200 protein-coding genes, 5 tRNA genes, 1 other RNA gene, 15 pseudogenes and 1 riboswitch (2 of these 222 only partly in view) are annotated in these 225981 nt (G+C 60.7%); of the genes and pseudogenes, 128 read left to right on the plus strand and 93 right to left on the minus strand.

From position 1 onward, the window contains the following. The 4 genes from ileS to ispH all read left to right on the plus strand — a co-directional run. A protein-coding gene (ileS, locus tag AYR47_RS11125; RefSeq protein WP_033896990.1) for an isoleucine--tRNA ligase crosses the window boundary here: on the plus strand, positions 1-2548 show its 3' portion. Its footprint begins 284 nt before the window's first position; only the last 2548 of its 2832 coding nucleotides appear in the window; its start codon lies off the left edge, out of view; it ends in the stop codon at positions 2546-2548. Next, complete coding sequence (gene lspA, locus AYR47_RS11130) at positions 2541-3050, plus strand: signal peptidase II (RefSeq protein ID WP_016976310.1); 510 nt, start codon at positions 2541-2543, stop codon at positions 3048-3050. Before ileS ends, lspA begins: the two co-directional genes overlap by 8 nt. Positions 3051-3057: 7 nt before the next feature. After that, positions 3058-3495: an FKBP-type peptidyl-prolyl cis-trans isomerase gene (gene fkpB / locus AYR47_RS11135; protein WP_173390393.1), complete on the plus strand. Its 438-nt coding sequence runs from the start codon at positions 3058-3060 to the stop codon at positions 3493-3495. Positions 3496-3687: 192 nt separating this feature from the next. Continuing rightward, a complete protein-coding gene (ispH, locus tag AYR47_RS11140) occupies positions 3688-4635 on the plus strand; it encodes a 4-hydroxy-3-methylbut-2-enyl diphosphate reductase (RefSeq protein WP_025856583.1) in 948 nt (315 codons plus the stop codon). On the opposite strand, the gene AYR47_RS11145 is transcribed toward ispH, so the two are convergent. Further along, positions 4598-5170 (minus strand): GspH/FimT family pseudopilin, encoded by a 573-nt coding sequence (locus tag AYR47_RS11145; RefSeq protein ID WP_061435270.1) that lies wholly within the window; start codon positions 5168-5170, stop codon positions 4598-4600. The two genes, ispH and AYR47_RS11145, sit on opposite strands and share 38 nt — an antisense overlap. A gap of 192 nt (positions 5171-5362) precedes the next feature. On the opposite strand from AYR47_RS11145, the gene pilV reads away from it, so the two are divergent. The 5 genes and pseudogenes from pilV to thiO all read left to right on the plus strand — a co-directional run bounded on the left by pilV (position 5363) and on the right by thiO (position 8676). Further along, positions 5363-5848 carry a type IV pilus modification protein PilV gene (gene pilV, locus AYR47_RS11150; protein WP_061435272.1) on the plus strand — a complete coding sequence of 162 codons (486 nt, stop codon included), beginning with the start codon at positions 5363-5365 and terminating at the stop codon, positions 5846-5848. Beyond that, a complete protein-coding gene (locus AYR47_RS11155) occupies positions 5845-6552 on the plus strand; it encodes a PilW family protein (RefSeq protein ID WP_061435274.1) in 708 nt (235 codons plus the stop codon). Before pilV ends, AYR47_RS11155 begins: the two co-directional genes overlap by 4 nt. Positions 6553-6559: 7 nt before the next feature. After that, positions 6560-7090 (plus strand): pilus assembly PilX family protein, encoded by a 531-nt coding sequence (locus tag AYR47_RS11160; protein WP_061435276.1) that lies wholly within the window; start codon positions 6560-6562, stop codon positions 7088-7090. An 11-nt stretch (positions 7091-7101) separates the two neighbouring features. Beyond that, positions 7102-7503 carry a type IV pilin protein gene (locus AYR47_RS11165; protein WP_061435278.1) on the plus strand — a complete coding sequence of 134 codons (402 nt, stop codon included), beginning with the start codon at positions 7102-7104 and terminating at the stop codon, positions 7501-7503. A gap of 62 nt (positions 7504-7565) precedes the next feature. Beyond that, positions 7566-8676: pseudogene (thiO, locus tag AYR47_RS11170) on the plus strand (glycine oxidase ThiO). On the opposite strand, the gene AYR47_RS11175 reads toward thiO, so the two are convergent. Then, positions 8663-8896, minus strand: coding sequence for a PP0621 family protein (locus tag AYR47_RS11175; protein WP_033896999.1), 234 nt, complete (start codon positions 8894-8896; stop codon positions 8663-8665). The pseudogene thiO and the gene AYR47_RS11175 sit on opposite strands and share 14 nt — an antisense overlap. Before the next feature lie 125 nt (positions 8897-9021). After that, positions 9022-10047 (minus strand): outer membrane protein assembly factor BamD, encoded by a 1026-nt coding sequence (locus AYR47_RS11180; protein WP_061435280.1) that lies wholly within the window; start codon positions 10045-10047, stop codon positions 9022-9024. A gap of 149 nt (positions 10048-10196) precedes the next feature. Between AYR47_RS11180 and rluD the strand changes: the two genes are divergently transcribed. The 9 genes from rluD (at position 10197) to AYR47_RS11225 (ending at position 17122) form a co-directional block, all read left to right on the plus strand. Beyond that, positions 10197-11159 (plus strand): 23S rRNA pseudouridine(1911/1915/1917) synthase RluD, encoded by a 963-nt coding sequence (gene rluD / locus AYR47_RS11185; protein ID WP_016976299.1) that lies wholly within the window; start codon positions 10197-10199, stop codon positions 11157-11159. Then, entirely contained in the window at positions 11156-11881 is a 726-nt protein-coding gene (gene pgeF / locus AYR47_RS11190; protein ID WP_033897002.1) for a peptidoglycan editing factor PgeF, read from the plus strand. The genes rluD and pgeF overlap by 4 nt, the downstream gene beginning before the upstream one ends. Positions 11882-12012: 131 nt before the next feature. Then, positions 12013-14577: an ATP-dependent chaperone ClpB gene (gene clpB, locus AYR47_RS11195; RefSeq protein WP_033897004.1), complete on the plus strand. Its 2565-nt coding sequence runs from the start codon at positions 12013-12015 to the stop codon at positions 14575-14577. Positions 14578-14878: 301 nt separating this feature from the next. Next, a tRNA-Asn gene (locus tag AYR47_RS11200) sits at positions 14879-14954 on the plus strand. Positions 14955-14964: 10 nt separating this feature from the next. Continuing rightward, positions 14965-15041: transfer RNA gene (locus AYR47_RS11205), tRNA-Pro, on the plus strand. Between the two features lie 5 nt (positions 15042-15046). Beyond that, positions 15047-15122: transfer RNA gene (locus AYR47_RS11210), tRNA-Lys, on the plus strand. Positions 15123-15216: 94 nt separating this feature from the next. Further along, positions 15217-15293, plus strand: a tRNA-Pro gene (locus AYR47_RS11215). Positions 15294-15459: 166 nt separating this feature from the next. After that, positions 15460-16203 (plus strand): cysteine hydrolase family protein, encoded by a 744-nt coding sequence (locus AYR47_RS11220; protein ID WP_082462006.1) that lies wholly within the window; start codon positions 15460-15462, stop codon positions 16201-16203. Positions 16204-16234: 31 nt separating this feature from the next. Next, positions 16235-17122: a LysR family transcriptional regulator gene (locus tag AYR47_RS11225; RefSeq protein WP_033903337.1), complete on the plus strand. Its 888-nt coding sequence runs from the start codon at positions 16235-16237 to the stop codon at positions 17120-17122. 49 nt (positions 17123-17171) lie between these two features. On the opposite strand, the gene AYR47_RS11230 is transcribed toward AYR47_RS11225, so the two are convergent. Genes AYR47_RS11230 through AYR47_RS11240 form a run of 3 tightly spaced genes read right to left on the minus strand, consistent with a single transcriptional unit; the run spans position 17172 to position 19388 of the window. Further along, positions 17172-18470, minus strand: a complete 1299-nt coding sequence (locus tag AYR47_RS11230; protein ID WP_061435282.1) for an NAD(P)/FAD-dependent oxidoreductase — start codon at positions 18468-18470, stop codon at positions 17172-17174. Positions 18471-18530: 60 nt separating this feature from the next. Beyond that, the gene (locus tag AYR47_RS11235; protein WP_016976295.1) at positions 18531-18704 is read right to left on the minus strand and encodes a DUF3094 family protein; all 174 of its coding nucleotides are present in this window, start codon (positions 18702-18704) and stop codon (positions 18531-18533) included. A gap of 54 nt (positions 18705-18758) precedes the next feature. Beyond that, positions 18759-19388, minus strand: coding sequence for a DUF1780 domain-containing protein (locus tag AYR47_RS11240; protein ID WP_033903339.1), 630 nt, complete (start codon positions 19386-19388; stop codon positions 18759-18761). Between the two features lie 253 nt (positions 19389-19641). On the opposite strand from AYR47_RS11240, the gene AYR47_RS11245 reads away from it, so the two are divergent. The 3 genes from AYR47_RS11245 to AYR47_RS11255 all read left to right on the plus strand — a co-directional run bounded on the left by AYR47_RS11245 (position 19642) and on the right by AYR47_RS11255 (position 22720). Continuing rightward, on the plus strand, positions 19642-21696 hold the full coding sequence (locus AYR47_RS11245; RefSeq protein ID WP_082781488.1) for an autotransporter outer membrane beta-barrel domain-containing protein: 2055 nt from the start codon (positions 19642-19644) through the stop codon (positions 21694-21696). Between the two features lie 52 nt (positions 21697-21748). Then, positions 21749-22438 (plus strand): energy-coupling factor ABC transporter permease, encoded by a 690-nt coding sequence (locus tag AYR47_RS11250; protein WP_061435285.1) that lies wholly within the window; start codon positions 21749-21751, stop codon positions 22436-22438. 66 nt (positions 22439-22504) lie between these two features. Next, positions 22505-22720, plus strand: coding sequence for a hypothetical protein (locus AYR47_RS11255; RefSeq protein ID WP_003171680.1), 216 nt, complete (start codon positions 22505-22507; stop codon positions 22718-22720). On the opposite strand, the gene yacG is transcribed toward AYR47_RS11255, so the two are convergent. Genes yacG through AYR47_RS11275 form a run of 4 tightly spaced genes read right to left on the minus strand, consistent with a single transcriptional unit; the run spans position 22717 to position 25605 of the window. Continuing rightward, positions 22717-22917 (minus strand): DNA gyrase inhibitor YacG, encoded by a 201-nt coding sequence (gene yacG / locus AYR47_RS11260; RefSeq protein WP_003188437.1) that lies wholly within the window; start codon positions 22915-22917, stop codon positions 22717-22719. The two genes, AYR47_RS11255 and yacG, sit on opposite strands and share 4 nt — an antisense overlap. Next, a complete protein-coding gene (gene coaE, locus AYR47_RS11265) occupies positions 22914-23537 on the minus strand; it encodes a dephospho-CoA kinase (RefSeq protein ID WP_033903342.1) in 624 nt (207 codons plus the stop codon). Before coaE ends, yacG begins: the two co-directional genes overlap by 4 nt. Continuing rightward, the gene (locus AYR47_RS11270) at positions 23534-24400 is read right to left on the minus strand and encodes a prepilin peptidase (RefSeq protein WP_061435287.1); all 867 of its coding nucleotides are present in this window, start codon (positions 24398-24400) and stop codon (positions 23534-23536) included. Before AYR47_RS11270 ends, coaE begins: the two co-directional genes overlap by 4 nt. Further along, positions 24397-25605 carry a type II secretion system F family protein gene (locus tag AYR47_RS11275; RefSeq protein ID WP_061435288.1) on the minus strand — a complete coding sequence of 403 codons (1209 nt, stop codon included), beginning with the start codon at positions 25603-25605 and terminating at the stop codon, positions 24397-24399. The genes AYR47_RS11270 and AYR47_RS11275 overlap by 4 nt, the downstream gene beginning before the upstream one ends. A 194-nt stretch (positions 25606-25799) precedes the next feature. On the opposite strand from AYR47_RS11275, the gene AYR47_RS11280 reads away from it, so the two are divergent. From AYR47_RS11280 to AYR47_RS11295, 4 genes are all read left to right on the plus strand, one after another. Beyond that, on the plus strand, positions 25800-26222 hold the full coding sequence (locus AYR47_RS11280; protein WP_082462009.1) for a pilin: 423 nt from the start codon (positions 25800-25802) through the stop codon (positions 26220-26222). 35 nt (positions 26223-26257) lie between these two features. Then, a complete protein-coding gene (locus AYR47_RS11285; protein ID WP_061435290.1) occupies positions 26258-27658 on the plus strand; it encodes an O-antigen ligase family protein in 1401 nt (466 codons plus the stop codon). 48 nt (positions 27659-27706) lie between these two features. Continuing rightward, positions 27707-27779, plus strand: a tRNA-Thr gene (locus tag AYR47_RS11290). 145 nt (positions 27780-27924) lie between these two features. Then, entirely contained in the window at positions 27925-28230 is a 306-nt protein-coding gene (locus AYR47_RS11295) for a DUF6388 family protein (RefSeq protein WP_033903347.1), read from the plus strand. A gap of 88 nt (positions 28231-28318) precedes the next feature. Here AYR47_RS11295 and nadC read toward each other — a convergent pair. Then, a pseudogene (gene nadC, locus AYR47_RS11300) lies at positions 28319-29168 on the minus strand (carboxylating nicotinate-nucleotide diphosphorylase). Positions 29169-29359: 191 nt separating this feature from the next. Between nadC and AYR47_RS11305 the strand changes: the two are divergent. From AYR47_RS11305 to AYR47_RS11325, 5 genes are all read left to right on the plus strand, one after another. Further along, on the plus strand, positions 29360-31483 hold the full coding sequence (locus AYR47_RS11305; protein ID WP_061435292.1) for a DUF1631 domain-containing protein: 2124 nt from the start codon (positions 29360-29362) through the stop codon (positions 31481-31483). 61 nt (positions 31484-31544) lie between these two features. Further along, positions 31545-32108 carry a 1,6-anhydro-N-acetylmuramyl-L-alanine amidase AmpD gene (ampD, locus tag AYR47_RS11310; RefSeq protein ID WP_033903350.1) on the plus strand — a complete coding sequence of 188 codons (564 nt, stop codon included), beginning with the start codon at positions 31545-31547 and terminating at the stop codon, positions 32106-32108. After that, complete coding sequence (ampE, locus tag AYR47_RS11315) at positions 32105-32941, plus strand: regulatory signaling modulator protein AmpE (RefSeq protein ID WP_033903351.1); 837 nt, start codon at positions 32105-32107, stop codon at positions 32939-32941. The genes ampD and ampE overlap by 4 nt, the downstream gene beginning before the upstream one ends. Before the next feature lie 1439 nt (positions 32942-34380). Continuing rightward, a complete protein-coding gene (locus AYR47_RS33380; RefSeq protein WP_420492062.1) occupies positions 34381-35085 on the plus strand; it encodes a methyl-accepting chemotaxis protein in 705 nt (234 codons plus the stop codon). A 126-nt stretch (positions 35086-35211) separates the two neighbouring features. Further along, positions 35212-35643 carry a hypothetical protein gene (locus tag AYR47_RS11325; RefSeq protein WP_033903353.1) on the plus strand — a complete coding sequence of 144 codons (432 nt, stop codon included), beginning with the start codon at positions 35212-35214 and terminating at the stop codon, positions 35641-35643. Here the strand turns inward: AYR47_RS11325 and AYR47_RS11330 are convergent. Then, positions 35590-36366, minus strand: a complete 777-nt coding sequence (locus tag AYR47_RS11330) for a TatD family hydrolase (protein ID WP_061435295.1) — start codon at positions 36364-36366, stop codon at positions 35590-35592. The genes AYR47_RS11325 and AYR47_RS11330 overlap by 54 nt on opposite strands. A 2-nt stretch (positions 36367-36368) precedes the next feature. Continuing rightward, complete coding sequence (gene cra / locus AYR47_RS11335) at positions 36369-37364, minus strand: catabolite repressor/activator (RefSeq protein WP_033903355.1); 996 nt, start codon at positions 37362-37364, stop codon at positions 36369-36371. 293 nt (positions 37365-37657) lie between these two features. Here cra and ptsP point away from each other — a divergent pair, with 293 nt between their 5' ends. The 4 genes and pseudogenes from ptsP (at position 37658) to AYR47_RS11355 (ending at position 44745) form a co-directional block, all read left to right on the plus strand. Beyond that, entirely contained in the window at positions 37658-40516 is a 2859-nt protein-coding gene (gene ptsP / locus AYR47_RS11340; RefSeq protein WP_033903356.1) for a phosphoenolpyruvate--protein phosphotransferase, read from the plus strand. Further along, entirely contained in the window at positions 40517-41437 is a 921-nt protein-coding gene (gene pfkB, locus AYR47_RS11345) for a 1-phosphofructokinase (RefSeq protein WP_061435297.1), read from the plus strand. An 11-nt stretch (positions 41438-41448) separates the two neighbouring features. Continuing rightward, positions 41449-43159, plus strand: a pseudogene (locus AYR47_RS11350) (PTS fructose-like transporter subunit IIB). A gap of 44 nt (positions 43160-43203) precedes the next feature. After that, the gene (locus tag AYR47_RS11355; RefSeq protein WP_033903359.1) at positions 43204-44745 is read left to right on the plus strand and encodes an alkaline phosphatase D family protein; all 1542 of its coding nucleotides are present in this window, start codon (positions 43204-43206) and stop codon (positions 44743-44745) included. A gap of 46 nt (positions 44746-44791) precedes the next feature. On the opposite strand, the gene AYR47_RS11360 is transcribed toward AYR47_RS11355, so the two are convergent. Beyond that, on the minus strand, positions 44792-47317 hold the full coding sequence (locus tag AYR47_RS11360; RefSeq protein ID WP_061435298.1) for a PepSY domain-containing protein: 2526 nt from the start codon (positions 47315-47317) through the stop codon (positions 44792-44794). 136 nt (positions 47318-47453) lie between these two features. Then, a pseudogene (locus tag AYR47_RS11365) lies at positions 47454-49758 on the minus strand (TonB-dependent receptor). Between the two features lie 204 nt (positions 49759-49962). Between AYR47_RS11365 and AYR47_RS11370 the strand changes: the two are divergent. Both AYR47_RS11370 and AYR47_RS11375 read left to right on the plus strand, forming a co-directional pair. Continuing rightward, a complete protein-coding gene (locus AYR47_RS11370) occupies positions 49963-50643 on the plus strand; it encodes a Fe2+-dependent dioxygenase (RefSeq protein ID WP_016976258.1) in 681 nt (226 codons plus the stop codon). A gap of 1 nt (position 50644) precedes the next feature. After that, complete coding sequence (locus AYR47_RS11375; RefSeq protein WP_061435300.1) at positions 50645-51394, plus strand: tetratricopeptide repeat protein; 750 nt, start codon at positions 50645-50647, stop codon at positions 51392-51394. Between the two features lie 49 nt (positions 51395-51443). Here AYR47_RS11375 and AYR47_RS11380 read toward each other — a convergent pair whose 3' ends face one another. The 5 genes from AYR47_RS11380 to AYR47_RS11400 all read right to left on the minus strand — a co-directional run bounded on the left by AYR47_RS11380 (position 51444) and on the right by AYR47_RS11400 (position 56526). Then, positions 51444-52607 (minus strand): type III PLP-dependent enzyme, encoded by a 1164-nt coding sequence (locus tag AYR47_RS11380; RefSeq protein WP_010213203.1) that lies wholly within the window; start codon positions 52605-52607, stop codon positions 51444-51446. Positions 52608-53084: 477 nt separating this feature from the next. After that, entirely contained in the window at positions 53085-54242 is a 1158-nt protein-coding gene (locus AYR47_RS11385) for an osmoprotectant ABC transporter ATP-binding protein OsmV (protein ID WP_003171711.1), read from the minus strand. Beyond that, positions 54239-54892, minus strand: a complete 654-nt coding sequence (locus tag AYR47_RS11390) for an ABC transporter permease (protein ID WP_010213201.1) — start codon at positions 54890-54892, stop codon at positions 54239-54241. Before AYR47_RS11390 ends, AYR47_RS11385 begins: the two co-directional genes overlap by 4 nt. Positions 54893-54906: 14 nt before the next feature. Further along, positions 54907-55800 (minus strand): glycine betaine ABC transporter substrate-binding protein, encoded by an 894-nt coding sequence (locus tag AYR47_RS11395; protein WP_033903364.1) that lies wholly within the window; start codon positions 55798-55800, stop codon positions 54907-54909. Between the two features lie 9 nt (positions 55801-55809). Then, complete coding sequence (locus AYR47_RS11400; RefSeq protein WP_033903365.1) at positions 55810-56526, minus strand: ABC transporter permease; 717 nt, start codon at positions 56524-56526, stop codon at positions 55810-55812. A 331-nt stretch (positions 56527-56857) separates the two neighbouring features. Here AYR47_RS11400 and AYR47_RS11405 point away from each other — a divergent pair, with 331 nt between their 5' ends. From AYR47_RS11405 to AYR47_RS11415, 3 genes are all read left to right on the plus strand, one after another. Continuing rightward, positions 56858-58441: a peptide chain release factor 3 gene (locus AYR47_RS11405; RefSeq protein ID WP_061435302.1), complete on the plus strand. Its 1584-nt coding sequence runs from the start codon at positions 56858-56860 to the stop codon at positions 58439-58441. Positions 58442-58564: 123 nt separating this feature from the next. Then, positions 58565-58810, plus strand: coding sequence for a hypothetical protein (locus AYR47_RS11410; RefSeq protein ID WP_033903367.1), 246 nt, complete (start codon positions 58565-58567; stop codon positions 58808-58810). 96 nt (positions 58811-58906) lie between these two features. Then, positions 58907-59161, plus strand: a complete 255-nt coding sequence (locus tag AYR47_RS11415) for a hypothetical protein (protein WP_033903368.1) — start codon at positions 58907-58909, stop codon at positions 59159-59161. 114 nt (positions 59162-59275) lie between these two features. Here the strand turns inward: AYR47_RS11415 and AYR47_RS11420 are convergent, their stop codons facing one another. The 10 genes and pseudogenes from AYR47_RS11420 to AYR47_RS11465 form a co-directional block, all read right to left on the minus strand. Further along, complete coding sequence (locus tag AYR47_RS11420) at positions 59276-60247, minus strand: peptide ABC transporter ATP-binding protein (RefSeq protein ID WP_016976250.1); 972 nt, start codon at positions 60245-60247, stop codon at positions 59276-59278. Further along, on the minus strand, positions 60247-61215 hold the full coding sequence (locus AYR47_RS11425; protein ID WP_061435304.1) for an ABC transporter ATP-binding protein: 969 nt from the start codon (positions 61213-61215) through the stop codon (positions 60247-60249). The genes AYR47_RS11420 and AYR47_RS11425 overlap by 1 nt, the downstream gene beginning before the upstream one ends. A 10-nt stretch (positions 61216-61225) precedes the next feature. Beyond that, positions 61226-62137 (minus strand): ABC transporter permease subunit, encoded by a 912-nt coding sequence (locus AYR47_RS11430; RefSeq protein WP_033903370.1) that lies wholly within the window; start codon positions 62135-62137, stop codon positions 61226-61228. Positions 62138-62147: 10 nt separating this feature from the next. Further along, the gene (locus AYR47_RS11435) at positions 62148-63158 is read right to left on the minus strand and encodes an ABC transporter permease subunit (RefSeq protein ID WP_016976247.1); all 1011 of its coding nucleotides are present in this window, start codon (positions 63156-63158) and stop codon (positions 62148-62150) included. A 76-nt stretch (positions 63159-63234) separates the two neighbouring features. Continuing rightward, positions 63235-64833: an ABC transporter substrate-binding protein gene (locus AYR47_RS11440; RefSeq protein ID WP_061435305.1), complete on the minus strand. Its 1599-nt coding sequence runs from the start codon at positions 64831-64833 to the stop codon at positions 63235-63237. Between the two features lie 80 nt (positions 64834-64913). Next, positions 64914-66329, minus strand: coding sequence for an OprD family outer membrane porin (locus AYR47_RS11445; protein ID WP_061435307.1), 1416 nt, complete (start codon positions 66327-66329; stop codon positions 64914-64916). Between the two features lie 170 nt (positions 66330-66499). Continuing rightward, positions 66500-68077: an ABC transporter substrate-binding protein gene (locus tag AYR47_RS11450; protein ID WP_420492063.1), complete on the minus strand. Its 1578-nt coding sequence runs from the start codon at positions 68075-68077 to the stop codon at positions 66500-66502. 331 nt (positions 68078-68408) lie between these two features. Next, complete coding sequence (locus AYR47_RS11455; protein ID WP_033903374.1) at positions 68409-70037, minus strand: ABC transporter substrate-binding protein; 1629 nt, start codon at positions 70035-70037, stop codon at positions 68409-68411. A 258-nt stretch (positions 70038-70295) separates the two neighbouring features. After that, positions 70296-71898: pseudogene (locus AYR47_RS11460) on the minus strand (ABC transporter substrate-binding protein). Positions 71899-71988: 90 nt separating this feature from the next. After that, on the minus strand, positions 71989-72702 hold the full coding sequence (locus AYR47_RS11465) for an SIMPL domain-containing protein (RefSeq protein WP_033903376.1): 714 nt from the start codon (positions 72700-72702) through the stop codon (positions 71989-71991). A gap of 205 nt (positions 72703-72907) precedes the next feature. Here AYR47_RS11465 and AYR47_RS11470 point away from each other — a divergent pair, with 205 nt between their 5' ends. The 3 genes from AYR47_RS11470 to AYR47_RS11480 all read left to right on the plus strand — a co-directional run bounded on the left by AYR47_RS11470 (position 72908) and on the right by AYR47_RS11480 (position 76556). Then, positions 72908-74170: an ATP-binding protein gene (locus AYR47_RS11470; protein ID WP_016976240.1), complete on the plus strand. Its 1263-nt coding sequence runs from the start codon at positions 72908-72910 to the stop codon at positions 74168-74170. Continuing rightward, positions 74163-74723: a response regulator transcription factor gene (locus AYR47_RS11475; protein WP_003171731.1), complete on the plus strand. Its 561-nt coding sequence runs from the start codon at positions 74163-74165 to the stop codon at positions 74721-74723. The genes AYR47_RS11470 and AYR47_RS11475 overlap by 8 nt, the downstream gene beginning before the upstream one ends. A 111-nt stretch (positions 74724-74834) precedes the next feature. Beyond that, a complete protein-coding gene (locus tag AYR47_RS11480; protein WP_061435311.1) occupies positions 74835-76556 on the plus strand; it encodes an ABC transporter ATP-binding protein/permease in 1722 nt (573 codons plus the stop codon). Between the two features lie 66 nt (positions 76557-76622). Here AYR47_RS11480 and AYR47_RS11485 read toward each other — a convergent pair whose 3' ends face one another. Beyond that, positions 76623-77060, minus strand: coding sequence for a YhcB family protein (locus AYR47_RS11485; protein WP_003171734.1), 438 nt, complete (start codon positions 77058-77060; stop codon positions 76623-76625). Between the two features lie 147 nt (positions 77061-77207). Here AYR47_RS11485 and AYR47_RS11490 point away from each other — a divergent pair, with 147 nt between their 5' ends. The 3 genes from AYR47_RS11490 to zapE all read left to right on the plus strand — a co-directional run bounded on the left by AYR47_RS11490 (position 77208) and on the right by zapE (position 80391). Further along, positions 77208-77837 (plus strand): alpha/beta hydrolase, encoded by a 630-nt coding sequence (locus AYR47_RS11490; RefSeq protein WP_061435313.1) that lies wholly within the window; start codon positions 77208-77210, stop codon positions 77835-77837. Positions 77838-77861: 24 nt separating this feature from the next. Further along, on the plus strand, positions 77862-79217 hold the full coding sequence (locus AYR47_RS11495; RefSeq protein ID WP_061435315.1) for a tryptophan--tRNA ligase: 1356 nt from the start codon (positions 77862-77864) through the stop codon (positions 79215-79217). A 79-nt stretch (positions 79218-79296) separates the two neighbouring features. Next, positions 79297-80391 (plus strand): cell division protein ZapE, encoded by a 1095-nt coding sequence (gene zapE, locus AYR47_RS11500; RefSeq protein WP_034102154.1) that lies wholly within the window; start codon positions 79297-79299, stop codon positions 80389-80391. A gap of 79 nt (positions 80392-80470) precedes the next feature. Here zapE and AYR47_RS11505 read toward each other — a convergent pair whose 3' ends face one another. Next, positions 80471-81391: a GlxA family transcriptional regulator gene (locus AYR47_RS11505; RefSeq protein WP_174890977.1), complete on the minus strand. Its 921-nt coding sequence runs from the start codon at positions 81389-81391 to the stop codon at positions 80471-80473. A 220-nt stretch (positions 81392-81611) separates the two neighbouring features. On the opposite strand from AYR47_RS11505, the gene AYR47_RS11510 reads away from it, so the two are divergent. Further along, positions 81612-82748: an acyl-CoA dehydrogenase family protein gene (locus tag AYR47_RS11510; RefSeq protein WP_061435317.1), complete on the plus strand. Its 1137-nt coding sequence runs from the start codon at positions 81612-81614 to the stop codon at positions 82746-82748. Between the two features lie 58 nt (positions 82749-82806). Here the strand turns inward: AYR47_RS11510 and AYR47_RS11515 are convergent, their stop codons facing one another. After that, the gene (locus AYR47_RS11515) at positions 82807-83847 is read right to left on the minus strand and encodes an NADP(H)-dependent aldo-keto reductase (protein WP_061435319.1); all 1041 of its coding nucleotides are present in this window, start codon (positions 83845-83847) and stop codon (positions 82807-82809) included. 248 nt (positions 83848-84095) lie between these two features. Here AYR47_RS11515 and rplM point away from each other — a divergent pair, with 248 nt between their 5' ends. The 8 genes from rplM to AYR47_RS11555 all read left to right on the plus strand — a co-directional run bounded on the left by rplM (position 84096) and on the right by AYR47_RS11555 (position 89893). Continuing rightward, a complete protein-coding gene (rplM, locus tag AYR47_RS11520) occupies positions 84096-84524 on the plus strand; it encodes a 50S ribosomal protein L13 (RefSeq protein ID WP_003188508.1) in 429 nt (142 codons plus the stop codon). A gap of 14 nt (positions 84525-84538) precedes the next feature. Then, positions 84539-84931 (plus strand): 30S ribosomal protein S9, encoded by a 393-nt coding sequence (rpsI, locus tag AYR47_RS11525; RefSeq protein WP_002555064.1) that lies wholly within the window; start codon positions 84539-84541, stop codon positions 84929-84931. A gap of 266 nt (positions 84932-85197) precedes the next feature. Continuing rightward, on the plus strand, positions 85198-85791 hold the full coding sequence (gene petA, locus AYR47_RS11530; RefSeq protein WP_016976232.1) for a ubiquinol-cytochrome c reductase iron-sulfur subunit: 594 nt from the start codon (positions 85198-85200) through the stop codon (positions 85789-85791). Next, entirely contained in the window at positions 85791-87002 is a 1212-nt protein-coding gene (locus tag AYR47_RS11535; RefSeq protein WP_003188526.1) for a cytochrome b, read from the plus strand. The genes petA and AYR47_RS11535 overlap by 1 nt, the downstream gene beginning before the upstream one ends. Next, on the plus strand, positions 87002-87781 hold the full coding sequence (locus AYR47_RS11540; protein WP_010213166.1) for a cytochrome c1: 780 nt from the start codon (positions 87002-87004) through the stop codon (positions 87779-87781). The genes AYR47_RS11535 and AYR47_RS11540 overlap by 1 nt, the downstream gene beginning before the upstream one ends. Before the next feature lie 149 nt (positions 87782-87930). After that, positions 87931-88548, plus strand: coding sequence for a glutathione S-transferase N-terminal domain-containing protein (locus tag AYR47_RS11545; RefSeq protein WP_033899297.1), 618 nt, complete (start codon positions 87931-87933; stop codon positions 88546-88548). A gap of 17 nt (positions 88549-88565) precedes the next feature. Next, complete coding sequence (locus tag AYR47_RS11550) at positions 88566-88985, plus strand: ClpXP protease specificity-enhancing factor (RefSeq protein ID WP_033899300.1); 420 nt, start codon at positions 88566-88568, stop codon at positions 88983-88985. Positions 88986-89143: 158 nt separating this feature from the next. After that, entirely contained in the window at positions 89144-89893 is a 750-nt protein-coding gene (locus AYR47_RS11555) for a FadR/GntR family transcriptional regulator (protein ID WP_033899302.1), read from the plus strand. A 10-nt stretch (positions 89894-89903) separates the two neighbouring features. On the opposite strand, the gene AYR47_RS11560 is transcribed toward AYR47_RS11555, so the two are convergent. Both AYR47_RS11560 and AYR47_RS11565 read right to left on the minus strand, forming a co-directional pair. Beyond that, the gene (locus tag AYR47_RS11560) at positions 89904-90107 is read right to left on the minus strand and encodes a hypothetical protein (protein WP_033899303.1); all 204 of its coding nucleotides are present in this window, start codon (positions 90105-90107) and stop codon (positions 89904-89906) included. Positions 90108-90309: 202 nt separating this feature from the next. Then, positions 90310-91467: a hypothetical protein gene (locus AYR47_RS11565; RefSeq protein WP_061435321.1), complete on the minus strand. Its 1158-nt coding sequence runs from the start codon at positions 91465-91467 to the stop codon at positions 90310-90312. 234 nt (positions 91468-91701) lie between these two features. Here AYR47_RS11565 and kdgD point away from each other — a divergent pair, with 234 nt between their 5' ends. The 5 genes from kdgD to AYR47_RS11590 all read left to right on the plus strand — a co-directional run bounded on the left by kdgD (position 91702) and on the right by AYR47_RS11590 (position 98264). Next, positions 91702-92613 carry a 5-dehydro-4-deoxyglucarate dehydratase gene (gene kdgD, locus AYR47_RS11570; protein WP_016976228.1) on the plus strand — a complete coding sequence of 304 codons (912 nt, stop codon included), beginning with the start codon at positions 91702-91704 and terminating at the stop codon, positions 92611-92613. A 54-nt stretch (positions 92614-92667) separates the two neighbouring features. After that, on the plus strand, positions 92668-94113 hold the full coding sequence (locus AYR47_RS11575; protein WP_033899308.1) for an aldehyde dehydrogenase family protein: 1446 nt from the start codon (positions 92668-92670) through the stop codon (positions 94111-94113). 97 nt (positions 94114-94210) lie between these two features. Further along, a complete protein-coding gene (locus tag AYR47_RS11580) occupies positions 94211-95575 on the plus strand; it encodes an MFS transporter (protein WP_061435323.1) in 1365 nt (454 codons plus the stop codon). An 11-nt stretch (positions 95576-95586) separates the two neighbouring features. Continuing rightward, positions 95587-97140 carry a galactarate dehydratase gene (gene garD / locus AYR47_RS11585; RefSeq protein WP_061435325.1) on the plus strand — a complete coding sequence of 518 codons (1554 nt, stop codon included), beginning with the start codon at positions 95587-95589 and terminating at the stop codon, positions 97138-97140. Positions 97141-97322: 182 nt separating this feature from the next. Further along, positions 97323-98264 carry an AEC family transporter gene (locus tag AYR47_RS11590; RefSeq protein ID WP_033899317.1) on the plus strand — a complete coding sequence of 314 codons (942 nt, stop codon included), beginning with the start codon at positions 97323-97325 and terminating at the stop codon, positions 98262-98264. Here AYR47_RS11590 and AYR47_RS11595 read toward each other — a convergent pair. From AYR47_RS11595 to gatC, 6 genes are read right to left on the minus strand one after another with little or no spacing between them, the layout of a single operon-like run. Next, on the minus strand, positions 98261-98641 hold the full coding sequence (locus AYR47_RS11595; RefSeq protein ID WP_017530104.1) for a carboxymuconolactone decarboxylase family protein: 381 nt from the start codon (positions 98639-98641) through the stop codon (positions 98261-98263). The genes AYR47_RS11590 and AYR47_RS11595 overlap by 4 nt on opposite strands. Beyond that, positions 98638-99684, minus strand: coding sequence for a calcium/sodium antiporter (locus AYR47_RS11600; protein ID WP_033899324.1), 1047 nt, complete (start codon positions 99682-99684; stop codon positions 98638-98640). The genes AYR47_RS11595 and AYR47_RS11600 overlap by 4 nt, the downstream gene beginning before the upstream one ends. Positions 99685-99740: 56 nt before the next feature. Next, positions 99741-100112: a septal ring lytic transglycosylase RlpA family protein gene (locus tag AYR47_RS11605; protein WP_016976221.1), complete on the minus strand. Its 372-nt coding sequence runs from the start codon at positions 100110-100112 to the stop codon at positions 99741-99743. 49 nt (positions 100113-100161) lie between these two features. Next, on the minus strand, positions 100162-101607 hold the full coding sequence (gatB, locus tag AYR47_RS11610) for an Asp-tRNA(Asn)/Glu-tRNA(Gln) amidotransferase subunit GatB (RefSeq protein ID WP_033899327.1): 1446 nt from the start codon (positions 101605-101607) through the stop codon (positions 100162-100164). A gap of 10 nt (positions 101608-101617) precedes the next feature. Continuing rightward, complete coding sequence (gene gatA / locus AYR47_RS11615) at positions 101618-103069, minus strand: Asp-tRNA(Asn)/Glu-tRNA(Gln) amidotransferase subunit GatA (protein ID WP_061435326.1); 1452 nt, start codon at positions 103067-103069, stop codon at positions 101618-101620. A gap of 16 nt (positions 103070-103085) precedes the next feature. Beyond that, positions 103086-103373 carry an Asp-tRNA(Asn)/Glu-tRNA(Gln) amidotransferase subunit GatC gene (gatC, locus tag AYR47_RS11620; RefSeq protein ID WP_016976218.1) on the minus strand — a complete coding sequence of 96 codons (288 nt, stop codon included), beginning with the start codon at positions 103371-103373 and terminating at the stop codon, positions 103086-103088. A 210-nt stretch (positions 103374-103583) separates the two neighbouring features. On the opposite strand from gatC, the gene mreB reads away from it, so the two are divergent. From mreB to tldD, 8 genes and pseudogenes are all read left to right on the plus strand, one after another. Beyond that, positions 103584-104621: a rod shape-determining protein MreB gene (mreB, locus tag AYR47_RS11625; protein WP_002555108.1), complete on the plus strand. Its 1038-nt coding sequence runs from the start codon at positions 103584-103586 to the stop codon at positions 104619-104621. 170 nt (positions 104622-104791) lie between these two features. Continuing rightward, positions 104792-105862, plus strand: coding sequence for a rod shape-determining protein MreC (gene mreC, locus AYR47_RS11630; RefSeq protein ID WP_061435328.1), 1071 nt, complete (start codon positions 104792-104794; stop codon positions 105860-105862). Further along, positions 105862-106350, plus strand: coding sequence for a rod shape-determining protein MreD (gene mreD, locus AYR47_RS11635; protein WP_016976217.1), 489 nt, complete (start codon positions 105862-105864; stop codon positions 106348-106350). Before mreC ends, mreD begins: the two co-directional genes overlap by 1 nt. A gap of 51 nt (positions 106351-106401) precedes the next feature. Beyond that, a pseudogene (locus AYR47_RS11640) lies at positions 106402-106999 on the plus strand (Maf family protein). Between the two features lie 70 nt (positions 107000-107069). After that, on the plus strand, positions 107070-108527 hold the full coding sequence (rng, locus tag AYR47_RS11645; protein ID WP_010213134.1) for a ribonuclease G: 1458 nt from the start codon (positions 107070-107072) through the stop codon (positions 108525-108527). Positions 108528-108603: 76 nt separating this feature from the next. Beyond that, positions 108604-112419, plus strand: coding sequence for a YhdP family protein (locus tag AYR47_RS11650; protein ID WP_061435331.1), 3816 nt, complete (start codon positions 108604-108606; stop codon positions 112417-112419). Between the two features lie 48 nt (positions 112420-112467). Further along, positions 112468-113316 (plus strand): carbon-nitrogen hydrolase family protein, encoded by an 849-nt coding sequence (locus tag AYR47_RS11655; protein WP_061435333.1) that lies wholly within the window; start codon positions 112468-112470, stop codon positions 113314-113316. Positions 113317-113332: 16 nt separating this feature from the next. After that, positions 113333-114776, plus strand: a pseudogene (gene tldD, locus AYR47_RS11660) (metalloprotease TldD). Between the two features lie 47 nt (positions 114777-114823). Here the strand turns inward: tldD and yjgA are convergent. Beyond that, positions 114824-115345 carry a ribosome biogenesis factor YjgA gene (gene yjgA, locus AYR47_RS11665; RefSeq protein WP_033899348.1) on the minus strand — a complete coding sequence of 174 codons (522 nt, stop codon included), beginning with the start codon at positions 115343-115345 and terminating at the stop codon, positions 114824-114826. A gap of 108 nt (positions 115346-115453) precedes the next feature. Between yjgA and pmbA the strand changes: the two genes are divergently transcribed. The 6 genes from pmbA to AYR47_RS11695 all read left to right on the plus strand — a co-directional run bounded on the left by pmbA (position 115454) and on the right by AYR47_RS11695 (position 120711). Next, positions 115454-116800 carry a metalloprotease PmbA gene (gene pmbA / locus AYR47_RS11670; RefSeq protein WP_033899352.1) on the plus strand — a complete coding sequence of 449 codons (1347 nt, stop codon included), beginning with the start codon at positions 115454-115456 and terminating at the stop codon, positions 116798-116800. Positions 116801-116950: 150 nt separating this feature from the next. Next, a complete protein-coding gene (locus AYR47_RS11675) occupies positions 116951-117346 on the plus strand; it encodes a hypothetical protein (RefSeq protein ID WP_033899355.1) in 396 nt (131 codons plus the stop codon). Continuing rightward, positions 117339-118715, plus strand: a complete 1377-nt coding sequence (locus tag AYR47_RS11680; RefSeq protein WP_061435335.1) for a class II fumarate hydratase — start codon at positions 117339-117341, stop codon at positions 118713-118715. The genes AYR47_RS11675 and AYR47_RS11680 overlap by 8 nt, the downstream gene beginning before the upstream one ends. 27 nt (positions 118716-118742) lie before the next feature. Further along, complete coding sequence (locus tag AYR47_RS11685; protein WP_016976210.1) at positions 118743-119171, plus strand: hypothetical protein; 429 nt, start codon at positions 118743-118745, stop codon at positions 119169-119171. A gap of 1 nt (position 119172) precedes the next feature. Then, positions 119173-119784 carry a superoxide dismutase gene (locus AYR47_RS11690; RefSeq protein ID WP_033899365.1) on the plus strand — a complete coding sequence of 204 codons (612 nt, stop codon included), beginning with the start codon at positions 119173-119175 and terminating at the stop codon, positions 119782-119784. Between the two features lie 33 nt (positions 119785-119817). After that, positions 119818-120711 (plus strand): ZIP family metal transporter, encoded by an 894-nt coding sequence (locus AYR47_RS11695; RefSeq protein WP_016976208.1) that lies wholly within the window; start codon positions 119818-119820, stop codon positions 120709-120711. A 37-nt stretch (positions 120712-120748) separates the two neighbouring features. On the opposite strand, the gene AYR47_RS11700 is transcribed toward AYR47_RS11695, so the two are convergent. The 10 genes from AYR47_RS11700 to AYR47_RS11745 all read right to left on the minus strand — a co-directional run bounded on the left by AYR47_RS11700 (position 120749) and on the right by AYR47_RS11745 (position 127758). Then, positions 120749-121021, minus strand: a complete 273-nt coding sequence (locus AYR47_RS11700; RefSeq protein WP_016974292.1) for an HPr family phosphocarrier protein — start codon at positions 121019-121021, stop codon at positions 120749-120751. A gap of 16 nt (positions 121022-121037) precedes the next feature. Beyond that, on the minus strand, positions 121038-121895 hold the full coding sequence (rapZ, locus tag AYR47_RS11705; protein WP_028618857.1) for an RNase adapter RapZ: 858 nt from the start codon (positions 121893-121895) through the stop codon (positions 121038-121040). Between the two features lie 2 nt (positions 121896-121897). Continuing rightward, positions 121898-122362, minus strand: a complete 465-nt coding sequence (gene ptsN, locus AYR47_RS11710) for a PTS IIA-like nitrogen regulatory protein PtsN (protein ID WP_061435337.1) — start codon at positions 122360-122362, stop codon at positions 121898-121900. Positions 122363-122372: 10 nt separating this feature from the next. Then, complete coding sequence (hpf, locus tag AYR47_RS11715; protein WP_003171804.1) at positions 122373-122678, minus strand: ribosome hibernation-promoting factor, HPF/YfiA family; 306 nt, start codon at positions 122676-122678, stop codon at positions 122373-122375. A 75-nt stretch (positions 122679-122753) separates the two neighbouring features. Continuing rightward, a complete protein-coding gene (locus AYR47_RS11720) occupies positions 122754-124247 on the minus strand; it encodes an RNA polymerase factor sigma-54 (RefSeq protein ID WP_016974289.1) in 1494 nt (497 codons plus the stop codon). A 185-nt stretch (positions 124248-124432) separates the two neighbouring features. After that, positions 124433-125158: an LPS export ABC transporter ATP-binding protein gene (lptB, locus tag AYR47_RS11725; protein WP_003171806.1), complete on the minus strand. Its 726-nt coding sequence runs from the start codon at positions 125156-125158 to the stop codon at positions 124433-124435. Then, entirely contained in the window at positions 125158-125691 is a 534-nt protein-coding gene (gene lptA / locus AYR47_RS11730; protein WP_033899372.1) for a lipopolysaccharide transport periplasmic protein LptA, read from the minus strand. The genes lptB and lptA overlap by 1 nt, the downstream gene beginning before the upstream one ends. Further along, positions 125678-126250, minus strand: coding sequence for an LPS export ABC transporter periplasmic protein LptC (gene lptC, locus AYR47_RS11735; protein WP_033899375.1), 573 nt, complete (start codon positions 126248-126250; stop codon positions 125678-125680). Before lptC ends, lptA begins: the two co-directional genes overlap by 14 nt. 8 nt (positions 126251-126258) lie before the next feature. Beyond that, entirely contained in the window at positions 126259-126783 is a 525-nt protein-coding gene (locus AYR47_RS11740; protein ID WP_010213109.1) for a KdsC family phosphatase, read from the minus strand. Beyond that, positions 126784-127758, minus strand: a complete 975-nt coding sequence (locus AYR47_RS11745; protein ID WP_033899378.1) for a KpsF/GutQ family sugar-phosphate isomerase — start codon at positions 127756-127758, stop codon at positions 126784-126786. It abuts the gene before it with no gap. Between the two features lie 297 nt (positions 127759-128055). On the opposite strand from AYR47_RS11745, the gene AYR47_RS11750 reads away from it, so the two are divergent. The 10 genes from AYR47_RS11750 to hisC all read left to right on the plus strand — a co-directional run bounded on the left by AYR47_RS11750 (position 128056) and on the right by hisC (position 136120). Beyond that, complete coding sequence (locus tag AYR47_RS11750) at positions 128056-128865, plus strand: ATP-binding cassette domain-containing protein (RefSeq protein ID WP_003171811.1); 810 nt, start codon at positions 128056-128058, stop codon at positions 128863-128865. Then, positions 128865-129662, plus strand: a complete 798-nt coding sequence (gene mlaE / locus AYR47_RS11755) for a lipid asymmetry maintenance ABC transporter permease subunit MlaE (RefSeq protein WP_010213107.1) — start codon at positions 128865-128867, stop codon at positions 129660-129662. The genes AYR47_RS11750 and mlaE overlap by 1 nt, the downstream gene beginning before the upstream one ends. After that, on the plus strand, positions 129662-130129 hold the full coding sequence (mlaD, locus tag AYR47_RS11760; protein WP_003171814.1) for an outer membrane lipid asymmetry maintenance protein MlaD: 468 nt from the start codon (positions 129662-129664) through the stop codon (positions 130127-130129). Before mlaE ends, mlaD begins: the two co-directional genes overlap by 1 nt. A gap of 11 nt (positions 130130-130140) precedes the next feature. Further along, a complete protein-coding gene (locus AYR47_RS11765; RefSeq protein ID WP_033899382.1) occupies positions 130141-130791 on the plus strand; it encodes an MlaC/ttg2D family ABC transporter substrate-binding protein in 651 nt (216 codons plus the stop codon). Further along, entirely contained in the window at positions 130788-131093 is a 306-nt protein-coding gene (locus tag AYR47_RS11770; RefSeq protein ID WP_033899385.1) for an STAS domain-containing protein, read from the plus strand. Before AYR47_RS11765 ends, AYR47_RS11770 begins: the two co-directional genes overlap by 4 nt. Positions 131094-131207: 114 nt before the next feature. Then, positions 131208-131447 (plus strand): BolA family protein, encoded by a 240-nt coding sequence (locus AYR47_RS11775; protein ID WP_003188597.1) that lies wholly within the window; start codon positions 131208-131210, stop codon positions 131445-131447. 23 nt (positions 131448-131470) lie between these two features. Then, complete coding sequence (gene murA / locus AYR47_RS11780) at positions 131471-132736, plus strand: UDP-N-acetylglucosamine 1-carboxyvinyltransferase (RefSeq protein ID WP_010213103.1); 1266 nt, start codon at positions 131471-131473, stop codon at positions 132734-132736. A gap of 241 nt (positions 132737-132977) precedes the next feature. Continuing rightward, positions 132978-133613: an ATP phosphoribosyltransferase gene (gene hisG / locus AYR47_RS11785; RefSeq protein WP_003188599.1), complete on the plus strand. Its 636-nt coding sequence runs from the start codon at positions 132978-132980 to the stop codon at positions 133611-133613. 128 nt (positions 133614-133741) lie between these two features. Then, complete coding sequence (gene hisD / locus AYR47_RS11790; RefSeq protein WP_033899389.1) at positions 133742-135064, plus strand: histidinol dehydrogenase; 1323 nt, start codon at positions 133742-133744, stop codon at positions 135062-135064. Positions 135065-135067: 3 nt separating this feature from the next. Next, entirely contained in the window at positions 135068-136120 is a 1053-nt protein-coding gene (gene hisC / locus AYR47_RS11795; protein WP_061435338.1) for a histidinol-phosphate transaminase, read from the plus strand. Positions 136121-136179: 59 nt separating this feature from the next. Here hisC and AYR47_RS11800 read toward each other — a convergent pair whose 3' ends face one another. Both AYR47_RS11800 and upp read right to left on the minus strand, forming a co-directional pair. Beyond that, positions 136180-137454 (minus strand): uracil-xanthine permease family protein, encoded by a 1275-nt coding sequence (locus AYR47_RS11800; RefSeq protein ID WP_016976596.1) that lies wholly within the window; start codon positions 137452-137454, stop codon positions 136180-136182. Positions 137455-137456: 2 nt separating this feature from the next. Continuing rightward, complete coding sequence (gene upp / locus AYR47_RS11805; protein ID WP_010213094.1) at positions 137457-138095, minus strand: uracil phosphoribosyltransferase; 639 nt, start codon at positions 138093-138095, stop codon at positions 137457-137459. 164 nt (positions 138096-138259) lie between these two features. Between upp and AYR47_RS11810 the strand changes: the two genes are divergently transcribed. From AYR47_RS11810 to AYR47_RS11820, 3 genes are all read left to right on the plus strand, one after another. Beyond that, positions 138260-138817: a hypoxanthine-guanine phosphoribosyltransferase gene (locus tag AYR47_RS11810; protein ID WP_038849867.1), complete on the plus strand. Its 558-nt coding sequence runs from the start codon at positions 138260-138262 to the stop codon at positions 138815-138817. Between the two features lie 60 nt (positions 138818-138877). Next, the gene (locus AYR47_RS11815; RefSeq protein WP_033899591.1) at positions 138878-139363 is read left to right on the plus strand and encodes a hypothetical protein; all 486 of its coding nucleotides are present in this window, start codon (positions 138878-138880) and stop codon (positions 139361-139363) included. 74 nt (positions 139364-139437) lie between these two features. Then, the gene (locus AYR47_RS11820; RefSeq protein ID WP_061435339.1) at positions 139438-139725 is read left to right on the plus strand and encodes a PA4642 family protein; all 288 of its coding nucleotides are present in this window, start codon (positions 139438-139440) and stop codon (positions 139723-139725) included. A gap of 63 nt (positions 139726-139788) precedes the next feature. Here AYR47_RS11820 and mqo read toward each other — a convergent pair whose 3' ends face one another. Together mqo and AYR47_RS11830 are read right to left on the minus strand one after the other, a co-directional pair. After that, positions 139789-141297 carry a malate dehydrogenase (quinone) gene (gene mqo / locus AYR47_RS11825; RefSeq protein ID WP_033899397.1) on the minus strand — a complete coding sequence of 503 codons (1509 nt, stop codon included), beginning with the start codon at positions 141295-141297 and terminating at the stop codon, positions 139789-139791. A 718-nt stretch (positions 141298-142015) separates the two neighbouring features. Beyond that, on the minus strand, positions 142016-142249 hold the full coding sequence (locus AYR47_RS11830; RefSeq protein WP_033899399.1) for a hypothetical protein: 234 nt from the start codon (positions 142247-142249) through the stop codon (positions 142016-142018). A gap of 194 nt (positions 142250-142443) precedes the next feature. Between AYR47_RS11830 and AYR47_RS11835 the strand changes: the two genes are divergently transcribed. Then, positions 142444-143031, plus strand: a complete 588-nt coding sequence (locus AYR47_RS11835) for a YajG family lipoprotein (protein WP_028618872.1) — start codon at positions 142444-142446, stop codon at positions 143029-143031. 57 nt (positions 143032-143088) lie between these two features. Here AYR47_RS11835 and AYR47_RS11840 read toward each other — a convergent pair whose 3' ends face one another. Next, a complete protein-coding gene (locus AYR47_RS11840; RefSeq protein ID WP_033899405.1) occupies positions 143089-143298 on the minus strand; it encodes a hypothetical protein in 210 nt (69 codons plus the stop codon). Between the two features lie 182 nt (positions 143299-143480). On the opposite strand from AYR47_RS11840, the gene AYR47_RS11845 reads away from it, so the two are divergent. Next, entirely contained in the window at positions 143481-143738 is a 258-nt protein-coding gene (locus tag AYR47_RS11845) for a hypothetical protein (RefSeq protein WP_061435340.1), read from the plus strand. A 3-nt stretch (positions 143739-143741) separates the two neighbouring features. On the opposite strand, the gene AYR47_RS11850 is transcribed toward AYR47_RS11845, so the two are convergent. Then, on the minus strand, positions 143742-144905 hold the full coding sequence (locus AYR47_RS11850; RefSeq protein WP_208603928.1) for a 1-acyl-sn-glycerol-3-phosphate acyltransferase: 1164 nt from the start codon (positions 144903-144905) through the stop codon (positions 143742-143744). Positions 144906-145037: 132 nt separating this feature from the next. Between AYR47_RS11850 and AYR47_RS11855 the strand changes: the two genes are divergently transcribed. Genes AYR47_RS11855 through AYR47_RS11865 form a run of 3 tightly spaced genes read left to right on the plus strand, consistent with a single transcriptional unit; the run spans position 145038 to position 146149 of the window. Beyond that, positions 145038-145220, plus strand: coding sequence for a CPXCG motif-containing cysteine-rich protein (locus AYR47_RS11855; protein WP_010213079.1), 183 nt, complete (start codon positions 145038-145040; stop codon positions 145218-145220). Between the two features lie 11 nt (positions 145221-145231). After that, positions 145232-145492: a putative signal transducing protein gene (locus tag AYR47_RS11860; RefSeq protein ID WP_033899411.1), complete on the plus strand. Its 261-nt coding sequence runs from the start codon at positions 145232-145234 to the stop codon at positions 145490-145492. A gap of 36 nt (positions 145493-145528) precedes the next feature. Next, positions 145529-146149 (plus strand): SOS response-associated peptidase, encoded by a 621-nt coding sequence (locus tag AYR47_RS11865; RefSeq protein ID WP_033899414.1) that lies wholly within the window; start codon positions 145529-145531, stop codon positions 146147-146149. Between the two features lie 162 nt (positions 146150-146311). On the opposite strand, the pseudogene AYR47_RS33385 reads toward AYR47_RS11865, so the two are convergent. Together AYR47_RS33385 and AYR47_RS33390 are read right to left on the minus strand one after the other, a co-directional pair. Then, positions 146312-146989, minus strand: a pseudogene (locus AYR47_RS33385) (methyl-accepting chemotaxis protein); the annotation flags it as partial. 63 nt (positions 146990-147052) lie between these two features. Next, positions 147053-148348, minus strand: a pseudogene (locus AYR47_RS33390) (methyl-accepting chemotaxis protein); the annotation flags it as partial. Between the two features lie 178 nt (positions 148349-148526). Here AYR47_RS33390 and AYR47_RS11875 point away from each other — a divergent pair. Continuing rightward, positions 148527-149346, plus strand: a pseudogene (locus AYR47_RS11875) (M48 family metallopeptidase). 43 nt (positions 149347-149389) lie between these two features. Here the strand turns inward: AYR47_RS11875 and AYR47_RS11880 are convergent. From AYR47_RS11880 to AYR47_RS11890, 3 genes are all read right to left on the minus strand, one after another. Continuing rightward, entirely contained in the window at positions 149390-149974 is a 585-nt protein-coding gene (locus AYR47_RS11880; protein WP_016978300.1) for a TMEM165/GDT1 family protein, read from the minus strand. 88 nt (positions 149975-150062) lie between these two features. After that, positions 150063-150184, minus strand: a riboswitch (yybP-ykoY riboswitch). Between the two features lie 50 nt (positions 150185-150234). Further along, positions 150235-151233: a class I SAM-dependent methyltransferase gene (locus AYR47_RS11885; protein ID WP_033899421.1), complete on the minus strand. Its 999-nt coding sequence runs from the start codon at positions 151231-151233 to the stop codon at positions 150235-150237. 30 nt (positions 151234-151263) lie between these two features. After that, positions 151264-152229: a 2-hydroxyacid dehydrogenase gene (locus AYR47_RS11890; RefSeq protein WP_061435344.1), complete on the minus strand. Its 966-nt coding sequence runs from the start codon at positions 152227-152229 to the stop codon at positions 151264-151266. 85 nt (positions 152230-152314) lie between these two features. Between AYR47_RS11890 and AYR47_RS11895 the strand changes: the two genes are divergently transcribed. The 8 genes from AYR47_RS11895 to AYR47_RS11935 all read left to right on the plus strand — a co-directional run bounded on the left by AYR47_RS11895 (position 152315) and on the right by AYR47_RS11935 (position 164336). Continuing rightward, positions 152315-152947, plus strand: coding sequence for a LysE family translocator (locus tag AYR47_RS11895; RefSeq protein ID WP_033899434.1), 633 nt, complete (start codon positions 152315-152317; stop codon positions 152945-152947). A gap of 131 nt (positions 152948-153078) precedes the next feature. Further along, a complete protein-coding gene (locus AYR47_RS11900) occupies positions 153079-154761 on the plus strand; it encodes a fatty acid--CoA ligase (RefSeq protein ID WP_061435346.1) in 1683 nt (560 codons plus the stop codon). A gap of 331 nt (positions 154762-155092) precedes the next feature. Then, positions 155093-156991 (plus strand): DUF1302 domain-containing protein, encoded by a 1899-nt coding sequence (locus tag AYR47_RS11905; RefSeq protein WP_033899437.1) that lies wholly within the window; start codon positions 155093-155095, stop codon positions 156989-156991. 43 nt (positions 156992-157034) lie between these two features. Then, on the plus strand, positions 157035-158399 hold the full coding sequence (locus tag AYR47_RS11910; RefSeq protein WP_033899439.1) for a DUF1329 domain-containing protein: 1365 nt from the start codon (positions 157035-157037) through the stop codon (positions 158397-158399). A 186-nt stretch (positions 158400-158585) separates the two neighbouring features. Further along, positions 158586-161315: a LuxR C-terminal-related transcriptional regulator gene (locus tag AYR47_RS11915; RefSeq protein WP_033899441.1), complete on the plus strand. Its 2730-nt coding sequence runs from the start codon at positions 158586-158588 to the stop codon at positions 161313-161315. 85 nt (positions 161316-161400) lie between these two features. Beyond that, the gene (locus tag AYR47_RS11920) at positions 161401-162045 is read left to right on the plus strand and encodes an MBL fold metallo-hydrolase (RefSeq protein WP_061435348.1); all 645 of its coding nucleotides are present in this window, start codon (positions 161401-161403) and stop codon (positions 162043-162045) included. 192 nt (positions 162046-162237) lie between these two features. Then, complete coding sequence (locus AYR47_RS11925) at positions 162238-163011, plus strand: OmpA family lipoprotein (protein WP_012722283.1); 774 nt, start codon at positions 162238-162240, stop codon at positions 163009-163011. Positions 163012-163113: 102 nt separating this feature from the next. After that, positions 163114-164336 (plus strand): IS3 family transposase gene (locus AYR47_RS11935; RefSeq protein WP_167351249.1). Its coding sequence is split into 2 segments (ribosomal slippage): positions 163114-163465 and positions 163465-164336, totalling 1224 coding nucleotides; the frame shifts between segments, so codons are not numbered across the junction. A gap of 49 nt (positions 164337-164385) precedes the next feature. Here AYR47_RS11935 and AYR47_RS11940 read toward each other — a convergent pair. The 4 genes and pseudogenes from AYR47_RS11940 to AYR47_RS11955 all read right to left on the minus strand — a co-directional run bounded on the left by AYR47_RS11940 (position 164386) and on the right by AYR47_RS11955 (position 167833). After that, positions 164386-164967, minus strand: a complete 582-nt coding sequence (locus AYR47_RS11940) for a BON domain-containing protein (RefSeq protein ID WP_016974948.1) — start codon at positions 164965-164967, stop codon at positions 164386-164388. After that, entirely contained in the window at positions 164964-165557 is a 594-nt protein-coding gene (locus AYR47_RS11945; RefSeq protein WP_007904374.1) for a phosphoheptose isomerase, read from the minus strand. Before AYR47_RS11945 ends, AYR47_RS11940 begins: the two co-directional genes overlap by 4 nt. Before the next feature lie 92 nt (positions 165558-165649). Then, entirely contained in the window at positions 165650-166021 is a 372-nt protein-coding gene (locus tag AYR47_RS11950; protein WP_061435353.1) for a YraN family protein, read from the minus strand. Beyond that, positions 166021-167833, minus strand: a pseudogene (locus AYR47_RS11955) (penicillin-binding protein activator). Before AYR47_RS11955 ends, AYR47_RS11950 begins: the two are co-directional and overlap by 1 nt. Before the next feature lie 176 nt (positions 167834-168009). Here AYR47_RS11955 and rsmI point away from each other — a divergent pair. The 18 genes and pseudogenes from rsmI to lpxC all read left to right on the plus strand — a co-directional run bounded on the left by rsmI (position 168010) and on the right by lpxC (position 187531). Then, complete coding sequence (gene rsmI / locus AYR47_RS11960; protein ID WP_167351251.1) at positions 168010-168915, plus strand: 16S rRNA (cytidine(1402)-2'-O)-methyltransferase; 906 nt, start codon at positions 168010-168012, stop codon at positions 168913-168915. Between the two features lie 96 nt (positions 168916-169011). Beyond that, positions 169012-169365, plus strand: an RNA gene (rnpB, locus tag AYR47_RS11965) — RNase P RNA component class A. Between the two features lie 354 nt (positions 169366-169719). Continuing rightward, a complete protein-coding gene (gene mraZ / locus AYR47_RS11970; RefSeq protein ID WP_003171868.1) occupies positions 169720-170175 on the plus strand; it encodes a division/cell wall cluster transcriptional repressor MraZ in 456 nt (151 codons plus the stop codon). After that, positions 170172-171119, plus strand: a complete 948-nt coding sequence (rsmH, locus tag AYR47_RS11975) for a 16S rRNA (cytosine(1402)-N(4))-methyltransferase RsmH (RefSeq protein ID WP_016974952.1) — start codon at positions 170172-170174, stop codon at positions 171117-171119. Before mraZ ends, rsmH begins: the two co-directional genes overlap by 4 nt. Then, positions 171116-171409, plus strand: a complete 294-nt coding sequence (gene ftsL / locus AYR47_RS11980; protein ID WP_016974953.1) for a cell division protein FtsL — start codon at positions 171116-171118, stop codon at positions 171407-171409. The genes rsmH and ftsL overlap by 4 nt, the downstream gene beginning before the upstream one ends. Next, positions 171409-173151 (plus strand): peptidoglycan D,D-transpeptidase FtsI family protein, encoded by a 1743-nt coding sequence (locus AYR47_RS11985; protein ID WP_017738701.1) that lies wholly within the window; start codon positions 171409-171411, stop codon positions 173149-173151. Before ftsL ends, AYR47_RS11985 begins: the two co-directional genes overlap by 1 nt. Beyond that, positions 173151-174614 (plus strand): UDP-N-acetylmuramoyl-L-alanyl-D-glutamate--2,6-diaminopimelate ligase, encoded by a 1464-nt coding sequence (locus AYR47_RS11990; RefSeq protein WP_033899455.1) that lies wholly within the window; start codon positions 173151-173153, stop codon positions 174612-174614. The genes AYR47_RS11985 and AYR47_RS11990 overlap by 1 nt, the downstream gene beginning before the upstream one ends. Continuing rightward, a pseudogene (locus AYR47_RS11995) lies at positions 174607-175978 on the plus strand (UDP-N-acetylmuramoyl-tripeptide--D-alanyl-D-alanine ligase). The gene AYR47_RS11990 and the pseudogene AYR47_RS11995 overlap by 8 nt, the downstream one beginning before the upstream one ends. Next, the gene (gene mraY, locus AYR47_RS12000) at positions 175978-177060 is read left to right on the plus strand and encodes a phospho-N-acetylmuramoyl-pentapeptide-transferase (protein WP_033899470.1); all 1083 of its coding nucleotides are present in this window, start codon (positions 175978-175980) and stop codon (positions 177058-177060) included. Before AYR47_RS11995 ends, mraY begins: the two are co-directional and overlap by 1 nt. 6 nt (positions 177061-177066) lie before the next feature. Then, complete coding sequence (gene murD / locus AYR47_RS12005) at positions 177067-178413, plus strand: UDP-N-acetylmuramoyl-L-alanine--D-glutamate ligase (protein WP_033899473.1); 1347 nt, start codon at positions 177067-177069, stop codon at positions 178411-178413. Beyond that, positions 178410-179633 carry a putative lipid II flippase FtsW gene (gene ftsW, locus AYR47_RS12010; RefSeq protein WP_033899476.1) on the plus strand — a complete coding sequence of 408 codons (1224 nt, stop codon included), beginning with the start codon at positions 178410-178412 and terminating at the stop codon, positions 179631-179633. The genes murD and ftsW overlap by 4 nt, the downstream gene beginning before the upstream one ends. Then, positions 179623-180693 carry an undecaprenyldiphospho-muramoylpentapeptide beta-N-acetylglucosaminyltransferase gene (gene murG / locus AYR47_RS12015; protein ID WP_038849908.1) on the plus strand — a complete coding sequence of 357 codons (1071 nt, stop codon included), beginning with the start codon at positions 179623-179625 and terminating at the stop codon, positions 180691-180693. The genes ftsW and murG overlap by 11 nt, the downstream gene beginning before the upstream one ends. Next, positions 180686-182131, plus strand: coding sequence for a UDP-N-acetylmuramate--L-alanine ligase (murC, locus tag AYR47_RS12020; protein ID WP_038849909.1), 1446 nt, complete (start codon positions 180686-180688; stop codon positions 182129-182131). Before murG ends, murC begins: the two co-directional genes overlap by 8 nt. After that, on the plus strand, positions 182128-183084 hold the full coding sequence (locus AYR47_RS12025) for a D-alanine--D-alanine ligase (protein WP_061435354.1): 957 nt from the start codon (positions 182128-182130) through the stop codon (positions 183082-183084). The genes murC and AYR47_RS12025 overlap by 4 nt, the downstream gene beginning before the upstream one ends. 4 nt (positions 183085-183088) lie before the next feature. After that, positions 183089-183958 carry a cell division protein FtsQ/DivIB gene (locus AYR47_RS12030; RefSeq protein WP_033899483.1) on the plus strand — a complete coding sequence of 290 codons (870 nt, stop codon included), beginning with the start codon at positions 183089-183091 and terminating at the stop codon, positions 183956-183958. A gap of 15 nt (positions 183959-183973) precedes the next feature. After that, positions 183974-185236, plus strand: a complete 1263-nt coding sequence (gene ftsA / locus AYR47_RS12035) for a cell division protein FtsA (protein WP_010213031.1) — start codon at positions 183974-183976, stop codon at positions 185234-185236. A gap of 65 nt (positions 185237-185301) precedes the next feature. Further along, positions 185302-186507 carry a cell division protein FtsZ gene (ftsZ, locus tag AYR47_RS12040; protein WP_061435356.1) on the plus strand — a complete coding sequence of 402 codons (1206 nt, stop codon included), beginning with the start codon at positions 185302-185304 and terminating at the stop codon, positions 186505-186507. Between the two features lie 112 nt (positions 186508-186619). Further along, a complete protein-coding gene (gene lpxC, locus AYR47_RS12045; protein WP_003171886.1) occupies positions 186620-187531 on the plus strand; it encodes a UDP-3-O-acyl-N-acetylglucosamine deacetylase in 912 nt (303 codons plus the stop codon). A gap of 52 nt (positions 187532-187583) precedes the next feature. Here lpxC and AYR47_RS12050 read toward each other — a convergent pair whose 3' ends face one another. The 6 genes and pseudogenes from AYR47_RS12050 to AYR47_RS12075 all read right to left on the minus strand — a co-directional run bounded on the left by AYR47_RS12050 (position 187584) and on the right by AYR47_RS12075 (position 197083). Beyond that, a complete protein-coding gene (locus AYR47_RS12050; RefSeq protein ID WP_061435358.1) occupies positions 187584-189080 on the minus strand; it encodes a sensor domain-containing diguanylate cyclase in 1497 nt (498 codons plus the stop codon). An 86-nt stretch (positions 189081-189166) separates the two neighbouring features. After that, positions 189167-190490 (minus strand): annotated as a pseudogene (locus AYR47_RS12055) (OprD family porin). A 264-nt stretch (positions 190491-190754) separates the two neighbouring features. Beyond that, positions 190755-192119 (minus strand): heavy metal sensor histidine kinase, encoded by a 1365-nt coding sequence (locus AYR47_RS12060; protein ID WP_033899492.1) that lies wholly within the window; start codon positions 192117-192119, stop codon positions 190755-190757. After that, a complete protein-coding gene (locus tag AYR47_RS12065; protein ID WP_033899495.1) occupies positions 192109-192786 on the minus strand; it encodes a heavy metal response regulator transcription factor in 678 nt (225 codons plus the stop codon). The genes AYR47_RS12060 and AYR47_RS12065 overlap by 11 nt, the downstream gene beginning before the upstream one ends. A 31-nt stretch (positions 192787-192817) precedes the next feature. Beyond that, positions 192818-195917, minus strand: a pseudogene (locus tag AYR47_RS12070) (multidrug efflux RND transporter permease subunit). Then, on the minus strand, positions 195914-197083 hold the full coding sequence (locus tag AYR47_RS12075) for an efflux RND transporter periplasmic adaptor subunit (protein WP_061435359.1): 1170 nt from the start codon (positions 197081-197083) through the stop codon (positions 195914-195916). Before AYR47_RS12075 ends, AYR47_RS12070 begins: the two are co-directional and overlap by 4 nt. A 214-nt stretch (positions 197084-197297) precedes the next feature. Here AYR47_RS12075 and AYR47_RS12080 point away from each other — a divergent pair, with 214 nt between their 5' ends. The 4 genes and pseudogenes from AYR47_RS12080 (at position 197298) to AYR47_RS12090 (ending at position 200157) form a co-directional block, all read left to right on the plus strand. Next, positions 197298-197531, plus strand: a complete 234-nt coding sequence (locus AYR47_RS12080) for a hypothetical protein (RefSeq protein ID WP_033899501.1) — start codon at positions 197298-197300, stop codon at positions 197529-197531. A 164-nt stretch (positions 197532-197695) separates the two neighbouring features. Beyond that, positions 197696-198466 carry a transporter substrate-binding domain-containing protein gene (locus AYR47_RS12085; protein WP_061435360.1) on the plus strand — a complete coding sequence of 257 codons (771 nt, stop codon included), beginning with the start codon at positions 197696-197698 and terminating at the stop codon, positions 198464-198466. Between the two features lie 194 nt (positions 198467-198660). Continuing rightward, positions 198661-198855: pseudogene (locus tag AYR47_RS33395) on the plus strand (PAS domain-containing protein); the annotation flags it as partial. A gap of 153 nt (positions 198856-199008) precedes the next feature. Next, positions 199009-200157 carry a methyl-accepting chemotaxis protein gene (locus tag AYR47_RS12090; RefSeq protein ID WP_420492064.1) on the plus strand — a complete coding sequence of 383 codons (1149 nt, stop codon included), beginning with the start codon at positions 199009-199011 and terminating at the stop codon, positions 200155-200157. Here the strand turns inward: AYR47_RS12090 and AYR47_RS12095 are convergent. From AYR47_RS12095 to AYR47_RS12115, 5 genes are all read right to left on the minus strand, one after another. After that, positions 200135-200878, minus strand: a complete 744-nt coding sequence (locus AYR47_RS12095) for a YkgJ family cysteine cluster protein (protein ID WP_061435363.1) — start codon at positions 200876-200878, stop codon at positions 200135-200137. The two genes, AYR47_RS12090 and AYR47_RS12095, sit on opposite strands and share 23 nt — an antisense overlap. A 107-nt stretch (positions 200879-200985) precedes the next feature. Beyond that, complete coding sequence (locus AYR47_RS12100; protein ID WP_061435364.1) at positions 200986-201468, minus strand: GNAT family N-acetyltransferase; 483 nt, start codon at positions 201466-201468, stop codon at positions 200986-200988. Then, the gene (locus tag AYR47_RS12105) at positions 201465-202367 is read right to left on the minus strand and encodes a chemotaxis protein CheV (protein ID WP_016974976.1); all 903 of its coding nucleotides are present in this window, start codon (positions 202365-202367) and stop codon (positions 201465-201467) included. The genes AYR47_RS12100 and AYR47_RS12105 overlap by 4 nt, the downstream gene beginning before the upstream one ends. A gap of 86 nt (positions 202368-202453) precedes the next feature. Further along, the gene (locus tag AYR47_RS12110; RefSeq protein ID WP_033899525.1) at positions 202454-203428 is read right to left on the minus strand and encodes a 2-hydroxyacid dehydrogenase; all 975 of its coding nucleotides are present in this window, start codon (positions 203426-203428) and stop codon (positions 202454-202456) included. A gap of 62 nt (positions 203429-203490) precedes the next feature. After that, complete coding sequence (locus AYR47_RS12115) at positions 203491-204459, minus strand: LysR family transcriptional regulator (RefSeq protein ID WP_016974978.1); 969 nt, start codon at positions 204457-204459, stop codon at positions 203491-203493. A 182-nt stretch (positions 204460-204641) separates the two neighbouring features. On the opposite strand from AYR47_RS12115, the gene AYR47_RS12120 reads away from it, so the two are divergent. Genes AYR47_RS12120 through AYR47_RS12135 form a run of 4 tightly spaced genes read left to right on the plus strand, consistent with a single transcriptional unit; the run spans position 204642 to position 209405 of the window. Then, positions 204642-206153, plus strand: a complete 1512-nt coding sequence (locus AYR47_RS12120) for an efflux transporter outer membrane subunit (RefSeq protein WP_061435365.1) — start codon at positions 204642-204644, stop codon at positions 206151-206153. Positions 206154-206163: 10 nt separating this feature from the next. Next, complete coding sequence (locus AYR47_RS12125; protein WP_061435366.1) at positions 206164-208341, plus strand: FUSC family protein; 2178 nt, start codon at positions 206164-206166, stop codon at positions 208339-208341. Further along, entirely contained in the window at positions 208331-208531 is a 201-nt protein-coding gene (locus tag AYR47_RS12130) for a DUF1656 domain-containing protein (RefSeq protein WP_061435367.1), read from the plus strand. Before AYR47_RS12125 ends, AYR47_RS12130 begins: the two co-directional genes overlap by 11 nt. Before the next feature lie 10 nt (positions 208532-208541). Then, positions 208542-209405 carry an efflux RND transporter periplasmic adaptor subunit gene (locus AYR47_RS12135; protein WP_061435368.1) on the plus strand — a complete coding sequence of 288 codons (864 nt, stop codon included), beginning with the start codon at positions 208542-208544 and terminating at the stop codon, positions 209403-209405. Positions 209406-209411: 6 nt separating this feature from the next. On the opposite strand, the gene AYR47_RS12140 is transcribed toward AYR47_RS12135, so the two are convergent. The 5 genes from AYR47_RS12140 to AYR47_RS12160 form a co-directional block, all read right to left on the minus strand. Continuing rightward, positions 209412-209870: a hypothetical protein gene (locus AYR47_RS12140; protein WP_235165492.1), complete on the minus strand. Its 459-nt coding sequence runs from the start codon at positions 209868-209870 to the stop codon at positions 209412-209414. Then, the gene (locus AYR47_RS12145; RefSeq protein WP_061435370.1) at positions 209860-210786 is read right to left on the minus strand and encodes a hypothetical protein; all 927 of its coding nucleotides are present in this window, start codon (positions 210784-210786) and stop codon (positions 209860-209862) included. Before AYR47_RS12145 ends, AYR47_RS12140 begins: the two co-directional genes overlap by 11 nt. A gap of 105 nt (positions 210787-210891) precedes the next feature. After that, positions 210892-211293, minus strand: coding sequence for a hypothetical protein (locus AYR47_RS12150; protein WP_061435372.1), 402 nt, complete (start codon positions 211291-211293; stop codon positions 210892-210894). Further along, positions 211293-212105, minus strand: coding sequence for an SDR family oxidoreductase (locus AYR47_RS12155; RefSeq protein ID WP_061435374.1), 813 nt, complete (start codon positions 212103-212105; stop codon positions 211293-211295). The genes AYR47_RS12150 and AYR47_RS12155 overlap by 1 nt, the downstream gene beginning before the upstream one ends. 14 nt (positions 212106-212119) lie before the next feature. Beyond that, positions 212120-212584 carry a hypothetical protein gene (locus tag AYR47_RS12160; RefSeq protein ID WP_033899547.1) on the minus strand — a complete coding sequence of 155 codons (465 nt, stop codon included), beginning with the start codon at positions 212582-212584 and terminating at the stop codon, positions 212120-212122. Positions 212585-212764: 180 nt separating this feature from the next. Here AYR47_RS12160 and AYR47_RS32555 point away from each other — a divergent pair, with 180 nt between their 5' ends. Continuing rightward, positions 212765-213178, plus strand: coding sequence for a hypothetical protein (locus AYR47_RS32555; protein WP_156487793.1), 414 nt, complete (start codon positions 212765-212767; stop codon positions 213176-213178). A gap of 129 nt (positions 213179-213307) precedes the next feature. Beyond that, positions 213308-213766 carry a hypothetical protein gene (locus AYR47_RS12170; RefSeq protein ID WP_156487794.1) on the plus strand — a complete coding sequence of 153 codons (459 nt, stop codon included), beginning with the start codon at positions 213308-213310 and terminating at the stop codon, positions 213764-213766. Positions 213767-213859: 93 nt separating this feature from the next. Here AYR47_RS12170 and AYR47_RS12175 read toward each other — a convergent pair whose 3' ends face one another. From AYR47_RS12175 to AYR47_RS12220, 10 genes are all read right to left on the minus strand, one after another. Then, complete coding sequence (locus tag AYR47_RS12175; RefSeq protein WP_033899557.1) at positions 213860-215311, minus strand: mannose-1-phosphate guanylyltransferase/mannose-6-phosphate isomerase; 1452 nt, start codon at positions 215309-215311, stop codon at positions 213860-213862. Positions 215312-215416: 105 nt separating this feature from the next. Then, on the minus strand, positions 215417-216073 hold the full coding sequence (locus AYR47_RS12180; protein WP_033899560.1) for an alginate O-acetyltransferase AlgF: 657 nt from the start codon (positions 216071-216073) through the stop codon (positions 215417-215419). 16 nt (positions 216074-216089) lie between these two features. Further along, positions 216090-217259, minus strand: a complete 1170-nt coding sequence (locus tag AYR47_RS12185; RefSeq protein WP_033899562.1) for an alginate O-acetyltransferase — start codon at positions 217257-217259, stop codon at positions 216090-216092. Positions 217260-217270: 11 nt separating this feature from the next. Continuing rightward, a complete protein-coding gene (locus AYR47_RS12190) occupies positions 217271-218812 on the minus strand; it encodes an MBOAT family O-acyltransferase (protein ID WP_061435375.1) in 1542 nt (513 codons plus the stop codon). Between the two features lie 88 nt (positions 218813-218900). Beyond that, positions 218901-220010: a mannuronate-specific alginate lyase gene (locus AYR47_RS12195; protein ID WP_095014772.1), complete on the minus strand. Its 1110-nt coding sequence runs from the start codon at positions 220008-220010 to the stop codon at positions 218901-218903. 8 nt (positions 220011-220018) lie between these two features. Beyond that, on the minus strand, positions 220019-221467 hold the full coding sequence (locus tag AYR47_RS12200) for an alginate O-acetyltransferase (RefSeq protein ID WP_061449421.1): 1449 nt from the start codon (positions 221465-221467) through the stop codon (positions 220019-220021). A gap of 11 nt (positions 221468-221478) precedes the next feature. Continuing rightward, positions 221479-223068 carry a mannuronan 5-epimerase AlgG gene (gene algG, locus AYR47_RS12205; protein ID WP_033899567.1) on the minus strand — a complete coding sequence of 530 codons (1590 nt, stop codon included), beginning with the start codon at positions 223066-223068 and terminating at the stop codon, positions 221479-221481. Continuing rightward, a complete protein-coding gene (locus tag AYR47_RS12210; protein WP_033899569.1) occupies positions 223068-224555 on the minus strand; it encodes an alginate export family protein in 1488 nt (495 codons plus the stop codon). Before AYR47_RS12210 ends, algG begins: the two co-directional genes overlap by 1 nt. Further along, entirely contained in the window at positions 224552-225946 is a 1395-nt protein-coding gene (algK, locus tag AYR47_RS12215) for an alginate biosynthesis TPR repeat lipoprotein AlgK (RefSeq protein ID WP_033899571.1), read from the minus strand. Before algK ends, AYR47_RS12210 begins: the two co-directional genes overlap by 4 nt. A 2-nt stretch (positions 225947-225948) precedes the next feature. Continuing rightward, positions 225949-225981 carry the final stretch of an alginate biosynthesis protein Alg44 gene (locus AYR47_RS12220; protein WP_033899573.1) on the minus strand. Its footprint extends 1134 nt past the window's final position, so only the last 33 of its 1167 coding nucleotides appear in the window; the start codon falls outside the window, past its right edge; its stop codon occupies positions 225949-225951.

Below are 225981 nucleotides of genomic sequence, written 5' to 3' on the forward strand. Positions count from 1 at the left end.
GGACTGCCACGGCCTGCCGATCGAACACAAAGTCGAAGTGACCTACGGCAAGAACCTGGGCGCGGATAAAACCCGCGAACTGTGCCGTGCCTACGCCACCGAACAAATCGAAGGGCAGAAGTCCGAATTCATCCGCCTGGGTGTGCTGGGCGAGTGGGACAACCCCTACAAGACCATGAACTTCAAGAACGAGGCCGGGGAAATCCGTGCCTTGGCCGAGATCGTCAAGGGCGGTTTCGTGTTCAAGGGCCTCAAGCCTGTGAACTGGTGCTTCGACTGCGGTTCGGCCCTGGCTGAAGCGGAAGTCGAGTACGAAGACAAGAAGTCCTCGACCATCGACGTGGCCTTCCCGATCGCCGACGACGCCAAGCTGGCCGAGGCCTTTGGCCTCTCTTCCCTGGCCAAGCCGGCCGCCATCGTGATTTGGACCACCACCCCGTGGACCATCCCGGCCAACCAGGCGCTGAACGTGCACCCGGAGTTCACCTATGCCCTGGTGGACGTCGGTGATCGCCTGCTGGTGCTGGCCGAGGAAATGGTCGAGGCCTGCCTGGCCCGCTACGAGCTGCAAGGTTCGGTCATCGCGACCACCACCGGCAGCGCGCTGGAGCTGATCAACTTCCGCCACCCGTTCTATGACCGCCTGTCGCCGGTGTACCTGGCTGACTACGTTGAGCTGGGTTCGGGCACCGGTATCGTTCACTGCTCGCCTGCCTATGGCGTAGACGACTTTGTGATCTGTAAGAAGTACGGCCTGGTCAACGACGACATCATCAACCCGGTGCAAAGCAACGGCGTGTATGTACCGTCGCTGGAGTTCTTCGGCGGTCAGTTCATCTTCAAGGCCGATCAGCCGATCATCGAAAAGCTGCGTGAGGTCGGTGCGCTGATGCAAACCGCCACCATCCAGCACAGCTACATGCACTGCTGGCGCCACAAGACCCCGCTGATCTACCGCGCCACCGCGCAGTGGTTCATCGGTATGGACAAAGAGCCCACCAGCGGCGACACCCTGCGTGTGCGCTCGCTCAAAGCCATCGAGGACACTAAGTTCGTCCCGGCCTGGGGCCAGGCGCGCCTGCACTCGATGATCGCCAACCGTCCGGACTGGTGCATCTCCCGTCAGCGTAACTGGGGCGTGCCGATCCCGTTCTTCCTGAACAAGGAAAGCGGCGAGCTGCACCCACGTACCGTCGAACTGATGGAACAAGTGGCCCAGCGCGTTGAACAGGAAGGCATCGAGGCCTGGTTCAAGCTGGACGCCGCCGAACTGTTGGGCGACGAAGCGCCGCAGTACGACAAGATCAGCGACACCCTCGACGTGTGGTTCGATTCGGGTACTACCCACTGGCACGTGCTGCGCGGCTCGCACCCGATGGGTCACGAGACCGGCCCGCGTGCCGACCTGTACCTGGAAGGCTCCGACCAACACCGTGGCTGGTTCCACTCGTCGTTGCTGACCGGTTGCGCCATCGACAACCACGCGCCGTACCGCGAACTGCTGACCCACGGCTTCACCGTCGACGAGACGGGCCGCAAGATGTCCAAGTCGCTGAAGAACGTGATCGAGCCGAAAAAGATCAACGACACCCTGGGCGCCGACATCATGCGCCTGTGGGTTGCGTCGACCGACTATTCGGGCGAAATCGCCGTATCGGACCAGATCCTGGCCCGCAGCGCCGATGCCTACCGCCGCATCCGTAATACCGCACGCTTCCTGCTGTCGAACCTGACCGGTTTCAACCCGGCCACCGACATCCTGCCGGCCGAGGACATGCTTGCCCTCGACCGTTGGGCCGTGGACCGTACCTTGTTGCTGCAACGCGAGTTGCAGGAAAACTACGGCGAATACCGCTTCTGGAACGTGTACTCGAAGATTCACAACTTCTGCGTGCAGGAGCTGGGTGGTTTTTACCTCGACATCATCAAGGACCGCCAGTACACCACCGGCGCCAACAGCAAGGCTCGCCGCTCGGCGCAGACCGCGCTGTATCACATCTCCGAAGCGCTGGTGCGCTGGATCGCACCGATCCTGGCCTTCACCGCCGACGAACTGTGGGAATACCTGCCGGGCGAGCGTAACGAGTCCGTGATGCTCAACACCTGGTACGAAGGCCTGACCGAATTGCCGGCCGACTTCGAACTGGGTCGCGAGTACTGGGAAGGCGTGATGGCCGTGAAGGTTGCGGTGAACAAGGAGCTGGAAGTGCAACGTGCGGCCAAGGCCGTCGGTGGCAACCTGCAAGCCGAAGTCACCCTGTTCGCCGAAGACGGCTTGACCGCCGACCTGGCCAAGCTGAGCAACGAGCTGCGCTTCGTGCTGATCACCTCCACCGCGAGCCTGGCGCCATTCGCCCAGGCCCCGGCGGACGCGGTCGCCACCGAAGTGCCGGGCCTCAAGCTCAAAGTGGTCAAGTCGGCCTTCCCTAAGTGCGCCCGTTGCTGGCACTGCCGTGAAGACGTCGGCGTGAACCCTGAGCATCCGGAAATCTGTGGTCGCTGCGTCGACAACATCTCGGGTGCTGGTGAGGTTCGCCACTATGCCTGATGCCAGCCGTTTCGGACGTCTGGGCTGGCTCGTACTGAGTCTGCTGGTCCTGGTCATCGACCAGGTCAGCAAGGCTCATTTCGAAGGCTCCCTGCAGATGTTCCAGCAGATCGTGGTGATCCCGGATTACTTCAGCTGGACCCTGGCCTACAACACCGGCGCCGCTTTCAGCTTTTTGGCTGATGGCGGTGGCTGGCAGCGCTGGCTATTTGCCCTGATCGCCGTGGTGGTCAGTGCGGTGCTGGTGGTGTGGCTCAAGCGTCTTGGTCGCGATGACACCTGGCTGGCGGTCGCCTTGGCCCTGGTGTTGGGCGGCGCGCTGGGCAACCTGTACGACCGCATCGCCCTTGGCCATGTGATCGACTTTATCCTGGTGCATTGGCAGAACCGCTGGTACTTCCCGGCGTTCAACTTTGCCGACAGCGCCATCACCGTTGGTGCAATCATGCTGGCGTTGGACATGTTCAAAAGTAAGAAAACCGGAGAGACCGTTAATGACTGATCAGGTATTGGCTGAGCAACGCATCGGCCAGAACACGGAAGTCACCTTGCATTTCGCACTGCGCCTGGAGAATGGCGATACGGTCGACAGCACGTTCGACAAAGCCCCGGCCACCTTCAAGGTTGGCGATGGCAACCTGCTGCCGGGTTTCGAAGCGGCCCTGTTCGGCTTCAAGGCCGGCGACAAGCGCACCCTGCAGATCCTGCCGGAAAACGCCTTTGGCCAGCCCAACCCGCAAAACGTGCAGATCATCCCGCGTTCGCAGTTCCAGGACATGGACCTGTCGGAAGGCCTGTTGGTGATCTTCAATGATGCGGCGAATACCGAACTGCCTGGCGTGGTGAAAACCTTCGATGACGCGCAAGTGACCATCGACTTCAACCACCCGTTGGCCGGTAAAACCTTGACCTTTGATGTTGAAATCATCGACGTTAAAGCGATCTAACAGAAGATTCCGGCCTATTGTGGGACGGGGCTTGTTGTGGCGAGGGAGCTTGCTCCCGCTGGAGTGCGTAGCGCTCCCAAACTGATCATAGAGATATGTCTGGACTGTTTTGGGGCTGCTGCGCAGCCCAGCGGGAGCAAGCTCCCTCGCCACAAGAGGCTCGCTCCTACAGGGCAAGACACGAGGCACAGCATGCAAATCAAACTCGCCAACCCCCGTGGCTTCTGCGCCGGCGTGGACCGGGCGATCGAAATCGTCAACCGCGCCCTGGAAGTCTTCGGGCCGCCGATTTACGTGCGTCATGAAGTCGTCCACAACAAATTCGTGGTCGAAGACCTGCGCGCGCGTGGCGCCATCTTTGTCGAAGAGCTGGACCAGGTGCCGGACGACGTCATTGTCATCTTCAGCGCCCACGGTGTTTCCCAGGCTGTGCGTACCGAAGCGGCAGGCCGAGGCCTCAAAGTTTTTGATGCCACCTGCCCGCTGGTGACCAAGGTGCATATCGAAGTCGCGCGCTACAGCCGCGACGGTCGAGAGTGCATCCTGATCGGTCATGCCGGCCACCCGGAAGTCGAAGGCACCATGGGCCAGTACGACGCCAGCAATGGCGGGGCGATTTACCTGGTGGAGGACGAAAAAGACGTCGCCAACCTGCAGGTACACAACCCCGAGCGCCTGGCATTCGTGACCCAGACCACCCTGTCGATGGACGACACCAGCCGCGTGATCGACGCGCTGCGCAGCCGCTTCCCGGCCATTGGCGGGCCACGTAAGGATGACATCTGCTACGCCACTCAAAACCGACAGGACGCGGTCAAGCAATTGGCCGATGAATGCGATGTGGTTTTGGTCGTTGGCAGCCCCAACAGCTCCAACTCCAACCGCTTGCGTGAGTTGGCGGAACGTATGGCAACTCCGGCGTACCTGATCGACGGCGCCGAAGACATGCAGCGTAGCTGGTTCGATGGCGTCGAGCGTATCGGTATCACGGCGGGCGCTTCGGCCCCGGAAGTGCTGGTGCGCGGCGTTATCCAGCAACTGCATGCCTGGGGTGCCACCGGTGCCGACGAACTGGCTGGGCGCGAAGAGAACATCACCTTCTCTATGCCCAAGGAACTGCGGGTTCGCTCGCTGCTCTGAGTGCCTGTGTGCCGGAGTCACTCCGGCACAACGCCTGCTCGGCACGCTCGCTGCGCAGGCTGATGCGCCCGCTGGGCGCCAGTACGACCTGATACAGGCTCTGCGCTTGATCCATCTCGCATACATGCACAGTGCCCGCGCGAAAACCTCCCCCTGAAAACACCGGTTCGCCCAATCCGCTGAAGCGCACCTGGCTCTTGACCGGCCCATTGCCGACTATTGGCCCACGACCGTTATCCTGATGCTCCCGCAGCACGGGGTTGTCGTCATCCAGGTGGCCGCGTCCGCTCACATCCACAGTGACCCGCCAGCCCTGGCTCCAGTCTTCTTCCCGTGCATGAATGACCACCGGCTGGTTACGGGCGATGGCTTCAGAGCGCGCGTAGCGCAGGCCTGCGGTCAAGGACTGTGCGGCGCTGTGTCTCTGCTGTGATTCCATCAATCCCTTGAAATTCGGGGTTGCCAGGCTGGCCAGGATGCCGCTCACGATCAGTCCGAGCAGCAGTTCGATCAGGGTGAAACCTTGTTGGCGCATGTATCGTCCCTCCTTGGATTCAGGTGCAGTCCTAGGTATAGCGCCCCGTGCGTTACGCTGAATGATGGCCTTCATGTCCAAAGTATTTCCCTTTGTTCCGGGAGCAGCGCGAGCGAAAAACCGGCGCTAGTCTTGGGCCGCACAGCAGATTTTTCCTGCTTTTTTCGGACCTCGACACGGATGACGACGGTAATGCTTGCCTGCCCCAACAGCGGTTTTCCCCAGGATTTTTCTCGACGCCAAATCGGCATGACGCTGATCGAGGTGCTGGTTGCCGTGCTGGTTCTCGCCATCGGCCTGCTGGGCGCGGCAGTGATCCAGCTCAATGCGCTCAAGTACACAGACAGTTCCCGAATGACCAGCCAGGCCAGTTTCATTGCCTACGACATGCTTGACCGAATCCGCGCCAATTCCGCTGTCGACTACTCCTGGGGCCGGGCCGAACGTGCGCCGGCCAGCAGTGCGTCTGCCAGCGTGCGCGATCTGGACCTGCATGATTTCGAGGCCAATATCCTCGGCTTTGCCGGGGCGAGCGCCAAAGGCTCGGTGTCGGTCAGTGCGGGTGAGGTGACGGTCAGCATCAGTTGGGACGATAGCCGGGGCACGAACAGGCCGGGAGCTCGGGAAACATTCACCCTGACCAGTCGCGTCAGCGATGAATCGAGGGGGGCGCAATGAGGCGTCGTGTTGGGGGATTCAGCCTGGTGGAATTGCTGCTGGCGTTGGCCACGGGCTTGGTATTGGTGTTGGGGGGGACTCAGGTGCTGATCGGTTCCAGAGCCACCCACGCCAGCCAGCAGGCTGCGATGTTGCTGCAGGATGACGCACGCTTCGTGCTGGGCAAGATGACCCAGGATATTCGCCAGGCAGGGATGTTTGGCTGTTTGGCCACGGCGTTTATCGACAATGCCCCGCCGGCCTTCGATCAGCCTGTCAGTTGGAAGATCGAGGCGGGGGCCAAGTCGCTGACGCTAGTCACGGCAGATGTTGGTAACGAGAATGGCAAGGCTGACTGGACCGTATTGTCCGACTGCACGGGCACCGCCCAGGCCTACGCAGGTAGTTCTCCTGCGCCTGCCCCCGGACAACTTCGCTTTGCGCTGCGCCAGATCACCTACACCTTCGAAGCCGGTCAATTGAAAGTCAGCACGCCTGCGGCCCCCGCCAAGGCCGTGCTGGTGGATAACGTGCAGGCTTTCGATATCAGCTATGGCGTGGCTGCCAAACCCTCGTCGACGGAGGTGGCGCGTTACGACGCGAGCCCGGCGGACCTGGGCTTGATACGCAGCGTGCGCATCCTGATGACGCTGCAAGATCCCGCCGGACGCGTGAAAGATCAAACCTACAGCGTCGTGGCGGCGCTGCGAAACCGTCTGGGGTAGCGCCGCCATGAAGCTTAAAGAACCTATTCGCCTGCGGCAGGCCGGCATGGTGCTGCTGATCAGCCTGGTGTTGTTGCTGCTTTTGTCGCTGATCGGTCTGTCATCCATGCAAGGCGCGGTCACCCAGCAAAAGGTCACCGCTAGCCTCTGGCACCGCAATCAGTCACTGCAAAGCGCCGAGAGCGGCTTGCGACGCGGAGAGTCGAGCGTGCAGCGGTCATTTGCGACACTGCTGCCGTGCCGGTCGATTGTCACCTGTGCACCGCCGGCCGCCGCCTATTCGGTAGTTGGGGCTGGGCTGGACCCTGTCTCGGGTATCACTTGGACTGCACTGGACGGCGGTCTATACGGCATTCAATCCCTGGGACCTGCGGTGGGGCTGGCGCATGTACCACCACAAACCGTGGCCGACGTATATCGAGTGACGGCCGTCGGATTAAGCGGCCAATTGCGCACGGTGCTGGAGAGCGTCTATGCGCGGGTAGAAGAGGAGGGCGGCTCGCGTTTTCAGCGGGTGGCCTGGCGGCAACTTCAATAAGGAGCGTTGAAATGGGCATGGACAGCCAGGGCTTTACCCTGATCGAGTTACTGATCGCCGTCGTGATCATTGCGGTGCTGGCCGGGATTGCTTACCCCGGCTACACCAGCCATATGAAAAAGGTCTATCGCGCGGAAATCGTCGCGTTGTTGACCGACCAGGCTCAGCACCTGGAGCGGTTTTATACGAGGAGCGGCACTTTTATTGATGCAAGCGGCGTCAGCGAGGGCAATGATCGCTATAGAATCACCGCTGCATTGAACCCTCAGGATTTCCAGTTGGTGGCTACGCCTGGCGTCGGCTCGGTGATGACCGGCGACCTTTGCGGCGACTTCAGCCTGACCAGCGCCGGTGCGCGGACCAATCCGGGCGCCGCCCCGGACATGTCGCGCAAGCTGTGCTGGGGGCAATGATGAGGGTGCTGGACGACTGGGCGCCAGGTGCGCGTGTTCCTATTTATCGGCTGGATCAAATGATGGCAGAGCAACAGCAGGTAGTGATTGTCGGTGGCGGGGTCATCGGCTTGTTGACGGCATTCAACCTGGCGACCCAAGGGCAAGCCGTGGTGCTGCTGGAGCGCGCGGGGTTGGGACAGGAGTCCTCCTGGGCGGGCGGCGGTATTGTCTCGCCGCTGTATCCGTGGCGCTACAGCCCGGCTGTCACTGCACTCGCGCATTGGTCCCAGGACTTTTATCCACAGCTGGCGCAGCGCCTGTTCGCCCAGACGGGGGTTGATCCAGAGGTGCATACCACCGGCCTTTACTGGCTGGACCTGGACGACGAAGCCGAAGCCCTGGCCTGGGCTGCGCGAGAAGGACGCCCCTTGAGCAAAGTGGATGTCTCGGCTGCCCATGATGCCGTCCCAGTGCTGGGCGGCGGGTACTCCAGCGCGATCTACATGGCTGACGTCGCCAATGTGCGCAATCCGCGCCTGGTCAAATCCCTCAAGGCGGCGCTGCTGGCGTTGCCCGGCGTGACCGTTCACGAGCAATCTGAAGTGACAGGGTTTGTTCTGGATGCGGGCAATGTCGTGGGGGTGAACACCGCCAATGGGCCGATCTTCGGCGATCAGGTCGTATTGGCGGCTGGCGCCTGGAGCGGTGAATTGCTGGGTACGTTGGGCCTGTCGCTGCCGGTCGAGCCGGTCAAGGGCCAGATGATCCTGTACAAATGCGCTTCGGATTTCCTGTCGAGCATGGTCCTGGCCAAGGGGCGTTATGCGATCCCGCGGCGTGACGGGCACATCTTGATCGGCAGTACCCTGGAGCATGAAGGTTTCGACAAGACCCCCACCGAAACAGCGCTGCAAAGCCTCAAGGCATCCGCGGTGGAGTTGATTCCCGCCCTGGCGGGCGCCGAGGTGGTTGGGCACTGGGCCGGATTGCGCCCCGGTTCGCCGGAAGGCATTCCTTACATCGGCCCAGTGCCGGGCTTCAGCGGCTTGTGGCTCAACTGCGGGCATTACCGCAATGGGCCTGGTGCTGGCGCCGGCGTCCTGCCAGTTGTTTACCGACCTGCTGCTGGCGCGTACGCCGATCATCGACCCCGCGCCTTATGCGCCCGAAGGTCGGATCAACGCTGGATAGACTTCGGTCCTTGTTCCAGATGCGCCTGGGTGCAATACCACTCCTGGCGCGAGCTCAAGGCGCGATCCTGTGGCAGGTGCACGCCGCAGTGGGCGCAGCGCACCATCAAGGCTGCGTCAGGCTCGCTGGCGCGATGCTGCTTGGCGGCCGGGCTTTTGAATTTGCGCCAGAACCATACTGCGGCGGCAATGACGGCAATCCAGAACAATAGACGGAGCATGATGGGCAGTTTCTCGACAAGGAATGCGCCAGTTTAGCCAAGGACGTGCCAGGCGCACAGCGCAATAAATATCACCCACAAAAAAGGAGCCTCGAAAGGCTCCTTCTTGATGACGCTGGGTGCTATCAGTCAAACACACCGAAGGTCATGTAGCTGAACCACGAACGATCCTGGTTGTTGCCCAGGGCCTCAGGCTCTTCTTCTTTGATCACGTCGCCGTTCTCGTCATGCGGCTTGAGCTCCGAAGGAATGGCGTCCTTGGCGTCCTGGTACTGCTTGATCACGTCCTGGTTGGCACGAGTTTCGCCAGGCGGCAGCGGTGGACGGGACTCGATCAGGCCCAGGGTGTACTTGCTCAGCCACGAACGGTTGTCGGCTTCAGCAACCTGAGGCACGAACTGGCCGTCTTTCAGGCTTGGGTGATCCGGGTAGTTGAGCTTCAGGGTTTCCAGGCTGGTGCTGGCCAGCTCGTCCAGGTGCAGACGCTGGTAAGCCTCGGTCATCACGGCCAGGCCGTCACCCACCGAAGGGGTTTCCTGGAAGTTCTCTACGACATAACGACCACGGTTGGCGGCGGCTACGTAGGCCTGACGGGTCAGGTAGTAGTGGGCCACGTGGATCTCGTAGGAAGCCAGCAGGTTGCGCAGGTAGATCATGCGCTGCTTGGCGTCCGGCGCGTAGCGGCTGTTGGGGTAGCGGCTGGTCAGCTGGGCGAACTCGTTGTAGGAGTCGCGGGCAGCGCCCGGGTCACGCTTGGTCATGTCCAGCGGCAGGAAGCGCGCCAGCAGGCCGACGTCCTGGTCGAACGAGGTCAGGCCCTTCATGTAGTAGGCGTAGTCGACGTTCGGGTGCTGCGGATGCAGGCGGATGAAACGCTCGGCGGCGGACTTGGCAGCTTCCGGCTCGGCGTTCTTGTAGTTGGCGTAGATCAGCTCGAGCTGGGCCTGGTCGGCGTAGCGCCCGAACGGATAGCGCGACTCCAGTGCCTTCAGCTTCGCTGTGGCGCTGGTGAAGCTATTATTGTCCAAGTCTTTCTGAGCCAGTTGGTACAACTCGACTTCGCTCAGGTTTTCGTCGACGACTTCCTTTGTTGACGAGCAAGCAGCAGTCATGGCGAGGATGGCGATCAGCAGCAGGTGTTTCACTTGCATGGCGGCTTGCGTCCCTATGACGGCCGCTGTCTTGGGCGGGGCCGTCCTGTTATGATGAGCGCCCCGTTGAAAGCCTCGGGGCAAAAGACGCCGTATTTAACCACAAGCGCGCAGCCGAAACCAAAGGCTGTGCCACGCCTAGTCTGAGCATGTCCGATAAAATTGAACTTCGCGCAGAGGTGCCGTCCGAATTGGGCGGCCAACGCCTCGATCAAGTCGCCGCACAATTATTCGCTGAGCACTCGCGCTCGCGCCTTTCCGCCTGGATCAAAGACGGCCGCCTGACTGTGGATGGAGCGGTTATCCGCCCGCGAGACATAGTCCATGGCGGTGCGATTCTTGAGCTGACTGCCGAGCAGGAAGCCCAGGGAGAATGGGTCGCCCAGGACATCGAGCTGGATATCGTCTATGAAGACGACGACATCCTGGTCATCAACAAACCCGCAGGCCTGGTGGTTCACCCGGCAGCCGGGCACGCTGATGGCACCTTGCTCAATGCCCTGCTGCACCACGTGCCGGACATCATCAATGTCCCGCGCTGCGGCATCGTGCACCGTCTGGACAAGGACACCACCGGCTTGATGGTGGTGGCCAAGACCATTCAGGCGCAGACGCAGTTGGTCACACAATTGCAAAGCCGCAGCGTCAGCCGGATCTACGAGTGCATCGTGATCGGCGTGGTGGTGGCGGGTGGCAAGATCAACGCTCCCATCGGTCGCCACGGCCAGCAGCGCCAACGTATGGCGGTGATGGAAGGCGGCAAGCAGGCCGTCAGCCACTACCGTGTGCTGGAGCGTTTCCGTTCCCACACCCACGTGCGGGTCAAGCTGGAAACCGGTCGTACGCACCAGATTCGCGTGCACATGGCGCACATCAACTTCCCGTTGGTCGGCGATCCGGCCTACGGTGGTCGTTTCCGTATTCCGCCTGCGGCCAGCCAGACCATGGTTGAATCGTTGAAAACCTTCCCACGCCAGGCACTGCATGCGCGCTTCCTGGAACTGGACCATCCGACGAGTGGTAAGCGGATGAGCTGGGAATCGCCTCTGCCGGACGATCTGGTCTGGTTGTTGTCGCTGCTCAAGCAGGATCGCGAGGCGTTTATCGGATGAGTGACTGGCTGATTCCTGACTGGCCTGCGCCGGCTCAGGTGAAAGCCTGCGTCACCACCCGTGCGGGCGGCGTCAGCCTGGCGCCGTTCGACAGCCTCAATCTGGGCGATCACGTCGAGGACAGCCTGGAGGCTGTCCTTGAGAATCGCCGTCGTTTAAGTGATGCCTTTGATATCCAGCCGGCCTGGCTGCGTCAGGTTCATGGTGTGACTGTGGTCGAAGCTGACCCAGGCCGCACCGCTGAAGCTGATGGCAGTTGGACCAGCACCCCTGGCATCGCTTGCACCTCAATGACTGCCGACTGCCTGCCCGCACTGTTCTGCAACCGTGCTGGCACTCGCGTCGCCGCAGCCCATGCTGGTTGGCGAGGCCTGGCGGCGGGCGTGTTGGAAGCGGCATTCGAAAGCCTGGATGTCGAACCCGACGAAGTGCTGGTCTGGCTCGGCCCGGCGATTGGTCCGCAAGCCTTTGAAGTCGGCCCGGAAGTGCGTGAAGCCTTCATGCAGCAACAGCCGATCAGCGCTGAAGCCTTTGTGCCCAGCCGCAATCCCGGCAAGTTCATGGCCGACATCTATCAGCTGGCCCGTTTGCGTCTGGCTGCACGGGGTGTCACTGCTGTTTATGGTGGCGGATTCTGCACCGTGACCGACCCGCACTTCTTTTCTTATCGCCGTAGCCCACGCACCGGTCGGTTTGCCTCCCTTATCTGGCTGGAACGCTAGACTCCTCTGATCTGCGTCAACTGTCCGAAGCTTGAAACTCCCAGAATCCACCCCATCTATAAGGGTATCTGGCAGGTTTCTTCATTCAGGAATGTTTTATAGCTCCGGCCTGCTCAAAAGGAAGGTGACTAATGCGTATAGATCGTTTAACCAGCAAATTGCAGTTGGCGTTATCTGACTCTCAATCCCTGGCGGTGGGCCTCGACCACCCAGCCATTGAGCCTGCACACTTGATGCAGGCGCTCCTGGAGCAGCAAGGTGGTTCTATCAAGCCCTTGCTGATGCAGGTGGGCTTCGACGTCAACAGCCTACGCAAGGAGTTGAGCAAAGAGCTCGACCAACTGCCGAAAATCCAAAATCCGACTGGCGACGTGAATATGTCCCAGGACCTGGCGCGCCTGCTTAACCAGGCAGACCGTCTGGCCCAGCAGAAGGGTGACCAGTTCATTTCCAGCGAACTGGTGCTGCTCGCCGCCATGGACGAGAACAGCAAGCTCGGCAAATTGTTGCTGGGCCAGGGCGTGAGCAAGAAAGCCCTGGAAAACGCCATCAACAACCTGCGCGGCGGCGACGCGGTGAACGACCCCAACCATGAGGAGTCGCGCCAAGCCCTGGATAAATACACCGTCGACCTGACCAAGCGTGCCGAAGAAGGCAAGCTTGACCCGGTGATCGGCCGTGACGATGAAATCCGTCGCACCATCCAGGTCCTGCAACGTCGCACCAAGAACAACCCGGTGCTGATCGGTGAGCCTGGCGTGGGTAAAACCGCGATTGCCGAGGGCCTGGCCCAGCGCATCATCAATGGTGAAGTGCCGGACGGCCTCAAAGGCAAGCGCTTGCTGTCCCTGGACATGGGGTCGCTGATTGCCGGTGCCAAGTTCCGTGGCGAGTTCGAAGAGCGCCTGAAATCCCTGCTCAATGAACTGTCGAAGCAGGAAGGACAGATCATTCTGTTTATCGACGAACTGCACACCATGGTCGGCGCCGGTAAAGGCGAAGGCTCGATGGATGCGGGCAACATGCTCAAGCCAGCCTTGGCGCGGGGCGAGTTGCATTGTGTCGGTGCCACGACGCTCAACGAATATCGCCAGTACATTGAAAAGGACGCGGCCCTTGAGCGTCGCTTCCAGAAAGTACTGGTGGAAGAACCGAGCGAAGAAGACACCATCGCGATCCTGCGTGGCCTGAAAGAGCGTTATGAGGTCCACCATAAGGTGGCGATCACCGACGGCGCGATCATTGCGGCGGCCAAATTGAGCCATCGCTATATCACTGACCGTCAGTTGCCCGACAAGGCCATCGATTTGATCGACGAAGCGGCCAGCCGCATCCGCATGGAGATCGACTCCAAGCCGGAAGTGCTCGACCGCCTGGATCGTCGCCTGATTCAACTGAAGGTTGAGTCCCAGGCCCTGAAGAAAGAAGAAGACGACGCGGCGAAGAAACGCCTGGAAAAACTTCAGGAAGAAATCGTCCGTCTGGAACGCGAGTATTCGGACCTGGAAGAAATCTGGACTTCGGAAAAAGCCGAAGTGCAAGGTTCTGCGCAGATTCAGCAAAAGATCGAGCAGTCCCGCCAGGAGCTGGAAGCCGCGCGCCGTAAAGGTGACCTGAACCGCATGGCCGAGTTGCAGTACGGGGTGATCCCGGACCTGGAGCGCAGCCTGCAGATGGTCGACCAGCACGGCAAGCCTGAGAACCAGTTGCTGCGCAGCAAGGTGACCGAGGAAGAAATCGCCGAAGTCGTCTCGAAGTGGACCGGCATTCCCGTGTCGAAAATGCTCGAAGGCGAGCGTGACAAGCTGCTGAAGATGGAAAGCCTGTTGCACCAGCGCGTGATCGGCCAGGAGGAGGCCGTGGTGGCGGTATCCAACGCGGTACGGCGTTCGCGGGCCGGCTTGTCCGACCCGAACCGTCCGAGCGGCTCGTTCATGTTCCTCGGCCCGACCGGCGTGGGTAAGACCGAGCTGTGCAAGGCCTTGGCCGAGTTCCTCTTTGATACTGAAGAGGCCATGGTGCGGATCGATATGTCCGAATTCATGGAGAAACACTCGGTGGCTCGCTTGATCGGCGCACCACCAGGCTATGTGGGCTACGAAGAGGGCGGTTACCTGACCGAAGCCGTGCGGCGTAAGCCTTACTCGGTGATCCTGCTGGATGAGGTCGAGAAGGCGCATCCGGATGTGTTCAACATTCTGCTGCAAGTGCTGGAAGATGGCCGTCTGACGGACAGCCACGGGCGTACCGTGGACTTCCGCAACACGGTGATCGTGATGACGTCCAACCTGGGCTCGGCACAGATCCAGGAGTTGGTGGGTGATCGTGAAGGCCAGCGCGCTGCCGTGATGGATGCGCTGACCAGCCACTTCCGTCCGGAGTTCATCAACCGGGTCGACGAAGTGGTGATTTTCGAGCCTCTGGCACGGGATCAGATCGCGGGCATCACTGAGATCCAGTTGGGCCGCCTGCGTAGTCGCCTGGCAGAGCGCGAGCTGGACCTGGTATTGAGCAGCGAGGCGTTGGACAAGCTGATCGCGGTCGGTTACGACCCGGTGTATGGCGCACGGCCTTTGAAGCGTGCGATTCAGCGCTGGATCGAGAACCCGCTGGCCCAGCTGATCCTGTCCGGCAGCTTCATGCCTGGCACCAGCGTCGAGGCGACGGTGGAAAACGACGAAATCGTCTTCCACTGATCCCAGTCTGTTGGGTAATAAGAGAAGGCCCCGCATTGCGGGGCCTTTTTTTTTCGATAGGGCGTTGAACTGTAAGGCAAAGGCTTGTAAAGTGCGCCCCGCAGCAACGTCAGCCCACGGGTTTCTTCTCCCCAAGAAGAAATCAGAAACAAGCGCAAATCATTGTCTTAAAAGCAATTTAAAGGGTTGACAGGGGTTTTTAAGATTGTAGAATAGCGCGCCTCAGAGACATGAACGTAGCGATACGAACAAGTCGAAGAGAAGGTAGTCAGCAACAACGTAGTACTTTGAAATATGTAGTTCCGTGATAGCTCAGTCGGTAGAGCAAATGACTGTTAATCATTGGGTCCCAGGTTCGAGTCCTGGTCACGGAGCCAATTTCAATATCGGGGTATAGCGCAGTCCGGTAGCGCGCCTGCTTTGGGAGCAGGATGTCGGGAGTTCGAATCCCCCTACCCCGACCATATTTGGGTCGTTAGCTCAGTTGGTAGAGCAGTTGGCTTTTAACCAATTGGTCGTAGGTTCGAATCCCACACGACCCACCATTTTTGAGACCAGTTAACGCTGGAATCGAATCTTAAGATCAGAGGCCAAAAGCCCTGATCGAAGAAGGCGACTGAAAGGTCGCCTTTTTTTTACCGGGGTATAGCGCAGTCCGGTAGCGCGCCTGCTTTGGGAGCAGGATGTCAGGAGTTCGAATCCCCTTACCCCGACCATATTAAAAATCCTCGTATCGAAAGATACGGGGATTTTTTTTGCTCGTTTTCTACTTCATTTGTGCGAATTCCAAACAGATATTGTGCTGATTGGTGCGTTGGTGCTGCGGCGGTCGCCTCCTAGACTGGGCTCCGTCAGTTACTTACCCCAACAGGAATTCGCATCATGACCCGTACCGTATCGTTGCTCTGCCCTCAATCGACTCGTTCATTGCCTGCATGGGCCAAATCCACGCTCGTTGGTTTGGGCATGATGTTGGGTTTCGGCCAATTTGCCGCCGCCGCCGATGCCGCGGCGAACCCGCATCCCACTATCCGTGCCATGTCGGGAGCGGAATCCATCGGCCGGCTGGACCCGAAAACCACCGCCTTGCTGGTGATCGACTTCCAGAATGAATACTTCACCGGCCGCATGCCGATCCCGGACGGTATGAAGGCCCTGGAAAATACCCAACACCTGATCACGTTTGCCGACAAGGAACACATCCAGGTTATCCATGTGCAACACATCGCCCCAGACGGCGCGGCTGTATTCGCAACCAATGGCAAGACGGTCGATTTCCACCCCTTGATGAAGCCGCGCCCGCAAGACAAATTGGTGCAGAAAACCACCGTCAGCGTCTTTGCCAGTACCGATCTGGATGCCCAATTGAAGCAAGCCGGCATCAAGACCCTGATCATCACGGGCCTGATGACGCACGCCTGTGTCGCCGGTGCCGCCCGGGACGCTGCGCCGTTGGGGTATGACGTTGTGGTAGCATCCGATGCCACCGCGACCCGGGCGATCACCCGTGTCGATGGCCGTTCGGTGACCAAGGATGAGTTGCACAACGCGGCGCTGGCTGAGATCGAAGACACCTTCGGTTCTGTGCTGACCACCTCGCAAATCATCGCTCTGCCGGTTAACTGATTCCCCTGACCAGTCTGGGATCGCCCGTTCCATGAACCAGTTATCCGCCATGCGCGCCTTTCGGGGCATCGTTGAAGCCAAGGGGTTCTCTGCTGCCGCAGAACGCCTGGACACCACACACTCGACGATTTCCCGGCAGTTGCAGCAACTGGAAACTGAATTGGGCGCCCAGCTGATCAATCGCAATACGCGGCGCTTCAGCTTGACCTCGGCAGGGGAGCAATACTACGCAGCGTGCGTTGATATCCTTGATCGCGTCGAGGCCGCCTCCCAGGCTGTCGCCCAAGGGCATCAGCGTGCGGAAGGTCTGCTGAGGGTCAGTGTTCCGCTGGTGGTGGGGACGTTGGACCTGCCGCAATGGTTGCCGGGTTTTCAGCGACGCTACCCGGATATCGAGCTTGAGTTGCATTGCGATGATCAGTTTGTCGATCTGGTCGCTGACGGCTTTGACGTCGCCCTGCGTATCGCCAGCGCCTTGGCGGACACGACGTTGATGGCCCGAGCGTTGACGATTTCCAAACAGGTGCTGGTAGCCTCGCCGGCTTACATTGGTCGCCATGGTTTGCCACGTTCGGCCCAGGAGCTCGATAAGCACCGCCTGCTGACATTCATTGGCGCCTCGTCGGACTGGGTGTTGAGCCCGGTACGCGGTGAGGCCGTCACGGTGACGCCCTCCGGGCGGTTCAGGAGCAATACCATCAGTGCGCTGCATGCGGCGACATTGGCGGGGGCGGGCATTGCGTGTTTTACCCAGGCTACGGTGCGCAGTGATTTGGCGCAGGACCGCCTGGTGCCGATCCTGCCTAATTACTCGCTAGGCGAGCGGCACTATTACGCCCTTTATCCACAGTCCCGGCACTTGGCACCGAAGGTGCGGGCGTTCGTCGACCATATGGCTGAGTTTTACAGGGCCCAATAAAAATCCCCCTCTCTTTCGAGAGGGGGATTTTTTTCAGCGGCATAGTCGATCAGTGCAGCTTGAGCCGTGGCTCGGTGCCACGCCCGATCTTGCTGCCCAGCATCAGCATCGCCGTGCGGAAGAAGCCATACAGCGCCATCTGGTGCATGCGGTACAGCGACACATAGAACATCCGCGCCAACCAGCCTTCGAGCATCACACTGCCGGTGAGGTTGCCCATCAAGTTACCCACTGCCGAGAAGCGCGACAGCGAGATCAGCGAGCCGTAGTCGGTGTACTTGTAGCTCGGCAGGTCCTTGCCTTCGATGCGCAGCTTCAGCGACTTGGCCAGCAACGAGGCCTGCTGGTGTGCTGCCTGGGCGCGTGGCGGTACGTTGCGGTCGGTGCCCGGTTGCGGGCAAGCGGCGCAGTCGCCAAAGGCGAAGACGTTTTCGTCGCGGGTGGTTTGCAGTGTCGGCAGTACTTGCAGTTGATTGATGCGGTTGGTTTCCAGGCCATCGATGTCCTTGAGGAAGCCTGGCGCACGAATCCCGGCGGCCCAGACCTTGAGGCTGGCGGGGATTATCTGGCCGCTGCTGGTGATCAACGCATCGGCGGTCACTTCGCTCACCGCCGAATTGGTCAGCACAGTCACCCCAAGTTTCTCCAGGGTTTTATGCACAGGCCCGCCGATACGCTCCGGCAGGGCAGGCAGCACCCGTGGGCCGGCTTCGATCAGGGTGATGTGCATGTTTTCCGGCTTGATGCGGTCCAGGCCGTAGGCGGCCAGTTCATGGGCGGCGTTATGCAGTTCGGCGGCCAGCTCGACCCCGGTTGCACCCGCGCCGACGATGGCGACGCTGATCTTTTCCACCACGTCCGTCTGCCCGGCATGGGCGCGCAGGTAGTGGTTGAGCAATTGCTGGTGGAAGCGCTCGGCTTGCTTGCGGGTGTCGAGGAACAGGCAGTGTTGTGCCGCGCCTTCGGTGCCGAAGTCATTGGTGGTGCTGCCCACGGCAATCACCAGGCTGTCATAGCCCAGCACGCGCGCGGGCACCAGCTCACGGCCTTCTTCGTCGAGGGTGGCGGCCAGCTGGATTTTCTTCTGCTCACGGTCAAGCCCGCTCATGCGCCCCAGCTGGAACTCGAAGTGGTTCCATTTGGCCTGGGCAACATAGTTGAGTTCGTCTTCCGAAGAATTCAGCGAGCCGGCCGCCACTTCGTGCAGCAAGGGTTTCCAGATGTGGGTCAGGTTGGCGTCCACCAGCGTGATGCTGGCGGTGCCGCGCTTGCCCAGAGTCTTACCCAGGCGGGTAGCCAACTCCAGGCCGCCGGCGCCGCCGCCGACGATAATAATACGATGGGTCATGGGGATATCTCGCAAGGCTAAAAGAAATCGGAGCAGTTACCCCCGCGAGCGCCAGGCAGCTCATAGCGTCAGGTAACTCAAAAGTCGGCTCAGCAGGCCCAGGCCGATCACTACAACAAGCACCACACCCAGGAGCAGCCATGGCCGGAAAGGCTTGCGCTCGACTCGGTTTTGGGAGAGTTGCAGGTACTCTTCGACATGCTGTTGGTCATCGGGGTTCAGGCGGCTGGTCATAAAGGCCTCGTCAGGTAGACGTTGCAAAAGGGCGCCACGTTACAGTCCGGGGGATCAGAGGCTGATGCCCACGTCGAATACTATGCTGCGGCCCAGGTTGTTGCGCAAGAAATCCGGTGCGTCCGGGTGCGCGAACAACACCCGTGCAAACGTCGGTCCCACCAATGACAGTGAGCGCCAGCCCTGGCGCAGGTATTCCGTCGGTGGCGGAAAATGGCTGTTCAGGTCGAGCACTTCGCGCTTGAGGCTGGTGAAGGCGACGATATCCAGCTCGCCCAGATCCATCCCGCGCTCTTTATAGTTATGGGCTTTCTTGCGCAGTGTAGGCGCCAGGCGCAATAGAAACTCATGGGCGGGGATGCGTCGCGGCTTGGTCTCGCGTCGTACCAGTTGGCTCAGGGAGAAGGCGCTGCGCCGGCGCAGTAACTCGTCGCGCCATTCGTCGTTCAGGCGGCGGCCCTCATCCAGTACGAAAAACACCTCGAAGCTGGCGTCACGAAAAAGTACGTCCGGGGGCTCTTGCCCTGCGGCGTGAAACTCTTCGGCTCGATAAGGCACGTTCAAGCCTTGCAGCAGGCGCTGGCAGACCCAACGCTCACGCTCCCATTTGCGGGCATTGGACAGGAACGCGTTGGCTTGTTCGGCCGCTACGGTGAGCAGGCGCAAGTAATCTGAGTCATCCATAGCTAGCAGCTTAGCGCTCAAATGTGATGAAAAAAAACAAAAGTCGGGCGCATTTCCACCTTGGAGGATGCGCTCTTGAATATGCGGCTGGGAAATTTCCTACAAGTACGGGGAAGTTTCCTACTTTTTTGTTCCTCCTCGAACCCTAAATTCACTCCCTCACCGAGCCTCTGATCTAACGTCAGCCGCGCTCGACCTGGATGCCTCCGGCGTCCTTATCGCCGGTTTGGCGGTTAGTCTGAGGTTTTGAATCATGCACACCCTTCACCCGAAACGCCCGGCGATACTTGCCCTTTCGCCGCTGGCACTGGCCATGTTCATGCTGCAGCCTACCCCCGCGCGGGCGTTTACACCCACGGTCAACAATGGCGCAGTGGTCGATGGCGAGATGGTGACGGGGGGGCAGCAGAGCATTGGCACCAACGGCACGGCCAACAACACTTTGATTGAGGTGACGGGCACTCAGGCTGTTTTCCAGCATGGTGTCTCCAATGATGCAACGGTCAATGGCCGCCAACTGGTGCAAAGCGGCACGTCCAATCGCGCAGTGGTCAATGTCGGCGGTTCTCAAGTTGTCAGTGCCGGGGGGATCGCCAACGGAACGGTCTTGAATGGCGGCACACAGACAGTGCAAACCCCAAACAGCCGCGCCAACGGCACCGTGATTAATTCGGGCGGTGTGCAAACCCTCACGCTTGGTGCGTCCGCAGCGGACACCGTCATTAACGACGGTGGCGTGCAGACGGTGATCAATCAGGGGGCGGCGCTTAACACGTTTGTGTTGACCGGCGGCGTCCAAAATCTGGAACGCGGCATCCTGGGCGGTGCCGTGGCGACCGATACCCATATCAGCGGTGGTGTGCAGAACGTTTACGACAGTGCTACCGCCAATAACAGTACGGTCAGCAACGGCGGCCAGGTCAACCTCTTCGGCGGTGCACAGGCCAATGGACTGGTGGCGGACGCGGGCGGTAGCGTTAGTGTCATGGAAAACGGCGTAAAAACCGTGGACTCGCTGACCCTCAATGGGGGGCGTCTGGTTTTCGCGCCAAGTACCGACGGCACCTTCAAGACCTTCACCGTCAATGCGTTGTCCGGCAGCGGCAGTATCCTGATGAATACCGACATCGCCAGCGCGCAAAACGATGTGTTGGTGGTGGAGGGCGCCGGACTGGCGAGCGGCAACCATACGTTGATCGTGGCGGATTCGGGCCATGAGCCGGGTACAGCGGACGGCCGTTTGCTGTTGGTAGACACCCATGGCGGCAGCGCCAAGTTCGATCTGTACGGCGGGCATGTCGATGCCGGCGCCTTTCGATACGGCCTGCAGCAAGAAGGTGACGATTGGGTATTGGCCAGTGCTGGCAAAGGGCCCTCTGGGCCGTCGCCGCAGAACCTCTCTTCGGGGGCCAACGCCGCCATCGCTGCACACACCGCCAGCGCCAGCCTATGGAGTGCGCAGATGAACGCGCTGGTCAAACGCCTGGGCGAATTGCGGATGGGCGAGGATAACGGGGGCGTATGGACTCGGGCCATCAGCAGGCGTTTCGATGTGAGCGAGCAGTCCAGCCGTGCCTATTCCCAGAATATCTCCGGGCTTGAAATCGGCGCCGACAAGGCAGTGGCGCTGAGCAACGGCAGGGTGTATCTCGGCGCCATGGTGGGTACTGCCCGGTCGGACCAGGATTTCGGTGAGGGCGCTTCGGGCAACACCGACAGCAAGATGTTCGGTGTGTATGCCACTTACCTGCACGACAACGGCATCTACGTCGACAGTGTGCTGAAGTACAGCCGGTTCGACAACGATATCAAGATGCCGACCAACCTCGGCGATCGGGTGAAGGGGTCGTATAAAACCAATGGAGTGGGCGCGGATATCGAAGTGGGCAAGCACATCCCTTTGGGAAGTGGCTGGTTCGTCGAGCCTCAACTTGAACTCACCGCGACTCGCACCCAAGGCGCCGACTACACCGCGAGCAATGGCTTGAGGGTCAAGTCCGACGATCTCGACTCGTTGCAGAGCCGTGTGGGTTCACTGTTCGGCCGTAGCCTGGCATTGAGCAACGGCATGAAGGCGCAGCCGTACGTGAAGGCGTCCTATGTCACTGAGCACGCCGGTGGCAGCAAGGTCAGCGTCAATGGCAATAAGCTCGATGCCAAGTTGCCGGGCGATCGTGTAGAGCTGGGCTTTGGTGGTGTGTTGCAAGTCAGCGAGAAGAGCAAGATCTCCCTGGATGCCGAGTACGCCAAAGGCAATTCCATCGAGCAGCCGTGGGGTGTGAACCTGGGGTATCGCTACCTGTGGTAAAGCGCGGTGTAGACTGATCACCCGATAGCAACCTTTTGGGTGAGATAAAGCCATGATCAGCGCCGCGATGCTAGCGCCGCAAACCCTCGGTATCGGCTGGGTGTTGTATGCGCCGGTGCTGGTGTGGGCGGTCCTGCGTTCGCCCTGGGTGGAGCTGTTCGCCGACCGGCGCCGCCAGCACCTGCTCTTCGGCACGGTGTTCGCATTGTTCATGTTGTGGCTGGTCCGGCGGGACTTCGATACCGGTGTGTCCTACCACTTCATTGGCATGACTGCCGTGACCCTGCTGCTGGATTGGCCCTTGGCAATTGTCGGCGGCTTCGCGGCCCAGTTCGGGTTGATGTTGTTGGGGCGCCAGGACCTGGGCGCCCTTGGCATCAATGGCCTGTTGCTGGTCGTGCTGCCGGTGCTGGTCACTGAAGCCTGTGCGCAGTTGGTCGAGCGAGCGCAACCGCGTAATCCCTTCGTATACATCTTTTGTTCCGGATTTTTTGCCGCCGCATTATCGGCCTTGCTCTGCCTGCTGTTCGGGCTGGGGCTGCTGTGGTTCGACGGCCGTTTCGCCATGCCGGAATGGCTGGAGGATTTCGTTGGCTACCTGTGGCTGATCATCTTTCCCGAGGCCTTTATCAACGGCATGGTCGTCAGCGCCCTGGTGGTGTTTTGCCCGGAATGGCTGGAGACTTTCAACCGCACGCGTTACCTCTCGGCGCCCTGGAAGGATGACGATTCGCAGCGTTGATCCAGATCAAATCTCACGCGCCCTGGCAGGCCCATGCTCTGCAAAATTTTTCCAGGAGCACGGATCATGAGTGTGTACGAGTGGGCACGGCAGGAATTGCGCAGAAGCCAGGACGCGGCACAGGAAATCGGTTTTGACCCAGGCCTGACCCTGCGCGCCATGCTCAGTGCAGTGGTGCAGCAGAGCAAGGGGGTGCGCAGTTTCGAAGACCTGGCCGACGAGCTGCAATACCTTGCAGAAAACCTCGACGACCAGCAGGAATACGCCTTTATGCGCCCTTAGTGGCGCGGTGGAAGGTCTTCGGAAAACAGTTCGTCTTCGGCATCCGGGGCCACGGGGATCTTGTGTTCTTCAGCGGCCCAGGCGCCCAGGTCGATGAGTTTGCAGCGGTCCGAGCAGAACGGCCGGTTGAGGTTGGTCGCTTTCCATTCCACGGGTGCGCCGCAGGTTGGGCAGTCGACGGTCAAGGGTTGGCTCATGATCGGCCTCCACGCAAAGTAAGGTAAAAGTGGTGCAGTCGCTCGACCTCGCTGTGCAGCCAGGCGAGGTCCTGGTCATTGACCAGGACGTCATCGGCATGTTTCAGGCGGTCTTCGCGGCTGGATTGTGCCTTGAGGATCGCCTGTACCTGTTGCTCGTTGATGCCGTCGCGCTGCAGGGTACGCTGAATCTGCAGCGATTGCGGCACGTCGATCACCAGGATGCGCTGGGTCATGCTGTACTGGCCGGATTCGATCAGCAGTGGCGACACCAGGATCGCGTAAGGTGACGTTGCCCGCGCCAGGTGGCTGCGGATTTCTTCACCAATCAACGGGTGCAGCAGGGCTTCGAGCCAACGGCGCTCTTCGGGGACTTCAAAGATCAGCTTGCGCAATGCGCCGCGGTCCAATTGGCCGTCAGGCTGCAACACGCCGGCGCCAAAGTGCTCAGCGATACGCGCCAGTGCCGGACGGCCAGGCTCCACCACCCAGCGGGCGGCGTGGTCGGCGTCTACCAGGTCGATACCCAGGTCGATAAAGTGCTGGGCCGCCGCGCTTTTGCCGCTGCCGATGCCGCCGGTAAGGCCGAGAATCCAGGGTGTTGCAACAGAAGTGGTCATCTGAAACCGACAGACTGCAAATAGAAGTCGGTTATTTGACCACCCCAGAGCAATGCAATCCAGCCGGCAATGGCCAGATACGGACCAAATGGCATCGGCGCCGACGCTTGGGCCTTGTGCAGGCGCATCAGGATCAAGCCGACAAATACACCGACCAACGACGACATCAACAGCGTCATCGGCAGAATCTGCCAACCGCCCCAGGCACCGAGCAGCGCGAGTAACTTGAAGTCGCCGTGGCCCATGCCGTCCTTGCCAGTGACCAGCTTGAACAGCCAGAACACGCTCCACAGGCTCATATACCCGATCACTGCGCCCCACAGTGCGTCGGCCAATGTCGTCAGCAGACCGAACCCGTTGACGATCAGCCCCAGCCACAGCAACGGCATCACCAGCACATCCGGCAACAATTGATGATCGGCATCAATCAGGCTCATCGCCAGCAAGCCCCAGCTCAGTACAAGCACTGCGCCCGCCTGCCAGCCAAAGCCGAAATGCCAGGCCACCCAGGCCGAGATCAGTCCACACGCCAGTTCAGTAAGCGGATAGCGAGGGCTGATTGCTCCTTTGCAATGGGCGCAACGACCTCGCAGAAACAAGTAACTGAGCAGTGGGATATTTTCCCATGGGCGTATCGGATGGTTGCAATGCGGGCAGCAGGAATTGGGGCGCATCAGGTTATAGGTCGGCCCGGCTGGGTCGGCGGGTAGACCGAGCACTTCATGGGCTTGGGCGCGCCATTCCCGTTCGAGCATTTTTGGCAGGCGCCACACCAGCACGTTGAGAAAACTGCCGACGATCAGCCCCAGTATCCCTGCCATCACCACAAAGGCCCCCGGGTGTTCAACCAGTAACAGGCTCAAAACGCGCTCCCCAGCTGGAAGACCGGCAAGTACATGGCGATGACCAGCGCGCCGACGATGCTGCCCAGGACCACCATGATCAGCGGCTCCATCAGGCTGGTGAGGTTATCGACCAGGTTGTCCACATCGGCCTCGTAATGATTGGCGACCTTTTCCAGCATACGGTCCAGTGTGCCCGACTCTTCGCCGATGGCAGTCATCTGGATCGCCATGGGAGGGAACAGGCCGCTGGCGAGCATGGATTGATTCAATGGCAGGCCGGTGGATACATCGTGTCGCATATGTTCGATTGCCTGTTTGAACGGCCCTGAACCGACCGCGCCGGCTACTGAATCCAATGCCTGAACCAATGGGACACCCGCCGCAAAGGTCGTGGACAGTGTGCGGGCGTAGCGGGCCACGGCCGATTTTGTCAGCAGTTTGCCTGCCAGCGGCGCTTTCAACAAACCGGCATCCAGCCAGAGTCGAAAAGCAGGGGCGGCGTTATAGGCGTGGCGCAACCCCATGCCTCCCGCGAGAATGCCCAGCGCTACGATCCACCAGGCTTTCTGCACAAACTCGGACAAGGCGATCACCTGCAAGGTGAAACCGGGTAGCGTGCCGTCGACGCCGGCAAACAGGTTCTGGAACTGCGGCACGACGTGGATCAGCAGAACACCGGTGACCAGGCTGGCCACCACCAGCACCGCGATCGGATAGGTCATGGCTTTTTTGATCCTGGCCCTTAATTGCTCGCTCTTTTCCCGATGGATCGCCACACGCTCCAGCAGGGTTTCCAGCGCTCCGGCCTGCTCGCCGGCCGCCACCAGATTGCAATACAGCTCATCGAAGCAGCGCGGTTGTTTGCGCAAGGCTTCGGCCAGGCTGGAACCTGCGGCGATCGCTTGTTTCAGCCCCTGCACCAACTCGCGAACAGCGCGGTTGTCGAAGCCATCGCCGATGACGGCGAAAGCTTGCAGCAGGGGAATCCCGGCCTTTAGCAGCGTCGCCAGTTGGCGAGTGAACAGGGTGATATCCGTCGATTTGATCGACGGTGTGAATCCTCGTAGAACGGGGGATTTCTTGCGGACATGCCCTGGGCTGATGCCCTGTTGGCGCAACTGGGCCCTGACCCAGGCAAGATTGTGCCCCGTGGTTTGCCCGCACACCCTGCGTCCTTTGCGATTGATGCCTTCCCAGGCGTACAGCGTTAAAGCGTCGTCCATGTCACCGTTCCGCACAGAGGTCGTCGAAGATTTATAGCTTAGTCAGGTGACGGATTCGGGCAGGCTGGGGAAGCAGGATAAAATGTCAGAATATGCGACTTGCGCGCGATTGAGCGTCTGCGGATGAGTACACTGGCGCCGCTGCACAACAACGGGGCGCAGGACGCGCCTTGTCATGAGTTTTATCCTGGAGAGTGAATGTGAGACGTCAAAAAGGTTTTACCCTGATCGAGCTGTTGATCGTCGTGGCAATCATCGGCATTTTGGCCACCATTGGCCTGCCCATGTACACCACCCACCAGGCCAAGGCCAAATTCACCGCCGGCCTGGCTGAAATCAGCGCGTTGAAGCCTGGGTATGAAGACACCCTCAACCAGGGCACGGTCCCGACGCTGGCATTGATCGGCGGCACCAGCCCGACAGCCAACTGCAAGATTGATGTAGCAGGCGATGTCGCCACGGGCGCGGGCTCCATCCAATGCGAAATACTCGACGCGCCCGCGCCGGTGCTGGGCAAGACCATCAGCCTAACGCGCAATGCCACCACCGGTTGGAAATGCACCACCACCGCTGACGCAAAATATGTCGCCAAAGGTTGCGGCGCCGACGGTGCATAACTGCTAAACCCTCCGCAGGGAAGTTGAGGTGGCCGATGGCGTTATCCGTAGAGCAGCGTGGCAGTATTTTCCTGGTGGCCGTGGTGTGCCTGCTGGTGGTTGGGGTTTGTGCTCCCTTCAGTGGGCATGATCTGCAACGGGTGATGCAGATCGCCATCGGGGCTTGCGCGGTGCTGTACGGGCTGTCGGTCGCCCACGTTGAACGGCTGGTTGACCGGCCCACGGCCTTGAGCCTGGCGCTGATCATTGTGCTGGGCCTGGCGTCTTCAATGCGGGCTCACCAGCCGCTCTGGGCGCTTGTCGAAATGGCATCGTTCGTCAGCTGTGGCGCGATTGCGGTGGCATTCGCCCTGCTGCGACGCCAGGGCGGTGAATCGTTGGACCGCGTCTTGATTCTGTTCGTGGTGCTGCTGTGCCTGATCAAATCGATTCAATACACCTACGCCGGTGCTCTGGCGTTCATCAGCGCTGAGCGCACGCTAGACCCTGACGTATTGCTGGCCGGCTTTTCCAACAAGCGTTTCTACGGCCAGTTCCAGACGTTTACTTTGCCGCTGCTGGCGCTCCCCTTATTGATCCCCACGCTGTCTCGCTCACTCAAGGCCGTGGTGTTTGCGCTGCTGTGCGTGTGGTGGCTGATTGCAGTGGCTGGCGGCACGCGTGGCACCTGGCTTGGCATGGGCGCGGCGGGCGTGGTGTTGGCGGTGCTGGGGCCATGGGGCCGGCGCTGGTTGGGGTGGCAGTTGGCCGCAATGCTGGGCGGACTGTTGTTGTATTGGCTGGTGTTCAAGGTGTTGGCGGATTACCTGGGGATCGAGATCGCCAATGCCGCCAGCGATCGCCTCACGACGTCGTTGTCGGGGCGAGGGCCGATCTGGTGGCAGGCCTGGCATATGCTCGTCGAGCGGCCTTGGTTGGGCTTCGGGCCAATGCATTTCGCCGATATCACCAACAGTATTGCCGCTCACCCCCATCAGACCATCCTGCAATGGACGAGCGAGTGGGGCGTGCCATCCGCGTTGTGCGTCGCGGTGTTGGCATGGCGAGGAGGCTGGGCCACGGTCGGTGTCGTGCGTGAGCGTGCGCTGAGCGCCGAGTGTGCAGATTTGCTGCGGCTGTGCCTGTTTGCGGCGTTGGTCGGTGCGCTGGTGCAGTCCATGGTCGACGGCGTGATCGTGATGCCCAACTCCCAGGTCTGGCTGGCGCTGGTGGTGGGCTGGCTGATGGCGTTGCACGTCTGGCGAACCCCACAAACCAACGAGTTGCCATTGGCCTGGAGCGCCTGGAAAGCAATGGGTGTACTGGCCGTTGGTCTGTTGGTTGTGATCGCCTTGCGGGACGTTCCTCATATCGAACACGCTCAACAGCAGTACCTGGGCGCCCATGGCAATCACCTGCAACCACGCTTCTGGGCCCAAGGCGTGATTGCCCGCTGACGGCGGCAAGTTGCCGGACTCCCGATGCGGTGCTAGCTTTAGCCCACCGCCCGTGTAGCTCAGCCGGTAGAGCAGCGCACTCGTAACGCGAAGGTCGCAGGTTCGATTCCTGTCTCGGGCAAAAAGGCAACATCGGCAGCACTGTTTTCAGATGATCCCAGAATGGTTCTGAAGGCCAGACGAGCTGGCATTTGCGCCCGCTCTTTTGTATCTGCGCAACCTTGATGACCCAGATGCATCCCCATTCCTCGATCTAAGAGAACGACATGACCACGACTGAAATGACCCAGGAAGTTCGGCATCAAGCAGCCCTCGAAAAATACCTCGAGGAGTCGCCGCAACTTAAAGAAGAGATCAAGGACCTGAGCGCCGATGATCAGCGCGACCAGATTCAGTGGGCATTCGAGGACGAGGCCGAGAGCCAGGGTTATCAGCCCTGGGAGCTGACCCTCAAGTACACCTCGACACCGGAAGAGTTCGAAGCGGCACGGCTGGCCTTGCATAAAGAGGCGGCTGAAGTGTTGGGTGTCGAGTGGGAAGAGTATTGCGAGATGAACGACTTGGTGGTTTAGAAGCAGCTGCCAGTTTCAAACTGCAAGCTGCAAGTTGTCTTGCAGCTTGCAGCCCTCTTGCAGCTTGAAGCTTACTCCTTGCAGCTCCTCAGATACTCAGCCGCATCGACAAATCCACCGCCTTCACATCCTTGGTCATCGCACCAATCGAGATGTAATCCACCCCGGTCTCCGCAATGGGCAGCAGGGTGCTTTCATTGATCCCGCCGCTGGCCTCCAGCTTCGCCTTGCCGCCGTTCAGGCGAACGGCTTCACGCATATCGTCCAGGCTCAGCTCATCGAGCATGATGATATCCGCGCCCGCCGCCAGCGCTTCGCGCAGTTCATCCAGGCTTTCCACTTCGATTTCCACCGGCTTGCCGGGGGCGATCTTGTGGGCGGCCGTGATCGCCTGGGCAATGCCGCCGCAGGCCGCGATGTGGTTTTCCTTGATCAGGAACGCGTCATACAAACCGATACGGTGGTTGTGGCAGCCGCCGCAGGTTACGGCGTACTTCTGCGCCAGGCGCAGCCCCGGCAAGGTTTTGCGGGTGTCCAGCAGCTTGACCTGGGTACTGGCCACAAAATCCGCCAGGAATTGCGCACGGGTGGCGACACCGGAGAGCAACTGCAGGAAATTCAGCGCGCAGCGTTCGCCGCTCAAGAGTGAACGTGCCGGGCCTTCAAGGTGGAACAGCACCTGGTTGGGGCTGACGCGTTCACCGTCGGTCACCTGCCAATGCACCGCGACCCGAGGGTCCAGTTGGCGGAACACCGCATCCACCCAGGCCGTACCGGCGATAACAGCCGTGTCACGGGTAATGATGGTGGCCGTGGCCAGCCGTTCGGGCCGGGATCAACTGCGCAGTGATGTCGCCGCTGCCGATATCTTCCAGCAGTGCGCGGCGCACGTTGGCTTCGATTTCGGCGGTGAGGTCGGCAAGACGGAGATTCGGCATAACAGGCTCCACAGACAAAGTGCCCCGATTATAGGGGCAGTGCGCGTTCGAACCCAGGCTCACCACTCATTTACCGAGCAAAGGCAGAGTTTGCTGGCGCAACCCCCCTCATTTGCAAGATAATCTCGCGCCTTGCAATTGGCGTCATAGCTTTGACGTTCAGACCCATACCGCCGTTTCAGGAGGCCAGGATGCACAATGACGGAAAGGTGGTGCCCTTCAACAAGGCGCCCGCCACGCCATCGCCGCTCGCCCGACTGCCGGTGGTTTTGCTGCAGGTCCGCGACAAGGCGGCGCAACAGTTGCAGCAAGGGCTGCAGGATCTGTTCGATAACGCTGACGACACCTTGTTCGAAATGGCCGACAAGGCGCGTAACAACCTCGATCACCATATTTTCTTCGAAGCCATGCGCGACCTGCGCCTCAAGCGCAAGAATTTCGAGCGCGTGTTCATGGAGCGCCTGTTTGAAGCCTTCGCCAGTCTGGGTCAGGCAGGGCGCGGGGAATTGCAATTGGTGCCGGTGGTGTCCTACGACGCGGCACCGGGCTCATCCAGGGATGATCGCGAAAAAGCCGTGGCGCTTGAGGCCATGCTGGGTCGTGTGCGGCACCGTGATGGCCTGGCCCTGGGCCAACTCACCGCGCGCTTGAGCGCGTTGCTCGGCAACCGCCTGGATGATCGCGAAAACCCCCTGGGGCCTGCACTGTTGTGTGAGTTCTTCCTGCGGGCGGGGCGCAGCCTGGGCGTAGAGATCCGCGTCAAGCTGATCATGCTCAAGCTGTTTGAAAAATACGTACTCAGTGACGCCGACCAGCTATACGGCGAAGCTAATCGGTTGCTGGTCGCGACCGGTGTGTTGCCTGAACTCAAAAGCGTACCGTCGCGGCGGCTTGAAGCGCGTGAGTCCCGTGAGCTTCCACGCGAGGAAACCCTGCCGCCCGTTGACGGAAATGGCCAGCAAGCCTTTGCCGCGCTCCAGCAGTTGCTCACGGTGGTACGCGGTAGCGTGGCGCCGACGCTTGAAGCCAGCGCCGAACCCTTGCCCATCGCCACCCGCGACCTGCTGCGCCTGCTGTCCCATTTGCAGCAATACGTGCCAGAGCCTGAGGTCGAGGATGATTTCGACCTGCGCAACCAGCTTGAGCAGTTGCTCACGCGCGTCAGCGTCAAGAGTGGCAAGTCGAGGGTGGTGGAGGAGGCGGACGAAGATGTGATCAACCTGATCGCGCTGCTGTTCGAATTCATCCTCAACGACCGCGCCGTGCCTGATGCCTTCAAGGCCCTGATCGGTCGCCTGCAGATCCCGATGCTGAAAGTGGCGGTGCTGGACAAGAGCCTCTTCAGTCGCGCCAGTCACCCGGCGCGGCGTCTGCTCAATGAAGTCGCAACCGCCGCAATGGGCGGCAGCCAGCGCGATCATCTGTACCTGCGCATCGAGCAGGTGGTGCAGCGCTTGCTCAACGAATTTGTCGAAGACCCGGCGATATTTTCCCAGCTGCTCGCCGAGTTCAGCGCGTTTACCGCGGATGAGCGGCGGCGCAGCGATTTGCTTGAACAACACACCCGTGATGCCGAAGCCGGGCGCGTGCGCACCGAGGCGGCCCGCCAGCGCGTGGCCGATGTGCTGAACAAACGGCTGTTGGGCAAGACCCTGCCGCGTCCGGTCGTGCAGTTCCTGCAGCAGGCCTGGAGCCAGGTGCTGTTGCTGGCCAGTCTCAAGCATGGCGAGCAGTCGGTGCAGTGGCAGGCGGGGCTGCGCACCATGGACGAACTGATCTGGAGCGTTGGCCTGCAACAAGACACCGAAGCCGGGCGCCATCTGCTGGAGCAACTGCCGGGCTTGCTCAAGGCCCTGCGCGACGGCTTGACCAGCGCCGCGTTCGACCCCTTCAGCACCCGCGAATTTTTTGTGCGCTTGCAAGCCCTGCATGTCCAGGCACCTGAAGGCGTCGACGAGTTGATCGAAGTACGTGAGGCGTTTGTGCTGACATCGGCGTCACCCGACCCGGTCAGCGACTTGCCGGACAACGACCCCGACTTGCTTAAAGCCCGAGAACTCAAGGTGGGGGGATGGGTGGCGTTCGAGGAAAACGAAGCCACTACGTTGCGCTGCCGACTGACGGCGATCATGACGCCGGCCGAGACCTATGTCTTCACCAGTCGCACGGGGCTCAAGGTGATGGAGAAAAGTGCCGGCCAACTGGCATTGGCGTTCAAGCGTGGCGTCCTGCATGCCCTGGACGATGGCCCCCTGTTCGAGCGCGCACTGGCCGCTGTGGTGAGCAAGCTGCGTCAACTCAATCACGGCAAGTGATCGCAACCTGAGGGTCGAACGCGGCATACTGGTCACACGTTGTCTCGTTAAAGGAACCTGTATGCAGTTGGACCCCACCAGCGGTTGGTGCCAGGGCATCCGTCATTGCCCTTCACCCAACTTCAACGAGCGCCCCGCCGGCGAAATCTCACTGTTGGTGGTGCATAACATCAGCCTGCCACCGGCGCAGTTCGCCACCGGTAAAGTGCAGGAGTTTTTCCAGAATCGCTTGGATGTCACGGAACATCCCTACTTTGAAGGGATTGCCGACTTACGGGTGTCTGCGCATTTTCTGATTGAGCGTGACGGTGCGGTGACGCAGTTTGTGTCCTGTCTCGACCGGGCCTGGCATGCCGGGATCTCGCAATTCGAGGGGCGGGAAACCTGCAATGACTTTTCCCTGGGGGTGGAGCTCGAAGGCACGGACGACCAGCCGTTCACTGACGCTCAATATGCGTCATTGATCGACCTGACCCGCCAGTTGCTGGCGGCTTACCCCGGCATCACGCCCCAGCGCATTTGTGGTCACAGCGATATCGCTCCGGGTCGCAAGACCGATCCCGGCCCGGCTTTTGATTGGACGCGCTTTCGCAGCGCCCTGCAGGATGGAGGACACGCACGATGAGTTTCCTGGTGTTGGTGCTGGCGGTCTGGATCGAGAAATTTTCGGCCCTGCGCCAGCGGTTGCAGCGTGATGGGGGTTGGCTGCGGGAACTGGCCAAGCTGGAATCGAACCCGCGCATGGGCAAGCAGCCCTGGTTGATCCTGGCATTGCTGGTGTTGTTGCCGGTCGCGTTGCTGGCGTTGTTGCTGTTGGTGTTGGAGCCGGTGGCTTACGGGCTGTTGGCACTGCCGGTGCACTTGCTGGTGGTGATCTACAGCCTGGGCCGTGGTGATCTGCTCGCCGGGCTGGGCCCCTTTCGCGATGCCTGGCGACGGGGCGACCTGCAAGCCGCCGAACACGTGGCTGAGCGTGACTTGAACCTGAGCGCCGACAGTGGCGAACAATTGCTCGAGCGCGTCCAGGGCCATCTGTTGTGGCAGGCCTACCAAAGCTTTTTTGCCGTGATTTTCTGGTACTTCCTGTTGGGCCCTGTGGCTGCGTTGGCTTACCGCCTGCTCGCACTGGCCAGTGAACACAGCAGGAACCCTCTGGTGGCTGAGCGAGCCGGGCAACTGCGCCACGCATTTGACTGGCTGCCGGTGCGCCTGCTGGCGGCCAGTTTTGCCCTGGTGGGTAACTTCGTCGCGGTCGGCCGTGTGATGCTCCACGAACTGCTGAGCTGGGACATCAGCGCTGCCCAACTGGTGGAAAAAGTTGGCCTGGTCGCCGCTGAAATCCCGCCTCCAGCGGTCGGCCCCGATGGCATCAACAGCCTGGACCGACTGTGGGAGCTTCTGCTGCGCGCGGCGGTGTTGTGGTATGCCGGGTTTGCGATCTGGACGGTACTGCCCTGACGGCTGATCTCATTAACCTTAAGTTACAAAACTCCCTTTCAAATTGAGCTATACAGATGCTGGCTAACTGCCGCCCTGCGCCTCAATAAAAATAAAAGAAAGGGAGTTCACCTGTGAAGAGCTTGCTCTATCCCGCCGTCGCGCTGATGAATCGCCTGAGCTTCGGCATGAAGTTCAGCCTGATCAGCGTGTTGTTCCTGCTGCCGATGCTGGCGACCAACTATTACCTGGTGCGTGATTCGTGGCGTGAATTCCAGGGCACACGCGTCGAGCTGCAAAGCCTCGACCTGCTCGGCAGCAGCCTGGCCCTGCGCCGCGACCTGGAAACCCTCAACAACCAGGTGCAGATCAACGCCACGTTGGGCCAGTCCGGTAAGGCGGGCGACCTTGAGGGCAAGATCAGCGCTTTGGAACACAGCGTGCTGAACCGCCTGCAAAGCCTCAACGCCATGACGACCGAACCCGAGCAAATCGCCGCTTTTGACGCCAAGCGCGACGAGTTGATCGCTGCCTTCAAGGCCCAACAGCAGGAAACCTCGCTGCTGAGCAAAAGTGCCCTGATCGGCAAGTTGCTCAACAAGGCGCAGATGCTCAGCCAGATCATCGCCAGCCAGTCCGGCTTGAGTCGCGACTCCCAAAGCGACCTGCGCCAACTCAGTGAACTGATCACCAGCGTGACCCCGCAAGTCACCCAGACCCTGGGCGAAGGCCGGGCAATGGGCGCGTATTCCCTGGGCCAGGGCTTTCTCAACTCGTCGTCCAGCACACGCTTTGACGAGCTGTTGCAGCAATTGGAAAAACTCCAGGCCGAGTATGGCTTGAAGTTGCAGGATGCCTTGGGCTCCAGCAAAGCCGCGCACGCGGCCCTCGACAGCCTGGCCAAGGCCAGCAATGCCAGCCTCAAGCATGCCGCCGAGTTGTTTGAAGAACAGGTAGTGATGGCCGAAACCCTCGACGCGCCCTGGCAGGGCTTTTACGACAATGTCAGCCGCTTGATGGCCCAGACCTACCAGTTGGATGACGCCACGCTGACCTTTCTCGGGCAACAGTTGGAACAGCGCCTGGCACAAAACCGCACGCACATGGTGGTGCTGGTCTCGGCCCTGAGCGCGGTGTTCCTGTTGATTTTCTACCTGTACGCAGGCTTCTACGCGTCCACGCGCACCACGCTGCGGCGTCTGGGCGCGATGATGGATAAGGTGGCGGCCGGTGACATGACCGTCACCTTTGTTGCCCATAGCCGCGATGAGTTGGGTGACCTGGGCCAGGTATTCAACGGCACCGTGGCGAAGATCCATGACTTGATCGAGCGCGTCGGACACACCGTCAGCCAGGTCGAGTTACAGGCCGGGCAGGTGGAGACGGTCTCGGCCCAGAGCAATCAGGCCGTTTCCGGGCAACGCACGCAGATCGAGCAGGTGGCGACGGCCATGAACCAGATGTCGTCCACCGCCCAGGAAGTTGCGCGCAGTGCGGCGGCGGCGGTGAGCAGTGCCCACAGCGTCAACGACGAAACCGTCAGCGGCCGTGGCCTGGTGCAGTCGCAGCAGGGCAGCATTGCGCGACTCGCCACGGAGATCGATCAGTCGGTGCGGGTGATCAACCAACTGGCCACCGACAGCCAGTCCATCAGCAGCGTGTTGGAAGTGATCAAGAGCATTGCCGAACAAACCAACCTGCTGGCACTCAATGCGGCCATCGAGGCCGCGCGGGCCGGCGAGCAAGGGCGTGGGTTTGCGGTGGTGGCGGACGAGGTGCGTACCCTGGCACGACGCACCCAGCACTCCACCGAGGAAATCGAGCAGATGATCAGCCGCTTGCACAGCGGCGTGGCGGCGGCCGTGAAGGCCATGGGCAGCAGCCATGAAATGGCCAGTGGCACCGTGGGCCAGTCGGAAAAGGTCCAGCAAGCCCTGGAAAACATCCTCGCTGCCGTAGGGATGATCGTCGATCAGAACCAGCAAATTGCCGCCGCCGTGGAGCAGCAAACCGCCGTCGCCCACGATATCGACCAGAACATCGTTGAGATCAATCGGGCTGGCGAACATGCCGCCCAAGGCGCACATCAGACCGAAGCGGCGAGCCGACAGCTGTCGATGCAGGTGATCGAGTTGAAGCAATTGATCGGCGCGTTCCGCGTGTAAGATCAGAATGTAGGATTTGTCGTTTGCTGGCGTGGTGCTCGTCCTGATTTCGCTGCGTCTCTTTTCTGGGGTTTTGAATGGGGGAAAATTGTTTCACTCGATTTCAAGTCCTGGGGAGGCACAGCGATGAACGCTGTAATCGGCATCAAGGGGCACTGCGCCCATTGCGACATCACCTTTAATCTCAAGCCTTGGCAACTGAACGCCATTGCCATCGAAGAACCGTTCGATTGCCCGTACTGCCAGTGGATCTTGCAGTTGAACTGCCCTCGGCAATTGCGCCAATTCAGGTCGCTAGACCATTGGGCACTGGTGCGCCCGAGCATGGTGGTATTGACCTGCACGGCACTCATCGTGGCACTGGTGACGGAGTGGGTGGGGCTGATCAGTGTGATCGGCCAATTCAACATTTCGCTGATCGTGCTGCTGGTGCATTTCCTGGTGCTGCGATATGCCCGCTATCGTCAGCGGATAACGCTGGAGCTGCAAGTGGTCTCGCCTTCTCTACCAATTGAACAGCTCGCACCCATTGCGTGTGCTCGCCTCGGCCAGCAATAGAGGGCTGGTATTCATGCGCTCGGCGAGCGCGGTGCAGATGTCCGGCAGGTGTTCGGGGCTGTTGCGTTGGCCGGGGTGCATCGCGGGCGCCATATCCGGTGAGTCGGTTTCCAGTACCACCGCGTCCAGCGGCAGGTGGGCCAGCACCTTGTGCATGCGCAGGGCTTGAGGCCAGGTCGCCGCGCCGCCCAAGCCCAGTTTGAAGCCGAGCTTGATGTATTCGTGGGCTTCTTCACGGCTGCCGGCGAACGCATGGATGATGCCGCCACGGGGCAGGCGAATGCGCTTGAGGGTTGCAATTACGGCGGCGTGGCTGCGACGCACGTGCAGAAGCGCCGGCAGTTGGAAGTCCACCGCCAGTTTCAGTTGTGCTTCGAACAGGCTTTGTTGGCGTTCGCGGTCCAGCTGTTCGAGAAAGTAATCCAAGCCGATTTCGCCCACGGCGCACAGTTGCCGGTGGCCGTGCAGGCGGGTCAGCCAGTCGCCCAGTTCCGTCAGGTCGGCGGGGCGATGGTCATCGAGGTACACCGGGTGCAGGCCAAAGGCAGCGAACAAGCCTTCGTCCGCTTGCACCAGGTCCCACAACCGCTGCCAATTTTGCTGATACACCCCCAATACCACCATGCGTCGTACGCCCAGTGCCCGGCTGTGAGCGAGGACTTCCCGGCGATCGCTGTCGAAGTCCGGAAAGTCCAAATGGGTGTGGGTGTCGATCAACTCCACGCTCAGGTCTCGCGAATGCGCTGCTTGAACGTCCGGCCGATGGCATGCACGCCGGGCTGGTACTGTTCTTCTTCAATCGCGGCCAGGGCCAGGCGCAGTGCGGTCTCGGCGATCAGTTGATGTTGCTGGGCCATGGCGTTGACCGGCAGCGGCAGGAAGTCCAGCAACTGGGTATCACCAAAGGTGCCCAGGCGCAGCGGTCGTGATTTGAGCGGGAAGTCATGCAAGGCGTCGAACACGCCTTGCAGCAGTACGTAGGACGTGGTCACCAGCGCGTCAGGCAAATGCCCCAGTTGCTGCAGAAGTTGCTCCATCAACTGTCGGCCACAATCGCGACTGAAGGCTTCACCGTGTTCGACGATCACTTCACCGGTGAACCCTTCGAGGGCCTCGCGGAAACCGGCGGCACGTTCCTGGCTGATGCTCAGCTCGGGCCGCGCACCGATCAGCACGATCTGCTTGGGCAATGGCTGCAACAGACTGCTGGTCAATTGCTGGCACGCCTGGCGGTCGTCGCTGACCACCGAGCAGAATTGATCCGCGCCCATCACCCGGTCGATGGCAATCACTGGCAGCCCCTTGGCCTGCAGCTCGCGGTAACTGTCATCGCTGGCCGGCAGGCAGCTGGCGACAAACAGCGCATCACAGCGCCGGGCGCGGAACAGTTGCAGCAGTTGGCGTTCGCTGTCGGCGTCATCGTCGGAGCTGGCGATCAGCAGTTGATAGCCACGTGCCCGAGCCCCTTGCTCCAGGAGCTTGGCGATGCGTGCATAACTGGGGTTTTCCAGGTCGGGCAGGATAAAGCCCAAGGTGCGCGTGTGCCGACTGCGCAGCCCGGCGGCCTGGGGGTTGGGGGTAAAGCCATGGGCTTCGACCACGGCGCGCACCCGCTCGACGGTGGCGCTGCTGATGCGTTGCTGTTCAGCCTTGCCATTGATGACGTAGCTGGCGGTGGTCACGGACACACCGGCGAGACGGGCGATATCACTGAGTTTCAAACCGGGATTTCCTTGTTTTCTGGAGCTTGCCCCGACATTTTCTCCAATCGTAACCGATTCCTGTACACGACCAATGTCCTGGCTCAAGCGCCGAGTGGTTCTTCAAGGATGCGCAATTAACGCGTAGTCTTCCACAAACTATAGATTAAACGTTTCAGCCAGCGTATTTTTACGACGTTCGCGACTGAGTGGCTACTGCCAATTGACTGCTCAGTCAGTAAAACCTGAACACCCTTTACACTGTTTGTTTAAAACAATACCTAGTGCGCCACTGCACTAACTAGGAGAACGGCATGCTTGAGCTCACTGTAGAGCAGATTTCCATGGGCCAGGTGGCCGTGGACAAATCTGCTGCCTTGCACCTGCTCGCTGAAAAACTGGTGGCCGACGGCCTGGTCGCCGAGGGTTACCTCAGCGGTTTGCAAGCCCGTGAAGCCCAAGGCTCGACCTTCCTCGGCCAAGGTATCGCCATCCCCCACGGCACCCCCGAAACCCGCGACCAGGTGTTCTCCACCGGTGTGCGCCTGCTGCAGTTCCCCGAAGGGGTGGACTGGGGCGACGGCCAGATTGTTTACCTGGCCATCGGCATTGCCGCCAAATCCGACGAACACCTGCGCCTGTTGCAACTGCTCACCCGCGCCCTCGGCGAAACCGACCTGGGCCAGGCCCTGCGCCGTGCCGGCAGCGCCGAAGCGCTGTTGAAACTGCTGCAAGGTGCGCCGCAGGAACTGGCGCTGGATGCGCAGATGATCAGCCTGGGCGTGTCCGCCGACGACTTCGAAGAGTTGGTTTGGCGCGGTGCGCGGCTGTTGCGTCAGGCCGATTGTGTGAGCAATGGTTTCGCCGCGGTGTTGCAGCAGGTGGATGCGCTGCCCCTGGGTGATGGCCTGTGGTGGTTGCACAGCGAGCAGACCGTCAAGCGCCCAGGGTTGGCGTTTGTCACCCCGGACAAACCCATGCGCTACCTCGGCCAGCCGCTCAACGGCCTGTTCTGCCTGGCCAGCCTGGGCGAAGCTCACCAGACGCTGCTCGAACGCTTGTGCGCCTTGCTCATCGAAGGGCGCGGCCAGGAACTCGGCCGCGCCACCAGCAGCCGCGCCGTGCTTGAGGTGCTGGGCGGTGAGTTGCCGCCCGACTGGCCCACTGCGCGCATCACCCTGGCCAACGCTCATGGCCTGCATGCGCGCCCAGCGAAGATCCTGGCGCAGTTGGCGAAAAGTTTTGAAGGCGACCTGCGTGTGCGCATCGTCGATGGCCCCGTGGGTGCCGTGTCGGTAAAAAGCCTGAGCAAACTGCTGAGCCTCGGCGCGCGTCGCGGCCAGGTGCTGGAGTTTGTCGCCGAGCCGACCATTGCCGGCGACGCGCTGCCCGCGTTGTTGGCGGCGGTGGAAGAGGGCTTGGGTGAAGAGGTCGAGCCGCTGCCGACCCAAAGCGCCCCGCCTGAAGTCGTCGATATCGAGCCGGTGCTCAGCGCACCCTTGGCCGGCAGCCAGATCCAGGCCATCGCCGCCGCGCCGGGCATTGCCATCGGCCCGGCGCATATCCAGGTGCAGCAGGTCTTCGATTACCCCTTGCGCGGCGAATCTTCCGCCATCGAGCGCCAGCGCCTGCACGGCGCCTTGGCCGATGTGCGCCGGGATATCCAGGGCCTGATCGAACGCAGCCAATCCAAGGCGATCCGCGAGATTTTCATCACCCACCAGGAAATGCTCGACGACCCGGAACTCACCGACGAAGTCGACACCCGCCTCAAGCAAGGCGAAAGCGCTGAAGCGGCGTGGATGAGTGTGATCGAGGCGGCGGCCAGGCAGCAGGAGTCGTTGCAGGACGCCTTGCTCGCCGAGCGCGCCGCCGACCTGCGTGACGTCGGCCGTCGTGTGCTGGCGCAGCTTTGTGGCGTCGAAACCGCCCAGGAGCCGAGCGAACCTTACATTCTGGTGATGGACGAAGTCGGTCCGTCCGATGTGGCGCGTCTGGACCCGGCGCGCGTCGCCGGCATCCTCACCGCCCGTGGCGGCGCGACGGCCCACAGCGCCATTGTCGCCCGCGCCCTCGGGATTCCCGCGCTGGTCGGTGCCGGTCCGGCAGTGTTGCTGCTGGTTTCCGGCACGCCATTGTTGCTGGATGGCCAGCGCGGCCGCCTGCATGTAGACGCCGACGCCGCGACCCTGCAGCGCGCAACGGTCGAGCGCGACACCCGCGAGCAACGCTTGCAAGCCGCCTCGGCGCAGCGCCATGAACCGGCCCTGACCCGCGACGGGCATGCGGTGGAAGTGTTCGCCAACATCGGCGAAAGTGCCGGGGTTGCCAGCGCGGTGGAGCAGGGCGCCGAAGGCATTGGCTTGCTGCGCACCGAACTGATTTTCATGGCCCACCCGCAAGCGCCGGACGAGGCCACCCAGGAAGCCGAATACCGCCGTGTCCTCGATGGCCTCGCCGGTCGTCCGCTGGTGGTGCGCACCCTCGATGTGGGCGGCGACAAACCGCTGCCTTACTGGCCGATCGCCCAAGAGGAAAACCCCTTCCTCGGCGTGCGCGGCATTCGTCTGACCTTGCAGCGCCCACAGATCATGGAAGCGCAACTGCGGGCGCTGCTGCGCTCGGCGGACAACCGCCCGCTGCGCATCATGTTCCCCATGGTCGGCAGTGTTGACGAATGGCGCGCGGCCCGCGACATGACCGAGCGCCTGCGCCTGGAAATCCCGGTGGCAGACCTGCAACTGGGCATCATGATCGAAGTGCCGTCGGCCGCATTGCTGGCGCCGGTCCTGGCCAAGGAAGTGGACTTTTTCAGCGTCGGCACTAACGACCTGACCCAGTACACCCTGGCCATCGACCGTGGCCACCCGACCCTGTCCGCCCAGGCCGATGGCCTGCACCCGGCGGTGTTGCAACTGATCGACATCACCGTGCGCGCCGCCCATGCCCATGGCAAGTGGGTTGGCGTGTGCGGCGAGTTGGCGGCTGATCCGTTGGCGGTGCCGGTGCTGATCGGCCTGGGGGTGGATGAGCTGAGCGTGTCGGCCCGCAGCATCCCTGAAGTGAAGGCGCGCGTGCGCGAATTCAGTCTGAGCGAGGCCCAGGGCCTGGCGCAACAAGCACTGGCGGTGGGCTCGCCCGCCGAAGTGCGAGCCCTCGTGGAGGCCGTATAGATGGCAAGGATTCTGACCCTGACGCTGAACCCGGCGTTGGACCTGACGGTACGCCTGGCGCGCCTGGAACCGGGTGAAGTGAACCGCAGCGAAACCCTGCTGACCCATGCCGCCGGCAAGGGTGTGAATGTGGCGCAGGTGCTGGCCGACCTGGGCCATCAGGTGAGCGTGGGCGGGTTTCTCGGTGAAGAAAACCCCCAGGCGTTCGACGCGCTGATCGCCCGCCGTCGATTTGGCAATGCGTTTATACGTGTGCCGGGCGAGACACGCAGCAACATCAAGATTGCCGAGCAGGATGGCCGGGTCACCGATATCAATGCGCCTGGGCCGCTGGTGAGTGAAGCGGCGCAAGCAGAGCTGCTCAAACTCATCGCCATCGTCGGCCCTGAATTTGATGCGGTGGTAGTGGCCGGCAGCTTGCCGCGTGGTATCAGCCCTGAGTGGTTCCAAAGCATGCTGGAGAAGATCAAGGGCCTGGGTTTGAAAGTCGCCTTGGACACCAGCGGTGAGGCGCTGCGCGCCGGTCTTAAGGCCGGTCCGTGGCTGGTCAAACCCAATACCGAAGAACTGGCCGACGTCCTGGGGAATGCCCCGGATGCCATCAGCCAATTGCATCAACAAGGTGTGGAACACGTGGTGGTTTCCGACGGCGCTGCGGGTGTGAGCTGGTACAGCCCAGGCGCGTCGCTGCACGCCACGCCGCCCAAGGTCGCGGTCGCCAGCACCGTCGGCGCCGGCGACTCGCTGTTGGCTGGGATGCTCCACGGTCTGCTCAGTGGCGATACGCCGGAGCAAACCCTGCGCCGCGCCACGGCAATTGCCGCGATGGCGGTGACGCAGATCGGTTTCGGCATCAGCGACCACGCGCAGCTGGAACAACTCGAAAGCGGCGTCCACGTGCGTGCGTTCACAGAACAATAAGAGGGTTTGTGATGAAGTTAGCCATTGTTACCGCCTGCCCGAACGGCATGGTCACCAGTGTGCTGTGCGCCCGCTTGTTGGACGCTGCCGCGCAACGCCAGGGCTGGAGCACCAGCGTTGAAGTGGTGGATGTGCAGCGCCCGGAACGCCAGTTGTCCCAGGCCACGATCGACGATGCTGAATGGGTGTTGTTGGTCACCAGTACGTCGGTGGATATGCAACGGTTTGTCGGCAAACGTGTGTTCCAGAGCACGCCGGCCCAGGCGCTGGCGGATGTCGACGCGGTATTGCGTCGTGGTGCTGAAGAGGCGCAGGTGTATGTGGCTACGCAGCAGGCGGCCAAGAATGCACCGCGCATCGTTGCCATCACCGCTTGCCCGACGGGCGTGGCCCACACCTTCATGGCTGCCGAAGCCTTGCAACAGACCGCCAAGCGGCTGGGCTACGACTTGCAGGTCGAGACCCAGGGCTCGGTCGGCGCGCGCACGCCCTTGAGCCCGCAGGCCATCGCCGACGCCGATGTAGTGTTGTTGGCGGCGGATATCGAAGTCGCCACCGAGCGCTTCGCCGGCAAGAAGATCTACCGTTGCGGCACCGGCATTGCCCTCAAGCAATCCGAGGCCACCCTCAACAAGGCCCTGGCCGAAGGTGCGGTGGAAAACGCGGCAAGCGGTGTGGTGGCCAAGCAAGAAAAGACTGGCGTGTATAAACACCTGTTGACCGGTGTGTCGTTCATGTTGCCAATGGTGGTGGCGGGTGGGTTGTTGATTGCCTTGTCCTATATGTTCGGCATCACGGCGTTTGAAGAGCAAGGCACCCTGGCTGCCGCGTTGAAAACGGTGGGTAACCAGGCTTTCATGTTGATGGTGCCGCTGCTGGCAGGCTACATCGCGTACTCCATTGCCGACCGTCCCGCCCTGGCCCCCGGCATGATCGGCGGGTTGCTGGCGACGACATTGGGCGCTGGCTTCATCGGCGGGATATTCGCCGGTTTCCTGGCCGGTTATTGCGTCAAGCTGATCACCCGCGCGGTCAAGCTGCCGCAAAGCCTGGATGCGCTGAAACCGATCCTGATCATTCCCTTGCTGGCGAGCCTGTTCACCGGCCTGGCGATGATCTACCTGGTCGGGCCGCCGGTGGCGCGCATGCTGGTGAGTCTGACGGGATTCCTCAACAATATGGGCACTACCAACGCCGTGCTGCTGGGTGTGCTGTTGGGCGGCATGATGTGCGTCGACCTCGGTGGGCCGATCAACAAGGCAGCTTATGCGTTTTCCGTCGGCATGCTCGCCGAGCACAGTGGTGCGCCGATAGCCGCAGTGATGGCGGCGGGCATGGTGCCGCCCATCGGCATGGGCATCGCCACCTTCCTGGCACGCCGCAAATTTGCCCAGACGGAGCGCGAGGGCCGGCAAGGCGGCGATCATTCTCGGCATGGTGTTTATCTCCGAAGGCGCGATTCCCTTTGCAGCCAAAGACCCGCTGCGCGTGATCCCGGCCAGTATCGCCGGTGGCGCGTTGGCGGGTGCGCTGTCGATGTATTTTGGTTGCAAGCTAGCGGCGCCCCACGGCGGCCTCGCGGTGCTGGTCATTCCGAATGCGATGAACCACGCGCTGCTGTACCTGCTGGCGATTGTCGCCGGTAGCCTGCTGACCGGCCTGGTGTATGCGCTGATCAAACGTCCGGAAGCGGTCGAGCTGACTGTCGCACCGGTGTCATAACCCCATGCTTAAGTGGCCCTTTTGATAACCAAGAGGGCACCTGCATGAGCCACTTCGATCTCGGCCGCCGCCGCGTGATGCAAGCCGTCGGCGCCGGCCTGTTGTTGCCGGGCCTGGCCCCGGCGGTGATCGCCTCTGTGAAGGACCGGCCGCAACTCACCGACGGCGTGCAGTCCGGCGACCTGCTCGGTGATCGCGCCATGATCTGGAGCCGCAGCGACCGCCCGGCCCGCATGGTGGTGGAGTGGGACACCCGCAGCGTCTTCAGCAACCCGCGTCGATTTGTTTCGCCCCTGGCCGACAACCGCACCGACTTTACCGCCCGTGTCGAACTCACTGGGCTGCCCGCCAACCAAGCGATTTTCTACCGCGTGCACTTCGAAGACGCCCAGACCGGCGTTGCCAGCGAACCCTGGTTTGGCCACTTGCGCAGCGTGCCGCAGCAGCGCCGCGATATTCGTTTTGTGTGGAGTGGCGACACCGTCGGCCAGGGCTTCGGCATCAACCCGGACATCGGCGGCATGCGCATCTATGAAGCGATGCGCCTGCGCCTGCCGGACTTTTTTATCCACAGCGGCGACACCATCTATGCAGACGGCCCAGTGCCGGCCCAGCTCACGGTCGAAGACGGGCGCATCTGGCGCAACCTCACCACCGACGCCAAGAGCAAGGTGGCTGAAACCCTGGATGAATATCGCGGCAACTACCGCTACAACCTGATGGACGAAAACGTCCGTCGCTTCAACGCCGAAGTGCCGCAGATCTGGCAGTGGGACGACCATGAAGTGGTGAACAACTGGTCGCCAAGCAAGCAGTTGGATGAGCGTTACCAGGTCAAGGACATCAACACCTTGGTCGGCCGTGCGCGCCAGGCCTGGCTGGAATATTCACCGATGCGCCGGCAGAGCGCCGATGGCGGCGGGCGCATTTATCGCAAGCTCGGCTATGGGCCGTTGCTGGATGTGTTCGTGCTGGACATGCGCAGCTATCGCGGGCCGAACGATGACAACCTGGGCGCTGAAAAACCCTTCCTCGGCCGCGAGCAGTTGGATTGGCTCAAGCGTGAACTCAAGGGCTCGCAGGCGCAGTGGAAAGTCGTCGCCGCTGACATGCCAATTGGCCTGGGTGTGCCTGATGGCGAAGTGAGCCCCGGCGTGCCGCGCTGGGAAGCGATTGCCAACAACGACCCAGGCGCACCGCAAGGGCGTGAGCTGGAAATTGCCGAGCTGCTGGGCTTTTTAAGGGCGCAGAAGGTGCGTAACCATGTGTGGCTGACGGCGGATGTGCATTACTGCGCGGCACACCACTATCACCCGGATCGCGCGGCGTTCCAGGATTTCGAGCCGTTCTGGGAGTTTGTCGCCGGGCCGTTGAATGCGGGGAGTTTCGGGCCTAATCCGTTGGACAAGACCTTTGGGCCAGAGGTGGTGTTCGAGAAGGCGCCGCCGGCGCAGAACACCTCGCCATTTGCCGGTTTTCAGTTTTTTGGCGAGGTGAACATTGATGGGCAGACGGCGGAGTTGACCGTGATTTTGCGGGATCTGGATGGCGTTTCGGTCTTTGAACAAAAACTCCAGCCCACCTGACTTGGAACTCAATCAACCTGTGGGAGCGGGCTCCCACAGTTGCCAATCAGTAGACGTCGCGGCGATAGCGACCTTGTTCGATCAACCGCTCCACGGCTTCACTGCCAAGGATGTCCACCAACGCCTGATCCACCCCAGTCGCCATCCCCTGCAGGCTCCCGCACACATAAATCGCCGCGCCGTCGCTCAGCCACTTACGCAGTACTTCGGCTGACTCCCGCAGGCGATCCTGCACGTAGATTTTTTCCTCCTGGTCGCGGGAAAACGCCAGGTCCAGCAGCGCCAGATCGCCACTGGCCAGCCAGCCTTGCAGTTCGTCCTGACAGAGGAAGTCATGCTTGATATTGCGCTCACCGAACAGCAGCCAGTTACGCTGCTGGCCGTCGGCAATGCGCGCCTTGAGCAAACTGCGCAGGCCGGCCAGGCCGGTGCCGTTGCCCAGCAGGATCAGCGGCACGGGTGCTTGCGGCAGGTGGAAGCCACTGTTGCGGCGCAGGCGCAGGCTGATGCTGGAGCCGAGGGCGGCATGTTCGGTGAGCCAGCCTGATCCCAGGCCCAGGCTGCCGTCGGGGTGGCGTTCCTGGCGCACGATCAATTCGAGTACGCCATCGCTGGCAATCGAGGCGATGGAGTATTCGCGCATGCCCAGCGGCACCAGCGCGTCCACCAGCGCCTGGGCATGCAGGCCGACCAGGTGGGCGCGATGCGTCGGCAGTTGGCGAGTGGCCAGGGCCTGGTCGAGGGTGTGCGCCATGCCGTCGATCAACACGCCGTCACTGCCGGCCAGGCCCAGGCCTTCGAGGAAGTGTTCGATGGCCCAAGGGCAGTTGCGCGGCAGCACTTCCACCAGGTCGCCGGCTTGCCAGCGTTGTGGTGACGAGGAGGTGAGGCCCAGCAAGTAGACATCGGCGCCTGCGCTGTCGCGGTTGAGCAGCGTGCGTTGGCTCAGTGTCCAGTTTTCGTACTGCGCGGTCGGCCAAGCGGCCGCCGGGACGTGGCCGGTGAGCTGGCCGAGTTGTTGTTGCCAGTGCAGCAGGGCGGCGGTGTCACCGCTGTCGACTTCTACCGGAGCAAATAAAGCGTTGCCGCCCTGATGGGTCAGCCAGAAATGCAGGCGCCGCGCGAAGCCGCAGAAGTGTTCGTATTGACGGTCGCCCAGAGCCAGGACCGAGTAGTTCAAGCCCTTTAGGGGCAGGTCTTGGCCGAGCACGCTGCGATCGAATCCGCGAGCACTGTCAGGGGCTTCGCCGTCGCCGAAGGTGCTGACCACGAACAGCGCATTTTCCGACTGGCGCAGGTCATCCTGGCTGACGCTGCCCAGGGATTGCACCTTCACCGGCAAGCCGGCCGCCTGTAATTGGCCAGCCGTTTGCCAGGCCAATTGCTCGGCAAAACCGCTCTGGCTGGCAAAGCCGATCAGCCAGGCCGGGGCATCGCTGGTGTTGGCCGTGAGGCCTTTACGCGCGTCACGCACCTGGCGCTTCTTGCGACGACGGTCCAGGTACAACAGCCAACCGGTGATGAAGAACAGCGGCATCAGCACCGAACTGACTGTGAGAATGATGCGCCCCACCAGGCCGAAGTAGCTGCCGGTGTGCAGCGCGTAGACGCTGGTCAGCAGTTGCGAGCCGAGGGTCTTGCTGGCGTAGCGGTCGTGGGATTTCACCTCGCCGGTCGCCGGGTCCAGGTTGATCTGGTTCAGCGCGCGGTCATGGGGCGAATTGTCCAGCAGGTAGTACACGGTGGCCGGTTGTCCGGCGACGGCTGGCATGCGGATGTTGTAGGCACTCAAGCCGGGGCCGGCGTTGCTGTAGATGCTGCTCCAGATCGCATCGTAATTGGCCACGGGCGCCGGACCTTCAGGGGCTGGGCCGCGTTTGCGCACCCGTTCATTCTGTGGGGCGTCGGACAGCAGCTGGGTCAGGCCCTGGCTGTACCAGTCGTAGGACCAATACAGCCCGGTCAGTGCCGACAGCAGATACGCCAACAGGCACCAGGTGCCGAACACCGAGTGCAGGTCCCAGTTGAAGGCACGGCCTTTTTTACGCCAATCCAAGGTCAGCCAGGCACGCCAGCTTGCCACTTGGCGCGGCCAGCGCAGGTACAACCCGGACAGGCAGAAGAACACCAGGATCAGCGTGCACGCGCCGGTGATGTTGCGACCGGTATCGCCCATCACCAGGAAACGGTGGAATTGCAGCAGGAAGCCGAAAACCTCCTGGCCGACCACGTCGCCCATGTAGTCGCCGGTGTAGGGATCGAAATAGCGCAACTGGCCACGGCGTTCGCCGGTCGGCGGGGTGAAGAACACGCGGGCGGCGTTGCCGCTTTCGCTCTCCACGAACAGCATGGCCACGGTCTGGCCTTCGGTGGCTTCCAGCTTGCGCACCAGCTCGGCGGGCGGCAATACACCGGCTTCGCGTTTTTCCACGGTCAGTACGCTCGGGTTGAGCGCCCGTAGGATTTCATCCTGAAACGAGACCGCAGCCCCGGTGATCCCCATCAAGGCCAGCACCAGCCCGGCGGTAATGCCGAAGAACCAGTGCAACTGGAACAGGGTTTTCTTCAACACGTCTGACCGCCTCGTCTATCCGGATATGTAGGGCACGGCGCGCATTATGCCGTGGCTTGTCGAGAAACATTCTGTTTTACACGCAAAAGCCCCACGCATCCGATGCGTGGGGCTTTTTGCTGCGTGGTGCGGCTGTTTAGAAGTGGAAGCTGGTGGACAACAGGGCCGTACGACCGGCCGCCTGGTTGGCGAAGTGCGAGGCGTAGGCCTTGTCGTAATAGGTCTTGTCGGTCAGGTTCTGCACGTTCAATTGCAGGTCGACGTTCTTGGTCAGCTTGTAGCTGGCCATGGCGTCGTAGCGGGTGTAGGACGGCACGTACACGGTGTTGGCCGCATCGCCATAAACCTGGTCGACGTAGAACGCGCCGCCACCGATGGTCAGCTTCGGGGTCACGTCATAGGTGGTCCACAGGCTGAACGAGTTCTCCGGGGTGTTGGGCATCTGATTGCCTTTGTTGGAGCCGGCAGTGACGACACCCTGGCGGTTGCCGTTCTTGCCCGGGTCAACCAGCTCGGCTTTGAGGTAGCTGTAGCCGGCGAACACTTGCCATTGGTCCGTGATCTTGCCGCTGGCGGACAACTCCAGGCCGTCTACGCGGGATTCGCCTGCGGTTTGGTAGGTGTTGGAGTCCACCAGGATGCGCGTGTTTTTTTTCTCGGTACGGAACACCGCAGCCGACAGCGACAAGCGGTTGTGGAACAGGTCCCACTTGGTGCCCAGCTCGTAGTTGACGGTTTCTTCTGGCTTGAGGTCGCTGGTGTTGATACCGGTCGGAATCGCGTTGTTGTCCACGCCTTCACCCACCAGGCCGCCGGCCGGCGAGGCCGAGGTAGCGTAGGAGGTGTAGATACTGCCGTTGTCCAGTGGCTTCCAGACCAGGCCGGCCCTGCCAGTTGAAGAACTGACTGTCGTCCTTGACCTTGCTGCGCGCCTGCACGGTGGACGTCGGCACGGCGTTGGTATTGGCTTCGGTGTCGAAGGTGTCGTAGCGCAGGCCGACGTTCAGCAGCCATTTCGGGTCGAGTTCGATGGTGTCGAACACATACGCGGCGCGGCTGGTGGCCTTGGTGTTGGTGCCCATGTAGTTGCGGGCGATGGAGCCGTTCCAGGCGTCATCCGGGTTCGGGTTGCCCAGCGAAGTGCACTGGCCGCCCTGGCTGCCGGCGGCCACGGTGCAGGTCGGGTTGCTGTTCGGGGTGACGGTGTAGCCGCTGACACGGGTTTCTTCGCCGGTGAATTCCAGGCCGGTGGAGTAGCTGTGCTTGAAGCCCAGGGCCTGGAAGCTGCCGAACAGGTCGGTCTGGTTGGTGGTGGTCGTGGTGGTGGACACGCGGGTGTTGGCTCGACGCCACACCGTGCCGAAGCGATTGACGTTGCGCTGGCTGTCATCCGGCTGGGTCAGCACGTAATCCTGGCCGGTGCTGCCGTGGCGCAGGGTGTTTTTCAGGGTCATGTTGTCGTTCAGGTCGTGCTCGACGGAGATCGTGCTGATGTCGGCGCGCGTCTTGCGGAAGTCACGGCTCTTGAGACCGTAGAAGTTGTTGCTGTCGCCGCCGTCAGTGGGTTTGTCATGCACGTGGGCGGTGGCGGTCGACGAGCTGTAGCCGTAGGGAATGCCCGAGTCCGGCAGGTCGTTGCTTTCCATGTGGTAGTAGCTGAGGTTGACGCGGGTCGGGGTGCCCAGGCCAAACGTCAGCGACGGGGCGACACCCCAGCGGTCGTAATTGATCGCGTCGCGACCGGCCACGTTCTGTTCGTGGCTCATCAGGTTCAGGCGGAACGCGGCGCTGTCGTCGAGGAACTGACGGTTCACGTCGAGCACATAGCGGCGGGTCTGGTCGGAACCGTAGGTGAAGCCGCCGTTGGTGAAGTCCCGCGCTTGTGGGGTCTTGCTCACCAGGTTGAGGCTGCCGCCAGCCGATCCACGGCCGCCGAACGACGAGTTCGGGCCCTTGCTGACTTCGATCGATTCGATGTCGAAGATCTCACGGCTCTGGCCGCCCGTGTCGCGCACGCCGTCCAGGTAGGTGTCGCCCTGGGCGTCAAAACCACGGATGAACGGGCGGTCGCCCTGGGGATTGCCGCCTTCACCGGCGCCGAACGTGATGCCCGGTACAGTACGCAAGGCGTCCTGCAGCGAGGTGGCGGCGGTGTCCTTGAGCACTTGTTGCGGCACCACGGTGACGGAACGCGGTGTATCCACCAGCGGCGCGGTGTATTTCTGCGACGAGGCTTTTTCGACCTGGTAGGAGGTGTTGTCCTGTTCTTCGCCGGTAATGCTGGTGGCGCCCAGGGAGATGCTGTTGCGCTGGCCTTTTTGTTCAGTGTCTTCGGCCGCTTGCGCCAGATGGGCGACAGAGCTAGCGCTGAGTGCAACGCCGATGGCCGAAGCCAGCATGCGTGGTGAACTGGCAGGTATTTTTGTAGTGATGCGCGACATGACGTGTCCTTTCCCCAAGGATGTGAGGCCGCGGAATATAGTGTTAACAAGTATTTCTATCAATTGCGATATATTGCTAATTGCACTGAATTTACATTCTTTACACTTTTTGCTTACGGTTTTTACGAACTCATCCGTCGCGACGTTTTACAGGGCGGATAAGAATCAATACCATTGGCGCCTCTCTGAATTCAGGTATTGCCCATGCTGCTGCACATCCCCGGCCTGTTCTCTCGTGAGGAAGTGCAGCGCATCCGCCAAGCCCTGGAAACTGCCGATTGGGCCGACGGTAAAATCACCGCCGGGCACCAGTCCGCCAAGGCCAAGCACAACCTGCAATTGCCTGAAGGTCACCCGCTCGCCAAGGAAATTGGCGCGGCGATGCTGGAACGTTTGTGGCAGAACCCGTTGTTTATGTCGGCGGCGTTACCGCACAAGGTCTTCCCGCCTTTGCTCAATTGCTACACCGCCGGCGGGAGTTTCGACTTTCACATCGACAACGCCGTACGCCAGCCCAAAGGCAGCCACGAGCGCGTGCGCACCGATTTGTCATCCACCTTGTTTTTCAGCGACCCCGATGAATACGACGGCGGCGAGCTGGAGATCCAGGACACCTTTGGCCTGCAGCGTGTGAAGTTGCCGGCCGGCGACATGGTGCTGTACCCCGGTTCCAGCCTGCACAAAGTCAACGCCGTGACCCGCGGCGCGCGCTACGCCTCGTTCTTCTGGACCCAAAGCCTGGTGCGCGAAGACAGCCAGCGTACCCTGCTGTTCGAAATGGACGGTGCGATCCAGCAACTGAGCGCCGATGTGCCAGACCACCCGGCACTGATCCAGCTCACCGGCACCTACCACAACCTGTTGCGCCGCTGGGTCGAGGTCTGACATGGGCTTCTTGTTGCGCCGTGAAGAAGTGCTCAACGTCGAGCAACTGCAAAGCATGCTCGATGATTCCCCCGTGCGCGCCGCCCAGGCGATCCTGGTGGCCGCAAAGGAGGGTGTGGTCGATGCCCAGGCGCTGCTCGGGCAGATCCTCTTGGATGGCCGTGGCATTACGCGGGATGAAGCGCTGGCGTTGCGCTGGTTCCAGATCGCGGCCCAGGGTGGGCACTTGATGGCGCGCAATATGGCCGGGCGTTGTTTGGAGCATGGCTGGGGTGGTGCGGCGGATGAAACGGCAGCGGCGCGAGAGTACCGTTTGGCCGCCGAAGCCGGTTTGGATTGGGCGCAATACAACTACGCCAACCTGTTGGCGACCGGGCGCGGTGTGGCCGAAGACCAGCAACGAGCGCTGAGCCTATACCGCCAGGCAGCGGAACAAGGCCATGCCAAGTCGATGAATCTGTTGGGGCGTTATCTGGAAGACGGTCGCTTCTGTGGGCAGGATCTGGAGGCGGCGGTGGACTGGTATCGGCGCTCGGCCGAAGGCGGCGATTTTCGCGGGCAGTTCAGCTATGCGGCGGTGTTGGCCGACAGGGGTCAAATCGACGCGGCGCTGGAGTGGTTGCGCAAAGCGTTGGCGGGGGGGAATTTGAAGTTTTTGCGCACGGCGCACCAGGCGCTCTCAGCGGCGAGCAACCCGCAAATCAGAGCAATGGCAGAGGCCTACCGTGAGCGCGCAGGCAGCCTTTCTTAAGGCGTAAAAAAACCCATGAATTGTCATGGGTTTTTTAGCTGCAGCCGTTTTATACGTAGAAGGATTTCAGTGGCGGAAAGCCATTGAACTCAACTGCGCTGTAGCTGGTGGTGTAGGCACCGGTCGACAACCAGTACAGACGATCACCAATCGCCAGGTTCAGCGGCAGGCCGTACTTGTAGTTCTCGTACATGATGTCGGCGCTGTCGCAGGTTGGGCCGGCAATGACCACTTCTTCCATCTCGCCTTTCTTCTCGGTCCAGATCGGGAACTTGATGGCTTCGTCCATGGTTTCGATCAGGCCGGAGAACTTGCCCACATCCGTATACACCCAACGCTCGACGGCGGTACGGGATTTACGCGCCACCAGCACCACTTCGCTGACCAGGATACCGGCGTTGGCAATCAACGAACGGCCCGGCTCCAGGATGATTTCCGGCAGGTCGTCGCCGAAGTCTTCCTTGAGGAAACGGATGATTTCTTCAGCGTAGGTTTCCAGGCTGTTGGTGCGGGTTATGTAGTTGGCCGGGAAGCCGCCACCCATGTTGATCAGCTTGAGGTGGATGCCGTCTTCTTCTTTCAGGCGTTCGAAGATCACTTTGACCTTGGCGATCGCCGCGTCCCACACGCTGATGTCGCGCTGTTGCGAACCCACGTGGAACGAGATGCCGTAAGGCACCAGGCCCAGGTCACGGGCCAGGATCAGCAGGTCCATGGCCATGTCGGTCTGGCAGCCGAATTTGCGCGACAAAGGCCAGTCAGCCGTGGTCGAGCCTTCGGTGAGGATACGCACATACACTTTCGAACCCGGCGCGGCCTTGGCGATGTTGCGCAGGTCGGCTTCGGAGTCGGTGGAGAACAGGCGCACGCCTTTCTCGTAGAAGTAGCGGATGTCCTTGGACTTCTTGATGGTGTTGCCGTAGCTGATGCGGTCGGCGCTGACGCCACGGTCCATCACTTTATCCAGCTCGTAGATCGAGGCGATGTCGAAGCTCGAACCTTTCTCTTTGAGCAGGTCGATGATCTCGACAGCCGGGTTGGCCTTGACCGCGTAATACACCTTGGCGAATTCGAAACCGGCGCGCAGGTCATCGTAGGCCTGGCTGATCATCGCGGTGTCGATCACCACGAACGGGGTTTCTTGCTTGTCGGCGAACGCCTTCATTTTGTCAAAAGTGGCGCGCGCGAAATAATCTTCGACGTTGATCGACATGCTGGGAACTCCTAAGGGCAAACTAAATTGATCAATGGGTGCAAATGAACGTCCTCCGTATCCCCACTTTGGTTCGCCTACTTCCCAAGGCATGTCGCCGAAAGCAAAAAGGCCATGGGAATAACCGCTTCCCTTGGCCTTGCTGTCTCGTCGTCAGTACTTGAGCCGGATGGATCGTTTCCAGCATGGACGTTCGGCGCGAACTTTAGGGCGTGAGGGGCTTGAGATCAACTAAAAATGTCGCGTTTTTGCACGCGTTCGTCGCGCGAACCCGTGCAGCTACTTATGTAACCGACAGGTGTGACGGAATGATGTTCCCCGGATGTGGGGAATTGAGGGTATTAACTGACACACCAGAGATCCAAATGTGGGAGCGGGCTTGCTCGCGAAAGCGGAGTGTCAGTCACAGCAACTACAACTGACAGACCGCATTCGCGAGCAAGCCCGCTCCCACAGTTTTAACCGCGTGGTGTCAACTCAGGCGAGTGCTGTCTCGGCAGGCGAAACGATACTGGTCTTGCCACCTCGGGACTTACCCGAGCTCAAGTACTCGGCAATCGACTCCTGCGTCACCTCACCGAGGAACACCCGCTCCGCATCCATCACCGGCAACCACGAACGGTTGAACTCGTACATGCGCGACAGCAGGATGCGCAAATGCTCGTCATAAGCCGCCGTGGCGTTGAACTCGCGCAGGTACTGGCCGCAGGTGCCGGTCTGACGGTGCAGGTCGCGACGTCGTACATAACCCAGCGCCTTGTTCTCGGCACAGGTGACCACCACGTAGCGACGGTCATGCTCGTCCATCAGCTCCAGCGCGTCCGCCACTGGCGTTTCCGGGCTCACCGAAGGGGCATTGTCCGCCGCGTCTTCGGCCTTCACCAGCAACAGGCGCTTGAGGGTGCTGTCCTGGCCCACGAAGTTGCTGACAAACTCGTCGGCCGGGTGCGCCAGCAGGGTGTCCGGATGATCGATCTGCAGCAGCTTGCCGGCACGGAAGATCGCGATCTTGTCGCCCAGCTTGATTGCTTCGTCGATGTCGTGGCTGACCATGATCACGGTCTTGTTCAGCGCACGCTGCATCTCGAAGAATTCGTTCTGGATCATTTCGCGGTTGATCGGGTCGACCGCGCCGAACGGTTCATCCATCAACAGCAACGGCGCGTCGGCCGCCAGGGCGCGGATCACGCCGATCCGTTGTTGTTGGCCGCCCGACAATTCACGCGGGTAGCGATGCAGGTATTGCTTGGGTTCCAGCTTGATCATGCTCATCAACTCGCGGGCGCGGTCATGGCATTTTTGCTTGTCCCAGCCGAGCAATTTCGGCACGACCACGATGTTTTCCTCGATGGTCATGTTCGGGAACAGGCCGATCTGCTGGATCACATAACCGATGTTGCGACGCAGGGTCACTTCGTCGAGGTCGGTGGTGTCTTCGCCGTTGATCAGGATCTTGCCCGAGGTCGGCTTGATCAGGCGGTTGATCATCTTCAGCGTGGTGCTTTTGCCGCAGCCCGACGGGCCGAGGAACACGCAAATCTCGCCTTCATTGACGGTCAGGCTTACATCGTTCACGGCCGTGACAGTCTTGCCGTTGCTTTGGAAGGTCTTGGACAGGTTTTGAAGTTCGATCATTTGAGCAATCCTTTTGGAGTCAGCGAGCGTTGCAGCCATTGCAAGAGCAGGTCGGCAAAAATGGCCAGGAGACTGACCAGCACGGCGCCGACGATCAGCATCGACATGTCGCTGCGGCTGATGGAAGCCAGAATAAGTACACCCAGGCCACCGGCGCCGATGGTGGCGGCGATGGTCATCACACCAATATTCATCACCACGGCGGTGCGCACACCGGCGAGGATCACCGGCACGGCGATGGGCAACTCGACCATGCGCAGGCGCTGGCCGAAGGTCATGCCGATGCCGCGTGCGGCTTCGCGAATACCCGGTTCCACGCCGGTGAGGGCGAGGTAGGTGTTACGCATGATCGGCAGCAGGGAGTAGAGGAACACGGCGGTGATCGCCGGCATTGGCCCCAGGCCCTGGCCGAACTTGGAGTAGAACGGCAGCAGCAGGCCGAACAGGGCGATGGACGGCACGGTCAGCAGCACCGTGGCGCTGGCTTGCAGCGGGCCTGCGAGCGTCGGGAAGCGCGTCATCAGGATGCCCAGGGGCACACCGATCAGGATCGCGAGGATCACGGCGATACCGACCAGGGTGATGTGCTGCCCGGTCAGTTGTAGGACTTGGGCCCAATCAAGATGGGAAAAGGCGTTCAGGAATTCCATGTCTTCTCCTCTTATTAGTTGATCGGATGTTGGCGCAGGAAGTCGGCGGCAACCGCGGAGGGGCTTTCATGGTCGACGTCGACCCGCGCGTTCAACTGGCGCATGGTTTCGTCGTCGAACAGCTCGGCCAATGGCTTGAGGTCAGCGGCCAGTTCCGGGTGCGCGTCGAGATACACCTGACGCACCACGGGCGCGGCGGTGTAGTCCGGGAAGTAGTGCTTGTCGTCTGCCAGCAGCTTCAGTTTGAAGGCGTTCAGGCGACCGTCGGTGGTGTAGACCAGACCGGCAAACACCTGGCCATTACGCAGCGCGGTGTAGACCAGGCCGGCGTCCATCTGCCGGGTGTTTTTGCGCGTGAGGTTCATGTCGTACAGCTTGACCATACCGGCCAGGCCGTCGGAACGGTTGGCGAACTCGGTGTCCAGGGCCACCAGGCGGTTGCTCTTGGCATCTTGCGCGACGGCCTGGGTCAGGTCGCTGATGCTGTTGATTTCGGGATGCTCAGCCGCAACCTTCTCCGGCAGCGCCAGGGCGTAGGTGTTGCTGAAGCGCGACGGTGAGAGCCAGACCAGGCCTTTTTTCGCGTCGAGTTCTTTCACCCGAGCGTAGGACTGTTCGCTGTCGAGTTTCTCGTCGACGTGGTTGTAGGCCACCAGCGACACGCCGGTGTATTCCCAGATCAGGTCCAGTTGCCCACTTTCCTGGGCACTGCGCGCCAGGTTGCTGCCCAGGCCGCCGGTCACGCGGGTGTCATAGCCCTTGGTGCGCAGGTACTGGGAGGTGATTTCGGCCAGCAGGGTCTGTTCGGTGAATACCCGGGCGCCGATGCGGATCACGGGTTTTTCGGCGGCTTGCGCAATGCCTGCACACAGCAGGACGCAGCTCAATATCAAGGTCAGTTTTTTCATGTCGGTTCCTTAAGACGCACGCAGCCCGCGTTCCAGCCAGAGGCGGCTGGCCAGGGTCACCAGACCGTCAAGCAGCAAGGCCAGCAACGCGGTACACGCGGCGCCGAGCAGCAATTGCGGCTGATTGTTCAGGGCGATGCCGGGGAAGATCAGGCTGCCCAGGCTGTTGGCGCCGATCAGGAAGGCCAGCGGCGCGGTGCCGACGTTGATCGCCAGGGCCACGCGCACGCCACCGATGATGATCGGCACGGCGTTGGGCAATTCCACGCGAAACAGCACCTGGCGTGGCGTCATGCCAATGCCGGTGGCAGCTTCTTTCAGCGAGCCTTGAACGTTTTTCAGGCCTTCGTAGGTGTTGCGCACGATGGGCAGGAGGGAGGCGAGGAACAGCGCGAAGATCGCCGGGCCGCTGCCGATACCAAGGACGCCGAGGGCGATGGCCAGTACGGCCAGGGGAGGGACGGTGTTGCCGATGTTGAAGATCTGCATGAAGCGTTCTGCGCGCCCGACCATGTGCGGTCGGCTGAGCAGGATACCGGCGGGGATGCCCACAACAAGGGCGGCCAGCATGGAGACTAGAACGAGGATCAGGTGTGCTTGCAGGTAAAACAACAAATCGTCGCGGTACAGTTCGATCGTGTTGATGCCGATCCAGTGGACCAGCAGGGCCAGGAGCGCGACGACAACCGCACCTCCTATCAGCCCTTTGCCATAGCGAATAGCCACAGGCGGACTCCTTTTTTCTTCTGTCGGCGTCCACATTTCCGAGCGGCAATGCCATTCCTGGCTGTCGGCGAATGTGGTCGCGAAATGCAGCTCGTCGATACCGGCAACGCGGTAAAGATCCGAGCCATGAGCGCAGCCTCGTCAGGCTAACTTGCTGATTTATCAGCCCCTGTTCCGAGTGCGGTAGCAGGGGAGTGGACGTCTCGACCTTTTAAAAGGTTCCATACTTGGCAGCATTTAGCCACCCCTAATCGGGTGAACGGTGGTCCGGCCCCTGGGGTTTGCGCTATACTCGCCGCCCTTTTTTGACTCACCTGCCAGGCGATTTCCCATGACCCACCAGGCCGCCGAAGTCGCGAAACGCCGCACTTTCGCCATTATTTCCCACCCCGATGCCGGTAAAACCACCATCACCGAGAAACTCTTGCTGATGGGCAAGGCAATCGCGGTGGCCGGCACGGTGAAATCCCGCAAATCCGACCGCCATGCCACCTCCGACTGGATGGAAATGGAAAAACAACGGGGTATTTCCATTACCACGTCGGTCATGCAGTTCCCGTATCGCGACCACATGGTCAACCTGCTCGACACCCCGGGCCACGAAGACTTCTCCGAAGACACCTATCGCACCCTGACCGCGGTGGACTCTGCGCTGATGGTCCTCGACGGCGGTAAAGGCGTTGAGCCACGGACCATCGCGCTGATGGACGTGTGCCGTCTGCGTGACACGCCGATCGTCAGCTTTATCAACAAACTCGACCGCGATATTCGCGACCCGATCGAGCTGTTGGACGAAATCGAAGCCGTGCTGAAGATCAAGGCCGCGCCGATCACCTGGCCGATCGGTTGCTACCGCGACTTCAAGGGCGTGTACCACCTGGCGGAGGACTACATCATTGTCTACACCGCCGGCCACGGTCATGAGCGCACCGAAACCAAGATCATCGAGAAACTCGACTCCGATGAAGCACGCGCCCATTTGGGTGACGAGTACGATCGTTTTGTCGACCAGCTGGAACTGGTGCAGGGCGCCTGCCATGAGTTCAACCAGCAGGAATTCCTCGACGGTCATCTGACCCCAGTGTTCTTCGGTACCGCCCTGGGCAACTTCGGCGTTGACCATGTGCTCGACGCCGTGGTGGATTGGGCCCCGCGCCCACTGGCCCGTGTCGCCAACGAACGCACCGTGGAACCGGTCGAAGAGAAATTCACCGGCTTCGTGTTCAAGATCCAGGCGAACATGGACCCAAAACACCGCGACCGCATCGCCTTCATGCGCATCTGCTCCGGCAAATACGAAAAAGGCATGAAGATGCGCCACGTGCGTACCGGCAAGGACGTCCGCATCGGCGACGCCCTGACGTTCTTCTCCTCCGAGCGTGAACAGCTCGAAGAAGCCTACGCCGGCGACATCATCGGCCTACACAACCACGGCACCATCCAGATCGGCGACACCTTCACCGAAGGCGAAGCCCTGGGCTTCACCGGTATCCCGCACTTCGCGCCGGAACTGTTCCGCCGCGTCCGCCTGCGTGATCCGCTCAAATCCAAGCAACTGCGCCAAGGCTTGCAGCAACTGGCGGAAGAGGGCGCCACCCAGGTGTTCTTCCCCGAGCGCAGCAACGACATCATCCTCGGCGCCGTCGGTGTGCTGCAGTTCGATGTGGTCGCCAGCCGCTTGAAAGAGGAATACAAGGTTGAGTGCTCCTACGAGCCGATCACCGTGTACTCCGCGCGCTGGATCGATTGCAGCGATAAGAAGAAGTTGGAAGAGTTCTCCAACAAGGCTGTGGAAAACCTCGCGGTGGACGGCGGTGGTCACCTGACCTACCTGGCGCCGACACGGGTTAACCTGGCGCTGATGGAAGAGCGCTGGCCGGATGTGAAATTCCGTGCGACCCGCGAGCACCATTAAGGTCTGAGCGGTAAAGAAAAGGGCGAAGCTGTTATGGCTTCGCCCTTTTTTGTGGCGAGAGTGACGTATCGGGTCTAGTTTTTTGGGTGCAGGATTTATCCACTGACTGAAAAGGAAAGCGCTGTGCCTAGTGTCAAACGCGTCATCTGCTGGATGCTGTTAGCCAGTCTGGGGCTGACCACGGTCCCGGCACTGGCGGGCGCTGGAGCGCCGCAATGGAAAGACACCGGCCCGGTCACCAAGAAAAAACAGCAAGAGGTCAACTCCGGCAGCTGGAAACCGCAAGCCCAGCCCGCCCCGAAGGAAGACCAGGAAAACCCCTACAACGATGGCGAGGACAGTGAAACCTACGACGACGGCGAAACCTGACGCCTGGCGTAAACCCGGCATCGGGGCTAGCGTCAACGCTGGCGGCGGTGAACGGCTGTCGCGTGGGACCTACCTACTGACGGGACGGAATCAACCATGAGTATTTTTCAACGTGTTGTGTTGTTGATAAAAGTGATGGTGTTGTTGTCGTTGGGAATGTCGTCGGCCTGGGCGCATAACCCGGTGCAGAGCGGTGTTGTGTCGTCGGGGCATAGCCAGGATCTGCAACTGGCGAAGTCCGAGGCGGAACCTGGCGATAAGGACCAGGGCGGCAGCGAGGGTGATGATGACTCCACCACCGACGAACCGGACAGCGATGATCCGGACGCCGAAGGCGATAGCCAGACGTAGGCTTCGCCCAAAAGAAAGCCCCTCCCGCCAGGCTGATGCGCAACCTGATGGGAAGGGCTGTAGAACACAGGCAATGCCCTGGGCTTGATCACCCAGGGCATTTTTGTTGCGATGTCACGCCACGAACTGCTCCGCGTAGTGGCAAGCCACCTGGCGGTTATCCAAGGCGCGCAGTTGCGGCTCCTCGGTGCTGCACCGTGCGGTCGCGTACGGGCAGCGCTTGTGGAAGGCGCACCCCGGCGGCGGGTTCAGCGGGTTGGGCAGTTCGCCGACGATCTTGATCTTCGGCTTGTTCGGGTCCGGGTGGATGGTCGGGGTGGCCGACAGCAGCGCCTGGGTGTAGGGGTGCAGCGGACGGGCGTAGATGTCTTCCTTGGGACCGACTTCCACCGGACGGCCGAGGTACATCACCATCACGTCATCGGCGACGTGTTGCACCACCGCCAGGTTGTGGGAGATGAACACGTAAGCCGTATTGAATTCCTGCTGCAGGTCCATGAACAGGTTGAGCACCTGGGCCTGGATCGACACGTCCAGTGCCGAGGTGGGTTCATCCGCCACCAGCACTTTGGGTTGCAGCATCATCGCCCGGGCCAGGGCGATCCGTTGGCGCTGGCCGCCGGAGAACATGTGCGGGTAGCGCTGATAATGCTCGGGGCGCAGGCCCACTTGCTTCATCATCGCCTGCACTTTCTCGCGGCGTTCAGCAGCGGACAGGTTGGTGTTGATCAGCAGCGGCTCGCCGAGTTGATCACCGACTTTCTGCCGAGGGTTCAACGAGGCGTACGGGCTCTGGAACACCATCTGCACGTCTTTGCGCAATTGTTTGCGCTGGGCCTTGTCCGCGCCAGCGACTTCCTGGCCGGCGATTTTCAAGGAGCCGGAAGACGGCTCTTCAATCAATGTGAGCGCACGGGCCAAGGTGGATTTGCCGCAACCCGACTCGCCTACAACGGCGAGGGTCTTGCCGGCTTCCAGCTCAAAGGACACGCCATTGAGTGCACGCACCAACGCATGGCCCTTGAACAGGCCACGGGACACTTCGTAGTGACGGGTCAGGTCGCGGGCGGTAAGAACGACGGCCATTACGCCACCTCCTGGTTCAAGGGGTAGAAGCAGCGCGCGAGGCTGTTGGTTTTGGGATCAAGCCCCGGACGCTGGGCACGGCAGGAGTCCTGCACGTACGGGCAACGTGGCGACAGCAGGCAACCCTGTGGACGGTCATAACGGCCCGGCACGATACCCGGCAGCGTGGCCAGGCGCGTGGCGCCCAGGCTATGTTCCGGAATCGCCTTGAGCAGTGCTTCGCTGTACGGATGCGCCGGAATGTCGAACAACTGCGGCACCTGGCCGACTTCAACCGCTTGGCCGGCGTACATCACGCACACGCGCTGGGCGGTTTCCGCCACGACTGCAAGGTCGTGAGTGATCAGCACCAGGCCCATGTTCTGTTCTTTCTGCAGGGCCAGCAGCAGTTCCATGATCTGCGCCTGGATGGTCACGTCCAGTGCGGTGGTCGGCTCATCCGCGATCAGCAGTTTCGGCTCGCCGGCAATCGCCATGGCGATTGCCACGCGCTGGCTCATACCGCCGGACAGTTGGTGCGGGTAGGCATCCATACGGCTGGCAGCGCCGGGGATTTCAACCTTTTCCAACAGCTCGATGGCACGCTTGCGCGCTTGTTTGCCGGACATCTTCAGGTGCAGGCGCAGCACTTCTTCAATCTGGAAACCCACGGTGTAGCTGGGGTTCAGCGCGGTCATCGGGTCCTGGAACACCATCGCCAGGTCTTTGCCGACGATCTGGCGGCGCTGGCGGTTGCTCAGCTTGAGCATGTTCTTGCCGTCGAAGTTCAGCGCGTCGGCGGTGACGATGCCGGGGTGCTCGATCAGGCCCATCAGCGCCATCATGGTCACGGATTTACCCGAGCCCGACTCGCCAACGATTGCCAGGACTTCGCCTTTGTCGACCGAAATGTCGAGGCCATCGACCACCGGAACGGCGGTCTTGTCGCCGAAGCGCACGTTGAGATTCTTGATTTCTAACAGTGACATGGGAATCTCCTCAGGCGGCGTTCTTGAGTTTCGGGTCCAGCGCATCGCGCAGGCCGTCGCCCATCAAGTTGATTGCCAGCACGCTGAGCAAAATGGTCAAACCCGGCAGGCTTACCACCCACCAGGCGCGTTCGATGTAGTCACGGGCCGAAGCCAGCATGGTGCCCCACTCCGGGGTTGGCGGTTGTACGCCAAGGCCAAGGAAGCCCAGGGCCGCGGCATCGAGGATCGCCGAGGAGAAGCTCAAGGTGGCCTGAACGATCAGCGGCGCCATGCAGTTGGGCAGCACGGTGATGAACATCAGGCGTGGCAGGCCGGCACCGGCGAGGCGGGCGGCGGTCACGTAGTCACGGTTCAGCTCGCCCATCACCGCAGCGCGGGTCAGACGGACATAGGACGGCAACGACACGATCGCGATGGCGATCACCGTGTTGATCAGGCCAGGGCCGAGGATTGCGACGATGGCCACGGCCAGCAGCAGCGAAGGCAGGGCCAGCATGATGTCCATCAGACGCATGATGGTCGGGCCAAGCAAACGCGGGAAGAACCCGGCGAACAGGCCCAGCAGGATGCCCGGAATCAGCGACATCACCACCGACGACAAGCCGATCAGCAGCGACAGGCGCGAGCCCTGGATCAGGCGTGAGAGCAAGTCACGGCCCAGTTCGTCGGTGCCGAGCAGGAACTGGATCTGCCCGCCTTCCAGCCACGACGGCGGGGTCAGCAGGAAATCGCGGTATTGCTCGCTCGGGTTATGCGGTGCAACCCAGGGGGCGAAGATCGCGCAGAACACGATCAGCACCATGAACAACAGGCCGGCAACCGCGCCTTTGTTCTTGGAAAAGGCTTGCCAGAATTCTTTGTACGGGGACGGGTACAGCAGGCTTTGATCGACTGCTGACACTGGAGTAGGTGTGGTCATGGTCATGATCTCAGCGCTGGTGACGGATGCGTGGGTTGGCGAAGCCGTAGAGGATATCCACCACGAAGTTCACCAGGATCACCAGGCAGGCGATCAGCAGGATGCCGTTTTGCACCACCGGGTAGTCCCGCGCGCCAATGGCTTCGATCAGCCATTTGCCGATGCCGGGCCAGGAGAAGATGGTCTCGGTCAAAACCGCACCGGCCAGCAGCGTGCCGACTTGCAGGCCGACCACAGTGAGTACCGGGATCAGCGCGTTACGCAGGCCGTGCACGAACACCACGCGCGCCGGCGACAGGCCTTTGGCCTTGGCGGTGCGGATGTAGTCTTCACGCAAGACTTCGAGCATCGACGAACGGGTCATCCGCGCGATCACGGCCAACGGAATGGTGCCGAGCACGATGGCCGGCAGGATCAGGTGGTGCAGGGCGTCGAAGAACGCTTCCGGCTCGTCAGCCAGCAGGGTGTCGATCAGCATGAAGCCGGTGCGCGGCTCGATGTCGTAGAGCAGGTCGATCCGCCCGGAAACCGGGGTCCAGCCCAGGCTGACCGAGAAGAACATGATCAGGATCAGGCCCCACCAGAAGATCGGCATCGAATACCCCGCCAGGGAGATGCCCATCACCCCATGGTCGAACAGGGATCCTCGCTTGAGTGCCGCGATCACCCCGGCCAACAGGCCCAGGATACCGGCGAACAACAGGGCGGCCATGGACAGTTCCAGGGTCGCCGGGAAGAGGGCGGTGAATTCAGTCCACACGCTGGTGCGGGTACGCAGCGATTCGCCCAGGTCACCCTGGGCCAGTTTGCCTACGTAATCCAGGTATTGCGCATACAGCGGCTTGTTAAGGCCAAGGCGTTCCATTGCCTGTGCGTGCATCTCGGGGTCGACGCGCCGCTCGCCCATCATGACTTCGACGGGGTCGCCAGGGATCATGCGAATCAACGCAAACGTGAGCAACGTGATGCCGAAAAACGTGGGGATCAGTAACCCCAGTCGGCGGGCAATAAAACTAAACATCTTGTCGTGTACCTCAATCAGCCGGTTAGGCAGGTTCGGCACCGCCAATGTCGACGGTGCCGAGCGTTTCTCTTATTTACTTCACCTGGGTGGTGGCGAAGTTATTTGTACCCAGAGGGCTTTGAGTGAAGCCTTCTACGTTCTTGCGCATGGCGGTGAACAGTTTCGGATAAGCCATGGGAAGCCATGGTTGGTCCTTATCGAAAACGTCCTGTGCTTGTTCATAGAGTGCAGCGCGTTGGGCGGGTTCAGCGATGGCGCGCGCCTTGTCGATCAAGTCTTGAAACTCTTTGTTACACCAGCGGGCGTAGTTTTCGCCGTTTTTCGCTGCATCGCAACTCAGGTTTGGCGTCAGGAAGTTGTCCGGGTCGCCGTTATCACCGACCCAGCCAGCGGAAACCATGTCGTGCTCGCCGTTTTTAGCACGCTTGAGCATTTCGCCCCATTCCATGACTTTGATATTCACCTTCAGGCCGATCTGCGCCAGATCCGCCTGCATGCGCTGGGCGCCGAGCATCGGGTTAGGGTTGGTCGGGCCGCCACCGTTACGGGTGAACAAGGTGAACTCAGTGCCTTCCGGTACGCCAGCTTCCTTGAGCAGGGCGCGGGCCTTGTCCAGGTCACGGGGTGGGTTCTTCAGCTTGTCGCTGAAGCCCAGCAAGGTCGGCGGATAAGGGCCGGTGCCCACTACCGCATTGCCTTTGCCGAACAGGGCTTCGGTGTAGCCAGCCTTGTCGAAGGCGATGTTGATCGCGTGACGCACCCGCGCATCGCTCATGTATTTGTGGGTGGTGTTCAGCGCGGTGTAACTGGTGGTCATCGCCGCCAGTTCATCGACTTTCAGGTTCGGGTCTTTCTTGATGCTTGGGATGTCATCCGGCTTGGGGAACAACGCGATCTGACATTCGTTGGCCTTGAGCTTCTGCAGGCGCACGTTGTTATCGGTTGAGATCGCCAGGATCAGCGGGTCTACCTGCGGTTTGCCACGAAAGTAGTCGGGGTTGGCCTTGAACCGCGCCTGGGCGTCTTTCTGATAACGGGTGAAGACGAACGGGCCGGTGCCGATGGGCTTGGCGTTGAGGTCTTCGGTCTTGCCGGATGCGAGCAATTTGTCGGCGTATTCCTTCGAATGGATGGAAGAGAATGCCATGCCCAGGTCGGCCAAAAACGGTGCTTCAGGACGGGTCAGGGTGAAGACGACGGTGTGATCGTCGGTCTTTTCTACGCTCTTGAGCAGTTCCTTGAAGCCCATGCTTTCAAAGTACGGGTAGCCCACGAGGGACTTGTTATGCCACGGGTGATTCGGGTCCAGCTGGCGCTGGAAGCTCCAAAGCACGTCCTCGGCATTCAGGTTGCGCGTGGGTTTGAAGTAGTCGGTGGTGTGGAACTTGATGTCGTCACGCAGGTGAAAAGTGTACGTCAGGCCATCGGCGCTGATTTCAGGCAGGTCCTTGGCCAGTGCCGGAACCACTTCGGTGGTGCCGGGCTTGAAGTCCACCAGACGGTTGAACATGGTTTCGGCAGCGGCATCAGCGGTCACGGCCGTGGTGTACAGGACCGGGTCGAAACCTTCCGGGCTGGCTTCGGTGCAGACCACCAGTGGTTTGGCCGAAACGCCGATCGCCACGCTCAACAGCGCGGCAGCCATGGCGGCTTGTAGTGGGAGCAATTTCATTCGAAGCCCTCTGCAATCGATGGGACCAGACAAGCGTAGACGGCGGGCTCGTCCTGAGCCCGCCGTCTACCTGGCGCTGATTAAAGAATGTTGAACGGGATGGTGGTGACCAGGCGGAACTCTTTGATGTTGCCGTCAGCCTGTTGGGCGCTGGCGCGGTGAGTCACGTAGGTGCCCCGGATAGTGGTGGCCTTGAGCGGGCCGCTCTGAATCGCGTAGGACGTGCCAACACCGTATTCCTGGTGCTTCTCGCTATCCATCAGGCGCAGGTCACTGCGCGATGCGCCGGCTTCGCCGTAAGCGGTGCCATTGTAGTGAGTACCGTCGATGCCCCAGCCGCGCGCCGAGTAGACGTTGAACTTCAGGCCTGGCACGCCGTATTCGGCCATGTTGATGGCGTAGGCGATCTGGAACGACTTCTCGTTCGGGCTGTTGAAGTCCGAGGTCAGGGAGTTGGCCAGGTAGATGCCGTTGGTTTCGTGCAGGTAGTCGAAGTACTCGTCACCGTTCACTTCCTGGTAGGAGAAGGTCAGGGTGTGCGCCTGGTGGGTCAGACCCAAGGACAACGAGTAAGTATCGTTGTCGATGTTGCCCATCTTCTTGCTGCCGGTATCGGTGGTCTTGTAGTAGTTCAGGCCGGTGGTCAGTGCCAGGGTCTGTGCATCACCCAGTTCGTGGGTCGCGCCGAAGTAGTACTGGTTCCAGAAGTCTTCGACGTTGGCGGCGAACACGCTGGTTTTCAGGCTCTTGAACGGCTGGTAGTTGAAGCCCAGGGTCTTGACCTTGTCGGTTTCCTGGCCATTGCCGTATTCAGAGCGGAATTTCGACAGGCTCTGTTCGGTACGCGGCGAAACGCGATCGAAGATACCGCCCTGGAACGACAGGTTGCTGAACTCTTCGCTGTTGAAGCTCACACCTTCGAAGCTCGAAGGCAGGGCACGGTTGCCGATGGTGTCGACGATACCGCTGCTGAAGTTCTGGCGGCCGGCGGTCAAGGTGGTGTTTGAAACACGGAACTTGACGTTGGCCAGGCCCAGTTTGCTCCACTGGCCTACTGCGTCGCCGAAGGAGTGAGCCAGGGTGCGGTTGGAGCCGCCGGCGATGTCTTTCTGGTCGCGGTCAAGTGCGATGTAGTTGTAGGCCGCTACTTCGGTGCTGACGCCAACGGTGCCTTGGGTGAAGCCCGAGGTGTAGTTGAGGATGGTGCCCTGGGCCCAGTTGTAACGGCGTGAAACACGGGTGCTTACGTCGTTGGCTTTATCTTCGGCGGTTTTGTAGTAGCCGAACTTCTGGCCACGAAACTTCATTTCGTTGGAGTACCAGTTACGGGTTGTACCGCCCAGGCTTTGACCGTCGATAAAGCCCTTGGCCTCGCTTTGGGCACTGGAACCGGCCAATGTGGTAGGAACGAAGTCCTGGCTGGCGGATTCAGCGTAGGCGGTGGCCGTGATGCTGCTGATGGCCAAGGCCAGAAGCGCTTTGCTGCTCAGTTTCATTGATGAAGCTCCTTTGGTTCTCTTTTTAATGCCGGTCTTTTTTGGTGATCCGGCTATTGGGTGTGTAACTCGTTCAAGCCCTTGCAAACGTTTGGCGTAGGAAAATTCCCAACAAAAGGCCGCGCGTTTGCAGCAAGGCGTTATCCGCCCTGCGCAATCCGGTTATTTTCTTATGGGGTGATACTGACGCCCGAGAACACGTTGCGGCCGAAGGGGCTCACTTTGAAACCTTCGACTTTGGCGCTTAACGGCTGGTTGACCGTCGAGTGGGCGACAGGCGTGATCGGCACCTGCTGCTTGAGCAGTTGCTGCGCCTGTTTGTATAGAACAGTCCTTTGTTCGCGGTCGGTTACGACCTTGGCTTGCTTGATCAGCTTGTCGTACGCCGGGTCACACCACATGGAGTAGTTGTTCCCGCCGATGGCGTCGCAGCTGTAGAGGGTGCCCAGCCAGTTGTCCGGGTCACCGTTGTCACCGGTCCAGCCGATCAGGCTCACATCGTGCTCACCGTTCTTGGTGCGCTTGATGTACTCGCCCCACTCGTAGCTGACGATCTTGACCTTGAGGCCGATCTTGGCCCAGTCGCTTTGCAGCATCTCGGCCATCAGCTTGGCGTTGGGGTTGTACGGACGTTGTACTGGCATCGCCCACAGGGTGATTTCGGTGCCTTCTTTTACGCCGGCGGCCTTGAGCAGTTCCTTGGCTTTTTCCGGGTTGTAGGCAGCGTCCTTGATGCTGTCGTCGTAGGACCACTGCGTCGGTGGCATGGCATTGACGGCCAATTGCCCGGCGCCCTGGTACACGGCGTTCAGGATGCTCTGCTTGTTCACCGCCATGTCCAGCGCCTGGCGCACTTCGAGCTGGTCGAAGGGCTTGTGGCGCACGTTGTAGGCGATATAGCCAAGGTTGAAACCTGGCTTGGTCAGCAGTTGCAGGTTCGGGTCGGCCTTGAGGGCATCGACGTCAGCCGGGCGCGGATGCAGGGTCACCTGGCATTCGCCGGCCTTGAGCTTTTGCACCCGCACCGAGGCGTCGGTGTTGATGGCGAAGATCAACTGGTCCAGCTTGACCTTGCTCGGGTCCCAGTACTGTTTGTTGGCCACATAACGGATCTGCGAATCTTTCTGATAACGCTGGAACACGAAAGGGCCAGTGCCGATCGGCTTCTGGTTGATATCGCTCGGCTTGCCATCCTTGAGCAACTGGTCGGCGTACTCGGCCGAGAGGATCGCGGCGAAGCTCATGGCGATGTTCTGGATAAACGCAGCGTCGACCGTGTTCAGAGTTATCACCACGGTGTGCGGGTCGGTTTTGGCGACCTTGGCAATGTTCTTGTTCAGGCTCATCCCGTTGAAGTACGGAAACTCGGTGGGGTAGGCCTTGCGAAATGGATGGTCGGGGTCAAGCATGCGGTTGAAGGTGAACAGCACGTCGTCGGCGTTGAAGTCCCGCGTTGGCTTGAATTCCTTGTTGCTGTGGAATTTCACCCCCTCACGCAAATGGAAGGTGTAGGTCAGGCCATCTGGCGAAATATCCCATTTGGTTGCCAGCGCAGGTACGACACCGGTCTCGCCCTTTTCAAACTCAACCAGGCGGTTATACAGCGGCTCCGCTGCATCGTTATCGGTGGCGGTGGTGTATTGCGCGGTATCAAAACCGGCCGGGCTGCCTTCCGAGCAGAACACCAGGCTCTGCTTGTCGGCGGCGTGGCCCATCGTGGCCACAGCCAGCAGGCTGGTGGCAAACATTGCGGATAGAACGGTGGTATGGCGCATGACGATCCCGATCCTTGATTGTAGTTGTCATCAGCGAGCAATCACCCTGGCGTTTGACCGGGGTGACATCACTGATCCCACACGCAGCAAGTGCCATTCCGAACTGGTTGCCTCTGCTGTCCCACGACGTTATGGGTCGCGGACCTGGCAGTAAATGCACCAAATCGGATTGACCTTGTAGGCAACGGAGTCACGCATCGCAGTTCATTGCTGTAGGACGCAACGGTTGCGAGCGTGGTCTGTTTCCTACGGTCTAGGCGGATGCAATAACGGCGACGTTAGGAAACGTCGCCGTCAATGATCCTTACTTGCCGCTGACGCTCACGCCGTAGAAGGAGTTCAAGCCAAACGGGCTGATCTTGAAGTCCTGCACGGTGGAACGCATGGGTTGATACACCGTCGAGTGCGCGATAGGTGTCATCGGGACAGCATCTTTGAGGATATGTTGCGCCTGCTTATACAGCTCGGTGCGTTTGGCGACGTCCGACGTAGCCTTGGCTTCTTTTACGATGCCGTCGAATTTCTTGTCGCACCATTTGGAGAAGTTGTTGCCTTGCAGCGAGTCGCAGCCGAACAGCACGTTCAGCCAGTTGTCCGGGTCACCATTGTCACCACTCCAGCCAATGATCATGGCCTGGTTCTCGCCACCTTTGGAGCGCTTGATGTACTCGCCCCACTCGTAGCTGGTGATCTTCACGTTGAGACCGATCCTCTTCCAGTCGTTCTGCAGCATTTCTGCCATCAGCTTGGCGTTCGGGTTGTACGGACGCTGAACCGGCATGGCCCACAGAACGATTTCAGTCCCTTCCTTGACGCCCGCTTCCTTGAGCAGCGACTTGGCTTTCTCTGGGTCGTACTTGGCGTCCTTGATGGTGGTGTCATACGACCATTGGGTTGGTGGCATGGCGTTGACGGCCAGTTGGCCGGCGCCCTGGTACACGGAGTCGATGATCTGCTGCTTGTTCACCGACATGTCCAGCGCCTGGCGTACGCGCAGGTCGGCCAGCGGGTTAGGCTGGTCGCTGCCCTTGACCTTGTCCATGACGTTGTAGGCGATGTAGCCCAGGTTGAAACCGGCTTGGTGCGGCAGTTTCAGGTCCTTGTCATCGCCCAGCGCCTTGAGGTCGGCCGGACGTGGGAACAGGGTGATCTGGCATTCGTTTTTCTTGAGCTTCTGGATACGCACCGACGGGTCGGTAGTGATGGCGAAGATCAGGTTGTCGATCTTCACGTCTTCAGGTTTCCAGTAGTCTTTGTTGCCGGTGTAACGGATGTTCGAGTCTTTCTGATAGCTCTTGAACACGAACGGGCCAGTGCCGACCGGCTTCTGGTTGATGTCCGCGGCCTTGCCTTCTTTCAACAGTTGGGCGGCGTATTCAGCCGACTGGATCGAAGCGAAGCTCATTGCCAGGTTCTGGATGAAAGCGGCGTCCACGGTGCCAAGGGTGAACTTGACGGTATGGTCATCGACTTTCTCGATGTTCTTGATATTGGTGTCCATCCCCATGTCCGTGAAGTACGGGAACTCGGTGGGGTAGGCCTTACGGAACGGATCGTCCTTGTTGATCATGCGGTTGAACGTGAACAGCACGTCATCGGCATTGAAGGTACGGGTCGGTTTGAAGTACGAGGTGGTGTGGAACTTGACGCCATCACGCAGGTGGAAGGTGTAGGTCAAGCCATCCGAAGACACGTCCCAGCTGGTGGCCAGCCCAGGAATCACAGCGGTGCCGCCGCGCTCAAACTGGGTCAGGCGGTTGAACATGGTTTCGGCCGAGGCATCGAAGTCTGTTCCGGTGGTGTACTGGCCTGGATCAAAACCGGCCGGGCTCCCTTCGGAGCAGAACACCAGGTTAGTCGCCGCTTGGGCGAAAGGAGCTGCGGCCATAAGGCCAGCGCTAACAATTAACGGAATGACTGCGTGTTTAAGCATGTTGGCCTCATGATTTGTTGTCATTTTTGGTGGTGAGGGCGACCTCGTGAGTCGGCCTGCGGATACTTATGCAGGCGCCATACCCATTGCAAGATGCTGAACCGTTACGAAGGTAAAACAGTGGTACGAACGTACAGGAATGTCGCAATTATGAAAGTTTGTACATATTTGCGTCTATTTCGAGGGTTTTTTCGGTGCAGGAGACGCACCAAAAATGACCAACCGAGGCGTCTAGCGCACTCGGTTGGGGCGTCGCTGTTACTTCTCTAGACTCACGCCGTAGAACGGCGTCAAGCCGAAGGGGCTTATCTTGAAGTCCTTGACTTCCTTACGCAGCGGTTGGAAAACCGTCGAGTTCGCAATAGGAGTTATAGGTACTTGTTCCTTAAGGATTTTTTGTGCCTGTTGATACCACTTGATGCGCTGCTCGCGGTCGTTGCTGACCTTGGCTTGCTGGACGAGTTTGTCATAGGCCGGGTTACACCATTTGGCGTAGTTGCTGCCCTTGACCGCAGCACAACTGTAGAGCACGCCCAGCCAGTTATCCGGGTCGCCATTGTCACCGGTCCAGCCATAAATCATCGCGTCATGCTCGCCATTCTTGGCGCGTTTGATGTATTCGCCCCATTCATAACTGACGATATTGGCCTTGATGCCGATTTTTTCCCAATCTTGCTGAATCATCTGTGCGGACATGCGCGCGTTGGGGTTGGAGGCGCGTTGCACGGTCATGGCCCACAGGTTGATGGTGGTACCGGGTGCAAACCCTGCTTCTTTTAGTAGCGCCTTGGCCTTCGCAGGATCGTGAGGCGCGTCCTTGATGCCGGGGTCATAAGACCACTGCGCAGGCGGCAGTGCGTTCTGCGCCAATTGTCCGGCGCTCTGGTACACGGCCTTGATGATTGCCGGCTTGTCGATTGCCATGTCCAGCGCCTGGCGCACCTTGAGCTGGTCCAGCGGCGGGTGGGTCACGTTGTAGGCAAGGAAGCCCAGGTTGAAACCGGCTTGTTGCAGGACACGCAGGTTCGGGTCCTGTTTCATCACCTCGATATCCGCAGGGCGCGGGTATCCGCTGACCTGGCATTCACCGGCCTTGAGCTTTTGCAGGCGCGCCGCCGCATCTGGCGTAATGGCGAACACCAGGTTGTCGAGCTTCACATCCTCGGGTTTCCAATACTGTTTGTTGGCCACGTAGCGGATCTGCGAATCCTTCTGGTAGCGCTTGAATATAAACGGCCCGGTGCCTACCGGTTTCTGGTTGATCTCTTCGGCCTTGCCTTGCTTGAGCAGTTGCGCGGCGTATTCGGCGGATTGCACCGAGGCGAAGCTCATGGCCAGGTTCTGCACGAACGACGCATCGACGTTGTTCAGGTTGAAGCGCACGGTGTGCTCGTCGAGTTTGTCGACGTTCTTGATCGTGGTGTTCAAGCCCATGTCGGTGAAGTACGGCGATTCGGAAGGGTAAGCCTGGCGAAACGGGCTTTGCGCATCCAGCAGGCGGTTGAAGGTAAACAGCACATCATCCGCGTTGAAGTTGCGGGTAGGGGTGAAGAAATCGGTGGTGTGGAACTTGACGCCATCGCGCAGGTGGAACGTATACGTCAGGCCGTCCTTGGACACGTCCCAGCTCGTCGCCAGGGCCAGGCTCGACTTCGGTGCCGCCGCGCTTGAACTGGGTCAGGCGGTTGAACACGGTTTCGGCAGACGCATCAAAATCGGTGCCGCTGGTGTACTGGCTGGGGTCGAAACCGGCGGGGCTGGCTTCGGAGCAGTAGACCAGGGTACTGGCCGCCTGGGCCAGTGGCATAAACGCCAGCAGGCCGGCAGCGAGGAGGAGCGGTTTTAAGGCAATTCTTTCCATGGAGACCCCTGAAGTGGCAGGCATATATAAGCTGCCCAAACGAAAACGGCGCTACCGAGGGTAACGCCGTTCAGGTTTATCAGGTAGGGGTCACGGCATCTGCACTTCAATCACGCCATCGGCGCTCATGTTGACCTGGCTGGTGCCGGCTTCCACTTCAGGCGTGGGTGCCGAATCGGCCATGGCCGCTTTCATCATCATGCCGCCACGGGCATACGGCATCGGGTAGCCGTTGGTGTTGAAGTTCAAGTTGACGATCTTGTAGCCCTTGCCACCCAGCGCATCGGTGGCCAGTTGCGCGCGTGCTTTAAACGCGGCGACTGCATCTTTGAGCAAGGCATCTTCGCTGGACTTGCGCGTGGCGTCGGCGATGGAGAACTCCATGTTGTCCATTTTCAGGGTGCTCTGCAGTTCACCAGTGAGCTTGGACAGCGCCGGGAAGTCCGCACTTTCGAGGCGCAGTTCGGCGCGCTCGCGCCAGCCAGTGATCTTCTGGTTCTTGCTGTCGTAGATCGGGTAGCTGTTGCGGCTGCCCTGGCGCAGGGTCACTGCTTTGACTTCGCGCGCCTGGCCCAAGGCCTTGTTCATGGTGGTGGTGATTTCAGCGGCGAGCTTGGCGGGGTCGCTGTTCTGGGATTCGGTGTAGAGGGTCACGATCATCTTGTCGCGGGCCACCTCCTGGCTGACCTCGGCGCGCAGGGAAATCTGGTTGTAGTTCAGTGCGTCAGCGGCCAGTGCTGGCAGGCTGACCAGGGTGCCGACGCTGAGGGTGAGGGCGGCTGCACTGCGAGTGAAACGAGACATGGAAGCTCCTTGAGATAGTCGTGTTGGGTATGACTGTAGACGGTGGCATCGGGTTCTTCGGGTTTACACATTAGCTACAAGTTGCGGTGATGCCGACGAACGGTCATTGGCCTGACCTGCGGCAAAGAGCCACACACGCCGTGCCAGCCCGCCTGCTTCGTTTATACTCCTGCCGATCCGCCTGCAGCGCTCACCGGGAGAGCACATGCTCGCCGCCGTAAAACTGACTTCCGCCACCCGCCAGAACCTCTGGCGCCTGACGTTCATCCGTACCCTGGTACTGGCCGCACAGGCCGGCTCCGTCGGGCTTGCCTATTGGTTCGACCTGCTGCCGCTGCCGTGGCTGCAACTGGGCGTGACCCTCGGTTTCTCCACCGTGCTCTGTGTGTTCACCGCGATCCGGTTGCGTACCACGTGGCCGGTGACTGAGCTGGAATACGCCCTGCAATTGGCCTGCGACCTGTTTATCCACAGTGTGTTGCTGTATTTCTCCGGCGGTTCCACCAATCCGTTTGTTTCGTATTACCTGGTGCCGCTGACCATCGCTGCCGTGACTTTGCCGTGGCGCTATTCGGTGGTGCTGTCGGGTATTGCCCTGACGCTTTACACCTTGCTGTTGGCGCGGTTCTACCCACTGCAAACCTTCCCGATCGCCCGGGAAAACCTGCAGATCTACGGGATGTGGCTGAGTTTCGCGCTGTCCGCTGCGGTGATCACCTTCTTCGCTGCGCGCATGGCCGAAGAACTGCGTCGCCAGGAAGAACTGCGCGCCATTCGCCGTGAAGAGGGCCTGCGCGACCAGCAACTCTTGGCCGTCGCCACCCAGGCTGCCGGCGCCGCCCATGAGCTGGGCACACCCCTGGCCACCATGAGCGTGCTGCTCAACGAAATGACCCAGGACCATCACGACCCGGCGCTGCAAGAAGACCTCGGCGTACTGCGCGAACAGGTCAAGCAGTGCAAGCAGACCCTGCAGCAACTGGTGCGCGCCGCCGAAGCCAATCGTCGCCTGGCGGTGGAAATGCAGGACGTGACCCAGTGGCTCGACGAAGCCCTGAACCGCTGGCACCTGATGCGCCCCGAAGCCAGTTACCGTTTCCATCTGCTGGGCCAGGGCAGCGTGCCGCGCATGGCGCCGCCACCGGACCTGACCCAGGCGCTGCTCAACCTGCTGAACAACGCCGCCGACGCTTGTCCCGAGGGGTTGGGCGTACAGTTGGATTGGGACGCCGAAGACGTGACCATCAGCATTCGTGACCACGGCGCGGGCGTGCCGCTGGCCATTGCCGAGCAGATCGGCAAACCCTTCTTTACCACCAAGGGCAAAGGTTTCGGCCTTGGCCTGTTTTTGAGCAAGGCCAGCGTGACCCGCGCGGGCGGCTCAGTGAAGCTCTATAGTCATGAGGAAGGTGGCACGCTCACCGAGCTGCGCCTGCCCCGTGTCGCACGAGGAGATATCGATGAGTGACGAGATCCAAGTCGAAGGCGAAGAACTGCCGCACCTGTTGCTGGTAGATGACGACGCCACCTTTACCCGCGTGATGGCACGCGCCATGAGCCGTCGCGGTTTCCGCGTCAGCACCGCAGGCTCGGCCGAGGAAGGCCTGACCATCGCCCAGGCCGACCTGCCGGACTACGCCGCGCTGGACCTGAAAATGGACGGCGACTCCGGCCTGGTGCTGCTGCCCAAGCTGCTGGAACTCGACCCGGAAATGCGCGTGGTGATCCTCACCGGATACTCCAGCATTGCCACGGCCGTCGAGGCGATCAAGCGCGGTGCCTGCAACTACCTGTGCAAACCGGCGGACGCCGACGACGTGCTGGCCGCCTTGCTCTCCGAGCACGCCGACCTGGATACCCTGGTGCCGGAAAACCCGATGTCGGTAGACCGCCTGCAGTGGGAACACATCCAGCGCGTGCTGACCGAGCACGAAGGCAATATCTCTGCCACTGCCCGTGCCCTGGGCATGCACCGCCGTACCTTGCAGCGCAAGCTGCAGAAGCGCCCGGTACGCCGCTGAGCCTGATCTGAACAACAGCTGAACAATCTGCTTCAGGCCGCACGGAGCCCCGAACCGATCAACTATGATCGGTTCGAACGCCTGTCATCTTTTCCCTACCGAGCCTGAACGATGAATCAGAACGCTGAGTACTCCGCGGTCAACGACGCGGTGCGTGGGCAATTTTTACGGCGGGTGTGGGGGTTGATCACGCCTTACTGGCGCAGCGAAGAAAAGGCCAAGGCCTGGCTGCTGCTGTTGGTGGTGCTGGGGTTGTCGCTGTTCAGCGTCGCCGTGTCGGTGTGGTTCAACAGCTGGAACCGCGATTTCTACAACGCGCTGGAAAACAAGGACTACGACGCCTTTACCCATCTGCTGATGTACTTCAGCGTGATTGCGGTGGTGTCGATCGTGACCGGCGTGTTCACGTCCTACCTGCAACAGATGCTCACCATCCGCTGGCGCCGCTGGCTGACGGAAACCTATTTCGCCCAGTGGCTGGGCCACAAGAATTACTACCACCTGGAATACGGCGGCTACACCGACAACCCCGACCAGCGTATCTCCGAAGACCTCAACGCGTTTACCAGCAGCACCCTCACGCTGGGGCTGGGCTTTATCGCCAATTTGGTGAGCCTGGTGTCGTTCTCGGTGATCCTGTGGGGCGTGTCCGGGAGCATCGAAATCTGGGGCATTACCATTCCCGGCTACATGTTCTGGGCGGCATTGATCTACGCGGTGATCGGCAGTTGGTTGACCCACTTGATCGGTCGCAAGTTGATTGGCTTGAGCAACCGCCAACAACGCTTTGAAGCTGACTTGCGTTTCAGTCTGGTGCGGGTGCGGGAGAACGCGGAAAGCATCGCGCTGTTCAATGGCGAGCCTAACGAACACCAGCAATTGAGCGCACGCTTCGGACGGGTGTGGAGCAACTTCTGGAACATCATGCAGCTCAAGAAACGCCTGAATTTCTTTACCAGCGGTTACTCCCAGATCGCGATCATCTTTCCCTTTGTGGTCGCGGCGCCGCGTTACTTTTCCGGCAAGATCGAACTGGGCGTGCTGATGCAGGTGGCCCAGGCGTTCGGCAGTGTGCAAGGCAGCCTGAGTTGGTTTGTCGACGCCTACACGCTGTTGGCCAGTTGGCGCGCGACCTGCGATCGTCTGTTGAGTTTCGGCCAGGCCATGCAGGAAAACGAAAGCCGCACGATGGGCATTGGCTTGCAACACCAGGGTGGCGACTTGCAGGTCAAGGATCTGAGCCTGGACCTGGCGGACGGCCGGCATTTGCTGCAAGGCGCCGACCTGACGGTGGCTGAAGGCGAGCGGCTGATGCTCAGTGGTCGTTCCGGCAGCGGCAAGTCGACCTTGCTACGCGCCATGGGCAACCTGTGGCCCAACGGCCACGGCACTATTCGCCTGCCGGCCGAACGTTATTTGTTCCTGCCGCAAAAACCCTACCTGCCGATTGGCACGCTGAAGGCGGTGTTGAGTTATCCACAGGACGACAGCGTCTACCCGGCCGAACGTTATGCACAGGTCCTGGAAACCTGCCGTCTGCCGCATCTGATTGGCCGGCTGGAGGAGGCCAATCACTGGCAACGCATGCTCTCGCCGGGCGAGCAGCAGCGCCTGGCTTTTGCCCGTGCCTTGTTGTTCGCGCCGCAATGGCTGTACATGGACGAAGCCACGTCGGCCATGGATGAAGAGGACGAGGCCACGCTGTATCAGGCGCTGATCGATGAGCTGCCGGGGCTGAGCATCGTCAGCGTCGGCCATCGCAGCAGCCTCAAGCGCTTCCATGGTCGGCATGTGCGCATCGAGGGTGGGATGTTGCAGGAACAGCCGGTGTAAACGCCAGCCAACAAAAAGCCCGGCTGATCATCGATCAACCGGGCTTTTTAGTGCTTGAAGATTAAGTTACTTCTTCAAACCGTAATGCTCATCCAGCATGCCTGGGGCGTTCGGCGTTTTTGGCGCGTAGTCCCGTGGTGGCTCCTGGTTTTCCCGTGGTGGGGTCAGGCGCTCCCGTGGGGTTTGCGGTGCATCGGAATGCAACGCGGCCAGCAGGCGCTGGCGGGTGATGTCGTCGAGGGCCAGGCGGTTTGCGCCATCGGCGAGATGATCCTGTACTTCCTGGTAGCTCTGGGTGAGCTTCTTGACCAGGGTCGCGGTGCTGTTGAAGTGGGTAACAACCTCGTTCTGATAACTGTCAAAACGTTCCTGAATGTCATCCAACTGACGCTGCGTGCGGTTAGGCGCGGCATTCGGCAGCAAGCGAGCAACCAGGAAACCAATGGCGACACCGGCAACCAGGGCAAGAGTCGGCAACAACCAAACTAAGAGCGAGTGTTCCACGAGTCCTTCCTCTATAAACGGCTTTGCTTTACGTTAACGGCTCAAACCTGCGCTGTATACCGCGATTAAGCTCGCAATGATGCCAAGCACAGACTTTTAGCTAGACGAGTCGACCCATTGAGAGGTCACGGAGTTCATCTCTTGCTCATGCGTGAAACCCCCGTTTTGATCGATGGCCCGGTAGGCCAATTGGAAGCCCTGTACCTGGATCACCCCGAGCCACGTGGCCTGGCGCTGATCTGCCACCCCAACCCGGTGCAGGGTGGGACCATGCTCAATAAAGTCGTATCGACCCTGCAACGCACCGCCCGCGATGCCGGTTTGATTACCTTGCGTTTCAATTACCGTGGCGTCGGCGCCAGTGCCGGCATCCACGACATGAGCACCGGTGAAGTGGATGACGCCGAAGCGGCCGCCACCTGGCTGCGGGAAAAACACCCGGACCTGCCGATCACCTTGCTTGGCTTTTCGTTCGGTGGCTATGTGGCTGCCAGCCTCGGCGGTCGCCTGGAAGCCAAGGGTGAAAAACTGTCACATTTGTTCATGGTTGCCGCAGCGGTGATGCGTCTGCGCGATACCGATGCGCTGCCACTGGGTTGCCCATTGACCCTGATCCAGCCGGAAACCGACGAAGTGGTCGACCCACAGACCGTCTACGACTGGTCTGCCGCCCTGAATCGCCCCCATGAGCTGCTGAAAGTGGCAGAATGCGGACACTTTTTTCACGGCAAGCTCACCGATCTGAAGGATCTGGTGCTGCCGCGACTTTCGAATTGATAGCAGTCTGATAAGCGATTACCCATGACGACTCGTACCCGTATCCTCACCGGCATCACCACCACCGGCACGCCGCACCTGGGCAACTACGCCGGTGCGATCCGCCCGGCGATCCTCGCCAGCCAGGACGCCAATGCCGACTCCTTCTACTTCCTGGCCGACTACCACGCCCTGATCAAGTGCGATGACCCGCAGCGCATCCAGCGCTCGCGCATGGAAATCGCCGCGACCTGGCTGGCCGGTGGCCTGGATGTGAACCGGGTGACCTTCTACCGCCAGTCCGACATCCCGGAAATCCCCGAACTGACCTGGCTGCTCACCTGCGTGGCCGCCAAGGGCCTGCTCAACCGCGCCCATGCGTACAAGGCCTCGGTGGACAAGAACGTGGAAGCCGGCGAAGACCCGGACGCGGGCATCAGCATGGGCCTGTACAGCTACCCGGTGCTGATGGCGGCGGACATCCTGATGTTCAATGCGCACAAGGTGCCGGTCGGTCGCGACCAGATCCAGCACGTGGAAATGGCCCGTGATATCGGCCAGCGCTTCAACCACCTGTTCGGCAACGGTAAAGAATTCTTCACCATGCCCGAGGCGCTGATCGAAGAAAGCGTCGCCACCTTGCCGGGCCTGGATGGCCGCAAGATGTCGAAAAGCTACGACAACACCATCCCATTGTTCACCAGCGCCAAGGACATGAAGGACGCGATCTCGCGGATCGTCACCGACTCCCGCGCGCCGGGCGAAGCCAAGGACCCGGACAACTCGCACCTGTTTACCCTGTACCAGGCATTTGCCAGCAAGGCCCAGGAGGAAGAGTTCCGCGCCGACCTGTTGCAAGGGCTGGGCTGGGGCGAGGCGAAGAACCGTCTGTTCCAACTGCTGGATGGCCAACTGGGTGAAGCCCGCGAACGCTATCACCAGTTGATGTCGCGCCCTTCGGACATGGAAGACTTGCTGCTGATCGGCGCCAAGAAAGCCCGCGCCGTGGCTGCACCGTTCCTGGCTGAGCTGCGTGAAGCCGTGGGCCTGCGTTCGTTCGGCAACCAGGCTGCGGCGCCGGTCGCCGCCAAGAAGAAAGCCGCCAAAGCCGCGCGCTTCGTGAGCTTCCGCGAGGACGACGGCAGCTTCCGCTTCCGCCTGCTCGCCGCCGATGGCGAGCAACTGCTGTTGTCGCGCAATTTTGCCGACGGTAAAGCGGCGGGCGCGGTGACCAAGCAGCTGCAAAGCGGCGACGCGCTGGACGTACGCACCGAAGCTCTGAGCTTCAGCGTATGGCTGGACGGTGCCGTGGTGGCCGACAGTGCCGAGTTCGCCGACGAAGCGTCGCGCGACGCGGCCATCGAAGCCTTGCGCGTTGCGTTGACCCCCATCGAGGATTAACCCGACCAAGGGTTGATTGCCATTATCCGGGGCCGTCGTTACAGTGACGGCCCGTTTTTGTTGCCTTGCTAACGAAATTATGACGCCCCTAGAACGATATCAAGCTGATCTGAAACGCCCTGAATTCTTCCATGACGCGGCCCAGGAAAATGCGGTGCGTCATTTGCAGCGCCTGTACGACGACCTGATCGCGGCCTCGCAGAACAAGCCGGGAATGTTCAGCAAGCTGTTTGGCAAGAAAGACCACACGCCGGTCAAAGGCCTGTACTTCTGGGGCGGCGTGGGGCGGGGCAAGACTTACCTGGTCGACACCTTCTTCGAAGCGCTGCCGTTCAAGGAAAAGGTGCGGACGCACTTCCACCGCTTCATGAAGCGCGTGCACGAAGAGATGAAGACCCTGCCGGGCGAGAAAAACCCGCTGACCATCATCGCCAAGCGTTTCTCCGAAGAAGCGCGGGTGATCTGCTTCGATGAGTTCTTTGTCTCCGACATCACCGACGCCATGATCCTCGGCACCCTGATGGAAGAACTGTTCAAGAACGGCGTGACTCTGGTGGCCACCTCGAACATCGTGCCCGACGGCTTGTACAAGGACGGCCTGCAACGTGCGCGCTTCCTCCCGGCCATTGCGCTGATCAAGCAGAACACCGAAATCGTCAACGTCGACAGCGGAGTCGACTACCGTCTGCGTCACCTGGAGCAAGCGGAGCTGTTCCACTTCCCGCTGAACGAAGCGGCCCACGAAAGCCTGAAAAAGAGCTTCCGCGCCCTCACGCCGGAATGCACCCAGGCGGTGGAAAACGACAAGCTGATGATCGAGAACCGCGAAATCATCGCGCTGCGTACCTGCGATGACGTGGCCTGGTTCGAGTTCCGCCAGCTGTGCGACGGCCCGCGTAGCCAGAACGACTACATCGAACTAGGCAAGATCTTCCACGCCGTGATCCTCAGCGGCGTCGAGCAGATGAGCGTCACCACCGACGACATCGCGCGACGTTTCATCAACATGGTCGACGAGTTCTACGACCGTAACGTGAAGCTGATCATCTCGGCTGAGGTTGAGCTGAAGGACCTGTACACCGGCGGGCGCTTGAACTTCGAATTCCAGCGCACGCTGAGCCGCTTGCTGGAAATGCAGTCGCATGAGTTCCTGTCACGCGGGCACAAACCGTAAGCAAATCTCCGGAAAAGTGGAGATCAAAATGTGGGAGCAGGCAAGCCAGCTCCCACATTAGATTTGTGTTTGCCTCGGGTCAGGCAGCCTGCTGAAACTGCTGCCGATACTGGTTCGGCGACAGCTCCGTGTGCTGCCTGAACAGCCTGGCAAAGAAACTCGCATCGTCATACCCCACCTCATAACTGATGGTCTTGATGCTCTTGCGGCTGCCCGAGAGCAGTCCCTTGGCCGTCTCGATACGCAGCCGTTGCAAGTAATGCAGCGGTTTGTCACCGGTAGCGGTCTGGAAGCGGCGCATGAAGTTGCGGATGCTCATGCCGTGTTCCCGGGCCACGTCTTCGAAGCGGAATTTGTCGGCGAAGTGCTCTTCGAGCCAATGCTGGATCTGCAGGATGATCACATCCTGGTGCAGCTTCTGTCCGCCAAACCCGATGCGACCCGGTGAATAGCTGCGCTGCACCTCGTAGAGGATGTCGCGGGCCACAGCCTGGGCGATGTTGGCGCCGCAGAAGCGTTCGATCAGGTAGATATAGAGGTCGCACGCCGAGGTGGTGCCGCCGGCGCAATACAGGTTGTCGGCGTCGGTAAGGTGTTTGTCCTGGTTGAGCTGAACCTTGGGAAAGCGTTCGCTGAACGCATTGAAGAAACGCCAGTAGGTGGTCGCTTCCTTGCCATCGAGCAAGCCGGCTTCGGCCAGCCAGAACACCCCGGTGGCTTCGCCGCACAATACGGCGCCGCGTGCATGTTGCTCACGCAACCAGGGCAGCACTTGCGGGTAGCGGGTGCACAGGGCGTCGAAGTCATCCCAGAAGGCCGGTAGCACGATGATGTCGGCGTCTTCCAGGCCGCCGTCCACCGGCATGATCACATCACTGAAGCTGCGTACTGATTGCCCATCGGGGCTGACCAGGCGCGATTCGAAGGCGGGCGTCAGGCCCAGGCCTTGCTGTTTGCCGTAACGCAGGCTGGCGAGGTGGAAGAAATCCTTGGCTTGCATGAGGGTTGAAGCGAATACCCGATCAATGGCCAAAATGCTGACGCGCCGCAACGGCGTGGAGATTTGGTTAGACATAATTTCATTTATTCTTATAGGGGAAAGTGGTCACCAGACGGCTGGATCGTCTTATTTTTTGTCGCATGTGTCCAGTGTCCCGTGCTGCCTTCGCGGCATAGTCTCTGTGGGCTCGTCCTTGTCCGACAATCCACGCAGGTGACCCATGATTCCCAGAACCTTGTTCAGCCCGGAGCACGAACTCTTTCGCGAGAGCGTGCGCACCTTCCTCGAAAAAGACGCCGCGCCGTTTCATGGGCAATGGGAAAAACAGGGCTATATCGATCGTGGCTTGTGGAGCAAGGCGGGGGAGGCGGGGATGCTGTGTTCCCATCTGCCGGAAGAATATGGCGGGCTGGGCGCGGACTTTTTGTACAGCGCGGTGGTGATCGAAGAGATCAGCCGGCTGGGCCTGACCGGCATCGGTTTTTCCCTGCACTCGGATATTGTTGCGCCGTATATCCTGCATTACGGCAGTGAGGCGCTGAAGCATAAGTACCTGCCCAAGTTGATCTCTGGGGAGATGGTCACGGCCATTGCGATGACCGAACCGGGCGCCGGTTCCGACCTGCAAGGGGTCAAGACCAGCGCCGTGCTGAACGGTGATGAGTATGTGATCAACGGCTCCAAGACTTTTATCACCAACGGTTATCTGGCCGAGTTGGTGATTGTCGTCGCCAAGACCGATCCCAAGGCCGGCGCCAAGGGCACCAGCCTGTTTCTGGTGGAGGCCGACACGCCGGGCTTTGACAAGGGCAAGCGCCTGGAGAAGGTCGGTATGAAGGCCCAGGATACGTCGGAGCTGTTCTTCCAGGATGTGCGGGTGCCCAAGGAAAACCTGCTGGGCCAGGCCGGCATGGGCTTCGCCTATCTGATGCAGGAGTTGCCTCAGGAGCGACTGACGGTAGCCATTGGCGCGCTGTCATCCGCCGAGGCGGCGCTGGAATGGACCCTGGAATACACCCGTGAACGCAAGGCGTTCGGCAAGGCGATTGCGGACTTCCAGAACACCCGGTTCAAGCTGGCGGAGATGGCCACCGAGATTCAGATCGGTCGGGTATTTGTCGACCACTGCATGGCGTTGCACCTGGAAGGCAAGCTGGATGTGCCCACGGCGGCGATGGCCAAGTACTGGGCCACGGACCTGCAATGCAAGGTGCTCGATGAGTGCGTGCAGTTGCATGGCGGTTACGGCTTTATGTGGGAATACCCGATTGCACGGGCGTGGGCGGATGCGCGGGTGCAGCGCATTTATGCGGGGACCAATGAGATCATGAAGGAGATTATTGCGCGGGCGCTGTGATGGTGTGCTGCTGAGGGTCTCATCGGGGGCCTGCCCCCCGATGAGGCCTACAGGTCAATCAAGGCGCTGGATTCGGATGATCCTTCTGAATCGCCTCGATGCCTTCCAGCACTTCCTTCGATAACGTCAGGTCGGCACTGGCAATGTTGCTATCCAGTTGCTCCAGCGACGTGGCACCAATGATATTGCTGGTCACAAACGGCTGCTGCGTCACAAACGCCAATGCCATCTGCGCCGGGTCCAGCCCATGCTCCCGCGCCAATGCCACATAACGGCTGCACGCCGCTTCCGACTGCGGGTTGAAGTAGCGGCTGAAGCGGCTGTACTCGGTCAGGCGCGCCTTGGCTGGGCGTGCGCCGTTCTCGTACTTGCCACTGAGCATGCCAAACGCCAGCGGCGAGTAGGCCAGCAGGCCGCACTGTTCACGAATCGCAACTTCCGCCAGGCCCACCTCAAAGCTGCGGTTGAGCAGGTTGTAGGGGTTCTGGATCGACACCGCGCGGGTCCAGCCGCGGGCTTCGGCCAGGGCCAGGAATTTCATGGTGCCCCAAGGGGTTTCGTTGGACAGGCCGATGTGGCGGATCTTGCCGGCTTTCACTTGCTCGTCCAGCGCTTCGAGGGTTTCTTCCAGTGGGGTGAGGTTGTCTTCGTCCTTGTGCTTGTAGCTCAGTTGGCCGAAGAAGTTGGTGCTGCGTTCCGGCCAGTGCAACTGGTAGAGGTCGATCCAGTCGGTCTGCAGGCGTTTGAGGCTGGCATCCAGGGCGTCGACGATGTGCTTGCGGTTGTGGCGCAGGTGGCCATCGCGGATGTAGTCGATGGTGTTGCCGGGGCCGGCGATCTTGCTGGCCAGGATCCAGTCGGCACGGTCGCCACGGCTTTTGAAGTAATTACCGATGTAGCGTTCGGTGGTGGCATAGGTGTCGGCCTTGGGCGGCACCGGGTACATTTCGGCCGTGTCGAGGAAGTTGATCCCCGCGCCCTTGGCCCGCTCGATCTGCGCGAAGGCCTCTGCCTCGCTGTTCTGCTCGCCCCAGGTCATGGTGCCCAAGGCTATCGCGCTCACGTTCAGATCCGTACGGCCCAGCTGTCGATAATCCATCGGGTACTCCTTCAGGGAAAACAATCATAAAAGCAGGTTGAATTTTTTTTCGCAATCTGCATAATTGCCCACCTCTTTCTGCAGTGGAAGTGATGCGCCGCCTGCCGAAGAATCTTGCCGTTGAACGGACGCGCCGACCCGAGCCCCCGATAGCGTCTGTATCCGGCTGCCTTTGACTTGTCAAAGTACGCACTATTCAGTAAGATCCGCCGTCTAATTTACAGGGCGGCCCCTGAGGCTATTAAAGAATGACAACTTTTACTGCAAAACCGGAAACAGTTCAGCGCGACTGGTTTGTCGTCGACGCCGCTGGTCAGACCCTGGGTCGTCTGGCCACTGAAGTCGCCAGCCGTCTGCGTGGCAAGCACAAGCCTGAGTACACCCCTCACGTTGACACTGGTGACTACATTGTCATCATCAACGCTGAGCAGGTTCGTGTAACCGGCAACAAAGCAAGCGACAAAATGTACTACCGTCACTCCGGTTTCCCAGGCGGTATCAAGTCTTCCAACTTCGAAGGCCTGATTGCCAAGAAGCCTGAAGCCCCGATCGAAATCGCGGTCAAAGGCATGCTGCCTAAGGGCCCACTGGGTCGCGATATGTTTCGCAAGCTGAAAGTCTATGCGGGCGCTGTACACCCTCATGCTGCTCAGCAGCCCCAAGAACTGAAGTTTTAACGGAATAGTTCATTATGTCGGCGACTCAAAATTACGGCACTGGCCGTCGCAAAACCGCAACCGCTCGCGTTTTCCTGCGTCCGGGTACTGGTAACATCTCGATCAACAACCGCTCCCTGGACAACTTCTTCGGCCGCGAAACTGCCCGCATGGTAGTTCGTCAGCCGCTGGAACTGACCGAGACCGTTGAAAAGTTCGACATCTACGTCACCGTTATCGGTGGCGGTGTAAGTGGTCAAGCTGGCGCAATCCGCCACGGTATCACTCGCGCTCTGATGCAGTACGACGAAACCCTGCGTGGCGCTCTGCGCAAAGCTGGCTTCGTGACTCGCGATGCTCGTGAAGTTGAACGTAAGAAAGTCGGTCTGCGTAAAGCGCGTAAGCGTCCGCAGTACTCGAAGCGTTAATTCGCTTTACGTTCCACAAAAACGCCCAGCCTCCTCACGGAGCTGGGCGTTTTTTATTGCCTGCGATTTATGCATAAAAATCGCCGTGACAACTTGCCACATCCGTAGACCCCCTATACTACAAGGCCTGGAGGCTGAGCTCCCGGCAATTCCCTTGTCAGACGTGGGGCTTTTCATTACCATTCGGCAAAATTTTTATAAGTAAAGATTCAACACTTAGTAGACGCCTGATTTAACAGGCCAAAAAGCTGATGGGAGAGGACTGAATGAGCAATGACGGCGTGAATGCAGGCCGGCGTCGCTTCTTGGTAGCAGCCACATCCGTGGTGGGTGCTGCAGGAGCGGTGGGGGCTGCGGTCCCGTTCGTGGGGTCATGGTTTCCCAGTGCCAAGGCGAAAGCCGCAGGTGCACCGGTGAAGGTGAATATCAGCAAGATCGAGCCAGGGCAGCAGATGATTGCTGAATGGCGCGGCCAGCCGGTCTTCATTGTTCGTCGTACCGAGGAAATCCTGGGGAATCTCAAAAAGATCGAAGGCCAGCTGTCTGACCCTAAATCCGAGAAGTCCGACCAACCCGCCTACGCCAAGAACGAAGTGCGTTCGATCAAGCCAGAGATCCTGCTGCTGGTCGGTCTGTGTACCCACTTGGGTTGCTCGCCTACCTTCCGCCCGGAAGTGGCTCCAGTCGATCTGGGCAAGGATTGGGTCGGCGGTTATTTCTGCCCCTGCCACGGCTCCCACTACGATCTTGCTGGCCGCGTCTACAAGTCCCAGCCTGCTCCTTTGAACCTGCCGGTTCCTCCGCACACCTACGAAACTGACGACCTCATTGTCATTGGCCTCGATAAGGAGAACGCGTGATGAGCAAGTTCATGGATTGGGTGGATGCACGCTTCCCCGCCACTAAAATGTGGGAAGACCATCTCAGCAAATATTACGCGCCAAAAAACTTCAACTTCTTCTACTTCTTTGGCTCCCTGGCATTGCTGGTGCTGGTCAACCAGATCGTCACCGGTGTGTGGCTGACCATGAGCTACACCCCGTCGGCGGAAGAGGCATTCGCCTCCGTCGAGTACATCATGCGTGACGTCGAGTACGGCTCGATCCTGCGTCTGCTGCACTCCACCGGCGCGTCAGCGTTCTTTATCGTCGTCTACCTGCACATGTTCCGTGGCCTGCTCTACGGCTCGTACCAGAAGCCCCGCGAGCTGGTGTGGGTGTTTGGCATGCTGATCTACCTGGCGCTGATGGCCGAAGCCTTCATGGGTTACCTGCTGCCGTGGGGCCAGATGTCGTACTGGGGCGCCCAGGTGATCATCTCGCTGTTCGGTGCCATTCCGGTGATCGGCAACGACCTGACCCAGTGGATCCGGGGTGACTACCTGATCTCGGGCATCACCCTGAACCGCTTCTTCGCCCTGCACGTGGTGGCCTTGCCGATCGTGATCCTGGGCCTTGTGGTGCTGCACATCCTGGCGCTGCACGAAGTGGGTTCCAACAACCCGGATGGCGTGGACATCAAGAAGCACAAAGACGAAAACGGCATCCCGCTGGATGGCATTCCGTTCCACCCTTACTACACCGTGAAAGACATTGTCGGCGTGGTGGTGTTCCTGTTCGTGTTCTGCTCGATCGTGTTCTTTTTCCCGGAGATGGGCGGTTATTTCCTGGAGAAACCCAACTTCGAACAGGCCAACGCCTTCAAGACCCCTGAGCACATTGCCCCGGTCTGGTACTTCACGCCGTTCTACGCAATCTTGCGGGCGATCCCGGACAAGCTCATGGGTGTGATCGCCATGGGGGCGGCCATTGCAGTGCTGTTCGTGTTGCCTTGGCTCGACCGAAGCCCGGTCAAGTCCATGCGCTACAAGGGCTGGCTGAGCAAGATCTGGCTGTGGGTGTTCTGCATCTCCTTCGTGATCCTGGGTGTGCTGGGCGTATTGGCGCCGACTCCTGAGCGTACGTTGCTGTCGCAGGTCTGCACCTTCCTGTACTTCGCCTACTTCATTCTGATGCCGTTCTACACCCGGCTCGAGAAGACCAAACCGGTTCCGGAAAGGGTGACTGGCTGATGAAAAAGTTATTCGTTGCATTGATGCTTGCGGCCTTGCCGCTACTGTCCTTCGCTGCCGAGCACGGCGGACCGGAACTGGAAAAAGTCGATATCGACGTGTCGGACAAGGCTGCCATGCAGGACGGCGCACGCACCTTCGCCAACTACTGCATGGGCTGCCACAGCGCCAAGTTCCAGCGTTACGAGCGGGTGGCCGATGACCTCGGTATCCCCCATGAAATGATGCTGGAAAAACTGGTGTTCACCGGCGCCAAGATCGGCGACCACATGACCATCGGCATGAAGCCTGCAGACGCCAAGACCTGGTTCGGCGCCGCACCGCCTGACTTGACCTTGGTCGCCCGTGTACGCGGCACCGACTGGCTCTATGGTTACCTGAAATCCTTCTACGAAGACCCGGCACGCCCGTATGGCGTGAACAACCGTGTGTTCCCGAACGTCGGCATGCCTAACGTTCTGGTCGGCCTGCAAGGCAAGCAAGTGGTAGGATGCAAGCAGATCCAGGTCGTTGAAGACGGCAAGAAGCAATACGATCCGTTGACCGGCACGCCTTTGACTCATGAAGCGTGCGATCAACTGAAGATAGAAACCCCAGGTTCGTTGACAGACGAGCAGTTCGACGAGAAGGTCAAGAACCTCGTGACCTTCCTGGCCTACTCGGCCAACCCGGTCAAACTGGAGCATCAGCGCATTGGTACCTATGTGCTGCTGTACCTGGCGTTCTTCTTCGTATTCGCCTACCTGCTCAAACGCGAATACTGGAAGGATGTGCATTGATCCAACCGTAAGCAATTGCTGTTAATCTTGCGCGCCCAGCGGCATCTCTGAATACGTAGCGACCTGGTTTAACCGGTTGTTACAGGGATGCTCTCTGGGCGCGCTCGTTTTTGAGCTTTCGATAATTTCAACAAGCGAGGAGGACCGCCATGGGCGTGACCAATCGGTTGGCCTGTTACTCCGACCCCGCCGACCACTATTCCCACCGAGTGCGCATCGTGCTCGCAGAGAAGGGTGTCAGCGCCGAGATCATCAGTGTGGAGGCGGGTCGTCACCCACCGAAACTGATCGAAGTGAACCCTTACGGCAGCTTGCCCACCCTGGTCGATCGTGACCTGGCGTTGTGGGAGTCGACCGTGGTGATGGAATACCTGGATGAGCGTTACCCGCATCCGCCTTTGCTGCCGGTGTACCCGGTGGCTCGTGCCAACAGCCGCCTGCTGATCCATCGGATCCAGCGTGACTGGTGCGGGCTGGTGGATGTGATTCTGGATTCGCGTACAAAAGAAGCCGTTCGGGTACAGGCGCGTAAGGAATTGCGCGAGAGCCTGACCGGCGTTTCGCCGTTGTTCGCCGATAAGCCTTTTTTCCTCAGTGAGGAACAAAGCTTGGTGGATTGCTGCCTATTACCGATACTCTGGCGTTTGCCGATTCTCGGTATTGAACTGCCGCGGCCTGCCAAGCCGCTGCTTGATTACATGGAGCGCCAGTTTGCGCGTGAGGCTTTCCAGGCGAGTCTGTCTGGTGTCGAACGCGATATGCGCTAAGGCTTAAGGAGCCGCTGATGAACTCCAGTCGACCCTACTTGGTCCGCGCGCTCTATGAGTGGATTGTGGACAACGATTGCACCCCGCACATGCTGGTCAATTCCGAATTTCCTGCGGTTCAGGTGCCGGATGGTTTTGCCAGTGATGGGCAGATTGTGTTGAACGTATCGCCGAGTGCCGTGCGCCACCTGCACATGGACAACGAAGCCGTGAGCTTCGAAGGGCGTTTCGGCGGCGTGCCGCATACGCTGTTCGTGCCGATTGGCGCCATCCTCGGCATCTATGCCAGGGAGAACGGCCAAGGCATGGTGTTCGATCTGGAGTCGCCTTTCGAGGATGACGAAACGATCGAAAACGAAGATGGCGATGACCTGCCGCCACCGGATTCCGAGCCACCGCGCCCCAGCGGCCGGCCGAGCCTGAAAGTGGTGAAATAACGCGCGTCCCTCTCGGGATGCGCTGAGAAAATGCCTCGACCTGTGTCGGGGTATTTTTTTGCGCGAAGGATAAGGATGAAAGTCGTGCCTGGACGGTGATCGTACAACCACCATGGGCTATGATGCGTGCTCAAGCTCACCGAGAAAGATGATCCATCATGGAAAACGCCAACACCGCCCCTCGTCTTCCCCGCAAGCGCCGCAGCCTTGCCCAGGAATTGGTCACGGTGTTGTCCGAGCAGATCCGCGATGGCCAGCTCAAGCGGGGCGACAAATTACCCACCGAGTCGGCGATCATGGAAGCCCATGGGGTCAGTCGCACGGTGGTGCGTGAAGCCATTTCACGCTTGCAGGCGGCGGGGCAGGTTGAAACCCGGCATGGTATCGGCACCTTTGTGCTGGATACGCCAAGCCCGAGCGGTTTCCGCATCGACCCGGCCACCGTGGTGACCCTGCGTGATGTGCTGGCGATCCTGGAGCTGCGGATCAGCCTGGAAGTCGAATCCGCAGGCCTGGCCGCGTTACGCCGCAGCGACGAACAACTGGCCGCCATGCGTGCAGCGCTCGATGCCCTGAATGAAAGCGCGGCCCACGCCGGCGATGCGGTGGCCTCCGACTTTGCATTCCACCTGGAAATTGCCCTGTCCACCGGCAACCGCTACTTCACCGATATCATGACGCACCTGGGCACCAGCATCATTCCACGTACTCGCCTGAATTCGGCGCGCCTGGCCCATGATGACCAGCAGCACTACATGGGGCGCTTGAGTCGTGAGCATGAAGAGATTTATGAGGCGATTGCGCGTCAGGATTCGGACGCGGCGCGGGCGGCGATGCGGTTGCATTTGACCAATAGCCGGGAGCGGCTGCGCCATGCCCATGAAGAGGCGCAGGCGCAGCGACAGTAACGCGATGGCTTCAGGCGGGCTCCATGTCGTATTCGAGGCCGACGACGACATCAGCCTCCATGACAAACGTTTTGCCGATTACACGGAACTTGCTGCCGTCTTGAACAACATAATCACCTACCGCGATGACCTCGCTGATGTCAACGCAACCCTCCTGGGCTTGGGGCTGGTTGATGCCATTGACTTTAAAAGTGAGCTTCGGTTTGTTCGCCATTTTTGCACCTCATTGACTACCAGAATAATGTTTGCCTCTCCCGATGCTTACCGTGTTTAACCATACTCGGCAGAGCGCGGGGGAGTCCGTGGCAACGTTAGGGTGATCTCAGATGGGGCGATACTGTCAGAATTGACAGTTGCGACGAATGGCCCCCAGCGTATTTTTTTCTTAATTGCACGCTGGGGGTAAACAGACTCTATTAAGACTTCGGCGTATTCGGCTTGTAGTCCTGCAACAACAAATACGTACTCCACCCCCACCAGTCATTCGTCCAGTGCTTGTCGTTCAGGTCATTCACATCCTTGCGACGCAGCACCTTGTCTCCCTCCGTCTTGAACAGCGGCGAAAAATTATTCGCCGGGTTCTGCGCTGCATTCAGGTCCGGCACATACAACGGCGCCTTGAAGTTGGCCGGGGACGGCGCGACACCGCTGATGAAAGTTTCGAAAATTTCATCCGCCGAAGCCTGCACCGCACGTTTGACCTGCAGCCGATTGTCCGCATCAATCGCGTCGAAGTAGCGCTTGTCCCCATAGGCGTGCCACTGATCGCCCATGGCGTTACGCACCTTGAGCCCGAACTTGCTGTCTTCGTCGTGCATGAAGCGGCTGATCAGCGAGCCAAACTCACCGGGTGTCACCACGGCGGCGAGTTGTTTGCGCGGTACGCGCAGATGGCCGGCCGAGAACAGGTCGGTCAAAAAGTGATCAGCAAAACTGTTCATCGCATACGCCAGTTCCAGCGCCTGGTCGGTGCCGGTCTGGTGCGCCACGACGGCTTGTTGCAGTGCCGCCGTGTGCCCCGCCAGGTAGGCTGACAGCGCCCATTCACCGAAATGGTCGGCATTGTCCGCCGCCAGTTTCAGATAACGTCCCAATGGAATCAGCGCCGAGACTGCGCTGCCGCCGCCAGTGATGCGGTTCCATTCCTCGGACAACGTATCACCCAAGGCGTCGTAGGCTTCATGGGCTTGTTTGCCGTCCTTGATCGCCTGCTTGACCGCAGTGATCTCCTTTTGCATCACCGCGAGGATCTTGTGCGCTTCTTCCCGTGAGGCGGGCAGTACTGCCAGGCTGTTGAAGGCGGCGGTAAAGCGTTGCGCGCGGTCGGCAGGGGAGGCGCCATCGCTGATCGGTTGGCCGGGGATGCCATAGAAGTCGCCGCCCAGGGCGATCACCTGGCCATAGGTCAGCGCCAGCCCGTTGGGCAGGTGCAGCTCGACCTGATGTGCGGGAATCGCCGGGGCGTCCTTGGCGAAGCGCAACAGAGTTTCATCGCCGATGGCAGTGTGTTCACCGCCTTCGAAGCGCAGAGTCGGTGGTTTTTTTTCGGGTGCCGCGAGTTCAAGACCTGACATGTTAGCTCCTTGCTATGCCGTAGGAATCTTCCGTAATAACTGTATGCATATACAGTTAAATCGAGCATAGAGGAAAAAATTCCTACGTCAAGCAGGCGTACATCCACAGCGCCCACAATGAAGTCTGATGAATTGCAGTTGACGAATCTTTTTATAGTTGTACGATGACGTACGACATCATCAAAACCAACAACAACCTTTCGATAGAAAGTCTTCGCCCAGGGTGTTCGAATAATGAATCCACAAGAACTGAAGTCCATCCTTTCCCACGGTCTGCTGTCTTTCCCGGTGACCGATTTCAACGCCCAGGGTGACTTCCACCAGGCGGGTTACATCAAGCGCCTGGAGTGGCTGGCCCCGTACGGCGCCACCGCCTTGTTCGCGGCCGGCGGCACCGGTGAGTTTTTCTCCCTCGCCGCCAGCGAATATTCCCAAGTGGTGAAAACCGCCGTGGATACCTGCGCCACCAGCGTGCCGATCCTGGCCGGTGTCGGCGGTTCGACCCGCCAAGCCATTGAATACGCCCAGGAAGCCGAGCGCCTCGGCGCCAAAGGCCTGCTGCTGCTGCCGCACTACCTCACCGAAGCCAGTCAGGACGGCGTTGCCGCCCACGTTGAAGCCGTGTGCAAATCGGTCAAGATCGGTGTGGTGGTCTACAACCGCAACGTCTGCCGCCTGACCGCGCCGCTGCTGGAACGCCTGGCCGAGCGCTGCCCGAACCTGATCGGCTACAAGGATGGCCTGGGTGATATCGAGTTGATGGTGTCGATCCGTCGCCGCCTCGGTGATCGTTTCAGCTACCTCGGCGGCCTGCCGACGGCAGAGGTTTACGCCGCTGCCTACAAGGCCCTGGGGGTTCCGGTGTACTCCTCGGCGGTGTTCAACTTTATCCCGAAAACCGCGATGGACTTCTATCACGCGATTGCCAAGGACGATCACGCCACCGTTTCCAAGATCATCGACGACTTCTTCCTGCCTTACCTGGACATCCGCAACCGCAAGGCCGGGTATGCCGTGAGCATCGTCAAGGCCGGTGCAAAAATCGCCGGCTACGACGCAGGCCCGGTGCGCACGCCGCTGACCGACCTGTTGCCGGAAGAATATGAAGCCCTGGCCGCGCTGATCGACAAGCAAGGCGCGCAATAACCCATCTACAAGGCCGCTGAGAGATCAGCGGCCTTTTGCGTCAGGAGAAGATTCGTGTCCCAAGCTCAACGTTTTGACAACTACATCAATGGCCAATGGGTGGCCGGTGCCGACTATTGCGTCAACCTCAACCCGTCAGAGTTGCCCGATGTCATTGGCGAATACGCCAAGGCGGATGTTGCCCAGGTCAACGCCGCCATCGATGCAGCCCGCGCGGCATTCCCGGCCTGGTCCACTTCCGGGATCCAGGCTCGCCATGATTCTTTGGATAAAGTCGGCAGCGAAATCCTCGCCCGCCGCGAAGAACTCGGCACTCTACTGGCCCGTGAAGAGGGCAAGACCCTGCCTGAAGCCATCGGTGAAGTGACCCGCGCCGGTAACATCTTCAAGTTCTTTGCGGGTGAATGCCTGCGCCTGTCCGGCGACTACGTGCCGTCGGTTCGACCGGGCGTGAACGTCGAAGTCACCCGTGAAGCTTTGGGTGTGGTCGGCCTGATCACGCCGTGGAACTTCCCGATCGCCATCCCCGCCTGGAAAATCGCCCCGGCCCTGGCCTACGGCAACTGCGTGGTGATCAAGCCCGCCGAGCTGGTGCCGGGCTGTGCCTGGGCCCTGGCAGAGATCATCTCCCGCGCTGGCTTCCCGGCGGGTGTGTTCAACCTGGTGATGGGCAGCGGCCGCGTGGTCGGCGACGTGCTGGTCAATAGCCCGAAAGTCGACGGCATCAGCTTCACCGGTTCTGTGGGTGTCGGTCGTCAGATCGCCGTCAGCTGCGTGTCGCGCCAGGCCAAAGTGCAGTTGGAAATGGGCGGCAAGAACCCGCAGATCATCCTCGACGACGCCGACCTCAAGCAGGCCGTCGAGCTGTCGGTGCAGAGCGCGTTCTACTCCACCGGCCAGCGTTGCACCGCTTCCAGCCGCTTGATCGTCACCGCCGGGATTCACGACCAGTTCGTCACGGCCATGGCCGAACGCATGAAGTCGATCAAAGTCGGCCACGCGCTGAAAAGCGGCACCGACATTGGCCCGGTGGTTTCCCAGGCGCAATTGGACCAGGACCTCAAGTACATCGACATTGGCCAAAGCGAAGGTGCGCGGTTGGTCAGCGGTGGCGGCCTGGTGACTTGTGACACCGAAGGCTACTACCTGGCCCCAACGCTGTTTGCCGACAGCGAAGCGGCCATGCGCATCAGCCGTGAAGAGATCTTCGGGCCGGTGGCCAACGTGGTGCGCGTGGCGGATTACGAAGCGGCGCTGGCCATGGCCAACGACACCGAGTTCGGTTTGTCTGCGGGCATTGCCACCACCTCGCTCAAGTACGCCAACCACTTCAAGCGCCACTCCCAGGCCGGGATGGTGATGGTCAACCTGCCGACCGCTGGTGTGGATTACCACGTTCCGTTCGGTGGCCGTAAGGGCTCATCCTATGGTTCGCGTGAGCAAGGTCGCTATGCGCAAGAGTTCTACACCGTGGTGAAGACCAGCTACATCGGTTCGTAACGCGCAACACCTTGTGGGGCCGGATGCCTACCGGTCCCCACACTGAAAACAGAAAACCATTACCCGCAAAAAAAATAATTAGTGGGAGTACTTCTACATGCAAGCGACCAAGCCGACCCACGTCCGCTATTTGATCCTGCTCATGCTGTTCCTGGTGACCACGATCAACTACGCCGACCGGACCACCATCGCCATCGCGGGCTCCAGCCTGCAAAAAGACCTCGGCATCGACGCGGTCACCCTCGGTTATATCTTCTCTGCATTCGGTTGGGCCTACGTGGCCGGGCAAATCCCCGGCGGCTGGCTGCTGGACCGGTTTGGCTCGAAAAAAGTCTATGCCCTGAGCATCTTCACCTGGTCACTGTTCACTGTGCTGCAAGGCTATGTCGGTGAGTTTGGTGTCTCCACCGCCGTGGTTGCGCTGTTTATGCTGCGCTTTATGGTCGGCCTGGCAGAAGCGCCATCGTTTCCCGGAAATGCCCGTATTGTGGCGGCGTGGTTTCCGACGGCTGAGCGCGGTACGGCTTCGGCGATCTTCAACTCGGCCCAATACTTCGCCACGGTGTTGTTTGCACCGCTGATGGGCTGGATCGTCTATCGCTTCGGCTGGCAGCACGTGTTTATCGTGATGGGTGTGATCGGCATCGTGTTTTCGCTGATCTGGCTGAAAGTTATCCACAGCCCGCGCCAGCACCCGCTGATCAACGAAGCTGAGTTCAATCACATCGCCGCCAATGGCGCGATGGTCGATATGGATCAGGACAAAGGTAAGGGTAAGAAAACCGACGGACCGAAGTGGGATTACATCCGCCAGTTGCTGACCAACCGCATGATGCTCGGCGTGTACCTGGGCCAGTATTGCATCAACGGTATCACTTACTTCTTCCTCACCTGGTTCCCGGTGTACCTGGTGCAGGACCGTGGCATGACCATCCTCAAGGCCGGTTTCATCGCCTCGTTGCCGGCGATCTGCGGGTTTATCGGCGGCGTGCTCGGCGGGGTGATTTCCGATTACCTGCTGCGCAAGGGCCATTCCCTGACCTTCGCCCGTAAAGCGCCGATCATTGGTGGCCTGCTGATCTCCAGCAGCATCGTGGCCTGTAACTACGTGGATATCGAATGGATGGTGGTGGGCTTCATGGCCTTGGCCTTCTTCGGTAAAGGCGTTGGCGCACTGGGTTGGGCGGTGGTGTCTGACACCTCGCCGAAACAAATCGCCGGCCTCAGTGGTGGCCTTTTCAACACCTTCGGTAACCTCGCGTCGATTACCACGCCGATCGTTATTGGCTACATCATCAGCACCACCGGTTCGTTCAAATGGGCCTTGGTGTTCGTCGGCGCCAATGCGCTGGTGGCGGTGTTCAGCTACCTGGTCATCGTTGGGCCGATCAAACGTGTAGTCCTCAAAGAGCCGCCGACCAAAGGGCCTGAGTTGACCAACCTAACCGAAGCGCATTCCTGAGGGGCCGTGTGATGCAGTTGATTGAACATGCCGACTCGCCGCGCTCCATTCGTTTGCACGAACGCGACAACGTGGTGATCGTGGTCAATGACCAGGGCGTTCCGGCCGGGACCGAATTCCCGGACGGCCTGGTGACCGTGGATTTCATCCCGCAGAGCCACAAGGTGACCCTGGAAGACATCCCCGAAGGCGGTCAGATTATTCGCTACGGCCAGACCATCGGTTACGCCCTGGCACCCATCCCGCGCGGCAGTTGGGTGCAGGAGGATCAACTGCGCATGCCCACTGCGCCGCCGTTGGACAGCTTGCCGCTGTCCACCGAGGTGCCTGAGGCCCAGGCACCGTTGGAAGGGTTCACCTTTGAGGGTTACCGCAACGCGGATGGCACGGTGGGCACGCGCAATATCCTTGGCATCACCACCACGGTGCAGTGCGTCACCGGCGTGCTGGACCATGCGGTCAAGCGCATCAAGGACGAATTACTGCCCAAGTACCCACACGTCGACGACGTGGTGGCGCTGACCCACAGCTACGGCTGCGGCGTGGCGATCACCGCCACCGATGCCTACATTCCGATCCGCACGGTGCGCAACCTGGCGCGCAACCCGAACCTGGGCGGCGAAGCCCTGGTGATCAGTCTGGGTTGCGAGAAATTGCAGGCCGGGCAGGTGATGCACGACAACGACAGCTCGGTTGACCTGAGTGAGCCCTGGCTCTACCGGCTGCAGGATTCCAGCCACGGCTTTACCGAGATGATCGAGCAGATCATGGAACTGGCCGAGACGCGCTTGAAGAAACTCGACCAGCGCCGCCGGGAAACCGTGCCGGCGTCCGAGCTGATCCTGGGCATGCAGTGTGGCGGCAGTGATGCGTTTTCCGGCATCACCGCCAACCCGGCGCTGGGCTATGCCTCGGATTTGCTGTTGCGGGCCGGCGCGACGGTGATGTTTTCCGAAGTCACTGAAGTCCGCGATGCCATCTACCTGCTGACGTCTCGCGCGCAAAGCAAGGAAGTTGCTCAGGAGCTGGTCCGGGAAATGGACTGGTACGACCGTTACCTGGCCAAGGGCGAAGCGGATCGCAGCGCCAACACCACGCCCGGCAACAAGAAGGGCGGGTTATCGAACATTGTCGAGAAGTCCCTGGGCTCCATCGTCAAGTCTGGCAGCAGCGCGATCAATGGCGTGCTCGGCCCAGGCGAGCGTTTCAAGGGCAAGGGCCTGATTTTTTGCGCCACGCCGGCCAGTGACTTTGTGTGCGGCACCTTGCAACTGGCGGCGGGGATGAACCTGCATGTGTTCACCACCGGGCGTGGTACGCCGTATGGGCTGGCGATGGCGCCGGTGGTGAAGGTGTCGACGCGTACGGAGCTGGCGCAGCGCTGGCCGGACCTGATCGATATCGATGCTGGGCGTATTGCCACGGGACGGGCGAGCATCGAGGAACTGGGCTGGGAGTTGTTTCACTTTTACCTGGATGTGGCCAGTGGCAAGAAGCAGACGTGGGCGGAGCATCACAAGCTGCACAACGACATCACGTTGTTTAACCCGGCGCCGATTACCTGAACCCGCAATAACCTGTGGCGAGGGAGCTTGCTCCCGCTGGACTGCGCAGCAGGCCTGTTTTTAGGGCCGCTGCGCGCCCCAGCGCGAGCAAGCTCCCTCGCCACAAGCGCTAGACCAGACGAAGCGGCCTACACTGGCTTATCATTAGCCACCTAACGACGCTCACCAAGGTTCTCCCCGGCATGCTGGCAATTTTCCTCACGACCCTGACCATCACCGCGCCGGTGTTTGCCATGCTGTTTCTGGGGGTGCTGCTCAAGCGCATCAACTGGATCAACGACAATTTCATCCACACGGCCTCGTCCCTGGTGTTTAACGTCACCATGCCGGCGCTGCTGTTCCTCGGTATCTTGCATGCCGACCTGCACTCGGCGCTCAAGCCGGGGCTGCTGATCTACTTTGCGGTTGCGACCTTGCTCAGCTTCGCCCTGGCCTGGGGCTGGGCGATCTTTCGTTGCCCGCGTGAAGACCGGGGCATCTACACCCAGGGCGCGTTTCGCGGCAATAACGGTGTGATTGGCTTGGCGCTGGCGGCCAGCATGTACGGTGACTATGGGATTTCCCTTGGTGCGATTCTCGCGGCGCTGGTGATCCTGTTCTACAACACGCTGTCGACCATCGTGCTGGCGGTGTACAGCCCGGTGATCAAGTCCGATCCGTGGAGCATCTGCAAAAGTGTGGTGGCCAACCCGTTGATCATCAGCGTGATCGTGGCGGCACCGTTCGCTTATTTTCAGATTGGCCTGCCGGGCTGGTTGGAAAAATCCATGCAGTATCTGGCCGATACCACCTTGCCGTTGGCCTTGATCTGCATTGGCGGCACCTTGTCCCTGGCAGCGTTGCGCAAGAGCGGCAATAGGGCGCTGAGCGCGAGTTTGATGAAGATGGTCTGGCTGCCGGTGGCGGCGACCTTGGGCGCGTGGTTGCTGGGCTTTCGCGGGCCAGAGTTGGGGATTCTGTTCCTGTACTTCGGTGCGCCGACCGCAGCCGCCAGTTTTGTGATGGCCAGGGCGGCCGAGGGTAATCATGAGCTGGCGGCGGCGATTATCGTGATCACCACCTTGATGGCGGCGGTGACCACGAATATCGGGATCTTCGTGTTGCAGGCCGGCGGCTGGATCTAGCCTTCTTTCTGGTAGGTGTCGATCACTTCCTGGGCGGCGCGGAACGCATCAATCGCCGCCGGCACACCGGCATACACCGCGCAATGCAGCAACGCCTCGCGAATCTCTTCCACGGTACAGCCATTGTTCAACGCGCCGCGCACGTGACCTTTGAGTTCCTGCGGGCACTTGAGCGCGGTCAGGGCGGCGAGGGTGATCAGGCTGCGGGTTTTCAGCGGCAAGCCTTCGCGGTTCCACACACTGCCCCAGGCGTGCTCGTTGACGAAATCCTGCAGCGGCTGGGTGAACTCGGTGGCATTGCCCAGGGCGCGGTCGACGAACACATCGCCCATGACCTGGCGACGCATCTCAACCCCGGGCTTTTTCTGATCGGTCATTGCGATTCCCTCTTGTGTTGGCGGCGCCAGGCTCGCAGCGTGCTGAACAACAGAAAAGCCACCAGCACTGGCAGGACGTAATACAGCATCAGGTGTTCAAGCTGGGTGGCCAGGGGCATGCCCGTAGTAAAGGCCATCACGTGCAACCCATACGCCAGGTACAGGCCCAGCAACACCAGGCCTTCGGCGCGGGTCACCCGGTACCCGGTGTAGAACACCGGCAGGCACAGCACCACCACGCCGAGCATCACCGGCAGGTCGAAGTCCAGGGCATTGGGCGATACCGACAGCGGCGAGGGCGCGAGCAGCGCGGTCAGGCCCAATACGCCCAGCAGGTTGAACAGGTTGCTGCCAATCACGTTGCCCACGGCGATGTCCCGCTCGCCGCGCAGGGCGGCAATCAGCGAGGTCGCCAGGCATGGCAGCGAGGTGCCGACGCCGATCAAGGTCAGGCCGATCACACGTTCCGACAGGCCCAGGTCGCTCGCCACATCCACCGCCGCGCCCAACAACAAATGGCCGGCCAGCACCAGGATCAGCAGCCCGCCGAGCATCAGCAACACGCTGCTCAGCCAGGGCGCGCGGGCTACGGTGTCCAGTGTGCGTGGGCGGCGGGAATGGCGCGTTTGGTAATGCAGCACGCCGAGGTAGGCGACCAGGGCAACCAGCAACAGCAAGCCATCAAGCGGCGTGAGTTCTTCGTTGGCGGCGAGGGTGAACACCAGCAGCCCGGCCAGGATCATCACCGGAATATCCAGGCGCACCAGTTGGCGTGAGACCCGCAACGGAATGATCAGCGCCGACAGCCCGAGGGTCACGAGGATGTTGAAGATGCTGCTGCCGATCACACTGCCCACGGCGATATCGGTGTTGCCGGCCAGGGTGGCTTGCAGGCTGACGGTCATCTGTGGCGCGCTGCTGCCGAAGGCGACGATTGTCAGGCCGATGATCAGCGGTCGCACCTTGAGGCTCGCGGCCAGGCGCACGGCGGCGCGCACCAGGATTTCGGCGCCGATGATCAGCAGCACCAGGCCGCTGACCAATTCCAGCAGGCTCCAGGGCGAGAGGGCGGTTAATCCGAAAATGGCCTGGGCTCCGTTTAGTTGCTAAGCGCTTGTACGCGCACTCGCGCCGTACCGCTGCTGATCATACCCAGCTGTTCGGCTGCCTTGCGTGAAAGATCGATCAGGCGCCCACGGGTATGCGGGCCGCGATCGTTGATGCGGACAACCACGGATTTGTCGTTGTCGAGATTGGTGACCTTGACCTGGGTGCCGAACGGCAATTGCCGGTGGGCGGCGGTCAGGGCGTTCTGGTTGAAGGGTTCACCGCTGGCGGTCTTTTTGCCATGGTGCCGGGCGCCGTAATAGGAGGCGGTGCCGGTTTCGTCGTAGCCGTTGGGGTTGATGACGCCGCTGGCGCAGCCGGCCAACAGGGAGAACAAGGCCAGGAGGCCGAGTAGACGCTTCATGCAAGGTGTCCCCGAAAAAGTGCGCCCCCGAAGGGGCGCGTGTCGCTGGTCAGCCTTCGAGCTTGCTTTTCAGCAATTCGTTCACCTGTTGCGGGTTGGCCTTGCCCTTGGAGGCTTTCATCGCCTGACCCACAAAGAAGCCGAACATCTTGCCGCGCTTGGCCTCGTCTGCCGCACGGTATTGCTCGACCTGCTCGGCGTTGGCTGCGAGCATTTCATCCAATACGGCCGAAATTGCGCCGCTGTCGGTGACTTGCTTGAGGCCACGCTGCTCGATGATCTCGTCCGCGCTGCCTTCGCCTGCGGCCATGGCTTCGAACACGGTCTTGGCGATCTTGCCGGAGATGGTGTTGTCCTTGATGCGCAACAGCATGCCGCCCAATTGCTCTGCGGTGACCGGGGCTTCGTCGATTTCCAGGCCCTGTTTGTTCAACAGGCTGCCCAGCTCAACCATCACCCAGTTGGCCGCCAGTTTGGCGTCGCCGGCAATGCTCACGACTTTTTCGAAGTAGTTGGCTTGTTCACGGCTGGAGGCCAAGACGCTGGCATCGTAGACCGACAGGCCGAACTGCGCCTGGAAGCGCTCGCGTTTCTGCTGCGGCAGTTCCGGCAGGGTGGCGCGCACGTCATTGAGGAACGAGTCCTCGATGACCACCGGCAACAAGTCCGGGTCGGGGAAGTAACGGTAGTCGTTGGCTTCCTCTTTGCTGCGCATGGCGCGGGTTTCGTCTTTGTTCGGGTCGTACAGGCGCGTTTGCTGGATGACCTTGCCGCCGTCTTCGATCAGCTCGATCTGGCGGCGTACTTCGCTGTTGATCGCCTTCTCGATGAAGCGGAACGAGTTGACGTTCTTGATCTCGCAGCGAGTGCCGTACTCGGCTTGGCCCTTTGGACGGATCGACACGTTGCAGTCGCAACGCAGCGAGCCTTCGGCCATGTTGCCGTCGCAAATGCCCAGGTAACGCACCAGCGCGTGGATGGTCTTGACGTAGGCCACGGCTTCCTTGGCGCTGCGCATGTCCGGCTCGGAGACGATTTCCAGCAGCGGTGTACCGGCGCGGTTCAAGTCGATACCGGTGGCGCCTGGGAATTCTTCGTGCAGGCTCTTGCCGGCGTCTTCTTCAAGGTGCGCACGGGTCACGCCGACGCGCTTGATGGTGCCGTCTTCCAGGGGGATGTCCAGGTGGCCCTTGCCGACGATCGGCAGTTCCATCTGGCTGATCTGGTAGCCCTTGGGCAGGTCCGGGTAGAAGTAGTTCTTGCGCGCGAACACGTTGTGCTGGCCGATCTCGGCGTCAATCGCCAGGCCGAACATCACCGCCATGCGCACCGCTTCCTGGTTCAGCACTGGCAAAACGCCGGGCATGCCCAGGTCGACCAGGCTGGCCTGGGTGTTCGGCTCGGAGCCAAACGTGGTGGCGCTACCGGAGAAAATCTTCGATTGGGTGGCGAGCTGGGTATGAATCTCCAGCCCGATCACAACTTCCCATTGCATAGTGTTCTCCTCAGAAGCCGGTAGGGGTGCGAGTGTGCCAGTCGGTGTTCAACTGGTACTGGTGCGCCACATTGAGCAGGCGGCCTTCCTGGAAATACGGGGCGAGCAATTGCACGCCGACCGGCAGGCCATCGACGAAACCGGCTGGCATGGACAAGCCCGGCAGGCCCGCGAGGTTGGCGGTGATGGTGTACAGGTCTTCGAGGTACGCAGCCACCGGATCGCCGTTCTTGGCGCCGAGCTTCCAGGCCGGGTTCGGCGTGGTTGGGCCGAGGATCACGTCGACCTGTTCAAAGGCGGCCATGAAGTCGTTCTTCACCAGGCGACGGATCTTCTGCGCCTTGAGGTAGTAAGCGTCGTAGTAGCCGGCCGACAGGGCGTAGGCACCGACCATGATCCGGCGTTGGACTTCGGCACCGAAGCCTTCGCCACGAGAGCGCTTATAAAGGTCGGTGAGGTCTTTCGGGTTTTCGCAGCGGTAGCCGAAACGCACGCCGTCGAAACGCGACAGGTTCGAGGAAGCTTCTGCCGGTGCGATCACGTAGTACGCAGGAATCGCGTGCTGGTTGTTCGGCAGGCTGATTTCCTTGATCACGGCACCGAGGCTTTCCAGCGTCTTGACGCTGTTGTGCACCAGCTCAGCAATGCGCGGGTCGAGACCGGCACTGAAGTATTCCTTCGGCACGCCGATGCGCAGGCCCTTGAGCGAGGTGTTCAGGCTGGCGCTGTAATCCGGCACGGGCTCATCGATGCTGGTGGAGTCCTGTTTATCGAAGCCTGCCATGCCTTGTAACAAAATTGCGCAGTCTTCGGCGGTGCGCGCCAAAGGGCCTCCCTGATCGAGGCTGGAGGCGTAGGCGATCATGCCCCAACGGGAAACGCGACCGTAGGTCGGCTTCAGGCCGGTGAGGTTGGTGAAGGCTGCTGGCTGGCGGATCGAACCGCCCGTGTCGGTGGCCGTAGCCGCCGGCAGGAAGCGCGCGGCAACCGCGGCCGCCGAACCACCCGACGAACCGCCGGGCACGTGCTCCAGGTTCCACGGGTTTTTCACCGCGCCGTAGTAGCTCGACTCGTTGGCCGAACCCATGGCGAATTCGTCCATGTTGGTCTTGCCCAGGGTCACGGCCCCGGCGGCGGCCAGCTTGGACACCACGGTGGCGTCGTAGGGTGCTTTAAAGTTGTCGAGCATCTTCGAGCCGCAACTGGTGCGAATGCCCTGGGTGCAGAACAGGTCTTTGTGGGCGATTGGAGCGCCCAGCAGCGCGCCATTTTCACCGTTGGCGCGACGTGCGTCGGCGGCCTTGGCCTGGCTCAGGGCCAGTTCTTCGGTGAGGCTGATGAAGCTGTTGACCGCAGGATCCAGCTCGGCGATGCGCGCTAGCAAGGTCTTGGTCAGCTCTTCGGAAGAAAACTTTTTGTCGGCGAGACCGCGGGCGATCTCGGCCAGAGTCATGTGATGCATTGCAGGCTCTTTCCCTTTAGTCGATGACTTTCGGAACCAGGTACAGGCCGTTTTCGACCGCTGGCGCGATGGACTGGTAGGCCTCGCGATTATTACTTTCGGTCACGACGTCTGCGCGCAGGCGCTGGTTGGCTTCCAACGGGTGAGCCAGGGGCTCGATACCGTCGGTGTTCACGGCCTGCATTTGGTCGACCAGCCCGAGAATGCTGTTCAGGGCTGCGGTGGTCTGTGGAAGATCGGCATCATTAAGGCCAAGCGAGGCCAGGTGCGCGATTTTTTCCACGTCGGAGCGTTCAAGCGTCATGGGAATCTCCAGTGGAAAACAGAACGGAGGCTGTCCGTGTGTTAGATTGTCGGAACACTACCGCATTTCTACGGTCTTACGGCCGCGATTGTGGGGTTAGGTGCACAGAAAGTCGGCCAATTTAGCACATTGGCGCCTTGCCCAAAATCCCTGTCGTTGTTAGAGTTTGCCGCACTTTTTTACCCACGCGTTGCCTAGGGTCCCTTTCCCATGTTCAAGAAACTGCGTGGCATGTTTTCCAGCGATCTTTCCATTGACCTGGGCACTGCCAACACCCTTATTTACGTGCGCGAGCGCGGTATCGTCCTGAATGAGCCATCGGTTGTGGCTATTCGGACGCACGGTAACCAGAAAAGTGTCGTTGCCGTCGGCACCGAGGCCAAGCGCATGCTCGGCCGTACACCGGGCAATATTGCCGCCATTCGTCCGATGAAAGACGGCGTGATCGCCGACTTCAGCGTCTGCGAGAAGATGCTGCAGTACTTCATCAACAAGGTTCACGAAAACAGTTTCCTGCAGCCCAGCCCTCGTGTGCTGATCTGCGTTCCGTGCAAGTCCACCCAGGTTGAGCGTCGTGCCATCCGTGAATCGGCCCTTGGTGCCGGTGCCCGTGAAGTGTTCCTGATCGAAGAGCCAATGGCGGCTGCGATCGGTGCCGGCCTGCCGGTTGAAGAAGCACGCGGTTCGATGGTGGTGGATATCGGTGGTGGTACCACTGAAATCGCCCTGATCTCCCTGAACGGTGTGGTCTATGCCGAATCCGTACGTGTCGGCGGCGACCGTTTCGACGAAGCGATCATTACTTATGTACGTCGTAACTACGGCAGCCTGATCGGTGAATCCACCGCAGAGCGCATCAAGCAGGAAATCGGCACTGCCTACCCAGGCGGCGAAGTGCGCGAAGTTGACGTGCGCGGTCGCAACCTGGCCGAAGGCGTTCCACGTGCCTTCACCCTGAACTCCAATGAAGTGCTGGAAGCTCTGCAAGAGTCCCTGGCTACCATCGTTCAGGCGGTGAAAAGCGCCCTGGAGCAATCGCCGCCGGAACTGGCTTCCGACATCGCCGAGCGTGGCCTGGTGCTCACCGGTGGTGGCGCCTTGCTGCGCGACCTCGACAAGCTGCTGGCCCAAGAGACTGGCCTGCCGGTGATCGTCGCCGAAGACCCGCTGACTTGCGTTGCCCGTGGCGGTGGTCGTGCACTGGAAATGATGGATAAACACACCATGGACCTGCTTTCCAGCGAATAAGCATTTGCTGATTAGCCCATGTTTCGCCCGCAGGCAGCACTTTGCAGTGCTGCCTGCGGGCGTTTATCTTCTTCAATCTGCATCCAGGCCGGTTAGATGCCGTATGAATAAAGAGAACATTTGCCTGGGAGGAGCGGCTTATTAAACCGCTTTTCGCCAAAGGCCCCTCATTGGGCGTGCGCCTGTTGGTGCTGGTCGTGCTTTCGGTCGCGCTGATGGTGGTCGACGCCCGCTTTGCACTGCTCAAGCCCGTGCGCAGCCAGATGTCGCTGGTGTTGATGCAGACTTACTGGATCACCGACCTGCCGCAACGTCTGTACCAGGGCGTGGCCAGCCAATTTGGCAGCCGCACCGAACTGGTTGCCGAAAACGAAAAACTCAAGACCGAAAACCTGCTGTTGCAGGGGCGCATGCAAAAGCTCGCGGCCCTCACCGAGCAGAACGTTCGGCTGCGCGAGTTGCTCAATTCTTCTGCGCTGGTCAATGAAAAGGTCGAAGTGGCCGAGTTGATCGGCATGGACCCCAACCCCTTCACCCATCGCATCATCATCAACAAGGGTGAGCGCGACGGTGTGGTCCTGGGGCAGCCGGTGCTCGACGCCCGTGGCCTGATGGGCCAAGTGGTTGAGCTGATGCCCTACACCTCGCGGGTATTGTTGCTGACGGACACCACCCACAGCATTCCGGTGCAGGTGAACCGCAACGGCCTGCGTGCGATTGCCAGCGGCACCGGTAACCCGGAGCGTCTGGAATTGCGCCACGTGGCCGATACCGCCGACATCAAGGAAGGCGACCTGCTGGTCAGCTCCGGCCTGGGTCAGCGTTTCCCGGCGGGTTACCCGGTGGCGACGGTGAAGGAAGTGATCCACGATTCCGGTCAGCCGTTCGCCATTGTGCGTGCCGTGCCGACGGCTGCGTTGAACCGCAGTCGCTACCTGTTGCTGGTGTTCAGCGACAACCGTACGCCGGAAGAGCGCGCCAACGACGCCGCGCAGGCCCAGGAAGCGGAAGACAAGCAAAACGGTACAGCGCCGATCGTTCCGGCGACTGTGCCCAAGCCGGCATTCGTCGGGCCGCCTGCACCGACGGCGGCTCCGGCAGCGCCCGTCGCCACCCCGGTCAAGCCGGCCGCTCACAACACGCGCCCCGCCAAGCCCGCCGTGACTAAACCACCGGCCGCGACCCCGGCTGCCAAGCCACCGGCAACTGCTCCGGCAACCATGCGGCAGAGGGAGGAATAATGGCCAGTACTCATTCGCGCAACGGCTGGATCGTCTGGCTCACCTTTGCTATCGGTATGCTGCTGAGCGTTTCGCCCTTGCCGCAGTTCATGGAAATTCTGCGCCCGCTTTGGCTGGCGCTGTTGCTGGCGTTCTGGTCGCTGAACCTGCCGCACAAAGTCGGCATGGTCACAGCGATGTTCCTGGGCTTGGCGGAGGATGTGCTCTATGGCACCTTGCTGGGTCAGAACGCGTTGATCCTGACGCTGATCACCTTCCTGGTGCTGTCGTTGCAACAACGCCTGCGCATGTTCCCGATGTGGCAGCAATGCCTGGTGATCCTTGTGATCTTCGGCCTGGCGCAGTTGGTTCAGCTATGGCTGAGTGCGTTGACCGGTAACCGCCAGCCAACCCTGGCACTGGTATTGCCGGCGTTGGTCAGTGCCTTGCTGTGGCCATGGATCAGCTTCGGTCTGCGTGGATTGCGTCGTCGCTATAAAATCAATTGAATGGATTGCGAGGCTCTGCCTGGTTATCGAACCCTACAGGGAGAGTCTGCAATGAATTCGCTTTACCTGGCCTCGGGCTCCCCGAGGCGGCGTGAACTGCTGACCCAGATCGGTGTGCCTTTCACCGTGGTCAGTGCCGCTATCGATGAAACTCCTCTTACAAGCGAATCCGCCGTTTCCTACGTCGAGCGCCTTGCGCGTGGCAAGGCGACGGCGGGTTTGGCTGTGCTCGAAAACACCTACGACGCCTGTGTGTTGGGTGCCGATACCGCCGTAATCGTCGATGGAAAAATCCTCGGTAAGCCCGTCGATCAGGCCGATGCCCTGGCCATGTTGATGGCGCTGGCGGGGCGTGAGCATGAAGTGCTCACTGCCATTGCCCTCACCGATGGCCAGCGCTGCGAGACTGTTTGTGTAAGCAGTCGTGTACGGTTTCGCGAGATTTCCGTCGAGGAAGCAACCACCTACTGGCACAGTGGCGAGCCCCAGGACAAAGCGGGCGGCTATGCTATCCAAGGGTTGGGCTCGGTGTTCGTCGCAGGGCTCAATGGCAGTTATTCCGCCGTGGTAGGGCCTGCCGGTGTGCGAAACCGCGCAACTGCTCGGCCAATTCGGCATACCCTGTTGGCAAAACCTTACCGCGCGCTGAACGCCGTACTCCAGCGCCCAGCCTTAAGCGATCGGTCACTATTGTGAAAACGCCTGAACGAGACCCAGCCATGAGTGAAGAGATTCTGATCAATATCACGCCGATGGAATCGCGCGTGGCGGTGGTAGAGAACGGTGTTCTGCAAGAAGTGCACGTGGAGCGCACCCAGAAGCGTGGGATCGTCGGCAATATCTACAAAGGCAAGGTGGTGCGGGTTTTGCCAGGCATGCAGGCGGCCTTCGTCGACATCGGCCTGGACCGTGCCGCGTTTATCCATGCTTCGGAAATTTCCCTGCGCGAAGGGCCAGCGGTAGAAAGCATCAGCGCCCTGGTACACGAAGGGCAGAGCCTGGTGGTGCAAGTCACCAAGGACCCCATCGGCTCCAAAGGCGCGCGCCTGACCACGCAACTGTCGATTCCGTCGCGTTACCTGGTGTACATGCCACGCACTGCCCATGTTGGCATTTCCCTGAAGATCGAAGACGAAGCCGAGCGCGAGCGCCTGAAAAAGGTGGTCAGCGACTGCGTGGCGGCCGAAGGTATCAAGGAGGCGGGCGGTTTTATCCTGCGCACTGCCGCAGAAGGCGCCGGTGCCGATGAGATCCTCATGGACATCCGCTACCTGCGGCGCCTGTGGGATCAGATCGGTGCCCAGATCAAGACCATCGGCGCGCCCAGCGTGATCTATGAAGACCTCGGCCTGGCCCTGCGCACGCTGCGCGACCTGGTCAGCCCGAAGATTGAGAAAATTCGCATCGACTCGCGGGAAACCTTCCAGCGCACCACGCAGTTTGTTGCCGAGTTGATGCCGGAAATTGCCGACCGCCTGGAACACTATCCCGGCGAGCGACCGATCTTCGACCTGTATGGCGTCGAAGACGAAATCCAGAAAGCCCTGGAACGCAAGGTGCCGCTCAAGTCCGGTGGCTACCTGGTGGTGGACCCGGCGGAAGCCATGACCACCATCGACGTCAACACCGGCGCGTTCGTCGGCCATCGCAACCTCGAAGAAACCATCTTCAAGACCAACCTCGAAGCGGCCACCGCGATCGCGCGCCAACTGCGCCTGCGTAACCTGGGCGGCATCATCATCATCGACTTCATCGACATGGAAGATGAAGAACACCAGCGCCAGGTGCTGCGTACCCTGGAAAAACAGCTGGAGCGCGATCACGCCAAGACCAACATCATTGGCATCACCGAGCTGGGCCTGGTGCAGATGACCCGCAAGCGCACCCGCGAAAGCCTGGAACAAGTGCTGTGCGAGCCGTGCAGCAGTTGCCAGGGCCGCGGTAAATTGAAGACCCCGGAAACCGTTTGCTACGAGATTTTCCGCGAAATCCTGCGAGAGGCACGAGCCTACCAGGCCGAGGGTTACAGAGTGCTCGCCAACCAGAAAGTGGTCGACCGGCTGCTGGACGAAGAATCCGGTAACGTTGCCGAACTGGAGGGGTTTATCGGGCGCACGATACGCTTCCAGGTCGAAACCATGTATTCCCAGGAACAATACGACGTGGTGCTGCTCTGATCCCCATTCGCTTACCTTTTATGAGACAGGCAGGCCTTGATCTGCCGTCCGACTACTGCCTTGAGGGTCGCCTGACATGGAGCGTCTGATACGCTTTTTTGCCGCTTTGACCCGTTGGGGTCTGGGCCTCTGTGCCTTGCTGCTGGTATTGGCAGCGGTGTATGTGAGCCTGGGTCGAGAGTTGACGCCACTGGTGGCCGAGTACCGTGCGGAGATTGAAGCCAAGGCCCAGGCTGCGGTGGACATGCCGTTGCACATTGGCAGTCTTGAGGGCCGCTGGAGCGGCTTCGCGCCGGTATTGCGGGCCCATGATGTGATGGTAGGCGAGGGCAGCAGTGCCTTGCGCCTGGACCAGGTCGAAGTGGTGCCGGACATGTGGGCCAGCCTGATGGCCCGCGAAGTGCGTATTGCTCATCTGCAGGTCAGTGGCTTGCAGCTCAGCGTCAAGGAAGACAAGGACGGCAAATGGGCCTTGCAAGGCCTCCCTGTGCAGGACGACCAACCCGTCGACCCTGAGCAACTGCTCAAGAACATGCAAAAGGTCAAGCGCGTGTCGCTGCTCGACAGCCAAGTGACCTTGCAGCCGTTTGACCAAGCGCCTGTGACCCTGACGTATGTAGGCCTGAGCCTGCACACCGGCGTCACCCGCCAACGCCTGGATGCGCGTCTGACCCTGCCCGACGGCCAGCCCTTGGCGGTGAGCCTGCGCACGCGTATCCGCGCCAGCCAGTGGAAGGACGGCGAGGTCCAGGCTTACCTGAGCCTGCCGCAAAGCGACTGGGCCAAGTGGATTCCGGCCAAGCTGACCCAGCAATGGAAGCTCAGCCAATTCAAGGCCGGCGGTGAATTCTGGCTGACCTGGGCCAAAGGTACTGTGCAGAGCGCAGTAGTGCGCCTCAACTCGCCGCAGGTAAAAGGCAGCTACGCCGATCGCAAACCTGTGCATATCGAGAATCTGGCGCTCACCGCCTACCTGCAACGCAGCGATAGCGGTCTCAAGGTGCTGTTCGACTCGCTAGCGATGAACCTGGGGGAAACCCGCTGGGAGTCGCGCCTGCAACTTCAGCAAACCCTGGCTACCGACAAGGATCAGGAAGTCTGGAAGCTCCAGGCCGACCGCCTGGATCTGACGCCGATCACGCCACTGCTCAATGCCCTGGCGCCGTTGCCGGAAGGTTTTGCCAAGACCATTCAGCACCTCAAGGCGACGGGCCTGCTGCGTAATGTGCTGGTGGATTTTCGCCCTCAAGACACCACCGATCAAAAAGTCAGCTTCGCCGCCAACCTCGAGCGCATCGGTTTTGATGCCTACTTTGGCGCGCCGGCCGCGCGCAACGTGTCCGGCAGCATCAGCGGTGACCTGGGGCACGGCGAGTTGCGCATGGACAGCAAGGACTTTTCCCTGCACCTCGACCCGATCTTTGCCAAGCCGTGGCAGTACATCCAGGCCAACGCACGCCTGACATGGAAGCTCGACAAGGAAGGCTTCACCCTGATCGCGCCCTACATCAAGGTGTTGGGTGAGGAGGGCAAAGTCGCTGCGGATTTCTTGATTCGCCTGCACTTTGACCACAACCAGGAAGACTATATGGACCTCCGGGTCGGCATGGTCGATGGCGATGGGCGATTCACCCCCAAATACCTGCCGGCGGTGTTAAGTCCTGCGTTGGATGAGTGGCTGCGCACGGCGATTCTCAAGGGCGCGGTGGACCAGGGCTTCTTCCAGTACCAGGGTTCGCTGAACCACGACGCACTGCCGGCCTCGCGCAATATCAGTCTGTTCTTCAAGGTGCATGACGCCGAACTGGCGTTCCAGCCGGGCTGGCCGCATGTGAGCAAGGTCAATGGCGAAGTGTTTGTCGAGGAAAGCGGCGTACGCATCCTGGCCAGCAAGGGCCAGTTGCTCGACACCAAGGTCAGGGACGTCTACGTCAATATCCCCCACGCGCCGGAGGGCAAGGACAGTCATCTGTTACTGACCGGCGGGTTTGCCGGTGGTTTGGGCGATGGTTTGAAAATCCTCCAGGAAGCGCCGATCGGCACCGCATCGACCTTTGCCGGCTGGAAGGGGGAGGGCGACCTGCAAGGCAGCCTTGACCTGGATGTGCCGTTGGCGAAGGGCACCGAGCCGAAAATCGTGGTGGACTTCAAGACGGATAAAGCGCGCCTGCAACTGGCCGAGCCGACTCTGGACCTCACTCAGCTCAAGGGCGATTTCCGCTTCGACAGCGCCAAAGGCCTCAGTGGCCAGAACATCACGGCCCAGGCGTTTGACCGGCCGATCACGGCGCAGATCGTTGCCGATGGCAAGCCGGGCAATATCAGCACGCGTGTGAATGCCAGGGGCCAGGTGACGGTCAAGCGGCTGACGGACTGGTTGAAAATCAGCCAGCCGTTGCCGGTGTCCGGCGATATTCCCTACCAACTGCAACTGACCCTCGACGGCGCCGATAGCCAACTGATGGTCAGCTCCAACCTGAAGGGTGTTGCCGTGGACCTGCCAGCACCGTTCGGCATGCCCGCCAGCCAGGGGCGTGACAGTGTGTTCCGCATGACCTTGCAGGGCGCCGAGCGTCGTTATTGGTTCGACTATGGCGAGCTGGCCAACTTCACCTTTGCGGCGCCGCCGGACAAATTCAATGAAGGGCGCGGTGAGCTTTTCCTGGGTGATGGCGATGCCGTGTTGCCTGGGGCGAAGGGCTTGCGCATTCGCGGCGTGCTGTCTGAACTCGATATCGATCCCTGGAAGAAGTTGGTTGACCGCTACGCGGGCAACGATCCGGGCGGCAGCGCCAAGCAGTTGCTCAGCGGCGCTGACTTCAAGGTGGGCAAGCTGACCGGTTTCGGCACCCAGTTTGATCAGGTCAATCTACAGCTGGACCGCAAGCCTGCGGCGTGGGGCCTGCAACTCGACAGTCAGCAGGCCAAGGGCACGGTCAACCTGCCGGACGCCAAGGGCGCACCGATTGCGGTCAACCTGCAATATGTGAAGCTGCCGGCGGTGGATCCGACGGTGCAGGCTGACGAAAACGCGCCGGACCCCTTGGCGGGCATCGACCCCAAGGACATTCCGGCGCTGGATATCGGCATTGATCAACTGTTCCAAGGACCGGATCTGATAGGCGCCTGGTCGCTGAAAATCCGCCCGACAGCCAAAGGCCTGGCCTTCAATAACCTGGACCTCGGCCTCAAGGGCATGCAGCTCAAGGGCGCGGGCGGTTGGGAAGGAACGGCAGTCGACAGCAGTAGTTGGTACAAGGGTCGCCTGGATGGCAAGAATATCGGTGATGTACTCAAGGGTTGGGGTTATGCGCCCACTGTCACCAGCCAGGATTTTCACCTGGATGTCGATGGTCGCTGGCCCGGTTCGCCGGCCTATGTCGGGCCCAAGCGTTTTTCCGGCAGCCTGGATGCAGCGTTCCGCAATGGCCAGTTCGTCGAAGTGGAAGGTGGCGCCCAGGCGCTGCGGGTGTTTGGCCTGCTGAACTTCAACTCCATTGGGCGCCGTCTGCGCTTGGACTTTTCGGACTTGCTCGGCAAGGGCTTGAGCTATGACCGGGTCAAAGGGTTGCTGGCGGCGAGCAACGGCGTGTTCGTGACCCGTGAGCCGATCACCATGACCGGGCCTTCGACGAACCTGGAACTCAACGGCACCCTGGACCTGGTCGCAGACCGTGTCGACGCCAAGCTGCTGGTCACCTTGCCGGTGACCAATAACCTGCCGATCGCCGCGCTGATCGTAGGCGCGCCTGCTATCGGCGGTGCGTTGTTCCTGATCGACAAGCTGATTGGTGACCGTGTTGCGCGCTTCGCCAGTGTGCAATACAAGGTGGAAGGCCCGTGGAAGGACCCGAAAATCACCTTCGACAAGCCATTTGAAAAGCCAAACTGAGGGCCTGTGGAGTAGCATGGCCGCATGCCCTTGACGGAGAGACGGCCCATGTCCTTTGCGGTAATTCAAATGGTCAGCCAGAGCGATGTGCTGGCCAACCTGGCCCAGGCCCGGCGTCTGCTGGAGCAAGCGGCCGCGCGCGGTGCGAAGCTGGCAGTATTGCCGGAAAACTTCGCCGCCATGGGCCGCCGCGATGTGGCCGACATCGGTCGCGCCGAAGCACTGGGCGAAGGCCCGATCCTGCCGTGGTTGAAACAGACCGCCCGCGACCTCACCTTATGGATAGTGGCAGGCACTTTGCCGCTGCCGCCAAAGGACCAGCCAAACGCCAAGTCCAATGCCTGCTCATTGCTGGTCGATGATCAGGGTGAAATCGTTGCCCGTTACGACAAGTTGCACCTGTTCGATGTGGATGTCGCCGATGCCCGTGGCCGTTATCGCGAATCCGACGACTATGCTTTCGGAGGCAATGTGGTGGTGGCGGACACGCCCGTCGGCCGCTTGGGCCTGACGGTGTGTTACGACCTGCGCTTCCCTGAGCTGTACAGCGAGTTGCGCGCGGCAGGGGCTGAATTGATTACCGCGCCGTCGGCGTTTACGGCGGTGACCGGCGCGGCGCACTGGGATGTGCTGATTCGCGCACGCGCCATCGAGACCCAGTGCTACCTGCTGGCGGCCGCTCAAGGCGGTGTGCATCCGGGGCCACGGGAAACCCATGGTCATGCGGCGATTGTCGACCCCTGGGGGCGGGTGCTGGCACAACAGGATCAAGGCGAAGCGGTGTTGCTGGCCGCACGCGATAGCACTGAACAAGCGTCGATAAGGGCGCGCATGCCGGTGGTCAACCATCGGCGCTTTTTCTCGCAGGGCGCACAGCGACCTGCTTCGGAACGATGAATTTAAGGCCATACCTATGAGCGAGTTGTTGTCCTCAGTCAGTGATCACCTCCTGGCACCCGGTGGCGTGACCATCGAAAGCTTGCAAACCGTACTCGGCGACCTGGCCGGGCCGGGCATCGACGCGGCCGACCTGTATTTCCAGGGGCAGATTTCCGAGTCCTGGGCCCTGGAAGACGGCATCGTCAAGGAAGGCAGTTTCAACCTCGATCAGGGAGTGGGCGTGCGCGCGCAATCCGGTGAAAAAACCGGCTTTGCCTACAGCAACGCGATCACCCTGGAGGCCTTGGGCCTGGCGGCGCGTGCCGCGCGCTCGATCTCCCGGGCCGGGCAAAATGGCACGGTGCAGGCGTTCAGCACCCAGGACGTGGCGCAGTTGTACGCGCCGGATAACCCTCTGGAAGTGATCAGCCGGGCCGAAAAGGTCGAGCTGCTCAAGCGTATCGACGCCGCCACCCGTGCGCTGGACCCGCGTATCCAGCAGGTCACCGTGAGCATGGCCGGTGTGTGGGAGCGCATTTTGGTGGCCTCCACCGACGGCGGCCTGGCGGCGGATGTACGCCCGTTGGTGCGTTTCAATGTCAGTGTGATCGTCGAACAGAACGGTCGCCGCGAGCGCGGTGGTCATGGCGGCGGCGGGCGTACCGACTACCGTTATTTCCTCACCGACGACCGTGCCATGGGGTACGCCCGTGAAGCGTTGCGCCAGGCGCTGGTCAATCTGGAAGCCATTCCAGCGCCGGCCGGCACTTTACCGGTGGTGTTGGGTTCGGGCTGGTCCGGCGTGCTGCTGCACGAAGCGGTCGGCCATGGCCTGGAAGGTGACTTCAACCGTAAGGGCAGTTCGGCCTACAGCGGGCGCATGGGTGAAATGGTTGCGTCCAAACTCTGCACCATCGTCGATGACGGCACCCTGGCCCGGTCGCCGGGGCTCGCTGAGCGTCGACGACGAAGGCACCCCGACCGAGTGCACCACCCTGATTGAAAACGGTGTGCTCAAGGGCTACATGCAAGACAAGCTCAACGCTCGCCTTATGGGCGTGGCGCGCACCGGTAACGGCCGCCGTGAATCCTATGCGCACCTGCCGATGCCGCGCATGACCAACACCTACATGCTCGGCGGCGAAAGCGACCCGGCCGAGATCATCGCTTCGGTGAAACGCGGTATCTACTGCGCCAACCTCGGGGGTGGCCAGGTGGATATCACCAGCGGCAAGTTCGTGTTCTCCACCAGCGAGGCGTACTTGATCGAAGACGGCAAGATCACCGCGCCGGTCAAAGGTGCGACGTTGATCGGTAACGGTCCGGAAGCCATGAGCAAGGTGTCGATGGTCGGTAACGACCTGTCGCTGGACAGTGGCGTAGGCACCTGCGGGAAAGACGGGCAGTCGGTGCCGGTGGGTGTCGGCCAGCCAACGCTGAAGATTGATGCGATCACCGTGGGTGGCACGGGGTCGTAAGAAAGGTGGAGCTTCGGGTGGCGAAAACCGCCACCCGGGGAAGAGGATCAGCGCAGGCCGCGTTGAGTCTCGTCCAGCTCACGGATGTACTTGAAGATTTTACGGCTGGTGGCCGGCGCCTTGTTATGCGCCAGTTCGTGCTGGGCCTGACGGATCAGGGAGCGCAGTTGCTGGCGGTCCGCGTCCGGGTAGTCCACCACGAATTTCTCCAGCACCGCGTCATCGCCCGAGATCAGGCGGTCACGCCAACGTTCCAGGTTATGGAAGCGTTCGTTGTACTGGCGAGTCGAGGCATCGGTTTGATCGAGCAAGGTCAGAATGGCGTCGATGTCCTGATCGCGCATGAGTTTGCCGATAAACGAGATGTGCCGTTTACGCGCGATATTCGCGGTGTGCTTGGGCGCATCGGCCAGGGCACGACGCATTTCGTCGGTCAGTGGCAGTTTTGCAATCAAGTCTTTTTTGAGCGTTGTAAGGCGCTCGCCGAGGTCAACCAGAGCATGCAGCTCACGTTTGACCTGGGTTTTGCTTTTCTCCCCATCGAGGGAGTCGTCGTAAGAATCAACCATGGTGGCAGTCCGCAAAGAAACGCCGCCATGATAACCAGTCGGGGGCCGCTTGTCCGGCCCGGTCGCTCGATGGCCTTAACCGAAAGCAGAATTTGAGTGGAGAAAACCATGAGTGCAGCCCAAAGCGTCGGTCCGCAAGCGTTACCGGCACTGCAGGAACAAGTCGAGCAGATCCTTGCCGAGGCCAAGCGCCAGGGGGCCAGTGCCTGTGAAGTGGCGGTGTCGCTGGAGCAGGGGCTGTCGACGTCGGTGCGCCAGCGGGAAGTGGAAACCGTTGAGTTCAACCGCGACCAGGGTTTTGGTATCACCTTGTATGTCGGGCAACGCAAAGGTTCGGCCAGTACCTCGGCCAGCGGTCCGGAAGCGATTCGCGAGACGGTGGCGGCTGCGTTGGCAATCGCCAAGCACACCTCCGAGGACGAAAGCTCGGGCCTGGCCGACAAGGCGCTGATGGCCAAGGACCTGAAGGACTTCGATCTGTTTCACGCCTGGGACATCACCCCCGAACAGGCCATTGAAAAGGCGCTGATCTGCGAAGCCGCCGCGTTCGACGCCGATGCCCGCATCAAGAATGCGGATGGCACCACGTTGAGTACGCATCAAGGTTGCCGTGTGTATGGCAACAGCCATGGCTTTATCGGTGGTTATGCGTCCACCCGCCATAGCTTGAGCTGCGTGATGATCGCCGAGGCTGATGGCCAGATGCAACGCGATTACTGGTATGACGTGAACCGCCAGGGCGAGTTGCTGGCGGACCCGGTCAGTATTGGCCAGCGCGCCGCGCAGCGTGCGGCGAGCCGTCTGGGCGCACGCCCGGTACCGACCTGTGAAGTGCCGGTGCTGTTTTCGGCAGAACTGGCCGGTGGGCTGTTTGGCAGTTTCCTGGGGGCGATTTCCGGTGGCAACTTGTACCGCAAATCTTCGTTCCTGGAGGGGGCGATTGGCCAGAAGCTGTTCCCGGAATGGCTGACCATTGATGAGCGCCCGCACTTGATGCGCGCCATGGGCAGTACGTCGTTCGACGGTGATGGTTTGGCGACCTATGCCAAGCCGTTCGTCGAGAAGGGCGAGTTGGTGTCTTACGTGTTGGGCACCTACGCCGGTCGCAAGCTGGGCCTGCCAAGCACCGCAAACTCCGGTGGTGTACACAACCTGTTCGTTACCCATGGCGATGAAGACCAGGCGGCGCTGCTGCGGCGCATGGGGCGCGGCTTGCTGGTGACTGAGCTGATGGGCCATGGCCTGAACATGGTCACCGGTGATTACTCCCGCGGCGCGGCGGGTTTCTGGGTGGAAAATGGCGAGATCCAGTTTGCCGTCCAGGAAGTGACCATCGCCGGCAATATGCGCGACATGTTCAAGCAGATCGTCGCCGTGGGTAATGATCTGGAATTGCGCAGCAACATTCGCACAGGTTCGGTGTTGATAGAGCGGATGACTGTCGCCGGCAGCTAATCCCTCTAACGCGTAAGCCAAAAAGGCGCGCCATCTATCAGGTGGCGCGCCTTTTTTTGTGGGCGTTTTGCAAGCGGATCAATCTGCCGCTATTGTTTTGATTCTCAATATCATTTAATAATAAATATCATTACCGAATGAGCGTGGATCATGAGTTCTGTCCTGCATGAGGATCCTTACTTGGAGAGCTGGCGCTGGATGAGTCGCCAGATTCGCTGCGGCCTCGACCCCAACGAGCCGCGCCTGATCGAACATTACCTCAATGAGGGTCGATACCTAGCGTGCTGCACGGCGACCCATCCGTGGACGATCGCAGAAACTTCATTCCGCCTGCTGCTCGATACCGCCAGCGACATCGCGCTGCCCTGGCATTGGCGCTCCCTGTGCCTGGACCAGGCCTGGCGCCCTCTGCGCGACCTGGAAAAACTCTCCCACTGCGCCTGCCGCCTCAAGCGCTGGCAGTCCTTTGCGTGGCGATTGGCGACCTGCGAATTGCTGCCCTCCCTTTCTGTTTCTGACCTGGTGCAAGGATCTAACGATGAGTAACACCCGTATCGAACGCGACAGCATGGGCGAACTGCAAGTACCTGCCGAGGCCTTGTACGGTGCGCAAACCCAGCGCGCGGTGAACAATTTCCCGATCAGTCATCAACGCATGCCGGCGCAATTCATTCGCGCTCTGATCCTGGCCAAGGCGGCTGCCGCCAAGGTCAACGTCGACCTCAAGCAAATCAGCGAAGGGCAGGGCAAGGCCATCGTCGACGCCGCCCAAGGTTTGCTGGAAGGCGACTTCATGCCGCATTTTCCGGTGGATATCTTCCAGACTGGCTCCGGCACCAGCTCCAACATGAACGCCAACGAAGTGATTGCCACCCTGGCCACGCGCTTGCTCGGCGAGTCGGTCAACCCCAACGACCACGTGAACTGCGGCCAGAGCAGCAACGACATCATCCCGACCACGATCCACGTCAGTGCCGCGCTGGTCCTGCATGAGCAAACCCTCCCGGCCCTGCTGCACCTGGTACAGGTCATCGAGCGGAAAGCCGAAGAGGTTCACCCGTTCATCAAGACCGGCCGTACGCACCTGATGGACGCCATGCCCGTACGCATGAGCCAGGTGCTCAACGGTTGGGCGCAGCAGCTCAAGGCCAATATCGGTCACCTGCAAGATCTTCTGCCGAGCCTGCAAGCACTGGCCCAAGGTGGTACGGCAGTCGGCACCGGGATCAACGCACACCCGGAATTCGCGGCGCGTTTCAGCCAGCAACTGAGCAGCCTGACCGGCGTGAAATTCACACCCGGCAAGAACCTGTTTGCCCTGATTGGCTCGCAGGACACAGCCGTCGCAGTCTCTGGCCAGTTGAAAGCCACCGCCGTGTCGCTGATGAAAATCGCCAACGACCTGCGCTGGATGAACTCCGGCCCACTCGCCGGCCTGGGTGAAATCGAGCTGGAAGGCTTGCAGCCGGGCTCTTCGATCATGCCCGGCAAGGTCAACCCGGTAATTCCGGAAGCCACGGCAATGGTTGCCGCTCAGGTCATCGGCAATGACACGGTGATCACCGTCGCCGGTCAGTCAGGCAACTTCGAGCTGAACGTGATGCTGCCGATCATCGCGCAGAACCTGCTCAGCAGCCTGGAATTACTGGCCAATTCCAGTCGTTTGCTGGCCGACAAGGCCATCGCCAGCTTCAAGGTCAACGAAGCCAAGCTCAAGGAAGCGCTGTCGCGCAACCCGATCCTGGTGACCGCACTCAACCCGATCATCGGTTACCAAAAGGCTGCTGAAATCGCCAAGAAGGCCTATCAACAAGGCCGTCCGGTGATTGAGGTCGCTCTTGAACACACCGACTTGCCGCGCAGCCAACTGGAGATCCTGCTGGACCCGGAAAAGCTCACCGCTGGCGGTGTGTAATCACCGACCCTGCTTTGGAGGCTCACCATGGAGCACTGGAAACGCACGATCGAACGGGCCAATCGCTGCTTTATGGCGGGCGAGTTGGTTGACGCTCGCGAGGCCTATTTGCAAGCCCTGGCCCTGGCCCAAGTGTTGTTCGAACGCTGGGCGGATGCCGACGAAGCAGTGGCGGCTTGCGTCATTTCCCATCACAACCTGGCGGACCTGCACCTGCGCCTGAACCAGCCGGAGGAGAGCGCTGAGTACCTGTGCGCTATCCATCAGCGCTTGTTGCAGACCATGCAGGACTCGCGTCTGAGCCCGCAATTGCGCGAAGCGGCGTTGCGTCAGAGCAGCAAGACCTACGTCGAGCTATTGAATTTCATCAGCGATCACGGCGAGTACCCGCGCACTCATCGCCTGTTGGGTGGCGCTGCGGCGCAACCCGCCACTCCTCATTACGGAGCACATTGATATGACTTATACCCTGCCTGCATTGCCTTACGCCTATGACGCCCTGGAACCGCATATCGATGCGCAAACCATGGAAATCCACTACACCAAGCACCACCAAACCTACATCAACAACCTCAACGCTGCCGTCGAGGGCACCGAGTTCGCCGGTTGGCCGGTCGAGAAGCTGGTCTCCAGCGTGCAGCAACTGCCAGAAAAACTGCGCGCAGCGGTGATCAATCAGGGCGGTGGGCATGCCAACCACTCGCTGTTCTGGGCGGTGATGTCGCCTAAAGGCGGCGGCAAGCCCGAGGGCGTACTGGGCAAAGCCATCGACGAACAACTGGGCGGCTTCGACAGCTTCAAGGAGGCTTTCACCAAGGCCGCGTTGACCCGTTTCGGCAGCGGCTGGGCCTGGCTGAGCGTCACCCCGCAAAAGACCTTGGTGGTGGAAAGCAGCGGTAACCAGGACAGCCCGCTGATGAACGGCAACACGCCGATACTCGGTCTGGACGTGTGGGAGCACGCCTACTACCTGCTGTACCAGAACCGCCGTCCGGAATACATCAATGCCTTCTACAGTGTTATCAACTGGCCAGAAGTCGCCGCACGCTATCAGGCCGCCGTGGCCTGATATTCACCTTCATAACAAGATCTAAGGCCGACTATGGGCACTGAAACACTGGCGATCAGCAGCGGGCGGATGTTTCGTTACGCATTTGGCTCGCTGCTGCTGTTGGCAGGTACTGCATTGCTGGTGGCCCATGGGCTGGCCTGGCTGAACCTGGAACCGCGCATTCTGCGCGCCCTGCAGGGCGGATCCATCTGCGCACTCGGCACGGCGCTCGGTGCGGTGCCGGTGCTGGTTATTCGACGGATGCCGGTGGCGTTGAGCGATACGCTGCTGGGGTTTGGGGCTGGAGTCATGCTGGCGGCGACAGCGTTTTCGCTGATCGTGCCGGGCATTGCCGCGGCTGAAGGCCTGGGCCTTTCGCCCTGGGGCGCCAGTGGTTTGATCAGTTTTGGCATCATGTTGGGTGCTTTCGGGCTGTATCTGGTGGATCGCAAGGTCTCCGGCGCCAGCCCGGAAATGCTGGTGGGCACGCCGGAAAAACCGGTGATTCCGCCGCGTATCTGGCTGTTCGTGTTTGCCATCATCGCCCACAACATCCCGGAGGGTATGGCGGTCGGCGTCTCGGCGGGCGGTGGCATGCCGGATGCCGACAGCCTGGCCATGGGCATTGCCTTGCAGGATGTGCCCGAAGGGTTGGTGATTGCGTTGGTGTTGGCCGGGGCGGGGATGTCGCGGGTCAAGGCGTTCCTGATCGGCGCGGCATCAGGTCTGGTGGAGCCGGTATTTGCTGTGCTCTGCGCCTGGTTGGTGAGCCTGGCCGAGGTGCTCTTACCGCTGGGGCTGGCCCTGGCAGCCGGCGCGATGCTGTTGGTGGTGACTCACGAAGTGATCCCCGAGTCACGACGCAATGGCCACGAAAAACTCGCCAGCCTGGGGCTGTGCATCGGGTTCTGCTTGATGATGGTGATGGATACCGCGTTGGGGTGAAGCCGTTGCGGCTTCACGCCTGTCTCAAAGGGTGAGCTTACTCACCCTCATCAAAGAAGTTATTGATCAGCGCTACCAGTGCGGCCATCGCTTCGTCTTCCTGCTCACCTTCTGTCTTCAAATGAATCTTGGTGCCCTTGCCGGCTGCCAACATCATCATCGCCATGATGCTTTTACCGTCGACCATGGACTCTGGCGTGCGACCGGCGCGGATCTGGCAGGGAAACTGCCCGGCCACGCCGACGAATTTGGCCGAGGCACGGGCGTGCAGGCCCAGTTTGTTGATGATTTCAATTTCCAGAGCGGGCATCGCGAAGGTGTTCCTTTCAGCTAAGGTCGCGGTGGCGGACCTGGACGTTCTTGAGGGTTTGTTGCAACACCTGGCCCAGGCGCTCGGTCAAGTAGACGGAGCGGTGGTGCCCGCCGGTGCAGCCGATGGCAATGGTGACATAGGCGCGGTTGCTTGCGGCAAAACGCGGTAGCCATTTGAGCAGGTAGCTGGAGATGTCCTGGAACATCTCCTCCACATCCGGTTGCGCGGCCAGGTAATCGGCCACGGGCTGATCCAGCCCCGACTGTTCACGCAGTTCCGGCTTCCAGTAAGGGTTGGGCAGGCAGCGCACATCGAACACCAGGTCGGCGTCCACTGGCATGCCGCGCTTGAACCCAAACGACTCCACCAGAAACGCCGTACCCGGCTCCGGCTGGTTCAGCAGGCGCAGCTTGATGGCATCACGCAACTGGTACAGGTTGAGGCTGGTGGTGTTGATCTTGAGGTCGGCGAGGTCAATGATCGGGCCCAGCAGCTTGGTTTCGTCTTCGATGGCTTCGGCCAGGGAGCGGTGAGGGCTGCTGAGGGGGTGACGCCGGCGGGTTTCGGAGAACCGCTTGAGCAGGGTCTCTTCATCGGCGTCCAAGTACAGCACGTCGCAATGAATGTGCTTGGCCCGTACTTCCTCGAGCAATTGCGGGAATCGCTCAAGGTGGCTGGGCAGGTTGCGGGCATCAATCGAAACGGCGACCAGGGGTTGCGCCAGTTCGGTGTGGATCAACGCGCGTTCCGCCAGTTCCGGCAGCAGGCCGGCGGGCAGGTTGTCGATGCAATAGAAACCGTTGTCCTCAAGCACATTGAGGGCGGTACTTTTACCCGAGCCGGAGCGGCCGCTGACGATGATCAAACGCATGGTTACTGCCCGTTCTGTTCATCCAGGACAACCTGATACAGCGCCTCGTTGCTGCTGGCACTGCGCAGTTTGTCACGTACTTCCTTGCGGTCGAGCATGCTGGCGATCTGCCGGAGCAGTTCCAGGTGCGCATCGGTGGCGGCTTGCGGGACCAGCAGAACGAACAGCAGGTCAACCGGGGCGCCGTCGATCGCATCGAAATCAATGGGGGCTTCCAGGTGCAGCAGGGCGCTGACGGGGGTTTCGCAGCCCTTGAGACGGCAGTGAGGAATGGCGATGCCGTTGCCAAAACCGGTGGAACCGAGTTTTTCACGGGCAATCAGCGCGTCGAAGACATCTTGCATCTCCAGATCCGGCACTTCGCGCGCGATCAGGTTGGCAATTTGTTCGAGGGCTTTCTTCTTGCTGCCGCCCGGCACGTTCACGAGGGAACGGCCGGGGGTCAGGATGGTTTCAAGTCGGATCATGGGGGGAGGGTTAACGACCTGTACCTTGCATCAGGTGCAGATTCTTTTCCTTATGCTTTATGAGTTGGCGGTCAAGCTTGTCGTAGAGCGAGTCAATCGCCGCGTACATGTCTTCATGCTCCGCATTGGCGACCAGCTTTGCATTCGGTACGTGCAGGGTGGCCTCGATTTTCTGCTTGAGCTTATCGACCTCCATGATGACCTGCACGTTGGTGATTTTGTCAAAATGCCCTGCCAGCTTGTTCAGCTTGCTTTCGGTGTATTCACGCAGGGGTTTGGTGACTTCCAGCTGGTGTCCACTGATGTTGACTTGCATACAGCTTCTCCTTCGTTGCCAGTGCATAAAGCGGTGGGCAGGAATACCCACCACTGGAACGCTGTGGCCCGCCCGTCACATCAAACGCTTACGCTCGCTGGAAGGCGCGATCCCGAGGGACTCGCGGTACTTGGCGACGGTTCGACGGGCGACCTGAATGCCTTGTGCCTCCAGTAAACCAGCGATCTTACTGTCACTCAATGGCTTTTTCTGATTTTCCGCGGCAACCAGTTTTTTGATGATCGCGCGGATCGCCGTGGACGAGCATTCACCGCCTTCGGAGGTGCTGACGTGGCTTGAGAAAAAGTATTTCAGTTCATAAATACCCCGTGGGGTATGCATGAATTTCTGCGTGGTGACCCGGGAAATCGTCGATTCATGCATGCCCACCGCTTCGGCGATGTCATGCAGCACCAGCGGTTTCATGGCTTCGTCGCCGTACTCCAGGAAGCCGCGCTGGTGCTCGACGATCTGGGTGGCCACTTTCATCAGGGTTTCGTTGCGGCTTTGCAGGCTCTTGATGAACCAGCGCGCTTCCTGCAACTGGTTGCGCATGAAGGTGTTGTCGGCGCTGGTGTCGGCGCGACGCACGAAACCGGCATATTGCGGATTGACCCGCAGGCGTGGCACCGACTCCTGGTTCAGCTCCACCAGCCAGCGCTCGTTGTCCTTGCGCACGATCACGTCAGGCACCACGTATTCGGCTTCGCTGGACTCGATTTGCGAGCCTGGGCGCGGGTTGAGGCTCTGTACCAGCTCGATGACCTGGCGCAGGTCGTCTTCCTTGAGCTTCATGCGGCGCATCAACTGGCTGTAGTCGCGGCTGCCCAGCAGGTCGATGTAATCGGTGACCAGACGCTGGGCCTCGGCGAGCCAAGGTGTCTTGGCTGGCAGTTGGCGCAATTGCAGCAGCAGGCATTCGCTGAGAGTGCGCGCGCCGATTCCAGCAGGCTCGAACTGCTGGATGCGGTGCAGGACGGCTTCAATCTCGTCCAGCTCGATATCCAGTTCCGGGTCGAAGGCTTCAAGAATCTCTTCAAGCGTCTCGTCTAGATAACCCTGGTTGTTGATGCAATCGATCAGGGTCACGGCGATCAGACGGTCGGTGTCCGACATCGGCGCCAGGTTCAGTTGCCACAGCAAATGGCTCTGCAGGCTTTCACCGGCGGAGGTGCGGGTGGTGAAGTCCCACTCGTCATCGTCGTTGCTGGGTAGGCTGCTGGCGCTGGTCTGGTAGACGTCTTCCCAGGCCGTGTCGACAGGAAGCTCGTTGGGGATGCGTTCGTTCCATTCGCCTTCCTCGAGGTTATCCACCGTAGGGGCGGTTTCCTGATAGGAGGGTTCCTGCACGTCGGAATTGGGTTTTTGCTCGATGTTATCGGCCAGCGGGTCTGCGTTATCGAAGTCGTCGCCTTCTTCCTGGCGTTCGAGCATCGGATTGGACTCCAGGGCCTCCTGGATTTCCTGTTGCAGGTCCAAGGTCGACAATTGGAGCAGGCGGATGGCCTGTTGCAGCTGCGGTGTCATCGTCAGCTGCTGGCCCATTCTCAGGACTAGCGATGGTTTCATGGCAGGGGCTTAACACCTTATTCGCCGGCGCAATGCGCCATCCACGACAGGGCGCGTGAGCGCCAAACATAAGCAAATTATATGCCTGATGTCGGGGGCTTTGCCTAGAGCGCGGTAACAATAAAAATCCGGAGGTTTTCATTGACTCCCGCGCACCTCGGCAAACGGCCGTGACACCACGGTGTTTACAGGCGGAACTCGTGACCCAGGTACACTTCCTTGACCAGTTCGTTGGCCAGGATGGTAGCGGAATCACCTTCGGCGATCAGTTGACCATCGTTGACGATATACGCGGTTTCGCAGATATCGAGGGTCTCACGGACGTTGTGGTCGGTGATCAACACGCCAATGCCCTTGGCCTTGAGGTGGTGGATGATCTGCTTGATGTCGCCGACCGAGATCGGGTCAACGCCGGCAAACGGTTCGTCCAGCAGGATGAACTTGGGTGCCGTAGCCAGGGCGCGGGCGATTTCCACACGGCGACGCTCACCACCAGACAAGCTCATACCGAGGTTGTCGCGGATGTGGTTGATGTGGAATTCCTGCAGCAGGCTTTCCAGCTCCTTGCGACGGCCATCACGGTCGAGCTCCTTGCGGGTCTCGAGGATCGCCATGATGTTATCGGCGACCGACAGTTTGCGGAAGATCGACGCCTCCTGCGGAAGATAGCCGATACCGGCGCGCGCACGGCCGTGCATCGGCTGGTGGCTCACGTCGAGGTCGTCGATCAGGACGCGACCCTGGTCCGCCTGGACCAGGCCGACGATCATGTAGAAGCAAGTGGTCTTGCCGGCGCCGTTGGGGCCGAGCAAGCCGACGATCTGGCCGCTGTCGATCGACAGGCTGACGTCGCGCACGACCTGACGGCTTTTATAGGCCTTGGCCAGATGCTGGGCTTTCAGGGTTGCCATTACTCGGCCTTCTTCTTCGGCTGGATAACCATGTCGATGCGTGGACGAGGCGCGGTGACCTTGTTGCCATTGGCACGACCGGCGTTAGCGATCTGTTTCACGGTGTCATAGGTGATTTTCTCACCTTCCGTGGAGTTGCCATCGGGGCTGAGCACCTTGGCCTGGTCGATCAGTACGATGCGGTTTTGCTGGGCGTGGTACTGGATTGTCTTGCCATAGCCTTTCATCGGGCCCGTGTCGGTGGGCGACTGCTTCTGTTCGAAGTAAGCCAGGTTGCCTACCGAGGTCACGACATCGATATCGCCGGTCTTGGTGCGCGTAAGCGTCACGGTATTACCGGTGATTTTCATCGAACCCTGGGTGATGATCACGCCGCCGGTGTAGGTGGCAACGCCTTGCTTGTCATCCAGCTGCGCATCGTCGGCCGAGATGTGGATCGGCTGCTGGCTATCGTTCGGCAGAGCCCAGGCGCTCACGCTTCCCAGTGCTGCGCCCAGGCCGAGCAAAATAGGGAGAGTTTTAACGAGCCTCATACTGTCCTCTTACGTTCGATAGCAGGTGTATCCTGCTTTCTTTCAAATACGCTTTCATTCCCTTGCCAGTCGATACACCGCCAGCGCCGTCGATTCTAACGTCTTGCTCGGTCTGCGCATATTGCTTCTGCGGGAATACGGTCATGCGACTGCTGGTAATCACGGTCTCACGATTTTTATCGTCAGTGCGCGCAACGCGCACCGAGTCGATCAGTTCCACCTCGGTACCGTCCGGGTTGACCTCGCCACGCTTGCTGGTGACGTGCCACGGGAACTCGGTGCCGCGGTAAATATTCATGTCCGGGTTGGTCAGCAGGGTGATTTCGCTGGCCTTGACGTGCTCGACCTTGTCCGAGGTCATCTCGTACTGCACCTTGCCGTCGGGCAGGAACTGCACGCTCTTGGCATTGGTGGCGTAATAGTCGATAGCCCCCTCGTCAACCTGCGCAGCAGGCTGGTCGAGAAAGCGCTCCGGGCTGATATTCCAGTAGCCCACCGCCAGGAACAGCGCGGCGATGACCCCGAATAGCAGGAAGTTGCGAATCTTTTTGCTCAGCATAAAACGCTCTATAAGTAGGCGGCGTGGGCCGCTTCAAGGCTGCCCTGGGCACGCAGAATCAGCTCGCAGAACTCGCGGGCGGCACCTTCGCCGCCACGGGCGGTGGTGATGCCATGGGCGTGCTCGCGAACAAACGCCGCCGCATTGGCGACGGCCATGCCCAAGCCCACTCGACGGATCACCGGCAGGTCTGGCAGGTCATCGCCCAAATAGGCGACCTGCTCATAGCTTAGGTTGAGTTGGCCAAGAAGCTCGTCCAGAACCACCAGTTTATCCTCGCGGCCCTGATACAGGTGAGGAATCCCCAGGTTTTGTGCGCGGCGTTCCACAACGGGGGTTTTCCGGCCGCTGATAATCGCCGTTTGCACGCCCGACGCCATCAGCATCTTGATGCCCTGGCCGTCGAGGGTGTTGAACGTCTTGAATTCGCTGCCGTCTTCGAGGAAGTACAGGCGGCCATCGGTCAGCACGCCATCAACGTCGAAAATCGCCAGTTTGATGTTCTTGCCGCGTTGCAACAGGTCGCTGGTCATTTACATCACTCCCGCACGCAGCAAGTCGTGCATGTTCAGGGCGCCGATCGGGTGGTCATTGCCATCGACCACCACCAGTGCGCCGATCTTGTGGTCTTCCATGATTTTCAAGGCTTCGGCTGCCAGCATCTCGGGACGGGCGGTCTTGCCGTGGGGGGTCATCACCGCGTCGATGGTGGCGGTGTGGATATCAATGGTGCGGTCCAGGGTGCGGCGCAGGTCGCCGTCGGTGAAGACCCCGGCCAGGCGGCCGTCGGCTTCCAGGATCACGGTCATGCCCAAGCCCTTGCGGGTCATTTCCATCAGCGCGTCCTTCAGCAAGGTGCCGCGCTGGACGTGGGGCAATTCATCACCGGAATGCATGACGTTTTCCACTTTCAACAGCAGGCGACGGCCCAAGGCGCCACCCGGATGGGAAAACGCGAAGTCTTCCGCGGTAAACCCGCGGGCTTCCAGCAGCGCCACGGCCAGGGCGTCGCCCATCACCAGTGCGGCGGTGGTGGAGGAGGTAGGTGCCAGGTTCAGCGGGCAGGCTTCGTGGGCCACGTGAACATTCAGGTTCACTTCGGCGGCCTTGGCCAGCGTCGAATCCGGATTGCCGGTGAGGCTGATCATCTGGATGCCCAGGCGCTTGATCAGCGGCAGCAGGGTCACGATTTCGTTGGTTGTGCCGGAGTTGGACAGCGCCAGGATAATGTCATCCTTGGTGATCATGCCCATGTCGCCGTGGCTGGCTTCGGCCGGGTGCACGAAAAAAGCGGTGGTCCCGGTGCTGGCCAAGGTGGCGGCGATCTTGTTGCCGACGTGGCCCGACTTGCCCATACCGACCACGACAACGCGGCCTTTGCTGGCCAGAATCATCTCGCAGGCGCGTACGAAATCTGCGTCGATATGCGCCAGCAAGCCTTCTACGGCTTCAAGCTCGAGGCGGATGGTGCGTTGTGCGGATTGAATAAGGTCGCTGGATTGGCTCATGTCTGAAATCGTATAGCCTGACGAAAAGTCGGCGATTATAGCGGTAATGATCAATTCCCTCACGCTAGTTCGTCAGGGTTTGTTCGCAATGCGCCTGAGATTCATCCTAAGCAACGATTTTTCCCTGTCCCCAATCTGAACAAGCGCTGTTCCGGCCTTGGGCGCCTTGTACCAGCAGTGATATAGTTCGCCGCCAGTTCGGTCCGCCCAGCCCACGTGCCAACTATTGCACAACGGTTGCAAACGTTTGTCGCAAGCGTGGTGTCTGAGTGAGAGGCTGCATCCCAAGGAGTTTAGATGAGTGCCGATAACGCCTACGCGGTCGAGCTGAAGGGACTGACCTTCAAGCGCGGGACGCGCAGCATCTTCAATAACGTCGATATCCGCATTCCGCGCGGCAAGGTCACGGGCATCATGGGGCCTTCCGGTTGCGGCAAGACCACCCTGTTGCGCCTGATGGGCATGCAATTGCGGCCCAGTGCCGGCGAAGTGTGGGTCAATGGCCAGAACCTGCCGACGCTGTCGCGCAGCGATCTGTTCGATGCGCGCAAGCATATGGGCGTGCTGTTCCAGAGCGGTGCGCTGTTTACCGACCTCGACGTGTTCGAGAACGTGGCTTTTCCGCTGCGGGTGCATACCCAACTGTCCGATGAAATGATTCGTGACATTGTGTTGCTGAAACTGCAGGCCGTAGGGCTTCGCGGTGCCATCGACCTGATGCCTGACGAACTGTCCGGCGGCATGAAGCGCCGTGTGGCCCTGGCGCGCGCCATCGCCCTCGACCCGCAAATCCTCATGTATGACGAGCCCTTTGTCGGCCAGGACCCCATCGCCATGGGCGTGCTGGTGCGCTTGATCCGCCTGCTCAATGATGCGCTGGGTATCACCAGCATCGTGGTCTCCCATGACCTTGCAGAAACCGCGAGCATTGCCGATTACCTCTATGTCGTCGGCGATGGCCAGGTGCTGGGGCAGGGCACGCCTGAAGAGCTGATGAACGCCGACAACCCGCGCATTCGCCAATTCATGACCGGCGATCCCGATGGCCCGGTGCCTTTTCACTTTCCGGCAGCGGATTACCGCTCAGATCTTCTGGGGAAGCGCTGATGCGCAAGACATCTCTTATCGAGAAGGTTCGCCTTTTCGGTCGCTCGGGTATCGACATTGTCGAAGTGCTCGGCCGTTCGACGATTTTCCTGTTCCACGCCCTGCTCGGTCGCGGCGGCATTGGTGGCGGCTTTGGCCTGCTTATCAAGCAGCTGCATTCGGTCGGCGTGATGTCCCTGGTGATCATTGTGGTCTCCGGGGTGTTCATCGGCATGGTGCTGGCGTTGCAGGGCTTCAATATTCTTTCCAGCTACGGTTCGGAGCAAGCGGTCGGGCAGATGGTCGCCCTGACGCTGTTGCGTGAACTGGGGCCGGTGGTGACCGCCTTGCTGTTCGCCGGGCGTGCGGGTTCGGCGCTGACTGCCGAAATCGGCAACATGAAGTCCACCGAACAGCTGTCCAGCCTGGAAATGATCGGCGTGGACCCGCTCAAGTACATTGTTGCCCCACGCCTGTGGGCCGGCTTCATTTCCCTGCCACTGCTGGCGATGATCTTCAGCGTGGTGGGTATCTGGGGCGGTTCGTGGGTGGCGGTGGACTGGCTGGGCGTCTACGACGGCTCCTACTGGGCCAACATGCAAAACAGCGTGACCTTCAGCGGTGACGTGCTCAACGGCATCATAAAGAGCATCGTCTTCGCCTTCGTCGTCACCTGGATCGCCGTATTCCAAGGCTACGACTGTGAGCCCACTTCAGAAGGGATCAGTCGCGCCACCACCAAGACCGTTGTGTACGCCTCGCTGGCGGTACTGGGCCTTGACTTCATTTTGACCGCCTTGATGTTTGGAGATTTCTGATGCAAAACCGCACTGTGGAAATCGGTGTCGGCCTTTTCTTGCTGGCTGGCATCCTGGCTTTATTGTTGTTGGCCCTGCGCGTCAGTGGCCTGTCGGCGAGCCCCACCGCCGATACTTATAAACTTTACGCTTACTTCGACAATATCGCCGGTTTGACTGTCAGAGCTAAAGTGACCATGGCCGGTGTGACCATCGGCAAGGTCACGGCAATCGATCTGGACCGCGACAGCTTCACCGGGCGAGTGACCATGCAACTGGACAAGAAGGTAGATAATCTGCCGACTGACTCCACTGCATCTATCCTCACTGCGGGTCTGCTGGGCGAAAAATACATCGGTGTCAGCGTGGGTGGGGAAACAGCCCTGCTCAAGGATGGCTCGACAATCCACGACACACAGTCGTCGCTGGTGCTTGAAGACCTGATCGGTAAATTCCTGCTTAATACGGTCAATAAAGACGCCAAATGAGGAATCTGTTCATGATCTCTACCTTGCGACGTGGCCTGCTGGTGTTGTTGGCAGCGCTGCCGCTGATGGCTAACGCTGCAGGTTCTGCCCACGACCTGGTGCAGGACACGACCAGCAAAATGCTGGCTGACCTGACTGCCAATAAAGAGCAGTACAAGCAAGATCCGAGTAAGTTCTATGACGCGCTCAACACCATTGTCGGCCCGGTCGTCGATGCCGAGGGCATTTCCCGCAGTATCATGACCGTCAAGTATTCGCGCAAGGCGACCCCGGCGCAGATGCAGACCTTCCAGGAAAACTTCAAGCGTGGCCTGTTCCAGTTCTATGGCAATGCGCTGCTTGAGTACAACAACCAGGGCATTACCGTCGCTCCCGCCGGTGATGAGTCCGGTGATCGCACCAGCGTCAACATGAGCGTCAAGGGCAACAACGGCGCCGTCTACCCGGTGCAGTACACCCTGGAGAAGGTCAACGGCGAGTGGAAGCTGCGTAACGTGATCATCAACGGTATCAACATCGGCAAGCTGTTCCGTGATCAGTTCGCCGACGCCATGCAGCGCAATGGCAACGACCTGGACAAGACCATCAATGGTTGGGCCGGTGAAGTCGCCAAGGCCAAGGAAGAAACCGACAAACAAGCTGCCGGGAAGCCTGCGCAATGACCGAGGCGGCTGTTCGTCTAGGCGATGCCGGCGAGCTGTTCATCAGCGGCGTGCTGGATTACCGCACGGGGCCTGACCTGCGCAAGCAGGGTCAGGCACTGATCAAGACCAGCTCCGCCCCCGCGCTGGTGCTGGATTGTTCGGCGGTGACCAAGTCCAGCAGCGTGGGTTTGTCGTTGCTGCTGTGCTTCTTACGCGATGCTGAGGCGGCCAAAAAGCCGGTCAGCATTCGTGCAATGCCCGAAGACATGCGTGAAATCGCCGAAGTTTCCGGGTTGACCGAGCTGCTGGCGCATCCTTAATACACATTATTAGAGAGGCCCCCCGTCAGAGTCCTGCTATGCGGGGTTCGCAGGCGCGGGGCTTTTTTGTATGATGTGCGACCCGCGCGCACTGGGCGCCGATAGAGGTTGAGCATGCAGGCCCTAGAAGTTAAGAGCTTTCTTGAAGGAAAGCTGCCGGAAACGACCGTTGAAGTTGAAGGCGAAGGCTGCAACTTCCAGCTGAACGTGATTAGCGATGAACTGGCGGCATTGAGCCCGGTCAAGCGTCAACAGCAGATCTATGCCCATTTGAACCCGTGGATCACCGATGGCAGCATCCATGCGGTCACTATGAAATTTTTCAGCCGCGCGGCCTGGGCCGAGCGCACCTGAGCCCCCAAGGCGTCGAGATTCTTATGGATAAATTGATTATTACCGGCGGTGCCCGCCTTGATGGCGAGATTCGCATCTCCGGTGCAAAAAACTCCGCCTTGCCGATCCTGGCAGCGACCCTGCTGTGCGATGGCCCGGTCACCGTGGCCAACCTGCCGCACCTGCACGACATCACTACCATGATCGAGCTGTTCGGTCGAATGGGCATTGAGCCGGTGATCGACGAGAAGTTGGCCGTCGAAATCGACCCGCGCACCATCAAGACCCTGATCGCCCCGTACGAACTGGTGAAAACCATGCGTGCGTCGATCCTGGTGCTGGGCCCTATGGTTGCCCGTTTCGGTGAAGCCGAAGTCGCCCTGCCTGGCGGTTGCGCCATCGGCTCGCGTCCGGTGGACCTGCACATCCGTGGCCTTGAAGCCATGGGCGCAGTCATCGACGTCGAAGGCGGCTACATCAAGGCCAAGGCGCCGGAAGGCGGCCTGCGTGGCGCGAACTTCTTCTTTGATACCGTCAGCGTGACCGGTACCGAGAACATCATGATGGCCGCTGCCCTGGCCAAAGGCCGCAGCGTGCTGCAGAACGCCGCGCGCGAGCCGGAAGTGGTCGACCTGGCCAACTTCCTGAACGCCATGGGTGCCAAGGTTTCCGGTGCCGGCACCGACACCATCACCATCGATGGTGTAGAGCGCCTGCACACCGCAACCTACAAAGTGATGCCGGACCGCATCGAGACCGGCACCTACCTGGTTGCCGCCGCCGTGACCGGTGGCCGCGTCAAGGTCAAGGACACTGATCCGACCATCCTGGAAGCGGTCCTGGAAAAACTGCGCGAAGCCGGTGCCGAAATCACTACTGGCGAAGACTGGATCGAGCTGAACATGCACGGCAAGCGTCCTAAAGCCGTCAACGTGCGAACCGCTCCGTACCCGGCGTTCCCGACCGACATGCAGGCGCAGTTCATCTCGTTGAACGCCATTGCTGAAGGCACCGGTGCCGTGATCGAGACCATCTTCGAAAACCGCTTCATGCACGTGTATGAACTGCACCGCATGGGCGCGAAGATCCAGGTCGAAGGCAACACCGCCATCGTCACCGGCACCGAGAAACTCAAGGGCGCGCCAGTGATGGCCACCGACCTGCGGGCTTCGGCCAGCTTGGTGATCTCGGCGCTGATCGCCGAAGGCGACACCTTGATCGACCGCATCTACCACATAGACCGTGGCTACGAGTGCATCGAGGAAAAACTGCAGATGCTCGGCGCAAAAATCCGCCGCGTACCGGGCTAGTCCCCGGAGTGACCTGTGGCGAGGGAGCTTGCTCCCGCTGGAGTGCGAAGCGCTCCCAAGATTTTTGGGGCCGCTTCGCGACCCAGCGGGACGGTTCGACGTTTCGACAAGCTCCCTCGCCACAGGGCTGTGCTTGCTGTTAGCTGAATTTGTTCCAAATCGAGGCTGTCATGGCCTCGATCTGTGTCCGGCGCCGTTTGCGACCGGGCAGCAATAGCCTGATGAAGGACTGACGTTTCCCATGTTGACCATCGCACTGTCCAAGGGCCGCATCCTTGACGACACTTTGCCGCTTCTGGCTGAAGCGGGCATCGTGCCGACCGAGAATCCGGACAAGAGCCGCAAGCTGATCATCCCCACGACCCAGGACGACGTTCGCCTGTTGATCGTGCGGGCTACCGACGTGCCGACCTACGTTGAACATGGCGCGGCCGACCTCGGTGTCGCCGGTAAGGACGTGCTGATGGAATACGGCGGCCAGGGCCTGTACGAGCCGTTGGACCTGCGTATCGCCCTGTGCAAGCTGATGACCGCCGGCCGTGTTGGCGACGTCGAGCCTAAAGGCCGCCTGCGCGTCGCGACCAAGTTCGTCAACGTTGCCAAGCGTTACTACGCCGAACAGGGTCGTCAGGTCGACATCATCAAACTCTACGGTTCGATGGAGCTGGCGCCGCTGATCGGCCTGGCTGACAAGATCATCGACGTGGTCGACACCGGCAACACCCTGCGTGCCAACGGCCTCGAGCCGCAAGACTTCATTGCCGACATCAGCTCCCGCCTGATCGTCAACAAAGCCTCGATGAAGATGCAGCACGCCCGTATCCAGGCGTTGATCGACACCCTGCGCAAGGCAGTGGAGTCGCGACACCGCGGTTGACTTACCCGCGTAGCCGGAAGGCTGCGCCCGTCTATCCGCCTCATAGCCAGAATTCTCAGGTGCCCAAGCGGAAACGACTGCTAGTTTAGGGCACCTGAGTTTTTGCCAATTCTATTGAGGCCCTCGCTATGACCACGTCCACTGCAATTGCCCGACTCAACGCTGCCGACCCGGATTTCGCCCATCATCTGGATCATCTGCTGAGCTGGGAAAGCGTGTCCGACGAGTCGGTCAACGGGCGAGTGCTCGACATCATCAAGGCCGTACGCGAGCGCGGTGATGCGGCGCTGGTGGACTTCACCCGCCAGTTCGATGGCCTGGACGTCGCGTCGATGTCCGACCTGATCCTGCCCCGCGAACGCCTGGAGCTGGCTCTGACGCGCATCACTGCACCTCAGCGCGAAGCCCTGGAAGTCGCGGCGGCACGGGTGCGCAGCTACCACGAAAAGCAGAAACAAGACTCCTGGAGCTACACCGAGGCCGACGGCACCGTGCTGGGCCAGAAGGTCACGCCGCTGGACCGTGCCGGCTTGTACGTGCCAGGCGGTAAAGCTTCCTACCCGTCGTCGGTATTGATGAACGCCATCCCGGCCAAAGTGGCAGGCGTGACCGAAGTGGTCATGGTGGTGCCGACTCCGCGCGGTGAAATCAACGAATTGGTGCTGGCCGCCGCCTGCATCGCCGGTGTCGACCGCGTGTTCACCATCGGTGGCGCCCAGGCCGTCGCCGCCTTGGCTTACGGCACAGAGAGCGTGCCGAAGGTCGACAAGGTGGTCGGCCCTGGCAATATCTACGTCGCCACTGCCAAGCGTCACGTGTTTGGCCAGGTCGGTATCGACATGATCGCCGGCCCGTCGGAAATCCTCGTGGTGTGCGACGGCCAAACCGATCCGGACTGGATCGCCATGGACCTGTTCTCCCAGGCCGAGCACGACGAAGACGCCCAGGCGATCCTGGTCAGCCCGGACGCCGCGTTCCTCGACCAGGTCGCCGCCAGCATCAACAAGTTGCTGCCGACCATGGACCGCGCCGAGATCATCGAGAAGTCGATCAATGGCCGTGGCGCGTTGATCCTGGTGCGTGACATGGAGCAGGCCATCGAAGTGGCCAACCGCATCGCGCCGGAGCACTTGGAGCTGTCCGTCGCCGATCCACAAGCCTGGCTGCCGTCGATCCGCCATGCCGGTGCGATCTTCATGGGCCGCCACACCAGCGAAGCCCTGGGCGACTACTGCGCGGGCCCGAACCACGTGCTGCCGACGTCCGGCACTGCGCGTTTCTCGTCGCCGCTGGGGGTGTATGACTTCCAGAAGCGTTCATCGATCATCTTCTGTTCGCCACAGGGTGCCTCCGAGCTGGGCAAGACCGCCTCGGTGCTGGCCCGTGGTGAATCCCTGAGCGCCCACGCCCGTAGCGCCGAATACCGCATCCTTGAAGAGAAGGGGAACTGAGACATGAGCAAATTCTGGAGCCCTTTCGTCAAGGACCTCGTGCCTTACGTGCCCGGCGAGCAACCCAAGCTGACCAAACTGGTCAAGCTCAACACCAATGAAAACCCCTACGGCCCATCGCCCAAGGCGTTGGCGGCGATGCAGGCGGAGTTGAACGACAACCTGCGCCTGTACCCGGACCCCAACAGCGACCTGCTCAAGCAGGCAGTCGCCAAGTATTACGGGATCGATGCTGGCAAGGTGTTCCTCGGCAACGGTTCCGACGAAGTCCTGGCCCATATCTTCCACGGCCTGTTCCAACACGACCTGCCGCTGCTGTTCCCGGACATCAGCTACAGCTTCTACCCGGTGTATTGCGGCCTTTATGGCATTCAATCCGACCCGGTGCCGCTGAACGAGCAGTTCCAGATTCGTGTGGCGGACTACGCCAAGCCCAACGGTGGGATCATTTTCCCCAATCCGAACGCGCCGACCGGCACCGTGCTGGCGCTGGATGCGGTCGAGCAGATCCTCAAGGCCAGCCCGGATTCGGTGGTGGTGGTTGATGAAGCCTATATCGACTTCGGCGGCGAAACCGCGATCAGCCTGGTGGACCGTTACCCGAACCTGCTGGTGACCCAGACCCTGTCCAAATCGCGCTCACTGGCCGGTTTGCGCGTGGGCCTGGCCGTGGGCCATCCGGACCTGATCGAGGCGCTGGAGCGCGTCAAGAACAGCTTCAACTCCTATCCGCTGGATCGCCTGGCGATTGTCGGTGCGGCGGCGGCGTTCGAGGACCGTGAGTATTTCGACAAGACGTGTCAGTTGGTGATCGACAGCCGCGACAAGGTGGTCGGGCAGTTGGAGGCGAAGGGCTTTGAAGTGTTGCCGTCGGCAGCGAACTTTATCTTTGCTCGTCACCCCAAGCACGACGCTGCCGGCCTGGCGGCCAAATTGCGCGAGCAAGGTGTGATCGTGCGGCACTTCAAGCAGGCGCGGATTGCGCAGTTCCTGCGGATCAGCATTGGTACGCCGGAGCAGAACCAGGCGTTGATCGATGGCCTTGGTGAGCTGTAACACCGACGCTTGAAACAAAAATGGGAGCCTGTGGGCTCCCATTTTTATTGGTTCAACCGTCAGATCAACGGCTCATCCGGCTTCTTGTTCTTCCAACCATCATTGCCCGGCAGCAGCAGGTTCAAGCCAATCGCTACCACCGCACACAGGGCGATGCCCTTGAGGCCGAAATCATCCGGGCCGGTGCCGGTGCCGACCAGCACACCGCCAATCCCGAACACCAATGTCACCGACACGATCACCAGGTTGCGCGCTTCACCCAGGTCGATCTTGTGGCGGATCAGCGTGTTCATGCCCACCGCCGCGATCGAACCGAACAGCAGGCACAGTATCCCGCCCATCACCGGCACGGGGATGCTCTGCAGCAGTGCGCCGAACTTGCCGATGAACGCCAGGCTGATGGCAAACACCGCCGCCCAGGTCATGATTTTCGGGTTGTAGTTCTTGGTCAGCATCACCGCGCCAGTCACTTCCGCGTAGGTCGTGTTAGGCGGGCCACCAAACAGGCCGGCGGCCGTGGTGGCAATACCGTCGCCCAGCAGGGTGCGATGCAGGCCGGGCTTCTTCAGGTAGTCGCGACCGGTCACGCTGCCGACCGCAATCACACCACCGATATGCTCGATTGCCGGGGCCAGGGCCACCGGGACGATGAACAGGATCGCCTGCCAGTTGAATTCCGGCGCGGTGAAGTGGGGCAGGGCGAACCATGGTGCGGCGGCGATCTTCGCCGTGTCGACCACGCCAAAGTAGAACGACATGGCAAAACCCACCAGCACGCCGGAGATGATCGGCACCAGGCGGAAAATACCTTTGCCGAACACCGCCACGATCAACGTGGTCAGCAGCGCTGGCATCGAGATCATCATTGCCGTCTGGTAGTGAATCAGCTCGGCACCATCGCCGGCTTTACCCATCGCCATATTGGCGGCGATGGGCGCCATGGCCAGGCCGATGGAAATAATCACCGGCCCGATCACCACGGGCGGCAGCAGCCGGTCAATGAAACCGGTGCCTTTGACCTTCACCGCCAGACCCAGGAAGGTATAAACGAAACCGGCCGCCATCACGCCGCCCATGGTCGCCGCGAGGCCGAATTGGCCCTTGGCGAGAATGATCGGTGTGATAAACGCAAAGCTCGACGCCAGGAATACCGGCACCTGCCGCCCTGTCACCACCTGGAACAGCAACGTGCCCAGGCCCGCGGTGAACAGTGCGACGTTTGGATCAAGACCTGTGATCAGCGGCATCAACACCAGCGCGCCAAATGCCACGAAGAGCATTTGTGCGCCAGACAGGATCTGGCGCCAAAGCGGGTCGTTGAATTCATCCTGCATGCTCACGCGTCCTTCTGCTTGGTGCCGAAGATCTTGTCACCGGCATCGCCCAGGCCTGGGATGATGTAGCCGTGTTCGTTCAGGCGCTCGTCGATGGATGCGGTGTAGATCTGCACGTCCGGGTGGGCCTTCTCGACGGCCGCAATGCCTTCGGGCGCAGCGACGAGAACCATGGCGCGGATGTCCCGGCAACCGGCTTTTTTCAGCAGGTCGATGGTGGCAACCATGGAACTGCCGGTGGCCAGCATCGGGTCGATGATCATCGCCAGGCGCTCGTTGATTTCCGGAACGAGTTTTTCCAGGTAGGTGTGGGCCTCCAGCGTCTCTTCATTGCGGGCTACGCCCACGGCGCTGACCTTGGCGCCCGGGATCAGGCTGAGGACACCTTCGAGCATGCCGATACCGGCGCGCAGGATCGGGACCACGGTGATTTTCTTACCAGCGATTTTCTCCACCTGGACGGGACCGGCCCAACCGGGGATCTCGTAGGTTTCCAGGGGCAAATCCTTGGTGGCTTCGTAAGTGAGCAACGCTCCGACTTCCTGAGCAAGCTCACGGAAGTTCTTCGTGCTAATGTCGGCGCGGCGCATAAGGCCGAGCTTGTGTCGGATCAGCGGGTGGCGGATCTCGCGAGTGGGCATGGGAAAGGCTCCGGCGGCGGGCAAAAAAACCGGCCTAGATTAATCTATCCGAGGGTGTTGTCCTATAGACATCTAGTACGTTAGTCCATTAAGGCTTGCTCGGAGCGCACGAGAAGCGTACCTTCGCCCGCTTTTCTTGCCACAGCACCCCCTTGGAGAGCGCCATGTCCGCTGATCTCGAGCATATCCGTCAAATCATGCGCGAGGCTGACTGCCTGTACACCGAAGCGCAAGTCGAAGAGGCGATCGCCAAGGTCGGCGCGCACATCACCCGCGAAATGGCCGACACCAACCCGGTGGTCTTCTGCGTGATGAACGGTGGCCTGATCTTCGCCGGCAAATTGCTGACTCACCTGCAATTCCCGCTGGAAGCCTCCTACCTGCACGCCACCCGTTATCGCAACGAAACCAGCGGCGGCGACCTGTTCTGGAAAGCCAAGCCGGAAGTTTCGTTTATCGACCGCGACGTGCTGATCATCGACGACATCCTCGATGAAGGCCACACCCTGGGCGCGATCATCGATTTCTGCAAACACGCCGGCGCGCGCAACGTGCACACCGCCGTGCTGATCGACAAGGACCACGACCGCAAAGCCCGTCCAGACCTGAAGGCCGATTACGTCGGCCTGCCGTGCATCGACCGCTATATCTTCGGTTACGGCATGGATTACAAGGGCTACTGGCGCAACGCCAACGGTATCTACGCCGTCAAAGGCATGTAAACGTGCTTGAGGTGCAGGGGCGGCATGCTAGAGTGCCTGGCCCTGCGCCTGGAGCCTTTCATGAGCCTGTTGATACGCACCTGCGCCGCCCTGGCGCTGACCCTCAGTTTGCCTCTGGCCGCCGCGCCGGCACCGATGCACAGCCAATTCCTGCCGTCGGACGATCTGGCCCTGCGTGCCGAAACGCCCGATCAGCAACAACTGCTGCAAGTCACCGAGTATGCGGTGGTAGTCGGCAACCAGCGCCAGTCCAGCCAGCAGCCGATCCCGGTGACCTCGCCGCTGATGATCCGCCTCAAGGGCAAGTCCCTGAACAAAGGCGCGTCTATCGCCCAAGTGGTGCTCAATTTCGACGCCGAAAGCAAAAGCCTGAAAAAACCGGCCTACGATGACAAGAGCAAAACCCTGACACTGTCCTACCCGGTTGCTCAATACCGCGTGATTGTCGACCTGCTACGCAATGACGCCGTGTATGTGCAGTTTCTCAGTTATGCCAACGGGCATATCTGGGCGGATCTGCACACGGGTGCTGTAAAGGCCAGGTAGCCCCGCCTACACAAGCCCGCGCCCCGCAGGTAGACTTCAAACCCCGTGTAAATGTCTGCAGGCTGGAGTCGGTAATGCGTAAAGATAAGAAACAGGTGATTGGTGACGAGATCGGCGACGATCAGATCAAGTTGTTCCTGGACTTCGAGCCGGTCGACGCGACTTCCCCGTCCCTGCACAAACTGATCAAGGCCTACCGTGGCCTGCGTATCGACGATTTCGAGCGGTTCCTGGGCTTTTTCAAGGAAGCGGGCCTGGACCTCGACGGCAAGGATGAGCATGGCGAGACCTTCGTCGACCTGATCAAGGACCAGCGCAACGCGGACGAGTACATCGAACTGATCGAAAACGCTCGCGGCTGATTATCCAAGACATAAAAAAACGCCCCGTTCTCAGGTTGAGAGCGGGGCGTTTTTCATGGTGCCTCAAGCGTAGCTTTCGGTCTCGGCGGCAGGTTCAACCAGCTCCAGGCTGATGTTGTTCTGCGCGTTGATCTTGCGATACAGCTCGGCGTCCGTCTCCAGGACCTTTTCCCGTGCCGGGAAAATTTCCTGCAGCTTGGCGGCCCATTCACCCGCCGCTTTGCCTGGAAAGCACTTCTCGATCAATTCCAGCATGATCGAAACGGTCACCGAGGCACCCGGGGACGCGCCCAGCAGTGCAGCCAGCGAGCCATCTTTGGCCGCGACCAGCTCAGTGCCGAATTGCAGCACGCCGCCTTTTTTCGGGTCTTTCTTGATGATCTGCACCCGTTGGCCGGCCACTTCCAGGCGCCAGTCTTCGGCTTTTGCCTCCGGGTAGAAACGACGCAGGGATTCCAGGCGCTGTTCCATGGACTGGCGTACCTCGCTGACTAGGTACTTGGTCAGGTCCATGTTGTCGCGGGCCACGGCGAGCATCGGGCCGATGTTGCCGGCGCGAATCGACATCGGCAGGTCGAGGAACGAGCCGTGCTTGAGGAACTTGGTGGTGAAACCGGCGTATGGCCCGAACAGCAGGGACTTCTTGCCATCCACCACGCGGGTGTCCAGGTGCGGCACGGACATCGGTGGCGAGCCCACGGCAGCCTGGCTGTAGACCTTGGCCTGGTGGTGCTTGACCACGTCCGGGTTGTCGCAACGCAGCCACTGGCCGCTGACCGGGAAGCCGCCAAAACCTTTGCTTTCTTCGATGCCCGAGGCCTGCAGCAGCGGCAGGGCCGCGCCGCCGGCGCCGAGGAACACGAACTTGGCGTCCACTTCACGGCTGTTGCCGCTGTTGACGTCCTTGATGCTCACGGTCCAGCCCGCGCCGTTGCGCTTGAGGCCGGTGACGCGCTTGCAGTACTTGACCTGGGCGTCGGGCGAGCTGGTCAAGTGGCTGAGCAGTTGGTTGGTCAGCGCGCCGAAGTTGACGTCGGTGCCGTTCATCACGCGGGTGGCCGCGATTTTTTCGTCGAGCGGGCGGCCCGGCATCATCAGCGGCATCCACTCGGCCATTTCGCTACGGTCTTCGGTGTAGTGCATGTCCGAAAACGCGTGGTGCTGGCTGAGGGATTCAAAGCGCTTCTTGAGGAAGTCCACGCCTTTTTCGCCCTGCACGAAGCTCAGGTGCGGCACCGGGCTGATAAAGGACTTGGACGAGCCAAAGGTGCCCTTTTTGGTCAGGTACGCCCAGAACTGCTTCGACACCTCGAACTGGGTGTTGATGTGCACGGCTTTCTTGATGTCGATGGAGCCATCGGCGGCCTGCGGCGTGTAGTTCAGCTCACACAGCCCGGCGTGGCCGGTCCCGGCGTTGTTCCACGGGTTGGAACTTTCCGCGGCACCCGAATCCATCAGCTCAACGACTTCCAGCTTGAGGCCGGGGTCGAGCTCTTTGAGCAGTACGGCCAGGGTGGCACTCATGATGCCGGCCCCTACCAGTACTACGTCGACTGCTTCGTTATGCGCCATTTAACGCGTCTCCAAAATCTGCAGCACCAAATTGACGGCATGGCTGCCAGGAGTGACGGGGCGGTTCACGTGTTGCCCCAGGTTACCCATGGCCAGGATCGCCATGTCCGATTCGCAATTCTTTGCATGTTCAGCGCACGCTTCCTGCCGAGCTAATCTGCCTATGAACGCATTCATGGGCGCCTGTGGCAATTCGACTTATGGTCAAAGCGTGCGATTCATGCAACCAATCCGTAGCGGACAGGCTCAAGCTCCGGTTTTTAAGGCGTGCTCGGTCCTGTGTGGTTGGGCTGTTCCAGACGCTGATGGTGCTTGTACAAACGCCAAACTATTCATTTGCTCGCCACACTCTTGTGAAGTTGTGAAAACCCGTTTTTTCACGCTCTTTTGAAGACGTGAACCTCAAAAAAGGGCTGCCCCAGCCTGGCACCTGGCCCCTAGCCGACACGCGGCAAAACGGGCAAACAACTCAAGTGGCCGAGCGCAATGGCAGCTCTGGCAGATTCGGTAAAGGCGGGTGGTTTGCAAAGAAAACAGCAAGCGCGCCAGCTTCACTCGATCTGTGTGGGCGGCTCTCTGTGGGCGATTGGGGGGTTAGTGCCGAGGCATTAACGATGCTGCGAGGCCCGATCAGGAGACGTCCTTATAATCGGGGGGAGATTGTAGCGAAGAACGCCAGGGAAATGGGCGTGTTTTATGACTTTTATTAGGCGTTCGGTCAGGCGGCCAACGGCTGATGCCGGGGCGACCGCGCAGGACGTGGGCTGACGCGGGCACGGGCCGGCAGCGGGTGGTGCATCCAGCTCAGGCGGATTTCATCGATTTCTACCCAACCGTCGCCAACAGGCGGCTGGCTGCACTCTTTGAAGGCCTGGCAACGACCTTGCACATCGAGCAGGGCGAACTGACGAAGGGCGGGCTTGCGCGTAAACAATGACCAGAGAAAATGCATGGGGATCAACCTCCTGAGATTGGGACCCAGCATGCCTGGCCGGGATGACGAGCCCATGTAACGGGTGTGACATATCGGTGACATCGAACCGCCGCCCAGCCAACCGGTCTCAGGTTGTAACTGATGCTAGTTCCCCGCAGTGGCGCCCCGCTATACTGCCGGCCTGTCGGATCCTGATTTCTGGAGAGAAGCGCATGTTGCAACGCCTGTTGTTCGGTTTGATCACTGTGACCAGTTTGACGCTGGTTGGCTGCGCCAACAGCCCGCAACAACTGACCCCTGAGCCGAAAATCACCACGCAGCTGGCCCCAGTGGGCCACGGCCAGCCGGTGTCGGTGCGGGTGGTGGATGGTCGTCCGTCGCCGACCCTCGGCTCGCGCGGTGGCCTGTACCCGGAAACCGCCCTGGTCTCGGTGAATGCCCAGGACGTGCTGCCCAAGCTGCAGGCCCAGGCTGAAGCCGCTGTGCGACTGCTGGGTTTCACCCCTAGCCCCAACGCACCGGGTGCGCCGCAGCTGACCATCACCCTGGCTGAACTGAAGTATCAGTCGCCTAAAGACGGCCTGTACGTGACCGAAGCGTCCATCGGCGCGACCTTCAAGTCCGACGTCAGCGCCGGCACCCGCCGCTACAGCGGTCGCTACGGTGCGTCGCTGAACCAGCGCTTCGGCATGTCGCCGAACCAGGAAACCAACACCAAGCTGGTCAGCGACGTCCTCAGTGATGCCCTGACCCGACTGTTCAAGGATCCAAGCATCGGTTCGTTGCTCAGCTCGCAATAAGCGATCCAGCAAAAAGCCGGGCTCAGTGATGAGCCCGGCTTTTTTTCGTCTCCAGTTTCATGCGGCGCTGTCGATACAGAAATCCAGCAGGCTCACCCCTGTGAGTAGATCGGTCTCCGGCAGGTCCGCATGCTGGTGTCCGCCGAGGGCGCAATACACCAGCCAGTGGCGGTCCTGGACGTTGAAGGCGAGGCCGCCGACCAGTGCTTCTTGCTCATCACTTTGGGCGATCAGGTACAGCCGATCCTGGTTTTGCGCGTGCAGCATGACAAGCTCCTAAGCGTCGAAGGGCAACAGAGTGGCTTGTTAAGGTGACGTTCAGGTGACGGCGTAAATTACTGGATACATTACCCGTCAATGGGGGAGGGAGCATTTACGGCGCCGGAGGCCACTATCGTTCAGGTTTGTATCTGAACCGATACCAAAACACTGTTTTACCGAGGTTTGCGATGGCGCTGCCCGCATTATTGACCAATGTTGTTGCGTTAGCAGTGGCCTGTCCGGGCGCTGCGCTGCTGTTCCTTACTCGCCTGCGCGAACAGCGCGCACTGGCCGACCTGACCGCGCAAGGTGAAGACCGTGCGATCGACCAACCGATGTTGTTTCTGGATGTGCGCACCGAACGGGCGCATCGTCTGGCTTACCGCATCGGGTTTGCCTGCCTTGGGCTGGCGCTGGCCATCTCCTGGCTCAGCACCCGTCTCTAAGCCTTACAGGGCAATCCCGGCCTTGACCCGATACTGATTGCGCACCGGCGTTGCATATTGCACCACCAGGAAGGGTCGGTGCTCGGCCGGGCATTCGCTCAAGCGTCGCTCCCACTCCGCCTTGGCCTTGGCCAGTTCGTCCGCCGGGAACACTTCGGCGGCGGTCGGCACCTGCAATTGCGGGTCGGCATCGCTCCACTGGGCGTGGGCCAGGTAATGCACCGGGAACAGGCGATAACCGCCGAGAATCTGCCGGTCCATCTCTGCGGCCAGCAGCTTGGTGTCTTCGAAGCGCTCAGTGATCGGCGGTGCAAAGTTCACGTGCACCCGACCTTTGTAGCCGGTGATGCCCAGGGCAATGCTCACGTCATCCTCGCCCGGCGCCTTGCTGTAGGTGCCGGTGGTGGCGCGGATGTACAGTTCGCGGGCCTTGGCTGAATCGCACGGGTCGTATTCGTAGCTGATGGACACTGGCGTCAGGTTCAGCGACTGGATCACCTCGGCAAACGGCTCATCCTTGCGGCTGACGTGGAACATCTTGAGGATCGCCGACTCGGTGCGATCATCCCCATCCTTGGCGCGCCCTTCGGCCTGGGCGATCCAGATCGACGCACCGTCGTTGCGGATTGAATGGTTGATGTACGCCGACAGCAGCTGATACGCCGCCATCTTCTCTTTGCGCCCGGTGATCGAGCGGTGCACGATGAAGCTCTTGTTCAGGCGCATCAGGTCGCTGACAAACGGCTTTTGCAACAGGTTGTCGCCGATGGCGATACGCGGTGTCGGCAGGCCGGCATGGTACACGGCATAGTTGACGAAGGCCGGGTCCATCACGATATCGCGATGGTTGGCCAGGAACAGGTAAGCCGTGCCGGACTTGAGCTGCTCGACGCCCGTGTAGGTCACGCCGTCGGTCGCCCGATCAATGGTGTGGTCGACGTAGTACTCGACTTTGTCCTGCAGCGTGGCCACGGTGGTGACGCCAGCGAACTCGCGGCGCAGTTTGCGGGCGATCATCGGCTTGAGCAGCCAGCCCAGGGCGCCGGCAAAGCGCGGGAAGCGGAAGTGGGTCAGGATGTCCAGAAAGGCCTTGTCACTGAACAGACGTGCCAGCACTGCCGGGACTTCGCTGTCGTTGTAAGGTCGGATGGTATCGAATTCGCCCATCATGCTCTCTTGTTAGAAACGGCTAGGGTAAGTAAAGGGAATACCAGGGGGCGGACTGAGGAATGGCCTCAGCCGAAAATAGCCCTGTCAATAGACCGGCGATTATACGCACAAGTCACCTTGGAGGCTGCGATGCTGGAAAACGCGACGTACGATTGTCCTTATTGCGGTGAAGTGGTCGAGACAACTGTGGATTTGTCCGGTGGTGACCAGACCTATATAGAAGACTGCCAGGTCTGTTGCCGGCCGATCATTTTCGATCTGCAGGTACATGGGGAAGAGTGGATGCTCGAAACCCGAAGCGAAAACGAATAACGGATACACCCATGCAGCGAATCTACGAACCGGAAAACCTGATGGAAGGCGAGTTGCTGCAACAGATGCTCGCCAGCGAAGGCATCGAGGCGCATCTGGTGGGCCGTCATTTGCTCGGCGGCACCGGCGAATTGCCTATTTTCGGCCTGCTGGGCCTGGAGGTGGACAACGACCGCGCCATGGACGCCCGCGAGCTGATTACTGCCTATATCGGCGCACAACCGCTGCCCGGTGATGAACCCGACAGCTTCCCCGATGTGCTGGTCTGTTAGGCTGTCGGTCGGTTTACCCAAGAGTCGTGTTGCCCCATGTGTGGACGTTATGCCCTGTTTCGCTGGAACCCCGCCTTTGCTGCCTTGCCGGGCTTCCCGGCCGACCAGCAGGCCCAGTGGAATATTTCCCCGAATGATTCGGTGCTGATCCAGCGCGTCACCGACGGTCAGCGCACCCTGGCCCGCGCCCGCTGGGGCCTCACGCCGCCGTGGTTGACCGATCTTTCCCGCACGCCCGCCCATGCCCGCGCCGAAACCCTGGCCGAACAACCGATGTTCCGCGAAGCATTCCGCCAGCGCCGTTGCCTGCTGCCCGCCAATGGGTTCTACGAATGGCGCGGCACCCAGCGCAAACGTCCGTACTGGCTGACGCCGGGGGAGGGCTCCACGTTGTTTTTTGCCGCGATCTGGGAAGCGTATCCGGTGCAGGAACAGGTGTGGCTGAGTACGGCGGTGGTGACCCAGGCCGCGCAGGCCCAGCGTCGCCCGCTGATTCTGGATGACGCCGGGCAGGCAGCCTGGCTCGATCCCGAGACGCCGTTGCATGTATTGCAAGGCCTGCTGGCCAGTGAACCCGTCGCGTTGCGCGAACGGGTGCTGGCCAACATGGTCAACGATCCCAAGCTCAATGGGCCGGAGTGCCTGACCCCGGCTTAGACCTTGAACTGATTGATCAGCCGGCGCTGCTGCTCCGCCAGCTTGGTCAAGTCCGCACTGGGCCGCGCTGGATTCATCTGCGCCGCCCGCCACTTCATTGGCCACCTGGCCGATATTGATCACGTTGCGGTTGATGTCCTCGGCCACCGCGCTCTGTTCCTCGGCGGCACTGGCGATCTGGGTGTTCATGTCGTTGATCACCGAGACGGCCTGGGTGATTGTCTCCAGCGCTTCGGCCGCCTTGGCTGCGTGTTGCACGCTTTCATCGGTGCGGTTCTGGCTGTCCTCCATCACCCGCACCACGTCCCGCGTGCCTTGTTGCAACTGCTGGATCATGGTCTGGATTTCTTCGGTGGCTTTTTGGGTCTTCTGCGCCAGGTTGCGCACTTCGTCGGCGACCACCGCAAATCCACGACCTTGCTCACCGGCCCGTGCTGCTTCGATGGCGGCGTTGAGCGCCAGCAGGTTGGTCTGTTCGGCAATCCCGCGAATCGCGGTGAGGATGGCGTTGATGTTCTCGCTGTCCTTGGCCAGGGTTTGCACCACGCTCACCGCTTTGCCGATTTCCTCGGCCAGCGCGCCGATGGAGGTGGAGGTATCGCGCACAATACGCATGCCTTGGCTCGCGGCCTGGTCGGCATGGCTGGCAGCTTGGGCGGCCTGGGTGGCGTTGCGCGCAACGTCTTGCGCAGTGGCGGTCATTTCATGCACAGCGGTGGCGACTTGATCGATTTCCACCATCTGCTTATGCACGCCCTGATTGGTACGGATCGCGATGTCGGCGGTGTGTTCCGAGGAATCGCTGACCTTCTGCACCGAACTCACCACCTGGGTGATCATGCCCTGCAGCTTGATCAAAAAGGTGTTGAAGCCGGTGGCAATCGCACCGAGTTCATCGGCACGGTCACTGGTCAGGCGACGTGTCAGGTCACCTTCGCCTTGGGCGATGTCATTGAGCATGGCGACCATTTGCTTGAGCGGACGGGCAATGCCGTGGCCGACCAGCCAGATCACCAACAGGCCGATACCGGCGATCAACAGACCGGCGATGGTCATGCCGAAGATGTCCGTCTTGCGCTGGGCTTCCAGGTCGCTTTGCAGCTTCTGCGAATCGGCCATCACGGCGCTGAGGGGCAGTTGCAGCATCAGCGTCCAGCGCGCGTCTGCCTGGCCGATATTGAACGGCAGGAACAGTTCGATGTGCCCGTGTTCCTTGTCGATGTCGTAGCGCACTTCACCGACTTTCAGTTGGCCGAGGTTCGCCAGTTCGTTGCTGTCGAGCAGGTCGGTGGCCTTTTCGCCGAGCTTGCTGGGGTCCTTGGTGTAGGCCACCAGGCGACCGTTGCTGGAGATCAGCGCCAGTTCACCCGCGCCGTTGTAGAGTTTTTGATCGGCACTGGTGAGCATGTCCTGGATGAAGTTCACCGACAGGTCGGCACCGACGATGCCTTGGAACGCGCCGTCGATCATGATCGGCTCGATGAACGAAGCCAGCATCACCATCGCATTGCCCACCTTATAAGGGGCGGGGTCGATGGCGCAGGCCTTTTTGTTTTCCTTGGAGCACAGGTAGTACTCACTGGCGCGTACGCCGGTGGAGAGGATGTTCTGGTCGTTGACGTCGGCAAGCTTGTCCAGGCCCAGGCTGCCATCGGCGTTGCGATACCACCACGGCAGAAAGCGGCCGTCGGCGGCCATGCCGACAATGGGGCTGTTCACATAGGCCGCGTCGTTATGATCGATCGCGTTGGGCTCCCAGCCAATGTAGGCGCCGAGGATCTTCGGGTTGCGCACCACGGTTTCATGCAGCAGGTTGATCAATTGCTCTCGGCCGACTTGCAGGGCCGGCTCGCCCTTGGCGTCTTTCATGCCGAGCAGGGCGTTGGCGGTGGCCAGGCTCTTGGCGGTCACCAGCGGTGCTTCGAGTTCGCGCTGGATCAGGGTGGCCTGGGTCTGGGCTAGGGCGGTCAGGCGTTGCTCGATGATCTGTTCAAACTGCACCTGGGTGCGATCCTGCACCATCTCTTGGGTCCGCGCTCCGGCAAACAAGGCGTACAGCACCAGCACCGCGACCACGCTCAGGACAATCGCCCCGGCCAGTGCCGCGACGGAAAATTGGATCGACTTGAATTTCATGAAGGCTCCGGGCGCAGGGGAGAGAATCCGCCTTTTTGTATCGGCCACGGGCGCGCAGGGCATTAGGGCTTGTCCTACAAAAATGTTTGGAGTGTCGCAAATGGAATGCCCGCCGCCGTTGTGGGTGCGGTGGGATGTATCTGAAAATCAGCGGTTACACGTCTGGTGTATCTGGCGTCGATACAAACGAGCGCCTACGATACGCGCCATGATTTAAGGGCGTGTTTTCAGGGAGAGGTTCATGAAGAAGTCATTGGCAGTTAGCGGCCTGGTTGCAGCGATGCTGCTGGTCGGGTGTCAGTCGGTCAACACCACCAGCGGCGGCGCCGTTGGGGTTGAGCGCAAGCAGTACATGTTCAGCATGCTGTCGAGCCAGGAAGTCGACCAGATGTATGCCCAGTCGTACCAGCAGACGTTGGGCGAAGCCAATAGCAAAGGCCAGGTGGACAAGACCAGTGCCAACGCCAAGCGCGTGCAGGCCATCGCCAACCGCTTGATCGCCCAGGCGCCGACCTTCCGTGCGGATGCCGCGCAATGGAAGTGGGAAGTGAACCTGATCAAGAGCGACGAGATGAACGCCAACTGCGGGCCCTGGCGGCAAGATCTTCGTGTACAGCGCCTTGATCGACAACCTCAAGCTCACCGATGACGAACTGGCTGCCGTGATGGGCCATGAAATCGCCCACGCCTTGCGTGAACACGGCCGTGAAGCCATGTCCAAGGCCTACGGCATCGAGATGGCCAAGCAGGGCGCCGGTGCCTTGTTCGGCCTCGGCCAGGACAGCCTGGCATTGGCCGATACCGTGGCCAACTACGGCATGACCTTGCCCAACAGCCGCAGCAATGAAAACGAAGCGGACCTGATCGGCCTGGAACTGTCGGCCCGTGCCGGCTACAACCCTAACGCTGCCATCACCTTGTGGAACAAAATGGCTAAAGCCTCGGAAGGTGCGCCGCCGGAGTTCATGAGTACCCACCCGGCTTCTGACAGCCGAATAGCCTCGTTGCAGGCGGCGATTCCGAAGGTGATGCCGCTGTACCAGCAGGCCAAAAAGTCCTGAAGGGTTGAGGGTTCCCATGCCGGGCATGGGAACCCTCATCGGTTTAGATCCAACCGCTGCTCTGCATGGCCTTGTAAACCGCCACAATCGCCAGGATGAAGAACGCCGACGCCGCCAGTCGACGAATCAGCGTCAACGGCAGTTTCTCCGCCGCAAAATTCCCCGCCAAGACCACCGGCACGTTGGCAATCAGCATGCCCAGGGTCGTCCCGATAATCACCAGCCACAACTCCGGGTACTGCGCCGCCAGCATCACCGTAGCGATTTGCGTCTTGTCACCGATTTCCGCGAGGAAGAACGCGATCAGCGTGGTCAGGAACGGACCGAATTTGCGCGTGGTACTGGCTTCGTCATCGTCGAGTTTGTCGGGCACCAGGGTCCACAAGGCTGTGGCGCAGAAGCTCGCCGCGAGGATCCAGTGCAACACCGCATCCGAGAAGAAACTGCCGAACCAGGCGCCCACGGCACCGGCGGCCGCATGGTTGGCCAGGGTCGCGGCGACGATGCCGGCGATGATCGGCCAGGGTTTGCGAAAGCGTGCGGCCAGGATGAGCGCGAGCAGTTGCGTCTTGTCGCCGATTTCGGCCAAGGCAACGATTGCGGTAGGAACGAGTAGTGAATCCAGCATCAGGTAGGTTTCCAGGGGCGGGTCGACACGGCTATGACACGTACAGCCTTCCCGCCCCGGGTAAGGTGTGCGTGTCATAGGTCTTGTCAAACCCCGGTCCGTCTGTGCGGACTCCTGGGTCGCATACGCCATGGTCTGCTGACCAAGTATGTTGACGTATGCCGGACGAGCGTGGCGCTCGTGGGAGACTACTCCCCTAGGACGGAGCGGATTCTGCCTAGGCAAAATCCATTCGGCAAGCCTTCTTTTTCAAACGCCCGTCAGCCGCGCTTGGCGCGATAGATGCGAAAACCATTGCCCTCGGCCTTGATCGCGCACACGCCCAGGTGCTCTTCGATCAACGGTTGGTACTTCAGGAAGCTGTTGGCGACCAGGCGAAGTTCGCCACCTTTTGCCAGGTGTTTCGCCGCTTTTCGCAGCAGATTCTCAGTGGCGAAATAATCGGTGTGCACACCGACATGGAACGGTGGATTGCTCAAAATCGCGTTCAAACCCATGGGTGCCGCGTCGATGCCGTCACCGGTCAGTACGTCGGCTTCCAGACCATTGGCAGCCAGGGTCAAGCGACTGCTGGCGGCGGCGAAGGCATCCACGTCGAGCATTGTCACCGTGTTGTGCGGGTAGCGACGTTTGACCGCAGCCCCCAGCACCCCCGCGCCGCAACCGAAGTCCAGCAAATGGCCGCTTGGCAGTTTGTCCAGATGTTCCAGCAGCAGTTCGGTGCCACGATCCAGGCGCCCGTGGCTGAACACGCCCGGCAAACTCACCACTTTGAGCGGGCCCTCGGCCAGCGGCACGTCGAAGACCTGCGCGAGGCTCTCCAGCTCGACCGCCTGCGGGGCGTTGGCCACGGTGATCTGCCACAGTTGGCAATGCCGTGCGCTGTCGAGCTTGCGCGGTTTGCCGAAGGGGATCAGCTGCTTGGCGGCGCTTTCGATCCCGGCTTTCTTCTCGCCGACCAAAAACACCTCGGCGCCGGGCAAACGCGAGGCCACGGCGTTGAGCAGGTAGTCGGTGAGGTCCTTGGACTTGGGCAGGAAGATCACCGCCACATCAAACGCCCGCTCCGGCACGTTCACGCCAAACTGGCTGCGCTCGGGGAAACGAGCGTCGAGTGCCGCCTGATCGCCGGCATGCCAGCACCAGCCGTGGGCGTTGGGCAGGCGACCCAGCAGGTCGTCGGCAGGCAACCCCACCAGCAGCAGGTTGCCTTGAAAAAGTTCGGCCTGACGAAGCAGTACTTCACTGCGCGGATCCATGGTCTGCTCCTTGAAAAGGGGCGCAGTTTATCAACTGACGACGCGCAGCGGGGCCCCGTTGAAAAAGCCCCGGGCGTTTTCCGCCAGTTGGCCGACGATGCGCTGGCGCGCTTCGCGACTGCCCCAGGCGTTGTGCGGGGTGACGATCAGCCGAGGGATGTCACCGGCCAACAGTGGGTTGCCATTCGCCGGCGGCTCCACGCTCAGCACATCGGTGGCCGCGCCGCCCAGATGGCCGCTGCGCAAGGCGTCCGCCAGGGCCTGCTCGTTGATCAAGCCACCACGCGCCGTATTGACCACAAACGCGCCAGGCTTGAGCAGCGCCAGTTCACGGGCGCCGATAAAGTCGCGGGTGTGTTCGTTGAGTGGGCAGTGAAGGGTGAGTGCGTCCACCTGCGCCAGCAGTTCATCCAATGGCACGCGGTCGGCACGCGCTGGCCGGCCTGGAATAGCGCCGAGCACAACACGCATGCCGAACGCTTCAGCCAGTCGCGCGACGGCGCCGCCCAATTCGCCATGACCGAGCAGGCCGAGGGTCTTGCCTTCCAGCTCTACAATCGGGTGGTCCAGCAGGCAGAACTGCTTGGCCTCTTGCCACTTGCCGGCGCTGACGTCCCGTTGATAATCCTTCAAGCGCGTCGCCAGGTTGAGCAACAGCATGATCGTGTGCTGCGCCACCGACGGCGTGCCGTAGCCCTGGCAGTTGCTCACGGTGATGCCGTGGGCGCGGGCGGCGTCGAGGTCGACGTTATTGGTGCCGGTGGCCGACACCAGGATCAGCTTGAGTTCGGGGCAAGCCGCCAGGGTTTCGGTACTGAGCGCGATCTTGTTGCTGATGACCACGTGGGCACCTTGCACGCGTTCAATCACGTTCTGCGGCGTGGTGCCGGTAAACAACTGCAACTCGCTGAAGCTGCCTCGCAGCTCGCAGAGGTCGAGGTCCCCCAGGTCCAGGGACGGGTGATCAAGGAAGACGGCGCGGCGATTGTTCGTCATCAACTGTACCTTTTGCGACAGGGTTCGAAGGCGTAATCTCTCGAGCCTATCAGATGAAATAATCAGTTACTTAATTGGAGTGAGCATGTACGCCGCCGAGTTCTTGACCGTAGCCCTGATTCACTTGTTGGCGGTGGCCAGCCCCGGCCCGGATTTCGCGGTGGTGGTGCGTGAAAGCGTGACCCACGGCCGTCGCGCCGGGACCTGGACTGCGCTGGGCGTCGGTTCGGCGATTTTCCTGCACGTGGGTTATTCGTTGCTCGGTATCGGCTTGATCGTGTCCCAGTCCATCGTGCTGTTCAACGCCCTGAAATGGGCGGCCGCCGCCTACCTGCTGTACATCGGCTTCAAGGCCCTGCGCGCGCAGCCGGCCAAACCTGCCGCCGAAGGCGATTTGCACCGCGAAGCCGGCGAGCGCACCCCGCGTGGCGCGTTTACCGCCGGTTTCGTGACCAATGGCTTGAACCCCAAGGCCACGCTGTTTTTCCTGTCATTGTTCACCGTGGTGATCAACCCCCACACCCCGCTGGCGATCCAGGCCGGTTACGGCGTGTACCTGGCGGTGGCGACGGCGCTGTGGTTCTGCCTGGTGGCCATGCTGTTCAGCCAGCAGCGCGTGCGCGCCGGGTTTGCGCGGATGGGGCACTGGTTCGACCGCACCATGGGCGCGGTGTTGATTGCGATTGGGGTCAAGCTGGCCTTCACCAGCATGAAGTGAATCGGATGATGGCTCAAAGCTAGCATTTATTGGGTTCTGCAAATCATTCCTTTGGCTGATTTGGCTGAAACATAAGCGCTCTACAGTGCAGTTCTTTCAGCCAAGACCGTGCAGTCATAAAAGGGATTCGTATGTTGCAGACCCGCGTCAATCCGCCCGCCGAAGGTGCGTACCAATACCCGCTGTTGATCAAACGCCTGTTGATGTCCGGCACCCGCTATGAAAAGACCCGGGAAATCGTCTACCGCGACAAACTGCGCTACACCTACCCCACCCTGATCGAGCGTGTTGCGCGCCTGGCCAATGTGCTGACTGAAGCGGGCGTGAAGGCCGGTGATACCGTGGCGGTGATGGACTGGGACAGCCACCGTTACCTGGAATGCATGTTCGCCATCCCGATGATTGGTGCGGTGATCCACACCATCAACGTGCGCCTGTCGCCGGAACAGATCCTCTACACCATGAACCACGCCGAGGACCGCTTTGTGCTGGTCAACAGTGAGTTCGTGGGGCTTTACCAGGCGATTGCTGGGCAGTTGACTACGGTCGACAAGACTCTGCTGCTTACCGACGGCGAGTCCAAGACCGCCGAACTGCCCAACCTGGTGGGCGAGTACGAAACCCTGCTGGCCGCCGCCAGCCCGAAGTACGACTTCCAGGACTTCGACGAACACTCCGTCGCCACCACCTTCTACACCACCGGCACCACCGGTAACCCCAAGGGCGTGTATTTCACCCACCGCCAGTTGGTGCTGCACACCATGGGCGTGGCGACCATCATGGGCAGCGTCGACAGCGTGCGGCTGCTGGGCACCAACGACGTGTACATGCCGATCACGCCGATGTTCCACGTGCATGCCTGGGGTTTGCCGTATGTGGCGACCATGCTCGGCCTGAAGCAGGTCTACCCTGGCCGCTACGACCCGGAATACCTGGTGGAGCTGTGGCGCAAGGAAAAGGTCACCTTCTCCCACTGCGTACCGACCATCCTGCAAATGGTGCTCAACGCCAAGGCGGCCCAGGACGTGGATTTCGGTGGCTGGAAAATCGTCATCGGCGGCAGTGCGCTTAACCGTTCGCTGTACGAAGCGTCCAAGGCCCGTGGCATTCAGTTGACCGCCGCCTACGGCATGTCCGAGACCGGGCCATTGGTGTCCTGCGCCCACCTCAACGAAGAACTGATGGCTGGCAGCGAGGATGAGCGCACCACTTACCGCATCAAGGCTGGCGTGCCCGGGCCGTTGGTGGAGGCGGCGATCATCGACGGTGATGGAAACTTCTTGCCCGCTGACGGCGAGTCCCAAGGTGAGCTGGTGCTGCGCGCGCCATGGCTCAGCGAAGGCTATTTCAACGAGCCGCAAAAAGGCGCCGAGCTGTGGGAAGGCGGCTGGATGCACACGGGCGACGTGGCCACGCTGGATGCCTTCGGCGTGATCGACATCCGCGACCGCATCAAGGATGTGATCAAGACCGGCGGCGAGTGGATCTCCTCCCTGGCCCTCGAAGACCTGGTCAGCCGGCACCCGGCGGTACGCGAAGTAGCGGTGGTGGGTATCGCCGATCCGCAGTGGGGCGAGCGTCCGTTTGCGTTGCTGGTGGTGCGTGATGGCCATGTGATAGGGGCCCGTGAGCTCAAGGAACACCTCAAGCCGTTCGTGGAACTGGGCCACTTGAGCAAGTGGGCGATTCCGAGCCAGATTGCCGTTGTTACGGAAATTCCCAAGACCAGTGTCGGCAAGCTCGACAAAAAACGTATCCGCATCGACATCATCGAATGGCAGGCCAATAACAGCACCTTCCTGTCCACCCTCTGACGCCCCTCGCCGTGCCCGTTCGGGCACGGCAATGCTCTATCTGGCGCCTTTACTTGTGATTTGCCGATTTTCAGCCATCCTTGCCGCGTCGGCCTTCGTCGACGTGGCGAAAGGGTCGTGGCAGACGGGTTGGTGATGCAAATCACACTTTAGAGGGATCAAGCACTACCCCCTGCTGGCTATAGTCCCTTCCAGAGTTTTTCAAGGATGTTCCGCTACGGGCCATGGGGGCTCGGCTGCCGAGCGGCATTGGAATCGTTGTATTCCGGCCGTTACATGCATCACAGAAAGAACTCACTGCCATAACAATAATGCACATGGAGTAGCGTCGATGACCTCAGTAAACCAGTTCTGGCGCCGGGCAAGACTGCCCCTGGCCGTCAGTCTCGCTTCTACGCTCGCCGGGCCCGCATTCGGCGTCAGTTTCAACATTGGTGAAATCGAAGGGAGTTTTGACTCGTCGCTTTCCGTGGGGGCCAGTTGGTCGACAGCGAAGGCCAACCGCGATCTGATCGGTGTCAACAACGGTGGCAGGGGTTTGTCCCAGACTTCCGATGACGGCCACTTGAACTTCAAGCGTGGGGAGACCTTCTCGAAGATCTTCAAGGGCATCCATGATCTGGAACTGAAGTACGGCGATACCGGTGTGTTTGTGCGAGGTAAGTATTGGTATGACTTTGAACTCAAGGACGAAAGCCGCGAGTTCAAGGATATCAGCGACAAAGGCCGCCAGCAGGGCGCTCGCTCGTCTGGCGGGCAGATACTCGACGCATTCATTTATCACAACTACTCAATCGCCGATGAGCCAGGGTCTGTGCGGTTTGGCAAGCAAGTTGTGAGCTGGGGTGAAAGCACCTTCATTGGTGGCGGCATCAACTCGGTCAACCCGATTGACGTTTCGGCGTTCCGACGCCCAGGGGCTGAAATCAAGGAAGGCCTGATTCCAGTCAACATGTTCTACGTGTCACAAACGCTGACCGATAATCTATCGGCAGAAGCGTTTTACCAATTGGATTGGCAGCAGACGGTGACGGATAACTGCGGGACGTTCTTCTCGCAGCCAGATGTGGTCTCCAAAGGCTGTGATGACAATCTGCGCCTGCTTGCCAAGCGCTCGACCATCGCTGGACAACCAGGTGGCCCGGGGGCATTGGCAGCGTTCAACGCTCTGGGGATTGATACCAACGAAGAGGGCACACTGGTTCGTCGCACCAAAGATCGCGAGGCGCGCGACGGCGGCCAATTCGGCGTGGCCATGCACTACAACTTCGAGCCGCTGGACACTGAATTCGGCGCCTACTTCATGAACTACCACAGCCGTGCACCGATTTTCAGCGCGACGGCGGCTCCGGCATCCGCCTATGCAAGGGCGCCGACCTTTGGCGCTCTGGCCCCGGTATTTATTGCGGGTAACTCCAAGTATTTCGTTGAATACCCGGAAGATATCCGCCTGTACGGTCTGAGCTTTTCGACCACGCTGCCTACTGGCACCGCCTGGAGTGGCGAGATCAGCTATCGTCCTAACGCGCCTGTGCAACTGAACACCACGGACATCCTGTATGCCGGCGTCCGGGACCTGCCTGCTGCGTTTGGCTTGAGCAATGCCTCTTTGCTCAAAGGCAGTCCTGGCCAGGACTTGAACGGCTACCGTCGTAAAGAAATCACTCAGTTCCAGACCACCTTGACGCACTTCTTCGATCAAGTGATGGGCGCCAGTCGCTTAACCTTGGTGGGTGAGTTGGGAGTCACCCATGTCGGTGGCCTCGAAAGTAAATCGGATGTCCGTTATGGTCGAGACCCAGTCTTTGGTCCTGGTGCATTGCCTGCGACAGGCGCGCGTAATACCTGCTCACAGATTCTCAACCCATCGACTATCGGCGGCGCAGGGCCCGGTACCGATGCGAGCAATATGTCCAAGTACTGCGACAACGATGGTTTCACCACAGCCACCTCTTGGGGCTACCGTGGTCGTGCAATCTGGGAATACCCGGACGTCTTCGCGGGTGTGAACCTCAAGCCTAACGTTGCGTGGTCTCACGACGTAAAAGGCTATTCGCCAGGCCCTGGCGGTAACTTCGAAGAAGGTCGCAAGGCGGTCAGCCTGGGCCTGGATGCCGAGTATCAGAACACCTACACCGCCAGCCTGGCCTACACCAACTTCTTTGGTGGCAAGTTCAGTACGGTGGATGACCGCGACTTCGTCGCGTTGAGCTTCGGCGCCAACTTCTAAGCACACTCTTTTTAGATGCATGTATTTTCAGGAAGACCAGAACATGAAAATAACCAAAAGTCTGTTGCACGTGGGTGTGCTTGGGCTGTCGATCCTGGCGAGCAACGTCATGGCGGCAGTGTCGGCGGATGAAGCCGCCAAGCTGGGCACGACCCTGACGCCGATGGGCGCTGAAATGGCCGGTAACGCGGCGGGCACCATTCCTAAATGGTCACCGCTGCCCACCAACGCCGGCGCTGTCGACGCCCGTGGATTCCTGGCCAACCCCTACGCCAGTGAACAACCGCAATTCACCATCACGGCGGCGAACGTCGAGCAGTACAAAGACAAGCTGGCGCCGGGGCAGTACGCGATGTTCAAGCGCTACCCGGAAACCTTCAAGATGCCGGTCTACCCGACTCATCGCGGCGCCACGGTGCCAGCGGATGTGTTTGCCTCCATCAAGAAGAACGCCACCAACACCAACCTGGTGTCTGGCGGCAACGGCCTGGAAAACTTCGAAACCGCCGTGCCGTTCCCGATCCCGAAAAGCGGTGTCGAGGTGATCTGGAACCACATCACTCGCTATCGCGGCGGCAGCGTAACCCGTTTGGTAACCCAGGCTACGCCGCAAACCAACGGTTCCTACAGCCTGGTGTATTTCCGTGACCAGTTTGTGTTCCGCGACAAGATGAAGGACTACGACCCGAAAAATCCGGGCAACGTGCTGTTCTACTTCAAGCAGCAAGTGACCGCGCCGGCCCGTCTGGCCGGTGGTGTACTGTTGGTGCACGAAACCCTGGACCAGGTGAAGGAACCGCGGTCGGCCTGGGTCTACAACGCCGGCCAGCGCCGTGTGCGCCGGGCGCCGCAAGTGTCCTATGACGGGCCAGGCACCGCAGCCGACGGCCTGCGTACCTCCGACAACCTCGACATGTACAACGGTGCGCCGGATCGCTACGACTGGAAGCTGGACGGCAAGAAAGAAATCTACATCGCCTCCAACAGCTACAAGATCGATGATCCGAAGCTCAAGTACGCCGACATCATCAAGGCCGGCCACATCAACCAGGACCTGACCCGCTACGAGTTGCGTCGCGTCTGGCACGTGGTCGCCACTTTGAAAGAAGGCCAGCGCCACATCTACGCCAAGCGTGACTTCTTCATCGACGAAGACACCTGGCAAGCCGCCGTGATCGACCACTACGACGGTCGTGGCCAACTGTGGCGCGTGGCGGAAGCCCATGCCGAGAACTACTACGACAAGCAAGTGCCGTGGTACGCCCTGGAAACCCTCTACGACCTGCAGTCCGGCCGTTACCTGGCGCTGGGCATGAAGAACGAAGAGAAGCAGGCGTATGACTTTGGCTTCACCGCCACCACCAGTGACTTCACCCCGGCGGCCCTGCGCCAGGATGGAGTTCGCTAACGTGCGTTAACCGAGGCCGCATCCTCGCAAAGAAGCCCCGACCGGTTCGGGGCTTTTTTGTACGCGTATTTTTTTGTCGCAGTTCTTTTTCAGTCATTTGTAGCAAAGATCTACAAACCGGCGGCTTTTACCGCTAGTCTGCGGACATCTGCAATGCCGACAACAGCCTTCTACAAGAGCCCGGCGATGACTGATCTGTCCCGAATCCAAGGGCCTGCCAGTGCGGTAATCCCGACCCTGGAAGGTCGCTTCTACAGGCCCCCCCTGCCTGACGGCTACGTGCTGCGCCCGCGCCTGTGCGAACGCCTGAGCGCCGGGCTGGAAGGGCGACTGTTACTGGTCAGTGCACCGGCTGGTTTCGGCAAGAGTTCATTGGCGGTGGAGTTCTGCCAGGGCTTGCCGGCCCATTGGCAAAGCCTGTGGCTGGGCCTCAGTCCACGAGACAACGACCCTGGGCGTTTCCTCGAACGCCTGCTCGACGGCTTGCAGCAATTCTTCCCGCAACTCGGCGCCCAATCCCTGGGCCTGCTGAAAATGCGTCAGCGTCATCAACCCTTTGCCTTTGAAGAATGGCTCGATGGCCTGCTCGACGAGCTGGCGGTGCAGCTGTCCACCCTGGCGCCGTTATTACTGGTGCTGGATGATTACCATCTGGCCCAGGGGCCGGTGCTCGACCGTTGCCTGCAGTTTTTCCTCAATCATTTGCCTGATGGCCTGGTGGTATTGGTCACTAGCCGTCAGCGGCCGGACTGGCATCTGGCGCGGCTGCGGTTGTCGCGTCACCTACTGGAACTGCACGAACAGGATCTGCGCCTGACGCACGAGGAATCACTGGCCGTGCTGGATCGTCACAGCAGTTCCTTGCGCGGCGAAGCTCTCGACAACCTGATCCGCCGCAGCGAAGGCTGGGTCGCCGGCCTGCGTTTCTGGCTACTGGCCGCCTCCGAGGCTGGCAGCGACGGCGCCTTGCCGCAGAGTCTGCACGGCGGCGAAGGGCTGATCCGCGATTACCTGCTGGAAGAAGTCATCGACTGCCTGCCGACCGAAGTGCAGGCGTTTTTGTACGACACCGCCCCTCAGGACCGTTTTTGCAGCGAACTCTGCGACGCGGTGCGTGAGGCCCACGACAGCGCCGAAATCCTGCGTTACCTCCAGGCGCACCAAGTGTTCCTGGTGCCGCTGGACGACCAGGGCCATTGGTACCGTTATCACCATCTTTTTTCGGATTTGCTGCGCACGCGGCGCGCCAGCAGCAACGTGCTGCCGGCGGCCAGCCTGCACCTGCGCGCGTGTCGCTGGTTCAATGCCCAAGGTTTGATCGACGAGGCGGTGGAGCAGGCGTTGCGCGCCGGTCACCTGGATGTGGCTGCGAATCTGGTACAAAACCTTTCCGAAGAACAACTGTTGGCCGAGCAGAACGTGGGCATGTTGCTGCGCTGGAAAATGGACTTGCCTGACAGCCTATTGATCAGCACGCCGCGCTTGATCGTGCTCTACAGCTGGGCCTTGGGCCTGGCCTGCCAACTGGATGCGGCGGAGGAACTGTCCAGTTACCTCAGTCGCTTCCTGCCGGCGCCGTCGGCCACTGCGCAAAAGTCGATGTTGGCCCAGTGGCTGGCATTGAGCGGGATCATCGCCCGTGGCCGTGGCGATCGCGAACTGACCCAGCGCTATTGCAGCGAAGCGCTGGAAAGCTTGCCGCAACGGCGTTACGGCCAGCGGTTGATGTGCTTGTCGACCCTGTCCAACCTGGCCATTGTCGATGCCGACCTGTGGCGTGCACGGGGTTTGAATCGTGAATCCCTGGAACTGGCGCAGCGCGTCGGCAACCCCTTGTTCGAAGCCCTGGCCCATTACGACCGCGCGCGGGTGTTGCAGGCGCGCGGCGAGATCCTGCGTTCCCTGGATGAAGTGCGCCAGGGCCTGCAACGCCTGCACGGCCTGGCGCCGCAGCGCTTGTACGCGGTGCGTGCACGGTTATCGCTTTACGAGGGTTTTTTGTTGCTGGTGCGGCTCCAGCCCGAAGCGGGTCTTGCCCGTTTGCGTGCCGGTCTTGCTGAAGCCCGCGCGTGTCGCGATATCAGTGTGTTGATCGGCCATTGTGTGATTGCCAATTTCGAGGGGCGCCGTGGCGACTTCGCCAAAGCCTTCGCCGAACTGGCCGAGGCCGAACGCCTGATGCATATCTGGGACGTGCCGCCGATCTACTACCTGGCAATGATCACCTTGATCAAGTGCGAGCTGTGGCTGGCCCAAGGCCGTACCGACCTGGCCGACGCCTGGTTGACGCGCCTGGGGCAAACCTACAATGGCGAACACGCCGCCGCGGCGCCGGAGTTCCACCCACACCTGCCGCAGCACATCGGGCTGCAACAGGCTGCGTTGGACGCGACTCGCCACCAACCTGCTGCAGCGTTGCAGCGCCTTGAAGAACTGGCGCAACAGGCGCACAACAGCGGGCGTCAGATGATCGCGCTGATGGCCCTGACCCAACAGGTGCAACTGCTGCTGGAAGACGGCCAGGAGGCCAAGGCGCGTCCGGTGTTTGCCCAGGCCCTTGAGGCCGGCATGGGTGGCGCGTTGCAACCCTTCCAGCGTTTGCTGGAGACTCATCCAGACTGGATGCGTGAGCAGCTTGCCAAAGATCCCCATGGGCTGCTGAACCAGAGTCTGCTGGCGTTGTTGCCGTCGGTCGTGGTGGTGGAGGCCGTTTCAACCCATGAGACGTTGAGCGCGCGGGAGCTGGCGGTGCTGCAATTGATTGCTCAGGGGTGTTCCAACCAAGAGATCAGCAACCGGTTGTTTATCTCCCTGCACACGGTCAAGACACACGCGAGCCACATCAACAGCAAGCTGGGTGTGGAGCGGCGTACCCAGGCGGTGGCTAGGGCTCAAGAGCTGAGGTTGATCGGCTAGGAGGGGCCCAGTCTGTTTTAATGGTGCAATTATTCTGGCGATACCTGCCCGGAATCGACATTTCACTTGCACGACAGGACCCTGAATGGAAACCGCCAAGCCGACCCTCATCCGCGAAACTTTTCCCGTCGGCCCGTTGCAGTGCAACTGCACCATCATCGGCGATCCGATCAGCAAAAAGGCCATCGTGGTCGACCCAGGCGGTAATCATGAGTTGATCCTTACGAGGCTAGATGCCTTGGGATTGAAGGTGGTGAGCATCATCCACACTCATGCCCACCTGGATCATTTCCTGGCGTCCGGCCAGCTGAAAGAGAAGACCGGTGCCACTTTGCATCTGCACAAAGAAGATCAATTCCTTTGGGACAATCTGGAAATGCAATGCCAGATGTTTCGCGTGCCTTATACCCCGGTGCCTTCGCCGGATCGCTGGCTGGAGCATGATGAAGAGTTGGCCTGCGGCTGTGGCGTGGCGTTGCACACCCCAGGCCATACGCCGGGGTCGATGAGCTTCTGGTTTGCCGATGCCAAGCTGCTGATTGCCGGCGACACGTTGTTTCGTCGCGGCATCGGGCGTACGGATTTGTGGGGCGGCGACCAGGCGACCATCGTGCGTTCGATCAAGCAGCGCCTGTACACCCTGGACGAGGGCGCGACGGTGGTGACCGGTCACGGGCCGGATACCCGATTGGGCGATGAAATGCGTGAGAACCCTTTTGTGAGGGCGTGAAGGAATAATTACCCGGCAGAACGCGTTCTATAACAGGCAAGCCTTGTAGCAAAAACTCAGGTCGTGTTCAGCGTGCGTCTGCTACGGTTTCTGTAGCCACGGAATTTTTACCGTTTGTCGCGTTCCAAACTCGGCACAGGTCCATTGCCAATGTCCTTTGCACCATAGAATGCAAAAGTAGGAGCTCCCTTCATGTTCACTTCGCGTCGTCTGCTTGTTGTCGCTACCGTCGTAGCTCTGTTGTCCGGCTGCGCATCACCTAACCCTTATGACGGCAGCAGCCAGGGACAGGCGAGTAATGAATCCGGCGGTATGAGCAAAACCGCCAAGTACGGTGGCCTGGGTGCCCTGGCAGGTGCTTTGGCGGGTGCGGCCATCGACCACAACAACCGTGGCAAGGGCGCACTGATCGGCGCCGTCGTAGCGGGTGCCGGCGCTGCGGGTTACGGCTATTACGCCGACCAGCAGGAAAAGAAACTGCGTGAAAGCATGGCCAACACCGGTGTTGAAGTTCAGCGCCAGGGTGACCAGATCAAGCTGATCATGCCGGGCAACATCACCTTCGCGACCAACTCGGACGCGATCTCCAGCAGCTTCTACCAGCCGCTGAACAACCTGGCCAACTCGCTCAAGCAGTTCAACCAGAACACTATCCAGATCGTCGGCTACACCGACAGCACGGGTAGCCGCCAGTTGAACATGGACCTGTCCCAGCGTCGCGCCCAGAGCGTGGCCAACTACCTGACGTCCCAAGGCGTCAACGGCGCCAACCTGAGCGCCCGCGGTGCTGGCCCGGATAACCCGATTGCCAGCAACGCCGACGTCAACGGCCGTGCCCAGAACCGTCGCGTAGAAGTCAACCTCGGCCCGATCCCAGGCCAGCAGTATGGCCAGCCAGGTGCCCAGCAACAGGCGCCACAACAGAACAACCAGTTCCAGGGCAACCCGTACTCGCAGTACCAGTAAACATTCGCTAATAAAAAAGGGCGCCGTGCGGCGCCCTTTTTTGTGGCTGTGTCCCGTCCTGAATAAGGTTTACGCCTTCTGACCTATCTTCAGGAGGAGTCAATGGATTCGGGCAAAAGGCGGAGCCAGCGTGACTACACGCTAGCCTTTAAATTATCGGTCGTAGACCAGGTCGAAAAGGGCGAGTTGAGTTATAAAGAGGCTCAACGGCGCTACGGCATTCAGGGCCGGTCCACAGTACTGGTCTGGCTACGCAAGCACGGCCGGCAGGACTGGAGCCAAGGCGCGTCAATTCGAGAGCCGAGGAGCAGGTCCATGACCGAGCCAACCCTCCCGCTGACCCCCGAGCAGCGGATCAAAGAGCTCGAAGAACAGCTGGCGCTAAGCAATCAGAAAGCGCAATTCTTCGAAGCCGTCGTGAATGTTCTGAAAAATGACTACGGTGTTTCCGTCGTAAAAAAGCGACCCGGCAAGTCCTCTCGCAAGGGCAAATCCAAGGCCTGAGCATCACGAGGGCTTGCCTGTTTATGAGCATTTCGCGCCAAGCGTATTACCAACGCAATCGGGTTTTCGACGAGAGGGCTCGTCAAGATCAAGAGGTCATGGACTTTGTTCTTGAAAAGCGCCGCCGTCAGCCACGGATAGGCACGCGCAAGCTGCATTACCTGATGAGCGTTGAAGTTGGTGCATCAGTTCGGGTCGGCAGAGACCGCCTGTTTAGCATCCTGCGCAACGCTCGAGAACTGGTTGTACGCAAACGGGCATACCACAAAACGACGGACAGCCATCACCGTTTTCGCCGACACCCTAACCTGCTCAAAGCAGGTCATGAGCAGATAGTGGCCAATAGGCCAGAGCAGGTCTGGGTTGCAGACATCACCTACCTGCCGACACAGGAAAGCGTGGCTTATGTGAGCCTGGTGACAGACGCCTACTCGCGCAAGATCGTAGGCCATCATGTGCATGAGAGCTTGCATACCGAGTCGGTAATCAAGGCGATGGAAAAGGCAGTTGGTGAGCGCCGAAGCACGCTGCCACTGATCCATCACTCAGACCGTGGAGCCCAATACTGCTCTGAGCTTTATCAACGCTTGCACGCTAGTCATGGCGTCAGGTGCTCAATGACCGACGGCTATGACTGCTACCAGAATGCTCTGGCGGAGAGGATAAACGGCATTTTGAAGACCGAGTTCCTGCTGTATCGCCCTAAAAATCTGGCGGACGCAGTGAAAATGGTGGATGAGTCGGTGCTGATCTACAACGGGGAACGGCCACACCTGTCCCTGAAATACAAAACGCCCGATGCGGTGCATCGGGCGTTTTGAGACTGAAACAGGTGTAAACCTATTTCAGGACTAGACACTGTCGTTTCGGTCAGTCGATGTACTCGAACACCTTGACGATTTTCTGTACCCCGGACACACCCTGCACCAAGTTGGCTGCGCGAGTGGCTTCGGCCTGGGTGAGCAGGCCCATCAGGTAGACGATGCCGTTATCGGTCACGACCTTGATGCGCGAGCCAGGGATCGCGTTATCGGTGAGCATCTGCGCCTTGATCTTGGTCGTCAGCAGCGCGTCGTTGCTGATGGCCAGCAGGGTGATCGGGTCCATCACCTGCAATTCGTTGTGCACCTTCTTCACGCGCTGTACAGCGGCGGCGGCTTGTTCGGCCTGGGCCTTGAGGTCGGCGCGTGGCGTCTGGCCGGCGAGCAGTACTACGCCGTTGAAGCTGGTGACCACAATGCGCGAGGCGCCGTTGCCCAGGTCGGTGGCGGCCTTGGCGACGTTGACTTCAACCTTGGTTTCGATCAGCGAGTCATCGATCTTGCTGCCGAAGGTACGGGTGCCCTTGTCATCCTGAATAGGGGTGTCGCGTGTTGCAGTGATGGCCGTGCTGCAGCCGCTGATAGCGAGGCACAGGGTGATGGCCAAAAGGCTCAGGCGGTTAACGGTCATTCTTCACTCCCAAACAGTTGGCTGTCGATCAGATCGCACAGGCAGTGGATCGCCAGCAGGTGGACTTCCTGGATACGTGCGGTGACATTGGCCGGGACGCGAATCTCCACATCTTCAGGCAACAGCAGCGAAGCCATGCCGCCGCCATCGCGCCCGGTCAATGCTACGACAATCATTTCGCGATCATGTGCGGCCTGGATCGCCTGAATAATATTCGCCGAGTTGCCGCTGGTGGAAATCGCCAGCAGCACATCGCCGGGTTGGCCCAGGGCGCGGATCTGCTTGGAGAAAATTTCGTTATAGCTGTAGTCGTTGGCGATCGAGGTAATCGTCGACGAGTCGGTGGTCAAGGCAATGGCCGGCAGGCTAGGGCGCTCACGCTCGAAGCGGTTGAGCAGCTCGGACGAGAAATGCTGGGCGTCGCCGGCCGAACCACCGTTGCCGCACGAAAGCATTTTGCCCTCGTTGAGCAAGGCATTGACCATGACCTGACTGGCTTGCTCGATGTGCGGTGCAAGTACGTCCATCGCCTGTTGCTTGGTGTCGATGCTGGCCTGGAAAAGCTGGCGAATTCGGGATTGCATGTCCATCTGTGTGACCTTAAGTAGCGCGGCTGTTTGGCACAGGAATGTGCAGCCCGCAAAGCAAAGAGCAAAAGTGTGTGGTGAAGATGTCCGGCGAATCAGCTGTCGAAGGCATTTTTCAGCCAGTTCAGATCAGCCTGACCAGACGGTGTGCTTTCTATGGCAACCACATCGAAACGGCAGGGGGCGTCGGCCCAGCGATGCTCTTTTTGCAGGAAAAACTGCGCGGCGAGTATCAGCTTTTGACGCTTGCGCCCGTCAATACTGGCGAGCGCGCCACCCCATTGTGCGTGTTTTCTATAGCGGACTTCGACGAATACTACTGTATCGCCGTCAAGCATGACCAGATCAAGCTCGCCGCGTTTACACAACCAGTTCTGCGCCAGTAGGCGCAGACCCTGTTGTTGCAAGTGTTTCAGAGCTTGTAGTTCGGCGTCCTTGCCGCTTTGTGCGCTGGACCGCTCAGGCATCAGCGCGGGGTGTCCGGCAGGCGCTGGATCTCGCCGCCGACAAACTTGGCCCATGGCATCTGGCGATCAACGCGCTGGTTGGCGCTGATGCCCAGGTTGCCCGACAGGCCTTCAACACGGGTGTCCGGCAGCGCCTTGAGTTGCCCCAGGCGCGGCGCCAGGCGGTAGGCATCGACGCCCATCGCGTACAGGCGGCCGAGGCTGCCATTGGCTTGCGGCCATTGTGCGGCAACCTGGTTGCGCAGTGGGTCGGTGGTGTTGAGCAGCCAAGGGGTTTCGCAGAACATCACGTTGGTCATGTCCAGGTACTGGTTCTTGTCGCCGCTGGCGCTGAACACGTGGGACGTGGCGTACACCGGCACATCGCCGGCATATTGGAAGTTCAGGGTTGGCTTGATCTGCTGGGCCAGTTGCGGCGTCACGGCCAGGAAGATGAACTCGATGTCCTGGCGACGCGAAGGTTGCGCGGCGACGTCGGTGCCGACGGTGCTTTGCAGGCTCTTGGCGCGGCCTTCGCTTTTACGTAGTTGGAACAGGTCGGCAATTTGCTGGGCAAGGGCGACTGGCTGATCGACATACTCGACCCCCATGACCTGGCCGCCATTGGCTTCCCAGTCCTGGCGGAAGGCCTTGTAGACTCGCTCGCCCCATTCGCCACGGGGCACCATTGCAGCCGCACGGTGCAGGCCATCGGCACGGGCGCGGCGCGATACTTCGCGGGCTTCGTCTTCTGCGGCCAAACCGAATTGGAACAGTTGCGCCGGGCTGCGATCAGTCTCGCTGTAGTTCAGCGCCAGGGTGGTGATCGGTAACTGCGGACGTGCGCTGAGCTGTTTGACCAGCGGTTTTTCCAGCGGGGCCGACCACCAGTTGCACGCCGGCCGCCTGGGCCTTGGCGTAGAAGTCGTCGAGGGAGTTGAGGCGCGAGCTGTCATAGAACTCGATGACCGGCGGCTTCTGCCCGGCTTGCTCAGCCTGGTAGTGCGCCGCCATGAAGCCTTCACGCAGTGCCTTGCCGACGGAGGCCAGCGGGCCATCCTGTGGCAGCAGCAGGGCGATCTTGGTCAGGGGCTGGCTCGCCAGTTCCTTGAGCTTGGTCAGTGGCGTTGGCAGTTGCACAGCCGCCGGATGCCCCGGGTTCTGAGCGCGCCAGGTATCGATGGCGGCTTGTTGCTGCTCCAGCGTGCCGGCGCCCTTGACCGCCTGGGCCAGGGTGATCCAGCCGTCGAGCGTCGGGTTGCCGCTGGCTTGCAGCTGTTCAGCCGGCAGGGCGGCAATCAATACCCAGATGGCTTCGTGGTTGCTTTTGGCGGCATCGCCTGTGAGCAGCGGGGCCATGGCCACACGTTCGCGGGCGGCGGCCAGGGTCTGGCCATCCGCTTCATAGGCACGGGCGTGCACGCTGCCGGTGCGGACCTGCTGTTCAGGCGGCAGGTCCTTCAGGCTTTGCAGGCTCGGGTGGTTCAGGGCGGTCAACGCGGCCTTGGGCTGGTTGCGCGCCATGGCCAATTCGGCGGCCAAGGTGCTGGCAAACACTTGCGCGGCGGGCTTGAGGACATCCAGGGGCACCTGCGCAAGAATCTGCGACGAGCGGCCAGGGTTGTTCTGCTTGTAGGCCATGTCTGCCGCACTCAGGCGCAGTAATGCGGCCTTTTCTGGCGTCTTGGCGGTGGTGGCCTGTTCGAGCAGTTGCTCGATACTGGCGTCCGGGGTCCGTGGAAGGTCGCCAAGGCTGGACGAGGGCGAGCTGGCACACGCGGCCAACAAGGCAGCGAGGCAGAGGGCGGAGAGCAGCCGCAGGCAAGCGATCATGTAAGTGTTCCTGATACCGATCAAATTAGCGTGGAATTGTACCCAAGCACTGGCCCAGGCGCGATGTTACTGGCGTGAAACCGTCGATTTAGGTCGTGCAAATGTTGCAGTTGGCGTTAAACGGCTGAAAAGGCATCGGCCGTGATGGCATATTTTCCAGGCGCCTACGCGCTACAATGTCGCTTTTGCCAACCATCGAGGTGTGCGTTTTGACTGCTCCAGGTCCTTTGAATTCCACTGCAGGCTCGCTTTTTGTCGTGGCGACGCCCATTGGCAACCTGGACGACATCAGTGCGCGAGCATTGAAAGTGTTGCGCGAGGTTAAATTGATCGCGGCTGAAGACACCCGTCACTCCCAGCGGTTGATGCAGCATTTTGGTATCAGCACGCCATTAGCGGCTTGCCATGAGCACAACGAGCGCGAGGAAGGCAGTCGCTTTATCGTGCGCCTGCTGGCCGGCGACGATGTGGCGCTGATCTCCGACGCGGGCACGCCGCTGATCTCCGACCCTGGCTACCACTTGGTGCGCCAGGCGCGGGCCGCTGGTATCAATGTAGTGCCTGTTCCGGGTGCGTGCGCGCTGATTGCTGCATTGTCGGCGGCGGGGTTGCCGTCCGACCGTTTCATCTTTGAAGGTTTCCTGCCGGCCAAGGCCGTTGGGCGTCGCGCACGCCTTGAAGCGCTGAAAGAAGAACCCCGCACCTTGATCTTCTATGAAGCTCCGCATCGCATCCTTGAATGCCTGCAGGACATGGAGCTGGTATTTGGCGGCGAACGCCTGGCGCTGCTGGCCCGTGAGCTGACCAAGACCTTCGAAACCCTCAAGGGCCTGCCATTGGAAGAGCTGCGTGCGTTCGTCGAGGGCGACAGCAACCAACAGCGCGGCGAGTGCGTGGTGCTGGTGGCGGGCTGGGCCGCGCCAGAGGACGAAGACGCCGTGGGCAGCGAGGCCATGCGCGTCCTGGACTTGCTGCTCAAGGAGATGCCGCTCAAGCGAGCCGCAGCCCTGGCGGCGGAAATTACCGGCGTGCGCAAGAACCTCTTATATCAAGTGGCGCTGGATAAGCAGAAAGCCGAATAGTTCCGGTGTTAAACCGGTATTGCGTCTGAACGTGATGGCAATTCTGAACTTTTATTACTTGTCCTAAGTCCGCCGTGCCGTTAACCTGCGCGGCGGAGAGTCGATTGGACAGTCGCTGCCCTCTATGAAAATTAGGGGGGGGAGGAAAGTCCGGGCTCCATAGGGCGAAGTGCCAGGTAATGCCTGGGAGGCGTGAGCCTACGGAAAGTGCCACAGAAAATAACCGCCTAAGCACTTCGGTGCCGGTAAGGGTGAAAAGGTGCGGTAAGAGCGCACCGCACGACTGGCAACAGTTCGTGGCTAGGTAAACCCCACTTGGAGCAAGACCAAATAGGGTCCCAAGGCGTGGCCCGCGCTGGGACCGGGTAGGTTGCTAAAGATGTCCAGTGATGGCCATCGTAGACGAATGACTGTTCAAGACAGAACCCGGCTTACAGATCGACTCTCCACCTTTTTCCTTCTGTCCGAATCTCGGGCAGAAAACCGGTAGTAACGCAAGAATCCCTCCCTGCCGAATCATTGGCAGATGCATCTTCGTAATACCAAAAAAATCTTACTCTTAATAAATTACTTTAACTTCGAGCTATAGCTCTTTGAGCTATTTGCGCTTGTTAGGCCAAAAACATCGCCGAACTCTGGTTTCTCCTCCCTTTACGCTCCTAAATCTCCGTTCTGTAAGGCTTTTCCTTGAATCCGCGCCTTGACGGTGTGGTGGGCGCATTCCTATAGTGTGCGCAAGTGGCGGAAAGTGGCACAAAGTGGGTTTTTTGAACGTAAAACGCTAAAATTTGGAGAAGCGCATCTGTGTTTCGCGGAGCTAACGCTATCAGTCTCGATGCAAAAGGCCGTCTCGCCATGCCGAGCCGGTATCGTGACGAGCTGATTTCGCGAAGTTCTGGACAGTTGATCATCACGATCGATGCCGTTGACCCTTGTTTATGTGTTTACCCCCTCGATGAGTGGGAGTTGATTGAAACCAAACTGCGCGCCCTGCCTTCATTGCGTGAAGAGAACCGTCGCCTGCAGCGTTTGCTGATTGGTAACGCCGTCGACCTCGAGTTGGATGGCAGCGGTCGCTTCCTGGTGCCTCCGCGTCTGCGCGAGTACGCCAAGCTGGATAAGCGCGCAATGCTGGTTGGCCAACTGAACAAGTTCCAATTGTGGGACGAAGATGCCTGGGATGCTGTTTCTGCAGCTGACCTGGCTGCTATTCAACAACCGGGCGCTATGCCTGATGAACTGCGTGATTTGATCCTGTGACTATTGATAGCGGCTTTAACCACATCACCGTACTGCTTGACGAAGCCGTTGAGGCTCTCGCCGTACGCGCGGATGGCTGCTATCTGGATGGCACCTTCGGCAGGGGCGGGCATAGCCGGTTGATACTCAGCCAGCTCGGGTCCGATGGCAAACTCCTCGGGTTTGATAAAGACCCTCAAGCGATTGCCACCGGGCAAGCGCTAGCGGCCGAAGACGGCCGCTTTGTCGTTGTGCAGCGCAGCTTTGCCGAACTGGGTGCTGAAGTCGCCGAACGTGGCATGGCGGGCAAGGTGGCCGGGGTTTTGCTCGACCTGGGCGTGTCTTCGCCGCAGCTCGACGACCCGGAGCGCGGCTTCAGTTTCATGAACGATGGCCCGCTCGATATGCGCATGGACCCGACTCGGGGCATCAGCGCAGCGGAATTCATTGCGACCGCGCCCCATGAAGAAATCACCCGCGTGTTCAAGGAGTACGGTGAAGAGCGTTTCGCCGGTCGCATGGCCCGTGCCGTGGTCGAGCGCCGTGAAATCCAGCCGTTCGAACGCACCGCCGACCTGGCCGAAGTGCTGAAGGTCGCCAACCCCGCGTGGGAAAAAGGCAAGAACCCGGCGACCCGTGCGTTCCAAGGCCTGCGCATTCACGTAAACAACGAATTGGGTGACCTGGAGGCCGGCCTTGAGGCTGCCCTCGAGGCGCTGGAAGTGGGCGGTCGCCTTGTCGTGATCAGCTTCCACTCCCTGGAAGACCGTATCGTCAAACTGTTCATGCGTCGCCTGGTCAAGGGTGAGTCCGACAACCTGCCGCGCAACCTGCCGGTGCGTTTCGAAGCCTTTGTGCCGAAAATCAAAATCCATGGCAAAGCGCAGTTCGCTTCCGAAGCCGAACTCAAGGCCAACCCACGTTCCCGCAGCGCCGTCATGCGCGTTGCCGAGAAGCTGCGGTGAGCAAGCTTTTTGCCAAGCCCCTCCCGGGCGGCAGCTTCTTTATGATGCTGCTGTTTGTCGGTGTGCTGGTTTCCGCGATTGCGGTGTCCTACAGCGCCCACTACAACCGTCAACTGCTCAATACCCTGTACGGGGAACTGAGTGTGCGTGACAAGGCACAAGCGGAGTGGGGCCGGTTGATCCTGGAGCAAAGCACCTGGACGGCCCATAGCCGTATCGAAGTGCTGGCCACCGAACAGCTGAAAATGCACATTCCTGGCGCGGCTGAAGTCCGCATGGTGGCGCCATGATGAAACTCGAGGGCGCACTCTACCCCTGGCGCTTCCGCCTGATGCTCGGCTTGCTGGCATTGATGGTGGGTGCGATTGCCTGGCGGATCATCGATCTGCAAGTGGTCGATCGCGACTTCCTGATCGGCGAGGGTAACGCCCGTAGCTTGCGTCATATCCCGATTCCTGCACACCGCGGCCTGATCACCGACCGCAACGGCGAGCCCTTGGCCGTTAGTACCCCGGTGACCACCCTGTGGGCGAACGCAAAGGAATTGCAGGTCGCCAAGGATCGTTGGCCGGCCCTTGCCTCTGCGTTGGGACAAGATCCGAAAGCCTTGGCTGAGCGCCTGGAGGCCCAGGCCAATAAAGAGTTTATCTACCTGGTTCGCGGGCTGACCCCTGAACAAGGCCAGCAAGTGCTCGACCTTAAAGTCCCCGGTGTCTACGGCATCGAGGAATTCCGTCGTTTCTACCCGGCGGGTGAAACCACTGCGCATATGGTCGGCTTCACCGACATCGATGACCATGGCCGTGAAGGCGTGGAACTCGCCTACGATGAATGGCTCGCCGGGGTTCCCGGCAAACGACAAGTCATCAAGGATCGGCGTGGCAGACTGATCAAGGATGTCCAAGTCACCAAAAACGCCAAGGCCGGTAAGCCCTTGGCGTTGTCGATTGACCTGCGCCTGCAATACCTGGCCAACCGCGAGCTGCGTAACGCGATCATCGAAAACGGCGCCAAGGCCGGCAGCCTGGTGATCATGGACGTGAAGACCGGCGAGATCCTCGCCATGGTCAACCAGCCGACCTACAACCCGAACAACCGTCGCAACCTGCAACCGGCGATGATGCGCAACCGCGCGATGATCGACGTGTTCGAGCCGGGTTCGACCATGAAAGCCATCTCCATGAGTGCTGCCCTCGAAACCGGACGCTGGAAGCCCAGCGACAAGGTCGAGGTGTATCCAGGCACCTTGCAGTTGGGCAAATACACCATTCGTGACGTATCGCGCACTGAAGGTCCGGTGCTGGATTTGACAGGTATCCTGATCAACTCCAGTAACGTGGGCATGAGTAAGGTCGCCTTCGATATCGGCGGTGAAACCATCTACCACCTGGCGCAGAAGATCGGTCTGGGCCAGCCCACTGGCCTCGACTTCCCAGGCGAGCGCGTGGGCAACCTGCCGAACTATCGCGACTGGAAAAAGGCCGAGACCGCCACGCTTTCCTACGGTTACGGCCTGTCGGTGACGGCGATCCAACTGGCCCACGCTTTCTCTGTATTGGCGAATAATGGCCGGATGGTTCCGCTGAGCCTGATCCACGTCGACGAAGCACCTAAAGCTACTCAGGTGATTCCGGAAAACGTCGCCAAGACCATGCAAGGCATGCTGCAACAAGTGATCGAAGCACCGCGCGGCGTATTCCGTGCCCAGGTGCCGGCGTATCACGTGGCCGGCAAGTCGGGTACTGCGCGTAAAACCTCGGTGGGCACCAAGGGCTACGCCGAAAACTCCTACCGTTCGCTGTTCGCCGGTTTCGGCCCGATGAGCGATCCACGCTACGCCATCGTCGTGGTGATCGATGAGCCGAGCAAAGCCGGTTACTTCGGCGGCCTGGTATCGGCGCCGGTGTTCAGCAAAGTGATGTCCGGCACCCTGCGCCTGATGAACATCACGCCGGACAACCTGCCGCCGACCCAACAAGCGAACGCCGGACCACCGGCCGCTGCCGTAAAAGCCAATGGAGGGCGCGGCTGATGTCTCTTAGCCTGAACAAGATTTTTGCCCACGCCGGTCGCGATCTACTGATTCGCGAGTTGAGCCTGGACAGCCGTAATGTGCGTGCCGGTGACCTGTTCCTGGCCGTGCCTGGCGGTAAATTCGATGGCCGCGCGCATATCGCGGATGCGTTGCAACGCGGTGCGGCCGCCGTGGCTTATGAAGTGGAAGGCGCCACCGTGCTGCCGATCACCGACGTGCCGTTGATTCCGGTCAAAGGTTTGGCCAAGCAACTTTCGGATATCGCCGGGCGTTTTTATGGTGATCCGAGTCGACACGTCAATCTGGTCGGCGTCACCGGCACCAACGGCAAGACCAGCGTGACTCAACTGATTGCCCAGGCGCTTGACCTGCTGGGTCAGCACTGCGGCATCGTCGGCACACTGGGCACCGGTTTCTACGGCGCGTTGCAAAGCGGCCTGCACACCACGCCGAATCCAATCGCCGTGCAAGCGACCCTGGCCGACCTGAAAAAGGCCGGTGCCAAGGCGGTTGCCATGGAAGTGTCGTCCCACGGTTTGCATCAAGGCCGCGTTGCTGCGTTGGCGTTTGATGTGGCGGTGATGACCAACCTGTCCCGTGATCACCTCGACTACCACGGCACCATGGAAGCCTACGCTGCCGAGAAGGCCAAGCTGTTTGCCTGGAACGACCTCAAGTGCCGCGTGGTAAACCTGGATGACGCATTCGGCCGCCAACTGGCCGCCGAAGACCGTGAATCGCGCCTGATCAGCTACAGCCTGGAGGATTCCAGCGCGTACCTGTACTGCCGCGAAGCCCAGTTCAATGACGAAGGTGTGCGCGCCACACTGGTGACGCCGCAGGGCGAACATCATCTGCGCAGCAGCCTGCTCGGTCGCTTCAACCTGAGCAACACCCTGGCGGCCGTCGGCGCATTGCTCGGTCTGGATTACGCCCTCGACGAAATCCTGCGTGTACTGCCGAAGCTGGAAGGCCCGGTCGGTCGCATGCAGCGCCTGGGTGGCGGCAAGCAGCCGTTGGTGGTGGTCGACTACGCCCACACGCCGGATGCCCTGGAAAAAGTCCTGGTGGCTTTGCGCCCGCACGCCAAAGGCAAGCTGCTGTGCCTGTTCGGTTGCGGCGGTGACCGTGATCGCGGCAAACGCCCGTTGATGGCCGAAATTGTCGAGCGCCTGGCCGATGGCGTGCTCGTCACTGACGACAACCCACGCAGTGAAGACCCGAGCCAGATTTTCGACGACATCCGTGTCGGCTTCAAAGACGTGTCCAAGGCTACGTTTGTCGCCGGTCGCGGTGCAGCCATCGCCCAATTGATCGCCAGCGCTGGTGCTGACGATGTGGTGCTGTTGGCGGGTAAAGGTCACGAGGACTATCAGGAAATCAACGGTGAGCGCCACGCCTTCTCCGATCTGGTCGAGGCCGATCACGCCTTGACCGCCTGGGAGGTCGCCCATGCTTAAAGCAATGAAATTCAGCGAACTGACCGAGGCCTTGTCGGCCCGCGTGTTGTCGAGCGATTGCAGTTTCGACGGCGTCAGTATCGACAGCCGCGCCACCAAGCCAGGGCAATTGTTTGTCGCCCTGGCGGGCCCGCGTTTTGATGGTCACGACTACCTGAATGACGTCGCCGCCAAAGGTGCCGTCGGCGCCTTGGTGCAACGCGAAGTGGTGGATTCCACACTGCCACAACTGCTGGTTGCCGATACTCGCTTGGCCTTGGGTCAACTGGGTGCGCTGAACCGTGCGGCCTTTGACAAGCCTGTTGCAGCCATCACCGGCTCCAGCGGCAAGACCACGGTCAAGGAACTGCTCGCCGGTGTGTTGCGTACACGTGGCCCGGTTCTCGCGACCCGTGGCAACCTGAACAATGATTTCGGCGCTCCGTTGACCCTGCTTGAATTGGCCCCGGAACACACGGCGGCCGTGATCGAGTTGGGCGCATCGCGCGTCGGCGAAATCGCTTACACCGTGGCGCTGACCAAGCCCCACGTGGCGATCATCAATAATGCCGGTACCGCCCACGTTGGCGAGTTCGGTGGCCCGGAGAAAATCGTCGAAGCCAAGGGTGAAATCCTTGAAGGCCTCGATGCCTCGGGCACCGCTGTGTTGAATCTCGACGACAAGGCCTTCGAAACCTGGCGTGTACGCGCCGCCGGTCGCAAGGTCCTGACGTTTGCCGTGCTCAACGCCGCGGCTGATTTCCACGCCTCCAACATTACCGTTGATGCGCGGGGTTGCCCGTCCTTTACCTTGCACACCCCGCAAGGCAATGAACACGTGCAACTGAACCTGCTGGGCAACCATAACGTCGCCAATGCCTTGGCCGCCGCCGCTGCCGCGTACGCCCTGGGCGTGTCGCTGTTCGGTATCGCCACAGGTTTGGGCGCAGTGCAGCCGGTCAAAGGGCGCACCGTGGCGCAGTTGGCCAGCAACGGCATGCGCGTGATCGACGACACCTATAACGCCAACCAGTCCTCCATCTGCGCCGCCATCGACCTGCTCAAAAGCTTCGACGGCCGCAAGGTGTTGGTGCTGGGTGATATCGCCGAGCTGGGTGAGTGGGCCGAACAGTCCCACCGCGACGTCGGCGCCTATGCCGCTGGCAAAGTCGACGCGCTTTACGCCGTCGGCCCGCACATGGCTCACGCTGTCAGCGTGTTTGGCCCCGGCGCTCGCCATTTCGCGACCCAGGCCCGAGCTGATCCAGGCGCTGACGGCGGCTGAACACGATAAACACACAACCATTTTGATCAAGGGATCGCGCAGCGCGGTGATGGAAAACGTCGTCGCGGCCTTGTGTGGCTCAAGTACGGAGAAACATTAATGCTGCTGCTGCTGGCTGAGTATCTGCAACAGTTCCACAAAGGCTTCGCGGTCTTTCAGTACCTGACCCTGCGCGGGATCCTGGGTGTGCTGACCGCGTTGTGTTTGTCGCTGTTCCTGGGGCCGTGGATGATCCGCACCCTGCAGAACCTGCAAATTGGTCAATCGGTTCGTAATGACGGCCCGCAGTCGCACCTGTCCAAGTCCGGCACCCCGACCATGGGCGGCGCGCTGATCCTGTCGTCCATCGGCATCAGCACGTTGCTGTGGGCCGACCTGCACAACCGTTATGTATGGACCGTTCTGTTGGTGACGCTGCTGTTTGGCGCCATCGGCTGGGTGGATGACTACCGCAAAGTGATCGAGAAAAACTCGAAAGGGCTGCCAAGCCGCTGGAAGTATTTCTGGCAGTCGGTGTTCGGCCTCGGCGCTGCGATCTTCCTTTACACCACAGCGCCAAGCGCCGTGGAAACCACTTTGATCATCCCGATGCTCAAGGACGCCAGCATTCCCCTGGGCATCGGCTTCGTGGTGCTGACCTACTTCGTGATCGTCGGCTCCAGCAACGCGGTCAACCTGACTGACGGCCTCGACGGCCTGGCGATCATGCCAACGGTGATGGTCGGCGGCGCGCTCGGCATCTTCTGCTACCTGTCGGGTAACGTGAAATTCGCTGAATACCTGCTGATCCCCTATGTGCCGGGCGCAGGTGAATTAATTGTGTTCTGCGGTGCGCTGATCGGTGCCGGCCTGGGCTTCCTGTGGTTCAACACCTATCCCGCACAAGTCTTCATGGGTGACGTCGGCGCACTGGCGCTGGGCGCGGCCCTCGGCACCATCGCCGTGATCGTTCGCCAGGAAATCGTGCTGTTCATCATGGGCGGTGTGTTCGTGATGGAGACCCTGTCGGTGGTCATCCAGGTGGCCTCCTTCAAATTGACCGGGCGCCGCGTATTCCGCATGGCGCCGATTCACCACCACTTTGAACTCAAGGGCTGGCCTGAGCCACGTGTGATCGTCCGTTTCTGGATCATCACCGTGATTCTGGTGCTGATCGGCCTTGCCACCCTGAAACTGAGGTAGAAACGAGTGTCCCTGATCGCTTCAGACCACTTCCGCATCGTTGTCGGCCTCGGCAAGAGCGGCATGTCCCTGGTTCGCTTCCTGGCGAACCGGGGCAAGCCGTTTGCCGTGGCCGATACGCGGGAAAATCCACCGGAGCTGGTCACGCTGCGCCGTGACTACCCGCACGTGGAAGTGCGTTGTGGCGAGCTGGATGTCGAGTTTCTGTGCCGTGCCGACGAGCTCTACGTGAGCCCCGGCCTGGCCATCGCGACCCCGGCCCTGCAAGCCGCCGCCGCCCGTGGCGTGAAGCTGTCGGGCGATATCGATCTGTTCGCGCGTAACGCGCAGGCGCCGATCGTGGCCATCAGCGGTTCCAACGCAAAAAGCACCGTGACCACCCTGGTCGGCGAGATGGCGGCTGCGGCCGGCAAGCGCGTGGCCGTGGGCGGCAACCTCGGCACGCCGGCGCTGGACCTGCTCAGCGACGACGTCGAGCTGTACGTGATGGAACTGTCGAGCTTCCAACTGGAAACCACTCACGACCTCGGTGCCGAAGTGGCCACCGTGTTGAACGTCAGCGAAGACCACATGGACCGCTACAGCGGCCTGCCGGCCTATCACCTGGCCAAGCACCGGATCTTCCGGGGCGCCAAGCAAGTGGTGGTCAACCGTCAGGACGCCTTGAGCCGTCCGCTGATGGGCGAGGGCCTGCCATGCTGGACCTTCGGCCTGAGCAAGCCTGATTTCAAAGCCTTCGGCATTCGCGAAGAGAACGGCGAGAAACACCTGGCCTTCGAATTCCAGAACCTGATGCCGGTGCGTGAGCTGAAAATCCGTGGCGCCCATAACCAGTCCAACGCCCTGGCGGCTCTGGCGCTGGGGCATGCCGTTGGCCTGCCGTTCGACGCCATGCTGTCGGCCCTGCGTACTTTCGGCGGCCTGGAACATCGCTGCCAGTGGGTTCGCGATCTCGACGGTGTCAGCTATTACAACGATTCCAAGGCCACCAACGTCGGTGCGGCCCTGGCGGCTATCGAAGGCCTTGGCGCCGATATCGAAGGCAAGCTGGTGCTGATCGCCGGTGGCGACGGCAAGGGTGCCGACTTCAAGGACCTTAAAGGTCCGGTCGCCGAGCATTGCCGCGCCGTGGTGCTGATGGGCCGCGATTCCGATTTGATCGCCGCCGCCCTCGGCGATGCGGTGCCACAAGTGCGCGCCACCTCTCTGGACAACGCCATCGCCCAATGCAAAGCGCTGGCCCAGCCGGGTGATGCGGTGTTGCTGTCGCCGGCGTGCGCCAGTTTCGACATGTTCAAGAACTACGAAGAGCGCGGCCAGCTGTTCGCCGCCGCCGTGGAGGCCTTGGCATGAGTATCAATTTGCGGAACATCATCAAGCCGTACCCGTCGCCGATCATTACCGGGCGCGGTATCGACCTTGACTTCCCGATGCTCGCCGGTTGCCTGGCGCTGTTGGGCCTGGGCCTGGTGATGATCACCTCGGCTTCGTCCGAAGTGGCGGCCGTGCAGTCGGGCAACACCCTGTACATGATGATCCGTCACCTGGTGTACCTGGTGATCGGTCTTGGCGCGTGCATCGTCACCATGATGATCCCGATCGCCACCTGGCAACGCCTGGGTTGGCTGATGCTGATCGGTGCGTTCGGCTTGCTGATCATGGTGATCCTGCCCGGCATTGGCCGCGAGGTGAACGGTTCGATGCGCTGGATCGGCTTCGGCGCGTTCAACGTGCAGCCGTCGGAAATCGCCAAGGTGTTCGTGGTGATCTACCTCGCCGGTTACCTGGTACGTCGCCAGAAAGAAGTGCGCGAAAGCTGGATGGGCTTTTTCAAGCCCTTCATCGTGCTGCTGCCGATGGCCGGCCTGTTGCTGATGGAGCCCGACTTCGGCGCCACCGTCGTGATGATGGGCGCAGCGGCGGCGATGCTGTTCCTCGGCGGCGTGGGCCTGTTCCGCTTTACCTTGATGGTGGTGCTGGCCGTGGCGGCCGTGACCATCCTGGTCCAGGCGCAACCCTACCGGATGGCGCGTCTGATCACCTTTACCGACCCCTGGTCCGACCAGTTCGGTTCCGGCTACCAGTTGACCCAGGCGCTGATCGCCTTCGGTCGCGGCGAGTGGCTGGGCGTGGGCCTGGGCAACAGTGTGCAGAAGCAGTTCTACCTGCCGGAAGCGCACACCGACTTCGTGTTCTCGGTACTTGCCGAAGAGCTGGGCGTGGTGGGTTCGCTGTGCACCGTCGCGTTGTTCGTGTTCGTGTGTGTACGCGGCATGTACATCGGCTTGTGGGCTGAAAAGGCCAAACAGTATTTCGCCGCCTATGTGGCGTACGGCTTGTCGTTCCTGTGGATCGGCCAGTTCCTGATCAACATCGGGGTGAACGTCGGCTTGCTGCCGACCAAGGGCCTGACCTTGCCGTTCCTCAGCTACGGCGGCAGTTCGTTGGTGATCTGCTGCGCGTGCCTGGGCTTGTTGCTGCGCATCGAGTGGGAGAGTCGAACCCACTTGGGCAGCGAAGAGATGGAATTCAGTGAAAGCGATTTTGCCGAGGAGCCGACCCATGGGCGCTAACGTGCTGATCATGGCAGGCGGCACCGGCGGCCATGTGTTCCCGGCCTTGGCCTGTGCGCGCGAATTCCAGAACCGTGGCTACACCGTGCACTGGTTGGGTACCCCGCGTGGCATCGAAAACGAATTGGTGCCGAATGCCGGTTTGCCGCTGCACCTGATCAACGTCACGGGCCTGCGTGGCAAGGGCAAGTTGTCCCTGCTCAAGGCGCCGTTCGTGTTGCTCAAAGCGGTGTGGCAGGCGCGCAAAGTCATTCGTGAACTGAAGCCGGTGTGTGTGCTCGGTTTTGGTGGGTATGTGACCGGTCCTGGTGGTGTTGCCGCCAAGCTCGCCGGTGTGCCGGTGATCGTGCACGAGCAGAACGCCGTCGCCGGTACCGCCAACCGTCTGCTGGTGCCGTTGGCTGCGCGGGTGTGTGAAGCATTTCCGAAAACCTTTGGTGCCTCGGACAAGCTGCGCACCACTGGCAACCCGGTGCGCACCGAACTGTTTATGGACATCGCCCGTGAAGCACTGGAAGGGCGCAAGCCGCACCTGCTGGTCATGGGCGGCAGCCTGGGCTCCGAGCCATTGAACAAACTGCTGCCGGAAGCGCTGGCGCAACTCCCTGTGGAATTGCGCCCGGAAGTCTTCCATCAGGCTGGCAAAGATCACGGTGAAGTCACCGCCGCGCGTTATCGCGAAGCCGGTGTCGAGGCGAACGTACAGCCCTTCATCAAAGACATGGCCCACGCCTATGGCTGGGCCGACCTGGTGGTCTGCCGCTCCGGTGCGCTGACTGTCAGTGAACTGGCTGCCGCCGGTCTGCCGTCCTTGCTGGTGCCTTTGCCCCACGCGATCGACGATCACCAGACCCGCAACGCCGAATATTTGGCCGGGGAGGGCGCTGCCTTCCTGCTGCCGCAAAGAACGACTGGCGCCGCCGATTTGGCCGCACGCCTGACTGAGGTTTTGATGCAACCGGAACGACTCAATAGCATGGCGAGCACCGCAAGCCGCCTGGCCAAACCTGACGCAACCCGCACCGTGGTCGATATCTGCCTGGAGGTGGCCCATGGTTGAGAATCAGAAAGCCATGCCACAACCGGAAATGCGCCGCATCCGTCGTATCCACTTCGTTGGTATCGGTGGCGTGGGCATGTGCGGCATCGCTGAAGTGTTGCTGAACCTGGGCTACCAGGTGTCCGGCTCCGACTTGAAAGAGTCGCCGGTCACCGACCGCCTGAAGACCTTCGGTGCACAGATCTATATCGGCCATCGCGCCGAGAACGCCGCTGAAGCCGATGTGCTGGTGGTGTCCAGCGCCGTGAACACCTCCAACCCGGAAGTGGCCACCGCCCTTGAGCGCCGCATTCCCGTGGTGCCGCGCGCCGAGATGCTGGCTGAGTTGATGCGTTATCGCCACGGCATCGCCGTCGCCGGTACCCACGGCAAAACCACCACCACCAGCCTGATCGCCTCGGTGTTCGCGGCCGGTGGCCTGGACCCGACGTTCGTCATTGGTGGCCGCCTGAATGCAGCCGGCACCAATGCACAACTGGGCACCAGCCGTTACCTGATCGCCGAAGCCGATGAAAGCGACGCGAGCTTCCTGCACCTGCAACCACTGGTCGCCGTCGTCACCAATATCGACGAAGACCACATGGCAACGTACGACGGTGACTTCAACAAATTGAAGAAAACCTTCGTCGAGTTCTTGCACAACCTGCCGTTCTACGGTCTGGCCGTGGTCTGCCTGGACGATCCGGTGGTGCGCGAAATCCTGCCACTGGTCAAGCGTCCGACCGTGACCTACGGCTTCAGCGAAGACGCCGACGTGCGCGCCATCAATGTGCGCCAGGAAGGCATGCAAACCTTCTTCACCGTGCTGCGTCCCGACCGCGAGCCGCTGGATGTGTCGGTGAACATGCCCGGCAACCACAACGTGCTGAATTCCCTGGCGACCATTTGCATCGCCACCGACGAAGGCGTCAGCGATGAAGCCATCGTCGAAGGCCTGTCGCGCTTTGCCGGCGTGGGCCGTCGCTTCCAGGTCTACGGCCAGTTGCCGGTAGAAGGCGGCGACGTGATGCTGGTGGACGACTACGGTCACCACCCGACCGAAGTCGCTGCCGTGATCAAGGCCGTGCGCGGTGGCTGGCCGGAGCGCCGCCTGGTGATGGTCTACCAGCCGCACCGCTATAGCCGTACCCGCGACCTGTACGACGATTTCGTCAATGTATTGGCCGACGCCAACGTGCTGCTGTTGATGGAGGTGTACCCGGCCGGTGAAGAACCGATCCCGGGCGCCGACAGCCGCAAGCTGTGCAACAGCATCCGTCAGCGTGGCCAGTTGGACCCGATCTACATCGAGCGTGGTGTGGACCTGGCGCCGATCGTCAAGCCGCTGCTGCGGGCCGGTGACATTTTGCTGTGCCAGGGCGCCGGTGATATCGGTGGTCTTGCGCCTAAGTTGCTGGCGAGCCCGCTGTTTGCTGCTGCGAAGGGGAAGTCGAAATGATCAACGACTACGGCTCCCTGTTTTCCACAATCGCACCCGCAGACTTCGGCCGCGTCGCGGTGTTGTTCGGCGGTAAAAGCGCTGAGCGCGAAGTGTCGCTCAAGTCGGGCAACGCTGTGCTCGAAGCCCTGCAAAGCGCCGGGGTGAATGCGTTCGGCATCGACGTGGGCGATGATTTCCTCGCTCGCCTTATGGCCGAGAAGATCGACCGCGCCTTCATCATCCTCCACGGCCGTGGCGGTGAAGACGGCAGCATGCAAGGCCTGTTGGAGTGCGCTGGCATCCCTTACACCGGCAGCGGCATCCTCGCGTCGGCATTGGCCATGGACAAGTTGCGCACCAAGCAGGTGTGGCACAGCCTGGGCATTCCCACCCCGCGTCACAGCGTTCTGTGCAGCGAAGACGATTGTATTTCTGCAGCCAAGGAACTGGGCCTGCCTTTGATCGTCAAACCTGCCCATGAAGGCTCCAGTATCGGCATGGCTAAAGTGAACTCGGCCGCCGAATTGATCGACGCATGGAAAGCGGCAAGTACCTACGATTCGCAAGTGTTGGTGGAACAGTGGATCCAGGGTCCCGAGTACACCATCGCCACCCTGCGTGGCCAGGTATTGCCGCCTATCGCATTGGGCACGCCCCACACCTTTTACGACTACGACGCCAAGTACCTGGCTTCCGATACCCAGTACCGGATCCCGTGCGGCCTTGACGCAAGCAAAGAACAGGAATTGATGGACCTCACGGCGAAAGCCTGTGAGGCGCTGGGTATCGCCGGTTGGGCGCGGGCAGACGTGATGCAGGATGACCAAGGGAATTTCTGGTTCCTGGAAGTCAACACCGCACCGGGCATGACCGACCACAGCCTGGTTCCCATGGCAGCCCGTGCGGCCGGTCTGGACTTCCAGCAGTTGGTGCTGGCGATCCTGGCCGACAGCATTGAGCCAAGAGGCTAAGGACATGAAAGGCGCATCGCTTCGTCATCAGCCCCCCCAAGCACCGAGCCGCAAGCCGGTGCCACGGGGTGCCAGCCGAATGGTGGCTAAAGAGCCGATGTCGGCGCGCCTGCCGAAAGCCAACTTTGGTTTCCTCAAAGCGCTGTTCTGGCCGGTGTTGCTGGTGGTGCTGGGTTTCGGAACCTACGAAGGCGCGCAGCGTCTGTTGCCGTATGCCGACCGGCCGATCACCAAGATCAGCGTGCAGGGCGACTTGAGCTACATCAGCCAGCAAGCGGTACAGCAGCGCATCGGCCCGTACCTGGCGGCGAGCTTCTTTACCATCGACCTGGCCGGTATGCGCTCGGAGCTGGAGCAGATGCCGTGGATCGCGCACGCCGAAGTCCGCCGCGTATGGCCTGACCAGGTGACGATCCGCCTGGAAGAACAACTGCCCGTGGCCCGTTGGGGCGACGAAGCGCTGTTGAACAACCAGGGCCAGGCGTTCACCCCGCGTGAGCTGGCCAACTATGAGCACCTGCCGCAGCTGTTCGGGCCGCAGCGGGCGCAGCAACAAGTGATGCAGCAGTACCAGGCCTTGAGCCAGATGCTGCGTCCCATGGGCTTCTCCATTGCACGCCTGGAACTGCGTGAACGGGGTAGCTGGTTTTTGACGACCGGGGCAGGCAGTTCCGGCCCGGGCATCCAGTTGTTGCTGGGACGCGACCGCTTGGTGGAAAAGATGCGCCGCTTCATTGCCATCTATGACAAGACCTTGAAAGAACAGATTACGAACATTGCGAGCGTCGACCTGCGTTACGCCAACGGCCTGGCCGTCGGCTGGCGTGAACCGGCAGCGCCCACGGCAGCGCAACCCGCTGTCGCGAAGAATTAAGAAGAGGCAGGACCCATGGCAAACGTGCAAAGCGGCAAAATGATCGTCGGTCTCGACATTGGCACCTCCAAAGTGGTGGCGCTGGTGGGCGAGGTCGGGGAAGACGGCGTTATCGAAATCGTCGGTATTGGCACGCATCCGTCCCGGGGCCTGAAGAAGGGCGTGGTGGTGAACATCGAGTCCACCGTGCAATCGATCCAGCGCGCCATCGAAGAAGCGCAGCTGATGGCCGGTTGCCGGATCCACTCGGCGTTCGTTGGCGTGGCGGGCAACCATATCCGCAGCCTGAATTCCCACGGCATCGTGGCGATCCGCGACCGCGAAGTCAGCTCCGCCGACCTTGAACGCGTGCTCGACGCCGCCCAGGCCGTGGCGATCCCGGCTGACCAGCGCGTGCTGCACACGCTGCCGCAGGATTACGTGATCGACAACCAGGAAGGCGTTCGTGAGCCCCTGGGCATGTCGGGCGTACGCCTGGAAGCCAAGGTCCACGTGGTGACCTGCGCCGTCAACGCCGCACAGAACATTGAAAAGTGCGTGCGCCGCTGCGGCCTGGAAATCGACGACATCATTCTTGAGCAACTGGCTTCGGCCTACTCGGTACTGACCGACGACGAAAAAGAACTGGGCGTATGCCTGGTCGACATCGGCGGCGGCACCACCGACATCGCGATCTTCACCGAGGGTGCGATCCGTCACACCGCCGTGATCCCGATTGCCGGTGACCAGGTGACCAACGACATCGCCATGGCGCTGCGTACGCCGACCCAGTACGCCGAAGAAATCAAGATTCGCTACGCCTGCGCCCTGGCCAAGCTGGCCGGTGCCGGCGAGACCATCAAGGTGCCGAGCGTGGGCGACCGTCCACCGCGCGAACTGTCGCGCCAGGCCCTGGCCGAAGTGGTCGAGCCGCGCTACGACGAACTGTTCACCCTGATCCAGGCTGAACTGCGCCGCAGCGGCTACGAAGATCTGATCCCGGCCGGCATCGTGCTGACCGGTGGCACCTCGAAGATGGAAGGCGCGGTCGAACTGGCCGAGGAAATCTTCCACATGCCCGTCCGCCTGGGCGTGCCCCATGGCGTCAAAGGCCTGGGCGACGTGGTGCGCAACCCGATTTACTCCACCGGTGTGGGCTTGCTGTTGTACGGGCTGCAAAAGCAGACCGACGGCATTTCCCTGTCGGGCCCGAGCAACCGTGACAGCTACCGCAGCGATGACGAGGCGAAAGCGCCGTTGTTCGAGCGGTTGCAGGCATGGGTCAAAGGCAATTTTTAAAGATTTACCGCGACACCGTTGTAAGCAGTAGGCGAAAAAACTAGAGAAATGAAAGGAGAGGGAACATGTTCGAACTCGTAGACAACATCCCCGCAAGCCCGGTTATCAAAGTAATCGGTGTCGGCGGTGGCGGCGGCAACGCTGTCAACCACATGGTCAAGAGCAACATTGAAGGCGTTGAATTCATCTGCGCCAACACTGATGCCCAGGCGCTGAAAAGCATCGGCGCGCGGACCATCCTGCAATTGGGCACAGCCGTGACCAAGGGCCTCGGTGCTGGCGCCAATCCGGAAGTCGGCCGTCAAGCCGCCCTGGAAGACCGCGAGCGTATTGCCGAAGTGCTGCAAGGCACCAACATGGTGTTCATCACCACCGGCATGGGCGGCGGTACCGGTACTGGTGCTGCGCCGATCATCGCCGAAGTGGCCAAGGAAATGGGCATTCTGACGGTCGCTGTCGTGACCCGTCCGTTCCCGTTCGAAGGTCGCAAGCGCATGCAGATCGCCGACGAAGGCATCCGCCTGCTGTCTGAAAGCGTCGACTCGTTGATCACCATCCCCAACGAGAAGCTGCTGACCATCCTGGGCAAGGACGCCAGCCTGCTGTCCGCCTTCGCCAAGGCTGACGATGTACTGGCCGGTGCCGTTCGCGGTATCTCCGACATCATCAAGCGTCCAGGCATGATCAACGTCGACTTTGCCGACGTACGTACCGTGATGAGCGAAATGGGCATGGCGATGATGGGCACTGGCTGCGCCAGCGGTCCGAACCGTGCGCGTGAAGCCACTGAAGCGGCCATCCGCAACCCGTTGCTGGAAGACGTGAACCTGCAAGGTGCACGCGGCATCCTGGTGAACATCACCGCCGGTCCTGACCTGTCCCTGGGTGAGTACTCCGACGTGGGTAGCATCATCGAAGCCTTCGCTTCCGAACACGCGATGGTCAAAGTCGGCACCGTGATCGATCCGGACATGCGCGACGAGCTGCATGTGACCGTGGTTGCGACCGGCCTGGGTGCAAAAATCGAGAAGCCTGTGAAGGTGATCGACAACACCCTGCACAACGCCCAAGCCAACCACGCCAGCCAAGCGGCTGCCGCTCCAGCGCCTTCGCGCCAGGAACTGCCGTCGGTGAACTACCGTGATCTGGACCGTCCGACCGTGATGCGCAACCAGGCTCAGGCCGGTGCTGCGGCGTCCCGTAGCCCGAATCCGCAAGATGATCTGGACTACCTGGACATCCCGGCATTCCTGCGTCGTCAGGCCGATTAATGGAATGTATCAGGGCTATGAAGGTGATTGGTGTTCAGCAAAGGTCTGGTCTGCTATTATCGCCAGCCTTTGTTGATACCAGTTCGCAATTTGCGCTCAAGCGGTCCAAGCCATGATTAAACAACGCACCCTGAAGAATATTATCCGTGCCACAGGTGTAGGTCTGCACTCCGGGGAGAAGGTATACCTGACCCTCAAGCCCGCACCTGTCGACACCGGCATCGTGTTTGTTCGTGCCGACCTGGACCCTGTGGTGCAGATTCCTGCTCGCGCGGAAAACGTTGGCGAAACCACGATGTCGACCACATTGGTCAACGGTGACGTCAAAGTGGACACGGTGGAGCACTTGCTCTCGGCCATGGCTGGCCTGGGCATCGATAACGCCTACGTCGAGCTCTCCGCGTCCGAAGTCCCGATCATGGATGGCAGCGCTGGACCCTTCGTATTCTTGATTCAATCTGCCGGCCTGGAAGAACAGGACGCAGCCAAGAAGTTCATTCGCATTCTGCGGGAAGTGACAGTAGAAGACGGCGACAAGCGCGCCACCTTCGTCCCGTTCGAAGGCTTTAAAGTGAGCTTTGAGATCGATTTCGATCACCCGGTATTCCGTGACCGCACCCAAAGTGCAAGCGTGGATTTTTCCAGCACTTCGTTCGTAAAAGAAGTCAGCCGCGCCCGTACCTTTGGTTTCATGAGTGACATCGAGTACCTGCGCAAGCACAACCTCGCACTCGGCGGCAGCGTTGAAAACGCCATTGTGGTCGACGCGGATGGTGTACTGAACGAAGACGGCCTTCGCTACGAAGACGAATTCGTGAAGCACAAGATCCTCGATGCAATCGGTGACCTCTACCTGCTGGGCAATAGCCTGATAGGCGAGTTCAAAGGCTTCAAGTCGGGCCACGCCCTTAACAACCAGCTGCTGCGCAAGTTGATTGAGCAGACAGATGCTTGGGAAGTCGTGACCTTCGAAGATGCCAGCACCGCACCGATCTCTTACATGCGTCCCGTTGCGGCGGTGTAAGTAACAACTCTCTTTCTTTAGTTTTGAAAGGCTGCCTTCGGGTGGCCTTTTTTTATGCCTGGTTATTCGCATCCACAATACGGTTACGCCCGGTGTGCTTGGCCTCGTACAGCGCCTGATCCGCACTCAGCAACAACGCCTCCAGCGACTGACGGCTGCGCTTGTCCCAAGTGCTCATGCCGATGCTCACCGTAATCGGCTGTTCATCTCCTCCCACCCTCGGCAAGTGCTCGATACCGCTGCGGATATGCTCGGCAATCACCCAGGCGCCCTTGGCATCGGTCACCGGCAGCACCACCGCAAACTCTTCGCCGCCATAGCGCGCGGCCAGGTCGGCCGGGCGGCGGATATTGGTACCGATCACCTGGGCGACGGTGCGCAACGCCTCATCGCCGCCGTGATGGCCGTGGCGGTCGTTGAACGCCTTGAAGTGGTCCACATCGATCATCAGCACCGTCAGCGGCTCGGTCGAACGTTGCGCGCGATCCCATTCCAGGCGCAGGCGTTCGTCCAGGATACGGCGGTTGGCCAGGCCGGTGAGGGCGTCGGTGGCTGCCAGTTCTGACAGCACGCGTTCGGTGCGATAACGGCGGCGCAATTCCCGGCGCAGCATCCAGGTCAGCCAGAGCAAGCCGACACAGAGGATGCCGGTGGCACTGCTGACCAGCAGCGCGGCGCGTTGCCAGGGCGCAAATACGTCATCGGCGGAGAGCGCCACCACCACAATCAGCGGCAACTCACCGACGTTGCTGAACGTATACAGGCGTTCCTGGCCGGAAAGGGCGGAGATCGCCCGGAAACTCCCTTCGCCCTCGCGCAGCATGCGTTTGAAGTTGGGGCGATCGCTCAGGTCTTTGTCGATCATGTCGCGTTCCAGCAACGGCTGCTGGGCCAGGAGGATTCCGTGGGTATTCAGCAGATTGACAGAGCTGCCATTGCCGATGGCCAGGCGGTTGAACAGTTGATCGAAATACGCCAAGCGCATGGTCGCCACGGCCACACCGGCAAACTCACCGTTGGGGCCGGACACCCGGCGGCTGAATGCAATGCGCCACACCTGGTCGCAGGCACAGTGGATCTTGAATGGGCGACTGATGAACAACCCGGCCTGGGATGTACGTTGATGGGCCTGGAAGTAATCGCGATTGGCAAAGTTGCGCGGCGTCGGCCACAGCGTCGAAGAGTCGGCAATCACCGCACCGTTGGCGTCCAGTAACAGCACTTCACCTTTGAAGGGGGCCGCTGTGGATTGATCAAACTGCACCAGATGCCGGATGTCCGGCGAAACCTGACTCAAGTCCTGCCGCGTAGTGGCGGCGATAAGCCCTTGCAGCGCCAAGTCGTAGAGTTCGACGTTGCGCAGCACATCGGCATTGATCAGTTGGGTGATGTTGCTGGTGGCGCGCTTGGCGGCCTGCAAGGTGCTGGCATGTTCGCGGATCAGCAGCGCCGCGACGATCACCACGATCAGGACGACAGTGAGGCCACTGCCCAGCATCAGAAACAGCTCCGGGCGTGCCGGCAGGGTGCGAGAACTGGATTGACTCATCGGGCAGACTTCAGCGGTGAGGATGCTGGCAGTTTAGTTCTACCCGATGAAAATTAAATACGTGGTTAAAAAGAAAGATCTGTCCGTCAGAACACGTTGATCGGGTAATCGACGATCACCCGGTATTCATCCACGTCGCGATCCACCGCCGAGTAGCCGTTACTGCCGCGATTGGTCGCCCATTGCAGGCGCACGGCCAAGTCCTTGGCCTTGCCGCCCTGTACCACGTACTTGAGGTCGATATCCCGTTCCCAGTGCTTGGCATCTTTGCCATCGGCGCTGTACCAGGCGCTGTAGCCACGGCTTTGCGGGTCGACCTTGGTCAGGTCAGTCTTACCGCTGATGTAGGACACGGCCGAGGTCAAGCCGGGCATGCCGAGGCCGGCGAAGTCGTAGGCGTACTTCAGCTTCCACGAGCGTTCGTTGGGGCCATTGAAATCGGAATACTGCTGGGAATTATCCAGGTAGATGCTGTCGCCCTGGGCAATGTAGTCGAACGGCGTGTTTCCGTTGACTCGCTGGTAGGTGGCTGTGACGCTGTGGTTTCCCACGCCGACGGTGAAGTGCAGGCTGTAGGTGTTGTTGTCGATATCCCCGAGCAGGGACTGACCGGTGTCCTGGGTGTGGTAGTAGTGCAGGCCCGGGTTGAGGCTGATCAGGTCATTCAGCGCGTAGGTGTAGTCCAGGTCGTAGTAGTACTGGTTCCACACGTTCTTGAGTTCGGAGGCATAGAGGTTGCTGGTCAGCCCTTCAATGCCGCTGAACGACACACCGGCCCCAGTTCATGTGCTGGCTGTCGGTGTTGTTTGGCAGAGCGCCGTAGCTGGTGCCGATGCGGCGATGCCCGCTCTGGTTGTAGAGCTTGGTGAAACTGGCCTGGCCGCCTTCGAACATCCAGCCGTCGAAGCTATGGTTGGTCAGGCTCACGCCGCGAAAGGTCTGCGGCAGCATACGGGTCATGCCGCCGGCGATCACCGGGTTGTTGAGGAACAGGTCGCCGGCTTTCAACTCGGTATCGAACCCACGCATTTTCAAGGTGCCGCCGGCCGTCGAGAACGAGCCAGGCGCCTTGCCGTTGCCACTGCCGTAAGGAAGGATGCTGGATCCGTCGGTGCCGCCACCGCCGTCCAGCTTGAGGCCGAGCATGGCGTGGGCGTCCAGGCCGAAACCGAGGGTGCCTTGGGTGTAGCCGGATTCGAAGGTGCCGAGAAAGCCCTGGCCCCATTCCTTGCTGTCGTCGGTGTGAATGTCGCGACGGTCGCGGTTCATGTAGTAGTTGCGGGTGTTGATATTGAGGTGGGCGCCTTCGACGAAACCGTCGGCGGGGGTGGTGTCTGCCGCGTGGGCAAGGGGGGCAATCGTTGCTGCAATCGCGAGGAATAACGGGGTGAACGTCAGCGAGTTCTTCACCGGTGGAGCTCCTTTGGTCTATCGGAAACGGCCAATGTCGTTGGGTGTGCCTGGCCTTTTTTACGGCAAAAAAAAGCCGCTGAAGTCAGCGGCTTTAAGACAGATTCCCAGTGTAGAGCCCTGGAAAAAAGTCGAGGGAAATTCGGGTAAGCGGAGACTGCCTTTGCCGTCGCGCTCATCGATGCGTCAAATTAACGCAGGCGAGCGGTACGATACAGAGTGTAACAAGATAATGACTGTTGCCCAAATCGCAACAGTCAGAGGTTAGACCGGCAGGGTGATGCCAAACGTATTCCCGCCACCCTCGCTGCGCACGAACACATCACCGCCGTGCATCAAGGCAATCGCCTTGACGATGGCCAGTCCCAGGCCGTGATTGGCCCCGCTGTTGCTGCGCGACGCGTCCACTCGATAGAAGCGTTCGAACAGGCGCGGCAGATGTTCGCTGGCAATCGCGTCACCGGGGTTGGTCACGCCGATTGCCACCTGGTGCTCCTGCACCTCGATGTTTACAACGATGACCTGTCCGGGTGCGGTGTGTTGTACCGCATTGCTCAGCAGGTTGATCAAGGCACGGCGAAGGTGGGCTTTTTCGATCTGCACCGTGGCATCGCCGCGTACCTGCACCTCGACTTGCGCGTCTTCGAGGATGAAGTCCAGGTAGTCGAGGGTGGTCGCCACTTCATCGGCCAGGGAGCTTTCGATCAGCTTGGTGGCCTTGCTGCCCTGGTCGGCGCTGGCGAGGAACAGCATGTCATTGATGATCGAACGCAGCCGCTCCAGTTCTTCGAGATTGGATTGCAGCACTTCGAAGTAATGCTCGGCCGACCGTCCTCGGGTCAGGGCCACCTGGGTCTGGCCGATCAGGTTGGTCAGCGGCGAGCGCAGTTCATGGGCCACGTCGGCGTTGAACGACTCCAGGCGCGAATAGGCCTGCTCGACGCGATCCAGGGTGGAGTTGAACGAGTTGACGAACTGGCTCAGTTCCGGCGGCAACGGTGACAGCTGCAGACGACCGGAGAGCTTGGGTGGTGCGAGTTTCTGCGCCTCATCCGAGAGTTTGCCCAACGGCTTGAGGCCGATGCGCGCGACCCAGAAACCCAATAACGAAGCGAGTACCACGCCGACCAATGCGAGGCTGACCAACGCGACCAACAGGTGGTGCTGGGTGGCTCGGAAATTCTCGGTATCGATGGCGATCATGAAACGCAGCGGCGGGCGCTGATCCTTGGCCGGGAACTGGCTCACCAGCACCTTGAACGGGTATTTGCGCCCCGGCAAGCGCAAGTCGCGCTTGCCCGTCGGCCCCTCGGCAAAGGCGCGGATCTGCGCATCGGGGTTGCCGTATTCGTAGTTCGGATCACTGCTTACCACCCAGAAACGGATGCGTTTGTCTTCCTCGCCCAGCAACTTGAGCTTGGCTTGCATCTTCACCCAATGGTCCGGCGTGCCGAAGCGGTTGACCGAAGACTCCAACACGCTATAGCGCGCATCCAACTCGGCGCCCGGCAACAAACCCAGGCTGCGGTCCACCTGCTGATACAGCGCGCCGCCGATCAACAGGAAGATCAACGCCGCTACCAGCGTGAACAGGCTGCTGAGGCGCAGGGCGATGGAGTTAGCCGACACTACGACTCTCCAGCACATACCCCATGCCCCGGATGGTGTGCAGCAGTTTGGTGTCAAACGGCCCATCGAGCTTGGCGCGCAGGCGCTTGATCGCCACTTCCACCACGTTGGCGTCGCTGTCGAAATTGATGTCCCAGACCATTTCCGCAATCGCGGTCTTGGACAGGATTTCGCCTTGGCGCCGCGCCAATACGCTGAGCAGCGAGAACTCCTTGGCAGTCAGGTCCAGGCGCAGGCCGTTGCGGCTGGCCTTGCGGCTGATCAGGTCGATCCACAGGTCCGCGACGGTCACCTGCACCGGTTCATGCCCACCGCTTCGGCGGGTCAGGGCTTGCAGGCGGGCCACCAGTTCCAGGAAGGAAAACGGCTTGCCCAGGTAGTCGTCGGCGCCCTCGCGCAGGCCACGGATGCGGTCTTCGACGCGTTCGCGGGCAGTCAGCATGATCACCGGTGTCTGCTTGCGCGCACGCAGCGCTCGCAACACGCCAAAGCCATCGAGGCCGGGCAGCATCACGTCGAGCACGATTACCGCGTAGTCGTTTTCCAGCGCAAGGTGCAAGCCTTCGACGCCTTCGCGCGCCACGTCGACGGTGTAGCCTTGCTCTGTCAGGCCGCGATGCAGGTAATCCGCGGTTTTTTCTTCATCTTCAATAATCAGGACGCGCATGAGCCTTTTGCTCCAGGCCGGGGCCTCAGCCTCATTGTGTGGCCGCCAACGCAGGCGTTGGTTTGGGCTTGTGGAAAAACTTCTCAAGGTACAAGTATATGACCGGCGTGGTGAACAGCGTCAGCGCCTGGCTCACCAGCAGGCCGCCGACCACCGAGATACCCAGCGGCTGGCGCAGTTCCGCACCGGCGCCATAGCCGAGCATCAGGGGCAGGGCGCCGAGCAATGCGGCCAATGAGGTCATGATGATCGGCCGGAACCGTGTGATACATGCTTCGAAGATCGCATCATGGGGCGACAGCCCCCGTGTGCGCTGGGCGTCCAGGGCGAAGTCGATCAGCAGGATACCGTTCTTCTTGACGATACCGATCAACAGCACCAGGCCGATCAGCGCCATGATCGAGAAGTCCTGGCCCAACAGCCACAACATGATCAGGGCGCCCAGGCCGGCAGAGGGCAACGTCGAGATGATCGTCAGCGGGTGCACGAAGCTTTCATACAGCACACCGAGAATGATGTAGACCGCCACCAGCGCCGCGAGGATCAACCAGGGTTGGCTGGCCAGCGAACTCTGGAACGCCTGCGCCGCCCCCTGGAAGTTGCCGATGATCGAGGCGGGCATGCCGATTTCGTTTTTCGCCTGGTTGAGCAGGATCACCGCGTCGCCCAACGCCACACCGGGCGCCAGGTTGAACGACAGGTTGGCGGCCGGGAACATGCCGTCGTGACTGATGGACAAAGGCCCGACCGTAGGCGCATCGACGCTGGCGACCGCCGACAACGGCACCATTTCATTGGTCAGCGGCGAACGTAGGTAGAAGTAATTCAGGCTTTCGGCCTTGCCGCGCTGCTGCGTGTCCAGTTCCAGCACCACCTGGTACTGGTTGATTTCGGTCTGGAACTCATTGACCTGGCGTTGGCCGAAGGCGTCGTAAAGTGCCTGGTCGACGTCGGTGGCGGTCAGGCCGAAACGTGCGGCGGCGCGGCGGTCGATGGTGATGTGGGTAATGCTGCCGCCCAGTTGCAGGTCGTTGGAGATATCGCGGAACGCGGGTATGGAGCGCAATTTCTCGGTCAGGCGCTGGGTCCAGGTATTCAGCGTCGCGCCGTCGTTACTCTTGAGTACGTACTGGTATTGGCTACGGCTGGGGCCCGAGCTTAGGTTGATGTCCTGGCCCGCACGCAGGTACAGCACGATGCCCGGCACTTTGGCCAGCTTGGGGCGGATGCGATCGATGAATTGGCTGGCGGACACATCCCGGTCGCCTCGGGGAACAAGGGAAATCCAGAAGCGACCGTTGGCGATGGTCTGGTTGCTACCGGTCACGCCGACGGAATGGGAGAACGCGCGCACAGCCGGATCAGCCTTCATGATCTCAGCCAGCGCCTTGTGCTTTTCGACCATGTCCGGGTAAGACACGTCCGCAGCCGCCTCGCTGGTGCCGAGGATGAAACCGGTGTCTTGTACCGGGAAGAATCCCTTGGGGATAAACACATAGCCGGCCACGGCCAGCGCCAGGGTCAGCATGAAAATGCCGGCCATGGTGCGTTGGTGGGCCAGGGCGCGGCGCAGGGTTCTTTCGTAGGCTGCCAGCAGCCTTTCACCAAAGCCGGGTTTGTCATGGGGACGATGGCTGGGCGCATTCATGAACAATGCGGCCAGGGTCGGCGCGAGTGTCAGGGACACCACCACGGAAATCAGGATGGTCGAGGTGGCGGTCAAGGCAAACTCCTTGAACAGCCTGCCGACCACGCCGCCCATGAACAGCAGCGGGATGAACGCCGCCACCAGGGACACGCTGATGGACACCACCGTAAAGCCAATTTCGCTGGAGCCCTTGATTGCCGCCTCGCGTTTGTCCAGCCCTGTCTCAAGGTGGCGATGGATGTTCTCCACCACCACAATCGCATCGTCCACCACAAACCCCACGGCCACCACGATGGCGACCAGGGTCAGGTTGTTCAGGCTGAAGCCCATCACATACATCAAGGCAAAACTGGCGATCAACGACACGCCCAGTACGCTGGACACAATCACGGTTGCCGACCACTGGCGCAGGAAAATCGCCATGACGCCGATCACCAGCAACACGGCGATCAGCAGAGTCATTTCCACTTCGTGCAGCGAGGCGCGGATGGTGGTGGTGCGGTCCATCAACACGCTGACCTGCACCGAGGCCGGCAGCATGGCCTCCAGGCGCGGCAGTTCGGGCCTGGATGCGCTCCACGGTCTCGACAATGTTGGCGCCGGGCTGGCGGGTGATCACCAGGTTGACGCCGGGTGTGTCCACGGCCCAGGCCTGAACGTAGGCGTTTTCCGAACCATCAACCACCTTGGCCACGTCGCGCAGTTGAACGGGGGCGCCGTTCTTGTAGGAAACGATCAGGTCGCCGTATTCATCCGGGTGGAACAGTTGGTCGTTGGTTGCCAGGGTGGACACGCTGTTCTTGCCATACAACGCACCTTTTGCCAGGTTCAGGCTCGATTGCTGGATCGCCAGGCGGATGTCGGCCAGGGTCAAGCCGATGGCGGCGAGCTTGTCGGGAGACGCTTGCACGCGAATCGCCGGGCGTTGCTGGCCGGTAATGTTGATCTGGCCGACGCCGTCGATCTGGCTGATCTGCCGGGCCAGCAGGGTTTCCACCAGATCGCTCAGTTCGGTGCCGGGCATGTCATGGGAGCTGACACTGACGATCAGCACCGGGCTGTCTGCCGGGTTGACCTTACGCCAGGTCGGCAGACTCGGCATGTCACTCGGCAGTTTGCCGGCGGCGGTGTTGATGGCGGCCTGCACTTCCTGCGCAGCGGTGTCGATGCTCTTATCGAGGGTAAATTGCAGGGTCAGCAAGGTGGAGCCCAAAGCACTGCTGGACGTCATCTGGGTCATGCCGGGGATGGCGCTGAACTGCACCTCCAGCGGGGTCGCAATCGACGATGCCATGGTGTCGGGGCTGGCGCCGGGCAGTTGCGCGGTCACTTGGATCGTCGGAAATTCGGCTTCCGGCAACGGGGCGATAGGCAGCTTGGGAAAGGCAATCAGTCCGAGCAGCACCAGGGCGAAGGTCAGCAACAGGGTGGCGACCGGACGGTCGATGCACCAGGCGGAAATCGAGCCCCGCGATGTCGTCATGGCTGCACCTTGGCGTCAGCGGTCTGGATCGCCTGGGGTGGCTCCTTGAGAATTTCGACCTTGGCGCCGGCCTTGAGCCGCGACTGGCCATCGCTGACCAGCACATCGCCGACCTGAACACCTTTGAGGATATTGCGGTCGCTGTCCTGATACACCACTTGCACCGGCACGATGTCGACCTTGTCGCCGTTGACGCGGTACACGAAGTGCGAGTCCAGGCCGCGTTGCACAACGCTGGGCGGCACTGCCAGGGCGTTGCGGTCGAGGGCGGTCTGGATCTTGATCGTCACCAGCTGGCCCGGCCAGAGTTTCTGCGTGCTGTTGCTGAATTCGGCCTTGGCGCGGATGGTGCCGGTGGTGCCGCTGATCTGGTTGTCGATCAGGCTCAAGCGGCCTTGGCCCAGCAGGTCGGAGTTTTCACTTTCGGTATCGGCACCGAGGTAGGCGTCCACGCGTGCGGGATAAGCGGCCGCGATCAGGCCCTGCAATGTCGGTAGCATCTGTTGCGGCAGAGAGAATTCGATGGCAATCGGGTCGATCTGGGTGACCGAGAACAGCCCCTGGGCATCGCTCATGCGCAGGAAGTTGCCTTCATCCACGCTGCGGATACCGACGCGGCCGGTGACCGGTGAGCGAATCTGCGTGTACGACAGTTGTACCTGGGCCGCGTCGATGGCGGCTTGATTACCTTGTATCGTCGCTTTCAACTGGTTGACCAGCGCCTGTTGCTGGTCATAGGTCTGCTTGGAAATGCCGTCATCGACACTCAGTTCCTTGTAGCGCTTGAGGTTGACCACGGCCACTTGCAACTGCGCCTGGCTCTCGCCCAGTTGCGCCTTGGCCTGGTCAAGGCTGGCGCGGATCGAGCGGTCATCGATGGTCGCCAATAGATCGCCAGCCTTGACCAGTTGCCCTTCCTTGACCAGCAATCGCGTGAGGATGCCGTCGATTTGCGGGCGGATGACCACGCTGTGCAACGACAGCACCGAGCCGATGCCCGTGACGTAGCGTGGCAAATCCTGTTCCACCACTTTCATCACGCGGACCGGCACGGCCGTGGAGGCGACCAGCTTGGTCTTGGCGGGCCGGGTCAGCGCCCAGGCCGCCACGGCCAGTAGGATGAGGACTCCCACGATCACTGCAGTTTTTCTTCTAGGAATGTGCATGCGGTAAGGCGCCAAGACGAAGGGAAAGAGATGGGGTGAGTATTTATAGCCTGCGGACCCGGTCAGTAAAGTGACCGCTATCTGACAGCCGCGTCAGTAAAGGCCTGACCACTCGTACGACGCAGGTCAAAGATTTGCGTTGCGCAGGTATACTTCCTACATACGTGGCCCTTAATGTGTGCCCGCATCACTTCCTGCACGCCCCGGAGCTTTCATGACATCCCCGACACAATCCCCTGTTGAAGCGACCGATCTCGTCGATTCGGCCAGCGCCGATGGCGTTGAAAAAGCCGAGATCCCGGCGTTCAAGTTTCCTTTCAAGCCGGGTGAGCTGGAGGGGAGCAAGAATAACGCCCAGCCCTGGTACAAGAACGGCGCCAAGAACGGTCATACCAAGACTCCAGGCATGGCACCGCCGGGCACTCGCCGCTCCATGGGTAAACGTTAAGAATAATTCGCTGAAATGTTTCACGGACGTTGCCTACGCTGATCGCCGAACTTTCTGCTTGTAGGCCTGCGATCCTTTCTTGAAAGCTTGCACAGTTTCTGTCCAGCCCTGATTTTTTACCCGGCTGGGCAGGAGGGAGCTCTTTCCGGAAAAGGACGTATCCTGTGGCCTTTGTACGCCTGTGTGTAGCGCTTGCCCTGTTACTTGCAGTGGATGCCGTCGCGGGCCTGGATCAACCGCGACGTGAAATCCGTTTCGCCGTCGCCGCTCTATTTCCGCCTTTCCAGAGCCGCAATCCGCAAGGGCAGTTGGTCGGCCTGAATATCGAGTTGGGAAATGCCCTTTGCCAGCAGTTGAATGTGCGCTGTACCTGGGTCGACCAGGTGCTGGTGGAGAACTTCACAGACCTTGAAGCCCGCCAATTCGACGCAATCATGGGGATCGCGCCAACCACGAAGCGGCGGCGCTGGGTGAGTTTCACCGATATCCTCTATCCCTTCACGACACGGCTGGTGGCACGCCGAGACTCAGGGCTGACGCCAACCACAACGTCCCTCAAAGGCAAGCGAGTCGGTGTATTGCTGGGCAGTAATCGCGAAGCCTTCGTTCGGACTCAATGGGCCGGAAAAGGGGTGATCATCAAAAGCTTCTGGCTCAACGACGAATTGATCCGCAGCCTGGTGGCAGGCGATATCGATGCAACCTTGCAGGGCACCGTCGAAATGCGCAGCGCGTTGCTCGACACTGTAGTCGGCGAGGATTTCGACTTCATGGGCGCCGCCGTATCCGCCGAGATGTTGGGTGATGGCGTAGCGATTGCGCTGCGCAATACCGACACGGCCTTACGCGCGGAGCTCAACCGCGCCCTCGAACAGCTCAAGCACAATGGCGAATACCAACGGATCCTTGCGCCTTATCGATTGGACCCACAATGATGGCTAATTAATTGCGCGGAACATGAGCTGGATCAGTATTTGCCCTCTCGGTGCGCTTAGAGTCGACGCCCTGCCGACTCCTCCAACAATCACGAGCGCGCTTCTCCATGAAGATCAATCTGCCGGTCACCGGTCGGAATGTGGACTTTGCCCCCGACGCCAACATCCTTTCGACCACCGACCTGACCAGCGCGATGACCTACGCCAACCAGGATTTCATCGACATCAGCGGCTATAGCCGTGACGAGTTGCTGGGCATGCCGCATAACGTGCTGCGTCACCCGGATATGCCACCCGAGGCATTTGCCCATATGTGGCAAACCCTCAAGGGCGGGCGGTCGTGGATGGGCATGGTGAAAAACCGCTGCAAGAACGGCGATCACTATTGGGTCAGCGCCTATGCCACGCCGGTCACCCGCGACGGAGCGACGGTGGAGTATCAATCGGTGCGCACCAAGCCGGATGCCCGCAGGATTGCCCTGGCAGAGCGGGCGTACGCGCGCTTGCGAGCCGGCAAGCGCCCGACGTGGCCGGCCATCGGCATGGGCATGAAACTGCTGGCGTGGGTCGCCGTCACCTGTGGTGGGACCTGGGCGCTGGGCCTGGGCTTGGTGGAATACGCGTTGCCTTGGCAATTACTGGCGCTGTTGGTGGGCTGTGCGGTCGGGGCTGTGGGTGTGCAAGTGATCCTGCGGCCCCTGGCCCAGTTGCAAGCGCGGGCGCGCCGTATCGCCGACAACCCTATAAGCCAGGCGATCTACACCGGACGCCGCGACGAGTGCGGGCAGGTCGAGTTTGCCTTGCATATGCTCGAAGCCCAGGTGGGCGCTGTGGTGGGCCGTATCGGCGATGCGTCCCAGCGCCTGTCCGGCCATGCCGCGCAATTGGTGCGGCACCTCGACAGCAGCCACGCCAGTAGCCTGGATCAGCAAACCCAGACCGACCAAGTGGCGGCGGCGATCCACCAGATGGCCGCCAGTGTGGCCGAAATGGCCAACCACGCGCAGCAGGCGTCCAAGGCTGCCGACCAGGCTGGCAGCGAAACCCGCGAAGGCCATCAGCGGGTGGATCAAAGCCGTGATGCCGTGTTGCGCCTGTCCCAGGAACTGGCGCGGGCGACTGAGGTGATTCACCAGTTGGAAAGCCACAGCGGCGAGATCAGCAGCGTGCTGGAAGTGATCCGCACGATTGCCGAGCAGACCAACCTGCTGGCGTTGAATGCCGCTATCGAGGCTGCGCGCGCGGGAGAGCAGGGGCGCGGGTTTGCCGTGGTGGCCGATGAAGTACGCGGCCTGGCCCAGCGCACCCAGCAATCGACCGATGAAATCCAGCGCATGATCAGCACCCTGCAAGGCGGCGCGCGGGATGCTGTGCAGGCCATGGCGCAAAGCAGCGAGCATGTCCAGGCCAGTGTCGAACAAGCGCAACGGGCCGCCGCCGCGCTGGACGGCATCAGCCAGCGCGTCACGCAAATCACCGCCATGAGCCAGCAGATTGCAACAGCCGTGGAGGAGCAGAGCGCGGTGAGCGAAGACATCAACCGCAATATTGTAGGCATCCGAAACGCCGGGGAGGCCACCGTCAGCGCCGGGCAGCAGAGCCAGCTCAGCTCAAGCGATGTGGCGGCGCTGGCGGAGGATTTGCGTCAGTTGGCGCGAGAGTTCTGGTCTAAGCCGCGCGTAGCGGGATAAACGCATAGTTGGCCGGCACCTCGGTGGCAATCTGCGCCCCGGCATCCAGCACCTGCTCGGCGATGTCCAGCCCCGACACATGGAACACCCATTCATTAGCCACGGACGGCTGATTCATCGCCAACTCAATCGCCTGGGCGAAGGCGCCCATGTCCGGCAAGTAAGCGGTAAAGCCATCACCCTTGAGCGCCGTGGTGCGAATGCCCAGCAAAGCGCACACCGCCTCTTTGGTCTGCACATCGTCGCGGTCGGCCTGGCGCGAGCGGCGGATCAGTTCAGCCAGTTCCTGGTCCATCAGCTCACCGCCGACGATCAGCGCCGGCCCCTGTTCCCAGGATTCTGGCGGGCAATCCTTGGCGGCGGGGTTCAACGGGATATGCGGATTGATTTCCATCGGGTAGATGCGGCACACCAATGGGCGGCGCTCATAGATGCGGCACCGGTTGTCGTCGTCAAGATTCCGGCAGCGCCCGGCGTTGTAGGCGGCAAAGGTGATTGCCACAAACGCCTCGGTATTGCCGCTGGGCACCACCACCGAACGGCGCTCGGCATGTTCGCGTTGCTGCTGGGGCAGGCCCAGGCCATTGCCCAGGAAACCTTCCACCAGAACGATGACGTTACCGCCGTCCGCCGCCCACATCCGGGCTTCTGCGAGGGTCAGGGGCACGTGGTGGTCGGAGCAGCATTTGCCGCAACCGACGCAGGAAAATTGAGTATTCATGGCGGATCTGTCACCAGGCTAGGTCAGAGGGCACGCAAGAACGGTGACGGGTTTTTACCTCTGTTCACCGATTCGCTCTCTGGAAGCAAGTTACACGCCAGTGCGTGTCAGTCCTGACTGACTAAGTCGCGTAGGACAAATGTCATCCCCGCGCTTTCATACAGCTGGCGAGCACGCCCATTGCTCTCCAGCACCTTGAGGTCCACATAGGGCTCACCGCGTTGCTTGAACACCTGGAAGCTGTGCAGCAACAGGGCACGCCCCAGCCCTTGGCCTTGGGCGCAAGGGTGAATGGAGAGGTTCTTGATAAAGGCACTGGTCCAGCATTGGGCCACGCCGAGAATGCCGTCGTTGTTGCTGACCACCAGGCACAGGGTGGGATCGAACTCGGCATCGGTGGTGAATTGGTGTCGCCAGGTTTCCAGGTTGGGCACGCGACCGCCGCCCTGTTCCTGGGTCAGGCACAACACGGCATGAATCGCTGGCGCCAGGTCGTCTCGGTAGTGGTCCAGCTGCACCCCGGCTGGCCATTGCGGGGCGGGCAGGCTGCCAGTGAGGTCGCGCCGCAGCAGTTGGAAATAATCGCTCACAGGCCTTTTTGCGCCACCGTTTGCGCGGCCACCACCAGGCACTTGGTCAGCTCTGGCGATGAGAATTTGGTAAGTACTGCGTCGGCGCCGGCCAAGCGGGCTTTTTCGCTGTTCATCGCGCTGTCCAGGGAGGTGTGCAGCAGTACATAGAGGTGTTGGAAATCCGGAGTTTCGCGCAGGGTGCGGGTCAGGGCGTAGCCGTCCATTTCCGACATTTCGATGTCCGACACCACCACATTGATCTGCTCGACCGTGCCTTGCAGCTCCAGCAACACATCGATGGCTTCCTTGGCACTGCGCGCGGTGTGGCAGGTGAGGCCGAGGTTACGCAGAGTGTGCACCGATTGCTGCAGGGCGACCTGACTGTCGTCCACCACCAGGATGCGCGCGTTGCCGAGTACTTCGGCTTCTTCCATGGTCAGGTCGGTCGGCGCCGCTTCGATGGGTGCCGGCGCGATGCCGTGGATGACTTTCTCGATATCCAGCACCTGCACCAGGCCGCCTTCCACCTGGGTGACCCCGGTGATGAACGCGCGGTTGCCGCCAGAACCATAGGGCGGCGGACGGATGTCGGTGGTCAGGCAATGCACGATCTTGCTCACCGCTTGCACGTGCAACCCTTGCTTGGAGCGGCTTACGTCGGTGACGATCAGGCAGCCGCCGTCGGGGTCTGCCAACGGCATTTCGCCGAGGGCGCGGCTCAGGTCGATCACCGCCAGCGAGTTACCGCGCAGGGTGGCGATGCCTTTGACGTGGGGGTGGGACTCCGGCAGCTTGGTCAGCGGCGGGCAGGGAATGATTTCGCTGACTTTCAGCAGGTTGATCGCCATCAGCTTGCCGCTGCGCAAGGTAAAGAGCAGAAGCGAAAGTGAGTCTGCGCGGGCTTTGGTGGTGGACATAAAAACCTTCTGTGGATCAGGGATGACGATCTATGGAAGGTTATCGACTTGAGAGGCCCATGCTTTAGGGGCATGGGCCCTTAAAGTCAGCCCTTCCACACCTGCGGGTTCACCAGGTCCTGCGGGCGTTGGCCCAGCAGGGCGCTGCGCAGGTTTTCCAGGGCGCGGTTGGCCATGGCTTCACGGGTTTCGTGGGTGGCCGAGCCGATGTGCGGCAAGGTCACGGCATTGCTCAGTTGGAACAGCGGCGACTCTGCCAGAGGCTCCTGCTCATACACATCCAGCCCGGCGCCACGGATGCGCTGGTTTTGCAGGGCTTCGATCAGCGCCGGCTCGTCGACTACCGGGCCACGGGAGATGTTGATCAGGATCGCGCTGGACTTCATCAAGCCCAGCTCGCGGGTGCTGATCAGGTGACGGGTCTTGTCGCTCAACGGCACCACCAGGCAGACGAAATCCGCCTCGGCCAGCAACTGATCGAGGCTGCGAAACTGTGCGCCCAGTTCCTGCTCCAGGGCTGGCTTGCGGCTGTTGCCGCTGTACAGGATCGGCATGTTGAAACCCAGGCGCCCACGCCGCGCCACGGCCGCACCGATGTTGCCCATGCCGACGATGCCCAGCGTTTTGCCATGCACGTCGCAACCGAATAACGGCGCGCCGACGCTGGCTTTCCACTGGCCGGCCTTGGTCCAGGCGTCCAACTCGGCCACTCGGCGGGCGCTGCTCATGAGCAGGGCGAAGGCCAGGTCAGCGGTGCTTTCGGTAAGCACGTCGGGGGTGTTGGTGAGCATGATCCCGCGTTCGTTGAAGTACGCCACATCGTAGTTGTCGTAGCCCACCGACACGCTGGACACCACTTCCAGCTTGCTCGCGCCCTGCAACTGTTCACGCCCCAGCTTGCGGCCCACGCCGATCAGGCCGTGGGCGTGGGGCAGGGCTTCATTGAATTGAGCGTTGAGGTCGCCCAGCTTGGGGTTGGGCGCGATCACCTCGAAATCCTGTTGCAGGCGTTCGATCATTTCCGGGGTGACGCGGCTGAAGGCGAGGACAGTCTTTTTCATTGCAGGCGGGCTCATCGACTACGGAAGAATGCCAAGCACGCTAACATTCCTGTTGCGGATTGTCAGTTCGCCATCCGCACGCCGCTGAGGCTGCCACTCAACTCATACGCCACCAGTTCCGCCTGGTGCGCCGCCAGAATTTCCGGCAGCGAACCGCGCAAGTATTCCACCCAGGTCTTGATCTTCGCATCCAGGTATTGGCGCGACGGATAGATGGCGTACAGGTTCAGTTCCTGGGAACGGTAGTTGGGCATCACCCGCACCAGGGTGCCGTTGCGCAGGCCTTCGATGGCCGCGTACACGGGTAACAGGCCGACGCCCATGCCGCTGGTGATCGCGGTTTTCATCGCATCGGCGGAGTTCACCAGGAACGGCGAGGTGTTGATCGCCACGCTTTCCTGGCCTTCGGGGCCGTTGAAGGTCCATTTGTCCAGCTGGATCACCGGGCTGACCAAGCGCAGGCAGGCATGGTTGAGCAAATCCTGTGGGCGCTGCGCGCAACCTTTGGCCTTGACGTAATCCGGCGAGGCACACGCGATGCTGTAAGTAATGCCCAGGCGCTGGGAGACAAAACCCGAGTCCGGCAACTCGCTGGCCAGCACGATGGAGACGTCGTAGCCCTCATCGAGCAGGTCCGGCACACGGTTGGCCAGGGTCAGGTCGAAGGTCACGTCCGGATGGGTGCGGCGGTAGCGCGCAATCGCATCAATGACGAAGTGCTGGCCGATACCGGTCATGGTGTGCACTTTCAACTGCCCGGCGGGGCGCGCGTGGGCGTCGCTGGCCTCGGCCTCGGCTTCCTCGACATAGGCCAGGATCTGTTCGCAGCGCAGCAGATAACGTTTGCCGGCCTCGGTCAGCGCGATGCGGCGGGTGGTGCGATTGAGCAAGCGGGTTTGCAGATGGGCCTCAAGGTTGGAGACCGCGCGCGACACATTGGCCGTGGTGGTATCCAGTTGCACGGCGGCGGCGGTGAAGCTGCCAGCTTCGGCCACGCAACTGAAGGCGCGCATGTTTTGCAAAGTGTCCATGGAGTGTTCTCAGGGGAGATAACAAATTGTGACAGAAAGTTACGCCGTCCAGTGATCCCTACCAACGGATTATCGCCTGAACGGTAACAAAGATTCACAGGAATACCAGCTTATCGTCCTTCATGCCGCCCCCTAGAATTGCGCCACCTACCCCGCACCACCACCTCAGGAAGTCGCCTGCCGTGCCGCGTCGCATCAACAGAGAGCTGAAGACTCTCAGTGTCTGGGCTTTATCGTTAGCAATCAGCGGCTGCATCGGAACCGGAGGAATCGCCCCACAAGGCCAATCTCTCGACGCCAACCACCTGGCCACCGACGAAGCCATCCAGAGCGCCGCCCAGGACGCCCGCTGGCCCACCGGGCAATGGTGGCAAGCCTACGGCGACCCGCAACTGAACCGCTGGATCGACCTGGCCACGCAACACAGCCCGAGCCTGGCCATGGCCGCCGCGCGAGTGCGTGAGGCGCGGGCCATAGCCGGGGTTGCCGAGTCAGCCGAGTCGCTGCAGATCAACAGCGACACCACCCTCAAGCGCCACAACTGGCCGAAGGATCAGTTCTATGGTCCCGGCGAGCTGAGCGGTGCCAACACCTGGGACAACAATTCGTCCCTTGGCCTGAGCTACGCCCTCGACTTGTGGGGCCGCGAAAGCAATGCCACCGAGCGTGCGGTCGACCTGGCGCACATGAGCGTCGCCGAAGCGCGCCAGGCCCAACTCGAATTGCAGAACAACGTGGTGCGCGCCTATATCCAGTTTTCGTTGCATTACGCCAACCGCGATATCGCCGCAGCGACCCTGGCACAACAGCAGCAGATCCTCGACCTGGCCAACAAGCGCCTGAATGCCGGGATCGGCACCCACTTCGACGTCAGCCAGGCCGAAACCCCGTTGCCGGAAACCCATCGCCAACTGGACGCCCTCGACGAAGAGATCGCCCTGAGCCGTAACCAGCTGGCGGCCCTGGCGGGCAAAGGCCCGGGGGAAGGCGCGCAGTTGCAACGCCCGAGCCTGTCCCTGGCCGCACCGTTGAAATTGCCGTCGAGCCTGCCCGCGCAGTTGCTCGGCCAACGCCCGGACGTGGTTGCCCGCCGCTGGCAAGTTGCGGCCCAGGCCCGTGGCATCGATGTGGCCCACGCCGGTTTCTACCCCAACGTCGACCTGGTCGGCAGCCTCGGCTACATGGCCACCGGTGGCGGCATGCTGGAATTCCTGGCGGGCAAGAAATTCAACTACAACGTGGGACCTGCGATCACTTTGCCGATCTTCGACGGTGGCCGCCTGCGTGCGGAACTGGGCGAAGCCAGCGCCGGTTATGACATCGCTGTCGCCCAGTACAACCAGACCCTGGTCAATGCGCTCAAGGGCATCAGCGACCAGTTGATCCGCCGCGAATCGATGGACAAGCAAGCCGCCTTCGCCGCGCAGTCGGTGGCCTCGGCGCAGAAGACCTACGACATCGCGATGATCGCCTATCAACGTGGCCTCACCGATTACCTGAATGTGCTGAATGCGCAGACCTTGCTGTTTCATCAGCAACAGATCGAGCAACAGGTGCAAGCCGCTCGCCTGAGCGCCCACGCCGAACTGGTGACGGCCCTGGGCGGCGGCCTCGGCGCTGGCAACGATGTGCCGCAAGACGCCAAGACCCTTCCGAGCAAGACCCCAGCGGCGCTGGCCGTATTTGATCACTGAGTAGGATGCGATGACTCCCTTGCCTGCACCGCTGCGCTGGCTGCATGCCCTTGAGTGGCGCCGTGGTTTTTTCGACTGGGCACGCAGCGATGGCGTGACCTGGGTGTATATCTTCAAGGTACTGGTCGCCGCGTTCCTGACGCTGTGGCTGGCCATGCGCCTGGAACTGCCGCAACCGCGCACAGCGATGATCACCGTATTTATCGTCATGCAGCCGCAAAGCGGCCAGGTGTTTGCCAAGAGTTTTTATCGCTTCCTTGGCACCTTGGCGGGGTCGGCGGTGATGGTGTTGTTGATTGCCTTGTTTGCGCAGAACACCGAGTTGTTCCTCGGCGCCTTGGCGATCTGGGTGGGCATCTGCACCGCCGGTGCCACGCGCAATCGCAACTTTCGCGCCTATGGTTTTGTGCTGGCCGGTTATACGGCGGCGATGGTCGGGCTGCCGGCCCTGGCGCATCCGGACGGCGCCTTCATGGCGGCGGTGTGGCGGGTGCTGGAAATCTCCCTGGGGATTCTGTGTTCCACCCTGGTGAGTGCCGCGATCCTGCCGCAAACCAGCAGTGCCGCCATGCGCAACGCCTTGTACCAGCGCTTCGGCGTGTTTGCGCTGTTCGTCACCGACGGCCTGCGTGGGCGCAGCCAGCGTGAGGGTTTCGAGGCCAGCAACGTGCGGTTTATCGCCGAAGCCGTGGGTCTGGAAGGGCTGCGCAGCATCACGGTGTTTGAAGACCCACACATGCGTCGGCGCAACGGCCGGCTCAGTCGCCTCAACAGCGAGTTCATGAGCATCACCACACGCTTCAATGCCTTGCACCAATTGCTGGAGCGATTGCGCACCGATGAAGCGGACCATGTGGTCGCGGCCATCAAACCCGGCCTGCAGGATCTTGCCGAACTGCTCGATGGCTTCTCCGGCCGCGCGCTCACCAGCCCGGACGCGGCACGCTTGGTCAACCAACTCAGCGCCTACAAGGACGGCCTGCCCGCCAAGGTCCGCAGCCTGCGTGCGGCCTTTCAGGAAGAGCACCCGAGCGAAGCCGAACAGCTGGATTTCCACACCGCCTACGAGCTGCTTTATCGCTTCGTTGATGATGTGCACAACTACGCGCAAACCCACGCGTCCCTGGCGGATCACAGCCATGAGCGCGAGCAGTGGGACGAAACCTTCACCCCCAAGACCAACTGGCTGGCCTGCGCCGCCTCGGGGATTCGCGCGTCATTCATCCTCATCGTCTTGGGCAGCTATTGGGTGGCCACCGCCTGGCCCAGCGGCGCGACCATGACCTTGATCGCAGCCGCTACGGTGGGCTTGTCCGCCGCCACGCCGAACCCGAAACGCATGGCGTTCCAGATGGCGTGCGGAACCTTGATCGGGGCCCTGGTGGGCTTTGTCGAAATGTTCTTCGTGTTCCCCTGGATCGACGGCTTCCCGCTGCTGTGCGTAATGCTTGCGCCGGTGATCATCTTTGGCGCGTTCCTCGCTTCGCGCCCGCAATACGCGGGTGTCGGCGTGGGGCTGCTGATCTTCTTCAGCACCGGCTCGGTGCCAGACAACCTGACGGTCTACAACCCCTACACCTTCATCAACGACTACATCGCCATGGTCATCGGCATGCTGGTGTGCGCGGCGGCGGGGGCGATCATCCTACCGCCCAACAGTCGCTGGTTGTGGCGCCGGTTGGAGCAAGACCTGCGCGAGCAAGTGGTGTATGCAATCAGCGGCAAGCTCAAGGGCTTGGCGTCGAGTTTCGAAAGCCGCACTCGCGATTTGCTGCACCAGGCCTACGGCCTCGCGGTCGGCCAGCCGCAAGTGCAGCGCGACCTGCTGCGCTGGATGTTTGTGGTGCTGGAAGTCGGCCACGCGATCATCGAGTTGCGCAAGGAACAGGCGATTCTGCCGGTGCATCCGGCGTACGCCGAATCCCAGCCGTGGCGCCAGGCCATCCGCGTGATGGGCCGCTCGCTGGTGCGGCTGTTCCTGCAACCCAGCGCGAGCAACCTGGAGCGTGGCCTGATCGCGGTCGACCATGCGATCAGCCGCGTGCAGGCCACCGACGAACCCTTCGCCCCGCACTTCGACACCTCGGCCCTGCGCCGGGTGAAAAGCTACCTGCACTTTATCCGCACCTCGCTGCTGGACCCGCAATCGCCGCTGGCTGCCCTTAAAGGATCTCCGCATGCCCCGTGAAATCGCCTTCCACGGCGTGTACATGCCGACCATGACCCTGATGTTCGTGATTGCGGCCGTGCTGGCCTGGGCGCTGGATCGCTTTCTGGCCGGCTTCGACCTGTACCGTTTTTTCTGGCATCCGGCATTGCTGCGCCTGAGCCTGTTCGTTTGCCTGTTCGGCGCCCTGGCGCTGACCGTCTACCGTTGAGAATGCCCTGATGAAAAAGTTTTTCAGCCTGCTTGCGACCTTGCTGGTATTGGCCTTGGCCATCTGGATTGGTCGCACGTTGTGGGTGCACTACATGCAAACCCCGTGGACCCGTGACGGCCGTGTGCGCGCGGACATCATCAACGTCGCCGCCGACGTCACCGGCGAAGTGGTCGACGTACCGGTGCGTGACAACCAGTTGGTGAAAAAGGGTGACCTGCTGATGCAGATTGACCCCGAGCACTACCGCATTGCGGTCAAGCAGGCGCAATCGCTGGTGGCGTCGCGCAAAGCCACGTGGGAAATGCGCAAGGTCAACGCCCATCGCCGTGCCGACCTCGATGCGCTGGTGATCTCCAAGGAAAACCGCGACGACGCCAGCAACATCGCCGACTCGGCGTTGGCCGATTACCAACACGCGCTTGCGCAGCTGGAAGCCGCCGAACTCAATTTGAAACGCACCCAAGTGGTGGCGGCCGTCGATGGTTACGTCACCAACCTCAATGTGCATCGCGGCGACTATGCGCGCATCGGTGAGGCCAAGATGGCCGTGGTGGATATGAACTCGTTCTGGGTGTATGGCTTCTTCGAAGAAACCAAGCTGCCCCACGTCAAGGTTGGCGATAAAGCCGATATGCAATTGATGAGCGGCGAGACCCTGAAGGGCCATGTGGAAAGCATCTCGCGCGGCATCTACGACCGCGACAACCCCGAAAGCCGCGAGCTGATCGCCGATGTGAACCCGACCTTCAACTGGGTGCGCCTGGCCCAGCGGGTGCCGGTGCGGATTCATATCGATGAAGTGCCGGAAGGGGTGTTGTTGGCGGCGGGGATTACTTGCACGGTGATCGTGCGGGAGTTATCAGCAGATTGAGGTCGGTTATTGCCAGAGCATTTTGGTTCTGACTTTGCGACGGCGTTTGACCCTCAACATACTGACGTATCGGCGGTGGTTTCTTGTGTTGAGCATCAGCAGGCAAACCAGAGATTGAAACAACGGAAATACTGCAAACAGAGTAATGGGATGATTCCCTAAGTAGCCAGTCGACAGTAACGCGTTCAATGTTGCGACGCCCACCAGTAGAGGAGGCCCTGAACGTAAGCCCGCCGCGACCAGCGCTAACCCGATGCACATTGCCAATATCAATGAAAAGCACGCCGCTATCGCATATTCGCTGGGCAGGTAGTTGATTCGGGCGTAGTAGGACAGGCTATGTGACAGGTTGCCTGAACTGCTGGCCAAGATCATGGCCACCGCAGTCCCTGCCGTGAAAGCAAAACGCCTGGTGTAACTGCTCAATGTTCCCGGTGCTGGCATCGGGCCGTTTTTAGTGCTCATGGCTGTCGAACTCCTCATAGAGTGCGATGACGAGGTGGTTGATGTTTCCTGATAGAACGCTGCCGGCTACAGCAAAAGCGCCAGCCAACTGATCGGCAATTTGAATGAGAATGTCCTGACGTATCTGGGCATTGCTGAAACGTTTGGGAAGTTTTCCGGCCAGCTGCTTTAAACGGATCATTTCGCGGGGGTGACGAGGGTTTTGCAGGCGCAGCACTTCGTTTGTCAGCTTTGCGCGTTCCTGGCGGCTCATTCGCCTCAAAATGTCAGTCAGATCGCGGCCCGTTGTGCTTTTGACCATCATGACTGTCTTTATCGTGACAAATGTCGTGCTACCTGCGCCCACCAATGAGATGCCGTCCAGGGCCAAGGTCATTGTCTGATACCAGCTCAGGCTGTCGTAATAATCGTTTTCTGCCGGGTTAGTGAGTTCTTTGTAGGTTCGCCATAAGCCATTGGCACATTGCACACCACTGGCAGCGGCGGCTGTGTAGGCAATATAAGAGACGGTCAGGCTGGAACCTGCACTGAGTGGAGCCGTCGCGATGCCTGCCTTTGCCACCACGATTCCAATCGCAGCCCCTGCGCAGGATAGAGCCATCCCCGACGCCTCCCGCCACAGCTGAGACTCACGCGGCGACCCCGCCGCCAACTGCGCATACTCCTCCCCAGTCATCACAGGCCCCGGCACCTCCCGCAAAATCACACGTTTGGGCCTGATGCTGCACAACGGCACAAATTCACGCAGCACCGTCACTTGGTAGTCACTGCCGATATGCACCACGCCGGCGCCGACGATGTCCGGGTCGGCGTCGATTGTTCGATAGAGTTTGGGGAGGTCCAGCAGGCTGTTCAGCCGCTGGCGAGTGGTGGTGTGCGCTTGCGGCACACCGCTTTGCAGAAAATCCCTAGGCATCCTTTCACCTGTGAGCAGACAGAGGTGAAAGAGCCTGGGGATTGATTCCTTTAAGTGATGTCAGGCTGTTCGCTGTTTTTTGTAGGACATGGCCTGATAGCTATGTCATTGCGCTATAAACGTTTCATGCAGATGCCGCCACAGTAACGCACCACTGGCCTGCTTCTCGAACACCACCGTGGCACGGCGGTCCGTCTGTGTACCGCTGTCATCGATCTGATGTTCGCGATAAGTCACCGTAGCGCCACGCGCATGGCGATCGATACCGGCCATCTCGCTCAAGGTGATTTTCAACCCCGGGCGCATGCCGCCCAACCGTGTAAACAGGGCGTTGACTCCGGCCGCGTTGACCCGTGTGCCGGTCGCCGGGGCGACCATGCTGAATTCCGGGGAGAAACGGGCTAGCAAGTTCTGCAAGGTGCCCTCGGGCGCAACCCCGGCAAACCATTGCTCGATCTCGACGTGGGTCTGGATCACTTCTTCAAAAAAGTCGCTGTAGTCGATCATCACAAACTCCGTTCCAATCCAAAGCGTTTCTTCAAAACGCGCTCCAATAAACCTTTGGGCAGTAACGCGGCCATCAACGGTAACGCTCGGCTGCCATTTCCGGCGCGCAGCAAACGCGGTGGCGCGGGTTGCTGTACGCCCTTGAGCACTTGCGCGGCAAACCGGTGGGCCGGGGTAGGGTTGTCTTGCGAGGCCTGGGAGCGGGCGCGGATGCCGTCGCGCAGCGGCCACCAGGGGGACTGTTCGTTGATCAACAGTTCGGCCTGGGCCCCGGCGTTTCTGGCGAAGCTCGTATCAATAGCCCCTGGCTGCACCTCCATCACCCGCACGCCAAAGGGTGCCAGTTCCATGCGCAGCGCATCGCTCAAGGCGTGCACGGCCGCTTTCGACGCGCAGTAGGCGCCCGCAAACGGCGTTACCAGCACACCGGAAACACTGCCGATGTTCACCACCAATCCCTGGCTGCGGCGCAGGGCCGGGAACAACGCCTGGGTCACGCCGACGATGGAAAACACGTTGGTTTCGAATTGACGTTGCATCGCTTCGGTGCCGCCGTCGAGCAACGGACCCATGGCGCCATAACCGGCGTTGTTGATCAGCACATCCAATTCGCCCAATTGCTCGGCCAGGCGCCGTAGGGCAGCGCTGTCGTTGACATCCAGTTCAACGGCGTTGAAGCCCGCCGTGGCGAGGGCGGCGACATCTTCGGGGCGGCGGGCGCTGGCCCAGACGGTGTAGCCGGTTGCTTTGAAGGCATCCGCCAAGGCACGGCCAATGCCGCTGGAACAACCGGTGATGAGTACGTTGGGCATGGATCGATCCTTAATCAGTCCGAGAAACTGCCTTGCAGGTGCTCGGCGCGAAATTCCAGGGTTTGCGCGCGGTAGCCGGGGCGCAAGGGCGGAGTGGGCAGGCAGTCTTCCCAGGTGGCGCCGGCTTGCAACTCACCGGGGCCGCGATAGCGTGGCGCGGCGTAGACGTTGTCGGCGAGGTTCACCGTATCGCCCGGCGCATACGCAGCGACGCGCCAGCGCAACTCGGTGAGCGGCACATCGTTGCCGTTGTTCAGCGTCAGTTTGAGCGGTCGGTCGGCGGGGCATTCGTCGGCGGCGTAGATGATGCGCAGCTCCAGGCGGGCCAGTTGGGAGGCTTCGCGGTTGTCCAGCCAGACCACCCAGATTGCCACGAACCCCAGGCCGACGGCGGCAGCCAACGACACCGGCAAGGCTTTGGCCGGGTAGCGCAGCAACAGGACCAGCCAGGTGATGATCAGTAGGACGCCGAAGAACATGGTGACAACCTCATATGCGGATAAAACATCCTACCTGCGGGGTGGGCCCGACGCCTATTGCAGTATCAGTTTTCGTTTGTGAGGGAACCTGACAACGGATCTGTTCCACAGAACCAGCATAGGGAAATTCCAGATTATCCAGGACGATGTTAACCACAGTCTGATCAAGCGAGACTCACTATGATTGCTTCAGCCATTCTTGTACCGGCCGTCACCACTGCCCTTGCTTCAGTAGTGACCTCTCTTATTACAGCCCAGCGAGCGCCCACGGCGGACGCTGCCGGAGCGTCCAAGCCAGTGAATAAAGAGCCGGGCTCACTCCCGTCTGGTCGTATGCAGAACCAGAAGCTTACAAGCTTGGGGCAAACCCTGCTGCAAGCACCTTCAACGGAACTACGCAACAGCGGCATGAACGTCAAGCACGCCAAAGGGTTCGGTATTGCAGTGGGCGGCATGGCAGCCCAAGAGGCGGGACAAAAGATGGCCAACAACGGTGGTACGTTGTCCAAAGTCTTGGGCGCCGCGATGATCGTGGGGGGTAAGGTTGCCCAGGAGGTCGGTGCCGACAAATTCGCCGGCGCTGCAAGAGCGTAACGGCCTATACAGCACGTAGGGCTTTATCCGAGGAACTGGTCTGGAACATTTTTACACTTAGTTTGAGCACGGAAATGCACGGTAAGCCATGAAGGAAACCAACCGTAGTCTTACGAAGTGAGATGTTCTATGACCGTATCAAATACCCTTGCAGCTGTACTCACTCCTTTTGTCCCCCCTGCACCCGCGCCCGCATCCGCTGCGCCGGGAGCAATTCCTCAAACGCTGAAGGAAGAAGTCGGCACGCATTTACCCCGTATGCAAAATATGGGGCTGACGAACCTTCGCCAAACGGTTATGCGAGGCATCAGCAACCACGTCAATTCGCACTTTTCAACGGCGATGCATGTTAGTGATGAGACAAAGGGGGCAGCCATAACGGTGGCTGGCGCGGCAATGCAGGGGGTTGGAGCGAAAGTTGCGAACAGTGGTGGCGCAGCGGCGAAGGTTGTCGGCGGGGCGATGGTCTGGGGGGGCAGGGCGGTTGAGGAGTATGGCAAGGATAAATATGGCAGCGCGAATGACAGCACTAACAATACAGGGAATTACAACGCCTATGACCCCAATAACTGGGGCGGTCGCGCATAGGCTTAGACGGCCTGTGAACTAAAAAAGCCCCCGCCCAACCGGCTGCGGATAGGGGACGCAGCCGGCTGGACGGGGGCTTCTTTTAGGACTATTTTACTGCGCGATAGTTTTCACCGACACGCCACGTTCAACCGGCGTCGAGCGACCATAGATATCTTCAAAGCGCTCGATATCGTCTTCGCCCAGGTAGCTGCCCGATTGCACTTCGATGATCTCCAACGGGATCTTGCCCGGGTTGCGCAGGCGGTGCACCGAGGCGATCGGGATGTAGGTGGACTGGTTCTCGGTGAGCAGGAACACGTTCTCGTCACAGGTCACTTCGGCGGTGCCGCTGACCACGATCCAGTGTTCGGCGCGGTGGTGGTGCATCTGTAGCGACAGGCACGCGCCCGGTTTGACCGAGATGTGCTTGACCTGGAAACGCCCGCCCATGTCCACCGAGTCGTAGGAGCCCCACGGACGATAGACTTCGCAGTGGTTCTGGGTTTCGCTGCGGCCCTGGTCGTTGAGGGTCGAGACCATCTGCTTGACGCCCTGGACCTTGTCCTTGTGGGCAATCATCATCGCGTCCTTGGTTTCCACCACCACGATATTGTCCAGGCCGATCACCGACACCAGTTTGCCGTTGCCGTGGATCATGCAGTTGCGGCTGTCCTGGATCACCACGTCGCCTTTGCTCACGTTGCCGTGCACGTCTTTGTCGTTGACGGCCCACAGCGACGCCCAGCAACCCACGTCGCTCCAACCGGCACTCAACGGCACCACGCAGGCGCGCTGGGTTTTTTCCATCACGGCGTAGTCGATGGAATTGTCCGGGCAGCAGGCGAAGGTGGCTTCGTCGAAGGACACGGTGTCAGCATCTTGCTCGCTGCGCTCCAGGGTCAGCAGGCAGGTGTCGTAGATGTCCGGGTCGTGCTTTTTCAGTTCTTCGAGGAAACGGCTGGCGCGGAACAGGAACATGCCGCTGTTCCAGAAGTAACCGCCGCTTTTGACGAACTCGATGGCGCGTTTTTCGTCAGGTTTTTCCACGAACTGTTGCACGCGGCTCACGCCCTCGGGCAGCAGCGAATCAGCGGTGGACTTGATGTAGCCATAACCGGTTTCCGGACGGGTGGCCGGTACGCCGAACAGCACCATCTCGCCGCGCTCGGCGGCCACGGTGGCCAGGGCCAGGGCGCGTTGCAGGGCTTTCTGGTCGTCGATCACGTGGTCGGCGGGCAGCACCAGCATCAACTCGTCGCGGCCTTCATTGACCAGCATCATCGCGGTGAGGGCCACGGCCGGCGCAGTGTTGCGGCCGAACGGCTCCATCAGGATGCGCTGGCTTTCCAGCTTACGCGCGGCCAGTTGCTCGTTGACGATAAAGCGGTGGTCCTTGTTGCAGACCACGATCGGGGTGTCCATGCCTTCGAACACCAGGCGTTCCAGGGTTTGCTGGAACAGCGTGTGCTCGCCGGTCAGGGCCAGGAATTGTTTAGGGAACTGTTTACGGGAAAGCGGCCAAAGACGTGAGCCGCTACCACCGGAAAGGATTACTGGGATCATGGGTGTTTCTCCTTGAATCGATTTGGGTCAGAGCTACGAAGGTTTGTCGTTTCACTCTTGTTTTTGTCTCGGTCCGGGTTGGTCTTAACCAACCCGGAAAATGGTTTAGCGGGTCGACACGGGGCGTTTCACCCAGACTGGCGACAGGCTCGAACCGGAGCCGGTGACGTACAGCACCGCTGCCTCACCACGCTCCAGGGCCACGGGCTTCACATCGCCAACTTTCTTGTCACCGTCATACAACGCCAGGCTCACTTTCACCGGGTTGATTTCACGCTCGCCACGGCCTTTGGCAGCGACTGCCTTGACCACATCGGTCTTGCCGTCAGCCGTCTTCAAGGTCAGGGCCTTGTCGCTGAGGTTCTGCACGCGCACCAGGGACTTCTGCTTGTTTTTGAACGGTGGCTCTTCGATCAGTTGTGGCTGGCCGCTGCCGCTGTTGACCAGGGTGTAGTAGTGGTCCGGGGCGAGTTTGACCGGCACGGTCTGGCTGCCGACCTTGGCGCTGTAGTCACCGCCGGGCATGAAGCTGAAGTCGCTGCTGGCCAGTGGCGCAACGTCGCTCAGGTTGGTGGCGCCGACGGTGGCGCTGACTTCCTGGTTGCTGGCGTTGTAGATCCGCACGAAGCTCGAGCCTTTTGGCGCGGTAGGGCCGTAGAGAGCGGCGTCGCCACCGGCGAAGGCGGACATCGATACGAAGCTCAGGCCGGCCGCGATAGCCAGGGTTTTAGCGAGACGACGAGGAGTTGTAGTGAAAGTCATGTGAGTTACCTCTCTTTCAGTTTTGCGCCCGGTCGGGCGTCTCGGATTTAGTGTTGATAGCCATGTTCTGTTGGCGCGAACCGGCTTGTTTAAGCTGCGCAACCCACGCTGGGTCGGCATCACCGATTTCGTTGTTCACGGGCAGATAACGTTCAGGAAACTCCCAGATCAGCACCTGGGGCGGGCTGTTCTTGAAGTCATCGCTTTTCAGGTAGCTGAGCATCGGCAGGATCGGGCCGTGGCCGTCTTCGGCGTAGCTGACCACGTCGCTACCCAGGGCTTGCTTGAGGGCGCCGACGAAGTTCCAGTTGGGGTTGGCGCTGTAGCTGGTGCCCACCAGGGCCACTGGGGTTTCGCTGTCGCTGAACAGGGCGTCGTCACCTTTGGTTTCGGCCAGGTGCGTCACGCGTTTTTCCAACGGCTCTTTCGGCGGCATCAGGTTTTCAAACAGCGGGTCCAGCGGCAGGAACAGACGCAGGTCGCCTTTGTGCGGCGCGGTGTGCTCGGCCTCGGTGACGAAACGTTGTGGCTCGCCGCTCAGCGGGGTCTTGTCGGCGATGGTCTTGGCCAATTGCTTGGCGGCGATTTCGGCACCGTCCGGGGTCCAGTGGGTGTCAGTGCGCAAGAACACTTGCTTGCCGCCTAGCTTGGCCTGTTGCAGCGGGCCGAGTAGGTCCGGGGCGATGATCTTGTCGGCCGCGACACGGGCGTGGAAGTCGTCATACAGGTTGGCGTGGATGCTGGCCGGTTTCACTTCACCCAGGTGTTCCGGGTACAGGCGCACCTTGGCTGGCACAATCGCCATCACCAGTTGAATGCCTTGGGCCTTCAGTTTCTGACGCACGCCTTCGACCAGCGCGTAGTTGCCTTGCAGGTTCTGGTCTTCGTTGACGGCGGGGTTGAATTCCTCGTCGCTGTACAACCAGTGATCGCGGCCCAGCACCACGCCAGGGCGGCCTTCATTGAACAGCTTGTAGTCCAGCGCCGCCCACAGGTTGGTGCCGATGCGCTTGATCGGGAACTCGTCGTCGTAGTGGGTCTCGACGGCTTTGGTCCAGCGACCATTGAGCACGGTGGCGTCGGCGTTGGTGCTGAAGCCGAAGAAACTGCGCAGCGACCAGGCGCCCAGGGCCAGCAGCACCACCAGGAACAGGCCGATATAGAGGACGCGTAATGAACGGGTCATGGTCGGCTCCCTCAGAATTGGAAGTAAAGGAACGGCGAGAAACTCTGCGCCGACAGTTTGAGAATCGACGCCACGAACAGCAGCAGCACCGCAGCGCGCATGGCGTAGCGTGGCCAGTCAGCGGTCCAGTAGGCCGGTTGCACGGCGGCATCCTGGCCCACGGTGAAGCCGGGTTCGTGGATGCTGCCTGGGTTGTCGCCCGGTACGGCCTTGATCAGGCTCGGATCGGCTGGCTTGGTTTTCTCGGTCTTCTCGGCTGGGCGGTTGGTGTAGAAGTCGCGCAGGCCAAAGAACGCCAGGGTTACGTACGCCACCACCAGGGTTGCCACTTGCAGGCCGGTGAGGTTGGCGCGGTTGAGTTCCGACAGCGACCACTCGCCAAAGGTGAACATCGCACCGTACATACGGCCGGCGACGTGCAGGTTCTCGGCGCGGAAGATCACCCAGCCCATCACCACCAGCAGGAAGGTGAAGGCCCAACGCACCGGGTTGAAGCTGCGCGGCGAAGTGTTGAGGCCGATGGCTTTTTCAATCGCCAGCCACATGCCGTGCCACGCACCCCAGACGATGTAGGTGATGTTCGCACCGTGCCACAGGCCACCGAGCAGCATGGTCAGGAACAGGTTGCGGTAAGTGGTCAGCGTGCCTTTACGGTTGCCGCCCAGAGTGATGTACAGGTAGTCACGCAGCCAGGTGGACAGGCTGATGTGCCAGCGCCGCCAGAACTCGGTGATCGACTGGCTGATGTACGGCTGCTTGAAGTTTTCCATGAAGCGGAAGCCCATCATCAAGCCCAGGCCGATGGCCATGTCGCTGTAGCCGGAGAAGTCGAAGTACAGCTGCGCGGTGTAGGCCAGCGCGCCGAGCCAGGCATCGCCCGTGGTCGGGTTTTGCAGGGCGAAGCAATGGTCGGCCACCACTGCCAGGGTGTCGGCAATGAACACCTTCTTGATGAAACCCTGCATGAACCGCGTGCAGCCCTCGGAGAACTTGTCGAGGGTGTGGGTGCGGTTGTTGAACTGGTCGGCCAGGTCGCGAAAGCGCAACACCGGGCCGGCAATCAAGTGCGGGAAGATCGCCACGAATGCCGCAAAGTCGATCAGGTTGCGGGTCGCCGGTGTGTCGCCGCGATACACGTCGATGATGTAGCTGATGGACTCGAAGATGTAGAACGAGATCCCGATCGGCAGCAGCACGTGGGTCAGGATGAACGGCTCCAGGCCGGCCGACTTCATCATGACGTTGATGCTGTCGACGCCGAAGTTGGCGTACTTGAAGTAGCCGAGGATGCACAGGTCAACCACCACGCCGAGCAGCAGCCAGCGTTGGGCCGGCTTGGTGCGCACGCCGGCTGCACCGACCTTGAGGCCGATCCAGTAGTTCCACAGCGTCACGGCGGCGAACAGTGCCAGGAAGTCCACTCGCCACCAGGCGTAGAACACGTAGCTGGCCAACAGTAGCAGCAGGTTGCGATAGCGTTGCCCGCTCAAATAGTACAAGCCGAGAAAGATCGGCAAGAACAGAAACAGGAACACATTGGACGAGAAAACCATCCCGATCTCTCCATGTTTAACCAACAGTCAAGGGCTACAGCCCCCCCAAACCCCCCCACGATTTCGGGGGAGGTTGTATTGCGTTCAATCAGCTGCCTTTGTTGCCTTTTTCATGCGTCGGGTCGTAGACCTTGGTCAGGTCACCCCCGAGGCGGAACGTCTTGAACGGCTGCATCCCGTGCTTGCGCTCGAGCACATCCGGCGCACAGGTGTAGAGGGTGCAGAAGGGTTCGAGCCAGGCGAATTTCATGTCCTGCTTCAAGTCCTTCATGTCCTGCTCTTTGCCGTTCTTCTGTTCGAAGATTTCCGGGTCTTTCACCCCGGCCAGCACCTTGTCGCCCAGGCGTTTGAGTGCGCCGTTGTTTTCCTGACGCAGGTCGACACCGTTGACCAGGGCAAAACTGGCGATCATCGACAGCGGCGGCAGCGCGTAGTTGTGGTACGACAACGCGCGTTGCTGGCGCTTCAATTCGTTGGGCAGGAAGCCTTGGTCGTCGACCTGGTTCACGCCGACCTTGTATTCCTTCACCGCCCAATCAAACAGGTCGCGACGGTTGACGGCGACGGACGTTGCCATCACCGACCAGGCGGCCCAATAGGAGTGGTTGTTGGTTTTTTCCAGCGGCAGGTTGTCCCAGTCGCTGACCACCTGATCGGCCAGTTTGTTGAACCAGGCTTCGATCAGCTGCGATTCCTGCTGGTGGTTGGCCAGCGGGTGCGAGTCGGAGAACTTCAGGCGCACATAGGCCGAGGCCATGCTGCCCAACGCCCATTTGCGCATCGACTTGCCGGTGTGGTTGAAGTCCTTGGACATCAACGCATCCGCCTTGGCCCAGCTCGTGAGCCAGTTGAGCGTACATTCCAGCTGCTCCGGGCGACCGTCACGCATGAACTGCATCACGCGCTTGCTGGTGTCTTTTTCCAGCTTGGTGATGTCGGCGGTGCTGTCGCGAAAGGCTTTTTCGGACTGGGTGTTCAAGGTGGCGCGGGCTTTGTCCGAACCTTCGTACTTGCTGCGAAATTGCAGCGAGCCGGTGTACGGCGCCGGCATGGCGTCGCAGTCATTCTTGAAGTCGCCGGTCTTGAACGCTTCCACTGGGGCGAAATAGCCCTGGGGTGGACGCAGTGGCGCGGCGGCGTTGACTGAACCGGCGAACATCGCCAGGCCCAGCAGCGTTGGAATCAATAACTTCTGCATAGGTAACCTCATTGCCCAGTTGAAGCGGTCTGTTGACCGCCCGCTGGGAATACGTTGCGTGTGCAAATTTTCGCTTCAACCTTCTGCGCAGCCTGGCCCGCTTCCGGGCCTTGGACTTCCACGGCCAGCAAGTTCTGCGAGGCCCAGTCTTCATCGGTACGCAGTTCGAAGGCGAAACGCCCGTCTGTATCGGATGTTTCGGGTTTCTCGATCTTGATGTCCTCGTGGCGCCCGTTCATGTACCAGAGGGTGGCTTGCAGGGTTTTCACCGACGGGTCGGCGAAGCGGATATCAACCTGGTGATTGGCATTACGCAGGTCTTTGTTCGAACTGTTCACCATCAATTCGTTCTTGCCCGGCTTCAACGAAGTGCTGGCGGTCATCTGTGCCGGCTTGCCTTCGCAGCCGTTGTCCAGCAGCGACATCATCTGGCGGTAGATGGTCTCCTGGTCCAGGCGGTACAGCGGCGAAAATTCCCAGATGAGGATTTTTGGCGGGGTCTTCTGGAATTCGTCGCTGCCCAGGTACTGGATCATCGAGCCTTCAAGACCACCGCCGGGGAAGGCGACGTTGAGGATGTCGGCGCCGATTTCCTGTTCCAGGAAGCCGGCGAAGTTGTAGTTTTTGCCGCTGTGGCTGGTGCCCACCAGGGTGATCTGCGGGTTACCCGAATCGCCGAACAGGTCGCCGTCGCCCGCTTCGCCCTTGGGCTCGGTGGTGAACTGGTCCATGTACTGGATCGCGTAGCTGGTGCCGCACAGTTGCCCGGCCATGTTGTGCAGGGTGCCGGTCTTGCCCATGCGTCCGGAGCGTTTGGTCTCGAATTCGCGCTTGGGAATATCCGCGAACTCAGGCATGGCGCGTACTTTCTCGCCAACGATTTTCGCGGTGCGCTGGGCGCCATACGGGGTCCAGTGTTGGTCACCACGGAAGTAGAAGTCGTGGGCCGGCAACTCGTCCGGCAACTGCTCGTTGGTCAACGGCGACAGGTCCGGCACCACGTAGCCCATCTTGGCGAAACGCCCGAGCATGGTTTTGTAGTTACCCAGCGCCTTGTCGAAATCGAACTTGGCTTTCTCTTCTGGGTTGAGCTTGTTGCGGTTCACCAGGCCACGGGTCGGCTGGTAGACCACCACCAGTTCCACGCCCTTGGCCTTGAACGCATCGTGCAGTTGTTGCATGCGTTTGTAGCCGGCAGGCGATGTGTCGAATTCGGTACGCAAGTCTTCCTGGGTCCGGAACAGCCAGTCGCCCTGGGCTTGCACCAGGGTGGTGAAGTTCTGCTGGTAGCGCGTGGTGTAGTTGCGCGCATCGTGGGCGGCCGGGCACAGGCTGCAGCACGGCTCGGCGGTGAAGGTCGGCGCCTTGATTTCGTCGGCGCGCACGCCCTGGCTGGCCGCGAGCAGGCCGAGGGTCAGACCCGAGAGGCTCAGCAGTTTGATCATGTGTGGGTGCATAAGGGTCATCCTCAGTCCTGCAATTCGGTCTGGCGTTCGACAGGGTCGATCAGCACGGCTTTCTGCTGGCGCACCAGCAGGTCGAGAATCTCTTCCTGGCGATCGCCCAGCACGCCGTTGAAGCTGATACCGCTGGATTTGGTCGGCGCCAGCATCGACACGCGGTACAGCTCCACGCTCAACGGTGAGTCAATGGACAGCGGTCCGCTGCCGTTACCCGCCAGTTCACCGCCGACCACGATCAGCGAGACCTTGGCGTCGAATGGGTCGAGGGCGATGTCACGGTCAGTGTCGGTCAAGTCCTTGATGTGGCCGTAGAGGCCGGTCAAGCCGTTGGCCATCGAGGTGTTTTCGTACAGCTTGATATTCACGCTGTTACGCACACGGATACCGTGGCGACGGTTGGCGATCACCTTGTTGCCCCACAGCAGGTTGTCACCGCTCTCATAGAGGGTGATGCCGTCGGTGTGGTTACGGTAGAACTCGTTGTCGGCCACGATGTTGTTGACGCTGTTACGGTCGAGTACCAGGCCCGAGAGCTTGTTGTCGTAGCTGCGGTTGTTGAAGATGAAGCTGTCGTTCACTTCCCGGGAAATGATGATGCCGTGCTTCTTCTTGGTGCCGTAGACGGTGTTGTCCGCGATGATCAGGCCATGGGAACGGTCGTGGGGGTCAATGCCGTAGACGATGTTGTCCTTGTAGGTATTGCCCTTGATCACGAAGTTCGTGGTCTCGTAGCAGTAGAAGCCGTACCACATGTCCGAGAACTCGGAGTTGATGATCCAGCCGGTCGGCTCCGGACGCTTGAGCACCTTGGCCATGTTCGGTGTGTACTGGGAAATACTCACCCCGTACGACTTACTGTTGGCGTAACCGAAACTGGCCATCTTGGTGTTGGAGATATACGTCTCGGTGCCACCCCAGGCCAGCAGGAACGGGCGGAATTCCTTGGGCGACTTGAACAGCGCCGGGCCGTTGGCCTTTTCGCTCCAGCCGGTGACTTTGGTGTCACGCACAAACAGCTGGCCGTCGTTGATCAGGAACGAACCGGCTTCCTGGGACAGGCGCAGTTCCTGAGTCTTCTTGTCGATTTCCAGGATGCCCTTGCGGCCCACCACGATCGGCAGCCTGGCCACGATCACACCCGGCGAGGTCTCGCTGAGGTACTGCTTGGGCACCTTGCCCAGCAGGTCCTTGAGGTTCATGTAGCCGTCGTCGACAAAAATCGCCTGGGGAATGCCGTGCTGGCGCACCACCCACTCGGCCATCTTGTTGTCACCGCCGATGAAGTCCTTGAGGGCGTCCTCTTGCATCATGCGGCGGATGCTGATTTTGCCCGGCTTGCTTCTGACGATTTTCTTTTCCATCGCCGCATCGGTGTAGCCCGACAGATCCGGCAGGGCCGGCTTGGCCATTTCCAGCGGCGCGGTCGGCGGGCTGGAGATGGTGTAGGTCTTGGCCTGTTGCAGCTCTTTGGCGATGGTCGGCGCTTTCGCCTGCGGCGCGACATCGGCCATGGCAGCACCGCTTGCCAGCAGCATCGCTGCCGCCAACATGGCCGAGCCTTTGAGGGCTTGAGGGTTCATTGCGCAGGCTCCCATCAGAACTTCCAGATCACGTCGACAAAGGCGCGATGCATGTACGAATCGACCTGGCTGCCATAGGCGTCACCTGGCTTGAACACACCGGCACGGAAACGCACCAGGGCCGACGGCTCGTCGATCGACTGGCTCAGCGCAGCCGGCAACAGGCCGGTCTTGAAGTACTTGGTGACGACCAGGTCCATCTCTTGGCCCAGGTCTTTCTTGCCGTCTTCAAGCGGCAGGGACGTGCTGGACAGGATCGCGCCGGTCACGTCGTCAGTGTTGTTCTGCACCGCATCGATGCCGTTGCTGCCGACCGGCTTGTTGCCGTCGACACGCCAGAACTTGTGGTAGACGAGGCTTGCGTCATAGTCCTCGCGCAGCTGCCAGGAACCGAACAGGCTCATGGACTGCATGTTGTTCATCTCGCCGCGGAAGGCTTCGCCGAAGCGGTGCACGCGGGACTGGGTACCGGTCCAGTTCGAACGGTTGCTCTGCAGGCCGTTCTGCTCGTACTCGGCGCTGGCGCGGGAGTAGGCCGCACCGACTTGCCACTGCGGATCAAGGCGCAGACGCACGCCGAGGTCGGTGGCCCAGCCGCTCACGTCATCGCTGCGCTTGGCATTGGTCGGGCGGGTGCCGTCGGCGTTCAGGGCATTGACGGTGTCGCGGTCGCCACGCATGCCGGTGACGCTGGCCCAGTAGTTGACCGTGTTGGTGTTGCGCCAGTTGTAGGCGTCGCTGTTGGCTTCGATGCCGAGCCAGCTCAGGTCGCCGTTCTCACGCTTGTCCAACGAATCGGTCGGCACGCCGGGTTCGGGGTAGTCGAGCTTGCCGTTGTCATGGGTGTGATGGCCGCGCAGGCCGATCCACTGGCCGGGCGTCCACTGGTAGGCGGCGTCGGCGTACAGGTGCTGGCGGTCCTTGTCCTTGGGCGACAGTTCCTTGAGGTCGGTGCGGTATTCGCTGAAGCGTTCGGCAACGCCGACATTGGCCTTGAGCAGGGTGGTGTCAAAGGTCCAGTTCAGCGCTTCGATGTTGGTGTCGCGCCATTGGCCGTCGTCGTTGCGCAGGCGTTGGCGACCCAGCTTGAGGATCTCGCCAGGGTAGGGCGTGAAGCCGCTGTAGCCGACCCAGAACTCACGCATGGCCAAGTAATTTTTCTTGGTCTTGCGGTCGTTGTTGGTGGTCTGCTGGTTTTCGTCATCGGCCGACTGTTGCAGCGGGTCGGTCTCGATGATGTCGCTGGAGACCACGGCCTGGCCCATGGCGTAGGCGCTCCACGCGCCGCTTTCGCCGTAGATCCACGGGCGCAGGTCGAGGCCGACGCCGTTGACGTCGCCGCCTTTCTGCGTGCCCAGGTCGCGGTCGTCTTCGGACTGCGCGGTGGCTTTGACTTCCAGGCCGAAGTTCTTGGCTTCGGTCAGCGCAGCCAGGGTCGGGCACGACCACAGCAGGGCGAAGGTCAGGCCGATACCGGCCTTGACGAATGGATTGAGCTTCATAGGGATTCCTCGCCGTCGTCTTCTTCATCCAGGGCGTGCAGTTGCAGCGTGCTCTGGGCCAGGGTGCCGCGGGCGGCCAGTTCCTGTTGCACCAGGCGCTGGCCTTGGGCGCGTTGCTCAGGCGTCAGCGGGGTTTCCAGCTGCGTGGCCAAGTCATTGGCTTCTGGCGTGTCCTGGGCTTTGGCCAACTGGCTGAAGACATAGGCATTCAATGGGTCGGGCTTGGTGCCCTTGCCTTGGGAAAACAATTGGGCGATGGCGAAATCGGCGCTGTTCTGGCCGTTGCGCGCAGCGGTCAGCAAATGGTCCAGGGCTTTTTGCGGGTAGACCTTGCCCAGGTAGCCACGGCGATAGATCTGGCCGAGGTAGTAATCGGCGGCCACTTCCTTGCCTACGGCTTTTTCGAAGTGCGCTTCGGCGGCCTTGGCGTCAGCCGGCACCCACTTGCCTTCGTAGTAGAGCTTGCCCAGCAACAGTTCGGCACGCGGTTGGTCGGCGGCGCGGCCGTTGTCCAGGTACTTCATCATCTGATCGACGTCACCCAGTTCCGGGAAGTCGTAGAGCAGTTGCGCCAGGCTGACCCACGAAGCCGGGTAGCCAGGGGCGATTTTTTCCAGCAGGGCCTGGGCGGTTTTTTCGTCCGGCTGGCCGAGGGTGGCGTCGCCGAGTACTCGGGCAACACTGTCGACGCGTTGTGCAGTGACGGTGCCACGGCTGTAACCGGCTTCCATCTGTTTGAGCAGCTCGGCCTGCTTCTCAGGTTCGGCTTTTTTCTGGTAGACCGTGGCCAGCTCGACGTAGCAGATATCGGTGGTGTTGAGCGCGGCCTTGCAGATGCGCTCTACGTCATCCAGATGCTGGTCGTAGGTGTCTTGGGTGCGATACAGCAGGACCTGGGCCAGGCCGGCTTCCGGATAACCGGCTGCCTGCCATTTGCTGATCTGCTGCTGCGCATTCACGTTCGGGAAGCTGTGCGGGTATTGCAGGTACAGCATCGCCAGCGGAATCAGGGTGTTGCCTTCGCCATTGGCAAAGGCTTTTTTCAGCAGGCCTTCGGCTTCATGGTGTTCGGCTTCGGTGCTGCCAGGCTTGGCCACCAGCAGGCGACCGAGGCGGGCCTGGGCGCGGGGCGAGGTATCTGCCGCTGCGCGGTAGGTGGCTTCGGCCTGTTTGATTTGCGCCGGATCGCGGGTGCCTACCTGGATATCAGCCAGGCCCACCTGGGCCTCGCTGTAGCCCAGGTCTGCCAGTTGCTGGTAATTCTGCTGCGCGGTGACGGTGTCGCCACGTTTCAAAGCTTCGTTAGCCAAGCGTTGGTCGGGCAGGCCGGCGCAACCGGCGAGGGCGATGGCCAGCGCCAGGGGCACCGGCAGGTTTCGAAGGGCGCTCATGATTAAAGACCCGCAGCCATGGCTTTATCGATCAG

Origin of the sequence: Pseudomonas azotoformans, assembly GCF_001579805.1 — a bacterium.
In the GTDB taxonomy this organism is placed as follows: domain Bacteria; phylum Pseudomonadota; class Gammaproteobacteria; order Pseudomonadales; family Pseudomonadaceae; genus Aquipseudomonas; species Aquipseudomonas azotoformans_A.

What these genes read in the sequence shown, in the direction of transcription:
- AYR47_RS12190 (WP_061435375.1), bottom strand. Translation starts at nt 218,812, where the DNA reads ATGGTTTTCTCGTCCAATGTGTTCCTGTTTCTGTTCTTGCCGATCTTT.
- AYR47_RS12140 (WP_235165492.1), bottom strand. Translation starts at nt 209,870, where the DNA reads ATGAGCACTAAAAACGGCCCGATGCCAGCACCGGGAACATTGAGCAGT.
- AYR47_RS11850 (WP_208603928.1), bottom strand. Translation starts at nt 144,905, where the DNA reads ATGGGCGAATTCGATACCATCCGACCTTACAACGACAGCGAAGTCCCG.
- pmbA (WP_033899352.1), top strand. Translation starts at nt 115,454, where the DNA reads ATGAGTGCAGCCCAAAGCGTCGGTCCGCAAGCGTTACCGGCACTGCAG.
- AYR47_RS11450 (WP_420492063.1), bottom strand. Translation starts at nt 68,077, where the DNA reads ATGTTTGCCACCAGCCTGCTGGCTGTGGCCACGATGGGCCACGCCGCC.
- AYR47_RS12110 (WP_033899525.1), bottom strand. Translation starts at nt 203,428, where the DNA reads ATGAAAAAGACTGTCCTCGCCTTCAGCCGCGTCACCCCGGAAATGATC.
- ptsP (WP_033903356.1), top strand. Translation starts at nt 37,658, where the DNA reads ATGCTTGAGCTCACTGTAGAGCAGATTTCCATGGGCCAGGTGGCCGTG.
- AYR47_RS12025 (WP_061435354.1), top strand. Translation starts at nt 182,128, where the DNA reads ATGATCAACGACTACGGCTCCCTGTTTTCCACAATCGCACCCGCAGAC.
- AYR47_RS11950 (WP_061435353.1), bottom strand. Translation starts at nt 166,021, where the DNA reads ATGCCTGAGCGGTCCAGCGCACAAAGCGGCAAGGACGCCGAACTACAA.
- AYR47_RS11885 (WP_033899421.1), bottom strand. Translation starts at nt 151,233, where the DNA reads ATGGATCCGCGCAGTGAAGTACTGCTTCGTCAGGCCGAACTTTTTCAA.
- AYR47_RS11165 (WP_061435278.1), top strand. Translation starts at nt 7,102, where the DNA reads ATGGGCATGGACAGCCAGGGCTTTACCCTGATCGAGTTACTGATCGCC.
- AYR47_RS11295 (WP_033903347.1), top strand. Translation starts at nt 27,925, where the DNA reads ATGACCACGACTGAAATGACCCAGGAAGTTCGGCATCAAGCAGCCCTC.
- AYR47_RS11470 (WP_016976240.1), top strand. Translation starts at nt 72,908, where the DNA reads ATGCTCGCCGCCGTAAAACTGACTTCCGCCACCCGCCAGAACCTCTGG.
- mreD (WP_016976217.1), top strand. Translation starts at nt 105,862, where the DNA reads ATGGCCAGTACTCATTCGCGCAACGGCTGGATCGTCTGGCTCACCTTT.
- ampE (WP_033903351.1), top strand. Translation starts at nt 32,105, where the DNA reads ATGAGTTTCCTGGTGTTGGTGCTGGCGGTCTGGATCGAGAAATTTTCG.
- AYR47_RS12080 (WP_033899501.1), top strand. Translation starts at nt 197,298, where the DNA reads ATGACATCCCCGACACAATCCCCTGTTGAAGCGACCGATCTCGTCGAT.
- AYR47_RS11505 (WP_174890977.1), bottom strand. Translation starts at nt 81,391, where the DNA reads ATGCAAGCCAAGGATTTCTTCCACCTCGCCAGCCTGCGTTACGGCAAA.
- hpf (WP_003171804.1), bottom strand. Translation starts at nt 122,678, where the DNA reads ATGCAAGTCAACATCAGTGGACACCAGCTGGAAGTCACCAAACCCCTG.
- AYR47_RS11595 (WP_017530104.1), bottom strand. Translation starts at nt 98,641, where the DNA reads ATGACCGATCAGAAAAAGCCCGGGGTTGAGATGCGTCGCCAGGTCATG.
- gatC (WP_016976218.1), bottom strand. Translation starts at nt 103,373, where the DNA reads ATGACGCTTGAACGCTCCGACGTGGAAAAAATCGCGCACCTGGCCTCG.
- AYR47_RS12185 (WP_033899562.1), bottom strand. Translation starts at nt 217,259, where the DNA reads ATGACCCGTTCATTACGCGTCCTCTATATCGGCCTGTTCCTGGTGGTG.
- AYR47_RS11745 (WP_033899378.1), bottom strand. Translation starts at nt 127,758, where the DNA reads ATGAGCCAATCCAGCGACCTTATTCAATCCGCACAACGCACCATCCGC.
- AYR47_RS11390 (WP_010213201.1), bottom strand. Translation starts at nt 54,892, where the DNA reads ATGGAATTCCTGAACGCCTTTTCCCATCTTGATTGGGCCCAAGTCCTA.
- AYR47_RS11650 (WP_061435331.1), top strand. Translation starts at nt 108,604, where the DNA reads ATGGAGCGTCTGATACGCTTTTTTGCCGCTTTGACCCGTTGGGGTCTG.
- AYR47_RS11860 (WP_033899411.1), top strand. Translation starts at nt 145,232, where the DNA reads ATGCAGCGAATCTACGAACCGGAAAACCTGATGGAAGGCGAGTTGCTG.
- AYR47_RS12135 (WP_061435368.1), top strand. Translation starts at nt 208,542, where the DNA reads ATGAAAAAGTTTTTCAGCCTGCTTGCGACCTTGCTGGTATTGGCCTTG.
- AYR47_RS12145 (WP_061435370.1), bottom strand. Translation starts at nt 210,786, where the DNA reads ATGCCTAGGGATTTTCTGCAAAGCGGTGTGCCGCAAGCGCACACCACC.
- lspA (WP_016976310.1), top strand. Translation starts at nt 2,541, where the DNA reads ATGCCTGATGCCAGCCGTTTCGGACGTCTGGGCTGGCTCGTACTGAGT.
- murC (WP_038849909.1), top strand. Translation starts at nt 180,686, where the DNA reads ATGGTTGAGAATCAGAAAGCCATGCCACAACCGGAAATGCGCCGCATC.
- AYR47_RS11455 (WP_033903374.1), bottom strand. Translation starts at nt 70,037, where the DNA reads ATGCTTAAACACGCAGTCATTCCGTTAATTGTTAGCGCTGGCCTTATG.
- AYR47_RS11775 (WP_003188597.1), top strand. Translation starts at nt 131,208, where the DNA reads ATGCAGGCCCTAGAAGTTAAGAGCTTTCTTGAAGGAAAGCTGCCGGAA.
- AYR47_RS11475 (WP_003171731.1), top strand. Translation starts at nt 74,163, where the DNA reads ATGAGTGACGAGATCCAAGTCGAAGGCGAAGAACTGCCGCACCTGTTG.
- garD (WP_061435325.1), top strand. Translation starts at nt 95,587, where the DNA reads ATGCAGTTGATTGAACATGCCGACTCGCCGCGCTCCATTCGTTTGCAC.
- AYR47_RS12160 (WP_033899547.1), bottom strand. Translation starts at nt 212,584, where the DNA reads ATGTTCTTCGGCGTCCTACTGATCATCACCTGGCTGGTCCTGTTGCTG.
- ftsZ (WP_061435356.1), top strand. Translation starts at nt 185,302, where the DNA reads ATGTTCGAACTCGTAGACAACATCCCCGCAAGCCCGGTTATCAAAGTA.
- AYR47_RS11535 (WP_003188526.1), top strand. Translation starts at nt 85,791, where the DNA reads ATGAGCAAGTTCATGGATTGGGTGGATGCACGCTTCCCCGCCACTAAA.
- rpsI (WP_002555064.1), top strand. Translation starts at nt 84,539, where the DNA reads ATGTCGGCGACTCAAAATTACGGCACTGGCCGTCGCAAAACCGCAACC.
- AYR47_RS12075 (WP_061435359.1), bottom strand. Translation starts at nt 197,083, where the DNA reads ATGCACATTCCTAGAAGAAAAACTGCAGTGATCGTGGGAGTCCTCATC.
- AYR47_RS12090 (WP_420492064.1), top strand. Translation starts at nt 199,009, where the DNA reads ATGGGCATGAAACTGCTGGCGTGGGTCGCCGTCACCTGTGGTGGGACC.
- AYR47_RS11395 (WP_033903364.1), bottom strand. Translation starts at nt 55,800, where the DNA reads ATGAAAAAACTGACCTTGATATTGAGCTGCGTCCTGCTGTGTGCAGGC.
- AYR47_RS11515 (WP_061435319.1), bottom strand. Translation starts at nt 83,847, where the DNA reads ATGGATTATCGACAGCTGGGCCGTACGGATCTGAACGTGAGCGCGATA.
- AYR47_RS11435 (WP_016976247.1), bottom strand. Translation starts at nt 63,158, where the DNA reads ATGTTTAGTTTTATTGCCCGCCGACTGGGGTTACTGATCCCCACGTTT.
- clpB (WP_033897004.1), top strand. Translation starts at nt 12,013, where the DNA reads ATGCGTATAGATCGTTTAACCAGCAAATTGCAGTTGGCGTTATCTGAC.
- AYR47_RS11855 (WP_010213079.1), top strand. Translation starts at nt 145,038, where the DNA reads ATGCTGGAAAACGCGACGTACGATTGTCCTTATTGCGGTGAAGTGGTC.
- AYR47_RS11700 (WP_016974292.1), bottom strand. Translation starts at nt 121,021, where the DNA reads ATGCCCGCTCTGGAAATTGAAATCATCAACAAACTGGGCCTGCACGCC.
- AYR47_RS11580 (WP_061435323.1), top strand. Translation starts at nt 94,211, where the DNA reads ATGCAAGCGACCAAGCCGACCCACGTCCGCTATTTGATCCTGCTCATG.
- AYR47_RS11305 (WP_061435292.1), top strand. Translation starts at nt 29,360, where the DNA reads ATGCACAATGACGGAAAGGTGGTGCCCTTCAACAAGGCGCCCGCCACG.
- AYR47_RS11690 (WP_033899365.1), top strand. Translation starts at nt 119,173, where the DNA reads ATGACTTATACCCTGCCTGCATTGCCTTACGCCTATGACGCCCTGGAA.
- hisC (WP_061435338.1), top strand. Translation starts at nt 135,068, where the DNA reads ATGAGCAAATTCTGGAGCCCTTTCGTCAAGGACCTCGTGCCTTACGTG.
- AYR47_RS11680 (WP_061435335.1), top strand. Translation starts at nt 117,339, where the DNA reads ATGAGTAACACCCGTATCGAACGCGACAGCATGGGCGAACTGCAAGTA.
- lptC (WP_033899375.1), bottom strand. Translation starts at nt 126,250, where the DNA reads ATGCTGAGCAAAAAGATTCGCAACTTCCTGCTATTCGGGGTCATCGCC.
- AYR47_RS11420 (WP_016976250.1), bottom strand. Translation starts at nt 60,247, where the DNA reads ATGGCCGTCGTTCTTACCGCCCGCGACCTGACCCGTCACTACGAAGTG.
- AYR47_RS11905 (WP_033899437.1), top strand. Translation starts at nt 155,093, where the DNA reads ATGACCTCAGTAAACCAGTTCTGGCGCCGGGCAAGACTGCCCCTGGCC.
- AYR47_RS11815 (WP_033899591.1), top strand. Translation starts at nt 138,878, where the DNA reads ATGAGCCTGTTGATACGCACCTGCGCCGCCCTGGCGCTGACCCTCAGT.
- AYR47_RS11865 (WP_033899414.1), top strand. Translation starts at nt 145,529, where the DNA reads ATGTGTGGACGTTATGCCCTGTTTCGCTGGAACCCCGCCTTTGCTGCC.
- AYR47_RS12115 (WP_016974978.1), bottom strand. Translation starts at nt 204,459, where the DNA reads ATGGACACTTTGCAAAACATGCGCGCCTTCAGTTGCGTGGCCGAAGCT.
- AYR47_RS11840 (WP_033899405.1), bottom strand. Translation starts at nt 143,298, where the DNA reads ATGCTGCACGCGCAAAACCAGGATCGGCTGTACCTGATCGCCCAAAGT.
- AYR47_RS12150 (WP_061435372.1), bottom strand. Translation starts at nt 211,293, where the DNA reads ATGATCGACTACAGCGACTTTTTTGAAGAAGTGATCCAGACCCACGTC.
- AYR47_RS11565 (WP_061435321.1), bottom strand. Translation starts at nt 91,467, where the DNA reads ATGTCAGGTCTTGAACTCGCGGCACCCGAAAAAAAACCACCGACTCTG.
- AYR47_RS11440 (WP_061435305.1), bottom strand. Translation starts at nt 64,833, where the DNA reads ATGAAATTGCTCCCACTACAAGCCGCCATGGCTGCCGCGCTGTTGAGC.
- AYR47_RS11255 (WP_003171680.1), top strand. Translation starts at nt 22,505, where the DNA reads ATGAGTGTGTACGAGTGGGCACGGCAGGAATTGCGCAGAAGCCAGGAC.
- AYR47_RS11685 (WP_016976210.1), top strand. Translation starts at nt 118,743, where the DNA reads ATGGAGCACTGGAAACGCACGATCGAACGGGCCAATCGCTGCTTTATG.
- lptA (WP_033899372.1), bottom strand. Translation starts at nt 125,691, where the DNA reads ATGAGGCTCGTTAAAACTCTCCCTATTTTGCTCGGCCTGGGCGCAGCA.
- mraY (WP_033899470.1), top strand. Translation starts at nt 175,978, where the DNA reads ATGCTGCTGCTGCTGGCTGAGTATCTGCAACAGTTCCACAAAGGCTTC.
- ptsN (WP_061435337.1), bottom strand. Translation starts at nt 122,362, where the DNA reads ATGATCCGACTTGAAACCATCCTGACCCCCGGCCGTTCCCTCGTGAAC.
- AYR47_RS11275 (WP_061435288.1), bottom strand. Translation starts at nt 25,605, where the DNA reads ATGGACGACGCTTTAACGCTGTACGCCTGGGAAGGCATCAATCGCAAA.
- AYR47_RS11895 (WP_033899434.1), top strand. Translation starts at nt 152,315, where the DNA reads ATGTACGCCGCCGAGTTCTTGACCGTAGCCCTGATTCACTTGTTGGCG.
- AYR47_RS11250 (WP_061435285.1), top strand. Translation starts at nt 21,749, where the DNA reads ATGATCAGCGCCGCGATGCTAGCGCCGCAAACCCTCGGTATCGGCTGG.
- AYR47_RS11555 (WP_033899302.1), top strand. Translation starts at nt 89,144, where the DNA reads ATGGAAAACGCCAACACCGCCCCTCGTCTTCCCCGCAAGCGCCGCAGC.
- AYR47_RS11230 (WP_061435282.1), bottom strand. Translation starts at nt 18,470, where the DNA reads ATGACCCATCGTATTATTATCGTCGGCGGCGGCGCCGGCGGCCTGGAG.
- AYR47_RS11220 (WP_082462006.1), top strand. Translation starts at nt 15,460, where the DNA reads ATGACCCGTACCGTATCGTTGCTCTGCCCTCAATCGACTCGTTCATTG.
- AYR47_RS11915 (WP_033899441.1), top strand. Translation starts at nt 158,586, where the DNA reads ATGACTGATCTGTCCCGAATCCAAGGGCCTGCCAGTGCGGTAATCCCG.
- AYR47_RS11180 (WP_061435280.1), bottom strand. Translation starts at nt 10,047, where the DNA reads ATGCAAGTGAAACACCTGCTGCTGATCGCCATCCTCGCCATGACTGCT.
- hisG (WP_003188599.1), top strand. Translation starts at nt 132,978, where the DNA reads ATGTTGACCATCGCACTGTCCAAGGGCCGCATCCTTGACGACACTTTG.
- AYR47_RS11445 (WP_061435307.1), bottom strand. Translation starts at nt 66,329, where the DNA reads ATGAAACTGAGCAGCAAAGCGCTTCTGGCCTTGGCCATCAGCAGCATC.
- AYR47_RS11985 (WP_017738701.1), top strand. Translation starts at nt 171,409, where the DNA reads ATGAAACTCGAGGGCGCACTCTACCCCTGGCGCTTCCGCCTGATGCTC.
- AYR47_RS12050 (WP_061435358.1), bottom strand. Translation starts at nt 189,080, where the DNA reads ATGAGTCAATCCAGTTCTCGCACCCTGCCGGCACGCCCGGAGCTGTTT.
- coaE (WP_033903342.1), bottom strand. Translation starts at nt 23,537, where the DNA reads ATGACCACTTCTGTTGCAACACCCTGGATTCTCGGCCTTACCGGCGGC.
- AYR47_RS11655 (WP_061435333.1), top strand. Translation starts at nt 112,468, where the DNA reads ATGTCCTTTGCGGTAATTCAAATGGTCAGCCAGAGCGATGTGCTGGCC.
- AYR47_RS11325 (WP_033903353.1), top strand. Translation starts at nt 35,212, where the DNA reads ATGAACGCTGTAATCGGCATCAAGGGGCACTGCGCCCATTGCGACATC.
- AYR47_RS11770 (WP_033899385.1), top strand. Translation starts at nt 130,788, where the DNA reads ATGACCGAGGCGGCTGTTCGTCTAGGCGATGCCGGCGAGCTGTTCATC.
- rng (WP_010213134.1), top strand. Translation starts at nt 107,070, where the DNA reads ATGAGTGAAGAGATTCTGATCAATATCACGCCGATGGAATCGCGCGTG.
- ampD (WP_033903350.1), top strand. Translation starts at nt 31,545, where the DNA reads ATGCAGTTGGACCCCACCAGCGGTTGGTGCCAGGGCATCCGTCATTGC.
- rluD (WP_016976299.1), top strand. Translation starts at nt 10,197, where the DNA reads ATGTCCGATAAAATTGAACTTCGCGCAGAGGTGCCGTCCGAATTGGGC.
- AYR47_RS11385 (WP_003171711.1), bottom strand. Translation starts at nt 54,242, where the DNA reads ATGATCGAACTTCAAAACCTGTCCAAGACCTTCCAAAGCAACGGCAAG.
- gatA (WP_061435326.1), bottom strand. Translation starts at nt 103,069, where the DNA reads ATGCATCACATGACTCTGGCCGAGATCGCCCGCGGTCTCGCCGACAAA.
- AYR47_RS11495 (WP_061435315.1), top strand. Translation starts at nt 77,862, where the DNA reads ATGACGACTCGTACCCGTATCCTCACCGGCATCACCACCACCGGCACG.
- AYR47_RS11540 (WP_010213166.1), top strand. Translation starts at nt 87,002, where the DNA reads ATGAAAAAGTTATTCGTTGCATTGATGCTTGCGGCCTTGCCGCTACTG.
- mlaD (WP_003171814.1), top strand. Translation starts at nt 129,662, where the DNA reads ATGCAAAACCGCACTGTGGAAATCGGTGTCGGCCTTTTCTTGCTGGCT.
- AYR47_RS11175 (WP_033896999.1), bottom strand. Translation starts at nt 8,896, where the DNA reads ATGCTCCGTCTATTGTTCTGGATTGCCGTCATTGCCGCCGCAGTATGG.
- AYR47_RS11880 (WP_016978300.1), bottom strand. Translation starts at nt 149,974, where the DNA reads ATGCTGGATTCACTACTCGTTCCTACCGCAATCGTTGCCTTGGCCGAA.
- ispH (WP_025856583.1), top strand. Translation starts at nt 3,688, where the DNA reads ATGCAAATCAAACTCGCCAACCCCCGTGGCTTCTGCGCCGGCGTGGAC.
- AYR47_RS11945 (WP_007904374.1), bottom strand. Translation starts at nt 165,557, where the DNA reads ATGGACATGCAATCCCGAATTCGCCAGCTTTTCCAGGCCAGCATCGAC.
- AYR47_RS11910 (WP_033899439.1), top strand. Translation starts at nt 157,035, where the DNA reads ATGAAAATAACCAAAAGTCTGTTGCACGTGGGTGTGCTTGGGCTGTCG.
- AYR47_RS12195 (WP_095014772.1), bottom strand. Translation starts at nt 220,010, where the DNA reads ATGCAGAAGTTATTGATTCCAACGCTGCTGGGCCTGGCGATGTTCGCC.
- AYR47_RS11145 (WP_061435270.1), bottom strand. Translation starts at nt 5,170, where the DNA reads ATGCGCCAACAAGGTTTCACCCTGATCGAACTGCTGCTCGGACTGATC.
- AYR47_RS11240 (WP_033903339.1), bottom strand. Translation starts at nt 19,388, where the DNA reads ATGGATGACTCAGATTACTTGCGCCTGCTCACCGTAGCGGCCGAACAA.
- AYR47_RS11160 (WP_061435276.1), top strand. Translation starts at nt 6,560, where the DNA reads ATGAAGCTTAAAGAACCTATTCGCCTGCGGCAGGCCGGCATGGTGCTG.
- AYR47_RS11490 (WP_061435313.1), top strand. Translation starts at nt 77,208, where the DNA reads ATGCGTGAAACCCCCGTTTTGATCGATGGCCCGGTAGGCCAATTGGAA.
- AYR47_RS12105 (WP_016974976.1), bottom strand. Translation starts at nt 202,367, where the DNA reads ATGTCCACCACCAAAGCCCGCGCAGACTCACTTTCGCTTCTGCTCTTT.
- AYR47_RS12170 (WP_156487794.1), top strand. Translation starts at nt 213,308, where the DNA reads ATGACCGTATCAAATACCCTTGCAGCTGTACTCACTCCTTTTGTCCCC.
- AYR47_RS11590 (WP_033899317.1), top strand. Translation starts at nt 97,323, where the DNA reads ATGCTGGCAATTTTCCTCACGACCCTGACCATCACCGCGCCGGTGTTT.
- AYR47_RS12030 (WP_033899483.1), top strand. Translation starts at nt 183,089, where the DNA reads ATGAAAGGCGCATCGCTTCGTCATCAGCCCCCCCAAGCACCGAGCCGC.
- AYR47_RS11430 (WP_033903370.1), bottom strand. Translation starts at nt 62,137, where the DNA reads ATGACCACACCTACTCCAGTGTCAGCAGTCGATCAAAGCCTGCTGTAC.
- AYR47_RS12200 (WP_061449421.1), bottom strand. Translation starts at nt 221,467, where the DNA reads ATGCACCCACACATGATCAAACTGCTGAGCCTCTCGGGTCTGACCCTC.
- AYR47_RS12175 (WP_033899557.1), bottom strand. Translation starts at nt 215,311, where the DNA reads ATGATCCCAGTAATCCTTTCCGGTGGTAGCGGCTCACGTCTTTGGCCG.
- AYR47_RS11835 (WP_028618872.1), top strand. Translation starts at nt 142,444, where the DNA reads ATGTTGCAACGCCTGTTGTTCGGTTTGATCACTGTGACCAGTTTGACG.
- AYR47_RS11830 (WP_033899399.1), bottom strand. Translation starts at nt 142,249, where the DNA reads ATGCATTTTCTCTGGTCATTGTTTACGCGCAAGCCCGCCCTTCGTCAG.
- rplM (WP_003188508.1), top strand. Translation starts at nt 84,096, where the DNA reads ATGACAACTTTTACTGCAAAACCGGAAACAGTTCAGCGCGACTGGTTT.
- rsmI (WP_167351251.1), top strand. Translation starts at nt 168,010, where the DNA reads ATGTCGCTTTTGCCAACCATCGAGGTGTGCGTTTTGACTGCTCCAGGT.
- murA (WP_010213103.1), top strand. Translation starts at nt 131,471, where the DNA reads ATGGATAAATTGATTATTACCGGCGGTGCCCGCCTTGATGGCGAGATT.
- AYR47_RS11740 (WP_010213109.1), bottom strand. Translation starts at nt 126,783, where the DNA reads ATGACCAGCGACCTGTTGCAACGCGGCAAGAACATCAAACTGGCGATT.
- pfkB (WP_061435297.1), top strand. Translation starts at nt 40,517, where the DNA reads ATGGCAAGGATTCTGACCCTGACGCTGAACCCGGCGTTGGACCTGACG.
- mqo (WP_033899397.1), bottom strand. Translation starts at nt 141,297, where the DNA reads ATGGCGCATAACGAAGCAGTCGACGTAGTACTGGTAGGGGCCGGCATC.
- AYR47_RS11375 (WP_061435300.1), top strand. Translation starts at nt 50,645, where the DNA reads ATGGGCTTCTTGTTGCGCCGTGAAGAAGTGCTCAACGTCGAGCAACTG.
- AYR47_RS11990 (WP_033899455.1), top strand. Translation starts at nt 173,151, where the DNA reads ATGTCTCTTAGCCTGAACAAGATTTTTGCCCACGCCGGTCGCGATCTA.
- kdgD (WP_016976228.1), top strand. Translation starts at nt 91,702, where the DNA reads ATGAATCCACAAGAACTGAAGTCCATCCTTTCCCACGGTCTGCTGTCT.
- ftsA (WP_010213031.1), top strand. Translation starts at nt 183,974, where the DNA reads ATGGCAAACGTGCAAAGCGGCAAAATGATCGTCGGTCTCGACATTGGC.
- AYR47_RS11245 (WP_082781488.1), top strand. Translation starts at nt 19,642, where the DNA reads ATGCACACCCTTCACCCGAAACGCCCGGCGATACTTGCCCTTTCGCCG.
- AYR47_RS11545 (WP_033899297.1), top strand. Translation starts at nt 87,931, where the DNA reads ATGGGCGTGACCAATCGGTTGGCCTGTTACTCCGACCCCGCCGACCAC.
- AYR47_RS11675 (WP_033899355.1), top strand. Translation starts at nt 116,951, where the DNA reads ATGAGTTCTGTCCTGCATGAGGATCCTTACTTGGAGAGCTGGCGCTGG.
- mlaE (WP_010213107.1), top strand. Translation starts at nt 128,865, where the DNA reads ATGCGCAAGACATCTCTTATCGAGAAGGTTCGCCTTTTCGGTCGCTCG.
- AYR47_RS11480 (WP_061435311.1), top strand. Translation starts at nt 74,835, where the DNA reads ATGAATCAGAACGCTGAGTACTCCGCGGTCAACGACGCGGTGCGTGGG.
- AYR47_RS11695 (WP_016976208.1), top strand. Translation starts at nt 119,818, where the DNA reads ATGGGCACTGAAACACTGGCGATCAGCAGCGGGCGGATGTTTCGTTAC.
- AYR47_RS12095 (WP_061435363.1), bottom strand. Translation starts at nt 200,878, where the DNA reads ATGAATACTCAATTTTCCTGCGTCGGTTGCGGCAAATGCTGCTCCGAC.
- AYR47_RS12125 (WP_061435366.1), top strand. Translation starts at nt 206,164, where the DNA reads ATGACTCCCTTGCCTGCACCGCTGCGCTGGCTGCATGCCCTTGAGTGG.
- AYR47_RS11750 (WP_003171811.1), top strand. Translation starts at nt 128,056, where the DNA reads ATGAGTGCCGATAACGCCTACGCGGTCGAGCTGAAGGGACTGACCTTC.
- AYR47_RS11890 (WP_061435344.1), bottom strand. Translation starts at nt 152,229, where the DNA reads ATGACGAACAATCGCCGCGCCGTCTTCCTTGATCACCCGTCCCTGGAC.
- AYR47_RS11605 (WP_016976221.1), bottom strand. Translation starts at nt 100,112, where the DNA reads ATGAAGCGTCTACTCGGCCTCCTGGCCTTGTTCTCCCTGTTGGCCGGC.
- zapE (WP_034102154.1), top strand. Translation starts at nt 79,297, where the DNA reads ATGACGCCCCTAGAACGATATCAAGCTGATCTGAAACGCCCTGAATTC.
- AYR47_RS12210 (WP_033899569.1), bottom strand. Translation starts at nt 224,555, where the DNA reads ATGAAGCTCAATCCATTCGTCAAGGCCGGTATCGGCCTGACCTTCGCC.
- AYR47_RS12180 (WP_033899560.1), bottom strand. Translation starts at nt 216,073, where the DNA reads ATGACTTTCACTACAACTCCTCGTCGTCTCGCTAAAACCCTGGCTATC.
- AYR47_RS11940 (WP_016974948.1), bottom strand. Translation starts at nt 164,967, where the DNA reads ATGACCGTTAACCGCCTGAGCCTTTTGGCCATCACCCTGTGCCTCGCT.
- AYR47_RS12155 (WP_061435374.1), bottom strand. Translation starts at nt 212,105, where the DNA reads ATGCCCAACGTACTCATCACCGGTTGTTCCAGCGGCATTGGCCGTGCC.
- AYR47_RS11235 (WP_016976295.1), bottom strand. Translation starts at nt 18,704, where the DNA reads ATGACCAGCCGCCTGAACCCCGATGACCAACAGCATGTCGAAGAGTAC.
- AYR47_RS11355 (WP_033903359.1), top strand. Translation starts at nt 43,204, where the DNA reads ATGAGCCACTTCGATCTCGGCCGCCGCCGCGTGATGCAAGCCGTCGGC.
- hisD (WP_033899389.1), top strand. Translation starts at nt 133,742, where the DNA reads ATGACCACGTCCACTGCAATTGCCCGACTCAACGCTGCCGACCCGGAT.
- yacG (WP_003188437.1), bottom strand. Translation starts at nt 22,917, where the DNA reads ATGAGCCAACCCTTGACCGTCGACTGCCCAACCTGCGGCGCACCCGTG.
- AYR47_RS11285 (WP_061435290.1), top strand. Translation starts at nt 26,258, where the DNA reads ATGGCGTTATCCGTAGAGCAGCGTGGCAGTATTTTCCTGGTGGCCGTG.
- AYR47_RS11900 (WP_061435346.1), top strand. Translation starts at nt 153,079, where the DNA reads ATGTTGCAGACCCGCGTCAATCCGCCCGCCGAAGGTGCGTACCAATAC.
- AYR47_RS11510 (WP_061435317.1), top strand. Translation starts at nt 81,612, where the DNA reads ATGATTCCCAGAACCTTGTTCAGCCCGGAGCACGAACTCTTTCGCGAG.
- AYR47_RS11380 (WP_010213203.1), bottom strand. Translation starts at nt 52,607, where the DNA reads ATGTCGATCAACGTCGAAGATTATTTCGCGCGCGCCACTTTTGACAAA.
- algG (WP_033899567.1), bottom strand. Translation starts at nt 223,068, where the DNA reads ATGGGAGCCTGCGCAATGAACCCTCAAGCCCTCAAAGGCTCGGCCATG.
- AYR47_RS11560 (WP_033899303.1), bottom strand. Translation starts at nt 90,107, where the DNA reads ATGGCGAACAAACCGAAGCTCACTTTTAAAGTCAATGGCATCAACCAG.
- AYR47_RS11810 (WP_038849867.1), top strand. Translation starts at nt 138,260, where the DNA reads ATGTCCGCTGATCTCGAGCATATCCGTCAAATCATGCGCGAGGCTGAC.
- AYR47_RS11820 (WP_061435339.1), top strand. Translation starts at nt 139,438, where the DNA reads ATGCGTAAAGATAAGAAACAGGTGATTGGTGACGAGATCGGCGACGAT.
- AYR47_RS12130 (WP_061435367.1), top strand. Translation starts at nt 208,331, where the DNA reads ATGCCCCGTGAAATCGCCTTCCACGGCGTGTACATGCCGACCATGACC.
- petA (WP_016976232.1), top strand. Translation starts at nt 85,198, where the DNA reads ATGAGCAATGACGGCGTGAATGCAGGCCGGCGTCGCTTCTTGGTAGCA.
- AYR47_RS33380 (WP_420492062.1), top strand. Translation starts at nt 34,381, where the DNA reads ATGTCGTCCACCGCCCAGGAAGTTGCGCGCAGTGCGGCGGCGGCGGTG.
- AYR47_RS11155 (WP_061435274.1), top strand. Translation starts at nt 5,845, where the DNA reads ATGAGGCGTCGTGTTGGGGGATTCAGCCTGGTGGAATTGCTGCTGGCG.
- murG (WP_038849908.1), top strand. Translation starts at nt 179,623, where the DNA reads ATGGGCGCTAACGTGCTGATCATGGCAGGCGGCACCGGCGGCCATGTG.
- AYR47_RS11920 (WP_061435348.1), top strand. Translation starts at nt 161,401, where the DNA reads ATGGAAACCGCCAAGCCGACCCTCATCCGCGAAACTTTTCCCGTCGGC.
- AYR47_RS32555 (WP_156487793.1), top strand. Translation starts at nt 212,765, where the DNA reads ATGATTGCTTCAGCCATTCTTGTACCGGCCGTCACCACTGCCCTTGCT.
- AYR47_RS11370 (WP_016976258.1), top strand. Translation starts at nt 49,963, where the DNA reads ATGCTGCTGCACATCCCCGGCCTGTTCTCTCGTGAGGAAGTGCAGCGC.
- algK (WP_033899571.1), bottom strand. Translation starts at nt 225,946, where the DNA reads ATGAGCGCCCTTCGAAACCTGCCGGTGCCCCTGGCGCTGGCCATCGCC.
- AYR47_RS11415 (WP_033903368.1), top strand. Translation starts at nt 58,907, where the DNA reads ATGAGTATTTTTCAACGTGTTGTGTTGTTGATAAAAGTGATGGTGTTG.
- AYR47_RS11720 (WP_016974289.1), bottom strand. Translation starts at nt 124,247, where the DNA reads ATGAAACCATCGCTAGTCCTGAGAATGGGCCAGCAGCTGACGATGACA.
- upp (WP_010213094.1), bottom strand. Translation starts at nt 138,095, where the DNA reads ATGCCCACTCGCGAGATCCGCCACCCGCTGATCCGACACAAGCTCGGC.
- pilV (WP_061435272.1), top strand. Translation starts at nt 5,363, where the DNA reads ATGCTTGCCTGCCCCAACAGCGGTTTTCCCCAGGATTTTTCTCGACGC.
- AYR47_RS11800 (WP_016976596.1), bottom strand. Translation starts at nt 137,454, where the DNA reads ATGCAGGATGAATTCAACGACCCGCTTTGGCGCCAGATCCTGTCTGGC.
- AYR47_RS11425 (WP_061435304.1), bottom strand. Translation starts at nt 61,215, where the DNA reads ATGTCACTGTTAGAAATCAAGAATCTCAACGTGCGCTTCGGCGACAAG.
- yjgA (WP_033899348.1), bottom strand. Translation starts at nt 115,345, where the DNA reads ATGGTTGATTCTTACGACGACTCCCTCGATGGGGAGAAAAGCAAAACC.
- AYR47_RS11925 (WP_012722283.1), top strand. Translation starts at nt 162,238, where the DNA reads ATGTTCACTTCGCGTCGTCTGCTTGTTGTCGCTACCGTCGTAGCTCTG.
- lptB (WP_003171806.1), bottom strand. Translation starts at nt 125,158, where the DNA reads ATGGCAACCCTGAAAGCCCAGCATCTGGCCAAGGCCTATAAAAGCCGT.
- mreB (WP_002555108.1), top strand. Translation starts at nt 103,584, where the DNA reads ATGTTCAAGAAACTGCGTGGCATGTTTTCCAGCGATCTTTCCATTGAC.
- AYR47_RS11225 (WP_033903337.1), top strand. Translation starts at nt 16,235, where the DNA reads ATGAACCAGTTATCCGCCATGCGCGCCTTTCGGGGCATCGTTGAAGCC.
- AYR47_RS11550 (WP_033899300.1), top strand. Translation starts at nt 88,566, where the DNA reads ATGAACTCCAGTCGACCCTACTTGGTCCGCGCGCTCTATGAGTGGATT.
- AYR47_RS11845 (WP_061435340.1), top strand. Translation starts at nt 143,481, where the DNA reads ATGGCGCTGCCCGCATTATTGACCAATGTTGTTGCGTTAGCAGTGGCC.
- gatB (WP_033899327.1), bottom strand. Translation starts at nt 101,607, where the DNA reads ATGCAATGGGAAGTTGTGATCGGGCTGGAGATTCATACCCAGCTCGCC.
- AYR47_RS12065 (WP_033899495.1), bottom strand. Translation starts at nt 192,786, where the DNA reads ATGCGCGTCCTGATTATTGAAGATGAAGAAAAAACCGCGGATTACCTG.
- lpxC (WP_003171886.1), top strand. Translation starts at nt 186,620, where the DNA reads ATGATTAAACAACGCACCCTGAAGAATATTATCCGTGCCACAGGTGTA.
- AYR47_RS11765 (WP_033899382.1), top strand. Translation starts at nt 130,141, where the DNA reads ATGATCTCTACCTTGCGACGTGGCCTGCTGGTGTTGTTGGCAGCGCTG.
- rapZ (WP_028618857.1), bottom strand. Translation starts at nt 121,895, where the DNA reads ATGCGTTTGATCATCGTCAGCGGCCGCTCCGGCTCGGGTAAAAGTACC.
- AYR47_RS11465 (WP_033903376.1), bottom strand. Translation starts at nt 72,702, where the DNA reads ATGTCTCGTTTCACTCGCAGTGCAGCCGCCCTCACCCTCAGCGTCGGC.
- ftsW (WP_033899476.1), top strand. Translation starts at nt 178,410, where the DNA reads ATGAGTATCAATTTGCGGAACATCATCAAGCCGTACCCGTCGCCGATC.
- pgeF (WP_033897002.1), top strand. Translation starts at nt 11,156, where the DNA reads ATGAGTGACTGGCTGATTCCTGACTGGCCTGCGCCGGCTCAGGTGAAA.
- AYR47_RS11405 (WP_061435302.1), top strand. Translation starts at nt 56,858, where the DNA reads ATGACCCACCAGGCCGCCGAAGTCGCGAAACGCCGCACTTTCGCCATT.